The 230,686-nt window shown below is 60.0% G+C and carries 196 protein-coding genes, 1 tRNA gene, 2 other RNA genes and 1 pseudogene (2 of these 200 only partly in view); 94 read left to right on the top strand and 106 right to left on the bottom strand.

Annotated elements, in window-relative coordinates; translation table 11 throughout:
- The 17 genes from gatC to VM554_11355 all read right to left on the bottom strand — a co-directional run.
- On the bottom strand, positions 1–140 hold the 5' end (the start) of the coding sequence (gatC, locus tag VM554_11435; protein HVJ08988.1) for an Asp-tRNA(Asn)/Glu-tRNA(Gln) amidotransferase subunit GatC. The gene continues 187 nt to the left of window position 1, outside the view; the window shows 140 of its 327 coding nt (coding positions 1–140); it begins with the start codon at positions 138–140; its stop codon lies off the left edge, out of view.
- A 223-nt stretch (positions 141–363) separates the two neighbouring features.
- Positions 364–1,140 (bottom strand): sugar transferase, encoded by a 777-nt coding sequence (locus tag VM554_11430; protein HVJ08987.1) that lies wholly within the window; start codon positions 1,138–1,140, stop codon positions 364–366.
- Positions 1,141–1,322: 182 nt separating this feature from the next.
- Positions 1,323–3,977 (bottom strand): SLBB domain-containing protein, encoded by a 2,655-nt coding sequence (locus VM554_11425; GenBank protein HVJ08986.1) that lies wholly within the window; start codon positions 3,975–3,977, stop codon positions 1,323–1,325.
- A gap of 222 nt (positions 3,978–4,199) precedes the next feature.
- Entirely contained in the window at positions 4,200–8,738 is a 4,539-nt protein-coding gene (locus VM554_11420) for a choice-of-anchor D domain-containing protein (GenBank protein ID HVJ08985.1), read from the bottom strand.
- Positions 8,739–9,077: 339 nt separating this feature from the next.
- Positions 9,078–9,404: a cytochrome C oxidase subunit IV family protein gene (locus tag VM554_11415; protein ID HVJ08984.1), complete on the bottom strand. Its 327-nt coding sequence runs from the start codon at positions 9,402–9,404 to the stop codon at positions 9,078–9,080.
- 19 nt (positions 9,405–9,423) lie between these two features.
- A complete protein-coding gene (locus VM554_11410; protein ID HVJ08983.1) occupies positions 9,424–10,164 on the bottom strand; it encodes a cytochrome c oxidase subunit 3 family protein in 741 nt (246 codons plus the stop codon).
- Complete coding sequence (ctaD, locus tag VM554_11405) at positions 10,157–11,818, bottom strand: cytochrome c oxidase subunit I (protein HVJ08982.1); 1,662 nt, start codon at positions 11,816–11,818, stop codon at positions 10,157–10,159. Before ctaD ends, VM554_11410 begins: the two co-directional genes overlap by 8 nt.
- On the bottom strand, positions 11,818–12,912 hold the full coding sequence (gene coxB / locus VM554_11400) for a cytochrome c oxidase subunit II (GenBank protein HVJ08981.1): 1,095 nt from the start codon (positions 12,910–12,912) through the stop codon (positions 11,818–11,820). Before coxB ends, ctaD begins: the two co-directional genes overlap by 1 nt.
- Before the next feature lie 20 nt (positions 12,913–12,932).
- Entirely contained in the window at positions 12,933–13,859 is a 927-nt protein-coding gene (locus tag VM554_11395) for an SCO family protein (GenBank protein HVJ08980.1), read from the bottom strand.
- Positions 13,860–14,002: 143 nt separating this feature from the next.
- Positions 14,003–14,674, bottom strand: a complete 672-nt coding sequence (locus VM554_11390) for a hypothetical protein (GenBank protein HVJ08979.1) — start codon at positions 14,672–14,674, stop codon at positions 14,003–14,005.
- A complete protein-coding gene (locus VM554_11385) occupies positions 14,661–15,935 on the bottom strand; it encodes a hypothetical protein (GenBank protein HVJ08978.1) in 1,275 nt (424 codons plus the stop codon). Before VM554_11385 ends, VM554_11390 begins: the two co-directional genes overlap by 14 nt.
- A 17-nt stretch (positions 15,936–15,952) precedes the next feature.
- Positions 15,953–16,801 (bottom strand): cytochrome c, encoded by an 849-nt coding sequence (locus VM554_11380; protein HVJ08977.1) that lies wholly within the window; start codon positions 16,799–16,801, stop codon positions 15,953–15,955.
- Complete coding sequence (locus tag VM554_11375; protein HVJ08976.1) at positions 16,782–17,324, bottom strand: DUF3341 domain-containing protein; 543 nt, start codon at positions 17,322–17,324, stop codon at positions 16,782–16,784. The genes VM554_11380 and VM554_11375 overlap by 20 nt, the downstream gene beginning before the upstream one ends.
- The gene (gene nrfD, locus VM554_11370; GenBank protein HVJ08975.1) at positions 17,324–18,748 is read right to left on the bottom strand and encodes an NrfD/PsrC family molybdoenzyme membrane anchor subunit; all 1,425 of its coding nucleotides are present in this window, start codon (positions 18,746–18,748) and stop codon (positions 17,324–17,326) included. The genes VM554_11375 and nrfD overlap by 1 nt, the downstream gene beginning before the upstream one ends.
- 66 nt (positions 18,749–18,814) lie before the next feature.
- The gene (locus tag VM554_11365; protein ID HVJ08974.1) at positions 18,815–22,090 is read right to left on the bottom strand and encodes a TAT-variant-translocated molybdopterin oxidoreductase; all 3,276 of its coding nucleotides are present in this window, start codon (positions 22,088–22,090) and stop codon (positions 18,815–18,817) included.
- A complete protein-coding gene (locus tag VM554_11360; GenBank protein HVJ08973.1) occupies positions 22,087–22,935 on the bottom strand; it encodes a cytochrome c3 family protein in 849 nt (282 codons plus the stop codon). Before VM554_11360 ends, VM554_11365 begins: the two co-directional genes overlap by 4 nt.
- Before the next feature lie 340 nt (positions 22,936–23,275).
- Complete coding sequence (locus VM554_11355) at positions 23,276–24,808, bottom strand: aldehyde dehydrogenase family protein (protein ID HVJ08972.1); 1,533 nt, start codon at positions 24,806–24,808, stop codon at positions 23,276–23,278.
- Between the two features lie 40 nt (positions 24,809–24,848).
- Between VM554_11355 and VM554_11350 the strand changes: the two genes are divergently transcribed.
- The 3 genes from VM554_11350 (at position 24,849) to VM554_11340 (ending at position 30,155) form a co-directional block, all read left to right on the top strand.
- Entirely contained in the window at positions 24,849–25,538 is a 690-nt protein-coding gene (locus VM554_11350) for a DNA-3-methyladenine glycosylase (GenBank protein ID HVJ08971.1), read from the top strand.
- 151 nt (positions 25,539–25,689) lie between these two features.
- On the top strand, positions 25,690–28,233 hold the full coding sequence (locus VM554_11345; protein HVJ08970.1) for a DUF3536 domain-containing protein: 2,544 nt from the start codon (positions 25,690–25,692) through the stop codon (positions 28,231–28,233).
- A gap of 89 nt (positions 28,234–28,322) precedes the next feature.
- On the top strand, positions 28,323–30,155 hold the full coding sequence (locus VM554_11340) for a glycosyltransferase family 39 protein (protein ID HVJ08969.1): 1,833 nt from the start codon (positions 28,323–28,325) through the stop codon (positions 30,153–30,155).
- Between the two features lie 250 nt (positions 30,156–30,405).
- On the opposite strand, the gene hpnI is transcribed toward VM554_11340, so the two are convergent.
- The 8 genes from hpnI to mutM all read right to left on the bottom strand — a co-directional run bounded on the left by hpnI (position 30,406) and on the right by mutM (position 39,598).
- Positions 30,406–31,587 (bottom strand): bacteriohopanetetrol glucosamine biosynthesis glycosyltransferase HpnI, encoded by a 1,182-nt coding sequence (hpnI, locus tag VM554_11335; GenBank protein HVJ08968.1) that lies wholly within the window; start codon positions 31,585–31,587, stop codon positions 30,406–30,408.
- A gap of 28 nt (positions 31,588–31,615) precedes the next feature.
- Positions 31,616–32,872, bottom strand: a complete 1,257-nt coding sequence (locus VM554_11330; protein ID HVJ08967.1) for an ABC transporter permease — start codon at positions 32,870–32,872, stop codon at positions 31,616–31,618.
- 34 nt (positions 32,873–32,906) lie between these two features.
- Positions 32,907–34,133, bottom strand: a complete 1,227-nt coding sequence (locus tag VM554_11325; GenBank protein HVJ08966.1) for an ABC transporter permease — start codon at positions 34,131–34,133, stop codon at positions 32,907–32,909.
- Positions 34,134–34,429: 296 nt separating this feature from the next.
- Positions 34,430–34,861, bottom strand: an RNA gene (rnpB, locus tag VM554_11320) — RNase P RNA component class A.
- A gap of 90 nt (positions 34,862–34,951) precedes the next feature.
- Positions 34,952–35,509 (bottom strand): hypothetical protein, encoded by a 558-nt coding sequence (locus VM554_11315; GenBank protein HVJ08965.1) that lies wholly within the window; start codon positions 35,507–35,509, stop codon positions 34,952–34,954.
- A gap of 122 nt (positions 35,510–35,631) precedes the next feature.
- A complete protein-coding gene (gene glyA / locus VM554_11310) occupies positions 35,632–36,915 on the bottom strand; it encodes a serine hydroxymethyltransferase (GenBank protein ID HVJ08964.1) in 1,284 nt (427 codons plus the stop codon).
- Positions 36,916–37,026: 111 nt separating this feature from the next.
- Positions 37,027–37,908 carry a hypothetical protein gene (locus VM554_11305; protein ID HVJ08963.1) on the bottom strand — a complete coding sequence of 294 codons (882 nt, stop codon included), beginning with the start codon at positions 37,906–37,908 and terminating at the stop codon, positions 37,027–37,029.
- An 823-nt stretch (positions 37,909–38,731) separates the two neighbouring features.
- On the bottom strand, positions 38,732–39,598 hold the full coding sequence (gene mutM, locus VM554_11300) for a bifunctional DNA-formamidopyrimidine glycosylase/DNA-(apurinic or apyrimidinic site) lyase (protein ID HVJ08962.1): 867 nt from the start codon (positions 39,596–39,598) through the stop codon (positions 38,732–38,734).
- Between the two features lie 264 nt (positions 39,599–39,862).
- Between mutM and VM554_11295 the strand changes: the two genes are divergently transcribed.
- The 3 genes from VM554_11295 to VM554_11285 all read left to right on the top strand — a co-directional run bounded on the left by VM554_11295 (position 39,863) and on the right by VM554_11285 (position 42,214).
- A complete protein-coding gene (locus tag VM554_11295) occupies positions 39,863–41,179 on the top strand; it encodes an adenylosuccinate synthase (GenBank protein ID HVJ08961.1) in 1,317 nt (438 codons plus the stop codon).
- A 76-nt stretch (positions 41,180–41,255) separates the two neighbouring features.
- Positions 41,256–41,543, top strand: coding sequence for a putative quinol monooxygenase (locus tag VM554_11290; GenBank protein ID HVJ08960.1), 288 nt, complete (start codon positions 41,256–41,258; stop codon positions 41,541–41,543).
- A gap of 89 nt (positions 41,544–41,632) precedes the next feature.
- Entirely contained in the window at positions 41,633–42,214 is a 582-nt protein-coding gene (locus VM554_11285; GenBank protein HVJ08959.1) for a nuclear transport factor 2 family protein, read from the top strand.
- Positions 42,215–42,312: 98 nt separating this feature from the next.
- Here VM554_11285 and folP read toward each other — a convergent pair whose 3' ends face one another.
- Complete coding sequence (gene folP / locus VM554_11280; protein HVJ08958.1) at positions 42,313–43,206, bottom strand: dihydropteroate synthase; 894 nt, start codon at positions 43,204–43,206, stop codon at positions 42,313–42,315.
- 117 nt (positions 43,207–43,323) lie between these two features.
- Between folP and dacB the strand changes: the two genes are divergently transcribed.
- The 5 genes from dacB (at position 43,324) to frr (ending at position 47,772) form a co-directional block, all read left to right on the top strand.
- Positions 43,324–44,985 (top strand): D-alanyl-D-alanine carboxypeptidase/D-alanyl-D-alanine-endopeptidase, encoded by a 1,662-nt coding sequence (gene dacB, locus VM554_11275; protein ID HVJ08957.1) that lies wholly within the window; start codon positions 43,324–43,326, stop codon positions 44,983–44,985.
- Positions 44,986–45,312: 327 nt separating this feature from the next.
- Positions 45,313–45,669: a cytochrome c gene (locus VM554_11270; protein HVJ08956.1), complete on the top strand. Its 357-nt coding sequence runs from the start codon at positions 45,313–45,315 to the stop codon at positions 45,667–45,669.
- Positions 45,666–46,046, top strand: a complete 381-nt coding sequence (locus tag VM554_11265) for a hypothetical protein (GenBank protein ID HVJ08955.1) — start codon at positions 45,666–45,668, stop codon at positions 46,044–46,046. Before VM554_11270 ends, VM554_11265 begins: the two co-directional genes overlap by 4 nt.
- A gap of 46 nt (positions 46,047–46,092) precedes the next feature.
- Positions 46,093–47,001 carry a lipoyl synthase gene (gene lipA, locus VM554_11260; GenBank protein HVJ08954.1) on the top strand — a complete coding sequence of 303 codons (909 nt, stop codon included), beginning with the start codon at positions 46,093–46,095 and terminating at the stop codon, positions 46,999–47,001.
- A gap of 183 nt (positions 47,002–47,184) precedes the next feature.
- Positions 47,185–47,772, top strand: coding sequence for a ribosome recycling factor (frr, locus tag VM554_11255; protein HVJ08953.1), 588 nt, complete (start codon positions 47,185–47,187; stop codon positions 47,770–47,772).
- 168 nt (positions 47,773–47,940) lie between these two features.
- Here the strand turns inward: frr and VM554_11250 are convergent, their stop codons facing one another.
- Positions 47,941–48,414, bottom strand: coding sequence for an Lrp/AsnC family transcriptional regulator (locus VM554_11250; protein HVJ08952.1), 474 nt, complete (start codon positions 48,412–48,414; stop codon positions 47,941–47,943).
- 146 nt (positions 48,415–48,560) lie between these two features.
- Between VM554_11250 and hutH the strand changes: the two genes are divergently transcribed.
- From hutH to argE, 5 genes are read left to right on the top strand one after another with little or no spacing between them, the layout of a single operon-like run.
- The gene (gene hutH, locus VM554_11245) at positions 48,561–50,075 is read left to right on the top strand and encodes a histidine ammonia-lyase (GenBank protein ID HVJ08951.1); all 1,515 of its coding nucleotides are present in this window, start codon (positions 48,561–48,563) and stop codon (positions 50,073–50,075) included.
- Positions 50,072–51,730: a urocanate hydratase gene (gene hutU / locus VM554_11240; GenBank protein ID HVJ08950.1), complete on the top strand. Its 1,659-nt coding sequence runs from the start codon at positions 50,072–50,074 to the stop codon at positions 51,728–51,730. Before hutH ends, hutU begins: the two co-directional genes overlap by 4 nt.
- Positions 51,727–52,953 (top strand): imidazolonepropionase, encoded by a 1,227-nt coding sequence (gene hutI / locus VM554_11235; protein ID HVJ08949.1) that lies wholly within the window; start codon positions 51,727–51,729, stop codon positions 52,951–52,953. Before hutU ends, hutI begins: the two co-directional genes overlap by 4 nt.
- Before the next feature lie 60 nt (positions 52,954–53,013).
- Positions 53,014–54,417 (top strand): formimidoylglutamate deiminase, encoded by a 1,404-nt coding sequence (locus tag VM554_11230; GenBank protein ID HVJ08948.1) that lies wholly within the window; start codon positions 53,014–53,016, stop codon positions 54,415–54,417.
- Complete coding sequence (argE, locus tag VM554_11225; protein HVJ08947.1) at positions 54,414–55,541, top strand: acetylornithine deacetylase; 1,128 nt, start codon at positions 54,414–54,416, stop codon at positions 55,539–55,541. Before VM554_11230 ends, argE begins: the two co-directional genes overlap by 4 nt.
- Positions 55,542–55,655: 114 nt before the next feature.
- Here the strand turns inward: argE and VM554_11220 are convergent, their stop codons facing one another.
- The gene (locus VM554_11220) at positions 55,656–56,963 is read right to left on the bottom strand and encodes an amidohydrolase family protein (GenBank protein HVJ08946.1); all 1,308 of its coding nucleotides are present in this window, start codon (positions 56,961–56,963) and stop codon (positions 55,656–55,658) included.
- Positions 56,964–57,161: 198 nt separating this feature from the next.
- Positions 57,162–60,932 carry a TonB-dependent receptor gene (locus tag VM554_11215; protein HVJ08945.1) on the bottom strand — a complete coding sequence of 1,257 codons (3,771 nt, stop codon included), beginning with the start codon at positions 60,930–60,932 and terminating at the stop codon, positions 57,162–57,164.
- 425 nt (positions 60,933–61,357) lie between these two features.
- On the opposite strand from VM554_11215, the gene VM554_11210 reads away from it, so the two are divergent.
- The 8 genes from VM554_11210 to VM554_11175 are packed head-to-tail and all read left to right on the top strand — an operon-like array spanning position 61,358 to position 68,219.
- Entirely contained in the window at positions 61,358–61,837 is a 480-nt protein-coding gene (locus VM554_11210) for an Rrf2 family transcriptional regulator (protein HVJ08944.1), read from the top strand.
- On the top strand, positions 61,834–63,288 hold the full coding sequence (sufB, locus tag VM554_11205) for a Fe-S cluster assembly protein SufB (GenBank protein HVJ08943.1): 1,455 nt from the start codon (positions 61,834–61,836) through the stop codon (positions 63,286–63,288). Before VM554_11210 ends, sufB begins: the two co-directional genes overlap by 4 nt.
- Positions 63,289–63,290: 2 nt before the next feature.
- Positions 63,291–64,055 (top strand): Fe-S cluster assembly ATPase SufC, encoded by a 765-nt coding sequence (gene sufC, locus VM554_11200; protein HVJ08942.1) that lies wholly within the window; start codon positions 63,291–63,293, stop codon positions 64,053–64,055.
- A gap of 10 nt (positions 64,056–64,065) precedes the next feature.
- Positions 64,066–65,445 carry a Fe-S cluster assembly protein SufD gene (gene sufD, locus VM554_11195; protein HVJ08941.1) on the top strand — a complete coding sequence of 460 codons (1,380 nt, stop codon included), beginning with the start codon at positions 64,066–64,068 and terminating at the stop codon, positions 65,443–65,445.
- Positions 65,442–66,698 (top strand): cysteine desulfurase, encoded by a 1,257-nt coding sequence (locus VM554_11190; protein ID HVJ08940.1) that lies wholly within the window; start codon positions 65,442–65,444, stop codon positions 66,696–66,698. The genes sufD and VM554_11190 overlap by 4 nt, the downstream gene beginning before the upstream one ends.
- Positions 66,698–67,141 carry an SUF system NifU family Fe-S cluster assembly protein gene (locus VM554_11185; protein ID HVJ08939.1) on the top strand — a complete coding sequence of 148 codons (444 nt, stop codon included), beginning with the start codon at positions 66,698–66,700 and terminating at the stop codon, positions 67,139–67,141. The genes VM554_11190 and VM554_11185 overlap by 1 nt, the downstream gene beginning before the upstream one ends.
- A gap of 38 nt (positions 67,142–67,179) precedes the next feature.
- Positions 67,180–67,710: a putative Fe-S cluster assembly protein SufT gene (gene sufT, locus VM554_11180; protein ID HVJ08938.1), complete on the top strand. Its 531-nt coding sequence runs from the start codon at positions 67,180–67,182 to the stop codon at positions 67,708–67,710.
- A 14-nt stretch (positions 67,711–67,724) separates the two neighbouring features.
- On the top strand, positions 67,725–68,219 hold the full coding sequence (locus tag VM554_11175; protein ID HVJ08937.1) for a carboxymuconolactone decarboxylase family protein: 495 nt from the start codon (positions 67,725–67,727) through the stop codon (positions 68,217–68,219).
- A 58-nt stretch (positions 68,220–68,277) separates the two neighbouring features.
- Here the strand turns inward: VM554_11175 and VM554_11170 are convergent.
- Positions 68,278–68,862: pseudogene (locus VM554_11170) on the bottom strand (class I SAM-dependent methyltransferase).
- Between the two features lie 129 nt (positions 68,863–68,991).
- On the opposite strand from VM554_11170, the gene hemQ reads away from it, so the two are divergent.
- From hemQ to VM554_11140, 6 genes are all read left to right on the top strand, one after another.
- A complete protein-coding gene (hemQ, locus tag VM554_11165; GenBank protein HVJ08936.1) occupies positions 68,992–69,837 on the top strand; it encodes a hydrogen peroxide-dependent heme synthase in 846 nt (281 codons plus the stop codon).
- A gap of 280 nt (positions 69,838–70,117) precedes the next feature.
- Positions 70,118–70,456, top strand: a complete 339-nt coding sequence (locus tag VM554_11160; protein HVJ08935.1) for a hypothetical protein — start codon at positions 70,118–70,120, stop codon at positions 70,454–70,456.
- A 218-nt stretch (positions 70,457–70,674) separates the two neighbouring features.
- The gene (locus tag VM554_11155) at positions 70,675–71,625 is read left to right on the top strand and encodes a PfkB family carbohydrate kinase (protein ID HVJ08934.1); all 951 of its coding nucleotides are present in this window, start codon (positions 70,675–70,677) and stop codon (positions 71,623–71,625) included.
- A 326-nt stretch (positions 71,626–71,951) separates the two neighbouring features.
- Positions 71,952–72,302: a DUF3175 domain-containing protein gene (locus tag VM554_11150; GenBank protein HVJ08933.1), complete on the top strand. Its 351-nt coding sequence runs from the start codon at positions 71,952–71,954 to the stop codon at positions 72,300–72,302.
- Between the two features lie 735 nt (positions 72,303–73,037).
- Positions 73,038–73,571 (top strand): inorganic diphosphatase, encoded by a 534-nt coding sequence (locus VM554_11145; GenBank protein ID HVJ08932.1) that lies wholly within the window; start codon positions 73,038–73,040, stop codon positions 73,569–73,571.
- A 17-nt stretch (positions 73,572–73,588) separates the two neighbouring features.
- The gene (locus VM554_11140) at positions 73,589–73,834 is read left to right on the top strand and encodes a DUF3147 family protein (GenBank protein HVJ08931.1); all 246 of its coding nucleotides are present in this window, start codon (positions 73,589–73,591) and stop codon (positions 73,832–73,834) included.
- 782 nt (positions 73,835–74,616) lie between these two features.
- On the opposite strand, the gene VM554_11135 is transcribed toward VM554_11140, so the two are convergent.
- From VM554_11135 to gyrB, 12 genes are all read right to left on the bottom strand, one after another.
- On the bottom strand, positions 74,617–74,751 hold the full coding sequence (locus tag VM554_11135) for a hypothetical protein (protein HVJ08930.1): 135 nt from the start codon (positions 74,749–74,751) through the stop codon (positions 74,617–74,619).
- Between the two features lie 371 nt (positions 74,752–75,122).
- The gene (locus VM554_11130; protein ID HVJ08929.1) at positions 75,123–75,704 is read right to left on the bottom strand and encodes a DUF416 family protein; all 582 of its coding nucleotides are present in this window, start codon (positions 75,702–75,704) and stop codon (positions 75,123–75,125) included.
- 164 nt (positions 75,705–75,868) lie between these two features.
- Complete coding sequence (locus VM554_11125; protein ID HVJ08928.1) at positions 75,869–76,669, bottom strand: GntR family transcriptional regulator; 801 nt, start codon at positions 76,667–76,669, stop codon at positions 75,869–75,871.
- A 135-nt stretch (positions 76,670–76,804) separates the two neighbouring features.
- Positions 76,805–77,923, bottom strand: coding sequence for a dipeptide epimerase (locus VM554_11120; protein ID HVJ08927.1), 1,119 nt, complete (start codon positions 77,921–77,923; stop codon positions 76,805–76,807).
- Positions 77,920–78,921 carry an SH3 domain-containing C40 family peptidase gene (locus VM554_11115; GenBank protein HVJ08926.1) on the bottom strand — a complete coding sequence of 334 codons (1,002 nt, stop codon included), beginning with the start codon at positions 78,919–78,921 and terminating at the stop codon, positions 77,920–77,922. Before VM554_11115 ends, VM554_11120 begins: the two co-directional genes overlap by 4 nt.
- The gene (locus VM554_11110; GenBank protein ID HVJ08925.1) at positions 78,918–80,759 is read right to left on the bottom strand and encodes a glycoside hydrolase family 3 N-terminal domain-containing protein; all 1,842 of its coding nucleotides are present in this window, start codon (positions 80,757–80,759) and stop codon (positions 78,918–78,920) included. Before VM554_11110 ends, VM554_11115 begins: the two co-directional genes overlap by 4 nt.
- A 5-nt stretch (positions 80,760–80,764) precedes the next feature.
- Positions 80,765–83,134: a serine hydrolase gene (locus VM554_11105; protein ID HVJ08924.1), complete on the bottom strand. Its 2,370-nt coding sequence runs from the start codon at positions 83,132–83,134 to the stop codon at positions 80,765–80,767.
- A gap of 40 nt (positions 83,135–83,174) precedes the next feature.
- On the bottom strand, positions 83,175–84,050 hold the full coding sequence (gene murQ, locus VM554_11100) for an N-acetylmuramic acid 6-phosphate etherase (protein HVJ08923.1): 876 nt from the start codon (positions 84,048–84,050) through the stop codon (positions 83,175–83,177).
- Positions 84,051–84,054: 4 nt separating this feature from the next.
- Entirely contained in the window at positions 84,055–85,551 is a 1,497-nt protein-coding gene (locus tag VM554_11095; GenBank protein HVJ08922.1) for a sodium:solute symporter, read from the bottom strand.
- Positions 85,552–85,641: 90 nt separating this feature from the next.
- Positions 85,642–89,346, bottom strand: a complete 3,705-nt coding sequence (locus tag VM554_11090; GenBank protein HVJ08921.1) for a TonB-dependent receptor — start codon at positions 89,344–89,346, stop codon at positions 85,642–85,644.
- Positions 89,347–89,805: 459 nt separating this feature from the next.
- Positions 89,806–91,050, bottom strand: coding sequence for a hypothetical protein (locus VM554_11085; GenBank protein HVJ08920.1), 1,245 nt, complete (start codon positions 91,048–91,050; stop codon positions 89,806–89,808).
- Between the two features lie 746 nt (positions 91,051–91,796).
- Entirely contained in the window at positions 91,797–94,433 is a 2,637-nt protein-coding gene (gene gyrB, locus VM554_11080; GenBank protein HVJ08919.1) for a DNA topoisomerase (ATP-hydrolyzing) subunit B, read from the bottom strand.
- A 354-nt stretch (positions 94,434–94,787) separates the two neighbouring features.
- Here gyrB and VM554_11075 point away from each other — a divergent pair, with 354 nt between their 5' ends.
- Together VM554_11075 and VM554_11070 are read left to right on the top strand one after the other, a co-directional pair.
- The gene (locus VM554_11075; protein ID HVJ08918.1) at positions 94,788–94,961 is read left to right on the top strand and encodes a hypothetical protein; all 174 of its coding nucleotides are present in this window, start codon (positions 94,788–94,790) and stop codon (positions 94,959–94,961) included.
- A gap of 102 nt (positions 94,962–95,063) precedes the next feature.
- Positions 95,064–95,936: a hypothetical protein gene (locus VM554_11070; GenBank protein HVJ08917.1), complete on the top strand. Its 873-nt coding sequence runs from the start codon at positions 95,064–95,066 to the stop codon at positions 95,934–95,936.
- 313 nt (positions 95,937–96,249) lie between these two features.
- On the opposite strand, the gene VM554_11065 is transcribed toward VM554_11070, so the two are convergent.
- The 3 genes from VM554_11065 to VM554_11055 all read right to left on the bottom strand — a co-directional run bounded on the left by VM554_11065 (position 96,250) and on the right by VM554_11055 (position 98,112).
- Positions 96,250–97,035, bottom strand: coding sequence for a hypothetical protein (locus tag VM554_11065; GenBank protein HVJ08916.1), 786 nt, complete (start codon positions 97,033–97,035; stop codon positions 96,250–96,252).
- On the bottom strand, positions 97,035–97,634 hold the full coding sequence (locus VM554_11060; protein HVJ08915.1) for a hypothetical protein: 600 nt from the start codon (positions 97,632–97,634) through the stop codon (positions 97,035–97,037). Before VM554_11060 ends, VM554_11065 begins: the two co-directional genes overlap by 1 nt.
- 391 nt (positions 97,635–98,025) lie before the next feature.
- Positions 98,026–98,112, bottom strand: a tRNA-Leu gene (locus VM554_11055).
- Positions 98,113–98,360: 248 nt separating this feature from the next.
- Here VM554_11055 and VM554_11050 point away from each other — a divergent pair.
- Complete coding sequence (locus VM554_11050; protein HVJ08914.1) at positions 98,361–98,660, top strand: hypothetical protein; 300 nt, start codon at positions 98,361–98,363, stop codon at positions 98,658–98,660.
- A gap of 100 nt (positions 98,661–98,760) precedes the next feature.
- On the opposite strand, the gene VM554_11045 is transcribed toward VM554_11050, so the two are convergent.
- From VM554_11045 to VM554_11020, 6 genes are all read right to left on the bottom strand, one after another.
- On the bottom strand, positions 98,761–99,189 hold the full coding sequence (locus VM554_11045; protein ID HVJ08913.1) for an OsmC family protein: 429 nt from the start codon (positions 99,187–99,189) through the stop codon (positions 98,761–98,763).
- Between the two features lie 391 nt (positions 99,190–99,580).
- Positions 99,581–100,021 carry a hypothetical protein gene (locus VM554_11040; GenBank protein HVJ08912.1) on the bottom strand — a complete coding sequence of 147 codons (441 nt, stop codon included), beginning with the start codon at positions 100,019–100,021 and terminating at the stop codon, positions 99,581–99,583.
- A 278-nt stretch (positions 100,022–100,299) separates the two neighbouring features.
- The gene (locus VM554_11035) at positions 100,300–101,982 is read right to left on the bottom strand and encodes a M28 family peptidase (GenBank protein ID HVJ08911.1); all 1,683 of its coding nucleotides are present in this window, start codon (positions 101,980–101,982) and stop codon (positions 100,300–100,302) included.
- 198 nt (positions 101,983–102,180) lie between these two features.
- Positions 102,181–103,290, bottom strand: a complete 1,110-nt coding sequence (locus VM554_11030) for an A/G-specific adenine glycosylase (protein HVJ08910.1) — start codon at positions 103,288–103,290, stop codon at positions 102,181–102,183.
- A 29-nt stretch (positions 103,291–103,319) separates the two neighbouring features.
- On the bottom strand, positions 103,320–103,778 hold the full coding sequence (locus tag VM554_11025; protein HVJ08909.1) for a nuclear transport factor 2 family protein: 459 nt from the start codon (positions 103,776–103,778) through the stop codon (positions 103,320–103,322).
- 109 nt (positions 103,779–103,887) lie between these two features.
- Entirely contained in the window at positions 103,888–105,978 is a 2,091-nt protein-coding gene (locus tag VM554_11020; GenBank protein ID HVJ08908.1) for a radical SAM protein, read from the bottom strand.
- A 603-nt stretch (positions 105,979–106,581) separates the two neighbouring features.
- On the opposite strand from VM554_11020, the gene VM554_11015 reads away from it, so the two are divergent.
- Both VM554_11015 and VM554_11010 read left to right on the top strand, forming a co-directional pair.
- Complete coding sequence (locus VM554_11015; protein HVJ08907.1) at positions 106,582–106,836, top strand: hypothetical protein; 255 nt, start codon at positions 106,582–106,584, stop codon at positions 106,834–106,836.
- A gap of 95 nt (positions 106,837–106,931) precedes the next feature.
- The gene (locus tag VM554_11010; protein ID HVJ08906.1) at positions 106,932–107,717 is read left to right on the top strand and encodes a septal ring lytic transglycosylase RlpA family protein; all 786 of its coding nucleotides are present in this window, start codon (positions 106,932–106,934) and stop codon (positions 107,715–107,717) included.
- 29 nt (positions 107,718–107,746) lie between these two features.
- Here VM554_11010 and VM554_11005 read toward each other — a convergent pair whose 3' ends face one another.
- Both VM554_11005 and VM554_11000 read right to left on the bottom strand, forming a co-directional pair.
- Positions 107,747–109,459: a metallopeptidase TldD-related protein gene (locus VM554_11005; GenBank protein HVJ08905.1), complete on the bottom strand. Its 1,713-nt coding sequence runs from the start codon at positions 109,457–109,459 to the stop codon at positions 107,747–107,749.
- The gene (locus tag VM554_11000) at positions 109,459–111,114 is read right to left on the bottom strand and encodes a metallopeptidase TldD-related protein (protein HVJ08904.1); all 1,656 of its coding nucleotides are present in this window, start codon (positions 111,112–111,114) and stop codon (positions 109,459–109,461) included. The genes VM554_11005 and VM554_11000 overlap by 1 nt, the downstream gene beginning before the upstream one ends.
- 236 nt (positions 111,115–111,350) lie before the next feature.
- Between VM554_11000 and VM554_10995 the strand changes: the two genes are divergently transcribed.
- Positions 111,351–112,736 (top strand): M48 family metalloprotease, encoded by a 1,386-nt coding sequence (locus tag VM554_10995; protein HVJ08903.1) that lies wholly within the window; start codon positions 111,351–111,353, stop codon positions 112,734–112,736.
- An 87-nt stretch (positions 112,737–112,823) separates the two neighbouring features.
- Positions 112,824–113,165 (top strand): histidine triad nucleotide-binding protein, encoded by a 342-nt coding sequence (locus VM554_10990; GenBank protein HVJ08902.1) that lies wholly within the window; start codon positions 112,824–112,826, stop codon positions 113,163–113,165.
- 102 nt (positions 113,166–113,267) lie between these two features.
- Here the strand turns inward: VM554_10990 and VM554_10985 are convergent, their stop codons facing one another.
- From VM554_10985 to infC, 17 genes are all read right to left on the bottom strand, one after another.
- Positions 113,268–113,945 carry an OmpH family outer membrane protein gene (locus VM554_10985; protein HVJ08901.1) on the bottom strand — a complete coding sequence of 226 codons (678 nt, stop codon included), beginning with the start codon at positions 113,943–113,945 and terminating at the stop codon, positions 113,268–113,270.
- A gap of 246 nt (positions 113,946–114,191) precedes the next feature.
- On the bottom strand, positions 114,192–117,068 hold the full coding sequence (bamA, locus tag VM554_10980) for an outer membrane protein assembly factor BamA (protein HVJ08900.1): 2,877 nt from the start codon (positions 117,066–117,068) through the stop codon (positions 114,192–114,194).
- A 141-nt stretch (positions 117,069–117,209) separates the two neighbouring features.
- Entirely contained in the window at positions 117,210–117,398 is a 189-nt protein-coding gene (locus VM554_10975; GenBank protein ID HVJ08899.1) for a CPXCG motif-containing cysteine-rich protein, read from the bottom strand.
- Between the two features lie 33 nt (positions 117,399–117,431).
- The gene (locus VM554_10970) at positions 117,432–119,624 is read right to left on the bottom strand and encodes a molybdopterin-dependent oxidoreductase (protein HVJ08898.1); all 2,193 of its coding nucleotides are present in this window, start codon (positions 119,622–119,624) and stop codon (positions 117,432–117,434) included.
- Between the two features lie 393 nt (positions 119,625–120,017).
- The gene (locus tag VM554_10965; protein ID HVJ08897.1) at positions 120,018–121,160 is read right to left on the bottom strand and encodes a VWA domain-containing protein; all 1,143 of its coding nucleotides are present in this window, start codon (positions 121,158–121,160) and stop codon (positions 120,018–120,020) included.
- Positions 121,161–121,245: 85 nt separating this feature from the next.
- Complete coding sequence (locus VM554_10960; protein ID HVJ08896.1) at positions 121,246–122,316, bottom strand: RluA family pseudouridine synthase; 1,071 nt, start codon at positions 122,314–122,316, stop codon at positions 121,246–121,248.
- Positions 122,300–123,091 (bottom strand): prolipoprotein diacylglyceryl transferase family protein, encoded by a 792-nt coding sequence (locus tag VM554_10955; GenBank protein ID HVJ08895.1) that lies wholly within the window; start codon positions 123,089–123,091, stop codon positions 122,300–122,302. Before VM554_10955 ends, VM554_10960 begins: the two co-directional genes overlap by 17 nt.
- 44 nt (positions 123,092–123,135) lie before the next feature.
- Positions 123,136–123,320, bottom strand: a non-coding RNA gene (ssrS, locus tag VM554_10950) — 6S RNA.
- A 357-nt stretch (positions 123,321–123,677) separates the two neighbouring features.
- Positions 123,678–124,022, bottom strand: a complete 345-nt coding sequence (locus VM554_10945; GenBank protein HVJ08894.1) for a cell division protein ZapA — start codon at positions 124,020–124,022, stop codon at positions 123,678–123,680.
- Positions 124,023–124,039: 17 nt separating this feature from the next.
- Positions 124,040–124,321, bottom strand: coding sequence for a DUF4201 domain-containing protein (locus VM554_10940; protein ID HVJ08893.1), 282 nt, complete (start codon positions 124,319–124,321; stop codon positions 124,040–124,042).
- 202 nt (positions 124,322–124,523) lie between these two features.
- Positions 124,524–126,632, bottom strand: a complete 2,109-nt coding sequence (pheT, locus tag VM554_10935; protein ID HVJ08892.1) for a phenylalanine--tRNA ligase subunit beta — start codon at positions 126,630–126,632, stop codon at positions 124,524–124,526.
- Between the two features lie 57 nt (positions 126,633–126,689).
- On the bottom strand, positions 126,690–127,070 hold the full coding sequence (locus VM554_10930; GenBank protein ID HVJ08891.1) for a four helix bundle protein: 381 nt from the start codon (positions 127,068–127,070) through the stop codon (positions 126,690–126,692).
- Positions 127,071–127,130: 60 nt separating this feature from the next.
- Complete coding sequence (gene pheS / locus VM554_10925) at positions 127,131–128,237, bottom strand: phenylalanine--tRNA ligase subunit alpha (GenBank protein ID HVJ08890.1); 1,107 nt, start codon at positions 128,235–128,237, stop codon at positions 127,131–127,133.
- A gap of 154 nt (positions 128,238–128,391) precedes the next feature.
- Positions 128,392–128,619 carry a hypothetical protein gene (locus tag VM554_10920; GenBank protein HVJ08889.1) on the bottom strand — a complete coding sequence of 76 codons (228 nt, stop codon included), beginning with the start codon at positions 128,617–128,619 and terminating at the stop codon, positions 128,392–128,394.
- 165 nt (positions 128,620–128,784) lie between these two features.
- Positions 128,785–129,156 (bottom strand): 50S ribosomal protein L20, encoded by a 372-nt coding sequence (gene rplT, locus VM554_10915; GenBank protein ID HVJ08888.1) that lies wholly within the window; start codon positions 129,154–129,156, stop codon positions 128,785–128,787.
- A 179-nt stretch (positions 129,157–129,335) separates the two neighbouring features.
- Positions 129,336–129,533, bottom strand: coding sequence for a 50S ribosomal protein L35 (gene rpmI / locus VM554_10910; GenBank protein HVJ08887.1), 198 nt, complete (start codon positions 129,531–129,533; stop codon positions 129,336–129,338).
- Positions 129,534–129,741: 208 nt separating this feature from the next.
- Positions 129,742–130,536 (bottom strand): translation initiation factor IF-3, encoded by a 795-nt coding sequence (gene infC / locus VM554_10905; protein ID HVJ08886.1) that lies wholly within the window; start codon positions 130,534–130,536, stop codon positions 129,742–129,744.
- Between the two features lie 184 nt (positions 130,537–130,720).
- Here infC and VM554_10900 point away from each other — a divergent pair, with 184 nt between their 5' ends.
- The gene (locus VM554_10900) at positions 130,721–131,179 is read left to right on the top strand and encodes a response regulator (protein HVJ08885.1); all 459 of its coding nucleotides are present in this window, start codon (positions 130,721–130,723) and stop codon (positions 131,177–131,179) included.
- 746 nt (positions 131,180–131,925) lie between these two features.
- Here VM554_10900 and rpsU read toward each other — a convergent pair.
- A complete protein-coding gene (gene rpsU, locus VM554_10895; GenBank protein HVJ08884.1) occupies positions 131,926–132,123 on the bottom strand; it encodes a 30S ribosomal protein S21 in 198 nt (65 codons plus the stop codon).
- A gap of 127 nt (positions 132,124–132,250) precedes the next feature.
- On the opposite strand from rpsU, the gene VM554_10890 reads away from it, so the two are divergent.
- From VM554_10890 to aspS, 3 genes are all read left to right on the top strand, one after another.
- Positions 132,251–132,859 (top strand): gamma carbonic anhydrase family protein, encoded by a 609-nt coding sequence (locus tag VM554_10890; protein HVJ08883.1) that lies wholly within the window; start codon positions 132,251–132,253, stop codon positions 132,857–132,859.
- A 144-nt stretch (positions 132,860–133,003) separates the two neighbouring features.
- Positions 133,004–134,311 carry a histidine--tRNA ligase gene (gene hisS / locus VM554_10885; protein HVJ08882.1) on the top strand — a complete coding sequence of 436 codons (1,308 nt, stop codon included), beginning with the start codon at positions 133,004–133,006 and terminating at the stop codon, positions 134,309–134,311.
- 8 nt (positions 134,312–134,319) lie between these two features.
- Positions 134,320–136,188 (top strand): aspartate--tRNA ligase, encoded by a 1,869-nt coding sequence (gene aspS, locus VM554_10880; protein ID HVJ08881.1) that lies wholly within the window; start codon positions 134,320–134,322, stop codon positions 136,186–136,188.
- 95 nt (positions 136,189–136,283) lie between these two features.
- Here the strand turns inward: aspS and VM554_10875 are convergent, their stop codons facing one another.
- Positions 136,284–136,943, bottom strand: a complete 660-nt coding sequence (locus tag VM554_10875; GenBank protein HVJ08880.1) for a hypothetical protein — start codon at positions 136,941–136,943, stop codon at positions 136,284–136,286.
- Positions 136,944–137,172: 229 nt separating this feature from the next.
- Here VM554_10875 and VM554_10870 point away from each other — a divergent pair, with 229 nt between their 5' ends.
- Positions 137,173–137,844: an O-methyltransferase gene (locus VM554_10870; protein ID HVJ08879.1), complete on the top strand. Its 672-nt coding sequence runs from the start codon at positions 137,173–137,175 to the stop codon at positions 137,842–137,844.
- Between the two features lie 38 nt (positions 137,845–137,882).
- On the opposite strand, the gene VM554_10865 is transcribed toward VM554_10870, so the two are convergent.
- Together VM554_10865 and VM554_10860 are read right to left on the bottom strand one after the other, a co-directional pair.
- Positions 137,883–138,707, bottom strand: coding sequence for a rhomboid family intramembrane serine protease (locus VM554_10865; protein HVJ08878.1), 825 nt, complete (start codon positions 138,705–138,707; stop codon positions 137,883–137,885).
- Positions 138,708–138,833: 126 nt separating this feature from the next.
- On the bottom strand, positions 138,834–140,345 hold the full coding sequence (locus VM554_10860; protein HVJ08877.1) for a M28 family metallopeptidase: 1,512 nt from the start codon (positions 140,343–140,345) through the stop codon (positions 138,834–138,836).
- 144 nt (positions 140,346–140,489) lie between these two features.
- Between VM554_10860 and VM554_10855 the strand changes: the two genes are divergently transcribed.
- Positions 140,490–140,684 carry a hypothetical protein gene (locus VM554_10855; protein ID HVJ08876.1) on the top strand — a complete coding sequence of 65 codons (195 nt, stop codon included), beginning with the start codon at positions 140,490–140,492 and terminating at the stop codon, positions 140,682–140,684.
- Between the two features lie 4 nt (positions 140,685–140,688).
- A complete protein-coding gene (locus tag VM554_10850) occupies positions 140,689–141,066 on the top strand; it encodes a carboxypeptidase-like regulatory domain-containing protein (GenBank protein HVJ08875.1) in 378 nt (125 codons plus the stop codon).
- Between the two features lie 108 nt (positions 141,067–141,174).
- On the opposite strand, the gene VM554_10845 is transcribed toward VM554_10850, so the two are convergent.
- Positions 141,175–143,103 carry a 30S ribosomal protein S1 gene (locus VM554_10845; GenBank protein HVJ08874.1) on the bottom strand — a complete coding sequence of 643 codons (1,929 nt, stop codon included), beginning with the start codon at positions 143,101–143,103 and terminating at the stop codon, positions 141,175–141,177.
- 453 nt (positions 143,104–143,556) lie between these two features.
- Here VM554_10845 and VM554_10840 point away from each other — a divergent pair, with 453 nt between their 5' ends.
- Both VM554_10840 and VM554_10835 read left to right on the top strand, forming a co-directional pair.
- Positions 143,557–144,564 (top strand): NADP-dependent oxidoreductase, encoded by a 1,008-nt coding sequence (locus VM554_10840; protein ID HVJ08873.1) that lies wholly within the window; start codon positions 143,557–143,559, stop codon positions 144,562–144,564.
- An 85-nt stretch (positions 144,565–144,649) separates the two neighbouring features.
- Positions 144,650–145,228 (top strand): HIT domain-containing protein, encoded by a 579-nt coding sequence (locus tag VM554_10835; GenBank protein ID HVJ08872.1) that lies wholly within the window; start codon positions 144,650–144,652, stop codon positions 145,226–145,228.
- 54 nt (positions 145,229–145,282) lie between these two features.
- Here the strand turns inward: VM554_10835 and rmuC are convergent, their stop codons facing one another.
- Complete coding sequence (rmuC, locus tag VM554_10830; protein ID HVJ08871.1) at positions 145,283–146,971, bottom strand: DNA recombination protein RmuC; 1,689 nt, start codon at positions 146,969–146,971, stop codon at positions 145,283–145,285.
- A 325-nt stretch (positions 146,972–147,296) separates the two neighbouring features.
- Here rmuC and VM554_10825 point away from each other — a divergent pair, with 325 nt between their 5' ends.
- The gene (locus VM554_10825; protein ID HVJ08870.1) at positions 147,297–147,542 is read left to right on the top strand and encodes an acyl carrier protein; all 246 of its coding nucleotides are present in this window, start codon (positions 147,297–147,299) and stop codon (positions 147,540–147,542) included.
- A 1-nt stretch (position 147,543) separates the two neighbouring features.
- Positions 147,544–148,791: a beta-ketoacyl-ACP synthase II gene (fabF, locus tag VM554_10820; protein HVJ08869.1), complete on the top strand. Its 1,248-nt coding sequence runs from the start codon at positions 147,544–147,546 to the stop codon at positions 148,789–148,791.
- Positions 148,792–148,900: 109 nt separating this feature from the next.
- On the opposite strand, the gene VM554_10815 is transcribed toward fabF, so the two are convergent.
- Both VM554_10815 and VM554_10810 read right to left on the bottom strand, forming a co-directional pair.
- Positions 148,901–149,929, bottom strand: coding sequence for a DUF5715 family protein (locus VM554_10815; protein ID HVJ08868.1), 1,029 nt, complete (start codon positions 149,927–149,929; stop codon positions 148,901–148,903).
- Positions 149,930–150,065: 136 nt separating this feature from the next.
- Entirely contained in the window at positions 150,066–150,593 is a 528-nt protein-coding gene (locus VM554_10810; GenBank protein ID HVJ08867.1) for a TlpA disulfide reductase family protein, read from the bottom strand.
- 266 nt (positions 150,594–150,859) lie between these two features.
- Between VM554_10810 and VM554_10805 the strand changes: the two genes are divergently transcribed.
- Positions 150,860–151,948, top strand: a complete 1,089-nt coding sequence (locus VM554_10805; protein HVJ08866.1) for a hypothetical protein — start codon at positions 150,860–150,862, stop codon at positions 151,946–151,948.
- 339 nt (positions 151,949–152,287) lie between these two features.
- Complete coding sequence (locus VM554_10800) at positions 152,288–152,836, top strand: hypothetical protein (protein ID HVJ08865.1); 549 nt, start codon at positions 152,288–152,290, stop codon at positions 152,834–152,836.
- Between the two features lie 103 nt (positions 152,837–152,939).
- On the opposite strand, the gene hslU is transcribed toward VM554_10800, so the two are convergent.
- Both hslU and hslV read right to left on the bottom strand, forming a co-directional pair.
- Positions 152,940–154,526, bottom strand: a complete 1,587-nt coding sequence (gene hslU, locus VM554_10795) for an ATP-dependent protease ATPase subunit HslU (protein HVJ08864.1) — start codon at positions 154,524–154,526, stop codon at positions 152,940–152,942.
- 42 nt (positions 154,527–154,568) lie between these two features.
- Positions 154,569–155,231, bottom strand: coding sequence for an ATP-dependent protease subunit HslV (hslV, locus tag VM554_10790; protein ID HVJ08863.1), 663 nt, complete (start codon positions 155,229–155,231; stop codon positions 154,569–154,571).
- Between the two features lie 175 nt (positions 155,232–155,406).
- Here hslV and VM554_10785 point away from each other — a divergent pair, with 175 nt between their 5' ends.
- Both VM554_10785 and VM554_10780 read left to right on the top strand, forming a co-directional pair.
- Positions 155,407–155,892 carry a hypothetical protein gene (locus tag VM554_10785; GenBank protein HVJ08862.1) on the top strand — a complete coding sequence of 162 codons (486 nt, stop codon included), beginning with the start codon at positions 155,407–155,409 and terminating at the stop codon, positions 155,890–155,892.
- 122 nt (positions 155,893–156,014) lie between these two features.
- Positions 156,015–156,929, top strand: a complete 915-nt coding sequence (locus tag VM554_10780) for a cation diffusion facilitator family transporter (protein HVJ08861.1) — start codon at positions 156,015–156,017, stop codon at positions 156,927–156,929.
- A gap of 47 nt (positions 156,930–156,976) precedes the next feature.
- On the opposite strand, the gene VM554_10775 is transcribed toward VM554_10780, so the two are convergent.
- A complete protein-coding gene (locus tag VM554_10775; protein ID HVJ08860.1) occupies positions 156,977–158,860 on the bottom strand; it encodes an ATP-dependent DNA ligase in 1,884 nt (627 codons plus the stop codon).
- Positions 158,861–159,105: 245 nt separating this feature from the next.
- Here VM554_10775 and prfA point away from each other — a divergent pair, with 245 nt between their 5' ends.
- The gene (prfA, locus tag VM554_10770; protein HVJ08859.1) at positions 159,106–160,182 is read left to right on the top strand and encodes a peptide chain release factor 1; all 1,077 of its coding nucleotides are present in this window, start codon (positions 159,106–159,108) and stop codon (positions 160,180–160,182) included.
- A gap of 2 nt (positions 160,183–160,184) precedes the next feature.
- Positions 160,185–161,033, top strand: coding sequence for a peptide chain release factor N(5)-glutamine methyltransferase (prmC, locus tag VM554_10765; protein ID HVJ08858.1), 849 nt, complete (start codon positions 160,185–160,187; stop codon positions 161,031–161,033).
- 88 nt (positions 161,034–161,121) lie between these two features.
- On the opposite strand, the gene clpB is transcribed toward prmC, so the two are convergent.
- The 3 genes from clpB to VM554_10750 all read right to left on the bottom strand — a co-directional run bounded on the left by clpB (position 161,122) and on the right by VM554_10750 (position 166,067).
- The gene (gene clpB, locus VM554_10760; GenBank protein HVJ08857.1) at positions 161,122–163,746 is read right to left on the bottom strand and encodes an ATP-dependent chaperone ClpB; all 2,625 of its coding nucleotides are present in this window, start codon (positions 163,744–163,746) and stop codon (positions 161,122–161,124) included.
- Positions 163,747–163,884: 138 nt separating this feature from the next.
- Positions 163,885–164,394, bottom strand: a complete 510-nt coding sequence (locus tag VM554_10755) for an Hsp20/alpha crystallin family protein (GenBank protein ID HVJ08856.1) — start codon at positions 164,392–164,394, stop codon at positions 163,885–163,887.
- A 251-nt stretch (positions 164,395–164,645) separates the two neighbouring features.
- Positions 164,646–166,067 carry a class I SAM-dependent rRNA methyltransferase gene (locus VM554_10750; protein ID HVJ08855.1) on the bottom strand — a complete coding sequence of 474 codons (1,422 nt, stop codon included), beginning with the start codon at positions 166,065–166,067 and terminating at the stop codon, positions 164,646–164,648.
- Between the two features lie 130 nt (positions 166,068–166,197).
- On the opposite strand from VM554_10750, the gene VM554_10745 reads away from it, so the two are divergent.
- Both VM554_10745 and VM554_10740 read left to right on the top strand, forming a co-directional pair.
- Positions 166,198–168,447, top strand: a complete 2,250-nt coding sequence (locus VM554_10745; GenBank protein ID HVJ08854.1) for a bifunctional (p)ppGpp synthetase/guanosine-3',5'-bis(diphosphate) 3'-pyrophosphohydrolase — start codon at positions 166,198–166,200, stop codon at positions 168,445–168,447.
- 163 nt (positions 168,448–168,610) lie between these two features.
- Positions 168,611–169,357, top strand: coding sequence for a hypothetical protein (locus tag VM554_10740; protein HVJ08853.1), 747 nt, complete (start codon positions 168,611–168,613; stop codon positions 169,355–169,357).
- A gap of 80 nt (positions 169,358–169,437) precedes the next feature.
- Here VM554_10740 and VM554_10735 read toward each other — a convergent pair whose 3' ends face one another.
- Positions 169,438–171,603, bottom strand: coding sequence for a beta-galactosidase (locus VM554_10735; protein HVJ08852.1), 2,166 nt, complete (start codon positions 171,601–171,603; stop codon positions 169,438–169,440).
- Between the two features lie 203 nt (positions 171,604–171,806).
- On the opposite strand from VM554_10735, the gene VM554_10730 reads away from it, so the two are divergent.
- Both VM554_10730 and msrB read left to right on the top strand, forming a co-directional pair.
- Complete coding sequence (locus VM554_10730) at positions 171,807–172,202, top strand: RidA family protein (protein ID HVJ08851.1); 396 nt, start codon at positions 171,807–171,809, stop codon at positions 172,200–172,202.
- Between the two features lie 161 nt (positions 172,203–172,363).
- On the top strand, positions 172,364–172,768 hold the full coding sequence (gene msrB / locus VM554_10725; GenBank protein HVJ08850.1) for a peptide-methionine (R)-S-oxide reductase MsrB: 405 nt from the start codon (positions 172,364–172,366) through the stop codon (positions 172,766–172,768).
- Positions 172,769–172,914: 146 nt separating this feature from the next.
- On the opposite strand, the gene rpmB is transcribed toward msrB, so the two are convergent.
- Positions 172,915–173,103: a 50S ribosomal protein L28 gene (rpmB, locus tag VM554_10720; GenBank protein ID HVJ08849.1), complete on the bottom strand. Its 189-nt coding sequence runs from the start codon at positions 173,101–173,103 to the stop codon at positions 172,915–172,917.
- Positions 173,104–173,382: 279 nt separating this feature from the next.
- On the opposite strand from rpmB, the gene VM554_10715 reads away from it, so the two are divergent.
- The 5 genes from VM554_10715 to VM554_10695 all read left to right on the top strand — a co-directional run bounded on the left by VM554_10715 (position 173,383) and on the right by VM554_10695 (position 177,828).
- Positions 173,383–174,678: a hypothetical protein gene (locus VM554_10715; protein HVJ08848.1), complete on the top strand. Its 1,296-nt coding sequence runs from the start codon at positions 173,383–173,385 to the stop codon at positions 174,676–174,678.
- Between the two features lie 46 nt (positions 174,679–174,724).
- Complete coding sequence (locus VM554_10710) at positions 174,725–175,804, top strand: NAD(P)-dependent oxidoreductase (protein HVJ08847.1); 1,080 nt, start codon at positions 174,725–174,727, stop codon at positions 175,802–175,804.
- A 234-nt stretch (positions 175,805–176,038) separates the two neighbouring features.
- Complete coding sequence (gene rplU / locus VM554_10705; GenBank protein HVJ08846.1) at positions 176,039–176,365, top strand: 50S ribosomal protein L21; 327 nt, start codon at positions 176,039–176,041, stop codon at positions 176,363–176,365.
- Between the two features lie 51 nt (positions 176,366–176,416).
- Complete coding sequence (gene rpmA, locus VM554_10700; protein ID HVJ08845.1) at positions 176,417–176,707, top strand: 50S ribosomal protein L27; 291 nt, start codon at positions 176,417–176,419, stop codon at positions 176,705–176,707.
- A gap of 683 nt (positions 176,708–177,390) precedes the next feature.
- Positions 177,391–177,828 carry a PilZ domain-containing protein gene (locus VM554_10695; GenBank protein HVJ08844.1) on the top strand — a complete coding sequence of 146 codons (438 nt, stop codon included), beginning with the start codon at positions 177,391–177,393 and terminating at the stop codon, positions 177,826–177,828.
- Between the two features lie 19 nt (positions 177,829–177,847).
- On the opposite strand, the gene VM554_10690 is transcribed toward VM554_10695, so the two are convergent.
- Positions 177,848–178,015, bottom strand: a complete 168-nt coding sequence (locus tag VM554_10690; GenBank protein ID HVJ08843.1) for a hypothetical protein — start codon at positions 178,013–178,015, stop codon at positions 177,848–177,850.
- A 17-nt stretch (positions 178,016–178,032) separates the two neighbouring features.
- On the opposite strand from VM554_10690, the gene trpC reads away from it, so the two are divergent.
- The 7 genes from trpC to VM554_10655 all read left to right on the top strand — a co-directional run bounded on the left by trpC (position 178,033) and on the right by VM554_10655 (position 184,133).
- Entirely contained in the window at positions 178,033–178,854 is an 822-nt protein-coding gene (gene trpC, locus VM554_10685; protein HVJ08842.1) for an indole-3-glycerol phosphate synthase TrpC, read from the top strand.
- 2 nt (positions 178,855–178,856) lie between these two features.
- Complete coding sequence (locus tag VM554_10680; GenBank protein HVJ08841.1) at positions 178,857–179,567, top strand: phosphoribosylanthranilate isomerase; 711 nt, start codon at positions 178,857–178,859, stop codon at positions 179,565–179,567.
- Positions 179,568–179,624: 57 nt separating this feature from the next.
- Positions 179,625–180,848 (top strand): tryptophan synthase subunit beta, encoded by a 1,224-nt coding sequence (gene trpB, locus VM554_10675; GenBank protein HVJ08840.1) that lies wholly within the window; start codon positions 179,625–179,627, stop codon positions 180,846–180,848.
- Between the two features lie 7 nt (positions 180,849–180,855).
- Positions 180,856–181,638 carry a tryptophan synthase subunit alpha gene (gene trpA / locus VM554_10670; GenBank protein HVJ08839.1) on the top strand — a complete coding sequence of 261 codons (783 nt, stop codon included), beginning with the start codon at positions 180,856–180,858 and terminating at the stop codon, positions 181,636–181,638.
- Positions 181,639–181,762: 124 nt separating this feature from the next.
- The gene (locus VM554_10665) at positions 181,763–182,119 is read left to right on the top strand and encodes a chorismate mutase (protein ID HVJ08838.1); all 357 of its coding nucleotides are present in this window, start codon (positions 181,763–181,765) and stop codon (positions 182,117–182,119) included.
- Positions 182,116–183,135, top strand: a complete 1,020-nt coding sequence (aroF, locus tag VM554_10660) for a 3-deoxy-7-phosphoheptulonate synthase (protein HVJ08837.1) — start codon at positions 182,116–182,118, stop codon at positions 183,133–183,135. The genes VM554_10665 and aroF overlap by 4 nt, the downstream gene beginning before the upstream one ends.
- A 104-nt stretch (positions 183,136–183,239) precedes the next feature.
- Positions 183,240–184,133 carry a prephenate dehydrogenase/arogenate dehydrogenase family protein gene (locus tag VM554_10655; protein HVJ08836.1) on the top strand — a complete coding sequence of 298 codons (894 nt, stop codon included), beginning with the start codon at positions 183,240–183,242 and terminating at the stop codon, positions 184,131–184,133.
- Between the two features lie 22 nt (positions 184,134–184,155).
- Here VM554_10655 and VM554_10650 read toward each other — a convergent pair whose 3' ends face one another.
- Positions 184,156–185,412 (bottom strand): alpha/beta hydrolase family protein, encoded by a 1,257-nt coding sequence (locus VM554_10650; GenBank protein ID HVJ08835.1) that lies wholly within the window; start codon positions 185,410–185,412, stop codon positions 184,156–184,158.
- A 69-nt stretch (positions 185,413–185,481) separates the two neighbouring features.
- On the opposite strand from VM554_10650, the gene VM554_10645 reads away from it, so the two are divergent.
- Genes VM554_10645 through VM554_10630 form a run of 4 tightly spaced genes read left to right on the top strand, consistent with a single transcriptional unit; the run spans position 185,482 to position 188,384 of the window.
- A complete protein-coding gene (locus VM554_10645; protein HVJ08834.1) occupies positions 185,482–185,979 on the top strand; it encodes a MarR family winged helix-turn-helix transcriptional regulator in 498 nt (165 codons plus the stop codon).
- Entirely contained in the window at positions 185,976–186,806 is an 831-nt protein-coding gene (gene arsM, locus VM554_10640; protein ID HVJ08833.1) for an arsenite methyltransferase, read from the top strand. The genes VM554_10645 and arsM overlap by 4 nt, the downstream gene beginning before the upstream one ends.
- 10 nt (positions 186,807–186,816) lie before the next feature.
- Positions 186,817–187,911: an ACR3 family arsenite efflux transporter gene (gene arsB, locus VM554_10635; GenBank protein HVJ08832.1), complete on the top strand. Its 1,095-nt coding sequence runs from the start codon at positions 186,817–186,819 to the stop codon at positions 187,909–187,911.
- Between the two features lie 56 nt (positions 187,912–187,967).
- Positions 187,968–188,384 carry an arsenate reductase ArsC gene (locus VM554_10630; GenBank protein HVJ08831.1) on the top strand — a complete coding sequence of 139 codons (417 nt, stop codon included), beginning with the start codon at positions 187,968–187,970 and terminating at the stop codon, positions 188,382–188,384.
- A gap of 243 nt (positions 188,385–188,627) precedes the next feature.
- Here the strand turns inward: VM554_10630 and VM554_10625 are convergent, their stop codons facing one another.
- Positions 188,628–189,482, bottom strand: a complete 855-nt coding sequence (locus VM554_10625; GenBank protein ID HVJ08830.1) for a hypothetical protein — start codon at positions 189,480–189,482, stop codon at positions 188,628–188,630.
- A gap of 75 nt (positions 189,483–189,557) precedes the next feature.
- A complete protein-coding gene (gene mltG / locus VM554_10620; GenBank protein HVJ08829.1) occupies positions 189,558–190,541 on the bottom strand; it encodes an endolytic transglycosylase MltG in 984 nt (327 codons plus the stop codon).
- A gap of 118 nt (positions 190,542–190,659) precedes the next feature.
- On the opposite strand from mltG, the gene ruvX reads away from it, so the two are divergent.
- Positions 190,660–191,166, top strand: a complete 507-nt coding sequence (gene ruvX, locus VM554_10615; protein HVJ08828.1) for a Holliday junction resolvase RuvX — start codon at positions 190,660–190,662, stop codon at positions 191,164–191,166.
- A gap of 160 nt (positions 191,167–191,326) precedes the next feature.
- The gene (locus VM554_10610) at positions 191,327–191,881 is read left to right on the top strand and encodes a flavodoxin domain-containing protein (protein HVJ08827.1); all 555 of its coding nucleotides are present in this window, start codon (positions 191,327–191,329) and stop codon (positions 191,879–191,881) included.
- A gap of 129 nt (positions 191,882–192,010) precedes the next feature.
- On the opposite strand, the gene VM554_10605 is transcribed toward VM554_10610, so the two are convergent.
- A complete protein-coding gene (locus VM554_10605) occupies positions 192,011–192,535 on the bottom strand; it encodes a CarD family transcriptional regulator (protein HVJ08826.1) in 525 nt (174 codons plus the stop codon).
- Between the two features lie 250 nt (positions 192,536–192,785).
- On the opposite strand from VM554_10605, the gene VM554_10600 reads away from it, so the two are divergent.
- The 4 genes from VM554_10600 to VM554_10585 all read left to right on the top strand — a co-directional run bounded on the left by VM554_10600 (position 192,786) and on the right by VM554_10585 (position 195,881).
- A complete protein-coding gene (locus VM554_10600) occupies positions 192,786–193,271 on the top strand; it encodes a GreA/GreB family elongation factor (protein HVJ08825.1) in 486 nt (161 codons plus the stop codon).
- Positions 193,272–193,332: 61 nt separating this feature from the next.
- Positions 193,333–194,055 (top strand): CDP-alcohol phosphatidyltransferase family protein, encoded by a 723-nt coding sequence (locus tag VM554_10595; protein HVJ08824.1) that lies wholly within the window; start codon positions 193,333–193,335, stop codon positions 194,053–194,055.
- Between the two features lie 100 nt (positions 194,056–194,155).
- Entirely contained in the window at positions 194,156–195,100 is a 945-nt protein-coding gene (locus VM554_10590) for an isoaspartyl peptidase/L-asparaginase (GenBank protein HVJ08823.1), read from the top strand.
- Between the two features lie 166 nt (positions 195,101–195,266).
- Entirely contained in the window at positions 195,267–195,881 is a 615-nt protein-coding gene (locus VM554_10585; protein ID HVJ08822.1) for a Maf family protein, read from the top strand.
- A 9-nt stretch (positions 195,882–195,890) separates the two neighbouring features.
- Here VM554_10585 and VM554_10580 read toward each other — a convergent pair whose 3' ends face one another.
- Together VM554_10580 and VM554_10575 are read right to left on the bottom strand one after the other, a co-directional pair.
- Positions 195,891–196,040, bottom strand: coding sequence for a hypothetical protein (locus VM554_10580; GenBank protein HVJ08821.1), 150 nt, complete (start codon positions 196,038–196,040; stop codon positions 195,891–195,893).
- Between the two features lie 71 nt (positions 196,041–196,111).
- Complete coding sequence (locus tag VM554_10575; protein HVJ08820.1) at positions 196,112–197,269, bottom strand: M20 family metallopeptidase; 1,158 nt, start codon at positions 197,267–197,269, stop codon at positions 196,112–196,114.
- Positions 197,270–197,466: 197 nt separating this feature from the next.
- Between VM554_10575 and lpxC the strand changes: the two genes are divergently transcribed.
- The 3 genes from lpxC to VM554_10560 all read left to right on the top strand — a co-directional run bounded on the left by lpxC (position 197,467) and on the right by VM554_10560 (position 199,798).
- Entirely contained in the window at positions 197,467–198,378 is a 912-nt protein-coding gene (lpxC, locus tag VM554_10570; GenBank protein HVJ08819.1) for a UDP-3-O-acyl-N-acetylglucosamine deacetylase, read from the top strand.
- An 83-nt stretch (positions 198,379–198,461) separates the two neighbouring features.
- Complete coding sequence (locus VM554_10565) at positions 198,462–198,683, top strand: hypothetical protein (protein ID HVJ08818.1); 222 nt, start codon at positions 198,462–198,464, stop codon at positions 198,681–198,683.
- Positions 198,684–198,691: 8 nt separating this feature from the next.
- The gene (locus VM554_10560; GenBank protein HVJ08817.1) at positions 198,692–199,798 is read left to right on the top strand and encodes a Gfo/Idh/MocA family oxidoreductase; all 1,107 of its coding nucleotides are present in this window, start codon (positions 198,692–198,694) and stop codon (positions 199,796–199,798) included.
- A gap of 93 nt (positions 199,799–199,891) precedes the next feature.
- On the opposite strand, the gene alr is transcribed toward VM554_10560, so the two are convergent.
- Positions 199,892–201,139: an alanine racemase gene (gene alr / locus VM554_10555; protein HVJ08816.1), complete on the bottom strand. Its 1,248-nt coding sequence runs from the start codon at positions 201,137–201,139 to the stop codon at positions 199,892–199,894.
- Between the two features lie 185 nt (positions 201,140–201,324).
- Between alr and VM554_10550 the strand changes: the two genes are divergently transcribed.
- The 4 genes from VM554_10550 to VM554_10535 all read left to right on the top strand — a co-directional run bounded on the left by VM554_10550 (position 201,325) and on the right by VM554_10535 (position 205,940).
- Positions 201,325–202,659, top strand: a complete 1,335-nt coding sequence (locus VM554_10550; GenBank protein HVJ08815.1) for an SGNH/GDSL hydrolase family protein — start codon at positions 201,325–201,327, stop codon at positions 202,657–202,659.
- Positions 202,660–203,049: 390 nt separating this feature from the next.
- Positions 203,050–203,616, top strand: coding sequence for a BON domain-containing protein (locus VM554_10545; GenBank protein ID HVJ08814.1), 567 nt, complete (start codon positions 203,050–203,052; stop codon positions 203,614–203,616).
- A gap of 55 nt (positions 203,617–203,671) precedes the next feature.
- Entirely contained in the window at positions 203,672–204,316 is a 645-nt protein-coding gene (locus VM554_10540; protein ID HVJ08813.1) for a general stress protein, read from the top strand.
- A 643-nt stretch (positions 204,317–204,959) separates the two neighbouring features.
- Entirely contained in the window at positions 204,960–205,940 is a 981-nt protein-coding gene (locus VM554_10535) for an Ig-like domain-containing protein (protein ID HVJ08812.1), read from the top strand.
- Between the two features lie 129 nt (positions 205,941–206,069).
- Here the strand turns inward: VM554_10535 and miaA are convergent, their stop codons facing one another.
- The 3 genes from miaA to VM554_10520 are packed head-to-tail and all read right to left on the bottom strand — an operon-like array spanning position 206,070 to position 208,281.
- Positions 206,070–207,038, bottom strand: a complete 969-nt coding sequence (gene miaA, locus VM554_10530; GenBank protein ID HVJ08811.1) for a tRNA (adenosine(37)-N6)-dimethylallyltransferase MiaA — start codon at positions 207,036–207,038, stop codon at positions 206,070–206,072.
- Complete coding sequence (locus tag VM554_10525) at positions 207,032–207,214, bottom strand: hypothetical protein (protein ID HVJ08810.1); 183 nt, start codon at positions 207,212–207,214, stop codon at positions 207,032–207,034. Before VM554_10525 ends, miaA begins: the two co-directional genes overlap by 7 nt.
- 5 nt (positions 207,215–207,219) lie before the next feature.
- Complete coding sequence (locus VM554_10520) at positions 207,220–208,281, bottom strand: TonB family protein (protein HVJ08809.1); 1,062 nt, start codon at positions 208,279–208,281, stop codon at positions 207,220–207,222.
- A gap of 208 nt (positions 208,282–208,489) precedes the next feature.
- Between VM554_10520 and VM554_10515 the strand changes: the two genes are divergently transcribed.
- Positions 208,490–209,089: a MogA/MoaB family molybdenum cofactor biosynthesis protein gene (locus tag VM554_10515; GenBank protein ID HVJ08808.1), complete on the top strand. Its 600-nt coding sequence runs from the start codon at positions 208,490–208,492 to the stop codon at positions 209,087–209,089.
- Entirely contained in the window at positions 209,086–209,733 is a 648-nt protein-coding gene (locus VM554_10510; protein ID HVJ08807.1) for a VTT domain-containing protein, read from the top strand. Before VM554_10515 ends, VM554_10510 begins: the two co-directional genes overlap by 4 nt.
- Before the next feature lie 268 nt (positions 209,734–210,001).
- Here the strand turns inward: VM554_10510 and VM554_10505 are convergent, their stop codons facing one another.
- The gene (locus VM554_10505) at positions 210,002–210,529 is read right to left on the bottom strand and encodes a DUF6580 family putative transport protein (protein ID HVJ08806.1); all 528 of its coding nucleotides are present in this window, start codon (positions 210,527–210,529) and stop codon (positions 210,002–210,004) included.
- Positions 210,530–210,707: 178 nt separating this feature from the next.
- Complete coding sequence (locus VM554_10500; GenBank protein HVJ08805.1) at positions 210,708–211,757, bottom strand: metal-dependent hydrolase; 1,050 nt, start codon at positions 211,755–211,757, stop codon at positions 210,708–210,710.
- A gap of 153 nt (positions 211,758–211,910) precedes the next feature.
- Between VM554_10500 and ligA the strand changes: the two genes are divergently transcribed.
- On the top strand, positions 211,911–213,965 hold the full coding sequence (ligA, locus tag VM554_10495; protein HVJ08804.1) for an NAD-dependent DNA ligase LigA: 2,055 nt from the start codon (positions 211,911–211,913) through the stop codon (positions 213,963–213,965).
- Between the two features lie 130 nt (positions 213,966–214,095).
- Here ligA and dnaB read toward each other — a convergent pair whose 3' ends face one another.
- Complete coding sequence (gene dnaB / locus VM554_10490) at positions 214,096–215,493, bottom strand: replicative DNA helicase (GenBank protein HVJ08803.1); 1,398 nt, start codon at positions 215,491–215,493, stop codon at positions 214,096–214,098.
- Between the two features lie 122 nt (positions 215,494–215,615).
- On the opposite strand from dnaB, the gene VM554_10485 reads away from it, so the two are divergent.
- Entirely contained in the window at positions 215,616–216,230 is a 615-nt protein-coding gene (locus VM554_10485; GenBank protein HVJ08802.1) for a nuclear transport factor 2 family protein, read from the top strand.
- A gap of 60 nt (positions 216,231–216,290) precedes the next feature.
- On the opposite strand, the gene mnmG is transcribed toward VM554_10485, so the two are convergent.
- From mnmG to VM554_10470, 3 genes are all read right to left on the bottom strand, one after another.
- Positions 216,291–218,261, bottom strand: coding sequence for a tRNA uridine-5-carboxymethylaminomethyl(34) synthesis enzyme MnmG (mnmG, locus tag VM554_10480; GenBank protein HVJ08801.1), 1,971 nt, complete (start codon positions 218,259–218,261; stop codon positions 216,291–216,293).
- Between the two features lie 105 nt (positions 218,262–218,366).
- Complete coding sequence (locus tag VM554_10475) at positions 218,367–221,702, bottom strand: TonB-dependent receptor (GenBank protein HVJ08800.1); 3,336 nt, start codon at positions 221,700–221,702, stop codon at positions 218,367–218,369.
- A 338-nt stretch (positions 221,703–222,040) separates the two neighbouring features.
- The gene (locus tag VM554_10470; GenBank protein HVJ08799.1) at positions 222,041–225,319 is read right to left on the bottom strand and encodes a TonB-dependent receptor; all 3,279 of its coding nucleotides are present in this window, start codon (positions 225,317–225,319) and stop codon (positions 222,041–222,043) included.
- A 395-nt stretch (positions 225,320–225,714) separates the two neighbouring features.
- Here VM554_10470 and obgE point away from each other — a divergent pair, with 395 nt between their 5' ends.
- Positions 225,715–226,773, top strand: a complete 1,059-nt coding sequence (obgE, locus tag VM554_10465; protein ID HVJ08798.1) for a GTPase ObgE — start codon at positions 225,715–225,717, stop codon at positions 226,771–226,773.
- 60 nt (positions 226,774–226,833) lie between these two features.
- Here obgE and VM554_10460 read toward each other — a convergent pair whose 3' ends face one another.
- Positions 226,834–227,181: a hypothetical protein gene (locus VM554_10460; protein HVJ08797.1), complete on the bottom strand. Its 348-nt coding sequence runs from the start codon at positions 227,179–227,181 to the stop codon at positions 226,834–226,836.
- Positions 227,182–227,247: 66 nt separating this feature from the next.
- Positions 227,248–227,787, bottom strand: a complete 540-nt coding sequence (locus VM554_10455; protein ID HVJ08796.1) for a thioesterase family protein — start codon at positions 227,785–227,787, stop codon at positions 227,248–227,250.
- A 56-nt stretch (positions 227,788–227,843) separates the two neighbouring features.
- Here VM554_10455 and VM554_10450 point away from each other — a divergent pair, with 56 nt between their 5' ends.
- Entirely contained in the window at positions 227,844–229,040 is a 1,197-nt protein-coding gene (locus tag VM554_10450; GenBank protein ID HVJ08795.1) for a lactonase family protein, read from the top strand.
- A gap of 11 nt (positions 229,041–229,051) precedes the next feature.
- Here VM554_10450 and VM554_10445 read toward each other — a convergent pair whose 3' ends face one another.
- Positions 229,052–229,684, bottom strand: coding sequence for a hypothetical protein (locus VM554_10445; protein ID HVJ08794.1), 633 nt, complete (start codon positions 229,682–229,684; stop codon positions 229,052–229,054).
- Positions 229,685–230,505: 821 nt separating this feature from the next.
- Between VM554_10445 and VM554_10440 the strand changes: the two genes are divergently transcribed.
- Positions 230,506–230,686 carry the 5' portion of a hypothetical protein gene (locus tag VM554_10440; protein ID HVJ08793.1) on the top strand. It continues 344 nt past the right edge of the window, so the window shows 181 of its 525 coding nt (coding positions 1–181); the start codon lies at positions 230,506–230,508; its stop codon lies off the right edge, out of view.

Raw genomic sequence — 230,686 nt, 5'->3', positions numbered from 1 at the left:
TCGTTCAACTGGGCGACATGCCCGAGGATGGCATTCAGATCCCGCAGCATGCGCGCCTCCTCGCCAGCCTCCAACTCCAGGTTTGCCAGCTCGGCAACCCGTTGCACATCTTCCACTGTGACCTTTGCTGCTTCTGCCATCTCTCGTCTCAACTCCCGCCCAACGATTTCGCGTGGAACCGCCAATATGAGACACACCTCTGCCGCAACAATCAGAATCCCTGCTCGAGGATTCGCCCGATTGCAATCGGTAGTCTCTCAATAAAAAGTATAGCTGCTGACCGAAAGGAATCGCGGCGCAAATCCAACTTCGCAGAGGGTAAATCTGCAGCGGCTCGGCTCGTGCAGGGGGAGCTGGCTGGAATCAGGCCGGGTTTGAGAAATCGAGCGACGTAGATTTTGTGCTCAGACCGGTGCATGCAGTCGCAGTAGAGAGCAGGATTCCGAGGTCGCTGAGGAGGGTAGCACTCTCCATATATTCGGAGTCGAGGCGAGCCTTCATCGGCTTCACGGTGCGGTCGTAGAACCTGTCCAGATCCTGCGAGGGAATGGAGCGCAGCATCTGCTCTTCACAGCGAAACGCAAGCGTGGCCGCACCCGTCAGCCCGGGACGAAAGGGCATCTTCAACCCCTCGTGATGCGGAAGCTTGGGCCGCGGACCCACCAGGCTCATATCTCCGCTGAGCACGTTATAGAACTGCGGCAGTTCGTCCAGCTTGAAGCGCCGCAGAACCGCTCCTACGCGGGTGACGCGACGGTCTCCCTGAACCGTAATCGGAGATCCGCTCTGCTGGGGAGGTGCCACTTCCATGGTGCGGAACTTGAAGATGGTAAAGAGTCTGCCATGGCTTCCCACGCGCCGCTGTGCGAAAAAGACTGGCCCCTTGGAAGTGAAGCCGACCAATAGTGCGATCACCAGCATGACTGGCGAAAGCAGCAGCAGGGCGATCAGCGAGGCTATGACATCCAGAAACCGCTTTGCGCTGGAGACACTCCAACTGCTGGCGCGTGCGACCGTTATCACAGCACTCGGTGCCGCTGTCGTATCTTCTTTCCGGTGCGTATCTCGCAGTGGCTCAACGCCCCGAAATTCCGCAACATTCACGGGAGCGTTCAATATGGAAAACACATTGTGCTTCATCGGCTCCAAACCTTGACAGGCAATCGTGCAACCAGTGTAGCGAACAGGTTCTACAACCTCTATCAAAATTCCATTACTCGGAGATTACCAAGGTACCAATTTGCACTCTTGGAACGAAATGTTCCCAATTTGGCACCGCTTTCAGTAATAACCCTAAATACCTCATTAAGTTGCAGGCGTCCCTATGGAGCTACGATTCGGATTGCGGCAGCACCCAATGCCAGCTGGGAGAAGACCTGCGACCACTCCAGGAATCCGCGGATCGGTGAGCCCTTGAAGAGTCTTTCAGGCATGACGATGGTGTCTCCGGGATTGATCCGTGCACGCTCAAAGCTGTTACCCCAAAGAGAACTGGCGGTCTCCTTGCTGAACACGGAGCCATCGGCCCGAATCACGAAGGCATGCTTGACGTCGGCATTGCGGTTCGGTCCCCCGGCAAGACGAAGGTAGTCCTGTACCCTGCGCGTCTGACCGTAAAGGAACGCGTTCTGATCGTAGACCGCGCCCACCACGTTGACAGTCGCAGGCCGCGAGGGCACCAGAAACGTGTCTCCATCCTCCAGTGAAAGATCGGGAATCGTGGCGACACCCGTGGCGTCCGGCTTGATTTCGGCCACGATTCGCCCGGTGGCGCGTACCTGCCGCAGCCGCGCAATCATCTCCTTCTGGCCCGAGAGGACGCCGGCGGCCGCAGAGACATCCTGGCTGGAGACCGCCGAAGAGATCTTATTCGCCCCTTGTCGCTGCAGGTCAACCGCCAGCGCATCGACGTACTCATCCAGGCGCTGCTGTTGAAGAACGCGGGTAGACTCACGGGTGAATTCCGCACCAAATAAATAGGCATTCGGAGTGAGCCCTCCTGCCCGTTCAATGAGCTGGCGCAGGGTCTCGCCCGGCTTAACGCTGTAGGTGCCGCCGCTGACGATCTCGCCCTCCAGCCTGACGAACTTTGTCTGTTCCGCGAGCGGAACCCGGATATCGCCCTGGGAGAAGATCGTCACGACATCGTTGGGTTGCAGTTCCAGATCCTGACTGGCGTCGTGATTGAGCACCAGCGCTCCCAGATTGAACGGCAAGAGGGAGTTCTTCAAAGTCACGGGATCAAGGCGCTCGATGACGGCATAAGACCAGTCGATCTCGGGAGCCGGGACTCGAATTTCTACCCGGTTCGCCCCCGACTCCATTCCCCTGACCGCGATGCGGCTCTGCTGGCTGGCAAGGGAGGCGCTGGAACCCTGCTGCCCTGCCGTGAGTGGAGTCGCTCGACCGGCCATATCCGCCGTGATCAGCGAGTTATCCATCTGCTGTTCCTGTTGCTGTGCCGGCGTCAGTGGTTGAGGTTGTTCGACGTAACGCGGTTCCGTCACGGGCGCATTCTGCGCCGCTTCTCTTTCGCGCTCGGCGCGTGTCATGCCTAATGTCGTCGGCGGCTTCGGCAGCGGCTCAAAGAACATGCGGCCCGGAAGCCCCAGTTGGTTATGGTTCTGCCAATAGTTATTCGTCAGCAGAGAGGCGCGCTCGGGAAGAATTTCGCTGAGGCGCATGCCAGGATGCCAGCCAAAACGCCCGGGATTCGCGAGGTTTCCGCGAAGGGTAACCGACTTCTCAAACCGGGGGGCGATCGAAAAGACTCGCAGCACATCCCCATCGCGCAGAACAGTGGCTTTGCCCGAGGCATCCAGCGTTATCTGTGAGGCCTCGCGGTCACGATGCTCCTCAATCCGCTCGATGGAGACGCGAGCATCCGATGCAGTAGACGAAAGCCCTCCGGCGAGTTGAATCAGGTCCTCGAGCGTCGTCTCCCCCTTAAGCTCATAGATGGCCGGGGTGCGGACGCCACCGCTTATAGCGACCTGTGGCCCCAGGGGAGCAATAAAAATCACGTCTCCCGGAAGCAGCTGCGCATCCCGGGACTTGTCTCCCCGATTCAGCAGGTCGTAGAGATCGAATTCGCTGATAGTCTTGCCGCCCCGCTTCAGTTGGATGTTCCGCATGGAGCCCTGAACGGATGGACCGCCGGAGGCAAACAGTGCGTTGACCAGCGTGCTGAGGGAGCTGACGGTATAGCTGCCGGGACGGCGTGCCTGCCCCAGCACAAAGACCTGGATGGAGCGCAACTGCCCCATGTTGACGTTGAGGTCGAAGTTGCGGAAGACTCGCCCGATCTCCGAGCGAAGGTGCTTATCGAGGTCAGAGAATGGAATGCCGGCCACGTGGATGGAGCCCACCCTGGGCACGTAGATGGAGCCGGAGCGATCCACCGTAAGGCGGTCGTTGAAGACAACCTGCCCCCAGACCCGGATCAGCAGTTCATCGCCGGGACCGATGACATAATCCGGAGTCACAGGCGTCTGATCGACCGGAGCAAAGGTGGAGGGCACTCCCCGGAAAAGCTGGCGGCCATAGATCGGGATCAGTTGCCCGGTGGAACCCGACACCAGCCGCTGAAAGTCCGTTATCGGATCCGCGGGCTGCTGCAGTCCCGCTCCTGAATAATTACCGGGGTAGTTCGCACTCGGATTCTGGCCTGGATAGTTCTGTCCTGGGTAGCCCTGCCGAATCTGTCCCGCCGAATCCACATAGACACCCTCTCCCTGCTGCATAGATGGTGTCGTCATGGTGGGAGTGGTTCCGTATCCCGCAGCGTTCCCCCTGGTGGTGTCCTGCGTCGACTGCTGGCAGTTGGGGTCGTCCGTGGCCGCGGCTCCGGTGCAGGCACCGTCGGATCCCGTGCCGGAATACGCGCCGCCATACGAGCCGGATGTGCTCTGTGCAAAGGCCACATTGGAAATCAGCATCAACGGAACGGCAAACAAACAAGCGAGTCGATTACCCATAGGGTTCATGCAGAATGATTCGCGGCCAGCTCCGGCGCGGAATCATCCAGTTTCCAGCTCCTTTAAGTTCACAACTAAGGTGACCTTAAGAATAACCGGAGAGAGGCCGGGTGGTGTCCACCATATTACGTTCCACTTCCCACCGCGCCTGCTCTCTCCCGTTATGGCGCTTTCCTCCTTATCCGAAACAAATTCCCGTTAACTGCATCGGCGGCCGCCCTCCTACTCCACTGTCAGGTTGAGGGCGGCTGTCCTCTGGATTCCCGGAGCAGTTGCGGTAATAGTCAGCGCATACGTTCCGGGGGGAGTCGTGCTGCCGGGAGGCGAATTCGGCGGCGGAGACTGCTTTCCCCCATTTATGGTGACTCCGCATCCCAGAGGCGCAAAAGCAAGGCACACCAGCAGGAGCACCATCCACACGGAGCGGCGGCGACGCAGGCCCCAGCCGACGGGCAGGAGAAGAGCGAGGGTCAGCAATCCCCTGGCGGCGTCTTGACCGCGGCCAGGGCCATGGCCGGCAGGGCGCGGAAAGGCGGGTGAGGAGTTCGCCGCTACAGAGACGCCGGTCGTCACCTGCACGGAGATGGAGACGGAATTGCCACCCGTAACCTGGGCGCTGGCCGGAGAAACGGTGCAGACCGTATTTTTGGGCGCGCCCGTGCAGGCAAGAGACACCGTCCCGCTGGAGCCCGCCACGGGTACGAGACTCAGCGCATAGCTGGCGGTCTGCCCGGTAACGACGGTTGCACTCGGAGAGCCAACCACCACCAGCGAGAAGTCTTCGCCAAAGCCGTTCAGCGGCACGTTGAAGGAGGTCGCCGAGGAACTCGTCACGGTCAGGTTTCCGGTCCTGGCTCCAGCCTGCGAGGGCGAAAAAACTACCTGAAAGCTGCAGCTTGCACCCGCGGCCAGACTGGCTCCGCAGCCATTCGCCGCAAGCGCGAAATCCCCTGTCGCGGCAAAGGCGATGCTGGTGAGGGAAACCCCGCCGTTGTTCGTCAAAGTAACACTCTGGGCGCTGCTGCCGCCAACTCCCACGCCGCCGAAATCGAGAGTAGTCGGCGCGATCGAGATACCCGCCGGTGCGAGTCCAGTACCGCTGAGGGCTACGGTATGCGTCCCCAGCGGATCGCTGACCGTCAGCGTACCCGTCTCCTGCCCGGCGCGGGTGGGGTGAAAAACTACCGAGAAAGCGCAACTGGAGTGGCCCGCAAGCGAGGCGCCGCAGTTGCTGGTTACGGAAAAGTCTCCCGTCGTCTGGGCGCTGATCGGCATCAGGGCCGAGTCGCCGTTGTTGGTCAAAGTAACGAGTTGCGGAGAGCTGTTGGTAGCCAGAAGCTGCGCCGGAAAAGTAAGCGCCAGCGGCGTCAGGTTATCGCTGGCAGAGGTTGCGCCGGTGCCGCTGAGGGAGGCCGTTTGAGTGCCCAGGCTGTCGGTGACAGAGAAGCTCCCCGGAGCAGCACCTGACACCGTGGGAGCGAAGGCGATGCCCACCGTGCAGCCATAGGTGGGGGCCAGCGAAGCTCCGCAGGTGTTTGCTGTAATCCGGTAAGGTCCAGTGACGGACATGGCGCCGAGGGCGATGGTCGTCCCACCCGTATTGGAGATCGTCAGATTCTGCGCGGCAGAGGTCGTGCCGGTGGCCACGGTGCCGAAATTCAGCGAGGTTGGCAGCAGAACGATGTTCGCGCCCCCAACGCCGTTTCCGCTAAGAGCCACCGTCAGCTGACCGGAGGGAATATTCGCATAGACAGTCAGGGTGCCGCTGCGCGCGCCCAGTTGGGTTGGAATAAAGCTCACCTGGATACTGCACGTTCCCTGTGCGGGGATCGCTGTGGAGCAGTTGTTCTGCTGCGCGAAATCGCCGACGGCGGCAATCTTGGTTACCAGCAGGGGTTGCGTTCCGGTGTTGGTCAAGGTCACCGTCTGCTGGGCCGAAGCCGTCTGCAGCACTTGATCCGCGAAGGTCAGCGAGGTGGGAGAGACCGTCGCGGTTGTCCCTGTGCTCTGGCTGGCAGCCAGCGGAATCTCCCAAATTCCCCGGCCATAGGTGCCGGCGCGCAGCATGGGATTGGAACCGCCGAGAACCCGCAACTGCGTCACCGGAGCGTTGGGCAGGCCGACGCCATAGACACTCCAGCAATTGATCAGAGGGTTGGAGCAATCGGCGATCTGCCGGGTCACATAGACCCCCGTATCGAGCGCCACGTAAACCGTGTTGGCGTCTCCAGGATCGACCACCAGGCTGTTGGCCGGAGCCGAGGGTAGATTGCTGTTGACGTTTGTCCAGTGCCCACCGGCATCGGTGCTGCGATAGACCAGAGCGGCAGAGATGCCATTGCCGCTGAAGCCCTCAATCGTGACGTATACCGTCTGCCCCGTGGCATCATGCGCATCCGCGACAATGCTGGAGACGGCAAAGGCTCCCGGATTGAAGCCCTGGCTGGCATTGACGACCGGGGAGGTGGAGAGATCCTTCCAGGCAGTTGCCGAGCCGGTCCACCACGACTGGAATACGTGACCGGCCACGGCGCCGCCACCGTCCAGCAGGCCATCCATTCCCGCATACAGCCATTCTCCGGAAGGCGCAGGACTGCCTGCCAGCGAGCGAATGAGCGCATTCCCGTTGCAGGCGGGTTGGGGAGCGCCGTCGAGCATCCCGCTGATCGCGTTCGCCGAGGACCAGCCGGCGCCGTTGGCGGGTCCAAGCCAAACCCGGCAGGTGCCGACCAGCATTTGCGACGGATCGGCCGCGTCGAGCGCATAGGCCGCAGGCACCGGCATGGTCAGCCCATCGCCGCTCACCTGCGTCTCTCCGATGGCGGGCTGCCCGAAGTCCGCCGGCGTACAGGCTGCGCCAAGCGTGCAGCGCTGGATGGAGACGCCGGATGCCGAGGTGGTATACCAGTTCTGCGGATTCGCGGGATCGATCGCGGTGGTTGCGCCCTCGCCATCCAGCACCTGCGGCCACGCTGCCTGCCCCGGAACAGGTGCGGCGGTGCCGTTCGCCCCCAGCCCTGCCAGATACACAGAGCCATCCGTAGGGTGCTGCGCCAATCCGGTCAGCTCGGCCAGCGAACCGAGGCTTCCGTTGAGATTGTCGAACGACTGGGCATCCGAAGTAGAGCAGGCGGAGGAAGACTGCTGCGCGCCGTCCGTCGTTCGCCACAGACCGCCGTCGTTGCCAAAGAACATCAACCCGGGAAAGACCTGCCCGGCGCTGCCGGGAAGAAAGTCAACCGCGTGCTGCGAGGGCGAGACCCTGGCTGCCCCGCAGGTGGTGGCGTTCGTCGTGTTACGCCAGACGCAACTGTTCAGCAGGCTGCAGCGGGAGATGTCCACCGTCCCGGTATAGAGGAGCGTATCCGCCTGCGATGGTACTGCCGCGAGCCACAGATTGTAGGTTCCCTGAACGATGGTCTTGCTTCCATCGGTCGCTTCCAGCGCAGTGGTCGCAACCTGGTGGGCAAAGGTTACGGTGCTCGACGCGCACGCGCCCGACTGCAGATTGCAGGCGTCCTGCCACAGCCCGATGTCCTTGTTGTTCTGGTCGACGGTGAAGGCGAAAAGATCGCCTGTAACCGATTGAACCGCAAGCGCGCCACGAAAGATGGCGCAGGAGGTGGACCCAGCGGAGCCTGGCGTGATGGGACAGTTGATTGCGGCCAGTTGCGGACCGGGCTGATTGGTGAGCCGCGTCCAGGTGATGCCATCCGGCGAGCTGTAGTAGCCGTGATAGCGCACCGCAGCATAGAACATTTTGCGGATAGGGTTCCAGACCACGGCGGTGGCCGCGCTGCCGCCCCATCCCGTGAAGTCGGTGCCTGGACCCTGAACCGTCTTGTACGGTCCATTCGTGATCGTCGCGAGGTGCCAGGTTGCTCCGGCATCGGTGGAGTAGTAAAGGCCGCGCACGCTGACGCCGTTGATCGGCGAGTTGACGATGGTGCCCTCGGCAGCCTCGGAAACCGCGGCGACGACAAGATTGGGCGAAGTGGTGCTCCAGGCAAACCCGGCGAAGCCCTCTCCGATAAAGGAGACGTTCCAATATGGGCCGATGAGCGCGTCGCTCGTCTGGTCGATCAGGCTCCAGGTCACGCCGTTGTCGGTGGAGCGCAACAGCCCGCTGCCGTAGTACGAGTCCAGTGCGTCGTTGGGGTCGCCGGTGCCAGCCAGCAGAACTCCGGTCCCGCCCGGCTGCACGCTGATAGCTCCGATGCTGAGCGATGCCGTCTTGCCGGAACTGAATGCCGGCAGAGTATCGGTGAGCGGAGAGAACACAACCTGAGAGGCGCTGGCCGCGGCATTGGTCGACTTCCAGACCCCGCCCCCCGTTGTGCCCACGTACACCGTGTTCCCGGTGGAATCCGCACGGTCGATGGCAATGCTGGTGACGCGCCCCGTCACCTTGTCGTAATAGGGAGAGACAACCTGAGCAGGGCCGACCGGCTGCCAGGGATTGGTGAGAGAGGTAGTTGCCGCCGGGAGAGCTATCGGCATGGCTGCACTTTGCTGCCGCGCCTGAGCCAGAAGACGCGCCGGAGTAACGCCAGCAGAGGTGCGCCGGGCGAGGAAGCGTGCTGCAGAGGTACGCCGCATCGCGCCGGAGCCTGAGATGGATCGGGCGCGGACAGGAGCAGAAGCGGACACGATGGTAACCTGCGCTGCCGACTGTACCGGAGCCGACAGGTTCCACATGCCGAAGGCAGAAAACGCAAGTAAGGCAATACCAAGCCGATGCAATCTCAAGATTAGTCTCATGTTTCCTGGTGCAAGGTCGATCCTGTCTTCGATCCTGCGCGACACAGAATTCCCCTGCAACGCGAAAACGCGCGCTGCGCGGCGCTAGTTCCATAAAGAGAGTTGTGTCCAATTATGGAACAGTCAGATTGCAGTCAGCAGGAAATTCTTGAGAAATGGCTTGCGGGCATCCGGACCAGGACCGTTTAAGGAAACTGCAGCCTGCCGCGAGTGCGGTTTTGCCCGAACGGTTAGACCCAACGAGAAGATACAGCTATGCCTATGCTCCTCATGGACGCAGAAGAAAACCCACCCTGGCGGAGCCAAGGTGGGTCACTCGGATTGCCTTTGGATGGGAGTCTACCAGAGGCCCCAGGCACGGCTGATGTAGTCGGTAAGCGTCATGGAGACCAGGACGAGGAAGGTGAAAAAGCCGGCAGCCACCGTAAGTTTGGTGACCCGCGAGCTGAAAGCTATATGCATGAAGAAAAGGATGACGAGCACGGCCTTGGTGCAGGCGATGGCAAGAGCGATGACCGGATTCCACGGCCCCATATCGATGTAGGAGGCGCCGACGGTGAGTGCCGTGCCCAGCAGCAGGGCTCCAAAGATGAGCGCATAGGTAACCGGGCTGACGATGTGGTGCTTCTGGTGCTCGGGAACGGGATGGCTGGCGTGTTCCATCATGATCAAGAATCCTTTGCGGTCAGTAACGGCTTATGAGATAGAGGAGCGGGAACAGGAAGATCCACACAATATCGACGAAGTGCCAGTAAAGACCGAAGTTCTCGATCGTGGTCATGTGCCCGCTGGTATAGGCTCCTCCGATGGCGCGCACCAGCAGAACGGAGAGGATGGCAATCCCGATGATCATGTGCAGGGCGTGCATGCCCGTCATGATGAAGTACAGGGAGAAGTACATCTGCGTCTTCTCCGCCATATCGGGCGCGAGGACCTTTTCCTTCGGGCTGGAAGGATGCACAAACTCCTCGATGCTGAAGTTTGCGCCGGGGATGTGGTGCTTCTCCCATTTCTCGTGGTATTCGTCGGCCTTGATGCCAAGGAATACCAGGCCGAGGACAAACGTGGCCGCGAGGGCAAGGACCAGTCCTCGCTTGTTCTTCATCTCTGCCGACCAGACACCCATAGCCATGGTGAAGCTGGAGGTGATGAGCACCACGGTATTGGTGGTGCCCAGCACGATGCTGAGCTGATGGCTGCCGGCGACGAAGGCCGGATAGTACCAGTTCCGATAGATGAGGTAGGCGGTAAAGAGTCCCCCGAAAAACATGATTTCGGTCAACAGGAAGAGCCACATGCCGAGGCTCGATGCTTCCCTCTGCTGCTCCACGGTTTCAAAGTGGTGGCGCAGGTATGCCGGGTGCTCGTGTGCAGGAGAAGCCACTTCGGTTGCGGCGCCGTTGCTTACTGTGATTTGGCTATCCAACGCTCGTTACCTCGTATGGGGTCTTGTTCGCGAGCCATTCGTAGTCGTATGCCTCGTGGTCCATGATGGGCGTCTCCTCGAAGTTCGAGGTAATGGGAGGAGACTGGATCTGCCATTCGAGGCCGGTTGCCTGCCAGGGGTTGTCTCCTGCAATCGCGCCATACTTCAAAGACCAGGTCATATACAGCATGGGCAACAGGTAGCCGACGCCGAGGACGGTGGCTCCGGCAGTGGAGAGCACGTTCAGCACCTGAAACTCAGGGGGATAGGCGTGGTAGCGGCGCGGCATCCCCAGGTATCCCAGAACAAACTGGGGGAAGAAGGTGAGGTTGAATCCGATAAACGTGATGATGGCGGCAAGCTTGGAAAGCGACTCGGGGTACATGCGGCCTGTCATCTTGGGCCACCAGAAATGGATTCCGGCGAGGTAGGCCATCAACATGCCGCCGACCATGACGAAGTGGAAGTGAGCGACGATGAAGTACGTCTCGGTAAGGTGGATATCCATTCCCAGCGAGCCGAGAAAGACTCCGGTGAGGCCGCCAATGGTGAACAGGCCGATGAACCCGAAGGCGTAGAGCATAGGGGTTTCAAAGGTGATCGATCCCTTGTAGAGGGTTGCCGACCAGTTGAAGATCTTGATGGCGGAGGGCACGGCAACCAGCATGGTGAGCAGGGAGAAGACCAGCGCCGAATAGTTCGAGACGCCCATGATGAACATGTGGTGCTCCCACACAAAGAAGGCGAAGACCGCGATGGCGACCGAGGAGAAGGCCACGGCGGTATAGCCGAAGACACGCTTGCGTGAGAAGGTGCTGATGACTTCGGAGATGACGCCCATGCCCGGCAGAATCATGATGTAGACGGCGGGGTGGGAGTAGAACCAGAAGAGATGCTGGAAGAGCAGTGGATCGCCGCCGCGGCTTGGGTCGAAGACCCCGATGCCGATGGTGCGCTCCAGCGCAACCAGCACGATGGCGATGGCCAGAACCGGGGTGCCGAGGACCATCAGGATCGATGCCGCGTAGTTGGACCACACAAAGAGCGGCAGGCGGAACCAGGTCATTCCTGGAGCCCGCATGCGGTGCGTCGTGACGATGAAGTTCAATCCCGTAAAAATGGAGCTGAAGCCGGCGACGAAGACGCCAAGAGCCGCAGTAATGACATGCGTATTGAGATAGTGCGTACTGAGCGGGGTGGTGAAGGTCCAACCCGTGTCGACGCCCCCCAGCACCATGGCCGTGAGAGTAAAGATTCCGCCGAAGACGTAGAGGTACCAGCTCAGCAGGTTGATCTTGGGGAAAGCCAGATCTTTAGCGCCCAGCATGATCGGCAGCACGAAGTTCCCGATAACGGCGGGAACCGACGGCACCAGGAAGAGAAAGATCATGATGACGCCATGCATGGTGAAGAGCTTGTTATAAGTATCGGACGCGACCAGATCCGGCATCGGCGTGAGCAGCTCCAGGCGGACAAGGCCAGCCATGGCTCCCCCGATGAAGAAGAAGAAGGTGATCGAGATCAGGTACAGGATCGCGATCCGCTTGTGGTCCCCGGTCAACAGCCAGCTCTTGAGCCCATAGCCATTGTTGAGGTAGGTATGCTTCGGCAGGGTTGCGCCTTCCTGTGGTGGAAGCTTGACGACTGTACCCATTACTTCACCATCCCCGGCACGCTGGGTGCCGCAGTTCCCGAGCTGGTTCCAGAGGCCGCGCCGGGCTTGACTGTCTGCTGCGTCGGCGCGAGCTCGCTGGTATTTAACGTCTGTTGGACGCGGTAGTTGGAATTGAGGTTCTTGATGTATTCGACGACATCGATCAGGCCCTCTTCGCTGATCTGTCCCTGATAGGTCGGCATAATCGGCGCGTATCCGGCAATAGTGTGCATGGACGGATTGAGGATCGATTCGCGGAGGAAGGCCTCATCGGCGTTGACAAAGGCCCCGTTGGCCAGTTGCACCTTCGATCCGTAGACGCTGGCCAGGTTAGGACCGCGCGCCGCTGCGTCGCCGGAGTGACAGGCATTGCAACTGAGGCTGGCAAAGAGGCGCTCGCCGTTCTGTGCCAGCGAGGCGCCGCTGGTCGAGGTGGCAAGCCAGGCTTTGTAGTCCTCCTGCGACAGCACGACAATATCGCCGATCATGGCGGAGTGCGATGTGCCGCAATACTGCGTGCAGAAGAGATGATAGGTTCCGGGCTTTGTAGCCTCAAACCAGACAGTCGAATAGCGGCCGGGGATGACTTCGCGCTTCACGCGGAATGCGGGAATCGAGAAGCTGTGAAAGACATCCTGGGAGATCATGGTGAGCTGCACCGGCTTATTGATGGGAACGTGCAGCGCATTGATCTCATGCTGTCCGCCGGGATGCTCGGCCTTCCACATCCACTGCTTGCCCACGATATAGATATTCATGGCGTTGGTGGGCGGATTGTAGATGCGGAAATAGAGCAGCGCGCCCCAGACAAAGCAGACCATGAAGAGAGCCAGCGGGATGATGGTCCACGTGGCCTCAAGCAGGGTGGAGCCTTCAATCTGCGTCGGCTCCGGGTGCACTTCCTTGCGATACATGATGGAGAAGGCGACGATGAGAATCGCGACGATCGCCAGCCCCGCCAGGCTGATAAGGAGGAGGAAGAAGTAGAGCGCATCCGTATAGGGCGCGATCGCCGAGGCCTCCGGCGGAAAGATGGCGAAGGTGGTGAGCCACTTCTCGAGAAACTGCCAAATGACTGGACTTATATGAGACATTCCCTTTATCCGTTCGCCCTTTATCCGTTCACTTTGGTTGCGCTGCGGGATTCGCCGTCGCGGACATAATCGCGCCGGAACATGACCACCATGAAACCGCCCAGCAACAGGACTGTAATGAGACCGCCAAGCTGAACTATGCGCGCGACCACCAGACTGTGCCGATTGAGTGACGGATCATAGTGGTAGCAGTAGGTAAGAATCGCGTCGACCGGTGTGCCGATTTTGTGCTGGGATGCTTCGACGAGTCCCAGCCGCAGATCTTTCGGCGAGTACTCCACACCCATGTAGTACTGCGCCAGCCTGCCCTCGGGGGTAACGATCTGAATCGCGCTGGCGTGTGCAAATTGCGTCAACTTGCCGTCCGGCCCCGGAACGCGGACATAGCCGTAGCCAGTAGCATCGGCGAGCGCGTTGATGGGCGGCTGCATTCCGGTAAGGAAGTGCCAGCCATCGCCGGTCTCCGGGTGGCCGTAGCGCTTGAGATACATCGCCTTCTTGGCGCGAGCCAGGTCGGGCCCTTCACTGGGATCGATGCTGACGACGATGACGTCGAAATCCTTGCCGGGGGTGAACTTCACCATCTCCAGCGCGCTGACCAGGCCGTTGAGTTCCTCGGAACAGAGCATGGGGCACTGGTAATACACCAGGGCGAGGATCGCCGGGCGCTTGCCGAAGTAGTCGCCCATGTGGACCTGCTTGCCAGTCTCGTCACGGAACTGCCCGTCGAGGGGGATCATCTTATTGAGATTCTGGGTGATCTTTACTTTGGTGAGCACGGTCGGCAGATGGTCGTTCTGCTCTCCCATAACCTTATCGCCGGGGCCAGCAACCTGAGCGGGCGCGGGAGCAGGCAGCAGCATCGTGAGGGCGAGAACCGCCGCAGCGAAGAGGCCGCTGTGGATTCTGCCATAGAGCCGATTTGTGGTTGCTACGCTGCTCTGCATACCTGGACTCCGTGGGCCCTGTACTGCCGTCTTTCGTGCCGCGTCAGAAGGTCTGACCCGATGCTAGTCTTGGTTCCGAATGTCCGGCTAGCCGCGGACGATTACCGATTTTGGGGTGCTCAACAGCGAGCCACCCGGCCGAGTTATCGCGGTTGCGCGGCGGACGCCTGCTCCCCCGCTGCAACACCATGTCTCCGCTGCTGTTCCTGCGTCTGCATCTGTTCCTGTTCGTAGCCGGTGCGGGCAAATCCGTCGGTCAGCGGAGTGTCGACTGTCCGGGCAGAATCCGCCGTCATTAAAGGCTCATTCGCGGCGCTGGCGGCAACGGGCAGGCCCCGCTGGGCGATAAGCTCCATGGCTCGCTCAATTGGGATGCGGACCTGGCCCTTCTCGCGGTTGACCCAGGTGTAGTGATCGAGCAGCAGATCCTCGCGTGCGTGCAGGTCCGCCGTCTCCTGGTTGCCATCGTCGGATTGCAGCCGGGGAGTCGGAAAGCGCTGCGTCAACTGCGAGAGCTGCTGTTGCTGCATGGCCGGGCTCGACTCCATGTTCCTGAGCTTGCCGGAGGGAGCAGCCTGCGCGTTCCATCTGTTTGACGGGCCGTCATGCTTTTCAAGCGCGCTGTTGATGACCTTGCCCATGCCGAAACAGAAGACGAAGAAGACACCAACCGAGACGCCCAGCGCCACCAGAAAGACGAAGATGCCCTGCACACTGACGTCGGTGGTCTCATAGCCGAGGGACCGGTCTTCATCGGGCACGTAGAGGTGGTGCGGATCATCCGGGTTATGCGGTGGCTGGTTATGCGTGGGCATGATCGGGCTCCAGAATCTCCGCAAGATGCGGATCGTTGACAGCAACCAGCGGGCGCTGCTGCAACTGGGTGAAGTAGTAGGCCATCCAGAAGGCGATGAGCGCTACCGGGACAGCGGCATATTGCAGGATGCCGTAGCTGAAGTGCAGGTTGCGGCGGGCATCGGCAAAGTTGGGCTCAATCAGCCAGAACATGTCCCAGCAGCGAGCGAAGATCATCCACTTGCACACCAGGATCAGGCGCTTGCGGTTGCGCTTGAGATCCCGTGAGAGCAGCAGCGTGAAGGGCACCAGCCAATGGAAGATGAAGTCCAGGGTAACGATGACGCCCCATCCGCCACGGATGCGATCCAGATACCAGGGAATCTCTTCCGGCAGATTGCCGCTCCAGATGATGAGGAACTGCGAGAAGGCGAGGTAGATATTGAGCATGACGAAGGCAAAGGTGAGCTTGCCCAGGTCATGCTGCTCCGTAATGCGAAGGATGGTCTTGAACGGCTCCGCCTTGGCCAGGCTGAGAACCGTGACGATGACCAGCGCCAGCGCACCATAACCCTGCCCGACGAGAAACAGCAACCCGTAGACCGAGGAGTACCAGGTGGGATCGAGCGACATGACCCAGTAGATGGCGCCAGCGGTTAAGGTGAGGGAGTAGATGACCATACCCGGGCCGCTGATGTTCTCAAACTTCTGCGTCCAGTAGTGGACGTGCGATTCCGTGTCGGCGTCCCGCTGCAGGGAGAGAGAGTTCAGCCTCCACATATAGAAGCCCCAGATGGCAAAGCAGACGAGGGAGCTGATCCACATGGTGGTGACGTTGAGCATGGGCCGCTTGAAGGCAATGGCGTGGGCCTGGGCAGCATTGATCAGGCCGTTCTTCAGTGCCTCTGCCGGATCGGAGATGGCGGCCCATAGATAGAGCTTCTTGGCGAAGACACCGACCGGCAGGAAGAAGAGGAAGAGCAGCGGGAGCGTGCGGCTCATGGCCTCCAGCGGGCGGCGGACCAGCAGACCCCACTTGCCACCTGACAGATACTGCAACATCAGCAGCGCCATTCCTCCGACGCAGAAGCCGAAGCAGATCATAAAGCCGAGCAGCCAGGCGCGCAGCAGGTGATCGACGCTGTGGTCCAGCACCGCCAGCAGAATAGCGAGGACGCTGAACACTGCGCCAACGACCAGAGCCTGGCGGCGCCAGCCACTCACAAAGTCCGGTGCGCCAAGATCTGCGGGCAGTGCATTCGCGTGATGTCCGTGTGCCATCAAGATCGTCCCTGTCCTTACTTCGCGCCCTGTGGCTGCGCGCCACTGGGTGGGTTAGCTGTGGATTTTGTCTTCGCGGCGGGCTGCCCTGGAGCCGGTACCACGAGTGGCGGCGGAGCAGGTGCGGCAGGCGCCATCGCCGGCGTGCCCTGACTGCTATCCGGGTGGAGCACCTGCACGGCGGTAGCGGGCAACTCCCATGGGCCGGCGAAGTTTGCCGGGTAGCCAAGCTGCTCGGCGACATCCTTGAGATTTTCAACATGCTCCCCGGCCGGTACATCGGCTGGGGTTGCGTCCTGGCTCAACTGCAGGGCGCGGATATAGGCAGCGACCGCCCAGCGATCCTCCGGCGTCAACTGCGCAGAGTAGTCGGGCATGGCTCCGTAGCCGTTGGTCATGACGTAGAAATAGTGGCTCAGCTTCTGCGTGCGGCGAACCGAGTCGTGAAAGTTGGCGGCTTGCTTGTAGCCCCGCTGGACGATCATGCCGAGGCCGTTGCCGACGCGCGAGTGACAGGGAGTGCAATAGATATTGAAGCGCTCCTGGCCACGCTCGAGCACCTGCAGGGTGACGGGAAAGGGCATCTCGTCGCGCTCTTCCCGGTAGCCGTTGGCGGCAGCGACCACCCCGGTGTAGAAGTAGGAGTTCTCCCGCAATTGTCCGCGAGCCACGGTGTTGGCTACCTGCGGGCGTGCGGAGCGGCCATCGGCAAAGAAGGAGGTGCCACGCTGGGGAATCATCTTGGGCTGGTTGTGCATGTCCTGGCGGCAGCCGCCGAGGGCAAGCACCGAGCCGATGGCGACAGCGAGGCAGGCGAACCGGCCGTAGCGGATTGGATCGATCGGGTTAATACTCCACCTCCACAACGGATACCGGACGAAACTCCTCGAGATACTGCCTGGCTTCGGCAAGTGAGAACTTGGGATCGTTCGCCTCCAGGCAGAGAAAGAACTTGTCCGTGCTGGCGCCGGTACGGAAATTAGGCGCGTTGAAGAGCGGGTGGTAGGGCGAAGGCAGTCCATTCATGGCCAGCATGCCAAAGGCCGCGGAGAGACCGGCAAAGAGGATGGTCCACTCATACGCGGGGACGATGAAGGCAGGCCACGAGTAGTAGGGACGCCCTCCGATATTCAGGGGATAGGCGAGCACCGAGATCCAGGTTTCCAGGCCGAACATGGCCGCGAGTCCCAGCAATCCTCCGATGAGGCAAACGAGAGGGACACGGTTGCTGTGGAAGCCGATGGCTTCGGCGGCCTCTTCCACCGGATAGGGGGTATAGCAGTCGAGCCTGCGCCACCCGGAGTCGTAGGCGGCCCGGGCCGCAACGATCAACTCCGTGGGAGTATCGAACTCTGCCAGCAATCCGTAGATTCCTTCAACTTGGGCCATTAGTCACCAGCCTCATGCAGGGCTTCCGCCTCATTGATCTTGGCCTGAGGAAGCATGACGCGGATCTCAGACATGGGGATCATGGGCAGGAAGCGAATAAAGAGGAAGAAGAGGAACGTAAAGAGTCCCAGCGTTCCGATGAAGGTTGCATAGTCCCAGCGAGTGGCGCGGTAGGTGCCCCAGGAGGAGGGCAGGTAATCGCGATACAGGCTGGTGACGACGATAACGAAGCGCTCGAACCACATGCCGGTATTGACCACCAGCGAGAGCAGGAACATAAAAGTGGGGTTCCGGCGCAGCTTGCGCGACCACAGAGTGATCAGCGGTGTGACGATGTTGCAGGTGATGAGTACCGCATAGGACCAGCCCATGGGGCCATGCATGCGGTTCCACATCATGAAGCTCTCCCACTTGCTGGCGGAGTACCACGCCATGAAGACTTCCATGCCATAGCCGTAGGCCACGATAAAGCCGGTGGCGAGCATCACCTTGCCCATGTTGTCGAGGTGGCGAAGGGTGATGAGATCCTCTAGTCCGTAGAACTTGCGAATGGGAACGGCCAGCGTAATCACCATCGCGAATCCCGAATAGATGGCTCCGGCGACGAAGTAGGGCGGGAAGATGGTGGTATGCCAACCGGGCAGCGTGGCCACAGCGAAATCGAAGCTGATGACCGTGTGCACGGAGAGGACCAGCGGCGTCGCCAGGCCGGCGAGCAGCAGAGAAGCCGTCTCATAGCGCATCCAGTGGCGCACCGAGCCGCGCCAGCCGAGGGCGCACATGCCGTAGACATATTGACCAAGCCTGGTCTTCGAACGGTCGCGCATCGTTCCCAGGTCGGGGATCAAACCGACATACCAGAAGACGAGCGAGATGATGGCATAGGTAGAGACCGCGAAGACGTCCCACATAAGCGGGGAGCGGAACTGCGGCCACACGTTCATCGTGTTGGGGTAGGGGAAGAGCCAGTAAATCGCCAGCCAGGGACGTCCGGTATGGATGACGGGGAACATGGCGGCGCAGACGACGGCAAACAGCGTCATGGCCTCGGCAAAGCGGTTGATGGAGTTACGCCAGCTCTGCTTGAAGAGCAGCAGGATCGCCGAGATCAGCGTTCCGGCATGGCCGATACCGATCCACCAGACGAAGTTGATGATGGCGAAGCCCCAGGCAACGGGCTGGGTAATGGCCCAGATCCCGGTACCCTTGAGGAAGAGCCAGGTAACGGCCACCATCAATATTCCAGCGACCGAGCTGGCGACTACAAAGCCGCCGAACCAGCCCAGCGGCGTATGCGACGTAAGCACGATACGGGAGATCTTCTCCGTGATCGATTTGAAGGTATGCCCCGGAGCAATGACCCGGGTTTCCCCAGTCGCCGGGTCGATCATCGGGTCATTCACCTGAACGTCTTTGGTTGCCATGCTGAGTTCAACCTCTTCAGTAGAGCGGATTTCCTGACTGCCTTGTCATTCCCATGAAAGAGCGCGCTAGCTGCTCTGCACGGAGTGCGCCGGCGATAGTTCCGGGTTCGGGTTGATGACGCCAGCGGTGTAGCTGGTGCGGGGACGCGTGTTGATGTCCGCGAGCACCTGGTAGTTCCGCTGCTGGGCTTTGAGCTTTGCGACGCGGCTGTTCTTGTCCTTGATATTGCCGAATTCGATGGCATGTGTCGGGCAGGCCTGCTGGCAGGCGGTCACAATCTCGCCGTCGCGAATCTGCCGGTTTTCCTTGTCGGCCTCAATCTTGGCGGCGTTGATGCGCTGCACGCAATAGGAGCACTTCTCCATGACGCCGCGGCTACGCACGGAGACATCGGGATTGCGCATCAGCTTCAGGCTCTCAGTTTCAAAGTCAGAGAAGAGGAGGAAGTTGAAGCGGCGCACCTTATAGGGGCAGTTGTTGGAGCAATACCTCGTGCCAACGCAACGGTTGTAGACCATCGTGTTGAGGCCCTCCGGCGTATGCACCGTGGCTCCAACCGGGCAGACCTGTTCGCAGGGAGCGTTCTCGCAGTGCTGGCAGGTCATGGGCTGGAAGTGCGCCTGGGGAGCAGAGAGATCGCCTTCAAAGTAGGTATCGATCCGCAGCCACTGCATGTTGCGGCCGATCATGACCTGCTGCTTGCCGACAACGGCAATGTTGTTCTCAGCGTAGCAGCTGACGACGCATGCGTTGCAGCCGATGCAGGAGTTGAGATCGATGGCCATCCCCCAGGCATTCTTGTCATAGCTGAAGCCGGGGAAGAGGCTGTCGTCCTTCGCGGGCGCTTCGCGGCCCACGTGCGCGAACTCGGGATTGGCGCGGAACTCCTCCAGCGTGGCGTAGCGAATGATGCCGCGATCCAGCGCCTCGTTCCCTTCCATCGAGTGCGTGCCGCTGCCATCGCCACCGTTGGCAACTGAGCGATGATCGCCATAGTGGCTCTTGGTCACGGCGAGTTCCCAGCGCTTGCCGGTGTTGCGGACCCGCGCTCCGGTGGCAATCAGCGGCGCATCCGAGGTGCGGATGGCATAGCTGTCGAATCCGGCTCCACTGCCCACGCGGCCTGCCTGACGGCGGCCATACCCTAGATAAACCGTGATGCTGTCCTCCGGGTGGCCGGGCATGACGAGGACGGGCGCGAGAACCTTTCTCCCTTTCACCTCAATTTCGAGGATGTCCGCCTCGGTCGCCTTGAGCTTGCCCATGGTATCCATGCTGACCAGAGCCGCATTATCCCAGGAGAGATTGGTGACAGGCTTGGGCAGCTCCTGCAGCCAGCCGATGTTGGAGTAGCGGCCATCGTATAGGTTCGGATCGGGACGGAAGATCACTTCAAAGCCATCGCCGCCGGCAGCCGCAGCGGGCAACGCCGCAGCAGGTTTGGCAGAGACCGTCTTCGGCGCAAAGGCCGTATCCTCAATGAAACCTGCGTGGAGAGCCTTGCGCCAGGAGAGTTCGAAATCCCCCTTGAGCACGGGCCTCCATGTCTCACGGACGGCTTCGTAAGCGGAAAGATTCGGGAGATCCAGCAGGGACTGCAGAACATCGTGTGCCGAGTGGCCGCCGTAGAGCGGATCGATCATCGGCTGGATGATGGTCACCGTGCCGTCATAGGCGCGAGCGTCGGACCACATCTCAAGATAATGGGTGGAGTTGATGTGCCACTGCGCAAGCTGGCCGGTCTCGTCGAGATGCGAGCCAAGATGAGCCAGCATGCCGACCTTATTCAGCGCGCTCTCAAAATCCAGATCCGCAGGTGCGTCATACAGCGGATTGGCGTTGAGGACGACGAGCCACTCCACCTTGCCTGCGTTCATATCGGCAACCAGGGCGCGAAGGTCGGCGTTCTGCTCGGCGGGCATGGGGTTCACCGTCTCGGTGTAGACCACCGTCTTACCGACATTGCCGAGTGCCTGGTTGATAGCGATGGCAGCCAGATGCACGGCTGCCGGCTGCTGCTCGCCTGGAATAACCACGGAGCTTCCGGCGTGCGCTTTGAGATCCTTGGCAACCGCCTGGAGAAACTTTTGCGCTTCCGTGCTCAGAGCCGGAACCGACGAGGAACCGGCACCCACAGCGGCCGCAAGTGCAGCCGCAAAATCTGCCACCTGCGAGGCCTTAAGGGTGAGACGATGCTCGGCCTTGAGTCCGGTCGTGGTGGTGGTGCTCTCCACGGCGTAGAAGCGATTCATCTCCACGCCGGGTTCGAGCTTGCGGCGGCGAGCATAATCGGCAGCCAGCTTGAGGAAGCCGGGATGTGCGATGCCGGAGAGAAAATCGGCGTCGAGCGAAACGATCACGTCGGCGGCATTGAGCCGATACTGAGCATCGAGATACTCGCCAAAGGCAGCCTTGGAGGCGGCATAGGCGGAGTCTCGATTGACAGGGTCGTACTGCACCAGCTTGAGGTTGGGATAGAGGGCCTGCGCCTTCTTCCACTGCCCCGCCAGCGTGGGAGAGGTGATCGTGCTGGAGAGGAAGGCGATGCCTGCTCCGCCGGAAGACTTCTTCTCCGCGAGCTTGGCGCGGAGCGCGGACTGAAATGCGGGCCACTCGCTGGTTTCGCCGCGGAAGGTGACATGCGGCGAACGATCGGGATCATAGAGGCCCAGCAGCGTGCCCTGCGTGATTGCGTCCGAGGCGCCGCGATTGTAGGGGTGCTCTGGATTGCCGTCCAGCTTGATGGGCCGGTAGGCGTCACTCTTGACCAGCAGCGGAACCGCTCCCATGGGAAACGGATGCGCGGTAGCAAAGTAGACAGGCTTGCCGAGGATGAGGTCTTCCGGCTGCTTGATGTAGGGATAGATGGGCTCGTCGGGCTGCTTGGTGCAACCGGAGAGGCCGGCCAGCGCAAGCGAGGCGCTCATCAACTTGAGGAATCCGCGACGGGAGACGGGATCGACCCACTCCGATGCCTGCGAGGGAAACTCGCGACCCAGCATCTCGTGGAAGGCCGGAGTATCGGCGAGCTCATCCAGGCTGCGCCAATACTTCTTCCCCTTCTTGCCGCTGAGCTGTTCGCGGGCCGCTTCGAGCGTGAGCGCGTTGGCCTGCGGGCTCTGCTTCAGCTCGGAGGCATGCATCGGAGCAGCGGCGATGGTGACCAGCTCCGCAGCAGCCTCGGGCGTCAGGGGCGCAGGGGACTCCAGGTGCTGCCTTTCGCGAGGATCACTGGGGCTGTCGAAATTTCCCACGATATCGTTGCTCACCTTATCTGCCGTTGCATGGACCGTGAAAGGGTTGTTTGTGCCCAGGTTGTGCGGGTTCTGGCTGCTGCTCATCGGTGGCACACCTCGCAACTGCTCAACTCCCGCGGCGATCGAATGTTGTACTGCTGGAGCAGATATTTGCCGAGAGCGTCCTGGCTGGTAAACCGCGTATAGCTGAGCGAGGCCGGGACGATTGCGGCGACGCTCCGCTGGCTGGCCGGAAGCATTGCAAGCGAAGCAGCCTGCACTCCGCCTGGAGCCGGGTCCGTCGTCACGCAATTCACTGTCTGCGCGGTGGGTATGCCCGACTTGAGGCCGCTGGTGGTGCACCAGACGGGCTTGTCCGTCGTCGGCGATTGCCAGGCCATGTTGTAGATCTCAGTCGTGGGACGTAGGTTCTTCGCCGGATTGCGATGGCAGTTGAGGCACCACTCCATCTGCAGGGTGTTCTGCTGATACATCAGCGGCATCTCGTCCACGCGGCCATGGCAGGTGGAGCAGCCCAGGCCCTTATTCACATGGATGGAGTGGTTGAAGTAGGCGTAATCGGGGAGATCGTGCACCTTGGTCCAGGTGATGGAGTTGCCCATCGCCCAGGAGGTACGAACCGGCAGCAGCAGATTGGCATTCGTCCAGATCTGCGCATGGCAGTTGATACAGGTCTTGGTGGGCGGAATGCCGGCATAGCTCGATTTCTCGACCGAGGTATGACAGTACTGGCATTGCAGGCCCAATCCCTGGACATGGTGTTTGTGGCTGAAGGGGACAGGCTGATCGGCGCGCTGCCCCTGCCGGGTCACCCAGGGCGACCGTTGCAACTGATCGAGCGTCACACCCAACGCGATGACGATGAGGCCGGTTAAAACCAGGCTCATCCGGGCCAGCGCGTTCGAGCTGCGGTCAAAAATCTGCGCCATGAGTGCAGTCCTGCTTCCTCAAAGTCGTTAAGTTTGAATGCTGAACACTGCGATGTTCACAACCTGTTTTTAGGGCAAGAAATTCGTCGGACAAATCTCCGTTGCAAAAAAATATAGCAGCGGAGAAGTCTTTGGCAAGTTATCCCTGACCACTCCATTGAGATATGAAGAAAATTCACACATTCGAGGGACAGATTGGCGGCAGGAGAGAGGCATGGCAAGGCACTCCGCGAGAGCACGCTAAACCCCAGCTTTTATGCGGTTCAGATGCACTTTCGCGCTCGCCTGGAAAGCCGGCTGACACGGCAAAAATCATGCCGCAAAATTGCAGCACGATTTTTTATAGAGCCATAACAAGTAACCTTGACTGTGTCATTTCCCGGATAGCCCAGCGCACGCCTTCGCGTCCTTCGCCGGATTGCTTGACTCCGCCGTAGGGCATGGAGTCGATGCGCCAGGATGGGCTATCGCCCACAATGACAGCGCCGACATCGAGCGTTTCATAGGCTCGCTGGATGCGTCCTGCATCGCGGGTAAAGAGTCCGGCCTGAAGGCCGAAGCGGGAATGATTGACACGTTGCAGGGCGGAATCAAAGTCGTCATAGGCTTCAATGTCAACAACGGGTCCAAAGATCTCCTGATCGACCACTTTCATGGGACTTTTGGTGCCGGAGAGGATGGTGGGTTCGACGAGCGAGTTGGTGCGGCCGCCTCCGGCAAGAACCTTCGCTCCCTGATGGCGAGCTTCCTCAATCCAGGAGACGATGCGCTCCGCGTCCGCCTCTTGTATAACCGGGCCGACGTCGGTGAAGTCGCTGGCCGGATCGCCGCAGACAATCTTCGCGGTGCTCTCGACCATCTTCCACGTAAAGGTCTGAAAGATTGGGCGCTCGACGAAGATGCGCTGGACAGAGATACAGCTTTGGCCGGAATAGCTGAAGGCTCCGGCGACGGCCCTGGCGACGATGGGGTCGAGGTCGCCGCAATCCCCGTGCACGATCATGGCGGCATTTCCGCCAAGTTCGAGAACCACGTGCTTGGATCCGGCGAGTGCCTTGAGCCTCCAGCCTACGGCAGCGCTTCCAGTAAAACTGAGTACTTTGAGGCGGTCCTCGAATTCGACGAGCCACTCGGCGTCTTCGGTGGCCATGGGGAGAACGGAGAGAGCCTCGATGGGCCAGCCGGCTTCGAGCACGATGCGCCCGAGCGCCAGCGCGCTGAGAGGTGTCCGCGGAGAGGGCTTGAGCAGGACAGGGCAGCCGGCGGCGATGGCAGGCGCCAGCTTATGGGCAACCAGGTTCAGGGGGAAGTTGAAGGGCGTAATGGCGAACACAGGCCCGATGGGAAAGCGGCGCAGCATGCCCCAGCGGCCTTCCGCGCCGGGCAACAGATCGAGGGGAAGCACTTCCCCTTCCTGGCGAACCACCTCTGCGGCTGCAACCTGGAACGTAAAGGCGGCACGATCGACCTCGGCGAGCGCGGTACGGATGGGCTTGCCCGCCTCGGCAACGATGGTGGCGGCCAGAGAATCCCGCTCGGCAACCAGCCGCCGGCTGATGACGGAGAGGATGTGCTGCCGCTGGTAAGCGGGAATGGCGCGGGTGACGGGGAAGATTTTTTCCGCCGCGTGGACGGCCAGCAGAGCCTGAACGCGGGTCGCTACCGGCACTGTGCCCACAACGGAGTTGTCCCAGGGGGAGTGGACCGGGAGCAACTCGCCGGAAGTGTGCGGCTTACCGCTGAGCAGAAAAGGTGTGACGTCGAGTTTTGCCGGCCGCGCTGATGCGGTTTTTGTGGTCTTCGGCTTCTTGCCGGTGGTTGCACGAGCCGTTTTTTTCGCTGGTGGCTGCTTGCCAGGTCGCTTGCTGGTCATGCGTTTTCCCTTTCGACTGATCCATATACACTCAACTGGTATGAACGATGGCCGTCGTCCAGTACGGTACAACGCGTCCCTTGCCTGTGAACAACTGGCGCAGGCTGACCCTCGGCTGGGACGGCTGATTGCGCAGGCGGGTCCTTTCACTCTGCGGACGAAAAGCTCGCACTCCCCGTTCGAGGCGCTGCTGGAGTCGATTGTGTATCAGCAACTCCACGGCAAAGCTGCTGCGGCTATTTTGCGCCGACTACTGACGATATTTGGAGAAATTCATCCCCAACCGGAGCAGATAGTTGCTGTTCCGGACGAATTGCTGCGCGCAGCCGGCCTCTCCGCCGCAAAGACCCTGGCGATCCGCGACCTGGCGGCGAAGACGCTGGATGGAACCGTGCCCACGCTGGCGCAGATTCGCCGTCTGAGCGATGCGGAGATCGTCGAGCGCCTGACTGAGGTGCGAGGCATCGGACCCTGGACCGTGGAGATGCTGCTGATCTTCCGCCTGGGACGACCGGATGTGCTGCCGGTAAGCGACTACGGAGTACGGCGGGGATTTGCCCTGACCTTTGGCAAGCTGCCGAAGGGAGAGAAGACGGTAACGGCGGCGATGCTGCCAACTCCGGCGGAGATGGAGAAACGCGGCAAGCGGTGGAAGCCGTGGCGCTCCGTGGCAAGCTGGTACCTTTGGCGGGCCTGCGATCTGGCAGACGGAACGATGATCCCTTCCTAGATCCCTTCCGGTCGCTTTTTGGGGGCCTTTTTGGAATCAGTAAGTTAGTCCGTCGGCCAGTCTTTGTCTGCTTCTCCGGGAGCATCGGGAGATACCTATGCGCCGCAGCCCTGCCAGATGAGGAAGTACTCTAGAGGGGTAAAGGATCCTCATGAACTCTGCAGAAACGCGCTACATCTGCACGCACGGCCATTTTTATCAGCCGCCGCGGGAGAATGCCTGGCTGGAGACGGTCGAGATCCAGGATGGCGCCGCGCCATACCACGACTGGAATGACCGCATCACCGCCGAATGTTATGCGGTGAATGGGGCCTCGCGCATCATCAACGGCAGGAAACAGATCATCCGCATTCTGAACAACTACTCCCGGATCAGCTTTGATTTCGGGCCCACGCTGCTGTCGTGGCTGGAGGAGAATGCGCCCCGAACCTACCGCATGATTCTCGAGGGGGACCGATTGAGTCAGGGCCGCTTCGGCGGCCACGGCTCGGCGATGGCGCAGGTATACAACCACGCGATCCTGCCGCTGGCTTCCAGGCAGGACAAGCAGACCCAGATCCGCTGGGGAATCGCGGACTTCGAAAAACGCTTCCAGCGCAAGCCGGAGGGCATGTGGCTGGCGGAGACGGCAGCGGACTCCGAGACGCTGGAATTATTGGCCGAGCATGGCATCCTGTTCACCGTTCTGGCGCCGCACCAGTGTGCGCGGGTCCGGCCGCTGGCAATGGAAGACGAGGAGATCGGCGAGGCGGAAGAGGCTGAGTGGACGGAGACCCCTCACGCAACGGTCGACACGACCATGCCCTACCTGGTGCGCTTCCCCAGCGGCCGCAGCCTCGCGGTGTTTTTCTACGACGGGCCGCGATCCCGGGCGATTGCCTTTGAAGGATTACTGAACAGCGGAGAGGCCTTTGCGGCACGGCTGATGGAGGGCTTCGCTGAAGATGCCACTGGTCCTCAACTGGTGCATGTAGCTACCGATGGCGAGAGCTATGGGCACCACCATCGCCATGGGGAGATGGCCCTCTCGTATGCGCTGAAGTCGATTGAGGATCAGCAGTGGGCGAAGCTGACCAACTATGGGGAGTACCTGACCATTGCGCCGCCGACGTATGAGGCGCAGATCGTGGAAAACACAAGCTGGAGCTGCTCCCACGGTGTCGAGCGCTGGCGCTCCGACTGCGGCTGCAATGGCGGCCACCCGGGGTGGAACCAGAAGTGGCGCAAGCCGCTGCGAGAGGCGCTGGACGCGCTGCGCGATGCGGTGATTGCGCCAACCCGGCAGTTGGGCGACCGCCTGTTCGAGGATGTCTGGGCGGCACGGGATGCGTATATTGATGTGATTCTCGATCGCAGCCGAGCCTCTGTGGAGCGATTTTTTGCGCGGTATGGCAGGGCGCGCCTCTCGGAAAGCGATCGCATAACCGCTCTGAAGCTGATGGAGATTCAGCGGCAGGCGCAGCTGATGTATACCAGCTGCGGATGGTTCTTCGATGACATCTCCGGCATTGAGACGGTGCAGGTCATCTCCTATGCGAGCCGGATGATTCAGTTGGCCAGCGAGATCTTTCCCGAGACAGGGGCGCTGCTGGAGACGGAATTCCTGCTCCGTCTGCGGGAGGCGAAGAGCAACGATCCCAAGGAAGGCGATGGATTCGAGATCTACCGGCGCAGAGTGAAGAAGATGCAGGTAGACCTGGAGAAAGTGGGCGCCCACTACGCCATCAGTTCGGTGTTCGACACCTACCCGGAAGATACGCAGCTGTTTTGTTACAAGATTCACCGCCAGGCCTACGAGGTCCTTACCTCCGGCCATGGCCGGGTGGTGGTGGGCCGGGCGCGAGTGACGTCAAGGATCACCTGCGAGTGGAAGGATCTTTCCTTTGCCGTGCTCCACTTTGGCGACCAGAACATCAGCGCGGGAGTCAGGCGCTACACAGGGGAAGCCGAAGAGTACGCGCGGCTTCTCGAAAGCGTGCAAACAGCAGCGTTGCATGCAGATTTGCCCCAGGTGGTGCGGATCGTCGACCGCTACTTCGGCACCGCGGGCTATTCGCTGACCTCGCTGTTTACCGACGAGCAGAGACGCATTCTGCAACTGATTCTGAACTCCACCCTGCGGGAGGTAGAGAACAGTCTTTGCACGATCTACGAGGCGCATGCCTCGCTGTTGCACTTCCTGAGCGAAAGCGGCTTGCCGAAGCCCCCGGCACTCAGCCTGGCAGCAGGGTTTGCCATCAATGCAGGACTGCGGAACGCTCTGGAGAGCGATCCGATCGATGCGATCCAGATGCGCTCGCTGCTGGGCCAGGCAGCCGCCGATGTGGTGACGCTCGATACCAACCTCCTGAGCTATCTTGCCGATCAACGCATGAAGCGCGCCATGGTGCAGTTGCACGCCAAACCGATGGATACGACCGCGCTCAATAACGCGGTGGTCATCGCCCGTGCGCTGCGGGTGTTGCCGTTTGAACTGAACCTATGGCAGGCGCAGAACATCTGGCATGACACTCTGATGATCTCCCGCGCAGAGGTTGCGACTCTGGCTCCGATCGACCGGGAGCTGTGGACCGCGAGCTTTCACGAGTTGGGAACCCTGCTCGACATCTCCGTGGACGAGCTGGTGGTGGAGGAAGAGATGCCGGAGAATGGGGACGAGAATGGGGGAAGCCGGGCTCAGGTCACGGCGAAGTAGAAGCCCTGTAATGTTCGGCGTTTGGTCACGGCGGAATCTATAATCGGCGGGACTGGCTTGCCAGTCTGACGTACGGAGCGAGTCCCTCGATGGCAGCACTGAAAACGGCAAAGCGGCTTCTTCTCGGAATCCTGGGTGTGTGGGTTCTGTTGTACGCCTCGTTCTCTCTGTTTGTTCCTCCGCTGCTGGACGACGCGGACTCGGTGCATGCCGAGGTGGCGCGTGAGATGGTTGTCAGCCACGACTGGACAACATTGCACGCAAACGGCATCCGCTACCTCGAGAAGGCTCCGCTGATGTACTGGAGCATGGCGGCAAGCTTCCGCCTGTTCGGAGTGTCGGACTGGTCCGCGCGCCTGCCCTTGGCGCTCTACTCGCTGGCCCTGTTCTTCGTAATCTTTCTGCTGGGTGAGCGAATGTTCGCGAACACCGCGGCAGGCTTCTACGCGGCACTCCTGCTGATGACCTCGGTCGGCATCTTTATCTTTGGCCACCTGATTCTGCCGGATGTCATGCTGTGCCTGTGGATGACGCTGGCGATGTTTTTCTTCTGGCGGTCCCTGTATGAGGAGCGGCCTTCCCTATGGACCGCTGTCGGGTTTGGTGTCGCCTGCGCCCTGAATGTGCTGACGAAGGGCATCATCGGCATCCTGTTTCCGCTGGCCGTGGTGTTCCTCTTCCTGCTGATCACGCGCAATCTGAAGCACCTCTTTCGCTGGCACGTGGCGGTCGGCGTCGTAGTCTTCCTGCTGATCGCGGTGCCATGGCACATTCTGGCGGGGCTGGCGAATCCCACGCAGGGGCACCCCGTGGGCCTGCTGCCGACGCAGGGAAACGTCCGGGGATTCTTCTGGTTTTACTTCGTCAATGAGCATGTGCTGCGCTTCCTGAACCTGCGGATTCCGCGGGACTACGACACGGTGCCCCTGCTGCTTTTCTGGGGCCTGCTGCTGATATGGATGGTGCCGTGGTTTGCCTTCGCGATCCGGCCGCTGTTGCGGGTTCCCTTTCGCAAGGCTCTGGCCAGGCAGCCGCTCGACCGAGCGGATCAGCGCAGAGTCTTTCTGACGCTCTGGTTCCTGGTGATCATGCTCTTCTTCAGCTTCTCCACGCGGCAGGAGTACTACGTGCTGCCCGCGTTGCCGGCGGTGGCGCTGCTGGCGGCTGGCTGGCTGGCCGCCGACGAGAAAGAGGTACAGGGCGAAACCGGATTGCGCATTGCAAGATGGCTGTTTGCCTTCGGCATGGTTGGCGCGGGAATGGCAATCTACCTTGCGCTGCGGGGGCATACACCAGCTCCGGGAACCGATCTCTCTACCCTGCTGAACCAGCATCCCGAGGACTATGCCCTGTCGTTTGGGCACTTTCTCGATCTGAACCTGGATGCAATGGGAGCCTTCCGGCTGCCGTTGGTGCTGGTGGCGCTGTCGCTGGTGGTGGGAACCATGACGAACCTGTGGCTGCGCTTCAAGGACAAGCGGCGACTCGCAAACTGCTTCCTGGTGGGGATGATGTGCGGGATCCTGATCGCTGCGCACATCGCGCTGGCGATCTTTTCGCCGGTGCTCTCGTCGCAGGTGCTGGCGCTGGCGATTCGCGCCGAACTGGCTCCAGAAGATCTCGTGGTGCTGAACAGCGAGTATGAGGCCGGATCGTCGGTTGCGTTTTACCTGGATCGACAGGTCTACATCCTGAACGGCAGAAGCTCAAATCTCTGGTATGGCTCGTTCTTCTCCGATGCACCGGACATCTTCAAACACGAGGACTGGCTGGCAGAACGATGGAACGGGCCGGAGCGGGTCTTCGTGTTTACCGAGGCAGGCAAGATGCCTCCCGTGCCGGGGCCGAGTTACGTGGTAGCGAAGAGCGGCGGCAAAGAGATTGTCAGTAACGAACCCAACTCGGGCGGAGCCGAATTTTAGGGGCTGAATTTGACGGGTCCACCCTCCTGGGATGACAACGAGGTATGGCGCGGTTTTTGCGTTATGAAGCAGATCCTTCGCTTCGCTCAGGATGACAAAACTAGATGAGGCTCGGGATGACAAAACCTAGCTGATTTTCCTGATTTCGTTGTCCTTCGTCTCTAGCAGACACCTTGTGCGGCGAACCTCACCCCAAGAACTCTAAAAAAACGGCTCCCGTCGCCCCCGCTCAGATAGGGTTAACAGGCCGCTAGGCTTCGGCGCGCGGGGTCAGGCGTTCCAGCTTGCCGTTGCGCAGATAGAAGTGTTCTCCGCGCCAGGCGATGGTGTGGCCAGCGTAGCTCCAGATCCAGATGCCAAGGCCCGCAATGTCACGCGGCACCAGCAGCCACAGATCGCGCAGAACCTGGCGGTCGTTGAGGATGCCGACACCGACGTTGAGCGCAAGGGCGACACGTGCGGCCAGGGTGATGCTGAAGATCGCAAGGCTGGGCAGGCTGCATCCTGAGGCAATGATGTTGGCGATGGCCCAGGGCAGGCCGAACGTAAACATCACGCCGGCATAGCCGAGTTTGCGCGAATCGCGGGTGCTGCGAGACCAGCGTAACTGATGCGCGAGGAAATGGCTGAAGTCATAGGCGGGCAGAAAGGTTTCCACCACCTCAGTGCTGAGGACAACCTGATAGCCCGCGTTCGCGATGCGAAGTCCCAGTTCAAAATCATCGGCCAGGTAATCGACCAGGGGCAGCAGCCCTCCGGAGGCGTCGAGCGCCTCGCGGGAAACGGCAAGAGTTGAGCCCAGGCCGAAGTGGATGCCGTTCTCAATCTTGCGCGCGGTAAGGACTCCGGCGATGAAATCGGTGGAGATACCAAGCGCCTCCATACGGGAGCCAATGGTCTTTGCGGCGCGGCCACGATAGGCAGCGGTGACCATGCCGACCCGGGCTTCGGGCGATTGCGGCATCTGGAAGCCCGCGAGGATGCGCGACAGATATTGCGGCGTTACCTTGATATCGCTGTCGTTGATGAGCAGATAGTCGTAGCGCGCATGCGGAAGGATCTGGGTAAGGTTGCTGACCTTGCCATTGGCCCCGCGGATCTCCGGGCACAGGATGAGATGGATCTCCCGCTGGGGAAACTCGGCCTGCAGTTGCCGGACGGCAGCGACGGCAGGATCGTCCATGCTGCTTACACCGAAGAGAATCTCATACTCGCCGGGGTAGTCCTGGCGGCAGTGGCTGGCAAAGCTGGCATACATCTCGGGATCGAGTCCCTTGACCGGTTTGAGGATACTGACCGGGGGATGAAAGACAGGCTGGGGCCGGGAGAGGCTGCGGTGGAAGTCGCGCGCGCTCCACAAGGCGAGCAGGTAGTAACCCAGGCCCGACAAGGTCAGTACGGTCGTGATGGCTTCCACCGCTGTTGCAAGCATAGAGTCAGTTCACAGTTTAACTGACGCACTACTCGTAACGAAGAGCCTCAATGGGATCGAGGCTCGCAGCCTTCCATGCCGGGTAGATGCCGAAGAGCAGGCCGATCGCGCAGGAGACCGAAAAACCGATCAACGCCCACACCCCGGACATGGATGCGGGAAGCGAGGCTATAGCCATGCGGACAATGAAGGTGATGATGGCTCCGGCCACGACACCGAGGACGCCACCCACGGCACAGAGGGTTATCGCCTCCAGCGTGAACTGGAGCAGAACATTTTTCTTGGTGGCTCCGATGGCTTTGCGGACACCGATCTCGCGGGTGCGCTCGGTGACGGAGACCAGCATGATGTTCATCACGCCGACGCCGCCAACCATCAGGCCGACGCTGGAGACGGCGATCATGAATCCGAAGAGGCCGCTGGTGATCTGCGTCCACAGGCGGGTGATTGCGTCGGGACTGAAGACCTCAAAGTTATCCGCCTGCTCGACGCGGATCTTGCGCCGGCGCCGGAGAAGCTCGCGGAGCTCATCCTGGACGAGGGCCTTGTTTGCCGGATCGTCGTACTTGACGCTGATCCAGACGTCCTTGATTTCAGGATGCAGTTTATTGAAGGAGGAGACGGGCATATAGGCGCTGTTGTCGTTGGGATTCTTGCCCGTGCCGAAGGCTCGCTTCTGCTTGTCGAGCACGCCGATGACGGTGAAGAGTTCGCCGTCGATATTCACTTCCTTGCCCAGCGGATCTTCGCGGTCGAAGATCTCCTCTGCCGCATCGTGGCCGAGCACGACGACGTTGGCTCGCCGCACATTTTCATCTGCGTTGTACATGCGGCCAGCGGTCAGGACAAGATCATTGACGTCGGAAACTGCCGCCGTAGTGCCAAAGAGAATGGTGTGCTGGAGCTTCTTCTTCCCATATTTCAGGCTGACGCTACCCAGGTTGAAGCGGAAATCCTGATACGTCTTGCTGGGATCAACAGCCACGACGTGGGGCAGAGCCTTCATGGCCTCGGCATCCTCGATCGTGAGCTTCTTGCGGCTGAGCTGTTCGGTGGTAGGGCGCACGCCGATCACCGGCATGTGGAAGACCCAGATAATGTTCGTGCCAATCGAGTTGACCAGCGTTTGAATATTGTTGTTGAGACCATTGATGACCGAGGAGATCGCAATGACGGTGGTGACTCCGATGACGATGCCGAGGATGGTGAGCCCGGAGCGCAGCTTGTTGGTACGCAAGGTCTCAAGCGCCATACGGACGGCTTCCCTGGAGTCACTCAGCTTCATGCTTCCCTTTCACAGAGCCTCTGTTTTTCATGCCCTACAGCTCCGACCGAAGCGCAACGATAGGATCCAATGTGGCGGCCTTGCGAGCCGGGTAGACGCCAAAGAAGACGCCCACCGCGGTGGCCATAAATAGACCGAGCAGAACCGACCAGATCTGCACGTCGGTGGGAAAACCGACGATCAGCGTAATGGCCTTGGCGGTGCCGACGCCAAGCATGACGCCGATGATCCCACCAATCATCGACATGGTTCCGGACTCAATCAGAAACTGGAGCATGACGTCTTTGCGCTTTGCCCCGAGGGCTTTGCGAACGCCGATCTCGCGGGTGCGCTCGGTGACGGAGACAAGCATGATGTTCATGATCACGATGCCGCCAACGACCAGGGAGATGGAGGCGATGCCGACCACGACGGCGGCAAAGGTGGAGCTGATGCTCTTCCAGATGCCGACAAAAGTGTCATTCGTCTCGACCGAAAAGCTGTCCTCGCTGCCGGGAGCGTCGTGGCGGCGCGCGCGCATGATGACGCGGGCCTCGTCAGAGGCATTGGAGAGCGCACCGGGCGCAGTGCCGGCCTTGGCATAGATGTCGATGGTGGTGTTCGTGCCATGCGTCTGCATGTAGCTGGAGAGCGGGATATCGACGTAGTTGTCCTGACTGTTGCCGAGGGTCTTTCCCTGGCGCTCGCCAACTCCAACGACGGTGTAGGGGACGCCATCGACGCGAATCTCCTTGCCGATGGGATCGATGCCCGGCATGAGGTTATCGATGATGTCATACCCGATGATCGCGACGTGCAGGGCCTGCTTCTCGTCCATCTCGGTTAGGGAGCGGCCCTCCACCACGTTGAGGTTGGAGATGCCGGGCATGGTCCACGTCCAGCCGCGAAGGTTGGTCCCGGTGCTGGACTGCTTGCCATAGACGACGCGGGTCGTGTCGCCGATCATCGCTCCGGTAGTGATGCAGAGCTTGCAGTTCTCGCGGATGGCATTGTAGTCGTCGATCTTGATGTTCTTGCGCTTCTGGAACTTGAGCCACTCTTCCCCGCTGGTGATGACGGAGGGGGTCTTCTTGATGGTGAAGGTATCGGAACCATAGCCGGATATTTTGGTGGCGACGAACTTATTCGCTCCATTGACCAGCGTGATCACGGCGATGACCGAGGAAACGCCGATGACGACTCCGAGCAGCGTGAGGATGGAGCGCAGCTTGCTCGCCCAGAGCGACTTCAGCGATATTTTGACTGCCTCAAAAATATTCATAGCTGCGTTAGGATGCCTGGCACTTCCTGCGCCTGGTATAGCCGGTCGATCGGTTTAGCCAGCGCACCCCGGATCGTTGCGATATGCAGAGCTGTCTCGGATGGCTCAATCGGCAGAGCAGACACTTCTCCTCTGGAAGGTACGCTACGGCTGAGTTCCCGGTTCCCTGATTGTTGCAGAGATGGCACTGATTCGCTGCAGACATGGACGAGGCAGGGAGCAAAAAAGACCGCGGCGTGGCAACTGTGGGAGGAAGACGGTGGCCCCGGCCTCGTTTCCGGGGCGCGGGGCCAGGGCTCGCAGACGAGCCTGTAAGCCGAATTCTGTCGAGGACGGTCATTCCTCTAGGCGACGCATTACTGCGGCGCTCCAGCAACCTACCCGGAGGTTTCGGCGCCCACCTTTGCAGGTGGCGACCCGCCTGGGCGCGCCGGGCCGGCACGCACTCGCGGCAGTGGGTCAAGCCGCGAATTCCCTCCCTATTTGGTCTTGCTCCGTGTGGGGTTTACCCTGCCCCCGACTTTACAGCCGGGGCGGTGCGCTCTTACCGCACCTTTTCACCCTTACCTGCCGCTTGCGCGGCCGGCGGTATTTTTTCTGTGGCACTGGCCGTCTTCCGGCCTTGAAGCCGGAATCCCGGACGTTATCCGGCACACTGCCCTGCGGAGTTCGGACTTTCCTCTCCCGAGGCGCTTGCGCGTCCCGGCAGCGACCGCCCAGCCCGCCTGCAAGGCTATCTTATCAGCGAAGGCCGCCGTTCTGGCTCCCTCCGCTCCACTGCTTTGGATATTGTTGCAACCAGGCCTGGACGCTCCCGGTTATTTTTGCGCGACTTTGCGCGGCCTGAGCAGGGCGGAAAAAAGCGGCGCGCCCCAGGCAGCGATCGACAACAGGGAGCCGAAGAGGATGACTGCATCGATGCTCTCCCGGCCTTCCGGGGCCCAATACACGTCCTCAAGATTGAACCACAGGGCGAACTCGTCGAGCGTGAGCGCGGCGGCCACACCATAGATCACGGACATGAGACGGCTGAGCAGGACAACCGACGGACTGTCGCCCTGGTCAATCTCCGCCAGCCAGCCATAGCCGAGCGCAAGCAGCAGCAGGATTCCCCAGACAAGGTGATGGATATGGCGGCCACCGATCTCCACCCAGTGAAAGGGGCCCACGTGGTGCACGATGGCGAAGACCAGCAGGCGCAACCCGGAAAAGGTAACGAAAAAACTGACCGAGGCGTAGAACATTCTGCGGCGCGGCCGGTCTGCAATATGAGTGTGAATGAGATGGCCGAGGCTGGTGAGATGCACCAGCAGGAAGAGCAGCGCCGCGGCAAGAACAGAGAAAATCAGCAGGATCAACGTCCCGGTGAGATGCATGGGAGGAATTAAATCACGAGGACCGGCAGCCCGGCCCGCGGCATAAAAACAATCCTCAAAAAAGAGGGCCGGCGAGCGGCATGCGCCATCCGGCCTCTGTGGGCATTAAAGCGAATCGCCGGTTAGTTGGCGGCGACTGCCTCTGGCGTCCGGCGCCAGCTATAGAGGGGAAACTGCTCGGCCAGGGCAAGGACATCGCGCTTGATGCGGGCAAGGGCCTGGGGATCGCTGCGGTGATTGAGCGCCTCGGTGATCCACTTGCCGATGATCTTCATCTCCGCTTCCTTCATGCCGCGGGTGGTGAGCGCGGGCGTGCCGATGCGGATGCCGCTTGGCTTCATCGGTGGATTGGTGTCGTAGGGAATGGCGTTCTTATTGACCGTGATACCGGCCTCGCCCAGCGCGAACTCGGCCTCATTACCGAGGATACCCTTGACGAAGACATCCATCAGAATGAGGTGGGTATCCGTGCCGCCAGCAACCAGGCGGTAGCCCTCAGCGCTCAGCGACTCGGCGAGCGCCTTGGCGTTCTTGACGATCTGCGCGGCGTACTGCTTGAACTCCGGCTGTTGCGCCTCATGGAAAGCAACTGCCTTGGCGGCGATGATGTGCACCAGCGGACCTCCCTGCTGGCCAGGGAAGACGCAGCGGTCGATCTCCTTGGCGAACTGCGCCTGGGAAAGGATCATGCCGGCGCGAGGACCGCGGAGCGTCTTATGGGTCGTTGTAGTGACGATGTGCGCGTGGGGCACGGGAGAAGGATGCACGCCGCCGGCAACCAGTCCGGCAAAGTGCGCCATATCCACCAGGTAGATGGCTCCAACCTTATCGGCGATCTGGCGCATACGGGCAAAATCCCATAGGCGGGGATAAGCACTGCCGCCACCGATGATGAGTTTGGGGTGCTCGCGCTCCGCGATCTGCTCGAGTTCGTCATAATCGACAACCTCGGTATCCCGGCGAACGCCGTAGGAAGCCACGTGGTAAAGCTTGCCGGAGAAGTTCAGCTTATGCCCGTGCGTGAGATGGCCGCCATGGGCCAGATCGAGGCCGAGTATCTTATCGCCGGGCTGCAAGACGGACATATAGGCAGCGGCATTGGCCTGGGAGCCGGAGTGAGGCTGCACATTCACGTGCTCGGCGCCGAAGATCTCCTTGGCACGGTCGCGGGCGAGGCTTTCGACGAGGTCGGCATACTCGCATCCACCGTAGTAACGCCTGCCGGGATACCCCTCGGCATACTTGTTGGTGAAGACGGAACCGGCGGCTTCGAGCACGGCCTGGCTGACGAAGTTTTCGGAGGCAATCATCTCCAGCCCTTCGTGCTGACGTCGGGTTTCGTTCTCAATGGCAGCCGCGATCTGCGGATCGACCTGGGCAAGAGGAAGTTGCATCGATGAAGACATGAAATTAATTTTAGAGCAATTGGCGGCGGTTGGGGACAAAACGAAAGCGCCCCTTTTACAGGAGCGCTTCGGTTTTCCCCAGCCTGGATGGCTTTAGAGCATGTCAGGAACTTAGGCTTCGGCCACTTCAAGCTCTTCGGTAAGGCCGTGGCGGCGCAGAAGGTTGGGAAGATTCTGCGAGAACGCCGAACGCGGCATCACCGTGTCGCAGCCCGCCTCAATAGCCTTGGCCTTGAGGTCGCTCTGGAGATGGGAGAGGAATCCGATCACCGAGGTACCCTTCTTGAGCTTTGACTTGAATTTGGGAATAAGCGAGAGCGGCTTGGCGTTGGCATTGTTCAGGTCAAAGATGATGAGCGAAGGACGCTCGTCTTCCGGTGTATCGCTGAGCCGGGCCACTATGTCCTTCTCCGCCTTGACGAAGCCGACCTTGACGCCGAGTTTGCGCGCCGTCTCCTGAATTTTGGCAAGGAAAAAGAGGTCATCGATAAAGCAGAAGATGCGGGTGGGGGCATCTTCGCGAATGACGGCTGGCGGAAGGGCTGGAGCGGATTCCGTGTAGTAGGAGCCATTCCCGTTGCCATTGCCATTTCGCAGTTCGATGGTAGAGGGCGGGCCATCAGCCAGGTTGCCATTCACCGTGCGATAGCTGTGATCCATGGGGCCAACAAAGACCTGCTGGCGACGAGGCTTGCTCTTGCGGCGGCTTCCCTGTCCGTTTCCGGGATTGGCATTGTTCTGTCCCTGCCCGGGATTTGATTTCTTCTGGAAGAATCTGCCTTGGGATTTTGGCTTTTGTCCCTGGTTTGCAGGGTGTGGCCGGCTGGCCTGGGGAGATGAGCCGTTTGCCTGGGGAGCAGACTGGCTTTTGGCTGGATTGCTTCCGCTTTGTCCCTTGCGGCGGCGGCGGCGGCGACGGTGTCCCTGCGCTTGCCCCTGTGGGGCCTGCCCTTGCGCCAGCGGCGCCTGGGGCTCGTTTTGCTCTGTTGTCATGCTTGCACTTCCTGGTGCGATACCTGTTGTTGCCACTTGAACCGGCGAGAGAGTTGCCGCTCTGCTATGTAACCGCCGGCTATTCAGATTGATTCCAAAACACAGTGTTGCCGCCAAAGGGTCAGCTCAACCTGCGTGCCATGGGCGCGTCGGGAAGGAACCGTACTGAGCAGAGGCGTTTTTTCTAATGGAACGTTACGCAACGCTATTTCAACTCGCATTCAAACGATGCTTCACCGCGGAAATTTACCTGGTCCAGATGCAGTCGGTCTCAGGCGTTGGATGAAGAGCGATAGCTGAATTCTTCTTTGACTCTCGAGAACCGCGGCGAGTTTCCACGCGCAATGCGGTGGCGTCAGCCGCTCGATAGGCAATGGCAATACTGATAGTACCCGTTCTCCAGATGCGTGGCAAGCGCATTTTGTTTTGTTTGAGAACCTACTCTGGGCACGGGTCCTGGATCAAGAAGGCTTACGGACGGGTCCAACGGAAAAGCCGCCTCTGTGGCGGCTTTCTCTGACTATCCCTGATGGCCTGTCGCTGGCCTCCCGAAAATTTTGTCTGGATTCTCGCAGTGCCGGGATACGACTTGGCATCCCGATCTATAGCTTTCGAACCCATCCGCACACTTCGACCCATTATTCACTGCCAGGGTTCTAAAGTGTGCGTCACTGGCTGTCGCTCTATACTGCAATCGCACTGCCGTTTCCATCTTTATTTGTTTTGTTAAGGTTGGCGCATGGATGGCTTTGCGATTCTTCCGTTTCTGGAAGACTCCGAGGAGCTAAATTTCCGTAAATCCATAGTTTTCAGGAATGGCGGGTCAGCTTTGGCAGGCCGGACAGTAGTGCGTCCCACGGCCACCGATCAGGATTCTTCGGATGGGAGTGCCGCAGACGAAGCAGGGTTTCCCGGTCCGCAGGTAGACGTGGTGCTGCAGCTGAAAGAACCCCCGCGCGCCATTGGCATCCACATAATCCGACACAGAGGAGCCGCCCTGGGCGATTGCCTCGCGCAGAACCTTGACGAGGGAGGAGTGGAGGCGTCCCAGCTCGGCGCGGGTAAGCCGGCAAGCCAACCGGCGCGGCCGAATGGCGGCGTGGAAGAGGCTCTCGTCCGCATAGATATTGCCCACCCCCTGCAGCAGCTTCTGATTGAGCAGGGCCGCCTTGATGGGCGTACGGCGGCTATGGAAGAGGGAGGCAAACGCCTCCGGTGAAATAGAAAGAGGCTCCTGGCCCGTGCCATGGAAGCCAGAGGACGCTCCCCCCTCCTCTCCCTTAACTGACTTAATAGGATGAAGGGAGAGGCGTCCGAAGCGGCGAGGATCGACAAAGCGCAGCTCACGCCCCGAGGCCAGTTCCAGCACGGCATGGGTGTGGGGAGCCACGGGGTCGTCGGGGCTACAGGCGAGAAGCCGTCCAGTCATGCCAAGGTGCACAATCCACTGGGCTTCTACATGCGCGTGCGCGCTGCCACGGCCCTTGCCAGAGCCAAGATCACAGACGATATGTTTGCCGATACGGTGCACGCGAAGGATGCGGCGACCTGCGAGAACGGTTTCCATCTCGGTGGCAGGCGTCTTGAATGGCTCTCGCTGGGAGCTGAACCAAACGGACTGGATCACATCTCCGGCGACCTTGGCATGGACTCCTGCGGCGACAGTTTCAACTTCGGGCAGTTCGGGCATCTTTTATATTCTCAGGCTCGGGGATCTTTTTATATTCTCAGATGCCGGTTCTTCTCAGACGCTTTGTTGCAAGGGATGGGCGAAACCGGAGAGGGGCAGAAGGTTCCCTGTCCATGGGGGGTGTATGCGTTATATCATCAAAGAGTCACACGACATCCAACCTGGTGTGGGGATCTGCACCGACGAACTCCTGCAGGAATCTTGAGCAGAAACAGAGACGTGGCGGGTACGTGTGTCAGATTGAAATCTGAGTATTGGAATTTCATGCGAGCGAAAACCGCGATCGTACTGGGCGCCCAATGGGGCGACGAAGGTAAAGGCAAGATTGTCGATGTGCTCTCGGAGCGTTTCTCCGTAGTGGCACGCTATGCTGGCGGTCACAACGCCGGTCACACGGTCATTATCAAGGGACAGAAGTTTATCCTGCAGTTGGTTCCATGCGGGGTGCTTCGGCCAGATTGCCGGGCGGTGATCGGGAATGGCGTGGTGCTGGACCCGATCGCGCTGCTGAAGGAAGTTGGCAAGCTGCGAGCCCTGGGCGTGGACATCGACCGGCAGCTTTTCGTCTCCAATCGGGCACAGGTGATTCTGCCTTACCATCGCATGATCGAACTGGCGGCGGAGAGCGCCCCGGGACGGCAGAAGATTGGGACAACCAGCCGCGGCATTGGTCCGGCCTACGAAGACAAGATGGCGCGCAGCGGCCTGCGCGTGGTAGACCTGCTGGACTCCAAGCTCTTGAAGACCCACATTGAGGCAGCCTGCAAAGAGAAGAACGCGATTGCCCATGCGCTGTTCGGGACCGATCCGCTGGACCCGGAGAAGATGTATGAGGAGTACGCGGCGGCGGCAGAACAAGTTGCTCCTTTTGTGACGGATACGGAAGTGCTGCTGAACACGGTGATCCGCGAGGGTGGCAGCGTGATGTTTGAGGGTGCGCAGGGCACCATGCTGGACATTGACCATGGAACCTATCCCTTTGTCACCTCCTCCTCGGCTACGGCAGGCGGAGCGGTGACGGGAACGGGTGTGGGTCCGACGAACATCGGCACCGTGATCGGCGTGACCAAGGCATATGTGACCCGTGTGGGCGAGGGTCCCTTCCCAACGGAGATCTTCGACGAGGCAGGGGATACGCTGCGCGACCGCGGGCAGGAGTATGGAGCGGTAACAGGGCGTCCAAGGCGCTGCGGCTGGCTGGATATTCCTCTGCTGCGCTACTCCAATCACGTCAATGGCACGGAATGGCTGGTGGTGACCAAGCTGGATGTGCTGGACCACCTGGCGGAGATTCCGGTTTGCACGGGCTACGAGATCAACGGCAAGATTACCGATGTCGTGCCGGCGGACGTGAAGGGTCTGGAATCCATCAAGCCGGTGTATACCAAGTTAAAGGGATGGCAGCAGCCGACGGACGGAATCCGCGAATTTGATAAGCTGCCAAAGCTGGCGCAGGAATACCTGAAGTTCCAGGAACGGGAGAGCGGCGCAAAGATCGGGATGGTGTCTACAGGACCGGATCGCGACCAGACCATGGTGTTGCCGGAGTTTCAAGCGGCATTAGCCGGCCTGGACAACTGATCCGCAGCCACAGGAAGCATCCAGAGACGCAAGGAATAGCTGGGACGCACGAAGACGAGTACGGAAGACGAGGCACATGGTCACCTTTACTGTTCGCATGCGATTTGCCGGGGAAGATCGGCAGCAGGTTGTCGAAATTCTCAAGAACCTTGCGACCTTGAGTCGGCAGGAACCGGGTTGCGTCAACTATATCCCGCACTTCATCGAGGACGATCCCGACACGATTCTGATCTATGAGCAGTATCGGGACAAGGAAGCCCTGGAGGCTCACCGCGCGTCACCTCACTTTCAAAAGTATGCAATCGCAGGACTCTACCAGTTAATGCGGGAGCGGGCGTCAGAGAATCTGACGGCCGTCGCCTGATCACTCTGTCCCACACAAATGCTGGTGCACATCCGCTAACCCTGGCACGGTTAGCGGAAAAATGATTTACTCTGCGGTTTCACGTTTCAATGAGGGCGAGGGCGTTTCTCTTTGACGCGCTCTTCCGCGCCGGACTACCATCCGATACGTGCATGCGCTTCTCCCCACCAAGTCGTCTGACTCCCCAAGAGACTGCCTGCATTCTGGTCTTCGTCACGCTGTTTCTTCTGAGCGCTATCCCCTCCCGTGGCGGCGTGCTGCCGCACCGCAGCGATAAGCACGAGCAGCATAAGGAGATCGAAACCGTCGAATCCCAGTGGCGGCAGGCCATGCTCAACAACAATGTGGGAGACATGGATAAGCTGCTGGCCGATGACTACATCGCGATCACCGCGAACGGAACCATCGAGACCAAGGCCCAGGTGCTGGCGTCGCGCAAGGCAGGCACGATGCGCATCACCAGGATGGATATGAGCGACACCAAGGTGCGCATCTACGGCGACACAGCAGTGGTGACCTCGCGGGCGGAAATCAACGGCAGCAACGGGGCAAGCGACATCAGCGGCCACTATCGCTACACCAGGGTTTACAACTACCGGCTGGGGAAGTGGAAGATTGTGAGCTTTGAAGCCAGCCGGATGCGCGACCCGAACGCCCTGCAGAAACGCTGAAACAACCCAAAACGGCAGAGCTCCCTCACGGATGAAGGGAGCTTTTTTATTGCAGGCGCCTTTTCTTGTCTCATGCCTTCATTTCATGGTGCAGCATTTCATGGTGCAGCGGCGAGCACGGCATCGGCGATGCGGGCCGCTTCTACCGCGGGCTTTACGTCGTGGACACGCACCACGTCGGCTCCGGCGAGGATGGCAGCCACCATGCCGGCCAGGGAGGCATTGGCACGCGCCTCCACCGGGGCATCGGCTCCGCCGTAAAGATCTGCCAGAGTGCGGCCCAGAAATGCTTTCCGAGAGAGAGCCGCAAGCAGGGGCAGGCCGAGCGAACGCAGCGATTCCAACTCAGCAAGCAGAGGATAGTTGGCATCGAATGCCTTGCCGAATCCGAAGCCGGGATCGAGCAGGATGTGCGCGCGGGAGATACCAGCCTCTTCGGCGTGCCGCAGGCGCTCTGCAAGCTCGGTCCGCACAAGGGAGAGGACCTGATCGTGGGGCAGCGGCGGCAAGTGCTTCCACTCTCCCGGGCGGCCACGAGTGTGCATGAGAATGACTCCGCAGGCAAGGCGTGCGCAGGCGGCGGCCATGGCCTCATCCCACAGAAAGCCGCTGACATCGTTGACGATCTCCGCACCCGCATCAATGGCTGCGATGGCGGTGTCTGCGTGGTAGGTATCCACCGAGAGGATTGCTGACGGATGCTCCCTGAGAATCCCTGCTATGACGGGAAGGATGCGAGCCTGCTCCGTTTCGGAGGTGTCGGGATCCTTGCCGGGGTGCGTAGATTCGCCGCCAATGTCGAGAATGTCAGCTCCATCGGAAAGCATGGAGAGGCCATGCTGAATCGCGTCTTGGGTGCGGAAGTGGCGTCCGCCATCGGAGAACGAGTCGGGAGTGACGTTGAGGATTCCCATGACGCGGGTGCGTAAGCCGAGCGCGAGGGACTGGGTCTTCAACTGCCAGGTAAGTCTGCTGCGTTTTGCGAATGGCATCTTCTGACATTCTAAAGATTCCGCTGGTGCCTGTGCCATATCCATCGGGTGTCGCTCACGCATACGCATATATGCGCAGATCGCGAGCGGCACAAGATGCTACACTCCGCGAAAGCCATGAGACGTTTCGAAATCTTCACTTCGTTGTTGTTGTGCGCACTGGCTGCTGGAGCGGGATGGTGCGAGCAGGCGGCTCCGCCATCGCAGCCCGCGCCGCGATCCTCCGTTCCTGGACCGGGAAGCCTGGCGTCTGAAATTCAGTCGTTGGTGGGCGATGTCGCGGTGAGCCGCTCCCAGTGGGGCATCTCCGTGATCGCGCTGGATGGCCAACCGCTCTACGCGCTGAACGATGCACAATACTTCACGCCCGCTTCGAACGCCAAGCTGTTCACCACGGCTGCGGCATTCGCCCTGCTGGGGCCGAACTTTGTAAGCCGGACCTACGTGGTGCGGGAGGGCGCGATCGACGCGAGCGGGACTCTGCAGGGCGGCTTGCGGCTGGCAGGAACGGGCGACCCCAGCCTCTCGCATCGCAGCTATCCCTATCAAAAAGAGGCGAACGGCCATGTGGCACCGGTGATTCCGCTGGCCACGGCGGCGCTGGACGACCTTGCAGAACAGGTGGCGCGGCGCGGAATACGGCGGGTGAATGGACCGATCACCGGAGATGAGTCGTTCTTCCTCTCCGAACGCTATGGGACGGGATGGGGCTGGGACGATTTGCAGTGGGAGTATGGAGCGGCCGTCTCCGCGCTAACGCTGGATGAGAATGTCAGCGATCTGGAGTTGCAGCCGGGCACGCATGCGGGCGATGCGATCCATGCCAGTTGGCGCGACGGCTTCCCCTACTATGTGGCGGAGTGGCAGCCCGCGGGGACGACCTCGGCTGCGGGGACAGACAGAGAGCTTGGAGTAGCGCGCGATGCCGGAAGCATGCGGGTGCGGCTGTTTGGCTCCGTGCCGGCGGAAGCCAGGCCGATCCACCTGGAATTGGCAGTGGAGCAGCCCGCGGAGTATGCGGCAAATGCCTTCCGCGCAGCACTGAACGAGCGTGGCGTAAGCGCATCGGGCGCAGCATTGGCGAAATACAATCCCCCTTCGAGCACAGTGCTGTTCGAGGACGAAGTGCGGAAGCCCCTCGTGCTGCAGCCGCTGATGGTTCAGACGATTGGGACTCAGACGATGGGCGCGGGGACGACCTCGCTGCCCTTTCCCCTGCAGGCAGGCGAGGAGATTGTGGCCGTGCACACCTCGCCTCCCCTGAGCGAAGAGGCAACGGTAATCAACAAGGTAAGCCAGAATCTGCATGCAGAGTTGCTGCTGCGACAGTTGGGGAGATCGCAGACTGGCGAAGGCTCCTTTGTGGAGGGTGCGCGGGTGGTGCGGCAGTTTCTGCTGAATGCAGGGATCGACGGCGACGATTTCTTCTTTTATGACGGATCGGGCATCTCCCCGCAGGACGTGGTGACTCCCCGGGCAACGACGGCGCTGCTGGGGTATGCGGCCCGACAGCCGTGGGGCGCGGCATATCGCGCAACTCTGCCGGTTGCGGGAGTCGATGGCACGCTGGCGGGGCGCTTCACGCAGTCTCCGGTAAAGGGACGACTGGAGGCGAAGACCGGGACGCTGGGCGGCGTCCATGCGCTGAGCGGATATTTAACCGCGGCGAGCGGGAGAACGGTGATTCTTGCAATTTTCTGCAACCACCGGCGGCCCGGAAACGACGCGGAGCGCCGCACGGTCGACAGGATTGTGGAGGCTATCGCGGCAGCGTATTAGGGGAGGGAGTTGAGCGAATGGGGCGCAGGGCGCGATATGCTGTGGTGTACTGGGAAAAAGCAGGTCCTTCGCTTCGCTCAGCGTGACGAACCTAAAGCGGCTCAAGGGGCAAACCTAAAGTGGCTCAGGATGACAAACCTTAAGCGGCTCAGGAGACAAACCTGAAGCGCTCAGGGTGACAAAAATCCTAAGGGCGCCTTGGGATGAGAAGCAGCAAGGCTTGGGATGACAGAGGCGCTGGGGTGACAAAGTCCGTGGCGCTGTATCCCGGCGTGGCGGAGGATGGTCCAGGAGATCGTTCTGGAGTTTTGGGTTAGGAGTTGATTCGTGGGTCGAATTCGCTGGATGTTTGCCGTTGCCGCGAGTTGTCTGGTGCTGGCGACGGGTTGCAAGAAGTTGCCGCCCTCAAAGCCGCTGAGTGAACTGACACCGCAGGAAGCAGCGGGGCACGAGGTTTACCAGGCACGCTGCGCGCGCTGCCATTACGCAAATACAACACGGGGCCTGAATGGACCGGGGCTGCAGGCATTGTACAAACAGCCGTATATGCCGTCGGGAGCTCCGGCGAACGATGAGCGCATTCGTTCGGTGATTGTGCATGGCAGGAATATGATGCCGGGCTATGCCGATGTGCTGAACGACCAGCAACTGGACAATCTGATGGCGTACCTGCACACGTTATGACGGAAGGCTCCATCGACGGCGCGGCAAAGGGCGGCGCGGCAAACGCGAAAGACCAGCCGCATCTGCTGCCAGGACTGGCGGCGATTGCGTTGTGGATGATGGCGCTCTCTGCAATTGGCGCATTTGGTGTGGTGCTGCATCATTTCCCGGCGCGAGTGCTGCTGCTGAGTGCGCTGCTGGCGACGGGCAGCCTGGGACTGCTGAAGTTGCGCCGCTGGGGCTGGGCGCTGGCGCTGGCGGCGGCGTTCCTCTCCATGTGTTTTGGCGTCTATTCCGTGCTGCATTTTCACCAGTTGCAGACGGGAGTACTGGCAGTGGTGAACCTGGTCTTCTTTCTCTACCTGGTGCGGCCAGAGGTGCTGAGCCGCCTGCGCTAGGGGCCTCTGCAATCGAGGCGATACAATAGCCACTGGGACACGACCAATGGAACTGATCCAGATCGATACGGAACGCAGGGTACCCGCGCCCAAGCCGGAGTGGTTGAAGGCTCGCGCGCCGTCGGGCGAAAACTACCACGACCTGAAGAAACTGGCCCGCAGCCTGGACCTGCATACCGTCTGCGAATCGGCGCATTGTCCCAACATGGGAGAGTGCTGGAACCACCGCACGGCAACCTTCATGATGCTGGGCAACCTGTGCACGCGGCGCTGCGGCTACTGCGCTGTTCCCAAGGGCCGGCCCGAGCCGATCGACTTTGATGAGCCGCGCCGGGTGGCGGAGGCAGTGGCGGCACTGCAGTTGCGGTATGCCGTGATCACCAGCGTGAATCGCGACGATGATCTGGTGGGCGGGGCGCGAGCCTTTGCCATGGTGATCGAGGAGATTCGCAGGCAGGCTCCGGGCTGCCGCACCGAGGTTCTGATTCCCGATTTTCAGGGCAAGGAAGAGGCGATCCGCATTGTGGTGGAGGCAAAGCCGGCGATCCTGAACCACAATACCGAGACGGTGCCGAGGCTGTATCGCTCCGTGCGCTCCGGAGCGCGGTATGAACGGACGCTGCGGCTGCTGGAATATGCCAAAGAGATCGACCCGGCCATGGTGACGAAAACCGGAGTGATGGTCGGCATCGGCGAAGAGACAGAGGAACTGCTCGCGGTGTTTCGCGATCTGGCTAAAGTGCGCACAGACATCCTGACCATTGGGCAATATCTGCGGCCGTCGAAGGATCATGTGCCGATGGCTCGCTATTACCGTCCGGAGGAGTTTGCCTGGCTCAAGGAAGAGGCGCTGAAGATGGGCTTTGCCCACGTGGAGTCCGGTCCGCTGGTGCGCTCGTCCTACCACGCTCACGAGCAGGCCGCCGCGACCGGCATTACGATGATGCCGGCCTAAACTGTCGCCGGCGGGGTTGCACGCAGGGCCGGTGGAGTCTGTAAAATGTGGACTTTGGATGGTCGCGGCGGAAGGTTGCAGCTACCAAATCAGCACCAGCCAATCAGAACCATAAAATCAGTAGCATAAAATCAGCACCACGAAGTCGCACTCTGAAACCGGTGCGCGAGGAAGATGACAACCATGGCAGCCTCGATAATGGCAGGAATTCCAGTTCTCAAAGAAGCGTACAGCCAACTCAAAACGCGGATGGATAAGGCGGTCCAGGGCTTTCAGGCAAGCCTTGCATCGGTACGCACCGGCCGCGCCTCGGTCCACATGCTGGATCAGGTGAGAGTTTCCTGCTACGGCTCGGAGATGCCGCTGAACCAGGTGGGGCAGGTGACCACCCCGGATGCGAACATGATTGTGATTCAGCCTTTCGATCCCAGCGTGATTCAGGATATCGAGAAGGCGCTGCGCACCTCAGACCTCGGGTTCAACCCCCAGAACGATGGCAAGATCGTGCGCGTGCCGGTGCCTCCCATGACGGAGGAGCGCCGCCGCGAAGTGGTGAAGCACCTGAACAAGGTGCTGGAGGAGCATCGCACCGTGCTGCGCAATCTGCGCCGCGACGGAAACGATGCGATCAAGAAGGCCGCCAAGGACAAAACCATCTCGGCGGACGAAGAGAAGCGCTCCCTGGAAGAGATTCAGAAGCTGACGGACGACGAGATCAAGCGCATCGAGGAGATGAGCAAGAAGAAGGAAGCGGAAGTGATGCAGATTTGATCTTTCGCTCCGCGCAGGATGACGAAGTGCTTGCTTCACGGCCCAAAAGCTTCACTTCGTTCAGGATAACAATATCTGCGTAAGGATCCCCCCGCAGACAGGGTCAAAAAACAGGCCGCCAGGCAAAACAATCCGGCGGCCTGTTTTGCCTTTCAGGCTGGGAGGCGCTCAACTGTGGAGCAGGTGGGCGCTCTGGTTCCGCTTGAGGGGGGTGGAGAGGACCATGCTGGTCGTCGGGTTGCCGTAGGGCAGCAGGCGCTCAATCAACTCCTCCAGTTGGGCGACGGAGGAGAGCATTACCTTGAGGAGGAACGCGTCTCCGCCGGTGAGGTGATAGCACTCCTGCACGGCGTCGAGGGTCTGAACAAACTTCAGGAAGGGGCGGTATCGCGTTCCATCACAGGTGAGGCGCACAAAGGCGGTAATGGGAAATCCCAGCGCCTCGAAATTGATCTCGGCGCGGTAGCCGCGGATGAAGCCCTCACTCTCCAGTTGGCGGACGCGCTCGGCGGCGGCAGAGGGAGAGAGTCCGACGCGGCGGCCTAGCTCGGCAAAGGGAAGGCGCGCGTCCAGAGCCAGCTCCTGCAGGATTTTCCGGTCGATGGGGTCGATATTGGAGCCGATATTTGCCGCGTCTAGCATTGCGGACCTCTTTCCTTTGCTTTCTGAACTATTCTCCATCGATTCTTTCGAATTGTGTTAGTAATTCGACCGAACCCACTTCACACCAGCCTTAAAACAGTGGAAACCTTATTCCCGCCAGCCTCCCAGCTTACTAGCATCAAACCATGATTGTTCTGGATGGCGAGAGCCTGACGATAGAGGATGTGGCGGCGGTTGCAGACCGGTCTGCGATGGTCCACATTTCCGCGGCAGCGATGGAGCGGATGAATGCTTCGCGACGGCGCGTCGAAGAAGCGATGGCCGGGTCGAAGCCGGTATATGCGCTGAATACCGGCGTTGGCCTGCTGGCGGACATTCGGCTGGATGACTCCGAAATCGAGCAGATGCAGGTAAACCTTGTGCGCTCGCACAGTTGCGGGGTGGGCCGCCCACTGGCTCCGCGCGTGGTGCGGGGCATGATGCTGATTCGCGCCAATGTTCTGGCCAAGGGGCTCTCCGGAATACGTCCGGTGATTGCGGAGCGCATCTGCGACCTGCTGAATTGCGGAATCACGCCGGTGATTCCTTCGCGGGGAAGCGTGGGCGCGAGCGGCGATCTCGCCCCCCTGGCACACATGGCGCTGGTGCTGATTGGCGAAGGGCAGGCAGAGTTCGAAGGGCAGATTCTGCCCGGTGGGGTGTGCCTGCAACGCGCCGGACTGGAGCCGCTGAAGCTGCAGGGCAAGGAGGGAATCTCGCTGTTGAACGGCACGCAGGCGATGCTCTCGATGGGGTGCCTGCAGTTGTGCGATATGGAGAGGCTCTTCTACTCCGCGCAGACGACGGCAGCATTGACGATGGAGGCGCTGCGCGGGACCTCGGCGGCGCTGGATCCGCGATTGCATGGGGCGCGTCCGCATCCCGGGCAGGTGTTGAGCGCGCGTCACCTGGCTGGCCTGTTGCAGGGCAGCACGATTCCGCGCAGCCAGGGCATGGGGAGCCGCATTCAGGACGCCTATTGCCTGCGCTGCATTCCGCAGGTGCATGGAGCGATGTGGGACACGCTGGCCGAGGCGCGGCGCGTGTTTGCGATTGAGCTGAACAGTGCGACGGACAATCCCCTGGTCTTTGAGGACGCCATTGTCTCGGGAGGAAATTTTCATGGGGCTCCGCTGGCCCTTGCGCTGGATTACCTCGCCATCTCGCTGTTTCAGCTGGCGGGGATCTCGGAGCGGCGCACGGAGCGGATGCTGAATCCCAGCTTGAATGAGGGGTTGCCGGCGTTTCTTGCCTCGAACGCGGGACTGGAATCCGGGCTGATGATGGCCCAGGTAACCGCAGCGGCTCTGGTGTCGGAGATGCGCGTGCTGGCTGCTCCGGCATCGACAGGATCCATTCCGACGAGCGGAAACCAGGAAGACTTTGTGAGCATGGGCATGACGTCGGCCCTCAAGCTGGAGCAGGCGGTGGGGCTGGCGCGGATGGTCATCGCGATTGAGCTGCTGGCGGCAACGCGCGCGCTGGATCTGCGCGGAGACACCAGCACGCCTGCGCTCGAAGAGACAAGGCGGCGCTTCCGGCAGCAAGTGCCAGCGTGGAAAGAAGACTGCGTGTTATCGACACGGATGGAGGATGCATCGGCATTTCTGGCGAGCGTGGAGTTGAAGGAGAATCCGCAACCGGTCGAGGTGATGCAATGAGCCAGGGCTATTCTCCGATTCGCGCACCCAGGGGAAACACTCGAACCGCGCGGGGGTGGATTCAGGAAGCAGCCAAGCGGATGCTGATGAACAACCTTGACCCCGAGGTGGCCGAGAAGCCGGAGCAACTGATTGTGTACGGAGGGCGCGGGAAGGCGGCGCGGAACTGGGAGTGCTACCACCGGATCATCGAAACCCTGGAGCGCCTGGAGAACAATCAGACGCTGCTGGTGCAATCCGGCAAAGCCGTTGCGGTAGTCGAGACGCACAGGCTGGCGCCGCGGGTGCTGATTGCGAACTCCAACCTGGTGCCGCACTGGGCAACGTGGGAGGAGTTCGACAAGCTGGACGCAGCTGGCCTGATGATGTACGGACAGATGACTGCCGGGTCCTGGATTTACATTGGGACGCAGGGAATTCTGCAGGGGACCTACGAAACCTTTCGCGGCGCGGCGAAACGCTACTTCAACGACACGCTGGCGGGGACGATCACGGTAACCGCGGGGCTGGGCGGAATGGGCGGTGCACAGCCACTGGCGATCAAGCTGGCTGGGGGCGTCAGCCTCTGCGTCGAGGTGGACGCGAGCCGCATCCAGCGACGGCTGGAGACTCGCTACCTGGACCAGGCAACCGGCTCGCTGGACGAGGCGCTAACGATCGCGCACCGGGCAAAACAGCAGCGGGAGGCGGTCTCCGTGGGACTGCTGGGTAATGCCGCCGAGGTGCTGCCGGAGATGGTGCGCCGGGGATTTACACCTGACGTGGTTACAGATCAGACGAGTGCGCACGACCCGCTTTGGGGATACGTGCCCATCTGCCGCGCGGACGAGGACCTGAATGCGCTACGCCAACAGAGTCCCGCCGCATACACCGTGCGCGTGCAGGCTTCCATTGCGGCGCACGTGCAGGCGATTCTCGATATGCAGCGGCGCGGCGCGGTGGCATTTGACTACGGCAACAATCTGCGGACACAAGCCAGACTTGCGGGAGTGAGCGACGCGTTCTCCTATCCCGGATTTGTGCCGGCGTTTATCCGCGACTCGTTCTGCGAGGGGCGGGGACCATTTCGCTGGGTGGCGCTCTCGGGAGAGGCTGCCGACATTGCGGCAACAGACCAGGCGCTGCTCGATCTCTTCCCGGACGACAAGCGTCTGAAGGAGTGGCTGGGGTTCGCATCCAGCCAGGTAGCTTTCCAGGGACTGCCGGCACGCATCTGCTGGCTGGGATATCGCGAGCGGGACCGAGCAGGGCTGCTGTTCAACCAGATGGTGCGTGACGGGCGCTTGAAGGCTCCCATCGTCATAGGGCGGGATCATCTGGATGCTGGCTCCGTGGCGAGCCCCTTCCGCGAGACGGAGGCGATGCTGGATGGTTCCGATGCCGTGTCGGATTGGGCGCTGCTGAATTTTGCTACAGGGGTTGCGAGCGGTGCGGGGTGGATGAGCTTTCACCATGGGGGCGGCGTTGGCATGGGCTATAGCCAGCATGCCGGGCTGGTGGCCGTGGCCGACGGCAGCGATGAGGCAGAGGAGCGATTGCGCATGTGCCTGACCAACGATCCTGCACTGGGAGTCGCTCGCCACGCCGATGCCGGCTATGAGTTGGCGAAGACGACGGCAAAGCAACGCGGTCTGGACTTGCCGAGCGTGCCATGAAAGCAGACCTGCTGGTAAAGGGAATCTCACAGTTGGTAACGCCGGAGGGCCCCGGGCCGAAGCACGGCCGCGCGATGGGCGAGTTGAAGACGACCGAGGGGGCCGCGATCGCCATTGCTGCCGGGCGGGTGCTGTGGACAGGAAGAACGTGCGACTGGGCAGGGGAAGCGGCCAGAACCGTGGATGCGGGGAACCGCGCGGTTGTTCCGGGGCTGATCGATCCGCACACGCACGCGGTATGGGCCGGCGACCGGCTGGCCGACTTTGACGCACGCACATCGGGCGCAAGCTATGAATCGATTCTGGCCGCGGGAGGCGGAATCCGAAGCACGATTCGCGCCACAGCAAAGGCCTCTCGCGAAGAACTGGTTGCCCTGGCGAAACCGCGGATCGATGTGCTGCTTCGCTCCGGCGCGACGTGCATCGAGGTGAAGTCCGGTTACGGCTTTACGGCGGCGAGCGAGATAGCGATGCTGGAGGCGATCGGCGAGCTTGCGCGGATTACGCCTGCGCGCATCGTGCCGACATTGCTGATTCATATTCCTCCGGCTGAGGCGGCGAATCGCGCACGATATGTCGCGGAGGTGCGGGAGGAGCTGATTCCTGAAGCAGCGAAGCGCAGGCTGGCTACGGCGGTCGATGTCTTTGTGGAGAGAGAAGCGTGGCATGTGGAGGAAGCAGAACTGATGCTGCGCGCCGCCGAAGAGAGAGGCCTGCGAACCAAGCTGCATAGCGAGCAGTTCCACTGCATCGGCGGATTGGAACTTGGCATACGCAAGGGAGCCTTGAGCGTCGATCACCTGGAGGCATGCGGGCCGGAGCAACTCGCGGCGCTGGCCCGGAGCCGGACGATTGCGACGATTCTGCCCGGCGTCTCCCTGCACCTGGGATTGCCGGCTGCACCCGGACACAAGCTGATCGACGCAGGCGCTGCGGTGGCGGTGGGGACAGACCTGAATCCTGGATCGAGCCCGCTGTTCTCTATGGCTGCCGCGCTGGCTCTGGCCGTTCGCCTGAATGGACTGACCGCGCGGGAGGCCCTGGTTGCAGGGACGGTGAATGCCGCGAGCGCACTGGGCCTGATGGATGCAGGCCGAATCGAAGCGGGAGCGCAGGCGGATTTTTTGATATTGCAGGCCAGTGACTGGCGCGAACTTGTCTACGCAATGGGAACAAACACTGTACGAGAAGTGTGGATAAAGGGTGAGAGGATTGTGGGGTAAATTCTGTGGGCCCAATCCGCAAGATGACGAATCGGAAGACCGTGGAGATACGAGCGAACGATGAAGACACTCTACCGTCCTGAGCTGCTCTACACGGATGGCAAGTTCGTAGCGAACGCCGGACTGCTGGTGGACGATGGCGTGGTCGTCAGCATCGCCACAGGTGCGGATGCCGCGGCGGACAACGTGATCGACCTGCCCGGCAAAGCTCTGTTGCCTGGATTTGTGAATGCTCACTCGCACTCCTTTCAGCGGCTGATTCGAGGCAAGTCAGAGTCGCGCGTGGTGAGCGGGAAGAACTTCTGGTCGTGGCGTGGGACGATGTATCACGCCGCCAGTAACCTTGAACCGCAGGAAGTTTACGATGTGGCGCGCATGGCGTTCCTCGAAATGGTGCTGGCGGGAACGACGACCGTCGGGGAGTTCCACTACCTGCACAATGCGCTGGATGGACGCCCGTATGACGATCCAAACCTGTTGAGCAAGCAGGTGATTGCTGCAGCGCAGTCGGTCGGCATCCGGATTGTTCTGCTGCGCACCGCGTATCTGCGATCGGGTTTTGGCTTGCCGAACGACAATGGGCAGACTCGTTTTTTTGAAACCACCTCTAGATTTCTGGAGAATATGGATGCGCTTGTCGGCGCATATCCGGCGAACTCTCCAGAGGTGCGATTTGGCGTGGCTCCGCACAGCATTCGCGCAGTGCCGCTGAACGACCTGAAAGAGATTGCTGCGTGGAGCCGGAGCAGGACACTGCCGCTCCACATGCACGTGGCGGAGCAGGTAGCGGAGAACGAGGCGTGCGAGCGGGAATACGGCGCGACTCCGGTGGAGCTGCTGAACCGCGAAGGTCTGCTCGGACCGGACTTCACCGCAGTCCATGCAACCCATATCACTCCACGAGAGATTGCTGCGCTGGCACAGGCGGGTACAGCAATCTGTTGCTGCCCAACCACGGAGCGGAATCTTGGAGACGGCATCTTCGCCTCGGACGCGGCGATGCAGGCGGGAATCGCGATAGCTCTTGGGTCGGACAGCCAGGCACAAATCGATCCGCTGGAAGATGCGCGGGAGCTCGACTATCACCTCCGTCTCCGCTATCAGGAGCGTGCGGTCCTGGATCAGATCGAAGGGCAGGACCTGGCCCCACGTCTCCTGAATTGTGCGACGGTGAACGGAGCGCGCGCGCTGGGCATGCCCGGAGGAACGCTGCAGCCGCAATCCTTTGCCGACTTCTTCACAGTGGATTTGAACGACGTGACGATTGCGGGCCATGCGGCTGAGGATCTGCTGCCCTTGCTCGTCTTCTCCCTGGGCCGCGCGGCGATCCGCGATATCGTGGTCCATGGAAAGTTTGTCGTGCGAGAGCAGCGGCATGCACTCGCAGAAGAGATCCTCGCTCGCTACAGGGATCTCCACCAGAAGGTGTGGCGTGACAGCGAAATTGGGAGCGTTGCCGGATGAAGACAGTCATCGAACACCTTTCGAATTTGATTCGTAAAGATTCAGTCTCATCGATCTCAAATCGCGCAGTGGTGGACTATGCAATCGAGGTGCTGCACGCAGCAGAATGGCAGACGCGACTGGCGGCCTATCGCGATGCTGCCGGAATCGAAAAGGTGAATCTGATTGCCGCACCTCCCAGGCAACAGATAGAAAATCCTGCGGTCGATCTGGTGTTCATGTGTCACACGGATACCGTGCCACATGCAGCGGCGTGGACCAGGGCACTCGATCCTTTTGAAAGGGACGGGCTGCTTTACGGATGCGGCGCGTGCGACGTGAAGGGATTCCTGGCATGTTTGTTGACGGCCATCAGCGAGAGCCATGCCGGGCGCTTCGCCGATGGACTGCGCCTGGTGCTGACGGCAGATGAAGAGGTGGGATGCGTGGGAGCTTCGCAACTGCTGTCTGCGGGGCTCCTCGAACCGCAGCGGGTTGTGATTGGCGAGCCTACGTCGCTGCATGTGGCACGTGCAGGCAAAGGCTATTGCGTGGCGGAGATCACGGTACTCGGGCACGAAGCGCACAGCGCGCATCCGCAGCAGGGACAGTCGGCGATTTACGGTGCGGCTCGCCTGATCACGGCGATTGAACAATACGCTGCGCAGCTGATGCAGGAGCAGGACAATTTCTATAGTCCGGGATTTACGACTCTAAATGTGGGAACCATCCAGGGCGGTACGGCGAAGAATATTGTTCCGGGGCAATGCAAATTCCAGTTGGAGTGGAGACCGCTTCCCGGACGGCCTGCGGATGTGATGCTGCAGCTCATCAAGAAAACCGCAGAGCAGCGGCAAAACGGCGGTGCCTGCTGCCAGTATGAGATGAAGGTGATGCGCCAGCAGACCGGGTTTGAGACAGACGCCGATTCCCCGCTGGTGCGGGCGCTCGAAAACCTGACAGGCAGAGCGGCGACCTCGATACCCTTTGCATCGGAGGCCAGCCTGCTCGCGACCTTCGCGGATGAGGTTGTGGTGTTTGGGCCTGGTGACATGCGCACCGCGCACAGCGAGCGGGAGTGTGTACCGATTAGCGAGTTGGAAGAAGCAGTAGCCGTGATACGGATGCTGATGCGCGCGTCATAACCTCATTGCGCCTTCCTGCTGCAGGATGCCAAGCCATCGTCTTTGGTAACAAGCATTGTTTCTTGAGCAGAAGAAGAAGGCGCACAAGAAGACATACTAAGGCGAAGAGTCTTACTACTCCTTCGGAAGAGGCTTCACCACTTCGCCCGCTTTCATCACGAAGGCGACGTGCTCCATGGCTGTGATGTCGTGCAGAGGATCGCCGGGAACAGCAACGATATCCGCGAACTTCCCAGCTTCGAGGGTACCGATGTCCTGGCTTTTCCCAAGCAGGTTAGCGCCGTTGATCGTGGCGGCCTGCAGGGCCTGCAGCGGCGTCATCCCGCCACGGACGAGGGCGCCAAACTCCTTTGATACGGATTCATCCACATCGTCGTCATCGACGCCATAGGCGATCTTGAGATGATGTGCGAGCGCACGGTGAAACGCCGGTCCCTGCTCCTTGAGGATCTCGGTTCCCTTGGCGAAGCTGGCTGGATCGCGGCCCTTGGACAGGCCCGTCTCCATGTCATGCTGAAAGCAGTAAAGGGTGGGAACAAGCCAGGTTCCGCGCTGCTCCATCATCTGCGCGCCCTCTTCGTCGAGCATCGTGCCGTGCTCGATGGAGTCAACCCCGGCGCGGATGGCTGCCTTGATACCAGCGGTCCCCTCGGCGTGAGCCATCACTTTCTTCCCGGCACGATGCGCCACCTCAACGGCTCTCGCCATCTGCTCCTCGCTTAGCTCCTGCACGTGATAATCGCTGATGGGATCCATAACCCCGCCGGTGGCCATGAGCTTGATCCAATCGGCGCCGTATTTGATATCGCGCCGCACCACGCGATCTACGTCATCGACGGTATCGGCAATATTAGGGCCTGCGGGAAGGGGCATGTCCGGCGCAAGCGCGTTGCCGTCCCCGTGTCCTCCGGTGACGGAGATAAAACTGCCAGCCGGATAGATTCGCGGGCCTTGAATGATCCTGCGCTCGACAGCATTCCTGAGCGCGATTTGGCCGTAAGCAGGATCGCGCTCGCCTGCATCGCGCAGCGTCGTGAATCCATGCTCCAGCCAGAGGTGCAGGTTATAGACTCCCCAGAGTGCGCCGTCGGCAGAGGAGGTACGCAGGCTGGACGCCCACGATTGCGATGTGGGATCGCTGAGGGTGTGCGCGTGGCAATCGATGAGCCCTGGAACAACGGTGAATCTGGAGAGATCGATGACCGCGATGCCGGAAGGAGCAGTATCTGCGATGCGCGCGATCCGCTCCTTCTCCACGATAAGGTATTTGTGCGTCAGGACGTCTCCCGTCCGTACGTCGATCAATCGGCCAGCGAGGACGGCTACAGTGCCCGTAGGCCGGGGGCGCTGCGCAAGGAGCTGAGATGTTGCCGCCAGCAGCAGGGCCAGAGCACAGATGCATCTGAAAAGTGAAGGCTTCATAAGTTCCCTTCCGTGGAAACGAGCCCTGTCGAGCCGCATCCTTTGCCAACCACTCTAATTCTTCAAGCAATTTTATGAGCGATGCATCAGGATGCCCATGGAGGAGAGTCAAGCAGGAAGCGGTTGTTGATGGAAAGATTCACTCGTCTGCCAACCCGGAGTTGCGGACCGGCAGACGAGTTGGTGTAAGGCTGAATGCTAGAAGCTGTAGCGCAGAGAGAATTGCTGAATACGCGGCGCGGTGAGCGTGGAAGCATACTTGCCAAGGCTTCCGCTTTGCGCCTGTGTCGTCAGGCCACCATTAGCACTCTGCGGATTTGTATCAAAGCGAACGGAGTTGGTCGCGTTGAATACTTCCCACGTAAACCGAACCGCCTGCCTTTCCGTGATCTTCCAGTTCTTTGCCAGACCGGAATCCACACCGAAGAAGCCATCTCCACGAAAGTTGTTCCTTGGACCCGCCTCACCCGGATAGGGGAAGCGGAGAGGAGTGCCTGCGGCAATTCCGTTGTTGATTGCATCCGGGTTGTCGAAGACCTGCGGGCTTCCCGAGGAATCAATGTGCTTGCGCATCTTGATGTACCCGGTTTGCACCATGTTCGATCCGATCTGCCAATCAGTCGTCCAGCCACTTTGCGAGATGCTGAAGGGAAGACCACTGCTCCAACGTCCCAGACCGGACCACTGCCATCCGCCGATGAAGCTGTTGACGAAGGAATTTGCCCCGGACCAATAAGCTTTGCCTTGCCCAAGGGGCAACTCATAAACCCAGTTAAAGGTAATGAGGTGGCGAATGTCGAAGTCGGAGAGCCCACGGTTCAGCCTGGTGTTGAAGGCGTTTAGGATCTCGCTGTTGCTGGCTCTCCCCGCGTTGAGTTCCCCGGTGCGCTCCGTGTCCGAACCCATGTCCATCGACTTCGAGAAGGTGTAGCTTGCATCAACCTGCAATCCGTTGCTCATAGCGTGGCGCAGAGTGAACTGAAGAGCGTGGTAGTTGCTGTTCCCGATGGAGGACCAGGCGTATAGCGAGGAGAATTGGCGCTGGTAGAAGCGAGGCTCGTAGAGGCCGTTTCCGTCGAAGTTCGGAGTGCATAGGTCGCCGCAAAATGCGTCTAGCACCGCAAGGCCGGTTGTCTCATTGCCACGGTTGAAAGCCCACAACTGGCTGTAGATGTTCTGAGTGGCGCTGACGCCGTCAGAGGCCCACTGCGGGAACATGTTTTCAAAATACGGGATAGCCGCGATGCTCGCGTTCGGATCGCCGCCATTTGCATCCACCGCCTTGGAGAGCAGGGTTGCCGCCTGGAAGTAGCTCAGTCCCGACTTCGGATCTACCAGGTTGAGCGGCTGCGCAAGATCGAGCTGCTGCATCAGATGGTGGCCGAAGCGGCCGACATAGGCCGTCTCCATGATGAAGCCCTTGGGCAGTTGCTGCTGGACGGAGAAATCTACCGTCTCGGCATATGGCGTCCTGAGGTGGTCATCGATTCCCCATGTAATCGCGAAGCCGGTATTCACGTCGTTGGGCGGCGTGTAGGGATAAGCGATAACGGAAGGAATGTTGACACCTTGAAGCGGAGGAACATCGTGGATACCGGTAAAGCGCGGAGAATTGTCTACCGAATAGGCTCCGGCAGGATTGGCGAGGTTCGTGCTCAGACCGAAGGATCCGTTCTGGTCAAAACTGTTGACGATGCCCTGGCCGAAGTGATCATAGTTCATGCCGAACCCGGCGCGGATGGAGGTAAGCGGCGTGGGAGAATACGCGACTGAGATGCGTGGAGCGATCGCATCCTTCTGCGTGTCCCAATACGGCTTCAATCCCCTGGCCTGACCGGCGGCGGCAAAGCTGATGTCCGGCTGGGTGGTTATGCCCTTGGCGGCATTCACTGCGCGCGTCTCAAACCATTTGTGCATGTTGGTGGTGGGCGCAATCTGCTGGCCATGCGTTTCGTAGGGAGCCTGAAGGATAGTCTGACGCAGGCCGTAGGTCACGGTTAGATTGGACCGGACTCGCCAGGAATCCTGCAGGAAGTATTCGAACTCGTTGGCCTTGAAGTCTCGATTGACAAAGGCGCCCTGTGCCAATGTTTTGCCCGTCAATCCGTCTTTGGCAACATCGAAGTTATATTGCCCATTGGTTTGCGGAACGAGACCGACCAGAGCTCCGATAGCGATACTGTACGAATTCGAGAAGCCCTCATCGACAGGAGCAAACCCATGTGCGGCGGGGTCCAGTGCGATGCCCTGCCCGGCAATCGTGCCGCCAGTGTTGATCCAATAGATATTTGTATTTCCCGAGCTGTACGAATTTGCATCCGAACTGCGGTTGTTGTTGATGAGGCGCCAGTTGATTCCGCCAGCCAGGTTATGTTTGCCCTTGGTGTAGCTGACGCTGTCGATGATGTTGTGGACCGGCACATTCACAATGGTGCTGCGGGTTTCCGGCTCCCACTGGGTCAGGAAGCGGAAAACCACATACGCGCCCTGCCCGGTTCCACGGTTGCTGTATCCCTGGCGGGTGTAGCCGTAGCGAAGATCGTTGACGAGATTCGGAGTGATGGCCCAGGTATCCCCGGCTGCGATGCCCTTGGTGTTGTCGATGAGCATGGAGGAGGCGGGCTGGCCAGGGAATTGCATAATTCCAGACTGCGTGTCCTTCTGCAAGTTTCCGCGAACGAATAGGTGATGGCTCTGGTTGAGTTGATAGTCGAGCTTTGCGATCGAGGTATTCAGCGATCCTGGGTGGGGCGAAGAGAAGCTGAAGGAGCCGAGATTGAATCCGTCACCGAGCGCCGAGCCGTTTGCAGTGGGGAACTGGTTGAGATACGCGAGGACAGCCGAGTTAACTCCCGGGCCATTGGGACAGGTTCCATAGTAGGTGCAGTTTTGCCCATTCGGCTCGCTATCCATCGAGGCAATTTGCGCGCGGTTCAGCGTGATCGTGCTGCCATTGCTTGGATAGCTGATATTGCCGGCTTTGAAGGATGCAGTGGGAGCGATCTGCGTGACCTGCTTATTCTCCGCCGTGCGCTGACCTTCATAGTTTCCAAAGAAGAAAAGCCTGTCCTTCTTGATCGGTCCACCGACGGCGGCGCCAAAGGTGTTGCGGATGAGCTTGCCGGGAACGTTTGCCTGGCCGCTGCTCTTCTGCGCGGCTTTGTTGAACCAGTCGTTGGCTACGGTAAACGTGTTGCGGTTGTATTCATACGCGCTACCGTGGAATTGATTGGTGCCGCTCTTGGTGACCATGCTGACCTGCCCACCCGAGGAGCGACCGGCATCGGCATTGGAGCCTGTGGTGGTTACCCGAAACTCCTGAATGGAATCCAGCGTGGAGCGCAGTACACCGGTGAAAGCGAAGCCTGCCTCCTGATCGTTGTCGTCGAGGCCATCCAGAGTAACGTTCGTCTGATCGGAACGCGCGCCTGCGACAGAACCGGTGCGGCTATCCGTATTCGCGTCGATACCGCGTCCAAGATAGAGCACGCCGGGCTGCAGGCTGAGCAGATCGGGCACGTTGCGGCCCTCCGCCGGCAGCGCCTGAATCATGGCATTATCCATCGAGTTGCCGATGCTCGCGTCGGTAGTATTCAGGGTCTGCGCTTCCGCACTGACATCCACCGTGGTGGTAGCCGACTGAACGCTGAGACTGAAATTAACCGTGGCAGGCTGATTTACGAGGAGCTCCGCCTTCTTGGATTGCTCGCCAAAACCGCTGGCCCTCGCCGTGATGGTATAGGTGCCAGGCACAAGCTGCTGAAACACATATTCGCCCGCAGCATTTGCTGTCTTCGACACCTTGGTGCCCGTGGCGGGGTTCTCCAGCGAAACTTCAGCAGTGGGGACAACTGCACCCGAGGGGTCCGTAACAGTTCCGCGGAGAGAGGTTAGCGAGCTCTGCGGCCATCCGGGGCTGCACAAAGCAAGCACAAACACGAATTGCAGGAATTGGCGGATAGATCTCATGCGTTTGGTCTCCAAGATACCGATGAGAAACATCGACAACACTTCACGCGAGAAAATGATTCCTGAACTTGTTTTTATGTGTGTGTCGAACGTCTGATGCCTGTTCAGCTGGTTCAGCTAGTTCAGCAATGCTGCAGTGCGGAGGGAAAAAGCCCAATTGCCCATTATTATGTGCGGATTATCGACGTACGATCAAGTTTTTCAGAAAAAAGCTCTGCTGTCCCGAGAGCTTACGAAAACTGCGAAAAGCTCTATTGCAAATATATTTATTGGAGGCGTCAGCCTGCCCCCTTATAACCGTTTGTAATAGCACGAATAAAGAAGGCTGATACAAGGGCCGCAAGACCCGCCTCCTCCGATTTGATTCGTGTCGCAGCGAGTGGTACGCTTGAACCTATACTGATCTAGTATAGATTTGAGTGGCGATGTTCCGACTGAATAAATTGACCGATTACGGGCTAGTCGTGATGCAGTACCTTGGCGGCTGTTCCAGGACGGAACTGCATACGACGCGGGAACTTATCGCGGCCACGCAGCTTCCATCCGCCACTATCGTAAAGATTCTGAAGGCGCTCCTGGATCGCAAGCTGCTGATTTCTTATCGGGGAATCAAGGGCGGCTATGCGCTGGCTCGCTGTCCGTCAGAGATCTCAGTGGCTGAAATTATCGAGGCACTCGAAGGTCCGATCGGTTTTACCGAATGCGCAACGACGCCCGGCTATTGCCTGCTGGAAGGCACCTGTGGCGTGCAGCATAACTCCCACGTGATCAGCCGCGCCCTGCAGCAGACATTGGAGGGCATCACACTTTCCGATCTGACAACTTCATTACGACTGGGAACACGGACGCCGGGCCGGGGAAGTGCGCTTACCGCAATCACCGTGGGTACAGGGAGGGTTCAATGACAACCGCCAATATGATCCAGGACTTTACCAACCAGGAATACAAGTGGGGATTTATCACCCCGGTAGACGAGGATCGGATTCCGAAGGGCCTGAACGAGGATATTATCCGCCTGATCTCGGCGAAGAAAGAAGAGCCGCAGTTCATGCTGGAGTGGCGGCTGAAGGCCTATCGCCACTGGGTCACGCTGGAGCGGGCACAAGCCGAGCCGAAGTGGGCAAACATCAAATATGACCCGATTGATTATCAGAACATCGTCTACTACTCGGCACCCAGGCAGAAGCCTGGACGCAAGAGCCTGGAAGAAGTAGACCCGGAGATTCTGATGGCCTACGAGAAGCTGGGCATATCGCTCGATGAGCAGAAGCGGCTCTCGGGAGTGGCCGTGGATGCGGTATTCGACAGCGTATCGGTAGCCACAACATTCAAGGAAAAGCTGGCGGAGAAGGGAGTTATCTTTTGCTCCTTTTCTGAAGCGGTTCGCAAGCATCCCGCCCTGATTGAGAAGTACCTGGGATCTGTCGTTCCTTACAGTGACAACTACTTTGCCACCTTGAACTCGGCGGTGTTTAGCGATGGCTCGTTCGTGTATGTGCCGAAGGGCGTGCGCTGCCCGATGGAGCTCTCGACGTACTTCCGCATCAATGCAGCGGATACCGGACAGTTTGAGCGAACGCTGATTATTGCGGACGAAGGCGCGTATGTGAGCTATCTGGAGGGCTGCACGGCTCCGGTGCGGGATGAAAACCAGTTGCACGCTGCGGTCGTGGAGTTGGTGGCTCTGGGCGATGCGCAGATCAAATACTCGACCGTGCAGAACTGGTATCCGGGCGATAAGGATGGCAAGGGCGGCATCTACAACTTTGTGACGAAGCGCGGCAAGTGCCTGGGAGATAACTCGAAGATCTCCTGGACGCAGGTGGAGACAGGTTCCGCGATCACGTGGAAGTATCCCAGCTGCATTCTGATGGGAGATAACTCGGTAGGCGAGTTCTACTCTGTCGCGCTGACCAACAATCATCAGCAGGCCGATACCGGAACCAAGATGATCCATATTGGCAAGAACACGCGCAGCACTGTGGTGTCGAAGGGTATCTCGGCGGGCTTCGGGCAGAATACCTATCGCGGCCTGATAAAAATCATGAAAGGCGCAACCGGCGCGCGGAACTATACGCAGTGCGACTCGCTGCTGATTGGAGATAAGTGCGGCGCGCACACCTTCCCGTACATCGAAGTAAGAAACGGCAGCGCGCAGATGGAACACGAGGCATCTACATCGAAGATCGGCGAAGACCAGATCTTCTACCTGCGGCAGCGTGGACTTTCATCAGAGGAAGCTGTCTCGATGATCATTAATGGTTTTTGCAAGCAGGTGTTTCGCGAGCTGCCGATGGAGTTCGCCGTAGAGGCACAGAAGCTGCTGAGCGTGAGTCTGGAAGGGAGCGTGGGGTAGATATGGCATTGCTGGAAATCCGCAATCTTCATGCCAGTGTGAATCATCAGGAGATTCTGAAAGGGATTGACCTGACAATCAACGCAGGCGAGATACACGCGATTATGGGGCCGAACGGCTCCGGCAAGAGCACGCTGGCACAGGTGCTGTCGCGGCGCGAAACCTATGAGGTCACTCAGGGTGAGGTGCTGTTCAATGGAAAAGATCTGCTGGCGATGAAGGCGGAGGAGGCGGCCTGCGAAGGATTGTTCATGGCCTTCCAATACCCGATTGAGGTCGCTGGAATCAGCAATGCGTATTTCCTGCGTGCAGCCCTGAATGCCCAGCGCAAATATCGCGGCGAAGAGGAGTTGGATGCAATCGACTTTCTGCCGCTTCTGCGCGCGAAGATGCGTCTGCTGGGCATGGAGGAGCGATTCCAAAGCCGCTCCGTAAATGAGGGCTTCTCCGGTGGCGAGAAGAAGCGAAACGAGATTGTGCAGATGGCGGTTCTAGAACCGAAGCTGGCAATTCTTGACGAGACAGACTCCGGCCTGGATATCGATGCGCTGAAAGTTGTGTCTGAAGGAGTGAATGCCATGCGCAGCCCGGAGCGCGCGATTGTGCTGGTCACTCACTATCAAAGGTTGCTGGACTACATCGTTCCCGACTTTGTGCATGTGCTGGCGAATGGCAAGATCATTCGATCCGGTGGACCGGAGCTGGCGCTGGAACTCGAAGACAAGGGCTATGGCTGGATAGAGCCGGTTTCAGCCGGCGCGCGGTAGGAGGAAGTGAATGGGCGCCATCACACAGGTCGTAGGCCTCGGCAGCTACGCCGAAGCGTACCGCGAACTCGAGCACCGTACCCTGCAACAGCCCGACTGGCTACGCACTCTGAGGCAAAACGCCTTTGCTCGCTTTTGCGATGTGGGTTTTCCAACGCTCAAGGATGAGGACTGGCGCTTCACGAACGTGGCAGCGATCGCACGCGAAACATTCAGCCCCGCGGCAGATCGCAGCAGCGAATTTGCCAGGGAGAGGCTGGAGCCCTTCAGGATGCCAGGTGCGGCTTGCATGCTGGTCTTTGTGAATGGACACTTCGCTCCGCAACTCTCCGAGAGAGCGGACTGCGCCGCCACGGTGGAAGCAGGCGGTTTGGCAGAGGCGCTTTCGAGCAATGCAGTCGCACTTCAATCGCACATGGGACGCTACCTCAACACGCAGCGGGATGCCTTCTGCAGCCTGAACACCGCATTTCTCGAAGATGGTGCGTACATCCGCATCCCAAAAGGAACCGTGCTCAAGGCGCCTCTCCACCTGCTGTTTGTATCGGTGGGGAATGGAGAACCGCAGATCGCCTATCCGCGAAATCTGATTGTCGCCGAGACAGGTACGCAGGTGGACATCGTGGAAGAGCATGTCTCGCTTGGCGAAGGAGTGTTCTTTTCGAATCTCGTAACAGAGCTGGTGGCAGAAGAGAATGCAGTAGTGTCGCATCATGTGATCGAGCGGGAGAACCGGGAAGCGTTCCACGTATCTACTTTGCGCATACAGCAGGCCCGCAGTGCCAATGTGCGATCGCACTCCGTGCTGCTGGGCGCTGCGCTGGTGCGCAATAATATTCATCCGGTTCTGGCGGGTGAGGGAGCCGAGTGCCTCCTCAATGGCCTGTTCGTGGGCGAGCAGCATCAGCACATGGATAACTACATGCTGCTGGAGCATGTGAGCCCTCACTGCAACAGCAGGCAGTTTTACAACGGCATCCTGGATGGAGAAGCACACGGCGTCTTCCACGGCCGCATCATTGTTCACAAAGACGCACAGAAGACGGATGCCAAGCAGACCAACCGCAACCTCCTGCTGTCGGATTCCACGCAGATCGACACCAAGCCGCAATTGGAAATTTACGCCGACGATGTGAAGTGTACCCATGGCGCAACCATCGGCCAGGTCGACGAGGAGGCGCTGTTTTATCTGCGCTCGCGGGGAATCGAGGAAGGTTCAGCACGCAAGTTGCTGCTCTTCGCATTTGCTGGGGAGTGCCTAGGGCGCATGGCTGAAGGCGCAGCGCGGACGCACATCGAAAGCATCATTCATCAATCTCTGCCTGGAGGAGTCAACCCAACCATCGGCAGGGGGCTGGAAACGGGTCGCGCGTGGGAGGAAGTAAGATGAGCGCAATTGCAAGCAGTATTCCCCGTATGCGGGAAAGCTTCGACGTGGAGAAGGTACGGGCGGATTTTCCCATACTGCGCCGCAAGGTGCACGGGCATCCGCTGGTCTATCTGGACAATGCCGCCACCGCGCAAAAACCACAAGCAGTCATCGATGCAATTGCCCAGCACTACTCCTATAACAACGCGAATATTCATCGCGGCGTGCATCTGCTATCGGAGTCCGCTACAGAGGCCCACGAGGCAGCGCGCAGAACGGTGCAGCACTTTTTGAATGCTGCCGATTCCCGCGAGATTGTATTTGTTCGCGGGGCCACGGAGGGCATCAACCTGGTTGCGCAGACCTATGGGCGCAAGCATATCGGAGCTGGAGACGAAATCATCCTTACGGAGATGGAGCACCACTCCAACATTGTGCCGTGGCAGATGTTGTGCGAGGAAAAGGGTGCGCGCCTGCGGATTATTCCGGTGAATGACGACGGCGAGTTGCTGGTCGACGAATTTGAAAAGCTGCTGAACGAGAAAACGAAATTCGTCTCGCTCGTTCACATCTCCAATGTTCTGGGAACGATCAATCCCATTGGCCGGCTTGTGAAGATGGCTCATGCGTGGAACGTTCCCGTGCTGGTAGATGGAGCGCAGGCCATTCTGCACGAAAAGGTAGACGTGCGCGCGCTCGGCTGCGATTTCTATACCTTCTCCGGCCACAAGCTCTACGGACCCACGGGCATTGGAGTTCTGTACGGCAAGCAAAAATTGCTGGATGCCATGCCGCCTTACCAGGGTGGGGGCGACATGATTCGCTCCGTCACCTTTGCGAAGACAACCTATAACGACCTTCCCTACAAATTCGAGGCAGGCACGCCACACATCGCCGGTGCTGTAGGGCTGGGAGCCGCAATCGAATACGTGAATGGAATTGGGTTGGAGGAAATTGCCGCTCATGAGCATGAGTTGCTGGCCTATGGAACGCAGGCCCTGCAATCGATACCTGGGCTGCGGCTGATCGGCACAGCAAAGCGCAAGGTCAGCGTGCTCTCGTTTGTACTGGAGGGCATCCATCCGCACGATATCGGTACGATCCTGGATCGCCAGGGAATCGCGATCCGCACCGGACATCACTGCGCTCAACCCTTGATGCAGCGCTTTGGAGTTCCAGCAACGGCACGCGCTTCTCTTGCCATGTACAACACGCGGGAAGAGATCGATGCTCTGGTTGCCGGCATCTATAAGGTCAAGGAGGTTTTCGCCTGATGTCGGAACTGCAGGATCTGTACCAGGACGTAATTCTGGAACATAGCAAGCACCCGCGGAATTTTCGCGCGATGAAGACGGCGAACCGTAAGGCTGAGGGATACAACCCGCTCTGCGGTGACCACTACACGGTCTTTGTGGAGATGGACGACGATACCATTCGCGACGTCTCCTTTCAGGGTTCGGGATGCGCGATTTCAAAGGCGTCCGCATCCATCATGAGCCAGGCGCTCAAGAGCAAGACGGCAGCGGAAGCCGAAGATCTCTTCCACAAATTTCATGAAGTTGTGACCGGGCAGGATAGAGACAGCGTGGAGAGCCTCGGCAAGCTGGCAGCGTTTGCCGGCGTAGCGGAGTTTCCCACGCGGGTGAAGTGCGCCACGCTGGCATGGCACACATTGCAGGCCGCTCTCAAGGAAAAGCAGATAGCTTCTACGGAGTAGCTTCGGCGGATGCATCGGATCATCTCTAAGGAGAGCAAATGAGCATCGAGAGAATTGCGCTGACGCGCGCGTGTACCGCCACAGAAATTCCGAACGGATATCCGCGCCTGCTCGCGGCGGGTACGCGAGTGTCAATTATGCAGAGCCTGGGAGGCAGCCACACTGTCTCCGATGAATTTGGGCAACTGATGCGAGTCGACGCCAAGGACGCGGATGCGCTGGGCATGGTCGTACCGGAGCACAGCGAATCTCCCCAGGTCTTCAGCGAGCAGCTGGTGTGGAACCAGTTAAGGACGGTCTACGATCCAGAGATTCCCGTCAACCTGGTCGATCTGGGATTGATCTACTCCTGCGTAGTGAATGGAGAAGACAACCATCACCAGATCGATATCAAGATGTCGATGACAGCTCCAGGCTGTGGCATGGGCAACGTATTGCGATCGGATATCGAAAGGAAGCTCTCCGGCCTGCCGACAGTAAGCGGCGTGCACGTGGAAGTCGTATTCGATCCGCCGTGGAATCCGGGCCTGATGTCGGAAGCGGCGCGGCTGCAATTGGGACTAGACTGAGGAAAGGAGACAGAATGAAATCACGACTGGATTACGCGAAAGCCTCTCCGGAAGCCCTGAAAGCCATGTGGGGGCTGGAAAATTACATTCGGCATTGCGGGTTGGAGCACCCTTTGCTTGAGCTCGTAAAGGTGCGGGCTTCGCAGATCAATGGCTGTGCCTATTGCCTGGACATGCACAACAAGGACGCACGCGCAGCAGGTGAGACGGAGCAGAGACTCTACTCGTTGGCGGCATGGGAAGAGACTCCTTTTTATACCGAACGAGAGCGAGCGGCACTGGCATGGACCGAAGCAGTGACACTGGTGGGCGAGGAGCATGTTCCCGACCATGTCTTCGAGCAGGCGCGCGCCTGCTTCAATGAAAAAGAGCTGGTTGATTTGACGATGGCAATCGTCACCATCAACGGATGGAACCGATTGGCAGTCAGCTTCCGTGCTGTACCCGGCACCTACCAGCCGCATGCACACACGGAAAACGCAGTGGCTGAAACCGCTGCGAGTCGCTAGAAACCGGGTCGCTAGAAACAAAGATCGCGCGACACGCTCACGCGGGCTGCTTCCAGCATCACTCCGCTGGGCGCCGCGCGAAGAATCGAAATCTTAAAGCGTCAACCTCAATCTTTACGTCCGCAAAGCCGGCTGATTCCAGCCGGCTTTGTAGTTTCGCAGGGTCCACGAGAACCATAGTGTCGAAAACGTGGGAGATCCGCATCAACCACGATTGCGTGCTGTCGATTCCGGCGAAGACGCCTCCAGGCCGGAGAACGCGGTACACCTCGGCAAAGAGCCGATCCTGTAACGCGGACGAAGGCACATGATGCAGCATGGTGAACGACACCGCGGCGGAGAAGGTGCGGTCGCGGAAGGACATCGCAGTCGCATCTCCGCAATGCACGGAAAGGTTCGGATTGTTGAGACGCCGACGAAGAGAACCGACCAATGCCGGATCAATCTCGATGCAGGTAAGCCTTTCGCCACGACGCAGCAGCCACTCCGTGGTGAGGCCCGGTCCGGGGCCTACTTCCAGCACATCGTCGCCTAACTGCACACCCGTGAGCGCCCAGGGCAGGATCTCATTCTCCAGCTGCTGCTTCCAATGACCGGAGCGGCAATACCATCGGTGCAATCGATTCATCGAGCCTCTCCATAAGTTCCGAGCTTCTACGAGCGATCTTACATGCGCCCCCTATGACATAAGTCATTGCCGCCAACAGGAGTGGGAAGGGTTCCAAAGATCCAGACAGGTATGGAACAATAGGCTAGAGAAGGAAGGTACAAATTGGCTGAATTCCCACCTGTCCCGTTAACGATTGAAGGTTCCAGCGTTCTCCATCAAATGTTTCGTTTTGATTGGAAGGCATGGCGGAGTATTTCTCTTCCTGAGCGGCAGCGGATTGTAGAAGAGTCGATTCGGACGCTCGAAGACCTGGAGCGCGCCGGGAGCAGCAATGGGCCGGTGCGGTCTGCGCTGTTTTCCATGCTCGGACACAAAGGCGACCTCCTGCTTGTTCACTTTCGCGACTCCGTGAAAGCGCTGAACCAGGCCGAGCTGAAGCTGGCCCGCAGCGAATTCCACAACTTCCTTACGCCGACTCATTCGTATCTATCGGTGGTGGAGTTGGGGCTATACGAATCTTCCATGAAGACCTATGGCGCACTGGTGGCCCAGGGATTGAAGGAACACACACCGGAGTGGGATGCGGCGATCGACGAAGTGTTGAAGCGGCAGAGCGACGCGTTGACGACGCGCCTCTTTCCGGAAATTCCTTCTGCCAGTCATCTGTGCTTTTACCCGATGGACCGCAGGCGCGGCGAGCAGGTCAACTGGTACACGGTGCCTATCGCGGAGCGCCAGCGCATGATGCACGATCACATGCTGATCGGCAGAAGCTACGGAGACAGAGTACGGCAAATCATCAGCGGATCGATTGGGCTCGATGACTGGGAATGGGGAGTGGACCTGTTTGCAGATGATCCCGTGGTCTTTAAGAAGCTGATCTATGAGATGCGTTTTGATCAATCCAGCGCGCTGTACGCGGCGTTTGGACCGTTCTATGTAGGGATAAGGCTGCCCATCGAGAAGTTGGGCAACTGGCTCATGGGCAGTATCGAGGATGCTGACTAGAACTTCTCCGCGAAATATCGAAGAACACCGGCAGCACTGCATGTTGCCGACATCACTGGATGTTGGTGTGGTGGAAATCATTGCCGGTGTTCTGCTTCTTCTCTGTGGACAAAGATTCGCATATCGTGATGCTCTGGTTGCTGGATATTGCAGCGAATCTGCTGCGTGTCCTATGACCTCGCAATGCGAGGCTGATTTTCTTTGCGTGTGCAAGCAGAACGATTACGGGCTCCTACAAATCTGAGCTGCCTTGGCCAACAAAGGACAAAGCGGAGGAGTTATGAAGGCACTTGCAGGTCTCGTGTTACTGGGAATGGTGGCGCTTCCCTCGATAGCCGCTGCCGAAAGCTTCCACGATGTGTCGGTAGTCGACGTGAACTGCTCAAAGAAAGTAGCAGCAGATCCGGATTCTCATACGCGGAGCTGTGCTCTCAAATGCCAGAACAGCGGGTTTGGAATCCTTGCCCCTGACCACAGATTTTTGAAGTTTGACGCCAAGGGCAATGAAGAGATCATTGAAGCGTTAAAGGCCTCCGACAAGAAGGATCACCTTCGCGTGGATGTGAACGGCGACGTGGATGGCGATATGCTGAAAGTAACTTCGGTGAAGCTGCTGTAGCCCTGACTACATCTGCTATGCACGCGGCGGAGCCGATGTGCACGGAGTCATGAGCGATCCAGGGCCGGTAGGATAAGTGTGTCTTGAGAGGCTGCCCGCATAGAAAAGCAGATTCCATGCGGGCAAGTCATTCATCTGGCTGAGCCGCCGCTGAGAATCCGTCGGCCCGCTTAGCCTTTGTGAGCCAGAAGACGCGCTTTCGATTTAACCTAGAAGTGATGACAAAAACACCTGGGATAGACGTTGTAGGTGTCGGACTGAATGCTACGGATACCCTGATACCCGTCTCGCAGTATCCGGTGTCCGGCTCCAAGGTTGAATTTCGCTCCGCGAATGTGATGCCGGGCGGACAGGTAGCCAGCGCGATGGTGGCCTGCCAGCAATGGGGCTTGCGCACGCGATATGTCGGCAAACTGGGCGATGATTCTGCTGCGAAGCTGCACCGGTCGGAGTTTGCCCGGCTGGGCGTCGAGACGAGGCTCCTCACCGCTCCGGGATGTGCAAGCCAGCAGGCATTCATCCTGGTAGATGACTTTGGCGAGCGCACCGTGCTGTGGAAGCGGGATGACCGTCTAACGCTGCGCCCAGAGGAGATCGAGCGGGAATGGATTCTGGATGCCCGCGCGCTGCACGTCGACGGACACGACACAGCAGCAGCAACCGTGGCAGCTGGTTGGGCACGAGCTGCGGGTATACCGGTCATTGCCGATCTCGATGATCCATACCCTGGCGTCGAACAGCTATTGGAGAAGATCGACTACCTGATCGTCAGCCGCGATATGCCAGAGCGGCTGTTGGGCGAGCCCGATCTTAAGAAGTCGCTGCCTGCGCTGCAGCGCCGGTTCGGCTGCCGCTTTACCGCTGCAACTCTGGGCGAGGACGGCGTGCTGGCCTGCGATGGCCTGCAGTTTTACCACGCACCCGCATATCGCGTTGAGGCCGTGGACACCACAGGCGCAGGAGATGTCTTCCATGCCGGCTTTATCTTTGGGTTGTTACAGGGCTGGCCGGTACAGAGGCAGCTCGATTTTGCCTGTGCCGCCGCAGCACTGAATTGCAAGGGAATAGGCGCGCGAGGCGGAATACAACCCATCGAGCGCATTGAAGAGCTGATGGCGACCGGAACTCGCTATACCCCCATCTACGACCTGGTGCGTGCAGCCACTTAGCAATTCAGGACACGCCGCAATTCGAGACAACATCCGTGAGCCGCATGGAGATGGTTCAGACGACAGGTTCAGTTCCCTTGCAGCCTGTTCATATCCTGACTGGCAAGATGTAAGGATCGAGCCTTGGCCCCCAGTACGAAGAAAATCAAAGGAAATTGAGGTCAGCGGGTAGCCGGGGAACAGCGCCCTCTAAGGGATCCCGCGTCTTCTCTCCGAGTAGCACCCGCAGATAGCGGAGTCCGATTGCGTCGTAATGGATGCGGCCGACGACTCTGGTCATCGTATTGACGATGCCGCGCATCTGAAAAGAAATGGAGGGAGCAACGATGCCCACTCAGAATGCGACAAAGAGCGACTCTCACCGGAACTCCCATGGGAGACGTAAGTGGTCGGGAGCAGTAACTTCAGATTCCACTCACCCTCAGGCTGGCTTGTTCAACAAAGGAGCCAGGACGATCGCTCGCGAACTCGCGTCGAAGAAAGTATCGCCTAAGGGACCTTCATCGGGCATGCGCATGCTGACTTTCTACATCAACCGTGCCGGCAAGAATTTGTCCGCCAGTCGACTGAAGGTGCTCGAAGATGCCAAGAAGATTCTCCACGAACGAATCGTGGCGGCTAAGGATCGAGAGAAGAGGAATGGCGAGAAGGAAGCTCATAGGAAGAGGGCAGCATAGAGCAAGGTCGTGTTGACGTTCGCAACGAGACAGAAGGGAGAATCGCAATGCCGGATAAATCCACTCTGGAACGAGCTAAAGAAGATCTACGCGAAGGTAAGTCGCCATCAACCGCGGCCGGTGAATTTGTACATGAAGAGATTGAACATGTGCGCGAAGGCAAGCATGGCGCACGTTCACCGCAGCAGACCATTGCCATCGGCCTCAGCAAAGCAAGGCGCGCTGGTATTCCTTTGAAACCGCCCGCCCAAGAAGGGCAAAACCAAAGAAAGCACCCGGAAAAGTGCAGAGCGAGCCTACGAGGAAGGGCAATCCCACGCCGCATCGGAGCCTTCTCCACGTGCTTCCCATGCCCGCGAAAAGGTACTCGAAAGAGAGCCTCGCTCTACTGCGTCCCACCGCTCGCTCTCTGCACAGTCGCGCACTGCTGCCCGGAAACGAACCAGCAGAGAGCGGCATGACGCAGCAATGAAGGCGGTTCAGACAAAGCGAAAAGCTGGACGCCGAAATGCAGGACAAAAGGCCGCTCACACACGCTAAAAAGGATGACTGATCCTCCGTGTAAACCACGGCCTTCATTTTATTTTGAGAAAGCCAGGCTATGCGGGTGATCAGTTAGCCCTTTGAAGACATGCCCACTGAATCCGAAACCCGGTCACTCGAAGGGGAGCATTTGCGGAAGCACCGCCTTCACCATGGAAGCAGATAGACGAAACAAGGAGATGAGGAAACCACGTGAAGAGTCTTGCGGATCCTACAAAGCTACAGCCCGTCGATAAGAAGCATGGCATTCTTCAAGTGGTTGTAGAGACCCCAAAGGGTTGCAGGAATAAGTTCGCCTTCGATCCGGACCAGGGTATCTTCGCTCTGAAGAAAGTTCTTCCAGCCGGAATGGTCTTTCCCTATGATTTCGGTTTCCTGCCGCGGACCCGCGCCGAGGATGGAGATCCCATCGATGTTCTGCTGCTGATGGATGAGCCCGCCTTTCCCGGCTGTGCCATTCGCGCGCGCCTCATTGGAGTCATCGAAGGTGAGCAACTCGACGGCAAGAAGAAGATCCGGAACGACAGAATCGTCGCCGTAGCGGAAGCGAATCATATGTACGCCAATATTCAGAAACTAAGTGACCTTCCCGATAAGTTTGTTCACGAACTGGAAGACTTCTTTGTGAACTATCACAATCTCGAGGGCAAGAAGTACCGGTTGCTCGGGTGCAAAGGCGCAGAGGCAGCTTTCAGCCTCATCACGCAGGCCAGAAAAGCTGCTTAGATCATCTGAGGTTGCAGATGAGTGAACTGATCATTCGATTTTTTATCGGAGGGACCATAGTTAGTTTGTTTGCGCTTTTGGGAGACGTCCTGCGCCCGAAGAGTTTCGCAGGGCTTTTTGGCGCAGCTCCTTCTGTTGCCCTGGCAACGATCGGATTGACGATTGCCAGGAACGGCCCGCAATACACGTCGATCGAGGCGCACTCAATGGTGTGGGGAGCGGTCGGATTCTCACCTATGCAAGCATGGTTTGCTGGGTATTGATGAAATACAAGTCGGCTACTCTCTTGACCACGATCTGTCTTCTACCCGTTTGGGCAGGAACATCATTTGGATTGTGGTACTGGCTGGCGAGGCGGGCCTGACCTGATCAAAATGAAGTGGTCTTCTCTCAAACAAACTAGACCCAGCGAATATGCGGTCAGCTTTATCTTTGGAGGTGGCTGTACAGTCCTTGCGGGCCTCATGGCAAAACGATATGGCCCTTCGGTCGGCGGCCTCTTTCTCGCGTTTCCTGCCATTTTCCCATCTGGTGCAAGTCTTATTGAGAGCCATGAAAGAAAGCGAAAGGCAAAGTTGGGCTTCGATGGCACGATCCGCGGTCGGGTTGCGGCCAGCATCGATGCGGCTGGAGCAGCGCTTGGATGCATTGCGCTCGCCGCTTTCGCATGGATCCTATGGAAAGGCATGCCAACGCATAATGCCTATGTCGTCATTTCAGCCGCTGCGCTCGCCTGGATCTGCATCGCGACCACCTTGTGGGCGGTCCGACGAAAACGCCTGTTCCACCACGCGAGATGAGTTGAACTTTCGAACCTGGAAATGTCGTGTGCAGCGAAAGAAACTACCTTGCGCGCGCGCTGCGAAACCGCACCAGCGCCTCTCCCACAGCAGCGATCGCATCGCGGTGCATCCTCCGAAATTCAGCGATCGACTTATGGCCTGGATAGAGTCGCCACACCCACGCCGGAAAACTTTGCCGAAGCCCCAGCAAACGACTCCGGTAAACGAAGTACGCCAAGTGTGGCTCCATAACGGGTCTCCATTCACCCAGATGCAACAGATACCCACTCCGAGAGCGTCAGCCCGTTGGCACGCGCTCGCTCCTCCAGCATGGCGAACTCCGCCTCGCTCACCTTCATGCCGATGGACTTGGTACCAACGGGGCTTTCATAGCTCACCGCCGATTCGATTGGGTTGGGGATTGGGGCCGGGATTCAGGCCGCACGATGCCAGCGTGCCGCAACGTGCCGGGCAACGGGCCGTACGGAGCCGTTTTCTTGCTAAGGGAAGGGGAGTCATCAAGTTACCCCATCACCAACGCCAGGTTGCTCTCAGAGTAACCCGTTTTCAGAGATTTTTCCTCTTAGCCGCTTGTTTTCTGATGGTTCCCTCCGCAGTAACCTTCAGCAACTTCGCAGCAACCCGCGCGGGGTGACGTGTCACCCTACAGCCGACGCCGTAAGCGGCGCAGTTCTTGGGATGCTGGCTGCGAGACGGAACTGTGGGCTGGCACAGACGGCAAGGCCGCCCCGGAAGGCGGCCTGCGAGGTTACAACGCGAGAGGAAGCAAGGGGGGCTGAGTACCCGCTCGCGCCCTTAAGGATAGGATCGTCTCGTCGGAGAGCTGCTCTGGAAGGTCAGCAAGGAACCTGATGTCCGCTTCTTCCCGGCGATGCTCCTCTTGCATTAAGGGATGGGAAGCGATCTGGCTATCCTCTTCGGGTGAGGACACAACCGAGTCTTCCAGGCTGCTTAGGTAGAGGTACAGGGAGTCTCCGGCAAGCGTTGAAACGCTAGTGATGTGGTCGGCACAACCATCTTGCGTAAACTCCATGATGTCATTCATCGCAAGGGCAGCGTTCAAGGCGTATGAGGTTAGGTCGTGAGAGTAATCCTCGGTGTCCGGTGCGCCTCTGAGACATGCCTCGCTTAATGATCGGTCCACTGGTCCATTCTGCAAGGTAGCCCATGCCGCATCTTTGGCTTGCAAGTAGCAAGAGTCGTCGAAGCCTGTGTCCTTCGAAAAGGCAACCAGACTTGGCAGCATCCTCTCAAAAACCAACAGAGCGAAAGCAAGTTGCTTCTTTGGGGAGAGGCTCGCTATAGAAACTAGGTTTTCTTCGCTGATCATCGCGTCTCCATGCTCTTTAGAACGGGAGGACTCCTTTGAGGGCACTCAGGGCTGCAACACCCGCAGTCCTCAAGAAATCCGCACAAGATGGACAAATCCCTCTGCTCGCGGCTACTCCGGTCGTAGTAATGGTATCGGTCGAGATGCCACGACGCGGCGGAGGCTCAGACGCGGATGCGCTTGAGCCGCATAAGGCGGTTCACGATCTTATAGCGGTCACCGGGATAGACGGATTTGACGTACTCGGCCGGAGTACCATCTTCGAGATACGACGTGCGGGTGAAGAAGAAGACGGGACTGCGTGGCGCCACCTCGAGCAGACGCGCTTCCTCGGCGCTGGCGTTGCCCACTTCAACGACTTCGTCGGTGACCATCAGCTGAATGCCGTATTGCTCAGCGAGCGCCGCGTAGAGCGAGCCTTCGGGGTTGAGCTTTTGCGGAAGGCCGGGACAGAGACGCACAGGAAGGCAACTGCTCTCAATACCCATGGGCACGGTGTCGCCATAGCGCACGCGGCGCAGGCAGTAGATGCGCTCGCCGGAGCGCAGACGCAGCGCTTTGCGTACATCCGTCTCAGGCTTCTGTTCCTCGAACGAGAGGACGCGCGAACTGGCGACGGCACCGCGAGCCCCGGCTTCCTCGGTGAAGGAGAGCACCTGGCGAAAGTCACGTTCGAGCTTGGTTCCGCAGATGAAGGTTCCCTTCCCCTGGCGGCTATAGACGACGCCCATCTCAGAGAGTGCACGGACGGCCTGGCGCACGGTCATGAGGCTAACGCCCATGCGGCGCGCGATCTTGTCGATGGCGGGCATGGGCGTGCCCGGCGGCAACTCGCCAGACTCGATTTGACGAAGCAGATGCTGCTGAATTTGATGGTAGAGTGGGATGCCGCTTCTGCGGTCGAGATGCGGCATGCGCCCGCCTGCCTCTGCTGCTTTCTGGACTCGCTTTTCAGATCGAACCATGCTCAAACAAACCTCGACTTCCTATGCCGCCGCACTTGTTCGGGCGCCCGGCCCCCCGGCGCAATAAAGAATCACCGGCGACAGCGCATGCATGGATACTCTCGGTGATCTCATCCTAATCCTCCAAAACCCGCGCTATGTCGGGATGAGGCCCAGTCCCGACCGGGAGGGCAACAACAGTCTTCCTTTTTCGACGCGTACCCCTTGCCACGGATCGTTGGCTATCAGGAGGTTTCCATCCAGGTCGACGTAGTCGGCGAGAGCGGCCAGGTGAGCAGCAGCCGTGACAGTGCAGGAGCTGGAGACCATGCAGCCAATCATCACCTTCATCTTTGCGGCGCGTGCAACCTCGATCCAGCGAAGCGCCTCGAGTATGCCGCCCGACTTGTCGAGCTTCACGTTGATGCCGTCGTAGGCATCCACGAGATGAGGAATCATGCTGACGTCGGTGCAGGCTTCGTCAGCGATGATCGGCAGATGGACCTTGCTGCGCAGGTAGCGCGTCTCCTCGATCATGTGCGCCGGCATGGGCTGCTCGACGAGCTGGACGCCCTGAGACTCCAACCAGTTGATCTTGCGGATGGCTTCTTCTTTGTCGGTCCAACCTTCGTTCGCATCGACGCGCAACGGCTTGCTCGTGACGCTGCGGACAGCGGATATGGTTTCCTCGTCAGTCTTCAGGCCAACCTTCACTTTGAGGATGGCAAATTCCGCAGCTTCACGAGTTTTCTGGCGCGTGATCTCGGGTGTGTCAATACCGATGGAAAAGTCAGTGACGGGCGCGTCAGCAGGGTCAATGCCGAACAGTCTGTAGAGCGGCACGTCGAGCTTCTTGCCGAGCCAATCGAAGACTGCGAGATCTACGGCAGCAAGAGCAGCGTGCTGATGCTCGCCGAGCGCCTCGCGCACGCCAGCGAGCATTTTGCGGTACTGGAAGGGATCGCCGACGGCGATCTTCGAAAGGTTCGCATCGATGGCCTGCTTCGCCGTTTCAGGATATTCCTTGTAGCGGACGATTGGCGCGCCCTCGCCGTAGCCGGTGATGCCGTCACGCGTAAGCGCGAGCTGGACGGTGTCGCGATACTCACTGGAGGACATAGTGGTCGTCCACGTGTGGCGCAGGTTGAGCCGCTTGAGAGTGCACTCGACCTTGGATGGCCCTGTGGACACGGCCGCATCAGTTGTCATGGTCATGGCTCCCAGCGGCAGCAGCGCCGCCGCTCCGCTCATCTTCAGATACTGCCGTCGATTCATTTCACTCTCCGCGCTGCCACAAACAACTTTGTCCACGGCATGTCATCCAGCCGGCTGATCTGCACGCCTGGATGATCGTGAGTCGTGTCGTGAATGAATTCACCGTGGCCGATGTACATGCCGGTGTGTGTAATTTTCGCTGGACTCGCGCCGAAGAAAAGCAGATCGCCTGGCGCGAGATCCTTGCGCTCGACGGGCTCAGCACCCGACCACGTCGCCTGAAGATCTGCGTCGCGGGGCATTTCGATGCCGCGGCGTCGAATGAGCATCTGGGTGAACCCGGAACAGTCGAAACCGAAGCTGCTGACTCCGCCCCACGTGTAGGTCACGCCGAGGAAGCGACGCGCGAGGGCGATGGTCTCGTCGATGGTGAGCGGCGCGGTATCCGTGCCAACATCGCCGCGCTGCACCCAGGCGGTACGGTGATCGACGAGCCGCACCTTGAGCCAGCGGATATCTGGTGGCGAGGGTTGAGGCACGGTTTCGAGGATCGCTTCCCATGGCAATTGCAGCAACGCCGGGCGACGCGTGACGTCGGGCTCTTCATAGATGTTGGCGCTGAGCGCGACGACGTGGATGCTTCGGCCCTCTGGGGCATACAGCGTGGCACCCTGCGGGCGCATGTCGGAAGCGGCGACCCATCCGGTGTAACCGTCGGCAGTACGTACATGCGTCCAGTCGCCTTGCTTTTCAAGCGCGAGCACGCCGGTGCCGTAGAGCACCTGCGAGACGACTTCGCTCTCGGCGGCTGCGTGCGCGTGCATATTGGCCACCGGCTGCGCAATGACCAGGTCAGACTGAGGGGTGGACTTCTGCGCGACTGCAGCGGCCACGGACAGGAGCAGGGCTAGAAGCACCGCAATGCCGCCTGCGAGAGACTGCGCGTGGTTTGAACAAAAGAGGCCAAGTATCGTCACGATGTTCTCTGCATTGTGTTTCGATTGCCATGCGTTCGTCGCTGCCTTCTGCACCTGTTTGCGTCTCCTGTGCGCGATCATTGCAACGCCGTTGCGTTGCGGTCGAAGCCGATGCCGCGTACAGCAACGTTGGGGATACTGACCGGAAGGCGGCCGTGGATGGGGATTTCGCCGAACAACGCACGCACGAGAGCGATGCCGGAGCTGGTGGTATTGGAAAACGTGCACACGTACGCACGAAGGCCAGGAACCTCGCTGCCGATGTAGGGATTGCCGAAGGCCGTGAGGACGGTCTTGCCACCTGCAGTCTCAACCATCTTCGAAAGAAGTTGCAGCGGTCCGGCATCTAGATTGACCGAGCCGCCGCTGCGGCCTTCGGTGGTGCGCCGCGGATTGGGCACGGCCTCGGCCAGCGCAATCACGTGCTGCGCATTCGCCGCAGCAGCGAGCACACCAGCCTGAACAGATTCGGCGTTGGACTCGTTGACCCAGAAGATTTGCGCATCCGGCGCGCGCTTGCGCAACTCGTTCACGAAGACGCGGCTGCCCTCGCTGCCGCGCGTGTAGTCGGTGAAGATGACGGCGACCACACCGGACGCGGGTGGAAGTGGGAGCTGACGTTCGGAGTCAGCGACAAGAGTGATGGCTTCGTCGGCGACCTTCTGCGCGAAAGCCGTACTTGCCGGGAGGGCAACGTTCTTTTCTACATCGGCGAGACTGACCAGGCGGTTGTGCTCGAGGCCGAGCGCGGCCTTCATGCGCAGAATCTTGCGCACGCTGGCGTCGATGCGGCTCTCGGGAATCTGGCCGCTGTGGACGGCGTTGAGCAGGCCGGTGTAGGCGCCGTCGAGATCTCCGGGAATGATGATCATGTCGTTGCCGGCGCGAACGGCGGCGACGGCCGCCTGCGCGGAGACTTCGTGCTTGCTGCCGCTGAAGACTTTTGTGAGCCCCGCCATGTCGAGCGCGTCGGTGACGACGATCCCGTTGAAGCCGAGCTTCTGTTTGAGCAGCCCGGTGATGACGTTAGGGGAGATGCTGGCGGGAAGATTGGCGTCAGACTCGATGGCTGGAACGAGCAAGTGGCCAACCATGACGGAATCGACCCCTGCGGCGATGGCGCTCCGGAAGGGAGCGAGTTCGACAGAGTTGAGACGATCGAGGTTACCGGTGACGCGGGCAAGTGCGAGATGCGAGTCGGTATCAGTGTCGCCGTGCCCCGGGAAATGTTTGACCGTGGTGAGCATGCCGGACTGGTGGGCGCCTTCGATGTAGGCGTCGATCATGCGGCTGACCATCGATGGATCTTCGCCGAACGACCGCGTATCAATAATCGGATTGGCCGGGTTGGAGTTCACGTCAGCTACGGGGAACCAGTTCCAGTGAATGCCGATGGCGCGCGTTTCGAGCGCGCTGATGCGGCCAAACTCGCGGGCCAGTTCGGGGTTGCCCGCAGCACCGAAGGCCATGGCGGCCGGGAAGGCGGTGGCGCTGTTCAGGCGCATGGAAAGGCCGCGCTCGAAGTCGGCTGCAAACAGCAGTGGATATTTCGAGTCGCGCTGCAGATGATTGGTGAGTGCGGCAGCTTCGAGCGGTTCGCTCTTGAGCAACTGTGCGCCATCCACCTCAACGGTGACGCCAAAGCCGCCCACGTGATAGCGGTCCATCTCCTCATGCAGCGCGACGTACTCGGGGCTCGCGTCGTTGAGGAAGCGAACCTTGGCCCAGACCATGATCATCTGGCCGACCTTCTCTTCAAGCGGCATATGGCGGAGTGTTTTCGCGGCCCATCGCTCGCCCTTGCGATCGAGATGCAGCGCTGCCGGCGGTGCGGCGAGCGCTACGGGATACGACCAGGCCAGCAGCAGCGTGCAGGCAAGCAGCGCCTTCGTCTTCATTCCAGTTGCGGCAATGTGCATGGCTCTCATTCCTCGGCGGCTCCATAGAGCAGATATTTTGCGCGGATGGCTGCGAAGCGAACATTCGCGTCCTGCCAGTCTTCGTCAATGCGGCGTGGATCGTCGCCTGCGAGCAGCGCCTTTAGCGCGGCGGCGTTGCGCATCAACGTGCCGAGCTTCGCAGCCTGGAACTGGCTGGGATACAAGCTGAGCAGCGCTGCGGCAATCTCCAGGCCAAGTTCCGGCGCGTCTACGCGGTCGCGGTCGATGAGTAGGATGTTGACGCCGCCGCACAACTGGTTCGCATACACGGATGACGATGGTGTGAAGCGGATGGGCACGAAGCGCACACCATCAATACTGCGCGCGTTGAGATAGGAGGCCAGCACGGCAGGATCGATCCAGGGTGCACCGATCAGCTCGAACGGCATGTCTGTGCCGCGGCCCACGGAGATGTTCGCGCCCTCGATCATGCCAATGCCAGGATAGAGCGCTTCTTCAGTGAGGCTGCGGAGGTTGGGCGAAGGATTCGTCCACACGCGGCCAGTCGAGTCAAACCAGTCGCCGCGCATCCAGCCTTCCATCGGCACAACCGTGAGCTTCGCTTCCAGATGGCGCTCGCCGTTATCAAAGCGCGCGAGTTCACCGATGGTCATGCCGTGACGCACGGGAATCTGTGCATAGTTAACGAACGATTCCGATCCGGCATCAGAGATGGGTCCCTGCACCACGCTGCCTCCTAATGGATTTGGCCGGTCGAGGACGACGATCTCCTTGCCAGTCTTTGCAGCAGCCTCAATGAAGTAGCCGAGGGTCGTCTCGTACGTATAGAAACGCACGCCTGCATCCTGGATGTCGTAGACGAGGATATCGACATCAGCAAGTGCAGCGGCGGTGGGGCGGCGTTTGGCGTCGCTGTCACCGTAAACGCTGTAGACCGGCACTCCGGTTGCTGCGTCGCGCGAGTCGCCGATGGCGGTGGTGTCGAGCGCGCCAGCGACGCCGTGCTCTGGGCTGAAGATGGCAGTAAGGTGCAGGCCGGGAGCATGCGCGAGCACGTCGATGGTACGGCGGCCTGAGGCATCGAGGCCGGTCTGGTTGGTGACGAGACCGATGCGCACGGGATGTGCTGCGTCGGGATGCAGTTCGCGGAAGGCATGCTCTTCAAGCAAGTCGATCCCCGTCTTGACCGTGCCGTTGCGCACAGTGAAGCTGCGATCGGCCATGAGCGATTCGTTGTAGCCGGTGATGCGCGCGAGGCGATACTGCTCGCGCTCGCCAGCGGTGAGGTCGAGCGAGCGCACGACAGCGGTGGCTACGCGCGTGCGTAGCGAGATCACAGAGCCGTGGCCGCTGGGGTGGACCGCGTTGGTGAGCAGGATGATGTAGGTGTCAGTGACAGGATCGATCCAGAGCGAAGTGCCGGTAAAGCCAGTGTGGCCGAAGGAGCCAACAGGAAGTAGTTCGCCGCGATTACTGGCAAAGGGCGAATCGATGTCCCAGCCAAGGCCGCGCAAGCTCGCGGCCGTGGCAGGCTGCTGCGGCGTGGACATTTTTTCGACTGCGGCTTCGCTGAGAATCGTGTGGCCGTGCATAAGGTCATCGGCGAAGCGGGAGAGATCGTCTGCAGTTGAGAACAGACCAGCATGCCCAGCCACACCACCCATGCGCCGCGCGGTAGGATCGTGGACCGTGCCGCGCAGCATTGCGTCGTTCTCGTCGTATTGCGTGGGCGCAATGCGCGGCTTCCACGCTTCCGGAGGGAGAAAGCCGGTCTCGTGCATGCCGAGAGGAGCAAAGATGTGCCTCGCCGCGTACTCGTTGAGTAGCTCACCAGTGACACGTTCGACGAGAAAGCCGAGCGTTTCAAAATTGATGTCGCTGTAGACGAATCGCGTACCGGGCGGGTTGACGGGGCGCGAGGCCATGACCATCGCGAAGGCGGTTTCTTTGCCCTTCCATGGCGCCGTCAGATCGAGGTCGGGCGCAAGGCCGGAGTAGTGCGTGAGCAACTCACGCACGGTAATGTTGCCCTTGCCATTTTGTGCAAACTCGGGCAGATAGGCGGCGACAGGATCGTTGAGCTTGATGCTGCCGGATTCGAGCAACTGCGTGACGGCCGTGGCGGTGGCGATGCACTTCGTGAGGGAGGCAAGATCGAAGATCGTGTCGACCGTCATGGGCTCCTGCGCTGGCTCAAGCGAGCGGAAGCCGTACGCCTTGCGATAGACGACCTTACCGTGGTGGCCGATGAGCACGACTGCGCCTGGCATTTTGCCCTGCTCGACGGCCTGCTGCACGATCGCGTCCACGTCGGTGAAGGGCTGCCTGGTCCCGGACTGTGCGGATGCTGCGCTCCATGCCGGCGCAACCAGCGCCAGCAACAGACCACCCATCGCACACCACCTCCGACTTAGTTTGTCCATTCTCCGCATGTCACCCTTCGATTGCCGCACGTACATTTCCTTTGGTTCGCGCGAGCCGACGCGCAGCCGCCGTACGACTGACGCCCGCCTTGAGCATGACCAGCGCAACGGGCAATTTGTTACCTGCTTTCTCGAGGCTGGCGATCGCGGTGGCGCGGTCGACGCCGGCCAGCGTTTCGAGAATCGCAATGCCACGCTGCTCAAGCTTTTTGTTCTTTAGAACGAGATTCACCATCAGATTGCTGCTCACATACCCAACGCGCGTCATGGCGCCGGTGGTGAGCATGTTGCAGATCATTTTCTGCGCGGTGCCAGCCTTGAGACGCGAGGAGCCAGTGAGGACTTCGGGACCGACTTCGACTTCGATGGCGATGTCGGCGATGCGGCCGAGGCCGGAACCGCGATTGCAGGCGATGCCGATTGTGGCGGCGCCCTTGCTGCGCGCGAATTCGAGTGCGCTAACGGTGTAGGGCGTAAAGCCGCTGGCGGCGAGGCCCACGATGACATCGCGGCGGCCCGGACGCTTGCGCGCCATGTCGCGACGACCTAACGCGGCGGAGTCTTCGCTGGCCTCGGTGGCATGCACAAGGGCTGCCTCACCGCCGGCGATGAGGAACTGCACCCGGCGCGGACTGATGCCGAAGGTCGGCGGACACTCTGACGCGTCGAGCGCGCCAATGCGACCGCTGGTTCCGGTGCCGACGTAGATGAGGCGGCCACCGCGCGCGTAGCGCTCGGCAATCAGTTCAACGGCCTCAGCGATACGCGGCAGAGCAGTGCGGACGCGAGGCGCCACGAGCGCGTCTTCGCGGTTCATTGCCGAAACAATTTCGAGCGGAGTCATGGAATCCAGGTTCAGCGTGGCCGGATTCCGACGCTCGGTCATGAGCTTACCTATTTGCATTTTCGTTCCCCACAAGTTCGGGCGCGACTGCAGGCCGCGGGGCGCAACTGGCAGCGTAACCGACGATGAAGGTAACGGCACTGCCAAGCACGACATACCACGTGAAAGATATTGGCGTTCCAAGCCAGAGATATAAATCGAGGGCGAAGCCGCAGACCATGCCAACGATGGCACCGCGCTCGGTTGCACGCCTGGTCAGCACGCCGAGTAGAAAGACACCGAGCAACGCGCCATAGGCGACCGAGGCAATGGAGAGTCCCACTTCAATGACGCGTCCGCCGTGGCGCGCGATGAGAGCGAGAGCGAAGAGCACCAGGCCCCAGACGATGATGGCAAGTCGCGAGAGGCGCATCCGTTGCCGTTCACTGGACTGGGGCCGCAGGCGGGCGTAGAAGTCGACGATGGCGATGGAGGAGAGCGAGTTGACGGCAGCGCTGAGGTTGGACATGGCCGCGGCTAGGATGGCGGCGATGAGCAGGCCGCTGATGCCGTGCGGCATGTGCGTGACGACGAACTCGGGAAAGATGGTGTCAGTTCGCGCGAACGCGTGCGCAGGCGGCGAGATGCGGTAGTAAACGAAGAGCATGGCGCCGATGAGAAGGAAGAGTGAGAACTGGATGAGGATGGCGGCGCCACTCATGATGAGCGCAAGCTTCGACTGACGCTCGCTGCGCGCGGCAAGCAGGCGCTGCACGATGAGCTGGTCGGTACCGTGGCTGGCCATCGTGAGGAAGGCGCCACCGATGATCCCGGACCAGAACGTGTATTTAACGGTGGGATTCCAGGAGAAGTCGAGAATGCGGAACTTGCCTGCGCCTCCGGCGATTGCATGAACAGAGGACCATCCACCGGGGACGAGATGAAGAACGGTGAAGAGGCCAACGATGGTCCCGGTGACGTAAACGGTCTGCTGCAAAACGTCGGTCCAGATGGCTGCGCGGATGCCGCCTTCAAAGGTGTAGATGAGAGTGAGTACTGTGACGACAGCGATAGCGGCAACGTCGCGCTGCAAGTCGCTGAGGCCGGTCAGCATGCCGCCGAGTGCGATGCGCACCACGATGGCGACGGCGAAAACGCGCACACCTTCAGCAGCGGCGCGCGTGACGAGGAAGATGCCCGCGGTGAGGGTGCGGAGGCGCTGGCCGAAGCGCTGCTCCATAAGCTGATAGGCGGTGACGAGATGGCCGCTGAAGTAGCGCGGAATGAAGAGGAAGCTGACGACGATGCGTCCGATCAGGAAGCCGAAGACAAGCTGGAGGAAGCTGAAATTGCCGTCGTAAGCGATGCCGGGCACGCTGATGATGGTGAGTGTACTGGTCTCCGCGGCGACGATGGATAGGGAGATGGCCCACCAGGGAATGGCGTTGTCGGCCAGGAAGTAGCCTTTTAGCGTCTGGGCGGCACCGCGAAAGCGAAGGCCAAACAGCGTGACGCCGATCATGTAGAGCACGACTATGCCAAGATCCAGGCCGTTCAATCCCATTCGTATCCCTGTCGCACTCGGTTTCTCTATTCGAAGAACCGGCTGCGCGCCGCGGGGCGAAGCAGCCGGGTTATATGCCCAAAGGCAGTCTCAGAAAGTGAACTTGCCCGCGAGCTGCAGGATGCGCGGATCGCGGTAGCCGGTTACCTGGCCGAAGGTACTGGACGTCGCGTTGGTACCGACGGAGTTCACATTGGTGTGGTTGAGCGCATTGAAGGCTTCAGCGCGGAGCTGGAAGTTCAGCCTTTCATAGATGCGAAAATTGCGGAAGATGCCACCGTCGAGGCGGATGAAGCCGGGGCCCTCGATGGTCCCTCGGCGGGCGTTGCCTGGGATCGGGCTGGTGGGAGCAGGTGCCGCGAAAGCACCAGTGTAGAACCAAGGCGCAGACGAAGAGCCGTAGGCCTTGTTGTGGATCTTGATGCCATGGCCGTGGTTCGGATCGCCGATCTGGTTGGGGCGGAGGCCAGCGTTCGTGTTGCCTAGCACGCTTAGTCCGGCGTTATCGGTGACGAGTCCTCCGGAAATCTGGCCATTATAGATACTGGCCACACCGCCCGGCAGGTTGTAGCTGATCGTTGAGCCGCCGCTGTCGGAAATCGTGAGCGGAAGTCCAGAGTTGATGGAGAGGATCGCGGAAATCTCCCAGCCGCCAAACGCACGGCCAGCAAAGCCGCGTTGATCGCGGAAAAATGGCTCTTCGAAAACGCCATCCATGTTGAAGACGTGGGTGCGGTCCACCGCTGCACGGCCGTATTCGCCGTTGATGTTGTAGATGTTCTGGATGACTCCGGAATAGTCAGCCTGGGCATTCGTCAAATCACGCGACCAGGTGTAGTTTGCGTCGATATAGGTCTTGCCGGTGAAGCGCTTTGTGATCTTCGCCTGCAGGGCGTTGTAATTGGAGTTGAAGATTGAGCGCATAGCGTCGATGGCGAAGTAGCCGAGGTAGGGCTTGATCTGATTCAGGACGCGATCGCAGGTGGAGTTGAGGAAGGCGGGTACAGTAACGCCGCCGTAGGTGGTGGAGCAGCCCGAGCTGGCTGAGCGCGGATCAACCACCCCCTGCCAAGCTCCGGGCTTTGGCTGGTTGATCTCGAGGATGCCGAGCAGATGAGTACCGTGGGTTCCGAAGTAGCCGATATCGAACTGGAATGACGGCGTGATCTGCTGCTGGATGTCGAGCGAGTACTGCTGCACGTAAGGCGTCTGGAAGTTCAGCGGAAGCCCCTGAATGCGTCCGGGAGCCGTGGATGGGGTGTTGGAGGTGGTACCGCTGGTCGGGTTATCGAGTACCGAATTAGTCTGCGTGTAGGTTGCGACCGCAGGCGGATTGTTGAATATCGTGGTCTCGTAATAGCTCACTTCGGCCTGGTCATAGGAGAGACCGTAGCCGCCGCGGAGCGCGGTCTTGCCGTTGCCGTAGACGTCCCAGGAGAATCCGACGCGCGGTGAGAAGTTGAGATTGCCGGCCTTGCCCACCTTGTTGCCATAGGGCGAGGCCTGGTTATTGTTTGCTGAACTCGGATTGCCGAAGATCATGCCGTTGATGTAGTTCTTGCCCACGTAGTCGGCGTTAGAGTTCGGTGAGGCCGAGAGGCCTGCATTGCTACCCGTCTGATTGCAGGGTCCAGTAAAGCACATCAGGCCGTTGGCGGCGATGGTTGGCGCCTTGTCGGCCGAGTAGGTGGAAGGATCGAAGTTGCTTAGGTAGCGATTGCCGTCGAAGGGCTGGCCGAAGTAGCTGTAGCGCACGCCGAGGTTCAACGTCAGGCCCGGGCGAACCTTCCAGTCATCCTGCAGGAAGCCTTCCCAGAGATTGGACTGCACGTCGACGTGGATGTTGCGCGAGCTCTGCGAGAAGCCGTTGTTGGCATTACCGAGCAGGAAGTTCGCAAAGGCCTGCACGGTCCCTATACTCGATGATGCCGGTTTACCAATGATGGGATAGGAAGCGTCGTTGGTGAAGCTGAAAGAACCCTGGTTACCACCACCGGCGCTGTTTTCCTGCTTCTCATAGTGGTTGTAGGTAAAGCCCGCGGTGAACATGTGATTCCGCCAGGTCTTGGCTACGTCGCCGAAGACTTGGTGATTGATGCCGTGATCCACATAGACCACACCGCCGCCCAGCGTCGTCATGCCGCTCACGGCGATGGTCGGCACCACGCCGACGGTGCTCGTGTAGGGCAGTGCAATGTTGATGTCCTTCGACCGCGAAGAGAGCAGCACACCCTGCGGCTGCGTGAGAATCGAGCCGTTCGAGTAAGCGTAGCCGAGGTTGGCGATCAGGCTTGGCGAAAAAACATAGGTGCCATGTGCTAGATGCTGCGTACCCGGCGCTTGAGTTACCGTCGCGGACAGACCCGGAATGGGGATGGCCACGAAGGTGCCCGAGCCCTGGAAAGACGGGAAAGTGTCATGCAGATAGCGGTAGAAAACGCTCAGCTTCTGACCGACCTGCTCATCAATGCGCACCACGGTGTTGAGGTTGTTGAAGTGGTTCGAAATCGTCGATGAAAGGGAGTGCGGGTCCTGGTTCTGGGCAAGATTCTTTGCCACGTCCGGATTCGGAATGACGCTGTAGATGTCCTTGAGATACGCCTGCGCGGCTGGCGAGATATTTGTAACCTTGGTGCCAGCGGCGGTACAACTGCTGGTCTGGTTGGTGGTGTTGTAGGTAAACGCCGTACAGACGTTGATCGGGCCCGTCGTCCAGGCAGTGCCGGACAGATAGCCGCTGTTGCTGAAGTCACCGTTGCGCTCATCCGCCGTAGGCACAATGGCCGTGCCGGTGGAATACGTGATGTCGCGCAGCCACTCTTCCGAGATAAAGAAGAATGTCTTGTCTTTGCCGTTGTAGATCTTCGGCAGATACACCGGGCCACCGAACGAGAAGCCGAAGTCGTTGTAGCGGTACTTGGTGATGGGAATGTGCTTGAAGTTGTTGTAATAGCCGTTCGCGTCCAGGTAGTCGTTGCGGAGGTACTCATACGCGCTGCCGTGGATGGCGTTGGTGCCGGACTTGGTGACGACGTCGATCTGGCCCGAGGCGTTGCGGCCAAACTGCGCCGAGTACTGGCCGCGCAGCGTCTTGAACTCCGCGATGGCGTCGGGGCTGGGGTAGGTATAGAGCGTCAAATTCGCGCCGCGGTCCAGATTGTCCGCGCCGTCGATGGTCCAGTTGTTCGAAGTGGTGCGACCGCCGTTGATGGAGAAGGCCACGGTGCTGGAGCCGCCCGTGGGGCTGTTGGGACCGCGGTTGAGCTGATCACTCGAGCCGCCAAAGGCCACACCCGGCTGAAGGTTGATGAGGCTCTCGTAATTGCGGGTGATGAGCGGCATTTCGCTGATCTGCTCGCCATTGATCAAGCCGGCTGCAGTGGCGTCCTCAAGATTCACGCGCGCCTCGTCGGCGGTGACGCGGGCAACTTCGGTCACCTCTCCAGGCTTCAGGGTGCGGTTGACGGTGAGCGAATCGCTCACATGGAGCGCCAGGCCGGTGATCACCTCGGTCTTGAAACCAGGGGACGCGACGGTGACCGAATAGGTTCCGAGCGGCAGTGACCCCGCAGTGTAAAAGCCGGTGGATGAAGTCGTGAGCGTTCGGATTACTTGGTCGCGATCCGTGTTGGTGAGGGTCACAGTGGCGCCGGAGATCACTGCACCGCTGGAGTCGGAGACGGTACCGCTGATAGCGCCCGATACGCTGCTCTGGGCGGACAGAATCCGGCCACCAAGCGCCAGGGCGAGGATCGCAAGCAGGGCAACAAAACGCATTCTTCTTTTGTGAGTCATTCTTGTTGTTCGCCTCCTCAGATGAACATGCCGCTCCGAACCAGAACAATGTTGCGGAGTCGAACTGCTCTCGTGAACCAGGGCCCACGGGCATACTTCTGCAGCGGGCCATGCCAGCCGCGGCCGGGTTCTCCGCATGCGGCTTCTTGCAGACCTGCTCCGCAGCGGGGGGGACGCAGGCGGAGGTGATTCAGTCATCTATATGACTGGAGGAAAAATAGCGATCCATTTATGGGAATGTCAATGAGATTTGCATAAGAAAATTACGAGTGCCCCCACTTCGTTCCCGGAACGGAGGGACATAGCGGCATTTGAGAGCCTGCGCTTTGCCGTACGAAAAGCACGACCAAAGCGTGCGGATCGAAGTAAAAGCTTTTCGAGGAGGATCCAAGCTTATGTGCGTGCATTCAAATGCGACACGTCGCGTGCGGTAAAATCCGAGCTATTTCGACTAAGATCTCATTTTGAAAGAAGTCTTCGAATTGCGTCATTCACACCGTAGCCGCGAATGAAATTCTCTGCTGAACCGACTGCTGGGTCACTAATATGCCGAAGATCTTCACCAGCGTAGAGAACGTAGCTATACTGGGTAATCGCACCCTTCAGGTATTTGTTCAGATTGGATTGTTTCCCGTCCCTTTCCTCTTCGACAAAGAAACGCACAAAATCATCGCCTGGCAAACCCAATCTCTCGAATGCGTTTTGAAAACTTCCTCGACCGATTCGTCGGATGCAGAGGGCTCGGCGATTCGCCAAGAGTGATTGAAGTTGAGACGCCAAACTGACCGCTACTGAATGCTCCTGGTCATCCTTTGAGGGGAAGTTGTTGGTCCTAAATAAGAGCCTGAGACGTAATTGGGCAATTTCGGCGCCAAGGGATTCGATTTCGTCGATGTACATCCCCTCTAATGCGCTCTGCTCTTCGTGAACTTCTTTGTTAAATTCGTAGTCCTCCCAGATTTGCTTCATGGTTGTCGCGTGCTGTTGAATCGTGGTCTGGTCGGCTTGATGAAGACCGGGCACTTCTGAAGACAGATTCGTGATCTCTTGAAAGATCAGCGAACGGATCGTCTCGCTGGGAATGCTTTTTCCATCTGAGCTATTGAAGATGCTTCTCTTTACTCGCTGAAAAAGCATTGTGCAGAATACAGGGTCATCAATCCCAGCATGTGTGCACGAAGCCTTGAGAGACCTTTGGAGCTTTGCTGGACTGAATGCTTCTTCTTTCGTAGAGCCTGATTGATTTTTTTTGCGGACGACAATAGTCCGTTGAAAGCCTTTCAAAAGTTCATTGGTTAGATAGTTGACTGCTGCATCTTCATCTCTGACGACTTGATCGACGAGAGCCTCGAGTACCGGACTGTTTAAGTAATTGCGGTCGATCAATATAACGGGAATGCCAAGCCGCTGGGCATGTACGATTCCCAAGACGGTTCCAATGGACTCTTTCCACATATTTGCGATGACAACGTCGGCCTCTTCAATATCCGCGGCAACGGCAAGCGCCCCCTTACGCGCTGTTTCTGTTGTCGGATCGAGCGATTCAAAGCCAGCTTTTTGGAGACCCCGCTTAATGTCCTTTCTCCATTTCACTTGTTGATCGCGATTGCAACCAGTCACCGGGCCCGCCAAATACACTTTTATGCGTTTGGGCATCAATACCTCAAAGCTCTGAAATTGGGGGGAGATGATGATAACAGACACGATTCGTTGAACGGCTCCGCGCCGAATCGATGGATAACGCTGGAGAATTGCGGCCCGTTGTTCTCTGGACGGACGCCCGCTCGCCTATGAATCAATGTATGAATTTAGCTGGTCAGCCAGGCTGATTAAAGTTCTCCATGTGCTCGACGCTTGGGGGTCTGGTCTGTGATTCCACCGAGCCGGCGGATTGATCAGGCAGGAGTGTACCGCCCGTCTCCGTCGCGGTAAAGCGTGGCCGATACAGTTATGGATGACATTGCGGACGGCGAGGACATGCTGGAAAAGCCGGCGATACCGGGAAGAGATCCACTAAATCTCCCTAAACTCCAACAGTCTGAACACCGACCCTTCTGCTGCTCGGGTGCAGTTGGGCTCTTGTCCCTGAAAGGACTCCCAACTGAACGGCTAAAAGAATTGCGGCGACTTAAGAGCGAAAGGTTGGTTCTCGATCGGAAGAAATACAGCAGGCAAGATGGGCACGGTGCGTTACACAATCGAGACCGTTTGGATGAACTACCGCGAACCTACGTGCCCGAGCGTTACTCGATGAAGTGCAACAACGTCATCTACCAGCACGTATTTGATTCCTGCGCGGGGCAAGGGCGTGGGCGATATACGCGGCAATTTTGTAGAGGCGCTCCCATCTTCATGCTGTCCGGAAGGACGGGACGGAACAGATTCGGACACGTATATGGAGCTACACTTTATGTGTCCGCCTAACACCACCCCCACCACCACACCGCAGCTTAGATGTCGAGATTCTTTACATCGAGGGCATTCTCTTCGATGAACTTGCGACGGGCTTCGACATCTTCGCCCATTAGGGTAGTAAAGATGGCTTCGGTCTCTGCCAGATCTTCGAGTTTGACCTGAAGCAGCGTGCGGCGCTCCGGATCCATCGTTGTCTCCCACAATTGCGAAGACGTCATCTCTCCCAATCCCTTGTACCGCTGGACCTGATAATCCTTGCGCCCCTGCTCGATGACGTATTCGAAGAGCTCGTGAGGAGTATTGCGGGTCACCGGATCGTGAGCGGCGCGGGTAGTCTTCTTCGCTACGGGCTTGCTGTTGGTCACGGTGTCGGCTTCCTCGGTTGTGGCCGTCTCCTCTTCTTCGACCTCTTCCATTTCGGTGGCCGCCTTCTTGCTGGCGTACTCGATATGGAATGGAGGCTGCAGTTCGCCGCGAATCTGCAGGTGCTTGGCCATCATCTGGCGGTACTCGGGGGAGCTGGCCAGCGTCCAGTCGATCCTGCGCTCTGCACCCTGGGCATCGGTGTATCGCACCGACCAGGTCTGATGCTCTTCGTCCTGCGTGGGAGGAACCACCGCCTTGAAGGAGTATTTTCCCGCCATCGACTCCAGTTCCTGATGCAGCTTCGCGAGCTTGGCAGGGGCATCCCCTTCCCTCTCCGACTCGAAGTCCGCGCGATGCACGATTTCGAGGGATGCGAGCTTCTCGGTCACTTCCTCATTCCGCAGCCGCTTATTCACCTTGTCAAAGAAGTCGAGGTAATCCCGGAGCTGCCCCATGAACTTGGTGAGGGCGGCGCCTTCCAGCGTGTGGCCATCGCCGCAGCGAACCAGCATTCCCTCAGAGGCGCGCTTGACCATGACCTTGGCGAACTCATTTTCGTCCTTGATGTACTGCTCAAACTTGCCCTTCTTGATGCGAAAGAGCGGAGGTTGAGCGATGAAGACATGACCGTGACGAATCAGCTCCGTCATGTGGCGGAAGAAGAAGGTGAGCAGCAGCGTGCGAATGTGCGAGCCGTCGACGTCGGCATCCGTCATCAGGATCAGCTTGCCATAGCGAAGCTTGGAGCCGTCAAAATCATCCTTGCCGATTCCGCAGCCGAGAGCAGTGATCATGGCGCGGATTTCTTCGTGGCCAAGCATCTTGTCGTAGCGGGCCTTCTCTACGTTGAGGATCTTGCCCCTGAGTGGCAGAATGGCCTGGAAGCGGCGGTTACGGCCCTGCTTAGCGGTTCCGCCTGCCGACTCGCCCTCGACGAGATACAGTTCGCAGCGGCCGGGATCGCGTTCGCTGCAGTCGGCCAGCTTGCCCGGGAGGCCGCCACCATCGAGAGCACCCTTGCGACGCGTAAGATCGCGAGCCTTGCGGGCTGCCTCGCGCGCACGCGACGCCTCAATCGCCTTGTTGATTACCTTGCGGGCAACCTGGGGATTCTGCTCGAGAAACATGCCCAGCTTCTCGTTGACGAACGCCTGGACAATGCCTGCGATATCGGAGTTGAGCTTGCCCTTGGTCTGGCCTTCAAACTGCGGCTGAGGCAGCTTGACGCTGATGACAGCCACAAGTCCTTCGCGGACATCATCCCCCGATAGATTCTCTTTCTGATCCTTGAAAAGGCCCATCTGCGTGCCGGCAACATTGATGGTGCGCGTAAGCGCGGTGCGGAAGCCGGAGAGATGCGTGCCGCCATCGACCGTGTTGATGTTGTTGGCGAAGGTAAAGATGGTCTCCGAGTAGCCGTCGTTGTACTGAAGGGCAATGTCCATCTCGACGCCGTCGCGCAGCGCTTCCATCACAATGGGCTTGTCGTGGAGAACCTGCTTGCCCTTATTCAAAAGCTTGATGAACTCCGCGATACCGCCAGCGTACTTGAACTCCGCTCGCTTGGGTTCGCCAGTCTTCGAGTCCGTAGTCCGCTCATCGACCAGGGTAATCTCGAGTCCCTTGTTCAGGAAGGCAAGCTCGCGCAGACGCTGTGCCAGCGTGTCGTAGTTGTACTCCGTCGCCGAGAAAATCGAGCGATCGGGCAGGAAGTGAACCTTGGTTCCCTTGCGCTTGGAGGTTCCCGTCTGACGCAGCTTGGAGATAGGAATACCGCAGGAGTAGTCCTGCTCATAGGTATAGCCATCTTTCCAGATCTCGACATCGAAGGCCTCGCTGAGCGCATTCACGCAGGAGACGCCGACCCCATGCAGACCGCCGGACACCTTGTAGGACGAGGCATCGAACTTGCCTCCGGCATGCAGCTTGGTAAGCACTACCTCAACCGCCGACATCACGGTGCCATCGCTGAGAACCATGTCATCCACGGGGATACCGCGGCCGTCATCGATCACCGTGATCGAGTTGTCGACGTGGATAAACACCTGGATCTTCTTTGCATAGCCGGCCAGCGCCTCATCCACCGAGTTGTCCACTACCTCGTAGACCAGATGGTGCAAACCCATCTCACCGGTGGAACCGATGTACATGGCCGGCCTGAGACGCACAGCCTCGAGCCCCTCAAGCACCTTGATGTTGTCTCCGGTGTAGGTGGCGGATTGCTCCGCGCCATTTGCCGTAGTAAAGGTCTGTTCTTTATCGGGAACCACAAGATTCGAGTCTGGGGCTATTTCTTTGGTGGACATGCAACTCCGCTAAGGCAAGGCTTGGGAACGCTTCGCAGCTCGAGGTCTGGCGGGGAATAAAAGGCTGAAAGCGAACGGGTTTAGTGCCTTAAATACCCTCTTAGTTTACCATGTTTGGCCATTTTTTGATGCCCCGGAGTGGGCGGACGAAGATCGCCAGGACGATGTCGCAATAACCTGCAAAGTATGCGCAAATATAGTCACATAGTACACATGTTACCGACGTAATGCGGGGGAGTACATACAATCTAATATCGCTGAAAATAATATACTTATCTGCTCTTTTGACTATACTCCCTCTTGTCACGCCGGTTTTGAATCTGAATCGAGAATGTGCCTGAGGAGTAACTAACTATGAAGCTCGCGATCCGTCTTTTTGCCCTTGGTGTAGTTTTGATTGGCGCCGCCGCCGCTAACTCTTTGCCGAAGAACACTCCCTTTATCAGTGGACAGGTCCCGGCAGCCAAAGCTCCCGTGCCCGTGTGCGAACCCGACGGTGTCAATACCTGCGGCTTTATGGAGCGGTAACACCCTAAAGTTTGTAGCACCAAAGTGCCAAGAGATAGATGGATCTAGGCTTGAGATCACTTGGGAATCGAGATATCCTTATGTCTCGAATCAGGTGATCTCATGGACTCGACGCACATTGCTGAGGGCCTTTCCGTCGTCGTACCGATCGTAACAGCGGTTGCGCTCTGCGCCGCTGTGCGTGGCAAGGTGTATGAGCGATATCCAGCGCTGGTTGGATATCTTGTTTTGACGCTTCTCTTCGGCATCTCCTTTGGCGTTCTTCCTTATGGACCCGTCTCTATCCGGGCGGCGCAGCGTTATGTCTGGTATTTCTGGGGCTATTGGACCGTTTACTTGGCGTGCGGCGTTCTGCTGTTTTTCACCATTCAGCAGATCTTCCGTGAAGTCATGCAACCGCTGCCGGGCTTGAGCCGCCTTGGCGTACTAGTGTTTCGCTGGGTCGTCATTATTTCGGTTATTTTGGCGGCGACCTCCAGTTACACGCCTGCGCAGCTGAGTAAGCACTCCCTTGTCTCAGTTGCCACCGAACTTATGCAGTGCGTTAGCATCATGGAGCTTTGCCTGTTGGCCTTTGTGACCCTGGTTGCACAGAAGCTTGGACTGTCTTACCGTTCCAGGCCCTTTGGCATCGCGCTGGGATTTGGCATGACGTCCGCAATCGGATTTGTCGCCACAGCAATCGCCTTCCACCAAAAAGGTGCATTCTCAACCTCCGCCAATGTCGTACAAGCGTGCAACATTGTTGCGATCGGCATCTGCGCGTATTACTTCTATCGTCCGGAGCCAGCGCGCAACGTCGTGGTGATGGCGCCAAGCTCGTCGCTGCTGCGCTGGAACGAGGTAGCCCTGGCGCTCGGCAGGAATCAGCCGCAGCCCCCTCCTGCTCCCGCGTCGGACTTCTTTCTTTCCGATGTAGAGCGGGTAGTCGAGAAGGTTCTGATCAAGAACTCCTTAAAGACGACAAACTCCTAGAGCGGCATACCAACAAAACACGAGGGGGGATCTCAACGAGATCCCCCTTTTTGCGTGCGCAAGCGGCTTGTGTTCTGCTGCTCGTTATTCAGGCCTGATCACTCGGTACAAGAATAGAACTGTAACTTTGCAGCAGCAAATGGAAAGCCCCGGTCGATATGGCTATCTCGTACACGGGTCTCCATTCAAATCGAAGAAAGACGGTGTAGAGCGGGAAAAATCGCGGGAAATAGCGGGAAACGCAGAAGTAGCACGAACCGCACAATTCCTTCATGCGGCTTTTGATGAATTTTCAGGAGGTTGCGACTCCCCTCTACATCGTCAGCAGTTTGTCCGCAAGTTTCTCACGGATACGTTTAGACCCGAGGTCTGTCATTCGGTAATTGCCAGTAGATGGCAGCTGCACGATTTCGCGAATAGCAGAGGATTCCAGCTTGTCGATGGCTCTGGTTATGGTTGACGCTGGATGTTTGACGTACTTACCCAGTTCCCTTCGCGAGAATCCAGACTCACCCGCGTAGTGAAGCATAACTAGAATCTCTTCCTCCGCAGCTAGGTCTGTCCGTTGCACGATGATTAGGTTGTCCTCGAACCTACCAATGGCTGGCACATCGAACTGCAACAACTCTCTGATTGCGCTTGCAACTTTCTCTCGGTCACCACTCCAGAACATTCGGAGTGCCTCTGCGAATGCCCACCGTACGGCATCAACGACGAATTTCGAGTCCATGTGGTTCGGCTTGTAAGTCGGCGAGATATGAACCGCACCCCGCTGGCTACGGAACTTGTATGCGGTGCGGAGCACCATCATCAAGTGGAGGGCATCGCGTCGGTTAAGGCTGTGGGGCACCTGCTCGTTCTTGACGTACTTTTCGCATTCCTCAAACTCCTTGCCTCTGTTCAGATTGCCCGAATCCAGATGGTAGATGATTCGACCGAGCAACTCGCAGAACTGGCCACCGTCGAGTTGAGTAGGCTCCCACTCCCGCTGAATGTATCGACGCTCCAGTGACACGAACTCGTCAATCAACTCCGTGCCGAGTTGCGCGTCCAGAGGAGGGACGAGTTGAGAGATGAGAGATGCCTTCGTGATGAGCATTACGATTCAGGCGTTGGGGTGCCTAGCCCAAGAGTCTCAGCTACCAGTTTGATTGCTGCCTGACGGCCAACATCTTTCAGGAACCACTTGCCCTCTACTTCACCAAACTGGTCGGAGTTGTTCCCGAGGTCACGAGCGACATTACCACGGCGGATTAGTCCGGCAGACCTGAACTTGCCGTTGAAGGTGTTCTCCACTTGCGTCGGGGTCAACTCCACCTTCTGCCCAGTGGATTCCTCCAGCACATAGAGGAGCCACGCGATTTTCTGGACAGCTTTCCAGTCCTGCTTTGGAGTACCAAACCTAGCAGCATCGTGTTCCCAGTTGATAGCTGAACTTGCCGCACCATTAGAGGAAGCCGATGCACGACCGCTACCCGGTTTCCGGCGTCTCGGCTGACGAGCACCATTGGACGGCACCTCCTCTACATCAATGACTACGCCGCTTCCGTTCTTCGCAGCCCCGATGAGAGCCGGAGCCTGTAGAACTTTTCCCAGTTGCTGACTGACGTTTTGGGCAATCTCTGGAGCGAACTCCCGGTCGCCTTCAACCTCAATCTCCAAACCTGTCAACTTTACTTTGACCCGGAATTTTCCCATTACCCATCTCCTGAGTTCAGAATCTGACCACAAGCGGTTGTGGCATCGTTGCGGGAACTCTCAAATTGTAGTCTCCAATTAGCAGTGAATAGAAGACTTATGTTTTAACCCAAAGGGATTTCTCGAAGCGAATGTCGCGTCCAGTCAAAGGGAGTTGAGGAGGGTTTTTGGGTACAAATTTGTTTTTGTAAGGTTTTTGCAAACCGGGTGCGACGGGGAAAACGGTCGAATTTGGGAAAAACCTACTAACCCCTTTGTAAGGTTTTAGTTACAGGGCTTGTACCCCAGAAGTACCCAGTGAGACTAAAGAGAAGGGTGAGAAAAAGCAAAAGCCCCACAAGTTATTGAGGGGCTTGTATTTGCTTGATTTTTAAAGAAAAAGCTTGATCGTTGGTGCCGAAGAAGGGACTCGAACCCCCACACCCTTGCGAGTACGTGGACCTGAACCACGCGCGTCTGCCAATTCCGCCACTTCGGCACGACCCATGCAGCGCAATCGCCGACATGAGCACGAATTTCTAGTTTCTCTGAGATGGGCCTTTGTGTCAAACCTGTAACTCAAACCTGAGACTCAATGATCCCCGCCTCAGAGCGCGGACGCCGATGCCTTGCATCTCCCCCTCGCGCTTCCCCATTCCGTCTCATTGAGTTTTGGCATCCCAAATAGCAATACCCTGGCTCCATCCGCAGTAACATGGCGCTATAGCTATAGAGGAGTTCTGCCCGATGAAGCATGGAAGCGAAACAACGCAACCCCCTGCAACCAGCCAGCCGCCCGCGGCGGCAGCTCAGGCTTCTTCCTCTGCCGGGGAGGCCACCATCCCGGAGCAGCAGGCTATTGAAATTCGGCGGCTTGTGCATGACCTCAGCAATGGACTTGAGATCATCATCCAGTCCAGCTACCTGCTCGGCACCGCTGAAATGCCTGAAGAGAGTCGCCGGTGGGTAAAGGTCCTGGAGCAGGGCGTGGAGCAAGCTGCCCGCATCAACCAGGAGCTTCGCGCCTATATCCACGCCCACAGCTAACCGCATTCTCCTGGGTCGTCTCCCCGGACGCCACACGCAAAAACGCCGCAGCTTGTGGCCGCGGCGTTTTTCTCAGTTGCAGATTTGAATCGAAGATCGTTTAGACCAGCTTCGCATCCAGCGTGATCTCGGTATTGCCCTTGAACAGCCGCGAGATCGGGCAGTTTGCCTTGGCTTCCTGGGCTGCCTTGTCCAGGGCCGCCTGATCCGCGCCCGGAACCTTTGCTTTGGTTACGAGGGCAATCTTCGTGATCGTCGGACCCGCATCGGTCTTCTCGAAGGTGGCAGATGCGGTCGTGTCGATAGACTCCGGCGTCAGCCCGGCATTGGTCAACTGCCCGCTCAGGGCCATCGTAAAGCAGCCAGCATGGGCGGCTGCAATCAGCTCCTCCGGGTTCGTCCCGATGCCACTCTCAAAGCGAGTTCCAAAGGAATACTGGGCCTCCTTCAGTACGCCACTCTGTGTCGAAATCACGCCCTTCCCATCTTTAATACGACCGTGCCAAACGGCGCTTGCTGTGCGCTCCATAATTACCCCTTTCAGATTGATGATCGTGAAGTGCTTCCGTTGGTTGGATGCAGCAAATCCCGGATTGTTCCAAAGAATAGTCCTCGTGCCCCCTTCGATGCAGAAGCAGGCGATGAATTTACTGCCAAACTGCGATACGCTGTCTGCGTGAAAAAATCCGATGATGCGCACGAGACCCGTGAAGGCATGGTACAACCTGCAGTTGTGGAGGAGGAACGCTGGGAGAGGGCGAGCCTGGAAGTTGCTCTGAAGCCCGATTCCCACTCTCCCGGATACTGCCCAAGCTGTGCCCAGCCTGCCAGCCGCAACCATTTGCAATGGGTCTGCTCGGAGTGCAGCCATGCGTGGCCACCCTCCGACCTTTACTGAGGAAGGCCTCCGGTCAGGCGGTCTATGCCTGCGGAGTCATCTTCAGGCTCACGGTTCTGCGCTCGGAGGTGCGGGCCGCCACGTTGTACTTCGTCAGCGTTCCCTGCAGCAGATAGTAGCCCTCTTCCGCGTGAGTCTTCGCTGCCCCGCGCTCGATCGTTCCTTCAAACGAGTACCAGACGCCGTGAATCTGGTGCGTCGTGAACCCCAGTCGCGACCCATCGATGCGAGTATGCGTAAAGAAAAACGTCAGCGGAGTTCCCTGGTCGCTGTCCGCATCTCCGCGCTTGGAGATATAACCGCCCAGCTCCCGCTCCTGCAGGCTGATCTGGATCACTTCTCCCGGATCGCTCCCCAGCAGATATTCGCCGGATGCGTCCTGCGGCAGCGTGGAGGAGGCTCTTGCTTCGGTCGCCGGCGCGGTGCTGCTGTCGTCCACCTTGTCCGCGCGGCGATGCAGCATTGGAGTGGAGGCCTCCTGCGCCAGGGCTCCTGCTGCAAGGCACAGCAGACAGCAAAGAAGAAGAGCCCCTCGATGCCTGCTGTTAGATGAGAAATGCATTCGGGATTGCAATTCCCTCGTCTCCTGGAATCTTATCTACGCGTCGTATCTACCTGTGGTCCGGGAAGAATGGAGCAGATTCCTTATTGTAGATGTACACCGAACCCTCTCCGGCTTGCGCGGCTTTTCTGTTAAGAAACGCCGCGCTTGGACTGCGATTCCGGAGCTGCGATTCCGGCTTATCTTCCGCCCATGCTCTTCTTACGAGCCGCCTCAAACTCATCGCCAGGCTGCCAGCCTACAGATGACGGCAGCGCCGACGCCTGCCATCCCAGCAGGAACCCGAACTGCGCCATCTTAGCGTCGCCCCGGAAATCCCAGTCGGCATGATATTCATCCGATGGCTGGTGATAGTGCCGGGCTACAAAATCCTTGGCCTGGTCCACGCCCCACTGCGGCTCGTGGCCTTCATACTGCGTGCCTTGCCCAATGGAAAACGCAGGCACGCCGAAGCGAGCCATGCTGAAGTGGTCTGAGCGGTAGTAATGGCCTGCGCTGGGCGTCTGATCCGGCTCCAGCTCCAGGTGGAGAGCCTTGGCGGTCTTCTCCACTACGGGATAGAAGGTGGTGCGTTCCGCCCCGCTCACCTCCGCAGAAATCGGCACTCCGATCGGCAAAAGCATGTCGTAGTTCAGGTCGAGCGCAATCTGTGCTGAAGGAATCGGCGGATGCATGCCGAGGTATTCCGAACCCAGAAGCCCCTGCTCCTCTGCCGTCACCGCCGCGAAGTAAACCGCGTGGGGAGGCCGGACCTTCGCTTCCGCAAAGGCTCGCGCTATCTCCAGCAGGATTCCGCAGCCCGTCGCGTTATCCGCCGCGCCGTTGTAGATGTTGTCGCCCTTCATGTCCGGATCAATGCCCAGGTGGTCATAGTGCGCGGTGAAGAATACCGCCTGCTGTTTGTCCGAAGCTCCGGGCAACATCGCGATCACATTGCTCGATTCATATTTGCGGACGCGGCTGGCCACGTGCGCCTTCAGGCGGACCGGCAGCTCAATCGCCTTGAAGCCCGGCTTTCCCGCTGCGTCGATGGCCTTATCGGCGTCGATGCCCACTTCGCCCAGCAGCTTTCTCGCAACATCCAACTGGATCCAGCTGGCGGCCTTCAGCGTCGATAACGGATCGTTCTGCAGATAGGATTTCTCGATCGCCTGCGAGTTGCGCACCACGTCCCAGCCATAGCTGGCCAGGTCGGTACGATGAATAATCAGCACACCCACGGCGCCCCGGCGCGCTGCTTCCTCGTACTTGTAGGTCCATCGCCCGTAGTAGGTCAGCGCCTTGCCCTTGAAGAACTTTTCGTCCTCCGAGGGCGGCTCGTTGACGATCACCAGCAGCACCTTGCCCTTCACATCCACACCCTTGAAGTCGTTCCAGTGGTACTCCGGTGCATCGATGCCATAGCCGACGAAGACGATGGGCGCGTCGATATCCGCCGACGTTCCTCCCGTCTCGTCCTTGGTCACATAGTCCTCGCCATACTTCAGCGAAAGCGGTGTCCCGTTCTTCGGCTCCAGGGTAAAGCGGGTCTGATCCTCCAGCGTGTGCACCGCCATCAGCGGAACCTTCTGGAAGTAGCTGCCATTCGCACCCGCCGGCTTCAGCCCTGACAGCATGAACTGCGTCGCGATGTACTGCGCGGCGATCTCCGCCCCACGCTGCCCCGGACCGCGCCCCTCCAACAGATCGTCCGCAAGAAAGCGGACGTGGGCACGAATCTTTTCTCCGTCAATCGATGCCGCCGCCTGGCGTGCAGCCGCGGGTACCTGCGGCAAATCGGGTAGGGCCTGCACCTGTGCGCAGGCAAAGGCAGGCGCGATGCAGGCAAGCGACGCACAAGCAAGGCTGAGACGATAGTTCATTCTGTCTCCCATTCTGACTCTTGAGTTAGACCCGGTTCGCGACGGGCCAAGAGAGCGGGTAAATTGAGAGCGGATAAATTCATCCATTCTGTGCATAGCTCTCTGGCTTCTACATTAAGAGTACGCGCGCCGTTGGGCAATCGCTTTTCCCACGTGGTGCGTTCGAAGTCGCGTTCGAAGTGGCTCTCGAAGCAGCAATCAGGATTGCGCATGCAGGGTTGTCATCAGCCCCACCCGGCGAAGGACCTTTCGCGCCAGGCCCGTCAGGGGCAAAAGAGACAGCGCCTCAGGCAGAACCCATTGCTCCGCGCGCTCGTTCTTCCGGTGCCGGGCAAGGCCATCCGCGCCCATGGCATGGACGTGGACAATGTAGGTTGTCTGCATGATGGCGTGACGCACGATGAGCTCCGCCGATTTGGCATCGAGCGCATGGCTGTCAATCTCCGGCAGCTCCCACATGCCGGGCATTACGGTACCCTGCAGGGGCCGCTGATGCAGCAGCACCCTTGTACCCCTCAAAGTATCCTGCGAAGTACCCTTCGAAGCGCTCTGCGAAGGCGAGGCGGCCACCACCAAGGCATAGGCTATCTCGTGGCGCACCGTGGGCCTGCGAGGCTCTACCGGGTGCTCCCCGCGCGTCTGGCATAGCTCGACGACGGGGCATTGCGCGCACAGCGGCTTTCGCGGCAGGCAAAGGGTTGCGCCAAGCTCCATCATGGCCTGGTTAAAATCTCCCGGATGCGCGGGGTCCACCAGCTCGTCGGCCAACCGGTGGATTGCCTGCCGGGAGATGCGCGAGCGCAAGGCTCGATCCGCGGCGGCGCTGCCCTCGGCAAGGCCCGCAATTCGCGTGATCACGCGCTCCACGTTGCCATCCACTGCGGCAACGGATTCGCCAAAGGCGATACTCGCGATTGCCGCGGAAGTATAAGCCCCAATGCCGGGCAGCAGTGCCAGTTCCGCCGCCGTGCGGGGAAGCAACGATCCGTGCTGCTGAACCACCACCTGCGCGCCCCGGTGGAGCATCCGAGCCCTGCGGTAATAGCCCAGTCCGCTCCACACGGCGAGCACGTCTGCCTCGGGTGCCTCAGCCAGCGCGGCCACCGTTGGAAAGCGGCGAAGAAACTCCGCGTAGTGCTCCAGAACCGCAGCCACCCGCGTCTGCTGCAACATGATCTCGGAGACCCAGATTTTGTAAGGATCCTCGGTACGCCGCCACGGCAGGTCCCGGCGATGCGCTCCGAACCAGCGCAGCAGCCTTGCACGGAACTTCTTCCGCTTGGCCGGAGCCCATTCTTCCTCGCTCATACGCCTGATTCTAACCGGAAGAGGCGCCTCTACTTTGCCGCACCGGCATGCGGCGTCTCACTGTGCGCCACCAGGATCAGGCTGCCCCTCACGTGCTGCCAGACGCTGACGACGGCCAGCTCGGCAGGAGCTTGCGACTTCTGCTGCGTCACCGAGGCGGAGTAGCTCACAACCATATCCGCTCCCTGGGGAGTCACCTGCAACTCACGAATCAGATACTCCGCCGGGGGATTCTGCTTTAGCTGCTCCAGCCATTGCTCGCCGGTCAACCGGTCGCCGCTTCTCGACGTGAACAGGACACTGGGCCCCTGCAAGGCAACCACCTGTTGCCAATCGCCCTTGTGCACGGCCTTCCAGTAGAGGCGCTCGAATTGCTCCGCGCTGGTGGAGGTCTTGATACTGTGGGGTCGATCCGGATACACCGCGCAGCCCACCATGGAGCACAGCAAACCCATGGCAATCAGCAGAACAGCAGTTGGTTTCACCATATTTCCAGTCTGGACGCGGAAGGGAAAAAGTTCCACCGCAAATAGTAAGAGGCCACCCGAAGGTAGCCTCTTACCATTGTTGATTGCAGGGTTGTATCTGGCTGACGAACTAGTCACCCATGACTTCTTCGCCCTTGGGGGCCGACTTGGGAGCTGGCGTGATCGAATCCAGCGTAACCATTCCGGGAGTTGGCTTCTCACCCAGGACGTGCTCGCGATAGAGCCGGGCCATCTGCGCATTCTCCGCATCCGTCTTCAGCTTATCCTCGCGTGCGCGGATCTTCTCTTCGCGGGCATTCTTGGCGATGCCAAGCTTGTCCAGCGAATCGTTCGCCGCAGCGTGAACATGCTCATCGTTCAGCACCAGCTTGTGCTGGGTCGATGCCATGCCCACCTTCTTGCCGCCTGCGAAGATCTCATGCCGCCCGTGCTCCTCGTACCACTTGGTCAGAGTCGAGGTCATGTGCATCTTCTCGATGATGTTGCGCCAGCCTACGCCGGTGTTGTACGCGCAGAAGCTGATTTCGCCTTCCTGCGTGGCGTAAGGAATGATGCACTGCTCAGTGCGGCGGAAGTCGTAGTTGAACAGATCCTGGAACCACATTCCGGCGATGAACAGGAAGTTCCAACGGTCGGCACGGCGGAACTTGATGTCTTCCATCGTGCGGTCGCCCTTGACGCTGCCATAGTTGCGATTGGTCACGCCAAAGCACTTGTCGAACTTCTTCAACATATCCGTGATGTGGAAGTGAGTGGGCGACATGGTGGGATCGTAGTTGCGCAGCATGGCCAACGCGATGCCCAGCCCGGAGAGGAACTTGCCGCGAGCCGCATCGTTGATCTTCGCCACGTCCTTGGCCAGCCGGTCCGCATTCAGGAAGGCAGTTACCGGAACGGCTTCCTTGGTTTCCTTATCGATCATCAGCGCCATGCCGATGCCGCAGTTCGGGTGGCAGCCGCAGGAGAGCTGGCCCCAGTCGGCCGACGGTCCGTGAACCAGATCGCCGAAGTCCGAGAAGGTGCTCATGAAGCTGATTGGGAACCAGTCGCGCGTCGGTTCGCCCAGACCCGTCTGATTCTTCACGTCGTGCGCCATGTGGCTCAGCGTGTAGCGCTGCGCGTGGCGACGCTCGTCGGTAATGTCCTCATCGCGGCCGGTAAAGGAGACCGGCTGGAACGACAGGAAGCTGATCGTCTTCGGATTGTCCAGCGCGAACTGGATAATGCGGCCCACCTGCTCATTGTTGATGCCGTTGATGATCGTCGTCACCGGGACGATATCCACACCGGCCTCGTGCAGGTTGTGGATCGCCTGCATCTTCACGTCAAACAGGTTGCCGACCTTGCGGTGCGAGTTGGCAGCGTTGCCGATTCCGTCGAACTGGAGGTACACATACCGCAGACCCGCTTCCGCAGCCGCGCGGCAAAGCTCCTTCGACTTGGCAAACTCAATGCCGTTGCTGGCCGCCTGCACCGAGTTGTAACCAACCTTGCGGGCATAGGCAACCGCATCCAGGAAGTAGGGCGAAAGCGTGGGCTCGCCACCGGAGAACTGCACGCTCATCTGGCGCCGCGGCTTGATCTGGGCCGCGTTGTCCAGCATGGTCTTGATCTCGTCCCAGGTCAGCTCATGCACAAACCCAACCTGGTTTGCATCCATAAAGCAGGGATCGCACATCATGTTGCAGCGATTGGTGAGGTCAATGGTCAGAACGGCGCCGCGTCCGTGGGTCACCGTCGATGTGCCGTGATTGTGGAGCTTCTCATCGTTGTGCGCGCGGATATCGCGGCCGGGGAAGACCTCTTCCAGATGCTTGAAGAATTCGGTGTCAATCGACATCAAGTCTTCAAAATGGCCGTGCTTGGGACAGTCCTTCACCATCAGGATCTGGCCATCGCGCTCGATGATCTGCGCCTTGATCTCGCCAACCTTTTCATTCAGAAGGACTTCGTGCGGCAGCTTGCCGTCCAGGATCTGCTTGCGAATCTCCGGTACGCACTTGGGGCACAGCGAATCGGTCGTACGCGGCCAGCCTAGAGGAGGCTTCTCCTTCTGGTAGGACTTCAGCAGCGGCTTATCGGACCACTTCGGTGTAAACGAAGGGTTCGGGCTGATCGAGTTCAGCCTTTCAAAGACGGCCCACGCGCCCTTGGCTGCGTAGGTTACCGCTCGCTCGGCGTACTTGACGGCTTTCGACATATCTTATTCTCCTCAAGTGATCGGAACCTGCGCGCTTTTTGCGGTCTGGGGTTGGGACCGCATGTCACAGGGACGACAGGTTCAACGTCGAATGGGGACAGATTTCACAGAGATCACCCAAAAATTTGCGTCAAACTTGCCAACCTAAGAGTATTCACGCCTTGGGCAAGTACAAAATATTTATGATCGAACGGTAAAAATCCGGGCGTAGATGGGACAACCGTTCAGCGAATGGGAAGGACTCCAGGGTGAAATGCACCCCATCTCGCCCATAGAAAGTGCCCCCTTCGGACCTGCCCGGATGGAACCACCGTTCCGGGTCCCTTGCGCGGGGCTCACTTTTTAGCGGCTCACTTTATAGCTGTCCCGCCGGCGCAGACGCTCAATACGTCGGTCAGAACGATGGGTCCAACGTCAATTCCCGCATCCAAAGGCGAGTAATCAGCTCGGCACCCCGCAATACTGGAGTGCGGAAGACAGCCGGAAAACCCGGATAATAAAAACACGCATCCCCACGCACGGAATCGGTACGCCGGATCGGTACGCAGGGCGCACTCGATTGGCACGCAAGATACGCAGAGGATAGGGAAGAGGAGAGCTCCCATGACCGGCAATCCCCAAGACCCGCAGCGCGGCCGCCTGGAAGACCTGGGCCGCAAGATCGATGAGCATATCGGCTCCGCCATACCCCGCGCCGAAGAAGAATTGCGGCGTGTCATCGCCTATCTCAACGACGAAGTGGTGCCGCAGGTTCGGCGCAACTCCTCCGAGGCTCTGAAGATTGCCGCCGAGCAGCTCCACAAATTGGCCGAAGCCCTCGACCGGAGCAATAGGCCGCCATCGAGCGGAAGCCGTTAGCCAGCCATTCGACCGCAGAATGGCCGCATCAGGAAACCAGTACCGTGGAATCCAAAACTCGGGAAACACCGAACTTATAGGAGAACCGCACTAAGATGACAGCTTTGTGGCAACGCCTTCTGCCTGCCGTGGCACTTTTCCCGATTCTTCTCGTCATGGGCGGCTGCGCGCGTAAAGTCAAGGTCGTCTATGTGCCTGCGCCGCCACCGCCTACGATCCCCTATCCGCGAACCACGACACCGCCGGCGGAGACCCGGCCCCCCGCGGTCAATGTGCCTCCCGCGGCTGCAGAAAGCAGCAATAGCGCGGACGAAGAGTACGTCGCCACCCACTCCCCCATCATGACGGAAGAGGGCCTGGCGAGCTGGTATGGGCCTCCCTACCACAACCGGCGCGGCGCCAACGGCCAGGTATTTGACCAGAATGCGCTGACCGCCGCGCATCGCACCCTGCCGATGAACTCCCTCATCAAGGTGACCAACCTGCAGACCGGGCAATTCGTTGTCGCTCGCGTCACCGATCGCGGACCCTTTGTTCAGGGCCGCCTGCTGGATCTCTCGATGGCCTCGGCCAAGGCCGCAGGGGTGTGGAGACCCGGTACCGCACGCGTGCGCGTCGACGTCTATCAAACCCCGCTGCCGGTTGAGGTTGGTGGACGCTGGTGCGTCCAGGTGGGAGCATTCAAGGATGGCGAAGAGGCCTTGAAGCTGCGCGACCACCTGCAGCGCAAATACCATACCGCCAACGTGATCGAGTTCACCGGGCCAACCGGACACTGGGTGCGTATCCGTCCCCAGAACGACGACAAAGGAAAAGCACAGGAAATCGCCCGCGAACTCGACCCCGTAGAGGGCAACGCCTACCTGGTCCGGCTGGATTAAAGGGAGACTTGGGCCAGAGCCTGTTAACCCTACTCGGGCGGAGGGTAATACGGCAGCTTATCGTTCCTGTCATTCGCCCGCTTCACGGTGATGTCATCGAAGAGCAGCGATGGCGCCAGGACCGTCGTCGGCGTTTCGCCCAGGAAGTTCGATACCTGCGTGTCGCTCCCCACGGCACTGATGTTCGATCGCAGGCTGCGCTGGTCCAGATCGTCGAATGCCGCTCCCCGCACAAGCTGGCGTGTCCCGTCGGCGACATGGATGCGGTACAGCATGCGCGGGGATAGCTCCGGCCCCAGCGCTTCGGCTACATACACGCTGTCCAGGCCGCGTTCGCGAGCCATCGCCAGCAGCTTCGCGTTCAACTCCTCCGGCGAGACGGCCTTTGTTGACTCCACCCGCAGCACGCCAATCTCCGGGCGCGGCGGCTCGGCCAGGCCTGCACGGCCATGGCCGTTGGAGACGGCGAAGTCCCGCACCGGCGCGCGTCCCAGCAGGTAGCTGGTGAGCTTGCCGTTTTCCACCACGTCCACCGGCTGCGCCGGCACGCCTTCGTCGTCCACATCGTAAGCGCCGATCAATCCTTCGCCGGCAAACGAATCCATCCGCGGATCATCGACGACCGTGGTGCCCTCCGGCAGCACGCGCGCTCGATAGCTTGCCGCATAGGGCCCCTTCGTCCGTGCCTCGGTCCCGAGATCGGGGCGTATGGCAACCACTCCCGGCGCAAACAGATTCGAGAAGATATCGCCGCCCGAGTTGCCGGTAAAGAGCACCGGCCCGTGATACTCCACCTCGTCCACCACCGGGGCCTTACGCAACTCTTCGAGCGAAGCGAGCAACTGCTCCACGTGGGAGTGAAACTGCGCGGCGGAGTCAAGCTGCGCGGCGCTCGTTCCCGTCGTTTCATAGGAGCGGTCCATTCGCATCCCATCCGGCGCCTGCGTGCCTACCGAGATCCTCGCCTGGTAGACCGCGGAGCCGTGGCGTACAACCGTGCCTTCGGTGTTCACCAGGTAGCGATTGACGGCACGGGCATGAATCGTCGAGGCCGAATACTCCGTCACCTTCTCAAACGATGGTCGCGAACGGTAGACGCCGGAGGCATCGGCAATCGTCTTCTGCCAATCGGCGGTAGCCAGATCCAGCCTGACCACCGAACCCATCGAGACCAGGGGCTTCTCCCGCGAAAAGTCTTGCGCGGAGGGCTGCGTCTGGTATGCCTTCAGCGCAACCTGCTTGCGGGTGTAGTCGCGCAGCGCAGCCTTGTATGCAATATCGGTCGCCGACCACAAGGCAATTCGCAGCGCCACCGGATCGTCTTCGATGGCAGCCACCTGCAGCGATCCATCGCCGTGCGGTTGCGAGCTATCCATCTGGTAGTCGCCCACGCGCACCGTCACCCGCACAAGCCGGCGATGATCGCGCCGTTCGCCGGTCACAGCTCCATAGTTGGCGGAAGCCTCGTAATTATCGACGTCGTCCAGCCGGTATTGGAGAAAGAAGGGCCGCTGAAAGTTCTGTAACTGTAACTGTTGCTGACTTCGATGCAGCTCGGCCAGCATCGCTTCCAACACCGGGTCCTGATGTGTCTCCGCAGCGCCGGGTCCGGTTGCGGAGACATCTTTCTGCGCCAGTGCGGTATGGCTGGCGTGCCTTGCGTAAGCCGGCACGCACAGCGTTATCGCTGCAATCGCCGCCACCAGAACGCGTCCGTGCATCGCTCGATCGTTCTTCCGCATCAGTGCGTTCCTCCCGGCACATCCGTCGCCGCAGGCATGGGCAGGATCGGCTGCCGCGAGGTGCCCTGGGGCTGCCGCTGCGTCTCAATCTCGCGCACCAGCATGGCGGGCGCTACGGCGGAGACGGCAACGCTTCCCGACTCTGCGCCGCACTCGCCGTTGAATACCTCGCGCCGCGTTCCCGTGGCCGCAATGCGGCTCAACGCTGCCTGCGGAGTGCCCACAATGCTCACGCCCCGCACCAGCTCATCCGGCCTGCCATCCACGTACACGCGATAGACCACCAGCGGCAGCACCTGGAAGGCCTGCGGCATGTTCCGTGTCGTTACCGCAAAACCGGAAGAAATATCCTCGAAAAGAAGTCCGTAGGGCTTGCCCTGCTTCTTTGCCTCGGCCAGCAGCATGGAGCGCAGTTGCGCATCGGGAACGCTGCGGGTCGAGGAGACGATCAGGTTTCCCTGCCGGCCGGTAGGCATCCTCCCCGGCTGTGCCCGCCCATGCCCATTCGAGCTGGCAAAGTCGGCAATCGGCAGCCGCGACATCAGAAACGTCTCCAGCACGCCATCGCTAATCAGGTCTACCCGCTTCGAGGGCTGGCCCTCGTCGTCGAACTGGTAGTAGCCGCTCAGGTACGTTCCATCGAAGATCTGCCGCGTGGGATCGTCGGCTACCGAGAGAAAATCCGGCAGGATCGCCTTGCCTACATCGCGGGTAAAGGTCTGCCCTTCATCATTGCCGCGCTGGCGCTGCCCTTCCAGCCGATGCCCCAGCACCTCGTGAAAGAAGACCGCGGCCGCGCGGCCGGAGAGGATCGCAGGTCCGTCAAAGGGCTCGGTCACCGGAGCCTTGCGCAACTGCTCCAGGCTGATGGCAAGCTGCCGGACTGCAGCCTCCAGCGCCGGCTGGGCGGGCAGGCCGTCGGCTGTCTCGGCCTCAAACGTCCGGGCACGGAAGAGGTCCATCCCGTCTTCGGCGCGGGTTCCGGCATACACAATAATGCGGGCCAGCCGATGTGGAGTGACCACGCGCGCCCCCTCCGATGAGACAAAGTAGCGCGTCTCGTTGTTTACCTGCAGGGAGACCAAATTGGAGTAGATCTCGGGATAGCTGCGGAATACCGCCGAAAGGCTCCGCATCCTCTGCTCCCATTGGCTGGCATTGACCGCTGGCGCTGGTGCCGGGGGATGAATGGCTACCTGCGCGGGCTCGCGGGAAAAGTCTGGCGAGGAGTCTTCCTCCTTCGCCCGCACCTGCGTCTCGGTCTTTACCTGAAGATAGTTGTGCAGTGCATTGCCGTAGCCTTCATTGGTGGCCCACCACAACGAGCGCTGGATGGCCCGCCGGTCGTCGTTCAGCGGCAGCGCCACCGTGTTCAGCGCGGAGGAGCGGTGATTGCCATGCGTATTGTCCAGCTTCTCGTCGCCTACGCGAACCAGCACGTCCACACTGCGGGAGTGGTTCCCCTGCGAGCTCACCAGCGCTCCAAATTGCGCCGTAATGCCGACCGACTGCACATCGGAGGCGGAATAACTGAGAAAATAAGGAGACTGCGGCGTTTTCGCAGCATGCAGCGGATCCGAAGGCTTGCCCAGATCCGCCATCGCCCGGTCGAGTTCGGCGGTCATCGCATCCAGAAGCACCGGCGAAGGTTGCACGGACGCAGGCTTCGCCTCCGCAGGATGGGGACGAAAGGCACACACGCAAAGAGCTGCGGCCAGAAGATATCTGGTCCTGTTTCCGGAAGACCTCGAATTTCCGAAATGCCTCGAAATTTGCGCAACGCCAGGGTTGCCAGGTTTCATCGGACAACGTCCTAAAGAAAGTGCTCTCATTAGTTGTGAGTCTCAAGAACCGGCCACGCGAGAGCAAGCTCTGGAGGTACAGATTGAAAGTGCACTTTCCCCTTTCAGGATGGCAATGGATCTTCAGGTCTATTGCGGGAGTGCTGCTGCTTGTGCTTTTGTTTCCAGCAGACCCCGTGCTGGCGGCACCGGCTTCCGCGGCCACTCCCTACTCCGATGCGGAAAATGCCCCGGCGGCAGCCCCTCTTACGCCTGCGCCAGGCGCAAAAGCTGCCTACAGTCTCCCCGCGGATAAGCTCGCCAAGGCGCTCCGCCTCAGCCGGGATTTCACCCTTCTCCAGTTCTCGGCAACCGCCTGGCAGATGCTGTTTCTGCTGTTGCTGCTCGCTACCGGCGCTCTCCACGGGCTCGCCTCGTGGGCGGAAAGAATCACCCCGAGGCGCTGGCTGCAGGGAGTGATCTTCCTGCCGCTGCTCCTGCTGCTCGTGTCCCTGTCGAACCTGCCCTTCAGCATGGCGGGACACTGGCTCTCCGTCAGCTACGGCCTGTCCATCCAGCACTGGGGAAGCTGGTTCCTCGATCACGGCAAATCCGTGCTGCTGATGCTGCTGGTTGGCACTTTGATATTGCTTACCCTGATGCGGCTCATCGTGCAATTTCCCCGCCGGTGGTGGCTCTGCTTCTGGGCGGGCTCGTTGCCCTTCATCGTCGCCGCAATTTTTGTAGTGCCGGTGCTGATCGACCCCCTGTTCAACCACTTTGAGCCGCTTGCCCGCTCCAATCCGGAGCTGGTTCAGGCGCTGGGGCGGGTGGTTGCACGTACCGGAACCAACATCCCGCCCGAGCGCATGTACCTGATGAAGGCCAGCGAAAAGCTCACCGTACCCAATGCCTACGTCACCGGCATTGGATCCACCAAGCGCGTCGTGGTATGGGATACCACCATCAAGACAGCCTCAACCGATGAGATTCTCTTCATCTTTGGCCATGAAAGCGGCCACTACGTGCTCCATCACATCTGGAAGGGCATCGCCTTCTACGCAATGCTTCTGCTGCTTCTGCTGTGGATCGGCTCCCACGCCGTGACCTGGATGATCGCTAACTTTGGCGGGCGCTGGCGCATCGTGAACCTTGAGGACTGGAGTGCGGTGGGCGTCCTGCTGCTGGTATTCGCGGCGCTGAGTGTGCTGTCCGAGCCCATCGACAATACCTTCAGCCGCGTGCTCGAACACAATGCCGACATTTATGGACAGGAGGCAATGCATGGCATCGTCGCCGATCCCCAGGCCACGGCGCAGCATGCCTTCCAACTCCTGGGAGAAACTTATCTCGAAGATCCCAACCCCGGCGTCCTTCTTGAGTTCTGGACCTATGACCACCCTTCCACGCTGCACCGCGCCACCTTCGCCGCAGGATACAATCCGTGGGTGGCGGGCCGCAGGCCGAAGTTCTTTCCGCCCGATAGCGGGAAATAACAGGGAACACGCACTGGGGCCTGATTAGCATGGATTGCATCTCGAACGAAGCATAGATAAAAATATTGAACGGAGCGGATAGAAATTATGGTCGACTGCCTTTTCTGCAAGATCATCGCCGGCACAATTCCATCCTCAAAGGTCTATGAGGATGATCAGAGCTACGCCTTCGCGGACATCAACCCACAGGCCCCGACGCACGTGCTCATCGTTCCCAGGAAGCACATAGCTTCGCTCGACCATGCCTCGCCGGTAGACATCGAGGTGCTCGGCCATCTGCACGTCGTTGCCGCCGGAATCGCCCGCGGCAAGGGGCTATCAAACGGCTACCGCACCGTCATCAACACTGGCGACGATGCCGGCCAGACCGTCGACCATCTGCATGTGCATCTGCTGGGTGGCCGTGCCTTCCACTGGCCTCCAGGCTAGTGGCCTGACGCCAAAAGAAAAGCACCCCTTTTGGGGGCGCTTTTTCCTGCGAATCTGAAGCTCCAGGCAGTCTCGAAAAGCTGAGCTCTGCGGAGCTACAGTCTACTTCGTTGTGGTTGGCCTGGGTGCCGGATGGGTTGTACCAGCCGGGTGGGTTGTGCCAGCCGGCCGGGGAGCCGAAGGAACCCCTGCCGATGCGGGAGGAGCCGGTACACCGGACTTGGCGTTGTACGCCTGCACAACCGCAGCGGTAATGTCCGTTGACTGGTTCGCCCACAGAATCGGGCTCTGCTGCGTGCTGATGTCCACTACCAGCGTGTAGCCGTTCTGCTGGGCATAGCTCTGGAGTACCTCGTAGACCTTCTGCGCCAACTGCTGGTACATCTCGCTGGCTTCGTTCTGGAAGTCATTCTGCGCGTCTTCCGCACTGCGCTGAAGGCTCTTTTCCTTCTCGTCGATGGTCCGGGTCCGCGTGGCGCGCTCCTGGTCGCTGAGCTTCTCCCCCTGTGACTTCAACGAAGTCTTCAGGGATTCGATCTCGTCGCTCTGGGCCTTGAGCTGGTTCTGTTTGGGTTCAAACTTCGCCTTGAGTTGACCGAAGTTGCGCTGCCCCTCATTGGTCCCCGCCACGGCAGGTTGAAAGGCGATGATGGCGATCTTGGTCGGTCCCGCGGGCGCTGTTGCAGCGGCTGCGGAGGGATCGGCGGGGCTGGTCTGGGCAAAGGCCGTCATGCCGAGGCCGGACGCGAGCAGGCAAACAATTGTCAACGAACGCTTCATTAGATTTTCAAAACTCCTTCGGTTCTTCAGGTCGAGATTGTCCGCATTCCCTCACGGAAGCAAGTCTGCGCTTCCTGTTCACCTCTAGCTGCACTTCCAGACGGGCAGCTTCCTGCCCGAGACTCGGCTGGAAATTTGCTGGAAGAGACGCGGACAGAGACTTCGCAGGAACTTGCAAGAATTATAGGGATGGGGGCATAGAGCGTCAAACCGGGAAGAACCTTGTCTTCCCGGTTTGGTCCGGTTTTAGAACGTCGTACTAACCGTCAGGCGGAAGGTCTTCTTCGGTTCCCGCAGCTGGTAGTAGGGGCCATATAGCTGCTGCGACAGGTCATAGGAGTAATCGCCCGCGCCGCCCGCCGGGAACATCGACCGCGTAATCAGGTTCTCTCCCGGGACGCGAGTGAACAGACGCAGCGGGTTGTAGGCGTAATAAATACGGAAGGGAGCGTTGACGATCGGCAGAATCACCTGAAGCTCGGCGCCCGTCGACATACGGGGAACAAAGTTCGTCCCGTAAATCGGCCGGATTATCCGCGAGAACTGAACCTGCGTTCCGCCCTGGCAGGCTCCATTGATATAGGTGGGGCAGCCATAGAGGGGAGCATTCAGAACGTCAGCTCCCTCGACACTCTGCTTCAACTGCGACTTCCGCAGGGCCACGTCGATGCCAAAGTCATCAAAGAGGGCGAAGGTAACCGGGCCGGCAATCGGAATACGGTATTCGAGGTTGCTGGAGAACGTCGTATCGCCACCGACCGACACAATGCCGTAAACCGGGATCGGAACCTGGATTGGACCCTGCTGCGGATTCTGCGGATCCTTGGGAACCGTTGAGCCATCCGGGTTTGTCAGGTTGAAGAGCACCCGCGTCGGGATGTAGGCATACGGGGTGGCGGCGCGGACGTCGAAGCCGCGGATATCGCCCTCACCACCGGTATAGAAGCGGTTGGTCGGCGGTGCAACTTCGCCGCCAAATCCCTGTACATAGGCTGCCTGCAGGCGATAGCCCAGCACGTTCCGGCCCTCGTAGTTCTTGCGCAGCCCCTTCATGGACATGAACTGCTTGTATTCCAGAATCGGGGTGAAGTAGCGGACATTTCCGCCCAAACCTGCGACCTGGAAAGCCGCCGACATCTCATTGCCGTTGCGCGGCTTGTAGACGCTGTCCATGTGGTTATACGAGAAGCTGAACGACGCCGAGCTGGTAAGGATGCCTTCGAGCGCGTTCTGTCCCTGGATGCCGCCACGGAACGCCAACGTCTGGAAAAGATTGGAGGACGCGGCGCTGAACGTGGTGATCGAGGACCGGCTGAGCGAATAGGTGATCCCAACGCGCTTGAAGGAGCGGCGGATCGGGTAGCTGGCCGACAGGCTGAATCCGGTGGACGACTGGTTATAGTTCTGGATCAGCGACTGCGAAGCCGCCGACAGGTTCGCGCTCTGCCCGGTCGTCGCCTGGTAGTTCTTTGCCGAGTTGTAGTCGTACTTGCTGGCAAATACCTGGAAGCCAACATTCAGCGGGCGATTCCTCAGGTAAGGCTCGGTGAATCCGAACTGCAGGTTACGCGACAGGTTGCCGACGTTCGCCTGCACACTGAGCGTTTCACCCAGTCCAAGGAAGTTGTTCGTCTGGTAGTTCAATCCGATAAACGATCCGGAGAGGCCGCTGACGCCGCCGTTCAACCCGATGGAGTTCTTGCCCTTTTCCTTCACCTTCAGCAGCAGCTCTACCGTGCCATTCTGCGCATCCTGATGCGTTTCGGAATCCTGGTCTACCTTAAGCGGATCGAAGTAGTCGAGCTGGTTCAAACGCAGCAGGCTCGATTCCCACAGGCTGCTGTTGTAGACCTGTCCCTCTTCAAGCAGCAGTTCGCGGCGGATCACGCGGTCGCGAGTGATGGTATTGCCCTGGAACTCGATCCGCGAGACGTAGAACTGCTTGCCTTCGTCGATATCGATGTCAAGCTGAATGGTCTTCTTCGCTTCATCGATCTTCGGCTGCGGAACCGCGGCGAAATTGATGTAGCCCAGTTGTCCGTATGCCTTGCGAAGATTTTCCAGACCCTTGCCGGTCAGGGTCGCGTTGAAGTAGTCGCCATCCTTCATGGCGAACTGCGCACGCAAAGCCCGCGTATTCGTAATCTTGGTGTTGCCGGTAAAGGTGATGCCCGAGAGGCGATAGCGCTCGCCCTCCTCGATGGGCATGCGGATATCGATTCGCTTGCCCTTCTTCGGCCGGAAGGTAAACAGCGACAGGCCGCCTTCGTTGCGGATGTGGGTCAGCGGCTCGGCTACCTGGGCGCGGAAATATCCCTTGTCGCGATATGCCTGGCGCACGCGCTCCGCGTCTTCTTCCAGCTTGCTGGCGTCATAGGTCTTGGCGAACAGGTGCTCCAGCAGGAGGGAGTGGGGCACGCCAATGGGCCGCAGATTCCTCATCGCGGCACGCAACTGGCGCGAGTTCAAGTGCTCATTGCCCGTAAATTGAATCTTGCCTACCTTGACCGTCGGGCCTTCCTTCACCTGGAAGTTGACCGATACCGATGCCGGCGGGATTGTCTTGATGTCTGTCTTGATGGTGGCGAACTGGTGGCCGTGCTCGCTCAGCAACTCTTTGATCACGGTCTCCGCGCGCTTGATCTTCGTCGGGTCGTACTGGCTCTCTACCGAGAGACCGACCTTCGCCTTCTTGAAGCGATCCAGCACGTCGGACTGCGTAACCGAGTTCAGGCCCTTGTAGTTGATCTCGCGGATGGTGGGCTTCTCGCGGACAAACACGTCCAGAACGGCACCCTTGGGAGTGTCCTCGCGCTCGATGCGAACATCTTCAAAATAGCCTGTGTTCCACAAGGAATTGAAGTCCCGCTCAATGGCAAGAGGATCGAACGTGTCGCCCGGATGGGTAAACAGGCGCGCAAGAATCGTCTCTTTCGGGATGCGCCGGTTGCCAATGACACGGATCGAGGTGATTGTCTCCTGTTGCGCGTACGCGGAAACCGCAAAGAACACAAGAAACAGCGCCAGAGCCTTCGTCATGCGACGAAGGAGCGGGCGCGAAGCTGGATGCTTTTCATGTCGGGAGCTCTGGCTCCCTGGAAGAACGACGGGAAGAATAGGCACACCCTCACTGCAAAAAATCATGTCGTGCTTGAGGAAAAGGCGATTATATGTGACGGAAGGGGCTTGACCCAACTCCGGGGTCGACTCGACGATCGCTTCTGGCATTAAACGAGCCCCCGCAAGACGCCGGCAACAGGCTCGTCAGCTTTCCAGCTCTGTCTGGATGAAGTACTCCTGAGCTGCACTATCCCAGATAATCTGGAGCACATTTGGTTTGCAGCATACCTGGCAATCCTCGACGTAACTTTGCCGGCTGCCCGCAGACTCATCCACCACGGTTTCATTCCACTCTCCACAGCCAGCGCATTGGAAGCCACTCGCGAACGGCATGCTCCCTCCTGCATCGGCACATCGTCTCTTAGTCTATCGGACGGAGGCGGTTTTGGCTTCGCCGGAAGACAGCTTTCGCACCTGAACCACAACAGAATAGAAAGTGGCCCCCCGCCCGAGGTCCGTCAGCCGCTCCGACGTCAGCACGTTTATATTGTGGCCATCCCCGGAAAACTTGTTCCAGTCCAGGCGGGCGGCGACCACGCCTGCGCTCACCGACTCTCCAAGAAGAGCCCGCAGATACAGGCTTCCACGGTCATTGGACACCTCGACCCAGTCTCCATCCTCGATGCCGCGCGGCGCGGCATCCACCGGATTCATCTCCAGCCGCGAGCCGGTGCGGGCCTCCATCTGGCGATGCCCAGGCAGATTCGCGAAGGTGGAATTCATATAGTTATCAGCCTTGCGCGCCAGAAGCTCCAGCGGATATTTTTCGCTCGCCGAGTGGCGCGATTCCGTCGCAGGCCGGAAGGTGGGCATCGGATCCTGCCCCTGCGCAGCCAGAGCCTCGGAATAAAACTCCACCTTTCCGCTCGGCGTGTTCAATCTTCCCGTGGCGAAGGGCAGAAAGGGCTGGCCCTCTGCCTCCTCCTCGAACCGCAGCCGGATATGCCCCTCTTCCTCCAGCCTCTCGAGCGTCACACCCTCCATTCCCGGATTGCAGGAGGTTCGCTCCCCAGGCTGACCGTCCTTCAGGCGGAGCGCCTGGTTGATCAGATCCTCAGCCGAGTCGCGGAAGCACGGTTCGGAAAAGCCCATCTGCTGCGCCAGACGGCTGAAGAGCCAGACATTCGATCGCGCCTCACCCAGCGGATGAATCGCCGCATTCGAGAGCTGGAGGTAGTAGTGGCCGTATGCGCCCTGAATGTCCTTCTGCTCCAGAAAGGTGGTGGCTGGCAGCAGAATATCCGCGTAATCCGCCGTATCCGTAAAGAACTGCTCGTGCACCACGGTGAAGAGATCTTCCCGGCTCAACCCGCGCAGCACGGCAGTCTGGTTCGGAGCCACGGCAGCCGGGTTCGAGTTGTAGACAAACAGCGCCTTTACGGGAGGACCGTCCTCCGGCTCACTGCCCAGCTCGGTCAATGCATGACCCAGCTGCGACATGTTGACCACGCGCGCCGGGCGCTTCAAGGGGCTCTCCAGCATCAGGTCCGGCCGCTCCAACGCTACCTTGTCAAACTGGAAGGCACCGCTGGTCGAGAGCTGAAAGCCCCCTCCCAGGTGCCGCCACGCGCCGGTGAGCGCAGGCAGCATGGCAATCGCCCGCGCGGCCGTTCCGCCAAACTCGGAGCGCTGCACTCCGTAATTCATGCGAATCACCGCCGGCGCAATCGTGGCGTACTCATGAGCCAGCCGCTCCACATCCGCCGCCGGCATGCCAGTCCAGGCCGCCACCCGCTCCGGCGTGTATTGCGCAACATGCCGTTGAAGCTCTTCGAAGCCATGCGTCTGCTCGGCGACGTAGGCCTCGTCGTACAGACGATCGCGGATGAGAATGTGCATCATCCCCAGCGCCAGCGCAGCGTCGGTTCCCGGATTGATCGCAATGTGCCAATCGGCGAGCCGCGCCGTGCGCGTCTGGTAAGGATCGATCACCACCAGCTTCGCGCCCTGGCGGCGGGCATCCTCGATCATCGGCCACAGGTGGACATTATTGCCGTGGATGTTCGCAGCCCACGCGATGATGTATCGCGCATGACGAAAGTGTTCCGGATCCGTACCCAGCTTGCGTCCATACACCGAAACCAGGGCATCGCCCCCGGCGGTGGAGCAGATGGTTCGATCCAGTTGCGAAGCTCCCAGACGATGGAAGAAGCGGCGATCCATGGAGCCGTAGCCCAGCGTTCCGATGGTTCCCGCGTAGCTGTAAGGCAGAATCGCTTCCGGGCCAAACTTGCGGCTGATGTGCGCCAGGCGCTGCGCAATCGTCTCCAGCGCCTCATGCCAGGAGATCGATTCGAATGCCGCCATCTCCTTACCCCGGGGCAAGGGGCCCTTGGCCGCGGTATCGCGGCGGCGCATCGGTTGCAGCAGGCGTGCGGGCGAGTAGACGCGATCCAGGTACTTCGCCACCTTGCCGCACAGGAAGCCCTGCGTCACGGGGTGCGACGGATCCCCCTGAATCCTGGTCGCGCGGCCATCCGCGTTCACCGTCACCAGGACCCCGCAGGAGTCCGGGCAATCGTGCGAACACACAGCATGGATGGTCTTCGATGCGGGCATACGTCATTCTAGGTTGCCCGGGGACCTCCGTACAAACGCAGGAGGCAAAGCAGGTCCTTCGCTACGCTCAGGATGACAAACGTGGGTGTTAGGGAATGACAAGCAGATCGCTCGCTTCGGGAGGGTGACAAGCAGGTCCTTCACTTCGTTCAGGATGACAAGTTTGATTGTTCAGGATGATAAGTTTGATTGTTCAGGATGGCAAGTTTGATTGCTCAGGATGACAAGTTGGATTGTGCAAGATGGCAGAGATGACCGCTCAGGGTGACGCGTCCCCACTCACGCTTGTCATCCTGAGCGTAGCGAAGGACCTGCTTTGCCTCCCTGAAGCCCCCGAAGACAGGCAAGGCCCGGTCCAAAGACCGGGCCTTGCCCACCCACCTTCAAACTCCGCTACTGCTTCGGTGCGAAGTAGCCCTTCCTGGCGCGCACGTTGTACTGGCGGTCGTTCGCGAAGAGGTAGATCGTACGGAACGAGCCGTCGGCCTTGAAGTCCGCCGGAGTATAGGACAGAGCGTATTGGCTGCGCAGCTCATCCTGAATCTCATGGAAGCTCTGTGCCATATCCTCGATCCGCTTGGGGAAGTAGCAGGAGCCGCCCGTAGCATCGGCCATCTTCTGCAGGACTGTGTCGCCGCGCCCGCGGCTGGGGCTCACATTCGTGCTGATCGCGTAGATGATTGTCTCCGCCCGCTGGCACATCTTGATGGCGTCGTCCAGGTAGGCGCGGCTCTGGTTGTCGTCTCCATCGGAGATCAGCACCATGGCCTTGCGAACCGGCTCCTGTCCCCGAGACGTATCCAGCAGCTTGTCGCGGCAGGCCGTATAAACGGCATCGAAGAGAGCCGTTCCTCCACCGGGACGCAGCTTGCTGATGCCCGTCTCCAGCAGATCCTGGTTGTTGGTCCAGTCCTGCTTCAGATCCGGCGTTACGTCAAAGCCCATAACAAAAGCGCGGTCGCTCCTGGGGCGCAGCACCTGCATCAGGAATTCGCTGGCCGACTGCTGCTCAAACTGGAAGCGCTGACGAATCGACGTGCTTGCGTCGATGACCACCCCCACGCGGAGCGGCAGGTTCGTCTGCTGCGTGAACTTCGAAACCTTGGCCGGAGCCTTCTGATCATCCAGCAGCGCGAAATCACTCTGCTTCAAATCCTTCACAAAACGTCCGGTGTGCTTATCCGTAACGGTAAAGATCAGGTTCACTTCGTCCACGCTGCGCCGGATCGTGTACTCTCCCTCGCCGCTCGCTTCCGCAGGCTGACCTTGCTGCGATGCATCCGGAGTAGCCTGTGACGGCGTTCCGGCGGCTGGCGCAGGGCTTGCCGTAGCCGGTGCTGCCGTAGTCGATGGCGGTGTGGCTGGGGCCGGTGTAGCTGGAGCTGGAGCCTGGCTTGCCGGGACTGGAGTCGTGGCGGGGGCCTGCGGCCGTGCTGACGTCGTCTGGGCCAAGGCTCCGGAGGAGACGGCAAGCGCAAATGCCATGGCTGCAACCAGGGGAGCCTGCAGCCGGGTAGGGATGGGGTCTCTACGCATGTACTTCTTCCTCGATCAACTTCCTCGTTGAATTTATTTTATCAATGGGGGTGAGCCCGCTCTATCAAGGTCACGGGCCATTGGCTCAGGCGCGGATTGCCCTGGACTTCGCTTCTGCAGCAGCATCCAGCGTTCGCAGAAAATCTTTCAGCTCCTCCGGCAGCGCGGATTTCAACGACAACATCTTCCCGCTGCGCGGGTGCGCGAATTCAAGTTCCGCCGAGTGCAGAAAGTTTCGTTTCAGGGTGATTCCCTCCGGCTCCTGCTGGGTCCGCCGTTTGCCGCTGATGGCAACCGGTACAACAATACGAGTTGGCGCGCCGTAAAGTGTATCCCCCACAACGGGGTGTCCGATGGACGACATGTGTACGCGAATCTGATGGGTTCTGCCGGTCTCGATCTTCACCGCAACCAGCGTGAACTTGCCGTAACGCCCGGCGAAGCGCTTCAGCACCTGGTAATGCGAGATGGCGCTGCGTCCTCCCACATCTCTTTTTGTCGTCATCCGCGTGCGGCGGACCTGATCGCGGCTGATCGCCGCATTGACCGTACCGGTCTCCTTCTCGATCTCTCCATGAACCAGTGCGAGATAGGTCTTGGACATCTTCCGCGCGGCGAACATATCGGCCAGCTTGCCATGCGCCCAGTCGTTCTTGGCTACGATGATCAGGCCGCTGGTCTCCTTGTCGAGCCGATGCACGATGCCGGGCCGCAGATCGCCGCCCGTGGTCGACAGGCTGCGGAAGTGGTGCAGAATGGCATTGACCAGCGTGCCGCGGTTCCGCGCGTCATCGGTGGCTCCAGCGCCTGCATGCACCATCATTCCCGAGGGCTTGTTCACCACGGCAAGATCTTCGTCTTCGTACACAATGTCGAGCGGGATATCCTCGGCTATGGCACGCAGCGGGGCTGGCCGGGCCTCTCCCAGTACAGAGATGTGCTCCTCCCCGCGCAGGCGCAGCGAGGCTTTCGCCGGTTTACCATCCACCAGCACCCCGTTCTGCTCCAGCAGCAACTGGATGCGCGAACGGCTGACGGACTCCATCTGCTGCACCAGAAACTGGTCCAGACGCTGACCTGCGGACTCCTGCGGCACGGTCCAGGAGCGCGGCTGAGGTTCTTCCTGCGGATTGGGACGTTCAGGCGGTATAGACACTAGCTCTCACTGTATCGTGTTTCCACCACAGCATGCCTCCCGCGACCACCAACACCACCGCCAGATACTGTCCGAGCGTCAGTGGACCGTTGAGGATCCCGGCTTGTGCGCGACCGCTGAGAAATTCGAGAAAATAGCTCCCCAGCCCGATCAGAAAGAGCCACGTACCCATCACCTCGCCGGGCTGCAGCCGCCGGAGAAGCATCAGCAGCAGAACGAAAAGCCCCAACTCCAGGGCGCACTCATACAGTTGCGTTGGATGCAATGGAATGCCCTGCGGAGTTCCGGACCACCTCGCCGCCAGCCTGCTGTTGTAGACCACAGCCCACGGCAGATGGGTAGGGCTGCCATAGTCCAAGCCGGCCGCAAACGAGCCAAGGCAGACGATGGCATGGCCCAGGGCCAGCGATGGCGCCAGAACGTCCAGCGTGCGCAGCAACGGCAGCTTTACGATGAGCGCGTATACCAGCCCGGTAAGCAGTGCCAGCACGCTGCCGCCGAGCAGCAGCCAGGGAGTGCGCATCGTCGCGAGGCCAGCCATCCACAACGGCGCGGAGCGGAAGTCTCTCCAGTTCAGCAGTACCAGCAAAACACGCGAACCCACCAGCCCGGAGAAGACCATCGTCACCCCCAGGTTCCATATCTCGTTTGCGTTGATCTGGAGCACTCGCGCCAGCCGAACGCTCAGAAACATTGCAGCCAGCACAGCAATGGCGGCAAAGATGCCAAACGTAGGAACTGCGATGGGGCCGAACTGGAAGAGGAGAGGATGCACCGTGGGCTGGGCCGAACTCCGCGCCGCGGCGCAGAAAAATAGAAGACCGACCCGCTGGGCCGTGGCTAGTTCTCTGGTGAACCCGTCCTAAGACGGTGGGACTCTCCGCAGCTCTTTAGGCGTTCCGGACTGGCGGACTGCACACCGAGCCGATTCTTCGAGTCGAGTCCCTGTTCGATGATTAAAGGTTCAACCAGAGTTGACCACACCACCTGCTTCGCAGGCCGGTTTCTGTCAGGATGCTAGCGGGTGTCGGCTCACTTGGCAAGCGCCGGGGTAAAACAGAAATTGGCGGCACAAAACTGGCCACGCTGACCAATCTCCGCGAAAGGGGATTTCCCCTCTATTTCCCATGAGCTTGCGCAGGCGGAGAACGGCGTATGCGGGGGTATTGCGGGGGGAAAGCAGGTCCTTCGCTTCGCTCAGGATGACAAAAAGATTTTGCTGAGGGCGACAAACAGACTTGCTCAGGATGACAAACCTAAGCGTTGAAGGATCGCGGATATTGTCATCCTGAACGAAGTGAAGGACCCGCTTTGCCACCCTCTGATGAAGAATCTGTCCAGTGAAAACCGGAGCGGAAACGCTAGCCGATCCGGCGCTCCTCGCCGAGGACGGAGTCGAGCAGCCCTGCCAGGTTGCTGGCGCGGGAGCGGATGCTGGTCTGCGTCTCGCTCATGCTGCCGCTTAACGCGCGATATTTCTCGGCCAGCATGGCAAGCTCGTCGGCAATGTTCAGCGCAGCCAGCACGGCAACCCGCAGTGAGTCCACCGTGGTGCCCTGCGCGGCCACCGCGCGCATCTTCGAGTCGACCATGCCCGCCAGCATCTGGATGTATTCCTGGTCGTGGCCGCGTAAGTGATAGATCTGGTCGTAGATCTCCACCGTCACGCTGCTCATCTGCTGTTCGTCGTTCGAAGGTGCTGTCATAGGCCGCAGTTCCTCAATCAGACTGCAAGATCATCGAGTTGAGTCAAGAGTCGCTCCACGCGGTTGCGCACGCCATCGCGCTCACGCCGCAGGCCGGTAAGTTCCGCTTCCAGGCTGGCGAGCATGGCATTGCTCTCTTCCAGCCGCTGTTCGGCGGTCGAAGCACGCTCTTCGGCAGCAGCGCGTTGTTCCCGCTCCGACTTGAGCAATTGCACGGTGCGCAGCACTCGTTGCTCCAGAGCCTGGAAATCGTCGATGGCGATTGCCTGCTCCGGCTCCCCTAATGCAAGTGTTGGCATAGTTGTTTCGTCCACTGTTTTTGCCGCTCCCTTGGCGCAGTATAGCGCCGATAGGCCCTTAAAGGCCCGTAAACCGGAAGAAAACACACCTGGCAGGTGCCAGAACATGTTCTTTCGCCGCGTTTTTACCGTACATTCTTTCGTCCCCGTTCAGCGATGCCCCATAAGCCGCAGTCGCCGCTACGCGGACGGTGTAGATTCCTCAACTGCGCAGACGTCCCCCAAGTTGCTCCATCGCTTTCAGAATCTGCTCGGAGTAACCCTGCACTTCCTCTTCGCGCAAGGTGCGCTCCTGCGATTGAAAGACGGTGCCCAGCAGCAGAGAGTACTCCGGCTTCTCCTGCTTTCTGTCGCGGAAGACCTCCTTTGCCGCCACGCTGACCAATTCTTCGATGCGCAATTCGCGCAGTGCGCCGTCCACCTGCGACCAGAGAACCGTATCGGGAAAGATCAACGAAAAATCGCGGCGCACGGCCTGGAAGCGCGATAGCTCCCGCGCTGACGGCTGGCGCAATGCCTGGCGATACAGCCGGTCGAGGTAGATTTCGCCCACGAAGACCTTCTGCTTCAGCTTTCTGCTGTGCGCTTCCGCTGGATGCAGCTCTCCGAAGTAGCCGATCGTCGAGCCCTCCACGACCACCCGCGCAGAACGCCCCGGATGCAGCCATTTCGGCATCAGGTGGCTCTCCACGGCAAAGTTGTCAAAGTAGAGGGAGCGCATCGCAAAGCGGCTCAGCAGCTCTTCGATCGAGCCCTTTACGTCGTAGAAGTCCACTGGCCGCGGCGGCTGATGCGGTCCTTCGACGGCGGTCAGCCCGGTTGCGCCTATGGACAGCGCGGGCCGCTCGTCCACGCGGTCTGTTGTTCCGCTGAAGACGGTCCCCATTTCGAAGAGCCGCACATCCTCCACATTGCGGTTCAGATTGCTGCCCAGCATGGTCAGCATTCCCGGCACCAGCGAAGGCCGCAGGATGCCGGCTTCTTCGTTCAAAGGATTGCCCATGGCGACGGTGGACGAGGGCTGCGGCGCAAATGCAACCGCATCGGTTGCAGATGCAAAGGTGCTGGACAACGCCTCATTCCAGCCCAGCGCCAGCAGGGTCGAGCGCACCGCATCCTGCTGCCGCGCCCAGGGCAGCTCCACCACGGTGCAATCCAGCACGGGCAGCGTATTGGCAAAGCGGTTGTACCCATAGACGCGGGCGATCTCTTCGATCAGGTCGATTTCGCGCTCCAGATCGAGCCGCCAGCTTGGCAGGGTTACGTCGTAGACGCCCTCGGAATGCAGCACCAGCGAGCAGCCCAGCGCCGTCAGCACGTTCTCAACAATCGACGTGGTGATTCCCTCTGCGTCAACCGTCGTTCCCAGGATGCGGCGAACCTCGCTCAGCTCCAGCCGGACAGCGGAGCGGTTTGCCGTGCGTGCCGCGGCCTCGGGAATGGCAACGTCCACCAGTTCGCCCTCTGCTTCGCCACCATCGGCCAGCAGCATGCGGCTCACCAGCGCGGAAGCTACCGGAGGAGCATTAAAGTCGGCGCCGCGTTCAAAGCGATGCGAGGCATCCGTATGCAGGCCATGACGGCGCGAGGTGCCGCGAATGCTTGCCGGATCGAACCATGCCGCTTCCACCAGCACGTTCTTCGTCTCCGGAGTAATCATCGAGTCCCAGCCGCCCATCACGCCGGCAATCGCCAGTGCCTTCTTCTCGTCAGCCACCACCAGGTCGTCGGGATACAGCGTGCGCTCTACGCCATCCAGGGTGCGCAGCTTTTCGCCTTTGCGGGCGCGGCGGACAACGATGCCGCCCTCCAGCTTGTCGAGATCGAAGACGTGGGTGGGCTGCCCCATCGCAATCCACGCGTAGTTGGTCGCATCCACCGCATTGGAAATCAGCTTCTGCTCGAGCGCGGCGAATCGCCGGGCCAGCAACCCCGTAGAGGGTTTGATGGTGACGCTGCGCAGCACGCGCGCCGTGAATCGGCCGCAGAGATCGGGTGCTTCAATGCGCACCGGGTAGGGCTTGGTTGCAGACGTGGACCCGGATGTGGACCCGGACACGGGTACGGAAGCATCGAGCGGCGGCAGAGCCAGCCCATAGATCGCGCTCGCCTCGCGTGCGATGCCGTAGTGGTTCATCGCGTCTACGCGGTTGGTCGTGATGTCCATCTCGAGCAGCAAGCCCTTGCCGGGGCCAAGGTCAAAGGCGCCATCCACGGCGATGCCACGCAGCGTCAGGTCCTCGGCAAGCTTATGGTCCTCCACGGGAATCCCCGGGAGATATTCACGCAACCACTCCGTCAGAATCTTCATGACTTCAGCAAATCAGCGAGTTAGCAAGCCAGCGGAACAGCAAGTCAGCGGCGGAAATCACCCTTGTCCCTGGGTATTGCCGTTAATTGCGGCGATCAGTCCATTCAGCAGTCTTGCTACTTCCTCGCACTCTTCGCATAATCCTTTCGCTGCCCGTGCATCGAAATAGCCGACGTCACGAGCCAAATCAATCTGTGTCTCCAGTTCAAACAATGACCCGCGAGCCTGCGCCAGAAAGGTGCGCAAACCTGGATCGGAGAGCCTGCCGTGTCCTTCCGCGATGTTGCTGGGAATAGACACTGCAGCACGCCGCATCTGGCTGGTCAGCCCAAAGATCTCTTCGCGGGGGAATGCACGAGTGGCCGAGTAAACATCGCGGGCAAGTTGCATGGCCTTCTGCCACACGATCAGGTCCCGAAAATGCCTGGTTCTTGCCAATTCTGCCTACTTTTGCTGACTCGCTGACCGCCCCTTTGCTGACTCGCTAACCTGCTGCCCCTAAGCAAATTGCCGCAAAAACCTCATATCTCCCGAATAGAACTGGCCGATATCGCTTACGCCGTACTTCATCATCGCGATGCGCTCGACGCCCATGCCGAAGGCAAATCCACTGATCTTCTTCGGGTCGTAGCCGGGCTGTTTCTGCTGCACAAAGCCGAACACCGCGGGGTCCACCATGCCGCAGCCCAGCAACTCGATCCATCCCGAGTGCTTGCACTTGCGGCAGCCCTTGCCGCCGCAGAAGATGCAGCTGATCTGCACATCTGCGCTCGGCTCCGTGAAGGGGAAGAACGACGGGAAGAAGCGCGTCTTCACTCCCAGGCCGAAGAACGCCTTCATCGCGCGATCGAGCGTTCCTTTTAGATCACTGAAAGTTACGTTTTCCCCGACGCACAAGCCCTCCACCTGGTGAAAGATCGGCGAGTGCGTGGCATCAGACGCGTCATTACGATGTACCTTGCCCGGAATCACGATGCGTACCGGCGGCGGCTGCTGCTCCATCGTGCGGATCTGCACCGGCGAAGTATGGGTGCGCATCAGCAGCCGATCGCGCAGGGGGCGACGCTCCTGGTTCGCCACCACCAGCGTGTCCTGGGTGTCGCGTGCCGGATGATTCGGCGGAAAATTCAGCGATTCGAAGTTGTAGTAGTCGGTCTCGACCTCAGGCCCCACTCCGACGGAGTAGCCCATGCCCTGGAAAACGGAGACGATCTCGTTCATCGTGCGCAGGATCGGATGCTCCGCGCCGATCAAGTTGCGGGTCCCGGGCAGAGTGACGTCGATGGCCTCGCGCGCCAGGGCGGCATCATCCGGCCCGGCGCTGCCGGCGCTCGCCAGCAGCTCTTCTACCTGCTCCTTCAGCTTGTTAAAGCGCTGGCCAATCTGCTTCTTCGCCTCTGGGGGAGCGGACTTCAGCCACGCCTCGCTTACCAGCTTCAGCCGTCCCTGTTTGCGCCCCAGCCACTCCAGCCGAAAGTGCTCAACCGCTTCCGGCGAGGCCAGCGCCCGGGCTGACTCGGCGGCCTGCGCGGCAAGCGCGCCGAAAGCCTGTTCCAGCGCGGCTTCGTCAAAGCTGCTCAATTGTGGAATCTGTTCTTGCGACATGGTCTATCTAAAAGAATAAACCACTGCCCGGGAACCATCGGGGCGAATCACGGGGTCAAATCACCGGCGGTCGAATTGCTGCGGTCGAATTGCTGGGACCGAATTACTGAGGCCGAGATATCGCGTCCAGCAGCGTCCCGGGAGAGTGGATCCTTCAGGCATAGACGCTTACGCGGTAGTCCAGCAGAATCTCGGCTGCTTCTATGGTCGCGCCGCGTGCCGTCAGCGGCGGAGGCCCCAGCACATGCGCGCTGAACTGGTCCCCCTCCCACTCAATCCGGGCGACCTGCCTCGTGTCCTTGAGCGTTGTTACGTAGTACGCGGCGAACCCATCGCGCGGATAGGTCGGGCTCGGAGATGCAATCGTCGCAGGGATCTGCATGACACGATTCTGTCCGAATCCGATTTTCCATGCAATCCACAAACAGCAGGGAATCGCTGTGCCCCGCAAATTCCGGTTTCTTTATGGGAATATGGCAAAAAGAAGAGGCGCAGCTTGTTGCTGCGCCTCTTCTTTTTTATTGCGATGTTAATTTCCAGCTCGCGGTTACGCCGCTGCCGTCGCGCTCAGCGCAGACTTTGCCTGCGCCACAAGCGCTGCAAAACCTTCTGCGTCGTTGACGGCGATGTCTGCCAGAACCTTGCGGTCCAGCTCCACGCCAGCCTTCTTCAATCCGTTGATCAGCAGGCTGTAATTCAAGCCGTTCAACTGTGCCGCGGCGTTGATACGCACAATCCAGAGAGAGCGATACTGGCGCTTCTTCTGGCGGCGGCCAATGTAGCTGAACTTCATGCCGCGCTCTACGGCTTCCTGCGCAGCCTGGTACAGCTTGGATTTGGTGAGGAAATATCCACTCGCCCGCTTGAGAATCTTCTTGCGGCGATCGTTCCGCTTCGTACTCCGTTTTACACGGGGCATTTTGTTCTTCTCCTTTGCGTGTTTCGTTGTGCGGCTGGAGGCAGGAGGCGTCACCCGTTGGGGGACGCTTTAGACCTCTTCACTCGCTTGCATCTCGGATCTCTCGGAGCCTGCAAATCAGGCTTTCCGGGGGCCATTGCGGAACGCTTTACCGCGGCCCGAACCCTGTCAGGGGTTGATCAGAGGTAAGGAATCATGCGCGAAACCTTCGCGTAGTCGGCGTCCGACACCAGTACAACCTTGGCGAGCTTGCGCTTGGACTTGATCGACTTCGACGTAAGGATATGGCGCATCTTGGTCTGGCCGCGCTTGATTTTGCCGGTACCAGTCTTCTTGAAGCGCTTCATCGCGCCCCGGTGACTCTTTAGTTTGGGCATGGTTGTCCTACTTCGATTGACGTACGTGCAACATCAACCAGTCTACAGGTCTTGGCACACCTCAGGCAACCCTTGCCGGATTAGAGGCTTGCGGACATGTCCCGCAAGCCCCGGTCCGGGCGAAATCGAGGCAGGCAGAAAACCCGCAGTCGAAAAACCAGGGGCAGTCGAAAACCAGGGATCGCGGAGGCCGCCCGGCTTGCTGTCTTTACGGCTGAACAGGAGTCGTCGGCGCGGGTGCTGCAGCCACAGGCACCGTTTTTGCCTCAGGCTTCGGCGCAACGGGCTTGGCAGGCTTCTGCACCTCCGGCTTCTTGCCCGGAGCGATGATGGCGTGCAGCGTGGTCCCTTCCATGCGCGGCATAAACTCCACCACACCCAGATCGCCAATGTCCTGAATCAACCGATTGATGATCTTGTAGCCGAGGTCGCGGTGGGCCATTTGCCGCCCTTTGAAGCGCAGCGAAGCCTTCACCTTGTCGCCATCCGTAAGAAAGCCGATCGCCTTGTTCTTCTTCGTCACGTAGTCGTGCTCATCCACGGTGACGGAGAACTTCACTTCCTTGATGGTGATGATCTTCTGCTTCTTGCGTGCGGCGCGATCGCTCTTGTCCTTCTCGTACAGGAACTTTCCATAGTCCTGAATACGGCAGACCGGCGGTACGGCGCTGGGCGAAACCTCGACCAGATCGAGGCCGCGTTCGCGGGCGATCTTCAAGGCTTCAAATGGCGGGAGAATGCCGAGCTGGTTACCGGCATCATCTATAACACGCACTTCCCGTGCGCGAATCTTTTCGTTAATGCGAATGAACGACTTTGCTGAACGCTTATCGATGGGTCTCCTCCGGGACGCGAAGGGCGCACCCTTCGCCTGACGAGTATAGCATTGGTTTTGGAACTTTCCTGGGGAATCGATGCCACTGCAGCAACGTTCTACGCCAGGCCATTCCTGCTTCTTATTTAGATACGATCTCTTGCCCGAAAGGTTCGCTGGCGAAGGCAATCGCCTGACCAATTGATTTTTTTAGGAGAGTGACAGGTTGAGCGGCGTGGTATCCTGCCACGTTGTTCAGTTTCGTAATGGATTGAATGTAACCGGCCCTGCGGGCTTTTGCTACGAGCGACTTCTCAATGGTTTCCCCTGAAAGCTTGTCCCGCAATATATGCAAGAAAGTTGGAGGACTCCGATGAAACGTCGCATTCTGCTGGTGGACGATGAACTCGCAATTCTGCTTACACTCAAAGCAGTCCTCGAGATTCATGGCTTTGACGTAGAGACAGCGGCCTCCGCGCGAGAGGCCAAGGCCAAGATTCGCGGCAACGAATATCACATGGTCATTACCGACATGAAGATGGAGAGCGACAACTCCGGGCTGGAGGTGGTACATGCCGCCAAGAAGGCCCCATACCAGCCGGCTGTCGCCATGCTTACGGCGTATCCCATGGCTGGGACGAACTGGCAGGATGAAGGTGCCGATGAGATGCTGGTCAAGCCGATGAACACGCAGGACCTGTTATTGCAGATCGAAGCCTTGCTGGTAAGTCACGAGGACAAGAAGCTCAAAACGCGCAAACCTGTCGCCGAACAACCAGCATCCTCAACGATAGCAGCCGCCAAGCCTAGAACCGGATCCAGACGGATCTAGTCCCTCATTCGGGCGCACTTACCCCCTCGCGCCCTATAGACCGCACGTTTGTCCTACGATTGGCTGGACCCTGAAGTGCGTCCGCCCCTGGGTTTCTGAATCCTATGCAGTACCGGTTGCCGCTGCAGGCGCGTGCACGCTTGCCGCTGGCGGTCTGGCCTGCTGGAAACAGGATCGGCAGAGTACCGGTCTGCCCTGAGTCGGCTTAAACGGAACCGTCGTCTCCATTCCGCACTGCGAGCAGACGGTACGCGTCTCCGCCCGCACTCCGGAACCTGATCCGGCAGCCCTCTTTGCCTTGCATTGTTTGCAACGCTTGGGATCGTTCTTGAATTGCTTATCGTGAAAGAAGAGTTGTTCCCCGGCCGTGAAAACAAAATCACTTCCGCAGTCTACGCATTTCAAAATCTTGTCTACGAAGTCCATCCTCGCGTCCCCCGGGCTGCGCCTCGAACCGCAGATGAGGCAACAGCGCCACGCCACGCTCCTGAACGGAGAGCAGCCTGGTATCGTTCCTTGCACTTTGGTGAGTGTTGATGGGCCCTGACCGCGAAGAAGGGGTGCGGCGTTGAAGCGCGGCCTAGTTGCCGCGAAGAAACTCAGGATGGCATGCGCCAGGGAAGAAGCGATGCCCAGAATTGGGGTCTAAAAGTTGTACAGCAAGCGTTGCCAGCTTATGAACTGTGCCGAGGGACCATCCCAGAGAATTGAATCCTGCGCTGGGATGGTAGCCCCGGTTTAGAGAGTTAGTCCGCTTCTTTGCGAGCCTTCTTACGATTCCGCTTGCGTGCCAGCGCTTCCTTTACGCGCTTTTTCTCGCCCGGCTTCAGGTAGAAGGAGTGACGTTTTACTTCTTTGATAATGTCCTCCTGCTGCACCTTCCGCTTAAAGCGGCGCAACGCATTTTCAAGCGGTTCGCCTTCCTGTACTCGAACCTCTGCCAAAGAAACACACCTCCAAACCTGCCAAAAAGGCTTCTATAAGAATACGTGAGTCTGGCCGACTATCGTCAAGCTGAATCGAAAAAGAGCATCACTTTCCTCTTTTTGTGCCAGGATCACTTCTTTTTTTATGCCAGACTGTCCACCCGCCGCATTGGTGCGATTCCTGCCGGATTCGTTACACTCGGAGAGAAAGATTCGAGGTCTCCTGCCCATGATCCGCTCCTATCAGGGTCACACCCCTGTCATCCCCGCAAGCTGCTATGTCGATGTATCCGCACAGGTTCTGGGCGATGTTGTACTGGGAGAACACTCTAGCATCTGGATGAATGCTGTGGTCCGGGGCGACGTCCACTCCATCCGCATCGGAGCCAACTCCAATGTGCAGGACTGCTCCGTGCTTCACGGAATGCGTTACAAATACCCGGTCATTGTTGGCGATTGGGTAACGATCGGGCACAACGCCACCGTGCATGGCTGCGTGATTGAAGATGCCTGCCTCATTGGCATGGGGTCGAGCGTCCTCAATAACGCCCGCATTGGTGAGGGTTCGATCATCGCTGCTGGCGCCGTGATCCCGGAAAACACGGTGATTCCACCGCGCTCGCTCGTCGCCGGCGTTCCCGGCAAAGTCCGCCGCGAGCTGGCTGACAAGGACCGCGAACTTATTCTCCAGTACGCCAGGAATTATCTGGATTACGTCGCCATCTATCTTGAAGAGCAAAAGAACTGGCGCTGAAGGCAAGAGCTCTCTCGGCCAAAGCTGGGCAAAAGTGCTCTCAGGATGTGCTTGCAAACTCCTCTTGGTATTCTAGAAGAGACGACTTCGGATCGAGATCGAATACCTGCAAGGGCCGCATCCACCTTCCGTTCGCGAAAACACATGTCAGAGAAAATCATTAAAGCCGTACGCGGCACGCGGGATCTGTTGCCGCCGGAGACCGAACTCTGGAACCAGGTGGAGTCGACCGCCCGCCGCGTCTTTGCCCGCTATAACTTCGGCGAGATCCGCACACCCATCTTCGAGGACACGCAGCTCTTCGCCCGCGGAGTCGGTGAGGAAACCGACATCGTCTCCAAGGAGATGTACACCTGGGAGGACCGGGCCCGCGCGCAGTCAGAGAAGGCGCAATCGCTCACGCTGCGGCCAGAGAACACGGCCGGCGTTGTCCGCGCCTACATCGAGCACCGGCTGGGCGAGAGCGGCCTGCTGCAGAAGCTCTACTACATCGGCCCGCAGTTTCGCCGCGAACGGCCGCAGAAGGGCCGCTACCGCCAGTTCTACCAGATTGGCGCTGAGGTGATCGGTCCGCTGAGCGCCGGTGCCGAATCGCCGCTGCGCGACGCCGAGGTGCTTGAGATGCTGGCCAGTCTGCTCGACGAGCTGGGCATTTCAGGATGGACGCTCAACATCAACTCTGTTGGTTCGAGCGTCGACCGGCCGCTCTATGTCGAAGCCCTGCGCGAGGCATTGAAGCCCGTGGTAGGCCGCATGTGCGTCGATTGCCAACGCCGCGCGGAGACAAATCCGTTGCGCGTGCTGGATTGCAAGGTGCCGGAGGATCAGCCCATCATCGAGGCGCTGCCTAGAATCGCGGACTCGCTCGATGAGGCATCCCGGGCGCACTTTGCCGCCGTCTGTGCCGCGCTCGACGCCTGCGGCGTGCCGTATCACCGCAATCACCGCCTGGTGCGCGGACTGGATTACTACAGCCGCACGACCTTTGAATTCACGCATGGGGGACTGGGCGCGCAGAATGCGCTTGTCGGCGGCGGCCGCTACGATGGCCTGTCCGAGATGTTGGGAGGCCCCAAAGCTCCCGGCATTGGCTTCGCCATCGGGGCCGATCGCCTGGTGCTTACGCTGGAGGCTCAACTGTCCGACGCGCAATCGCTGCCGCCGGTTCTGGCCGATGCCTATCTTGCGCCGATGGGGACGACTCTGGACGCTCCCGCGCTTGCGCTGGCCCGCGAACTGCGCCGTGCCGGATTGCGCATCGATCTTGGCGATGGCTCGTTCCGTTTGAAGAAATCGTTTGAGACCGGGAACAAGCTGGCCCGCAACATCATCCTCTTTGGCGAGGATGAGCAGCAATCCGGTATCTTGACTGTAAAGAACTTTGCAACTGGCGAGCAGACGAAGGTTGCCCGGGAGCACCTCGTCGCCGCCCTCAAATCAGCAGAAAAGTAGGCACTCGATTGCTCGATTTTCTAGGCACACTTCAGCGCACGCACACTTGCGGAGAACTGCGCGCGGCAGATGCCGGCAGCTCCGTCGTTTTGATGGGATGGGTCAACCGCCGCCGCGATCATGGCAACCTCATCTTTCTTGATCTGCGCGACCGCACCGGAATCACGCAGATTGTCCTCGACCGGGATCTGAGCCCCGAAGGGCACGCGAAAGCCGAGCAGATCCGCCCGGAGTACGTTGTGGCCGTCGTCGGCAAGGTTCGACTTCGCGGCGCCGATGTCATCAATCCCAAGATGGACACGGGCGAAATCGAGATCGTAACCGACCAGTTGCTGGTGCTCAACGACTCCAAGGTGCCGCCGTTCTCCCCCGCGGAAGATGCGATTACCAACGAGGAGGTGCGCCTCAAGTACCGATATCTTGATCTGCGCCGCCCGGCGATGCTCAAAAACTTCGCGCTGCGCCATAAGGTTGCGCTGGCCATCCGGCAATATCTCTCGGGAGAGGGCTTCTACGAGGTGGAAACACCAATCCTGATGGGCTCCACGCCAGAGGGCGCCCGCGATTATCTCGTTCCCAGCCGCGTCCATCCGGGCAGCTTCTATGCACTGCCGCAGTCGCCGCAGCTCTTCAAGCAGATTCTGATGATCTCCGGCTTCGATCGCTACTTTCAAATTGCCCGCTGCTTCCGCGATGAAGACCTTCGCGCCGACCGCCAGCCGGAGTTCACGCAAATCGACCTGGAGATGTCCTTTCCCCAGCAGGAGATGATCTTCGCCGTGGTAGAAGGCTTCCTCAAAGCCGCCTTCGGTGTTGCAGGGGAGCCGCTCTCCGCGCCCTTTCCGCGCATGACGTTCGATGAGGCGCTGCGCCTCTACGGCATCGACAAGCCAGACCTGCGCCTGCCCGCCATGACCGAAGTGAGCGCGGCCTTTACGCCGCAGCAACTGGAGACGCTGGCAATCACACCCGGACAGCCCATCGTAGCGGTTCGCATTCCCAGCGTTGGCGAGCTCTCCCGCAAGGAGCGCGACGATCTTCGCCTGGTCTATCCCGCCAAGCTTGCGCCAAACGGCCTCAAGGTGATGGACGACTTCAAGCGCCTGGAAAAATCATTTCCAGAGATGGTCAAGACCATCCGCGAACTGAGCGGTGCAGCGGAGCAGGATCTGATCGTGATGGTCGTTGCGGATAGCAAGTCCGAGTTTGGCAACGGCAAAGCGAGCGAGCGTCCTGTGGTGAATGGCGTATCCGCCTCCGTGCTTACCGGGCGCGAGCGAACCATCTACGAGATGGCCGGGCAGGTGAGGCTGGCGCTGGCACAGAAGTTCGCCGATCGCCACAAGGCATTTGAAAAGCGCGGAACTGCCGAGGATTACAAATTCCTCTGGGTTACGGATTTCCCGTTCTTCGAGTGGGACGAAGAGACGAAGACGTGGGTTGCCGCCCATCATCCCTTCACCTCTCCGCATGAAGACGATTTGAAGGCTGGCCGCCTGACCTCGGATCCAGGCGCTGTGCGCGCGCTGGCGTATGACATTGTGCTGAATGGCACCGAGCTCGGCTCGGGATCGATCCGTATCCACCGCCAGGACGTGCAGGCGCAGATCTTCCGCGCCCTGGGAATGACGGAGGAAGAAGCCCGCAAGCGCTTCGGCTACTTCCTGGAGGCAATGGAGTATGGTGCGCCACCGCATGGCGGCATCGCGCTTGGCCTCGACCGCATTGTGATGATCCTGGCTGGGGAGCAGAGCCTGCGCGAGGTCATCGCCTTCCCCAAGACCGCCAAGGCCATCGACCTCATGGTCAATGCCCCGGCTCCGGTCAGCGACCAGCAACTCAGAGAACTGCACATCCGCCCCGTCCTCAAGGGCTAAAGGCAGCATAGCCGGAACACACAAAAGCCCAGCCATCGTGGCTGGGCTTTTTGCTGCGTTCTTCTGCTGATCCTTCTAGGCTGCGGACTCGAGCCTTACTTCTTCTTCAGAGATCCGATCTTGTAAACCAGGCCCACCTGGCCGCCGAACTCCTTCTGGACGCTGCTGCCAAAGTACGTCGGCTGAAAGTCGGTGATGGCACGAACCGAGAAACGCGGAGACAGGTTGTAGTCCCAGGCGGCGCCTGCCGCCATGGCAAAGGCCAGTTGGTTGTTGTACAGGCCCAGCGTATTGGGGGAGATGCCCTTCAGGTCCGAATCGAAGACGCCGTAGGTGCCGCCGACCAGCCAATGCGCGGATACCGCTGCGCGCTCCGCGCGGTACAGCCGTACTTCCGGGCCGAAGAGGAAGAGCGTCTCCGACATGCGGGGATTGGTAACGCCAAATATATTGGGATCGACCGGGAGGTGCCCCGATACTTCGCGAACTGCGGCCGTGGCGCCGACTACCGGCGAGAGCCACACGGTTCCCTCTGCGCCGCCGCCATAGAGATTGGTCTTATGACCGTGACCGATGGTTGTCGAGAAGTACGAATAGGAGAAACCGCCAAAGATATCCCAGCGATTCTGATAATCGGCTCCCGTTGCTGCCAGAGGCGCAAGGGTAATCTGTGCTGCAACACGATGGGGAGAGGCCAGGAGCGCGGCGCCGAGCAGTGCGCAGGATATCAGTGCCGCGGAAGGCGAGCGATGCATGCGGAAGAATCGTTGGATAGAAAACACGCTGTCTTGATTACCTCATCCCAGGCAGCAGACGAATCCGCCCGCAGGCCTGGCTTCAAAAGAAAAGAGCTTTCGCTTCTTTGAAGATACATGGTTTCAGGGCCTGTTGTCAGGCGGAGCGCCGGGGAGGACTGTGGTTTACGAGGTGATTTGGCTGAAGCTTCGATAGTAAAATCGGTCGTCTGCATCCAGAAAGGCAACTATGAATCAAGAGCAGTGGACGGCAGTCGAGCACTACATCGCGGACCAGGTGGTGAAGAAGGACGAGGTGCTGGACGCTGTGATTGCGGCCTCCGATGCTGCGGGAATGCCTGCGATCCAGATTTCGCCCAACCACGGCAAGCTTCTCAATTTGCTGGTAAGGATGAACAAGGCACGCTCCATTCTGGAGATTGGCACGCTGGCCGGTTACAGCACCATCTGGATGGCGCGGGGACTACCTGCCGATGGCCGGCTGATCACGCTGGAGTTCGAGCCGAAGCATGCTGCGGTTGCCCGCGCCAATATGGCGCGCGCTGGCCTGGCCGATCGCGTCGAGGTGCGCGTAGGGGCTGCGCTGAAGACGCTGCCGCTCCTCGCTGCGGAACGACTCGGCCCCTTTGACCTGATCTTCATCGACGCGGACAAAGGAAACTACCCAGGTTACTTTGAGTGGGCGATGAAGCTTGCCCGCAAAGGCAGCCTGATTGTGGCCGACAATGCTGTGCAGGAAGGACGAATTGCCGACGCATCCTGCGAGGACAGCAACGTCAAGGGAATTCGCAGATTCATCGAACTGCTTTCCGCCGAGCCGCGGGTGAGTGCGACGATCCTCCAGACCGTAGGCAGCCATGGATACGACGGACTCGCCATCGGACTGGTCACGAGCGATTAGGACTCGATTAGGCCGTGGAATAGGCCTGGGGGCAGGCCCTAATTCATCCACCGCTTATCTTTTGGATTCTGGTTCCGGTCCGGATCGATGTAGCGGCCCTCCTGGTCAAAGTGAACCTCGCGGTTCTGCTTGCGCATGTAGACCTCGAACTTGCGGGCCGCGCGCCGCCGCTTCCATTTGTAGTAGCTGTTCCGCAGGTCAAAGTAGCGGTCGCTTGCGCCGGAGAAGATGCCGCGCCGCGGCGCTGTCTTCACATAGAGGAATCCGCAGAGCGCGCCGCCAAGTTGCGCCAGCGCGTAGATCCGGTCGCTCAGAAAAAAGCTGGCAAAGGCAATCAGCAGATACACCGTTACCAGGTACTTTGCCTTGATCTGCACCGGCAGCGGGAAGAGCATGAACTCCATATCCCCATGCAGCACGCCGAAGGCGATCAGCAGGCCGAAGAGTCCGCCGAAGGAACCCATGATGGCGACGCCCGCAAACCCCATCGACGGAGCCAGCGCAAAAGAGAGCGCGACCGCCGTAACCCCCGAGCCGATCACGGAGATGAAGTACAGCTCACCCATCCACCGCGAGCCGTGGAACTGCTCCAGAAAACTGCCCAGGAACCACAGCGACAGCATCTCCAGCGCAGTGTTAAGCAGACCCTGATGCAGAAAGCTGTACGTGACCAGTTGCCAGATGGCGCCGTGAGCCACCATTGCCGGAACCAGCGCAGTGTAGCCGACGATGGTTGCCGCAGCACCGCGGGCAACGAGTCCCAGCACGAGCAGAAAGAAAAAGACTCCGAGGTTCCACAGAATGAGCTTGCGGGTAAAGCCGCGGAACTCAGGGAAGGTCATGATACCGGCGGTACGTGGCATAAGGGATGCTCTCTCCCTGCAGTTTAGAGCAATTGTGGCAGGAGTAGCCAAGTGCAGCGTAACCAGTGCAGCATCTGCTGGACGGAAAAGCCGCCTCGCGCGCTCGCCGCACCTGCATCAAAGCTCTTAGCGCTCCGGCGTCGGCAGGACGGCCAGGCTGCGATGCCCCGCCGCATCCACCGCGCGCACGCCAAAGATCACATTGTCTTTGGAGACCGGAAGGGTGATCGTCGTCGCCCCATTGCTTGCCGCTGCGCGCTGCCACTCCGCCTCGGAGGTCTCCCTCCACACAATCTCATAGCTTTTCGCAGCCATGCCCGGCCCCGGCTTCCAGCTCAACGTTGAATTGTTGTCGAGATTCTTCGTCGAGATCTTCACCTCGTCCGGCGGAGCAGGAGCACTGGCCAGCGTTGCCAGCGTGGCCGCGTTCAGCCGCGTCACATTGGCAACGTAGTCGTAATCGACAAACCTGGCCAGATCGCCATACTCCACGCCATTCTCCGTGCGGACGTCCTGGTGTTGATGGTCGAAGTTCTCGCGCCACTCGGTAAGGCGCACCGCGGCATAGCCCTCCTGGTTGAACGAAGTGTGGTCGCCACCGCGCAGAAAGCGGTCCCGCCGATACTCCATCACCGGACGGAACGAAGTGGAGCGGTAGGCGATGTCGCCGCTTTGGTTGACAACTCGAAAGTAGCTCCGCGCCACCTCCACCGTTGCCCGCGCCAGCTCGCGGGAGGGCGAATCGTTCTCGCTGCCCAGCGTCTGGATGCCCTTCAGTTGCTCTGGAGTCGTGGTCACCGGAACGCCTTCCGAGAAGACCCGCACCAGGGATTTCTGCTGCTGCGTGCTGCCCGGCGTGGTGTCTCCCCCCACGATGTCATTGTTCAGCACGCCCCGGATCTGCCAGCCCTCAGCCTTGGCCAGCTTTGCCAGGTGACGGCTGCCGTTCAAGCCCTGCTCCTCGCCATCCACGACAGCAAAGACCACGGTGGCGGGGAACTTCAACCGGCTCAGGACTCGTGCGCACTCCAGGCTTACCGCTGTCCCGCTGGCGTCGTCGTTCGCTCCCGGAGCCGCCTTCCTTGTGTCCAGCGTGTCCGTGTTGCGAGAGTCATAATGGCCTGAAACCAGGTAAATCTCTTTTGTCCGTGCGGGATCCGTGCCGCGTAAGATCGCGTAAATATTGGTGATGACCGTAGGCCTGGGGATTCGCGACTGCGGAGTCTCCGTAAAAGTGTCGCGCTTTACCTCAAGGCAATTCCCGCATTGGGCGGAGAAACGCTGGAGCTCCCCCTCCAGCCAGTCTGCCGCCGCCGCTGCTCCCGTATTTGCAGGCAGCCCCGTCTCCATGCTGGAGAGGGTATTCCGGTTCCCGAAGCTCACCAGTTTCTCGATCGTGCGTCGAATCTCCAGGGCGGAAACCTGCGACAAAGCCTGCCGGATGGCCGGATCGACGGGCGCAATCGCAACCGGGTGGCCCGCTGCGTCCAGGTCCCGGGAGGGTGGATCTGCATGCAGATACGCGGGAGAGGTTACCAGAAGCGCTGCCAGCGGCAACAACCAAATACCGGGCCGCGGGTTCCAATAGTGGGATATAGAGACATGAGGAATCCTGAATCCAACACGAGATTTCTTCATCAACTATTCTCCAAAGAGGTGAATTCACGAATATTCCCGCTTCCATCGCTTGACGCGGCGCGAACTTCACTCTAAAACTAGCGAAGTCGCACCCGCGTGGTGTGTCATCATCATCTTAATTACTCCAAATAGATGGAGGGGTTCATGGCGATTTGTTCTGAGTGCGATACGGTGCTGGACTTCGATGCGGAAGAAGCAGAAGAAGGCGACGTCATCGTGTGCGATGAATGTGGAACGGAATATGAGATTGTCGCGACGGAGCCGCTGGAGTTAGCGCGCGTCGATGACGATGGTCTTGAGGACGAGGACGAAGAGTTCCCGGACGAGGAAGAGGAATAAATAAATGGAGGAGTCGAAGCGGTCGGGTTCCCGAAGTGCATACAGGACTCTTGCTTACATTGCGGTCGTGCTGGTTGGGCTAGGCATCGCGTTGCTGCCGTCGTTCAGCAGTGCAGAGCAGCAGAGAGTCATCCAGGGAAAGGTTTTTGGCGCAAGCGAGGAGCCAGTATCAGGTGCAGTCGTGTACCTGAAAGATGTGAAGACCCTTGGCGTGAAGAGCTTCATCAGCACCTCGGATGGCAGCTACCGCTTTGGCCAATTGTCTCTCGCCGTCGACTATGAGATTTGGGCTGAACAGGGCGGCAAGAAGAGCCCGACGCGGACCGTGAGCTCCTTCGACCAGAAAACGCTGTACACAATCAACCTGAAGCTAAGCAAATAGCTCTCTCGAAGATCCTCTGAGGTCCTGAGAGGACAACACTCTTTCCATGACAACACAAAACAGGCCGCCCTTGCCGGGCGGCCTGTTTTGCTACAGCATGGTTCTCGCTTAGTTCTCGTGCTCGCTGCGCTTCCAGTTCATCAGATCGCCCAGCGTCGTGGTTGAGCTGGAGGAGCTGGAGGATGAGGTGGAAGGCTGCTTGTATGCTTCCACATCGGCACGGCTGGCTTCTTCGCCCACGGCGCGCAGGCTCAGGCCAACCTTCTTCTCCTCGGCATTCATCTTGATGATCTTGAAGTCGAACTCCTGGCCGGCTTCGAGCTTCACCGGTGTACCGTGGCTGTCGGTAGCCTCGGACACGTGGCATAAGCCTTCGATGCCTTCCGCGATCTCGACGAACGCGCCAAACTGTGCGGTGCGCAGAACCTTGCCCTTGACCACATCGCCTACGCGATGCTGCTCAAAGAAGGTCTCCCACACATCGGGCTGCAACTGCTTCACACCGAGCGAAAGGCGGCGATTCTCGGGCTCCACGCCAAGAACTACGGCGCGGACCTTCTCGCCCTTCTTCAGAACCTCAGAAGGATGCTTGACGCGCTTGGTCCAGCTCAGATTGCTCACGTGAACCAGTCCGTCAATACCGTCTTCAATCTCGATGAATGCACCGAAGTCGGTCAGGTTGCGAACCCGGCCTTCCACGATCTGCCCGGTAGGGTAACGCTCCGCCAGATGCTCCCAGGGATTCTCCAGCAACTGCTTCATGCCCAGCGAGATCCGCCGGTCATTCGGGTTGACGCTGAGGACAACCGTCTCCACTTCGTCGCCGGGCTTCACCAGCTTCGAGGGGTGCTTCATCCTCTTGGACCAGGTCATCTCCGAGACGTGAACCAGCCCTTCAATGCCCTGCTCCAGCTCGACGAAAGAGCCGTAATCGGTAACGCTCAGCACGCGGCCGCGAACATGTGCGCCGATCGGATAGCGCTCCACGGCATCCAGCCACGGATCGGGCGTCAACTGCTTGAATCCGAGGGATACGCGCTGCTTGTCTTTGTCGAATTTGAGCACCTTCACCTGGATCTCGTCGCCGACGTTCACCAGGTCCCGAGGATGGGTCAGGCGGCCCCAGGACATATCCGTAATGTGCAGCAAGCCGTCGATTCCGCCCATATCCACAAACGCGCCGTAATCGGTCAGGTTCTTCACCGTACCGGTCAGAACCGTTCCCTCTTCCAGATGCTCCAGTGTGGTGGAGCGGCGGGCGTTCTGCTCTTCTTCCAGAATCTCCTTGCGGGAGACGACTACATTGCCGCGCTTCTTGTTCAGCTTGATGACGCGAACTTCAATCTGCTGGCCGATATAACCATCCAGGTTGCGTACCGGACGGATCTCGAGCTGCGAGCCGGGCAGGAATGCCTTGATCCCGATGTCCACGGTCAGTCCGCCCTTGACGCGGCCCAGCACCGTTCCTGTTACCACGCTCTTCTCACTGGCAGCCTTCTCGATCGTGTCCCACACGCGCAGCCGCTGAGCCTTTTCATAGCTCACCAGGTAGCCGCCTTCAGCCTCTTCGCGCTCGATTACCACATCGACGACGTCGCCTGGCTTCAGCTTTGGCTGACCGGTGTGGTCCACTACCTGCTCAAGCGGAATCAGGCCTTCGGACTTCAGTCCAACGTCGACAACGACGTGCTTATCCGTAAGCTTGAGCACGGTTCCCGCGACGATATTGTCATCGAAATTCTGGGTTGCTGCCTCGGCGGCCTGCTCACGGTCGAAGGATTCAAGCGCGGCGGCAAAATCTTCCATGCCACTGAACTCGGAATCGTCGTGGTGATCGGCGGCATCGGCCACGGTCTGTGGCTGGGCAGCGGTCGTTTCGGTAACGGGATTTTCAGCGGGGAGGGCGGAGGCTTCGGGGTTGTGGGTTAATTCGATGGACGGCTCAGAAATCTCCGTCGCTGCTTCCAATGTTGGGGTTTCCAGTTCGGTGTTCAGGGGTTTGCTCTCGGTTTGTTCAGGATTAAGGACGTCTGCCATGACTGCCAGCTCCGGGATTCTTCGTCGACGGATCCCGCGTCCGCCCTGCAGTGCGTGAACCTCGGATCTCCAAAGGACAATCCGTAGCTGGACTGCAGATTGCTTCGCTGGAAAGGCTCGTACTTTACTATGCGAATCCGCGAAGTTCCGGGGGACCGTGCAGGTTCCTCCCATGATCCGAACGGATAATCTCAGGGAGACGGAGAGTGTGGCCAGAGTGAGTGGCCCGGCACTACGTCGGTCTCCGATCGGGAGCATCCGGCAGGCAGGGAATGAGCGATGCGGCGGTCGTAGCTCCACGTGTGAATCCCGACGCGAAGCTACATCTTTAACTATAGCAACCGCACCAGGAGGCGTCAACGAACGAATCGACTTTATGCCGCGAATTCAACGAGTTCTTAACACTTTTCATAACTAACTGGTACTGTATGCGACGAAAGGAGTGTAACACCCATGCCAACATCATCCCGCGAAATCCGTCTGGCCGCTCGTCCCAACGGAGAGCCCCGGCTGGAAGACTTTGCCCTGGCGCAGGTGGAACTGAATCCACCGGCTGCCGGGGAAGTTCTGGTCAAGAATCTCTGCTTCTCCGTCGATCCCTATATGCGAGGCCGCATGAACGATGCCCAGTCCTATGTGCCGCCCTTCGTCATCGGCAAACCGCTCGAGGGCTCCGCTGTGGGCATTGTGACTGCCTCCAATCAATCCCCGCTTCCCGTTGGGGCGCTTGTATTCAGCATGAACGGATGGCGAGAGGCCTTTGTCGCACCGGCGACGAGCCTGCAGCAAATCGATCCCTTGCTTGCCCCGCCCAGCACATTCCTCGGCATTCTCGGAGTTACCGGGCTTACCGCATGGGTGGGCCTGTGGAAGGTGGCCCGGCTATCGCCTGCGGAGACCGTCTTTATCTCCGCTGGAGCGGGCGCCGTCGGCTCTGCTGCCTGCCAGTTCGCCAAACTGCACGGATGCAAGGTCATCGCCAGTGCGGGATCCGCCGCCAAAGTCGCCATGCTGCGCGATGAACTCGGCGTCGATTTCGCCTTCAGCTACAAGGATGGCGATCCGTTGGATCACCTGAAGAAAGCCGCGCCCGAGGGAATCGATGTCTACTTTGACAACACGGGCGGCCCGCAACTGGAGGCGGCGCTCTCCGCGCTCAAGAATCACGGCCGCGTCGCCATGTGCGGAGCCATCGCCGGGTATAACAACCCGGTTCCCGGGCCTCGCAACCTGATGCTGGTGATCGGGAAACGCCTTCGCCTGGAGGGTTTCATCGTCTCCGATCATCTCGCGGATCGACCGAAGTTCCTCGCCGAAGTGGCGCCCGCGCTCAAGAGCGGCAAGGTCAAGAGCCACGAAACCACGGTCGAAGGAATCGAGAATGCTCCCGCGGCCTTCATCGACATGCTGCGTTCGGGCGACAGCCACACGGGAAAGGTAGTGATTCACCTGGCGGATTAGGACGCGAGGAGGATTCATGCCAGTTACCCCTTTGCACGGTCCCATGACGGATCCATAACGGTCCCATGGCTTACACTCTGGAGACATGGATCATCTATGGACACCCTGGCGCTACTCCTACATCAACCAGCCTGAAGGAGAAAAACAGCGTCAGGGTGTGCCCCCTGAACTCGATGCATGGCCTGGAGACATGCACTGCGTCTTCTGCAACCTGATCGCGGCCGCGGATTACGCCGAGGCTCACGGCATGCCGGCCGAGGAGGCAGAGCGCGCCGCGCATATCGTGCTGCGTGGTCAGGGATGCTTTATCTGCCTCAACGCCTACCCCTACACCTCCGGCCATGTCATGGTCATTCCCTACGAACATGAGCCTTCGCTTGCCGCCCTGGCGCCGGAGACGGCGCGGGAGATGATGGATCTGTCGCAGCAGACGGTGCGCGTTCTTGAGAGGTTGTACTCCCCGCACGGCATCAACCTTGGCATGAACCTGGGCAAGGCCGCGGGCGCCGGGGTTGCCGGGCACCTCCACCTGCATGCGCTGCCACGCTGGCAGGGGGATACCAACTTCATGACGGTCATCGGGGAAGCCCGCGTTCTGCCGGAAACGCTCGACACCACCTGGGAGAAGATGCGCGCGGGTTTTCTCGCCTCGGAAGACCGCTGACCCTGCCGCACTTAATCTGCCCGGACTGACTCGACTCGTGCTACTCCGCTCGTCTTACGATTCGCGGTCCACGGCGGCAAAGGAGAATTGCTCCCCCGGATAGGACTCGCCGGGATCCGATTCCCCAGGATCCGATTCCCTGTTGACTGGTTCCTCATTGCTGGATTCGGATTCCAGGGCCAGCGTCTCGCCGTGCCTTCCCTCCGGCCGCTGTTCCCCGTTTGCGATGCTCACCAGTTCCCGGGGAAGCGCCTTGCTTGGCTTCACGCCAAGATCCTTCAGCTTCTCCGCCTGCCAGACCACATTTCCCGTGCCGGCAGATAGCTTCTTGAATGCCTCTTCGTAACTCGACTCCGCCTGCGTTAACCGCTCTCCTACCTTGGTCAGATCGCCGACAAAGCCGCACAGCTTGTCATAGAGCAGCGCTCCCCGCGTAACAATCTCCTGCACGCTGCGATTCTGCTTCTCCTGCCGCCACAGGTGGGAGACGGTGCGCACAACAAACAGCAGCGTGCTGGGGCTTACCATCAGCACGTTCTTCTGCCATGCCTCCTGCCAAAGCTTCGGATCCCGTGAGATCGCCAGCATGAAAGCAGGCTCGATGGGGAGGAACATGATGACGAAATCCAGCGTCTCCAGCCCGTAGAGATTCTGATAGGTCTTGCTCGAGAGTCCCTTGATGTGCGAGCGGATCGATTCGGTGTGGCGCTCCAGGGCCGCCTCGCGCGCCAGGTCGGTGTCCGCGTTCACGTGCTCTTCATAAGCCGTCAACGAAACCTTGGCGTCGATCACCAGGTGCCGCTCCTCCGGCAGGTTGATCACCACGTCGGGCTGGCCTCGCGAGCCGTCTTCCCGCACGCGGCTGTCCTGCACGGTGTACTCCTCGCCCTTGCGCAGGCCGCCTGCTTCCAGCACCCGTTCCAGAATCAGCTCTCCCCAGTTTCCCTGGGTCTTGGAGGAGCCTTTGAGCGCCTTGGTCAGGTTGTCCGCGTCCTCGGAGAGCTGCTGGTTCAGCGCCATCAAATGCTGCACCTGGGCGGAGAGCGCCGAGCGGTCCTTGCTCTCCTGCACGTAGACCTCGTCCACCCTGCCGCGGAACTGCTCCAGTTGAACCTTTAAGGGGTCCAGAAGCTGCCCCAGATTCGTCTGGTTCTGCTCCGTGAATCGCCTGGTCTTTTCTTCCAGAATGTTGTTGGCCAGGGTCGAGAAGTGATCGGAGAGCTGCTCCCTGGTGCCCTGCAGCAGCGCGACCTTTTCCGGTATCTGGCTGCGCTCGGCCTCCAGAGAGGTGCGCGTCTCGGCCAACTGCTCGCTCAGGGTTCTCTGCTCGGCCAGAGCCTGCTCATACCTGGGCTTGAGCTCCGCCAGTTCCCGCTCCAGCCGCGTAAGCTGCTGTTGCTGGAGCTGCTGGGTGGATTCATACCTGGCCTGGTCCTGGCGCAGGATACCCGCCTCCTGCTCCAGACGATCTTTCTGCTCCCGCACCTGGCTCAGCTCCTGCTTGAGCTCCGGCAGGCGCAGGCTCTGCTCCCGAAGCTGCGCCAGCTCAGCACGCTGCCGGTACTCCTCGTCCCGCAAGCTCTGCAGATTGGACTCGCGCACGGCGAGTTGCGCCATCCACTCGCTCTTCATCTCCGCGAGTGCTGCGTCCCGGTCTTTGCGCCCCCGGCCGGAGGCAACTATCCAGGCGAGCAGCGCGCCGACCACAAATGCCACCACAACAGCGATATTGAGAGTTGTCATCGTTAGGATCATGACAGGACACCTGCTTCCAACATTGCCCCGCCTCCCGTCTTTGCCACTTTACTCGTTTCCCACCCTGGCCGGGGAGAAACCGGAGCCGGCGGACGTGCCTTTCCCGATGCCTCTCTTTACACCGTCATAAGTGCCCGGTAGACTTGGAACTTCGGGGTCAATCAGTGCATCCAAGGTGGAGCGCCTCCTTGTCGAGGCGTGTTCCGGGGATGCTACTCGCTTGGCATCAAGTTATTGGGCTTGCGGAAAAGTGGAGCAAACCCCTCGCTGCCCGTATGATAGTTTTGCCGTTTTCATATAACAGGAGACACGCATGGCCGCAGTGGAAGATAAGGTTAAGCAGATTATCGTCGAGCAGCTTCAGGTAGATGAGGCCGAAGTTACCCCCAGCGCATCTTTTCAGGAAGACCTTGGCGCCGATTCGCTCGACGTGGTGGAGCTCGTGATGCAGTTCGAAGAGGCCTTTGATCTGGAAATTCCCGACGAAGATGCCGAAAAGATCAAAACCGTAAAGGACGCGGTCGAGTACATCGACAAGCACGCGAAAGGCGGCAAGTAGTTTGCAAAGGCGCGTCGTAGTCACCGGCATCGGGCTCCTTTGCGGAGTCGGAAATACCGCGCCCGAAGTCTGGAAGAACCTTCTTGCGGGCAAGAGCGGGATGGCCCCGATCACTCACTTCGACGCCACCGGCTACCCCGTAACCTTCGCGGCTGAGGTGAAGAACTTCGATCCACTGAACTTTGTGGACAAGAAGGAATCGCGCAAGATGGCGCGATTCATCCACTTCGCCCTCGCCGCTGCGACTGAAGCCATGGAGAGCTCCGGCCTGAAGATTACGCCGGAGATCAGCGAGCGCGTCGGTGTCCATATCGGCTCCGGCATCGGCGGATTCGACATCATCGAGCGCGAACACAGCGCTATGCTTGCTGGCGGTCCGCGCAAGATCTCCCCATTCTTCATCCCGGCTGCCATTGTCAATCTCGCCGCGGGGCAGGTCAGCATCCGCTACCACGCCTGCGGACCCAATGAAGCTACGGCAACCGCCTGCACCAGCAGCGCGCATAGCATCGGAGACGCCTACCGCATCATTGAACGCGGCGATGCCGACGCCATGATCGCCGGTGGTGCAGAGGCGGCCATTACCCCTATGGGCATCGGCGGTTTCGCCGCCATGCGCGCGCTCTCCACGCGCAATGACGACCCGGAGCATGCCTGCCGCCCCTTCGACAAGGACCGAGATGGATTCGTTGTCGGAGAAGGCGCCGGAATCCTGATCCTCGAAGAGCTGGAGTTTGCCAAGGCTCGCGGCGCCAAGATCCTCGCCGAGGTCATCGGCTACGGCATGAGCGCCGATGCGTATCACATCACAGGTATGGCTCCCGAAGGCGAGGGCTGCTACCGCGCCATGAGAAACGCGATCCAAAGCGCGCATCTCACGCCCGAGGATGTCGGATACGTCAATGCTCACGCCACCTCTACACCCCTTGGAGACGCCCTGGAGACAGCGGCCATGAAGAAGCTCTTCGGCGAGCGCGCGATCAACCACGAGCTGCTGGTCAGCTCCACCAAATCGATGACCGGGCATCTGCTCGGCGGCGCAGGTGGGCTTGAGGCAGGCATTACCATCCTCGCGCTGCAGAATCAGATGGCTCCACCTACGGCAAATCTGGACGATCCGGATCCCGTCTGCGACCTGAATTACGTTCCCAAGAAGCCGCAGGCGGCCAAACTCGATGTCGCACTCTCCAATTCTTTTGGATTCGGCGGCACCAACGGCTCGCTCATGTTCCGCCGCTGGACGGAATAAGAAACAGATACAGTTACCAATTCAAAAGGCCACCGCGATTGCGGGGGCCTTTTTTGCTGCGGGCCGGCGCGATGCCGGCCTTGTTTGCGCCAGGGCATGTTAACAGGCTCTAGCGCACGTGAGTTGCCAGCATTGCACCTGCGGCCCGCGCCTCATTGCGAGGTTGCGGTTCCGGGAAATAGCTCTTGTAGACCGTGATGTGGAAGCAAGCCTGCTGGAACTCCTCCTCTACATCAATTCGTCCGGTGGATTGCAGAGGTATCAGGTACGCCCGCATCCAGCCTATCTCAGAGGTGGACAAACCCTTTTTGGCGATATCGATGGTTGCACCTGTCAGGTGAGGAGAGGCAATATCGCCCTCAGCGGGGGCGGCATTCCCGTTGATGCTCTGCAGATGGCGCTGATACTGCACCGTGCGTACAGCGGAGTTGACCTGCAGCGGCGAGCTAAAGCGGCCATAGTGCGCACGTGCCATGTCCGCGAGAAAGGTCGCGGTCCATTTGCGGCAATAACGGCGGTTCGCCGGGAGCCGGGGATCGACCCTGAGATCCTCACTGACCGGCAACGACACAAGCTGCTGCGTGCGCAGCATGTTTGCCAGGTCGGCGTCATCCTCGATGCGCGTCAGGCCATCCTGGTCGGCCCGCACATTCTGCCGCACCAGCGACTCATGCGAACCGAGCATCGGCGGCGGCAGCTCAAACCTTACATGCTTTAACGAGACCGTGCGCAAAGTTGCCTTCGGCGTCCGGTGCTCCGGCGCCAGGGCGTCCTCTCGCGAGACTGCGCAGCGGCGTCTGCCGTGCCGGCACACTGCGCTGGCGCGAACAGTGCTGGCGCGAACAGTGCTGGCGCGAGCAGGGGTAGCACGGGCGACTGCATGGCTGGCTGCCGCATGGCTGGCTCCCGCATGGTTGGCTGCATGATGCCGCGCTTCGGCGCGCACAGAGCCTGCCTCCCCACGCCTTGCAGCGTGCGTGCGGGCAGCGCCGCGCCGTGTAGAAGCCTGGACGTGCGTCGACTTCACCCTGGCATCATGGGTGCGCGAGCTAGCGGAGTTGTGACGCGGAACGTCAGCCTTCGCCATTACCGAAAACATCGCACACACTAGCGCGAGCAACAGTACGGAACGACGCATGAGCGGGACCGCGGAGAATCCCAGATGTTTCTATGCTAAGGAGGGAGCGGAGAAGCGGGAAGTGACCACTATGGTTCTTCCATGTTTGGTTCAGCGTTTGGTTTTCCTGTTTGGTCCCGCGAAGCTTTGCCGTTTCTCAATACCGCTTCAACACTGCGGCTGGCGCAACCCCTGCCCGGCCATTCAGAAGCCAGTCCAGCCTGCCTCGAAGATCCTCTTCCCGCGCCTCGCCCTGAATGCGGGCAACCGCGTAGCCTTGCTCATCCAGGATCAGCGTTGCCGGAACAATCTGCCCCATGTTGTACCGCTCCAGCAATTCGCTACTGCCGCCCAGCCACACCTCCAGCGCAAGATGCTCCCTGTCAATGTATGGCTGAACCTGCGCGCGAGTCTTGCCTTCGTCGATCGAGACCGCGAGGAACTTGACCTTGCGATCAGCATACTGGCGGCTCAGTCTGGCCAGCAGAGGCAACTCCTCCCGGCAGGGCCCGCACCACGTTGCCCAGAAGTTCACAACCACGATCTGCCCTCGCAGAGAGGAAAGCTTCTGCATGTGGCCGGCGAGGTCGCGCAACTCAAGATCGTGAACTCGCCTGCCGTCGGAAAAGCCCGGCTGCGGAAGCAGAAGCGCAAGGACGAGAAGGATCGGCAGAGACAGTCGCACGGCTCGAATCAGAAGAATCACCTCAACGGAAATGGACAGCAGTCAGATGAATACCAGGTTGTGAGTCTATGCGCGCCCGCCCCCAATCTCCTTCATCCGAAGGGAGGACCACGGCCTCCATCCTACGAACGAAGACAGCAGCCTCCTAGCTTTGTATGGTTCATAGACTCTTCGAAGCCTATGGCTGCCATCCCCGCGCCAGATGCTTCTCCTCAAGGCCATTGATTCCACTTTGATTCAATTTGCGTGACGCAAGGAGTACAGAAATGAAGAAGCATCCCGAGAGGTTAAAGATCCCCCTGGGTGCCACGCTGGCACTCACGCTCTTCCTCGCTGCATTACCCCACATACTGGCACCCCAGGCACTTGCACAGGGCTGCGTCGCCGCGCATACCGTGCAACCCGTCATCTCCGGGCTCGCGCCTGGCAGCCAGCACAGCGGACTCAGCAAGTTACATGGGCTCTCCGTTACCGTGGGCTTCCGCACCTACAGCTCATTCCGCCACTATGTTGGAACGGACTATCAGCTCATCCGCGAGCAAAAGCACAATGCGGTACTCAATCACGTTGACCTGTACGATTTCGCCATCAACTACCAGGTGACACCACGATGGAGCCTGATCGCCGACGTTCCCGCGCTGACCGCCACACGTCGTCAGCAGGGGAATGTGAACGTCTACCGTTCCGGTGGAATCGGCGATGTCACCGTGGGCGCTCAAGCCTGGGTCTTTCGCCCTCCAACAGAGAGCCAGGGCAACATCAACTTCTCTGCCTCCCTCAAGTTGCCTACCGGCATCAATGACGCTAAGGGCACCACCATTCTCGCGAATGGGCAAAAGCAGTTACGCCCCTTCGACGAATCGATCCAGCCGGGCGACGGCACCTGGGGCTTCGCACTTGGAACCGAGGCCTATAAAAAACTCTACTTCGACACGATTGGCTACTTTACCGGATCCTGGCTCTTCAATCCCCAGGACACAACAGGAGTGAAGCAATTTCGCTCTGCGCCCGGCGAAGGCGTCATCTCCGCTGCGGATCAATATCTCTGGCGCGGTGGATTTTCCCATGCCGTACCCAGGATTCGCGGCGCGGCGCTCTCCATCGGAGGCCGCATGGAAGGCGTCCCGGTGCGCGATGCCTTCGGCTCCAGCAACGGCTTCCGGCGGCCGGGATATGTCATCTCCATAGAACCGGGTCTGATCTACTCCCGAGGCAGAAACATGTGGAACGTCAGCGGCCCCTGGGCGATGGAGCGCAATCGCAAGATCAGCGTCACCGACATTGCAAACCACTCCCACGGCGATGCGGCCTTTGCGGATTACACCGTAATCGCCTCGTACACCAGAACCTTCTAAGGCTTGTTTGCCCCTAACATTTTCAGGCAAGGTGTTTGCTCGATGGGTTTAGGCAAAGCGGTAGCTGGATGGGCTCGATCCGGCTGCCGCTTGCCCGCTTCCATTGCGCGCCTGCTCTCATATTGCTCTCCTCAAAAAGAGTGCGCCGCGCAGACTCATCCTCCTCTAAGTGCTGTATTCACAATCTGCGAGAAGGCGAAAGAATGACGCACTCTGCCGCGTCGAGTGCCAGAAATCTAATTCGACATGCACATTTTTTGGTGCGGTACCGAAACCAACGAGGTAAGCTCGCGTCCAAAGTGATACCTCGTTGAGTCGTCGAATTCGATGGAGGCAGCGATGATTCCAGAAGAACATCCCCTATGCAAGCTCTTCCACGAACTGGTCACCAACACCTACGGGCACATCGGAATCTTCGATCAAGAGCTCGCAGACTATGTCTCGCGGCTGCTCATCGACTTCTGTAATAGTGACCATCTCTATACCGTGCGCGATGCCCACGGGCGGCCTTTGAAGGAGGTGGCTGAGATGCTGGTTGCCTCCGATCCCGTCCACGGCACCGCCGCATCCTTCGATGCCGAGCGCGAGGTCCGCAAGCACATCGGCGACTACACGCTCTTTCTGACCGGCATGTATCCCGAGTCGATGCATCTGTGGAGATCGCCCCAGCGCGAGAGCTTTGTGGAGATGGTCCGCGCAGGCAAGGAGAGCTACTACATCGTTTCCACCTTCGACTTGTTCGAGTATGCCGACGAGGCGCCGCTCTTTGCGCGCCTCTCGCGATACTTCGAGCGCTGCATCTACGGCCTCACGCTGGTGCGTGAAGAGCTGGCGCTGCGCAGTCCCGGAGCGCTGCCGTCCCGGGAAGAGCCACGTTACCTGATGTAAAGCGGAATGGCTAGAGGAAAGATAGCGGCAGGTAGATAAGGAGGGTCGTCATCCGTGGCTCGGTAAAGATCGCTGGCCACGGATGACGGCTCTGCCGGTTTGCTTAAAGGATATAGCGCGACAAGTCCTGATCCTTCACGATGGAAGCCACCATCTGCCGCACATATTCCGGGTTGATGACGACAACCATCTCCCGGTTTCCCGCAGCCGTCTCACGGTCGCTGATGGGCAGGGCTACCGTCGCACCGTTGTCCCGGGCCGCGGCGGCCAGGTCAACGGTGGAGTCGCTCTTGTGCGCCTTGGTCAGGTCGGGAGCGACAAAGCTGATCTCGTCCAGCACCCGCTCCATGATGGTGTGCAGCCGGCGTGCTCCGATGTTCTCCGTTGCCTCGTTCACGCTGAAGGCAAAACGCGCCATCTCCTCCAGAGACTCCGCCGTGAACTCCAGCTTCAGTCCTTCTGTTTCAAGCAGGGCTGCGTACTGCTTGGTCAGCGACGACTTGGGTTCCGTGAGGATGCGGACGAAGTCCTCTACCGTCAGCGACTGCAGCTCTACGCGGATAGGGAAGCGGCCCTGCAACTCGGGAATCAGATCGCTCGGCTTGGAGACATGAAACGCTCCGGCGGCGATAAACAGGATGTGATCGGTGCGCACCATGCCGTAGCGGGTGTTTACCGTGGTGCCTTCCACAATTGGCAGAATGTCGCGCTGCACACCCTCGCGGGAGATGTCCGGCCCATGACTGCCCTCTCGGCCTGCGATCTTGTCGATCTCGTCCAGAAAGATGATGCCCGAATTCTCTACTCGCTCCGTGGCCGTGCGCTGCACCTGATCCATGTCGATCAGGCGGCTCTCCTCTTCCTGCACCAGGTACTCAAAAGCCTCGCCCACCTTCATCTTGCGCTTCTTGGTGCGTGCGCCAAAGATGCTCGGGAGAATGTCTTTGAGGTTGATGTCCATCTCCTCGACACCCTGGTTGGAGATGATTTCAAACGACGGAGCATTGCGCTCGCGCACGTCGATCTCCACCACACGCTCGTCCAGGCGCCCTTCGCGGAACTGCTGGCGCAGCTTCTCCCTCGTCCGGTTGTGCGATTCATTGGTCCGGTTCTGCGATTCGCTGGCCTGATTGTGCGATTCGCCCGATGCCGCGGGGAAGGTGAGCACGCCCGTCCCGCCATCCGGAGTGGGCGGCGCAGGCGCGGGAGCAGCAGCGGGAGTGGTCGCTATGGGTGGCAGCAGCAGGTCCAGCAGCCGCTCCTCGGCATTCAACTCCGCCTTGTCCTCGACCTCTTCCAGCTTCTCTTCGCGCACCATGTCGATGGCGATCTCTACCAGGTCGCGGATCATGGACTCAACATCGCGGCCAACATACCCCACCTCGGTAAACTTGGAGGCTTCCACCTTCAGAAACGGCGAGTTCGTCAGCTTTGCCAGCCGCCGCGCGATCTCCGTCTTGCCAACGCCGGTCGGCCCGATCATGATGATGTTCTTCGGCATGATCTCTTCGGCGAGATCCGGCGCGAGCTTCTGACGGCGCATGCGGTTGCGCAAGGCTACGGCGACGGCCCGCTTGGCGGCTCCCTGTCCTACGACGTGCTTATCCAGCTCCGCCACAATCTCGCGGGGTGTCAGATCCTCCAGCGCGAGTTCCTGGTCTTCTGCCGTTCCTGGTAAATAAATGGCCATAATTCTGCTCCTTGTGTAGCCGGGGGCGTTACTCGGAGCCCTCTAGGCGTGCAGTTCTTCGATCGTGATTTGATCGTTCGTGTAGATGCAGATCTGGCCTGCGATACGCAGCGACTTCTCGGCGATAGCCCGCGCGGAAAGGTCCGTGTTCTCCATCAGCGCACGGGCAGAGGCCAGCGCATAGGAACCGCCGCTGCCAATGGCCGCAATGCCCTCGTCCGGCTCGATCACATCCCCGGCGCCGCTGAGAATGTAGGTCTGCTGCAGATCGGCCACGACGAGCAGGGCTTCCAGGCTGCGCAGCATCTTGTCGGTGCGCCAATCCTTCGCCAGTTCCACCGCGGAACGCCCAAGGTTGCCGGCGTACTGCTCCAGCTTGGACTCAAAGCGGCTGAAAAGGGAGAAGGCATCCGCCGTCGAACCCGCAAAGCCTGCCAGAATCTTGTCCTGGTAGAGCCGGCGAATCTTGCGTGCCGAGTGCTTGATGACGCTCTCGCCCAAAGTTACCTGGCCATCCGCCGCCATGACGACGCTGTTACCGCGACGAACGCACAAAACTGTGGTGGAGCGGATCCTGGGTCCTGAGTAGGCGGAGGTGGGTGCAGCGTGCTGAACCCCTGATGCAGAGGGCTCAAGACGCGAAGGAGAATCGGAGAGATGAGTGGCGCCGGACTGGGCCGCCGGTAGAGTCGAACGGTTGGGCATGCTCCCTTTAAGTATATAACGCAGCGATGTGCTGCGCTGCCCGCATTCAGGGGCTCAAAACTCACCTCGCCACGAACGCAGCAGCAGGCCCGCCTGCGGTATCCTGCATCTATAGCTTTCGTTGGCGCAGGTTGTCCGCGCGGCGTTTGCTGGCCGGGGGGCCCAAGACTGGATCATGAATTTTTCTCTTCGTAATCCCGAACTGCTGGAGGCCCTGGCGGCAACAGCAATTCTTGTGGGAGGCGCGGCTGCCACCTGGTCCCTGATGCGCAAGCGAAAGACAGACGAGGAGATAGAGCGGGAACGCCGCCTTGGCCTGGTCAAAACCGGGCGCATCGTCGATGGCACGGTCGTCGATATTGCCGATCTCGACGCTGCCGAAAGCGGCCGCCCCGATGGCATGAAGCTCATCCTCTATCGCTATGAGATCGCTGGCGTGGTCTACAACTGTTCGCAGGATGTTACACATATCTCGGGAGTTGTGGACATCTACCAGATCCGCCTCAGCTTTCCGGCCTCCATTCGCTATGACGCGCACAACCCGGAAAACAGCATCATCGTGGCGGAAAACTGGTCAGGACTGCGCGACTCCGCCGCCATCGGCCGTGGCGCTTTCCGCCCACATGCCGACCGGCCCGAGTCTACCTATCCCCTGAGCTAAACGGAACAAGCGTGGAACACGGGGCAGCAACCACCACCCAGGCTGCATACACATAGGCTCCATAGAAGCCAAATTGCTCTAAACTGAAGACTATGCATGTGCATGGTGCAACGACGCAGAAAATGCAACGCGTCCTGCGCTTCTCCCTGATCGCGACGCTGGCCTACGTGTTGCTCACCTTCTTCGCGGGAGTGCGCGCCCACTCGCTTGCCCTTATCTCGGAGTCGGGACATAACGTCTCGGATTTCCTCGCGCTGCTGCTGTCCTTTGTCGCGGTCTACTTCCAGTCGCAGCCGGCTACGGATGAAAAGACCTTCGGCTATCAGCGCGCCGGCGTGCTGGCCGCCTTCCTCAACGCGCTCACCCTCGTCGTGATCGCTGCCTGGATCGCGGTGGAAGCCATTCATCGCCTCAGCGCGCCGGTCGCCGTGCATCCCAAGATGATGATGATTGTCGCCGCCGCCGGTCTCCTGATGAATGGCGTGATCGCGGCCCTGCTCTGGCGCGTGGCGCACGATGTCAATATACGCAGCGTCTTCCTGCACATGCTCGGCGATACGCTCTCCACCGGAGCAGTGATCGCAGGCGGCTTTGGCATCATGCTTACCGGGCAGAACTGGATCGACCCCGCGCTCTCCATCCTCATCGCGGCGCTCATCCTGTGGACGTCGCTCTCCATCGTGAAGGAGACGCTCAACATCCTGCTCGAAGGAACACCGCGCGGTCTCTCCATTCCTGCCATCCGTCACAGGCTGCAGGAGGTGAAAGGCGTGCTCGACGTTCACGACCTGCATGTATGGAGTCTCGGCTCGCAGACCCATGCGCTTGCCTGCCACGTGACCATCGACGATATTCCACCGTCGGAGAGCGCGCGGATCCTCGCCGAGATTAACGGCACGCTGCGCGACCAGTTCCGCATCCATCACACCACCATCCAGTTTGAAGATGCGGAGTGCGAGATCGCCCACGGCTGCATCATTCCCGTCGATCCCGTTGGCGCGCACGCTCACCACCACGGCCACTCGCATCCTCACTGAACGCTTCTGGAGCTTAGGAGTAAGGCTCCTGCACGCCGGGAGAGGACTCATCCTGCAGGCCGGTCAGGCTGGCTGGCGTAGATCTCTTCCACACGCTGCAGGCTGTCGATTTCAGCCACTGGCTTGTCCGTGCGAAGGCGCAGAATGCGTGGGAACCGTAACGCAAATCCACTGTCGTGCCGTTCGGATCGCATCACGTTGTTGAAGGCGACCTCCAGTACGATCAGCGGCTCCACGGAGCGAATCCTGCCGAAGTCCTCCAGCGTATGCTCGCGGAAGAAAACAGTCAGATCCTCAATCTCGCTGTCGGTCAATCCTGAATAGGCTTTCCCCACATTGCGAAGCCGCTCACCATCGCGAACGGCGAAGGTATAGTCGCTCAGGACATTGGCGCGTCTCCCGTGCCCGAATTCGACCGCTGTTACCACCACATCCAGCGTAGCCAGTTCGCGCTTCATCTTGAGCCACGCCAGGCCGCGCCGTCCAGGTTGATACACGCTGTTGCGCGATTTAATCATGACTCCTTCATTGCCACGGGTTCTGGCATCCATGTAGGCCTGCTCCAGTTGTTCGGCCGAGTTGAGAATTCCAGAAGGCGACAGCATCAGCCGGGGAAAGGCGTTGTCCTCCAATGGCATGGCAAACAGCAGAGGTTGGTCGCAATTCCCCGCATCCCCAGCTCCCACGGTTGTCCGCTCGCGGTATTCGCAAACGAACTCCTCAAGCATCCGCCTCCGCTTCCAGAGCGGCTCTTCCAGCGTCAACTCCCCGCGGAAATACAGTACGTCAAATGCCATGAATACCACCGGTGTCTCCCGCTGCATGGACAGGGAAACCCGCTTGCGGCCTACCCTGGTTTGCAAGGACGCGAAGGGACGCGCCCGCCCATTCACCGGATCCCAGGCGAGGATTTCGCCGTCGAGGATCACGGGCTGCGGAATTGTAACGAATGCTGTGACGATCTCTGGAAAGCTGGCGGTGAGTTCCTCCCGTGTGCGCGAAAACAGGACGACGCGGCCCTCCTCACCGCAGTGGAGCTGGCAGCGGATGCCATCGTATTTATCTTCCACCTGGGCCTGAACTGGGGCCGGAACCGGGACTTGATCCTGGGTTCCAATCTGGGCTTCCATATCAGCTTGCGGCTGCTTCCCCTTCGCCACGATTCTTTCGCTCTCCTCCTCTTCTGCTCCTTCCGTTCCGGCGCATTCCCTCTTCACTTCGGCGGCAAAGCGCTGCATTGCTTCTTCTACGGTCGCCACTGGACTCGCCAGCATGAAGCCGAGCGGGTGAAACAGCCGCATACGCGCATCCCGTAATCTGCGGGTGGCCGCCATACCGACAACCTCGCCAAGGTCGCCAACCAGCATGACCGCGCGCCGCACCTCCGCCACGCGCGCCACAAACGCAGCAGCAATCGCCTCTTCAATCAGGCTCTGCCGCACGCCGGTCCGCATGTCTCCGAGTGCAAGTTTGATCAGATACTTTGCTTCGAGCGGGGTCATCCGGGCCAAGAGCGGCACCAGGATACGCAGCTTGACGCTGGCTCCGCGCGCCTCTGCTATGGCGCCAAGGGTTGCGTCCACGTCGCTCAGCGTCAGCCTGGGCAGGACTGCGTTTTCAGGCTCCGGCTGCATCAGGTCAGATGCGGCAGAGCCCAGGTCGCCGTGCCCCAGGTACGTCGCATGCAGCGCTTGCGTGCTGGCCCCGGTCAACTGCATCACCGCCCTTGTCAGCAGAGATCCGCCCAGATTCAGCGCTCTTCGATCCGTCTCCGCAAAGGGCTGTCCCGCCAGATACAGCGCAGCCAGGGCCGCATCTTCCGGAGAAAGCGTCCGCAACCAATCCGCGATTCGAGACCGCTTCTGCAGTTTGCTGCTGGTCTCGGCCAGCGCTTCCGACAATTCGGCAAACTCAAGGAAACCGGCGGCCATGCCGGTTATAGATGCAGCGAAGGCAAATCCGTGCTCCTTCCCGGGGCTTTCGCGGTAAAATAAAAGAGAAGATACCGTGAAGACCGTGTTCTCAATGACCGTGTTTCCAATCCGGGCCTCACGCGGCGCCGCCTGCCACGCTCTCCTCTAGCGGCCCTGCCGCTCATTGTGTCTCTCTATCTCTTCGCCCTGTTACCTTAAAATCCCAGCAGTAACCCGCTCATTGGCAGCGGGGAAAGGCACTTATGTTTGACCGTCTGGAGCAGATGGAAGCCCGCTATGAAGAGCTGGGCGCCCAATTAGGCGATCCTGAAATCGTCAGCGACCAGCAGAAATATCAGAAGATCGCGAAGCAGCATCGCGACCTGCAGGATACAGTCGAAAAATTCCGCGAGTACACGCGGCTCAAGAACGGCGCCGACGATGCCCGCAGCATGCTTAACGAGAGCGACCCGGAGATTCGCGCCATGGCCGCCGACGAGCTGGCGCAGTTGGAAGCCCGCATGCCCGCAATTGAAGAAGAGCTCAAGGTCATGCTGCTGCCCAAGGATCCGAATGACGAGAAGAACGTCATTATCGAACTCCGCGCCGGCACCGGTGGCGACGAGGCCTCGCTGTTCGTCGCCGAGGTCTTCCGCATGTATACCCGCTTCGCCGAGCAGCATCATTGGAAGGTAGAGGTATTGTCCTCCTCGGAGTCGGGCGTCGGCGGCTTGAAGGAAGTGATCGCCATTATTGAAGGCGATCGCGTCTTCTCGCAAATGAAGTATGAGAGCGGCGTGCATCGCGTGCAGCGCGTTCCGGCAACGGAGACGCAGGGCCGCGTACACACCTCCGCCATCACGGTTGCGGTGTTGCCGGAGGCCGAAGAGGTGGACGTCAAGATCGAAGCCAAGGACCTCCGCATCGACACCTTCTGCTCCTCCGGACCCGGCGGCCAGTCGGTGAATACAACCTACTCCGCCGTACGCATCACTCACCTGCCCACCGGCACCGTGGTCAGTTGCCAGGATGAGAAATCGCAGATCAAGAATCGCGAAAAGGGCATGCGCGTTCTGCGTGCGCGCCTCTACGAGCAGGAGATGGAGAAGCAGCACGCCGAGCTGGCAAAGGAGCGCAAACAGCAGGTGGGAACCGGGGATCGCAGCGAGAAGATCCGCACCTACAACTTCCCCCAGAACCGGCTCACCGATCACCGCATCGGGCTGACCAACCACCAGCTTGCCGAGGTGATGGAGGGCAAGCTACAGCCGACCATCGATGCTTTGATCTCCCACTACCAGGCAGAGCGGCTGAAGGCCGAGACTGCGAATATCGGCTGACGATGGCGACGATTCGCCAGATGCTTGCCGAAGCCGCGCAACGTTTGGCTTCCATTCAGGATGCTTCCGCTGCAAGGCAGGATGCGCAGCTCCTCATGATGCACGTACTGTCGTGTGACCGCGCCTCGCTGCTTGCATACCCGGAGCGGGTGCTGACGGCGGAGGAGGAGCGCGCCTATCGCGAGTGCCTCTCCCGCAGAGAGACCTCCGAGCCGGTGCAGTACATCCTGGGCCGCGCGGAGTTTTACGGGCTGCCCTTCGAGGTGGATGGCAGGGTACTCATTCCGCGCCCGGAGACGGAGCACCTCGTCGAATCCCTCCTTCATCGCGTGCCAAAAGATAAGCCCCTGTCCATCGTCGATGTGGGCACAGGATCGGGAGCCATCGCAATCGCACTAGCGTTCCACCTGCCAATGGCGCACCTCACAGCACTCGACATCTCCAGCGAAGCTCTGCAACTGGCGCAGAGCAACGCCGCTCTCAACGGAGTCGCGGACCGCGTGCGCTTTCTATCCTCCGATCTACTCGATGCGGTGGCGCACGAGCATTTCGATGCGGTAGTCTCCAATCCGCCCTATGTCGCCGAGCAGGATCGCGCAACGCTCAGCAGCCAGGTACGCGACTTTGAGCCAGCCTCGGCGCTCTTTGCTGGCAGCACCGGACTGGATATCTACCGGCGTCTCATTCCCCAGGCTCATGCCGTGCTCAAGCCGCACGGCTGGCTCCTGATGGAGATAGGCTACGGCCAGCAGCCGGCCATCGAAGCTCTGCTCGCGGATTGGAGCGACGTGACCTTCGTGCCGGATTTGCAGGGGATTCCGCGAGTTGCGTGCGCTCGCCGCAGGACATAGGCCTTTCCGCGAATCGCTCCAGCAGCAATAAAAAAGGCCGCAGAAAAATCTCTCAAGAGAAATCTCTGCGGCCTATTTTCGTTGCGACTTATACGGCTGCTTCCCGTCCCGCGACTTCAAAGTTCAACTGATTGGACGCGCTATCGGCATCCACCCGCACATGATCCCCGTTGCGTACTTCGCCGTCGAGGATCTTCAGTGCCAGCGGATCCTGGATCATACGTTGCAGAGCACGCTTCAGCGGCCGTGCACCATAGGCCCGGTCGTAGCCCACCACCAGCAGCATGTGACGTGCCGCATCGGTCAGCTCCAGCGTGATCTTTCTGTCGGCCAGCAGCTTCTTCAGATCGGCCAGTCGTAGATCGATAATGTGGCTCAACTGCTCTTCGCCCAACGGGCGGAAGATCACAATGTCGTCCACGCGGTTCAGGAACTCCGGCCGGAAGCTCTGTCGCAGGACATCCATCACCTGTTCCCGCGCCAGCTCAAACGACTCCTCCGTCTCCAAAGACTCCGCCTGCAATACCTGAGAGCCGAGGTTCGACGTCATGATGAGCACCGTGTTCTTGAAGTCCACCGTGCGGCCTTTCGAATCCGTCAGGCGGCCATCGTCCAGCACCTGAAGCAGCACGTTAAACACATCGGGATGCGCCTTCTCGATTTCGTCGAAGAGCACCACCGAGTAAGGACGCCGCCGCACAGCTTCGGTAAGCTGTCCACCTTCGTCATAACCGATGTAGCCCGGAGGCGCGCCAATCAAGCGCGACACAGCGTGCTTCTCCATGTACTCCGACATATCGATGCGGACCATCGCCTGCTCATCGTCGAACAGATACTCCGCCAGCGCCCGGGCCGTCTCTGTCTTGCCAACGCCCGTCGGTCCCAGAAAGATGAATGATCCAATGGGACGCTTGGGATCGCTGAGGCCAGCGCGGGAACGGCGAATCGCATTGGCGACCGAACTCAACGCCTCATCCTGGCCGACGACGCGCTCCCGCAGACGGCTCTCCATGTTCACCAGCTTCTCGACCTCGCCTTCCAGCATCTTGGCCACGGGGATGCCGGTCCATTTGCTGACGATGCGTGCGATGTCTTCCTCATCCACCTCTTCTTTCAACATGCGCTGCGCGCCCGCCGTACCCTCCTGCGCGGCGCTCAGCTTCTTCAGCTCTGCTTCAAGCTTGGGCAGTTCTCCGTATTGGATCTGGCCTGCTCGTTCCAGATTTCCGCGCCGGGTCTGCTCCTCCAGCTCAAGCTTCACTGCTTCGATCTTCTTCTTCAGCTCGCTGATCCGTGAGATTGCTTCGCGCTCCTTCTGCCACCGGGCGCGCAATCCGCTCGACTTCTCCTTCAGCTCGGCCAGCTCCTTCTCCACGGCCTGCAGCCGCTCCTTGGAGGCGCTGTCCGTCTCCCGCTTCAACGCCGTGCGCTCGATCTCAAGCGATGTAGACTGCCGCTCGATCTGGTCAATCTCCGTCGGCACGGAGCCGATCTGAATGGCCAGCGAGGCCGCAGCCTCATCTACCAGGTCAATCGCCTTATCCGGCAGGAACCGGTCTGAGATATAGCGGTGCGACAAAACAGCGGCGGCAACAATCGCCGAATCCTTGATGCGGACGTTGTGATGCGCTTCATAGCGATCCTTCAGCCCGCGAAGGATGGCAATGGTGTCCTCCACGTTCGGCTCGCCCACATACACGATCTGGAAGCGGCGTTCGAGCGCGGCATCCTTCTCGATGTACTTGCGATACTCGTTCAACGTGGTGGCGCCAATTGCGCGCAGCTCGCCTCGCGCCAGCGCAGGCTTCAGCATGTTGCTGGCGTCAATCGCTCCTTCTGCAGCGCCGGCTCCCACCAGCGTGTGCAACTCGTCGATAAAGAGAATGATCTCTCCGTTCGACTCTTCAATCTCCTTCAACACCGCCTTCAGACGGTCTTCAAACTCTCCCCGGTACTTCGCTCCGGCCAGCATCGAGGCCAGATCGAGCGAGATCACGCGCTTGTTCTTGAGACTCTCCGGCACGTCACCGGAGACGATGCGGCGGGCCAACCCCTCTACGATTGCCGTCTTGCCCACGCCAGGTTCGCCAATCAGCACCGGGTTATTCTTGGTGCGGCGCGAGAGCACCTGGACGACGCGGCGGATCTCCTCATCGCGGCCAATCACAGGGTCCAACTTGCCGCGGCGCGCCAGCTCCGTCAGATCCTTGGCATAGCGCTCGAGCGCCTGGTACTTGGCTTCGGGATTCTGGTCCGTCACGCGCTGCGTTCCACGCACGGCGGTCAGGCCGCGCAGAATTGTGTCGTGCGTTGCCCCCTGCGCCGCCAGCGCCAATTGTGCCGGATCGTTCTTCTGCTTCGTCAACGCCAGCAGCAGGTGCTCGGTCGAGACGTACTCATCCTTGAAGTTCTCCGCTTCCTTAAAAGCCTGGTCGAGAACCTTCTGCAGCGCATTCGACATCGTTGGCTGCGCCGCGCTGCCAGAGACTTTGGGCAGCTTTTCGACAGCCTGCCTTACGTTGTTCGCCAGTTGCTCGGTGGCCACGCCAACCTTCTGCAGCACCGGCACAATCACGCCATCCTTGTCTTCCAGCAGAACGCCTAGCAAGTGCAGCGGCAGCAACTCCGGGTTGCCATTTTCCGCGGCCAGCGTGCTTGCATTCTGCATTGCCTCCTGCGACTTGACCGTAAATTTATCCCATCGAATGGCCATATCGTTTGCTTCGTTCCTTGTTTTTGATTTTGAAATTCACTGCAAGAACAAGCGGGGGAAGGCGCTCTCTTACGGCCCTCCCCCGCCCGTGATACAACAGCCGTCGAAGGCTTTTCCCTTAGCTGTAACGACGACAGTTTACGCCGCCGTTGGCGTCTTGACCTGGGTCTTCGCCGCGGCCTCGGGTTGCTTTTCCCCGGTCAACATCGGCCCCACGGACACCTTGATCTGCTTCGGCTTGGCTTCCGCACGCTTCTTCAACTCCACCTTCAACACTCCAGCGTCGTAGCTCGCGCGAATGCTGTCGGGATCGACCGTCGTCGGCAGCGTGAAGGCGCGATAGAAAGTGCCATAACGACGCTCAATGCGGTGGAAGTTCTCCTCTTTCTCTTCTTTCTCGAACTTCCGCTCACCATGAATGTTCAGAGTATTGTTCTCAACCTGGATCGATAGGTCTTCCTGTTTGATGCCCGGTATTTCAAGCTTCAAAACCACTTCATGCTCATCTTCGTAAACATCGACCGGCGGCACGAAGTTCGCGGTCGTTACTGCGTCATTCTCCGCACGAGAAAAGTCCTGGAAGAGCGAGTTCATACGATTCTGCAGCGTCATTACATCCCGGAAGGGATCCCAACGGGTAATTGCCATCTCTTTACCTCCAAACTGTAAAGTTCTTGGGGCCGGACCCGTCCGGCCTTATACAGCATTAAGATGCGGAGGCAGATCGATACGTTGCATAAAACCTGCACGTATTACTATCACATTTTATATATGCATTGCTATCATCAACGAGATTAATGACTTACCGAGCCGGGAACTGCGCCTCTTTCCTCGGCATTGCACTGAAAAGAGGGCACTTCCGACTCCTCGCCACGCCTTCACGCTACGATCCACCTCCCCTATTCCACCTCACAGATCAGGCACTTCAAATACTCCGTCTCTGGGATGGTGAGCTGCACCGGGTGGTCTTCCGACGCGCCCCTGCGCTCGATCAGTCGAACCCGCCGCCCCGCATCTCCTGCCGCCGCTGCCACCACGGCGGTGAACTCCTCGCCGGAGACGTGGTGCGAGCAGGAGCAGGTAACCAGCGTTCCCCCGGGGCGAAGCATCTTCATCGCCCGCAGGTTCAGCTCCTTGTATCCGCGGACCGCGCCTTCCACCGCCCGCTTGGATTTCGCAAAGGCGGGAGGATCGAGCACGATTGTGTCGTAGGCTGGCCCTGCGGTGCTCCAGTCGCGGAGCAGGTCAAAGGCGTTCGCCTCAATCCAATCGACGCTGCCCGCCTCGGCCAGCTCCCGGTTGAGCTGCAGATTCTGCTCGGCCACCTCCAGCGCATTGCGGGAGGCATCCACCCCCGTCACCCGGCTGCACACCCGTGCCAGATGCAGCGCAAATCCCCCCTGGTAGCAGCAGACATCCAGCGCCTCGCCCCGTGCGTGGGCGGCGGCGGCGACATAGTTTTGCCGCTGGTCGAGAAAGGCCCCGGTCTTCTGCCCGGAGTTGGAGTCGTAGTGAAAGCGCAGGCCATTCAGATGGAAGAGGGTCGCGCTCAGCGGATGTCTGAGGTCCTCGCTGAAGAGCGGCTCCGCCGAAGGTGCGCCAAGCTCCTCCAGTTCGCGGATGCGCGCATCGGGCCGCTCCAGAATGGTTACCGGGGCAAGCTCCTCGCGCAGCACCTCGACGATGGCCGCACGCACCTCGGCGCGATCCATCCCGCGCGTCAGCAACTGCAGAATGACCAGGTCGCCGTACTTATCGATGATCAGCCCCGGCAGCGCGTCCGCTTCGCTGAAGACCAGGCGGCAGGCGTCGGTATCGTGGCGCGCCAGGATCGGCTTGCGCCGGAAGAGGGCGATGCGCAGACGCTCGCGAAGCAGCATCAGCCATTGCGCGTCCTCGAGAATCTCCCTTGAAATCAGCCGCAGGGCAATCTGCGAGGACGGGCTGTAGAGCGCCGTGCCCATTGGAATGCCGCGGTTGTCGAGAACCGGCAACAGCCCGGAGTCGTCCAACGGAGCCACTACCTGCTCGAGGTCCGACTGATAGACCCAGACGTGGCCCATGCGCAGCCGGTCACAGGCGCGCCGCGAGACGACGGCCGCGGGAGCACTCAACTCCACACTGGGCTTTACGGTACGCGTACCCGGCCTTGCGGCTCCGGATCTTCCCGCTTCGCCCGCAGAGGCTGTCTTCTTGCGGTGGCTTGCCTTCTGTATGCTGCTGGGGGATCCATCCTGGGCGCTGGGCCCCGATTTCGTTCTCAGCGTCGTCTTCGGAGCGGACTTCCCGGCTGTTGTCTTCTCTTTTTCGCGTCTTGGCATGGCTCTGAGAGTATCGGTTCAAACGCATCTTTGCACGTGTCGCGGCCTCCCCCGGCCACAGCTTCCATTTGCATCGCGCAGTCCGTCCTATAATGCATCGCACGCATCCGGCCTATAATCAGTTATGGCGATGTTGCATCCATCTCCCGTGGGCACCGATCCGGTCCCCGATCCGACGGCGGCCAAGTTCCGCACGTTGCTGGAGACGGTGCGCGCCAATCGCCCCACCGACGATCTGGAAATCATTCGCAGGGCCTGGGAGTTCTGCGTTCGCCATCATGAGGGGCAACTGCGCGCCTCGGGCGAACCCTACATCACCCATCCGCTGGAAGTAGCCCAGGTGCTTGCGGAGATGAAGCTGGACTCGACCGCCATCGCGGCCGGCCTGCTGCACGATGCCGTTGAGGATACCCCGGTCACCACCGCCGATATCGTGGAGCAGTTCGGCGAGCAGGTCGCGCACATCGTCGAAGGCGTCACCAAGATCGACAAGATCGAGTTCGCCAACCGCGAAGACCGCCAGGCGGAGAACGTCCGCAAGATGCTGCTCGCCATGGTGACCGATGTTCGCGTGGTCCTGATCAAGCTGGCCGACCGGCTCCACAACATGCGTACGCTCGAGCATCTTATGCCGGAGCGGCAGGTCTCCATCGCCCGCGAAACTCTGGATATCTACGCACCTCTCGCCCACCGCCTGGGAATGGGCAAAGTGCGCGGCGAGCTGGAGGATCTGGCGTTCCGCTACGTGGACAGCGCTGCCTATGAGCAGGTGCATGACTCGGTCGAGGCACGCCGCCAGGAGGGGGAACAGTTCCTGAAAGGCGTCGAAGAGACGCTCAAGGAGAAGCTCCGCGAGAGCGATATCAAGGCGCGCGTGGAGTGGCGCATCAAGCGTCTCTATAGCATCCACCAGAAGTTACAAAAGACGCAGTCCTCCGTCGATCAGGTCTACGATCTGCTCGCCATCCGCGTCATCACGACCAGCGTGCAGGATTGTTACGCCGTCTTCGGCCTCATCCACAGCATCTGGCGTCCCGTGCCCGGCCGCATCAAGGACTTTATTGCGATGCCCCGGCCTAATTTGTATCAATCACTGCACACAACGGTTATGGGCGAGGGCGGCCATCAATTTGAGGTGCAGATCCGCACCGAGGAGATGCACCGCATCGCCGAAGAGGGCATCGCGGCGCACTGGAAATACAAGGCCGGCAACTCCCCCATCAGCGCCCGCGATGAGCAGCGCCTGGCATGGGTAAGGCAGCTCGTAGAGTGGCAGCGGGAGATGACCGATCCCAACGAGTTCCTCTCCATGCTCAAGATCGACCTCTACCCCGAGGAGGTCTACACCTTTACCCCCAAAGGCAAGGTGGTGGTGCTTCCGAAGGATTCCACCCCGATCGACTTTGCCTACTCCATCCACACCGAGGTGGGCAACACCTGCGTCGGCGCCAAGGTGAATGGCCGCATGGTGCAGCTTCGCACCCGCCTGCGCAACGGCGACATCGTCGAAGTGGTGACGCAGAACGGCCATACTCCCAGCCGCGACTGGCTGACCTTTACCAAGAGTCCCCGCGCCCGCAACAAGATCAAGCACTGGCTCAACGAGCATCAGCGCGTCCGCGCCATCGAGATTGGCAGAAAGCTGCTGGAACGCGAAGGGCGCCGCTACAAGATCTCGCTCAATCGCTTCAACGACGCCGATTATGCCCGCATTGCCGGTGAGGCGGGTGTGGCCACTGCCGCGGACCTGATGGCAGGCATCGGCTTCGGCAAGTTCTCCGCCCGGCAGGTGCTCAACAAACTCTCCCCCGGCATTACCAACACGCAAACGCCGGAAGCGGAGGCAGCTACCGGAGTTGAGGCCAAGCCGGGGAGCATGTCGGACGCCGTCAAGCGTCTCCACCTCAACCCGCGCTCGGACTCACTGGAAGTCGAGGGGCAGAACGATCTGCTCGTCTATCGTGCGCGATGTTGCAATCCCATTCGCGGCGAGGAGATCGTTGGCTACGTCACCCGCGGCAAGGGAGTGGCAGTGCACGCGCGCAGTTGTCCCAATGTGCAGAACCTGCTCTATGAAGCGGATCGCCGCATCAATGTCGAGTGGGCCCGCACCGCCGCCGACAAGAGCTCCCGCCTGACCTATCCGGTGAAGCTCACCGTCTATTGCGATGACAAAGCCGGCATGCTCAAAGAGATGACCGCCATCATCAGCGACGACGGCACCAACATCCGCGGAGTCGATTCCAAATCGCAGGAGAACGGCGAAGCCGTCGTCGAGTTTGTCATCGAAGCCGAGGACGTCCGCCACCTCAACCGCCTCGTCACCGCCCTTCGCCGCATTCCTGGCGTGAGAGAAGTGCAGCGTACGCAGAAGCTGTAAGCTCAAGCCATCCCGGCCCACTGCCCTCTACCGGCAACACGATCTTCAGCAACACACGGATTGACATTCTGCGGGCTGCAGTTTATTTTTCCTCTGCTCCCTGGGCCCTTTGTAACGCGGCCGTTCTCCCATTGGTGTCGCGATCTCGAACCAGGAGTCCCATATGCAAAAGTTTGCGTTGTTCTGCGCCTTGCTGTCTGCCTCGACCTCGATCCTTGCGCAATCCTCATCCCGCCCGGTCTCCGAGGTTAACCTTGTCACCCCCAAACCCGGCATGGCTGCCCAATTTGAGGCCGGACGTAAGGCGCACTCGGCCTTCCACGCCGCCCAGAAGGATACCTGGAGCATTTACGTCTGGCAGGTTCTCACCGGTGAGCGCGCCGGGTCCTACGTGATGGTTTCTCCCGGGCACCACTGGAGCGACTTCGATGCCCGCGAAGCTTTCAACAAACTGGATCAGGCCGATGTCGCAAAAAACATTCTTCCCTACGCGGCCAGCAGTTCCAGAAGCTACTTCGCCTATCGTGAAGATCTCAGCCGCAGCAAGCCGCCGGCGACTCCCCCGATGTTGCACACGAATACCTACTACAGCGTCAACCCCGAACACTTCAATGACTTCATTGACGCCGTCAAGAAGATCAATGCGGCACTGGAGAAGACAAACTACCCCACCAAGCCTTCCCGTTGGTATTCGCTCGCCAATGGGGGCGAAGTACCCGCCTTCGTCCTCATCGTTGACCGCGCTTCCTGGGCCGACATGGAGCCACCCGAGAAGCCAATGGAAGACGCCCTTAAGGAGGCCTACGGAGACTCTGGCCCGCAGGTGCTCGACCAGCTTCGCCGCAGTTGCCGCAGTATCTACACCGAAATGTCTGTCTACCGCGCTGACCTCAGCTACGTTCCCAAGTAGCTGGGTTTTCCCGGCCTGACTCATCAGGCTCCCGGGTCTCGATCTCTGAGACCCGGGATGCAACGCAATCTCATCGGCGTCTACTTCTCTTCCACAATCACCAGATCCCACGGGTCCAGCGTTACCTGCTGATTCGACGCGACTGCCTTGCCTGTCAGCAGGTCGGTTCCTGCGCCGTGCGGATACATGAAGTTTTGCTTGTCGCTCGAATAATTCAGGTAGTAGTGCAGTTGCCTTCCCAGAGCATTCACGCCGCTCTTCACGCGTACCGCCGCAGGTAGCTGTTGATCCGCCCCGGTCAATCCAGCCTTTGCCAGTTCCTCCCGCAGCAGATTCTTCTGCAGCGCATCGCTCAGAACTGTGCCTTCGTAGGTCAGGGTTCCCGCTCCATAGGTGTTGCGCGTAATCGCTGGCCACTTCCCGAAGAAAGGATGGTCATACCAGGCCACCGCCTCGGCATGCTCCGGTAGCAGAAACTCCGCCCAGGTGGAGACCTTGTTTTCGTCGCCCGCCTTCAGCGGATCACCCTTCAGCGCCAGCGGCTTCTCCAGATTGGAGAACTCCTGGTAACTGAAGCCCGCAGCCTCTCGCAGCGGCCCAGGAGCGCGTACCCATCGCACGGCGGAATTTTCGTTCGCAAAGCCGCTCTTGAAGGTCATCAGCACGTGTCCGCCCTGCTTCACGTAGTCGGAGATCTTCGTCAGCAGGGCATCGTCGGCAATGTAGAGCGCCGGCACGATCAGCAGCTTGTATCTGGCGAAGTCCGGGTCTCCCGGAAAAACAAAATCCGCTCCCACATTGGCTTCGTAGAGGGAGCGGTGAAGCTGCGTCACCAGCGCGTTATAGCCGCCCGCGGCCTTCCCTGGAATCCATCCGTTGCCATCCTGCCGCTCGTAGGGCATGAAGTGCAGGGCATTCGCTGAGTCCACGCTGTACAGAATCGCAACCTTGTTGTCGATCTTCAGATTGACAAGATGAGGTCCAATCTTCTGCAGCTCGTGCGCGGTGCGCGATACCTCCGCATAGGCGCGGTTCGGCTCCAGATCGTGACTCAGCACGCCCTTCCAATAGGTTTCCTGCCCGGCATGGATGGAGTGCCAATGCCAATACTCCACCATGTTGGCTCCGCTTGAAATGTGGGTATATACGTCGAGCCGGAGCTGCCCGTCATAGGGAGGGAACTGGCCCGCGGAGTCCCATCCAAGCGTCTGCGCATTCGTCTCCGTGATCAGGAAGTTGCTGCGCTTCAGCGAGCGTGTGTAATCGCCCTGCTCCGCCTGCCATGCGCCGTCCAGATGGTCCTGCGTGCCGTGGTATACGTTGTTGGCCACAATATCCAGGCTCTTTGCCTGCTCCGGATCGTTCACATCCAGGCGCATCATGCCGCCGTAGTCATGCGTCACAAACTGCTTCGGTCCGGCATACTCGCGGATAAGCGCCGCCTGCCACGACAGAAAATCGGTAACCCGCATCTGCGACCAGCGGCTCCACTCCAGTTTGTAGCTGGTGCTGGTAGCGCTGTCGCGCGTCGGCATGTTCTCCCACCCGTTGACATCCTCGCCCCAATAGTTCAGGAACCATGCCTTGTTTAGATTGTCTGTGGTGCCGAACTTCTTCTTCAGGTGATTCACAAATCCCGCGAAGACATCGGTATTGCTGGCTCCATACGACGAGGTTTCGTTATCTACCTGCCAGCCAATCACGGCGGGGTTGCTGCGGTAGTGCTCCGCCAGGTTGCGGATCAGTCTCTGCGCATAGAAGCGATACACGGGGTTGTCCGTGTCCATGTTCTGCCGCATGCCATAGAACGTCTCCCCACCGCCGAGAGGCCGCGCCAGCACTTCGGGATGCTCCTTGTACATCCAGGTCGGAATCGAATAGGTGGGCGTCCCCAGAATCACCTTGATCCCGGCCTTTCCCATGGCCTCCACCACGCGATCCATCCACGCATATTCAAAGTGGCCATCCTCCGGCTCCCACAGGCTCCAGGTAGATTCGCCCATGCGCACCACGGAGATGCCTGCCTGCTTCATGAGCGCCACATCTTTATCCAGCCGCTCGTAGGGCATGTATTCGTGGTAATACGCCGCGCCATACAGAATGGTGTCGAAATGCACCGAGGCTGGCCATTCCTTTTGTGGAGCATTAGCGGCAGGCGCGGTTTCGCTCATCGCCGCAGCATACACTGGCGCAACACCGGCAAGCGCGATGGCCATTACAGTGGCAACCATAGGAAGAGACTTCATTGGGGATCCTCGCAATGGGGGTTCGGTCAGGACGAGCCATCGTATCAATGCAAACCGCCATTGAGGAGGGCAAACCGCCGCTGAGGAGAGAAAGATTCGAAGCACGCAGCACCCTCCCGTCCCCTGCCGCCACAGCGTTTACAATCCATGGCAGAAGCCTTTGCAAACGAACCAAATTTCTTGAGAATTGGAAAGCACTCCACATGACGAATCCGAAGATCGCAGTCTCCAGCAAGGAAGCACCAGCCGCCATCGGCCCCTACTCGCAGGCTGTTCGCATTGGTGACCTGATCTACACCTCCGGGCAGATCGCCCTCGACCCCGCGACGGGGCAACTGGTCCGGGGAGGCATCCGCGAGCAGACCACGCGCGTGCTGGAAAATCTGAAGGCCGTCCTCGCCGCCGCCGGATCGGACATGAAGAACGTCGTCAAAACAGTTGTCTTTCTCAACGACATCGGCGACTTCGCCGCGATGAACGAGATCTATGGCCAGTACTTTGCCCCCGAGGGCGTCGTTGCCCCGGCGCGCTCTACCGTTGAAGTAGCCCGCCTGCCCAAGGATTCTCTGGTCGAGATTGAAGTCATCGCCACGGTGTAGCGCAGTCTTCTTTGCGCCATTTCAAGGACCTTTTTCGAAGACTTTTTCGGGAATTTCCCGGGGAATTGCTGGTCCGGGCTTGCACCCAAGTCCCCGCGCGCTCATCAAACAGAAACAAGAGTGCAAGGCAGAAACAAGAGTGCAAGGGAAGGGAGTGTGCTATGCCTGAGACCACCAGGATCCAGAAAACCGAAGAGGAGTGGCGCCGCGATTTGACGCCGGAGCAGTATGACATCCTGCGCCAGAAGGGCACCGAACCAGCCTTCTCCGGCGCTCTCTACCACAACCACGCTGATGGAACCTATCACTGCGCCGGCTGCGGAGCCGAACTCTTCAAGTCAGACACCAAGTTCGAGTCCGGCAGCGGGTGGCCGAGCTTCTTTCTACCCGCTCATTCGACTGCCGTGGAAACTCATGAGGATCTGAGTCACGGGATGCGCCGCGTCGAGGTGACCTGTGCCCAATGTGGCGGCCACCTGGGGCATCTTTTCCCCGACGGCCCCAAACCCACCGGACAGCGCTACTGTATTAATTCCGCTTCTCTCAAATTTGAAGAGGGCAACTAGAAGGGTCGAAGGGTTCGCGGCTCAAATCACGCAAAATCCCCACGCAACACGAAAAGCCCCGCATGCTGGTTCCGGCAGCGGGGCTTCAATTTTCTGATATCGGATATGCCGCGAACTGGGCAGCCTGACTGCGATCTCCGGGGGAGCTAGGCCTTGACGACCTTGCCACCCTTAATGCAGCTCGTGCAGACGCGGATGCGCTTGGTGCCACCCTCGACCTTTGCCTTGACCGGGCGCAGATTCACGCTCCAGCGGCGACGGCTGATGTTGTGCGCGTGCGAAACGTTGTTGCCGAATTGCGGTCCCTTGCCACAGATATTGCAGACCTGAGCCATGACTTACTCCAGATTTATGAACTTTTCGCGCAGACAAGACCCTGGGGCATAACGCCTCAACCAAGTCTCAATCGCTGAATCGTGTGCGATGGAAGGCGGAGAGAAAGAAACCCACCTGGCTGCCGAACCCTTAGTGTAGCCGAAGTCCGCCCACTAGGGCAAGACAAACCCTCCAACCCTGCCCCTCCAACCCTGCCCGGTTACGAGATTAGAATCAAAGCCGAAGCGGCAAAACCAAGCTCAAGACCACACCCCAGACCATACCCTTAGGGAGAATCCTTGCCAGCCACCCAGCAGGACAACAAAAGCGCCCCGGCCTCCGCGCCGTGGAAGATCGTCTGGATCGCGCTCCTGGTGCGCATCGCCTATATGACGCTCGCCCATACCTGGCGCATCCGCCCCTACGACGATCATTTCCAGTTTGGCTGGGAGATGGGGCGCATCGGGCGTGCGCTTGCCACCGGCTATGGATTCGCGGATCCCTTTGGCGTGCACACCGGCCCCACCGCATGGGTCACGCCGCTTTACCCGCTCCTTATTGGGGGAGTCTTCAAGGTTCTTGGCGTCTACACTGCGCCCTCCGCCTGGGTGCTGCTGGCCATCAACTGCGTCCTCTCCGCGCTCATGGTGCGGACGACGTGGGAGCTCGGCGCGCGCTGCTTCAACCCCGGCGTAGCCCGCTGGTCGGCGTGGATCTGGGCGCTCTATCCCGCGGCCATGCAGTATGCGGTGCGGTGGGTGTGGGAGATGACCCTCTCCGCCTTCCTCTTCTCCTGGGTGCTGGTGCTGGCCCTGCGCATGCGAAATATCGGCGGGCCGCCCGAAGAGGCTGCCACCTCCATGACCCGGCGCCGCTGGGCTGTCTTCGGACTGCTGTGGGGGCTCATCGCCCTCAGCAATCCCTCGCTGCTGCTTTTTCTACCGCTTTGCGGTCTCTGGATCCTGGCCGGAGCGCCGGAGTGGAAGCGTCAGATCTCCAACGTGGCGCTCGCCTCCTGTCTCTGCCTTGCCTGCATCGCACCGTGGTCCTACCGCAACTGGCGCGTGTTCCACCAGTTTGTCCCGATGCGCGGCAACTTTGGAGCCGAGTTTGCCATGGGGAACGGTCCCGGCGCGAACGGAATGCTGATCGGCGCTCCGGTCGCCCTCCCCAGCCAGTTGCGGCTCTATCGGCAGATGGGGGAGATCGCCTACGCCAAGTCCCGCGGTCATGAGGCTGTCGCCTATATCCGAAGCAACCCGCGCGCTTTTCTGGAGCTCTCCCTGCGCCGCATCTACTACTTCTGGGCCGGAGTCCCGCATACGGCATTCGACGCACCCTGGGTCGAGTTTGGCCGCAACCTTAACTTCTCCTTCGCCAGCATCGCAGGACTTCTCGGCCTCGCGCTGGCCCTGCGCCGCCGCGTGCCTGCGGCGACGCTCTTTGCCATGGCGGTCCTGGTGGTGCCGCTGGTTTACTACTTCGTCTTTGTGCAGGCCCGGCAGCGCCATCCCATTGAACCGCTTCTCGTCGTGCTGGGCGTCTACCTCTTCCAGTCGGCAACCCCGCGCCACGCCCGACGACCCACCTCATAGCCCGCTCCCTGACAGGCCACACACCTTTACCTGACTTGCACCGGGCTTGACTTGCACCGCGCTCGCCGCGGTCGTTACACTTCTCTTCGTGCCCCACATCCTTGTCACCGGCGGGTCCGGATTCTTCGGCGGAATCCTGAAGCAGCGCCTCCTCTCCGAGGGTTTCTCCTGTATTAACATCGATCTCGTGCCCGACCGGGACCAGCACCCGGCGCTGCGCAGCATTCAAGGGGATATTCGCGATCAGGCGCTGGTCGAGCGCCTCTTCCGCGAGACAAGGTTCTCCGCCGTTATGCATTGCGCGGCCATGCTGGCGCACGAATCCATCGACGACCAACTGCTCTGGACCTCGAACGTGGATGGCACCCGCATCCTTGCCGACGCCTGCCGCCAGTTCGGAGTCTCCAAGTTCGTCTTTATCTCCTCCAACTGCCTGTGGGCCAGCAATCTGGGGCATCCCGTCCGGGAGGAAGAGCCTCCCCAGCCCGTCGAGCTGTACGGGCGCTCCAAGCTCGCGGCGGAGCAGATCCTCGCCGGATACAGCAAGGATCTCAACGTCGTCATCCTGCGCAGTCCTACCATCATCGACAGCGGACGCCTGGGACTCCTGGCCATACTCTACGAATTCATCCAGGACGGGAAGAAGGTCTGGGTAGTGGGTGACGGCTCCAATCGCTACCAGTTCATCTATGCCCAGGATCTTGCCACGGCCTGCCTGAAGGCGCTGGATTATGACGCCTCGGACATCTTCCATGTCGGCTCCGACAACGTTAGCTCCCTGCGCGAGGTCTACGAAGCTGTGATCCGGGAGGCAGGCAGCGCCTCCCGTGTCTGCTCGTTGCCCAAAGGCCCCACGATCGCCGCTATGAAGCTGGCTCACCGCTTGAAGATCTCTCCCCTTGGCCCCTACCACTACCGCATGATTGCGGAAGACTTTATCTTCGATACCAGCAAGATTCGCGAGCGGCTCGGCTGGCAGCCCACGCTCAATAACCAGGAGATGCTGATCCGTGCCTACCGCTACTACGCCAGCCAGCGGAAAGAGATCCATGCCCGGAAAGATGTCTCCGCCCACTCCCGGCCCGCGGCGATGGGGGCCATCCGGCTGCTGAAATGGCTCTCCTGAGGCCCGCAGAGCGCTCGAAAATGCCCTCTTTGACGCTTCAGTTCCATTGCGGCATTGACCCGGAACCCGAACGCCTTTACACTTATTAAGTTTGGCGATCCTGCCCGTACTGCCGGTGCGATCGGCTCACCCGTAGAAGAGTGTGTGGGTTCGAGCGATTCAAACCGGGCAAGCATGTATCTGCCCAGCCAAGACATTGCATCGCGCCCCGGCTTGGGGCGTTTTGGAGGATTTATGTACGCGGTCATCCGTACCGGTGGTAAGCAGTATCGTGTCGCTCCGGGCGACGTTCTGAAGATTGAGAAGGCGGAGACGGACGGCGAAACCATCGAGTTCAGCGACGTGCTCGCTTTCTCTGGTGACTCCGGCTCCATCACGAAGCCTGCGTCGGCAAAGGTCATCGCTTCCGTGCTCGGCGAGGGCCGCGGCGACAAGATCCTCGTCTTCCATTACAAGCGGAAGAAGCAGTACAAGAAGCTGCAGGGACATCGCCAGTCCTTCACCGAGGTTCGCATCAACGAAATTCAGGTCGATGGCACGACCTACGGCGCCCAGAAGTAGGCTCCGAAATCATACGGATGGGAGTCTGCTCCCTCTTGCGCGAGGTTTGAAATGGCACATAAAAAAGGTTTAGGAAGCTCGAAAAACGGCCGCGATTCCAATGCACAGCGGCTCGGAGTCAAGAAGTTTGCCGGAGAAGTCGTCAGCGGCGGCTCCATCATCGTGCGGCAGCGCGGGACCAGGCTCAAGCCCGGCCTCAACGTCGGCCGCGGTAGTGACGACACGCTCTATGCCAAGATCAGCGGCAAAGTCGAGTTCATCGACCGCGGAAAGACCGGCCGCTTTGTCGCCGTCCACCCTGTGGTCGCTGCGGAAGCCGTAGCCGAGCCCGCCGCCAAGTAAGCCAGTACCAGCATCGGCAAAGGGGCCAGTCCACCGCGGACTGGCCCCTTTGCTTGTCTGCGTAAGCCGCAAATCATCAGGCCAAACGAGCCATGACGGCCTTCGGTTAACTCCTTGGTTATCTAGACAATGGCTGTTCTGCCTGCGAAACTAACATTCTCCCTCAAATCCACTTTCCTGGTTGTTTCCATGCGGATTGGCGTTTTACTGTGCGCTCTCTGGATCGCCATTGCTCCGGCGATGGCGTTCGGAAGCCATCGAGGATCGAGCCGTGCCCCGGGGAGCCGCTCGTACAGCAGTTATTCGTACCGCTCTCGAAGCTCTGCCGGTTCTTATCGAGCCCATTCCTACACAAGACGGGGCTATCGCAGCTACGCCTCGGGTGGCAGTCACCGCAGGTATGCGGCCGGATACTCCCGCGCTTATGGATCGGGAGAGCGGGACAGTCGAGGCCGGATTAAGCGCAGTGGAGCGGCGAAGAATGCGTTCAAGCGTCAGCAGCCATGCCCCTCCACTGGCAGGAGCCGGGGGGCGTGCCCAGGATATGTGATTGATCATGTGCGGCCTCTGGAGTGCGGAGGAGCGGATGCTCCCGCCAACATGCAGTGGCAAACGGTATCGGACGCAAAGGCCAAAGACAAAACGGAACGGTATTGCCGATAGGACACGGAGACGGCTGGCGAATGAACAAGCATGCAACGACAACGGGTGCAGCGAAGGCAATGGGGACTATGGGCAAAACAAACTCCGGCGACGGCATGGAGGTATCCGAATCCGAGGCTTCCCGCGACCGCCGTCTTCACCGCCGTCGGAACTGCTGCGGAACCGCCGAGCTTCTGGTGATTGGGAAGGGGCTGCGCTTCAGCGGAAGAATCCTCGACGTCAGCGAGAGTGGTTGCTTCATCGAGACGGAGCATCAGTTGGAGCGGGGCACTCATCTGGAGGTGACCTTCGAGGTGGACAAGATGAGGCTCCGTGTGGCGGGCGGCATTCGCGCAGTGCGGATGCGTTCCGGTATCGGCATTCAGTTCACCGATATGACTCCCCGGCGGAAAGACCTGATCCAGCACCTTTTGGATCACTTGGAAGACGCGAATCCATCTTCTGAAGCCACCTCCTGAAGCGATCTCTGGAGGCGATTTATTGACCTGTGGCGCGGGTAACTGCTGGCTGGCAGGATTGGCGCTTCCCGCGCCCACCGCTACGAAACAGATCCTTCGCGTCGCTCAGGATGACAATCTCCGGCAGGGTTGACGATTCCAGCGGCCACAGCCAGCCCGCCGCGAAACGATATACTGGAGATTCCATCCTTAACGGGGATTTCCATGGCTACTCAACTGGACAATATTCTCGCGGCAACGCGGCGCGCACTCGAGGAGCGGCGTCAATCCGTTCCGCGGCGGGTGCTGGAGCAGAACGCGGAGGCGCACCAGCCGCGCGGATTTGCAGCGGCCCTGCGCGCAAAGGCGGCCAGCGGAGCCGCGGTGATCGCCGAACTCAAGAAAGCTTCTCCTTCGAAGGGGCTGATTCGCCCGCATTTTCAGGTGACGCAGTTGGCCCGGGCGATGGAGCAGGGCGGAGCCGCGGCGCTCTCGGTTCTGACGGAGGAATCCTTCTTCCAGGGCAGCCTGGCCAATCTGGCGGCAGCCTCGGAAGCAGTCAGGATTCCCTGCCTGCGCAAGGACTTCATCGTCGATGAATGGCAACTGGTGGAGGCGCGGGCGTATTCGGCGGATGCCATCCTCTTGATTGTCGCCGCGCTTTCCGACGCGGAATTGAAGCTCCTGGCCAAAAATGCGCACTCCCTTTCCCTCGATATTCTTTGCGAAGTTCACACAGCGGAGGAGCTGGACCGGGTGCTTGACCTGGATCTTGGCTGCGATGCGCTGGGCGTAAATAGTCGCGACCTGCGCAGCTTCGTGACGCGAATCGAAAATGCGATTGAGCTGGCGCCAAAGCTGCCGGATAACGTGGTCCGCGTGGCGGAGAGTGGCATCCACACCCCGGAGGATATTCAGCGGCTGCAGGCGGCAGGCTATCAAGCCTTCCTGATTGGCGAGTCGCTGATGCAGCGGCCCGAACCGGGGCAGGCGCTGGCAGAACTGATCGGCGGCGCAGCGAAGAAGCCTGCAACGGATCGAGCCTGACGATGTGGATTAAGATTTGCGGCAACACGACGCTGGACGACGCACAACTGGCCGCCTCCCATGGGGCGGATGCGGTAGGATTCGTCTTCGCGCCGAGCCCGCGTCGAGTGACGGCGGAGGCAGTCAGCCGCATTACGCCCCGACTGCCGGAGACTTTGGAGAAGTACGGAGTTTTTGTCGATGCGGATTTCGAAGAAATTGTATCGACCGTGGAGCAGTGCGGCCTGACGGGTGTGCAGTTGCACTCGGCCTCGAATCTTGCCGCGCGGCTGCGCGAGCACTCGGCCAGCCGGTTGAAGATTGTGCAGGTGCTCCACTACGAACCGCTGCCGAACGGAGAGCCGATGCAGAGCGGGCGGCTGGAAGCACAGCTTGCAAGCCTGCTCCAGAACGACGCGGTGGACGCCGTGCTGGTGGATTCGCGGACCGCAGATGCCGTGGGTGGAACCGGCGTGAGTTTTGACTGGCAGGAGGCCCGCGGCAGTTTTTCCCGCGCTGGCAAGCACCTGCGCCTGATCGCCGCTGGAGGGCTAAGGCCAGAGAACGTGGCGGAAGCTATCTCCACGCTGCAGCCGTGGGGCGTGGATGTTGCCAGCGGTGTGGAGGCGTCGCCGGGGCGCAAGGATCCGGATCGTTTGCGGGAGTTCCTCGCGACGGCGCGCAGGGCTGCGGAGGAGCTGAAAAGCGCAGCAGCCGGCAAAGTCTCAGGATAAAGAAGACCACCACGGATAGATCGAGACAGGGATTAAGACGGGGAGATTGAGGGGATTATGGCGACGCCAGCAACGGGAAAGAATGCAGCCAATACAGAGACGAAGCCCGGCAGATTTGGAGCCTACGGCGGACGCTACGTTCCAGAGACGCTGATGGCGGCGCTGGAGGAGCTGGAGCAGGCATACGCCGAGGCGCAGGCCGATCCTGCATTCCACGCGGAGCTTGATTCGCTGCTGACGGATTATGCCGGACGACCGACACCGCTCTACCTGGCAAAGCGGCTGACGGAGCAGCTTGGCGGAGCAAAGATCTACCTGAAGCGGGAAGACCTGCTGCACACCGGCGCGCACAAAATCAACAACTGCCTGGGGCAGGGCCTGCTGGCGCGGCGCATGGGCAAGCATCGCATCATTGCCGAGACCGGCGCGGGCCAGCACGGCGTGGCTACGGCGACGGTATGCGCACTGTTTGGCATGGAGTGCGTCGTCTACATGGGCGAAGAAGATATGCGGCGGCAGGAGCTGAACGTCTACCGCATGCGCCTGCTGGGTGCCGAGGTGCGCGGCGTCAGCTCCGGCTCCAAGACTCTGAAGGACGCGATCAACGAAGCGATGCGCGACTGGGTGACGAACGTGCGCACCACCCACTACCTGCTGGGCAGCGTGCTGGGGGCGCATCCCTATCCGACGATGGTTCGCGACTTCCACAAGATCACCGGCAAGGAGATCAAACGGCAGATTCTGGAGAAGGAAGGCCGGCTGCCAAGCGCGATTGTGGCGTGCGTAGGCGGCGGGTCCAACTCGATCGGCGCGTTCTACGAATTTATTCCGGACAAGGAAGTGCGCCTGATCGGAGTCGAAGCCGGGGGGCGCGGCACGAAGCTGGGCCTGCATGCGGCGCGGTTTGCAGGCGGCTCCCCAGGCGTGCTGCAGGGAACCTATTCCTATGTGCTGCAGGATGATGCGGGACAGGTAGCGTTGACGCACTCGGTCTCCGCCGGGCTGGACTACGCTTCGGTCGGGCCGGAACACGCAGCGCTGCATGACTCTGGCCGTGCGGAGTACGTCTCGGCTGCGGACTCGGCGGCGCTGGATGCCACGGTTCGGCTGGCGCGCACGGAGGGCATTCTGCCGGCGCTGGAGAGCGCGCATGCGGTTGCCGAAGCGATTCGGATTGCCCCGAAGCTTTCTGCGCGTGACATACTGGTAGTGAACCTCTCTGGTCGCGGCGATAAGGATATGGGTATCCTGGCCCGCGAACTGAACTTGCAAGGAGCTTGAGCAGGAAATGCCGATCCGCTTTGCCAATAAGCCGGGACTTGTCATCTACCTGACAGCCGGCGATCCTGATGTGGCCACCACGCGCGAGATAGCACTGGCGGCAATTGACGCAGGAGCGGACGTGCTGGAGCTGGGTGTGCCGTTCAGCGATCCACTCGCGGACGGGCCTGTCATCCAGCGAGCCAGCGAGCGCGCGGTCGCAGGCGGCACGCGGCTGGCGGATGTGCTCGAACTGGCGAAAGAGCTGCGGGCTCAGCGGCCTGCGGCTGGCCTGGTGATCTTCTCCTACTACAATCCCGTGCTGCGCTTTGGACTGGAGCGCTTCTGCACAGCCGCTGCAGCCGCAGGCGTAGACGGCGTGCTGATCACGGACATGATTGTGGAGGAGGCGGGCGAGTATCTGGAACACCTGCAGCGCGCTGGCCTTGCGCCGATCTTCCTCGCCGCTCCCACCAGCACGGAGAAGCGGTTGAAAGCGATTGCCGAAGCCTCCCGGGGATTTGTCTATGCGATCTCGCGCACCGGAATTACCGGCACGCAGAAGACGCTTGCCTCCGACGCGAAGGAGCTGGTGACGAAGCTGCGCAAATATACAGATCTGCCGATCGCGGTTGGCTTCGGGGTATCGAATGCGGAGCACGTGGCGGCGCTCGGCGAGTTTGCCGATGCAGCAGTGGTGGGCAGCGCAGTGGTGGCGACCATTGAGGCCTCCTCGCCAGGCGAAGCTCCCGCGGCAGTGGCTCGATTTATCAAGGGTCTGCGCCAGGTTGAGCCGGCGCCGGCCCGTTAACCCCGCTATTTTCGCGGCATTTGTGCCGTATTCGACGATTTCAACTCTTCAAGATGCAGGCATACATACGGTTGGGCCAGACCTGACCCAGAGTGAAAGCCTCATCCTTTTTCGAGAGGACAGCATGGGAGATATCGAAGATTTCCGGTTAAAGATCGATGAGTTGGACCGGCAGCTTGTGCGGTTGATCAGCGAGCGGGCACGTGCCGCGCTTGAGATCGGTAGGCTGAAGCAGATGACCTCCCTGCCAGTGTATGAACCGAGTCGCGAGCGCGTGATCTATGACAACGTGCGCAAAGCGAACACTGGACCGCTGCCGGACACGGAGCTGATTCACATTTACGAACGAATCATCGACGTGATGCGCTCGATGCAGAAGAATGAGTTGGCATCTCAAAGAACCGCTGACGCCTCAACGGACAGGGGCGAGGCAGCGCCAGCCAGCGCGGACAAGTCGCGCAAGACAGGAAACGACAAATGATTGTAGCCATGGAGCAGAAGGCCACCGAAGAGCAGATTGACAATGTAATCGAAAAGCTGGTGGGGCTTGGATTCAATGTTCACCGGACCACGGGCACCGTACAGACGATTCTTGCCGGTGTGGGAACGCCGGACTCCTTTGACGTGGTTGATTTTGAAGTGATGCCGGGGGTGGAGAAAGCCCATCGCATCTCCTCGCCCTACAAGCTGGCCGGGCGGGACTTTCGGCCCGAGGGTACGGTGATCCACTTCGCCAATGGAGTCTCGGTTGGCGGGGAGCAGGTGGTGTTGATGGCTGGTCCCTGTTCGGTGGAGTCGCGGGAACAGATCTTCAAGAGCGCAGAGCAGGTGAAGGCTGCGGGCGCGCAATTCCTCCGCGGAGGCGCCTTCAAGCCGCGCAGCTCGCCCTACTCCTTCCAGGGCATGGGGCTGGAGGCGCTCAAGCTGCTGCGCGAAGCCGGGGACGCGTTCAATCTGCTGGTGACGACGGAAGTGATGGAGATTTCGCAGATCGAGCTGATGATGCCCTACATCGACGTCTTCCAGGTAGGGGCGCGCAACATGCAGAACTTCAACCTGCTGCGCGAGTTGGGAACGGTGCGCAAGCCTGTGCTGCTGAAGCGCGGCAGCGCGGCGACCATCGAAGAGCTGCTGCTTTCGGCGGAGTACATTCTGGCCGGCGGCAACTATGACGTCATGCTCTGCGAGCGCGGTATCCGCACCTTTGAGACCTACACACGGAATACGATGGATATCTCGGCGATTCCCGTGGTGAAGAAGCTGTCGCATCTGCCGATGATCGCGGATCCTTCGCACGGTACCGGACGCCGCGACAAGGTAGCTGCAATGGCGCGGGCAGCGGTGGCCGCAGGTTGCGACGGCCTGATCATCGAGGTCCATCCCAATCCGGATAAGGCACTGTCCGATGGCGCGCAATCGCTCTATCCTGAGCAGTTCGCCAAGTTGGTCGGGGAGCTGCGCATGATCGCTCCGGCAGTCGGCAGAACCGTAGCATAGGCAGCGCCCGCAAAGATTGCGGGCAGGCAAACGGCATGCGGCTGATCTCTTCCAGATCGGCCGCATGCGAAAATCAAAACATCTGTAACAGTGAGAGTGCGCTGATGTTGATGGAACGGATCACGATCCTGGGCACCGGACTGGTGGGAACCTCAGTCGGTCTGGCTTTGCGGGCGCACGGCTTCAGCGGAACCATCACGGGCTGGGACAGAGATCCAAAACAGTTACAAATTGCCTTGAGCCGGGGAGCCGTCGATATCGCGGCGATTGACGCGCCCCGTGCGGTGAAGGGCGCGAACCTGGTAGTACTGAGTGGGCCGGTGTTTGCCATTGTGGGATGGATGGAGCAACTGTCTGCCTGCCTTACGCCCGGTCAACTGGTCACCGACGTTGGCAGCACGAAGCGCAAGATCAGCGTCTGCGCGCAGCGGTGGTTCAATCAGCCGGGCCGTGCCGGCTTCCTCCCCGGGCATCCCATGGCAGGCAAAGAGGTCAGCGGCGCGGCCAACGGAGAGGCCACGCTGTTCGACGGAGCAGTCTGGTTGTTTACTCCGGCCAATACCGGCGTGATGGACGAACAGTCTCAAGCCATAGCCGCGGAGTGGCGCGAGTGGATCGTTCGCTTTGGCTCCCGGATCATGGAGCTGGACGCGATGCGCCACGATGAGCTTTGCGCCTGGGTGAGCCACCTGCCTCAGATGGTTTCCACTGCGCTTACCGCCATGCTGGAAGACAAGTTTGGCGCTGCCGAGGATATGCGGGCCATTGGCGGGCGCGCCTTGCGCGAGATGACACGGCTGGGATGCAGCCCTTACTCCATGTGGCGCGACATTGCCCACACCAACTCCGATGACATAGCCGCTGCATTGCTGGCGCTCGAGCAGCGCCTGGCCCACTTGCGCGAGCACCTGAAGACACCCGAGCTGCGCGAGGAGTTCGAGCGCGCCAATCAGTTTCGTCTCTGCCGGCCAGTGGCGCCAGATCCGGAACAGGCCTAAAGCTCAGCGATACGCCTCGACCTTAGCGGGAGGCAAATTCCTCGGCCTGGGCTTCGAAGGCTTGCGCCGGGTAGGGATTGCTGGCGAGGTGCTTGAAGGAGTTGTAGACAAAAGAGCCGAGAGCCCATCCATCCATGTACTTGAACGGCGTCTCGCCCAGCGTGTAGTGGCCGCAAGGCAACTCGCGATCGACAAAGTCAATGTTGCGTGTGCGGAAATTCTCCACCACCTGCAGCGAGAACTCGTTGAGGAAGGTGAGATCGTACTTTCCGTGGACAACCAGGACTTTGCGCGGCATGGAGGCAAATCGATCCATGTAGTGAATGGGGCTGACGGCGGCCCACAGGCGGGAGAGGCTCTCCCGCGTCACCAAACCCTCAAATGCAGCGCGAATATGACGGGTGCTCTGGCCCGTCCAGACCACATCTCCGAAGGACGTGGAGGCGTGGTTGAAGGCGCAGACCTGGATGCGTGGATCGTGCGCCGCGGCGATAAAGGCATAGCAGGAGCCGAGCGACGTGCCAAGGACTCCGAACTGCTCATATCCCTGCCGCTCCAGCCAGTCGATGGAGGAGCGTATATCCACCACAGCCTGACGGCAGGCGGAGAGCGTACGGCCGATGTTGGCGCTGCAGGCGTAGTCGGAGCGCTCAAGCTCGGCGGGACGGCGGATGTCGTGATACGGCTTGCTGAGACGCAGCGCCGAAATACCAAACCGGTTGAACAAGGTGCACAGTGCGTTATGGCTGAAGGCGTCCGCATTCCACTGCGGCAGCACGATCATGGCCTGCCGGGGTTTGCCCGCCATCTTTTCTGGCGATGCGGGATACCAGCGCGCATTGACGAGATCGTTCTCGGGGTGGGGAGTCCGCTCCGGCGAGGTAAAGCGCAGAAACTCAGCGAGCTTCATCTTGCCCTGGCGGGCGCGTTCATTCAGCTTTGCATCCAGCGCGAGAGTTTCCGGGCGCACATTGGTGGGGAAGAGCTGCGGATAGCGCTCCTCCAGACGGAAGTCCTCGGGCGTCGTATATCCGTAATAGTCGTCGCTGCGGTCGATAACGGCCTGGTTGAGCGCGGCCATCGACTGCTCGGCGGCCTCCATGTCCGTGGGCGGCACGCCGGAGGGGCCGTAGACCTCCCACGCCAGCCCCTGGCTGCTCACAAAGTCGTCCAGCCACTCAAATCCCCACTCCAGCGGGCGTACGACACGGTTCGAGTCACGCGTTGTAAGCGCGGTTTCCCACGCATACATCCACCGGGCATAGAGATCCTTCAACATGACTACAGTTTACCAGCGGTTTAATTTATTTGCTTGACGCAAGCAAGCATATCGGCCTAGTCTCTTGCCATGGATATCAGCGGCGAAGCGACCAAACAATGGTGGGATGAGCTGGAGCGGCTGGGGCGAATCCTCGGCCAGGTAGGTCCCGATGAAGTTTGTTGCGATGGCCTGAGCCAGCGGCAATGCGCCATTCTGCGCACGCTGGTGGCCCGGGAGGGCGCCCGCCTCACCGATCTGGCGGCCATCTCCGGCATCACGCCCAGCGCGATGACGCGCATTTTGGAGAAGCTGGAGGCTCGTGGACTGGTGGAGCGGGTCCGTGGAGCCCAGGCTGACGGCCGCGCGGCCCTGGTGCGGATCACGGCGGAGGGCCGTCGCACGCGCAAGCAGCTCGATGGGCTGATGCGGCAGCGAACCAGCCAGATTATGGAATCCATCCCAGAGCAGCGGCGAACGGAGGTCCTGAGCGCGCTGCAAATCCTGAACACAGCAATTGAATCGGCCGGTTGCTGCGCGCTGAACGCACCGGTAGCAAAACTGACAAGAATCGAGGAGACGGAATGACAGACAACGCGATGCTTACTACTGCTGTGGAAGAGCACTATGCCGCGGTTGCTCGCGGGGAATCCTCCTGCTGTGCGGCCCCGGTGGCGGATGTAGCCAAGTCCATTGGCTATAGCGAGGAAGAATTGGCCTTGGCGGGGGATGCCAATCTTGGTCTCGGCTGCGGTAATCCTCTGGCACTGACCGAGCTCGCTCCGGGAATGACGGTCGTCGATCTGGGCTCCGGCGCGGGCTTCGATGCCTTTCTTGCGTGGAATCGCGTAGGCCCAACAGGCCGCGTGATCGGCGTCGATATGACGGACGACATGCTGGCCCTGGCGCGGCAGAACGCGGAGAAGCGCGGCGCAACGAACGTGGAGTTCCGCAAGGGTTTTATCGAGAATCTGCCCATCGAGAGCGCGTCGGTGGATTATGTCATCAGCAACTGCGTCATCAATCTGTCGCCGGACAAGCCTGCCGTCTTCCGTGAAATTGCGCGCGTGCTGAAGCCGGGCGGGCGTTTCGCGGTGAGCGACATTGTGCTGCTGAAGCAGTTGCCCGAGGCGGTTGCCAAGGACATCAGCGCCTACGTGGGCTGCATCTCCGGGGCCAGCCTGCTGACGGACTATCTGAGCACTGCCCTGGCGGCGGGGCTGCATGATCTCTCGATTCCGCGCATGGCCTATGGCTCGGACCTGGTGAAGGTGCTGGCGCCAGAGGGTTTTGGCGAGGGCAGGACCTCCTGCTGCGGATCGACTGTCTCGGTGGCTTCGCTGAAGAATCCCGACAAGCTGGTTCGGCAGGCGGCAGAGGCAGTCGTCTCCATCAAGCTGCATGGCAGAAAGTAAGAGGCGCGACATGGCAGAGACTGCGACACGCAGACTGGGATTTCTGGATCGCTACCTGACGGCATGGATCTTTGCCGCGATGCTCGTCGGCGTGGCTGCCGGCTGGCTTGCGCCGGGCATCGTTCCGTTTCTGAATCGCTTCAGCTTCGGCACAACCTCGATTCCGATTGCCATTGGCTTGATCCTGATGATGTATCCGCCCTTTACCAAGGTGCGGTATGAGGAGCTGCACGAGGTCTTCCGCAACAAGCGGGTCCTTGGGCTGTCGCTCTTGCAGAACTGGGTCATCGGGCCAATCCTGATGTTTGTGCTGGCGGTGGTCTTCCTCCGCGGCTATCCGGAGTACATGGCCGGGCTGATTATGATTGGGCTCGCGCGCTGCATCGCCATGGTGATCGTGTGGAACGAACTGGCGAAGGGCGATACGGAGTATGCCGCCGGGCTGGTGGCGTTTAATTCCGTCTTCCAGGTCCTCTTCTATTCGCTCTATGCGTGGATCTTCATTACCGTGCTGCCCGCAAAGCTGGGCCTGCACGGAATGGTGGTCCACGTATCGATCGCGCAGATTGCAAAAAGCGTCTTCATCTACCTGGGAATCCCCTTCCTCGCAGGATTCCTTACCCGAACCGTGCTCGTCCGCACCAAGGGGCGCAGCTGGTACGACACCAACTTCATTCCCCGCGTAAGCCCGCTGACGCTGGTCGCCCTGCTCTTCACCATCGTGGTGATGTTTTCGCTGAAGGGCAGCTACATTGTCCGCCTGCCGCTCGACGTGCTGCGCATCGCGGTACCGCTCTTGATCTACTTTGTGGTGATGTTTCTGGTGTCCTTCTACCTGGGCAGGAAGGTGGGCGCGGACTATTCGAAGACCACAACCCTGGCTTTTACGGCCGCGTCGAATAACTTCGAACTAGCCATCGCCGTGGCGGTCTCCGTCTTCGGCATCAACTCCGGCGCAGCATTCGCAGCGGTGATCGGACCGCTGGTCGAGGTTCCGGTGATGATCGCACTGGTGAATGTAGCGTTTTTCTTCCAGCGCAAATACTTTGCCAATCCGCAATCTGTTGACGTACAGCCAGTGTGCGCTCCTGCATACAAGCGTTAAGGCTGCGTTTCCCATCAACCAGAGCAGCAGTGTTTCTTCCAGAAAAAGGGATTGTTATGAAGACGAAGGTTTTGTTTCTTTGCACGGGAAACTCGTGCCGTAGCCAGATGGCTGAGGGATTTCTCCGCTCCATGGGCGGTGACAGGTTTGAAGCGCACAGCGCGGGCACCAGGCCCTCCACGCTGAACCCGATGGCGGTTGAGGTGATGCGCGAAGCGGGCATCGACATCGCGAGCCAATGGTCCAAGGATGCATCGGAGTATCTGGGCACGCACTTTGCGTATCTCGTCACCGTCTGCGACAACGCGAAGGAGTCCTGCCCGATCTTTCCCGGACCAAGCATCCGGCTGCACTGGTCGTTGCAGGATCCTGCCGATGCCACCGGCACGGATGAGGAGCGGCGCGTCTTTTTCCGCAGGGTGCGCGACCAGATTCGGGATCATGTGAAGGAGCTGGTGGAGAAGGCGGGCTAAGAGGTCTTTGCTGCGAGAAGCAGGGCCCTCGCGTTATAAAGCAGGTCCTTCGCTGCGCTCAGGATGACAAGCATAGGTGGGAGTTCGCTTAGATTTGTCATCCTGAACGCACCTTATGTGTCATCCCCAAACCTTAGATTTGTCATCCCATGCGCAGCCTTATTTGCAATCCTCAAACCTTAGATTTGTCATCCTGAACGCAGCGAAGGACCTGCTTGTTGTGACCAACACGCAGCGAAGGATCTACTCCAATTGCTGGATGGGTATGTTTTCCGGGATCTTCAGCTCAAACTGGTCCTCAGTGAGAGTCTGGTTCAACGTCAACTTCTCGATGGTCAGCGTGATCTGGTACTCCTCCAGGGGCCGGCGGATGGTCACCACACCGGGGAACCTGGTCGTGCCGAAGGTCTGATATTTCCCATAGAGCGTCTGCGTTTCGATGTTGCCGTCCTGGTCGTAGATGTCCTGCTCAAAGGGCATCAGGTCCACGCGGCCAAAGCGGATGACGCGCTTCAACATCAGATCTTTCCCTCCTGCTTTGCGCTCCACGATGTCCAGGTCATAAACCGGCTCCTCCAGCAGTTGCTTCCGCTCAGGGTCGGGATAGATGCGGCTCTCCCCGGTGACAAAAACCAGTTCGTCCGGAGAGATGTCGTGGATCAGCAGGGAATCGAAGAACAGGCTGGGACGCATATTCTCCAGGGCATTCTTCGATTTCTTTGTAACTTTGGTGGTGCCGACGATGGCCTTGCTCTTCAGAGGGATCACCAGCTTGAAGATCTTGCCGTCGCTGGCTAAATCAAAGGCGTGGGTGTGCAGTACCGGAACCAGGCCGAGCACTCGCAGCTTTGCCGGCTTCTCCATCAGGATGTACCCGCGGAAAGAGGTATAGTCGGTCACCGCTCCCTTGCGGGCGCCTCCCACCTGCGCCTGCATTTCCACGGTAGCGGTGAGCGTTTGAATGGAGGCGAACTGCGCATTCACGCGATCCACCAGATCGTCCGCCTTGGCGGCCAGCACGATCGACGGTGGCTTCGGCACCTGCAATTTTCGGGTGTGGCTCAGGCATCCGGTCAAAGCCGGAAAGATCAGCGCCATTGCCCCCATCCATCGTCTGTTCAATCTTTTCAGCTCTGTTAACAAGTATAACTTCCAGGTTACCGGCCGCCCCTGTTACCGGCTTCCGTTGTGTAGCGTCTTGCGATAAGCCTGAACGTTCTGTGTGTGCTCTTCCAGGGTCGCTGCAAATCGCGAGTGGCCGGAGGGATCTCCCGAGGCCGCGACAAAGTATAGGTAATTCGTAGCAGCCGGAGACATGGCGGCCTTGAGCGACGCAACGCCGGGATTTGCAATGGGGCCGGGTGGCAGGCCTGCATGCCGATAGGTGTTGTAGGGCGAGTCATAGGCCAAATCCGACTGGTAGATGGTTCCCCGGTAGCGCCCCTCGCGTAACTGCGCATAAATGACGCTAGGGTCCGTCATCAGCGGCATTCTCTTTTCCAGCCGGTTCACCATGACACTAGCCACCAGCGGGCGCTCCGACTCCAGCGGAGTCTCCTTCTCCACGATGGACGCCAAGGTCACCACCTGGTGAAAGTTCCGCGTGAGCCCCATCGAAGCAGCGGCTGCACGAAAGCGCTTCACCATCGCCGCCGCGATCTGGTCCGGAGTGGCCTTCCTCGGCAGATGATAGGTGTCGGGGAAGAGGTAGCCTTCCAGAGTCGGCGCGTCGGGATCCAGATCGGCAACCAGTTGCACGTCCCGGTTCGCGGCCTGCAAAAACAATTCCTTCGGCCCGAGCTGCGCTGCCTCCAGCCGCTCGGCTACGTCGAACATGTTCGCGCCCTCGGGAATCGTCACCGACCGGGTGAACACGTCGCCGCGGCGCAGGCGGTCATAGACCTCCAGCACCGTTGCCGGATGATCGAAGCGGTACTCCCCGGCCTTCAGCGTCCCTCGCTCGGCCAGCCGCACCACTTGAAATGCATACCTGCTGCGGATAATTCCGTGCTCTTCCAGCAGGGCTCCCATCTGCCGCACCGAGGTTCCAGGCGGAAAATCCACGAACGTCTCGTGGGTAGGGCCTGCAGGCGCAAGCAGGAGGTAGGCCGCGCCTGCCAACGCCGCCAGAATGACTAATAGGAAAAAACGTCGCACTCAATCCAGCCTTTTAATTTCTTAGATTCCCAGCCCGGGCCACTTGATTGATTTTATGATGGCGGGTTGATTCTCCTATAACTACGTAGACGTATGGGCGGTAGCTTAAGATTCCTATGTGGACCAGCCTCTCTCCCAAGCCGAAGAATCAGTCCCCGAATCAGCCCCCGTCCCACGCATCCTTGGTCTGGATGTGGGCGACCGGCGCGTTGGCGTGGCGGTCTCCGATGAACGTGGCCAAACGGCACATCCTGTCCTGACGCTGGTCCGCAGCAATCGCCGGCAGGATCTCCGTTCGCTGGCACGAATCCTGCGCAAGTATGCCTGCGCGGAGATTGTGGTGGGCAATCCGCTGTATATGTCGGGCGACCTCAGCCCGCAGGCCGTTAAGGCTCAGGCCTTTGCCGAAATGCTGCGGCAGGAGTTCGGCTTGCCCATCTCCCTATGGGATGAGCGGCTGACGACGACCGAGGCCCATCGGCTGCTGCATGAGGCTGGCCGCCCCGGAGCGGAGCACAAGATGGTGGTGGACCAGGTGGCCGCCGTCCTGATTCTGCAAAGCTTTCTGGACGCCCGCGCCAACAACCTGGCACGCGAAGCGCGGGATGCCGGGAACAAAAGCTAGCGGCGAACCCGCTCACTCCTAAAAATGGCAACACACTCCGATGTGATGGCGGCACGTTCCAAAGACGCTGCGACTCGCCTACAATCGCTCCGCTGCATTGATCCCGCTGGTTTGGCGCGTCTACCGCAAGCCGCCGGATGGCGCGGCAAGGGAGCCAGTCATGTCATCATCCATTCTCGTCACCTATGCCACCCGCTACAGTTCTACGCAGGAGGTCGCAGACGCGATCGCCAAAACGCTCCGCGACCGGGGGCTGATAGCCGAAGCTCTGCCCGTACACACTGTCACCTCGATTGTGCCGTATGACGCGGTTGTGCTGGGTGCGCCAATCTATTACGACAAGTGGCACAAGGATGCTTTGCGCTTTCTATCGCAACACTGTGTTGCCCTCATCACGCGCCCGGTCGCCGTTTTTGCGCTGGGCCCGCTGCGCCCGGAAGAAGCAGAGATGAAGGCGGCGCGCAGCGCGCTCGACAAGGCGCTGGCCGGCTACTCCTGGCTGTCGCCGGTTGCGACGGAGGTGTTTCTCGGCAAATACGATCCGGCAAACCTGCGCTTTCCCGATAGCCTGTTGCTGAAATTGCCTGCCAGTCCTTTCCGCAAGGTCGCCGCGAGCGACCTTCGCGACTGGCCGGGAATTCGCGCCTGGGCAGAAGGCCTGGTGGGGAAGCTACAGGGCGATGAATCTGTAACCGACAAAAAACAGGAGAGTTAATGGTGCGGATAGCGGATCAAGGACAAAAATCAAGGACAAAAAAGGCATCTTGCCTCATAGAGGGCTCGATGCCGGTTTGAATCCAATGTCTGACTCTGCTGGATGCCTGGTGTTGCCAGACGAGGCTCTTTAAGCCTCGCCTACGATGTCCGGGAACTTCAGTTCCGCTCTCGCGAGGGAGGTAACCAGCTCCTCATCCACGGTTCCTTCGCAGCCGCCGACGGCCTGGGATATCTCATTTACCAGCAGATAGCGCGCCTTCTCCAGCATCTTCTGCTCGCGAAAGCCGAGAGGCTTCTTCTTATTCAGCACCAGCAGGCTCTTCAAAACTTCGGCCACTTCCATCAGGGAACCGGCCTTCATTTTTTCGCAATGTTCGCGGTATCTTTCCTTCCAGTCCGCATTGCAATTGCTGCACGGGTCGTCGCCCAGAAACGCGAAGATATTGTCCACTTCATCCTGCCGAACGACGCGACGCAGTCCAACCGTCAGGACATTACCGCACGGAACCATCACTTTCAGGGAGCTCGCTTTAATCGACACCATGTAAAAGCGCTCTACCTGGAATCCATTCGTTCGGGTTGAAATCTGATCCACAATGCCTATCCCGTGATTCGGATAGACGACTTTGTCACCAACCTGAAAATTCGGCATGCTTCTCATAGGTTTTTATGCATGAAGCCGTTAACTAGCGGGAGTAACCAAGAAGCAAACGTGGACCGAGGATATGCTGTTGAAGTTACGACCGTCAAGGGTTACGATCTCCTGCTGGATGGAGGGCCACCTGCCCGCAGGAGTCTCGCCATAGGGCCAGATCGTCGTATAATCCAGTAGGGCCAGAAAAGACGGTCAGTCAAAGACACGCGCCTCGTGTTCTTCCAGCCGGGGCGGATAAAAGAGTTGCATGCCTGAACACATCAAAAAGAAGCTCCAGGAAGAGATCATCAAGCTCGAGTACGAGCTCACGCATGAGCTGCCGGTAGAGATCAAGAAGGCTGCCTCCCTTGGAGACCTGAGCGAAAACGCCGAATATCACATGGCGAAGCAGCGCCAGGTCTATGTCAACGCGCGTCTCGGCCAGTTGAAGGCTCGTATGGGTGAGCTTGCGCTGGTGAACCTGGCGAACATTCCCAGGGATCGTGCCGCCTTCGGATCCACCGTGCTGGTATACGACTCCACCAAGGAAGAAGAGATCGAGTATAAGCTCGTGACCAGCGAAGAGTCCGACGTGAGCAAGGGATTGATCTCGACCACGTCGCCGATCGGCCGCGGTCTCGTCGGCAAACAGGTGGGGGAAACCGTAGTGATTGTGACCCCCAACGGCAAGCGTGAACTTGAGATTCTCAAGCTTGTAACCATCCACGATGAAGTGAACGAAGAGGCAAAATGAAGCCGTGTAGCCGGTTCCCAGTCTGCAAGACGATGGGATCTCCGAATCACCGGAGCTCGCGATGACCTGGACCAGCGCATTCGGACGGGGCTGCGGCGTTATTCTGCAGAGCATCGTGAATGGGCTTGCGCTTACTCGCATCTCGCCCAACGCACTCACCTTCATCGGCTTGATTATCAACACCGGCGCGGCGGTGCTCTTCGGCTTCGCCAATGCGCACAACAATGTGCGCATGTTCCTGTATGCGGGACTGGTGATTATTGGCGCGGGCATCTTCGACATGGTGGATGGGCGCGTCGCCCGCCAGACGGATCAGGTCACGGTCTTCGGAGCCTTCTTCGATTCCGTGATCGATCGCTATAGCGACGTGGTGCTCTTCTTCGGCCTGCTGGTGTACTACGCTCGCGGCCACCGCCTGTTCTACGTCTGGCTGGTTGCCTTCGTCATGGTTACCTCGCTGATGGTGAGCTACACCCGCGCCCGCGCGGAGGCACTCATCGGAAGCTGCAAGGTCGGCTTCATGGAGCGGCCGGAGCGGATTGTGCTGGTGATTCTGGGAGCGCTCTTCAATCGCTGGGGCGTAATGGCTCCTGCTCTCTGGGTGCTCGCGGTCGTCTCCACCATCACCGTGATCCACCGCATCCGCTACACCTACCAGCAGACACGCCACCTTGCCCCGGTAAAAGAGACGACTCCCCTGGTCCTGCAGCGCCAGAGGGAATCCGCCGCCCCGGCTGTGGCCACTGCTTCGCAAGACCTGAAGACCGCCGCCCCAAACGCCTAGACCAAACTCGTAAGCGCGCAGATCTCTGCCTTCGCACTGTGCTCGTCTCGCGCAAATGCTTCCCCCTGTTGCGCGCACATCCCGTACGATAAGAATTCCTATGAATACGAAGCCGGTTCTACTGGTTCATGGCGGAGCGTGGGCCATCCCCGACGATATGTTAGCCGCGCACCAGCGGGGAGTCTCCCTTGCGCTGGCCGCGGGCTATGCCCTGCTGCAACAGGGTGGTCGCGCCCTCGATGCGGTGGAGACTGCGGTCGCCATGATGGAGGACGACGATACCTTCGACGCCGGCCGCGGCAGCTTTCTTACCCGCGATGGCCGCGTGCAGTTGGACGCCCTGCTGATGGATGGGTCGAACCTGCGGGCTGGCGCGGTGGCCTGCGTGGAGCGTATCCGCAACCCCATTCATGCCGCGCGCCTGGTGCTCGACAAGAGCCCGCATGTCTATTTTGTGGGCGCAGGCGCAGAGGAGTTTGCCCGGGCTCACGGCATCAAGCTCATCGACAACGCCGATCTGGTGTTGGACCGCGAGCGCCGGCGGCTGGACGAAGCGCATCTGCTGGCGATGCGGGGGCTCCCCGATGAGAGCTTCTCCGGCCCGCCCTCGGAGCAGGAACCGCCCACCTACACCTCGCATGACACCGTAGGCGCGGTGGCCCTGGACGGCTTTGGCAATCTCGCCGCGGCCACTTCAACCGGCGGCACCCTGAACAAGACTCCCGGCCGTGTGGGCGATTCTTCGATCATCGGCTGCGGAGGCTATGCCGACAACCTGAGCGCAGCCACCTCGCTGACAGGCTGGGGCGAGCCGATTATGAAGCTCGTGCTGGGCAAGTGGGCAGTGGATCGTGTAGCGGATGGCTTTGCGCCGGATCGATCCGCGCAGGATGCGATCGACTATCTCCACCGCCGCCTCAACGGCCACGGCGGCATCCTTCTGCTGGGGCCGGACGGCCGTTACGGCATCGCCCACAATACGCCCCGCATGGCCTGGGGAGTGGCGACGGCCAGCAGCATCCAAACCGGAACCGTGCGAAGTTAGCCAGCGGGCGGCTGGCAAAAGCTGGTCATCGCAGCGGCACAGAGCACTTCAGCGGTGCGAACCCTGAGGCGCGAACCCTGGCAAGCGAACCCTGGCAAGCGAACCCTGACAAGATCGTTTTGCGGCACAGTTTTGCCGAAGCGTTTTCTCAGCCATAATTGTTTCTATGCTCGTGCTCGCATCCGCTTCGCCGCGCCGCAGGGAATTGCTTACCCAGGCAGGCTTTGAGTTTCGTGTCCTTCCGTCCTCGGTTCCGGAGGAGCATCAACCTGGCGAAGACGCTATCTCGTTCGCTACGCGGCTGGCGCGGGAAAAGGCCCAGGCGGTCTTCGACGAACACTCCGCCCTAGACGACGCCGAGAATCCGCTGCTCGTACTCGGCGCGGATACGGTCGTCGTGGTCGATGGCGAGATCCTCGGGAAGCCCGCCAGCAGGCCAGACGCCGCACGCATGCTCGCACAGCTCTCCGGGCGCACGCACCAGGTGATCACCGGAGTCTGCCTTCTCTCCCGCGCGGGAATGGAAGCGGCGGCGGAAGTGACCTTCGTCCGCATGCAGACGCTCTCCACTGCTGAGATCGAGGCATACGTCGCCAGCGGCGAACCCATGGACAAGGCAGGAGCCTATGCCATCCAGGGCTATGCCGCCCGCTGGATTCCCCGCATTCAGGGGTGCTATTTCAATGTAGTGGGATTGCCGCTGTCTCTCGTGGCGAATCTGATCGAGGGCATGCATCGCCGCCTGAAGCGCTCCGCCAGCCTGATGAGCAGCGCTGGATAAGGGTTATATTTACGACCGGCCGGTCTCCGGTGCATCGTTGGCGATGCGGGCGGCCTCGGTTTCCTTTCGGGTCTTGCGGCGGGCGGGCACGGTCACAATCAGCCCAATACATACCAAAACACTTACTGCAAGCAATCCAGCCTCAATAAACTTCAACATAAGAATTGGCTCCTGGTGATTTTGCGTCTATATTTGGCGCCTGTATTATTTGGTGCCTGTATTTTCCACTTCTAGCCCGGGTTTGCCATCATGGCTGCAAGCAGCGCCGTTCTGGGCGCCAGGTGCTCCAGCACAATCGATTCATGCGCCGCGTGCGCACCCTCGCCTACTGCTCCCATCCCATCTAACGTAGGAACCCCTAATGCAGAGGTAAAGTTGCCGTCCGAGCCGCCGCCGGAAGATGCCTCTTCGAGCGCAATGCCAATCTGCGAGACAAATGCCTGGGCGCGCCGAAAGAGTTTCACCGTGCCAGCGGTCCGCTCCATCGGGGGCCGGTTCAGTCCGCCTTCGACGGTCAGCACACACTGCTTATCCCTGGTACGCAGCGATTGAAAGCGCTTTTCGATCCGGGTGCCATCCGAACGCCGGGCAATGCGAAGATCCACTTCCGCCCACGCCTCGGCGGCGACAACATTCGACCGCGTGCCCCCGGCCATGACGCCGGTATTGACCGTGATGCCGCGCTTGAGGTCGGTAAACCCGGCAACCTTCTCAATGACATGCGCCAGCTCGAGAATCGCGCTGTGCCCACGCTCAAAATCCAGGCCGCTATGGGCCGCAACTCCCCGGACCTGCAACCGGAAGGTACCCACACCCTTGCGTGCCGTCTTGTAGGCGCCCTCGAGCCCCTGCGCCGGCTCCAGCACAAACACGGCCTCGCTCGCGCTGGCAATCTTCTCCGTCACGGGCCGGGAGACCTCGCTCCCTGTCTCCTCTTCACTGTTCAACAACAGCACAACGGGGCGCGAAAACCATTGCCTGGTTTGCAGAATCTCCAACGCGGTAAGCGCCATCGCCACACCGGCCTTCATGTCCAGCACGCCCGGACCCCAGGCGCGGCCATCCCGCAGTTGAAAGGGCATGTTCTGTAGTGTTCCCAGAGGCCAAACCGTATCAAGATGCCCCAAAAGCATCAGTGGTTTACGGCCTCGTGCCGGGGGACCGAAGCGCGCCAGCAGCAGGTCGCCATGCTGCTTGTTTCGATAGCGCCGCGTGCTGGCGCCTGCCTCCGTGCACCTGCGCTCGACGAGCGCGACACAGGCGTCGACGGCAGCCTTGTTCTCGCTCGGCGACTCGGTGCGGACGAGCGTTGCCAGCAGATCCAGCAGGGTTTTCTCCCGCCTGACGGCCTCCGCAAGCAGTGCTGGGACTTCGATAGCCTGTCTCATTCCCGGTCCTCCGATCCGTGTGTGGATGCTTGGGGATAAAAGAATCTTTAGGGGTCAATGCTGGCGTGAAATGGTATTCCCGTGCAAAAAGTGTGTCAAAACTGACACACAGAAAGTTTCGTTTTGGCGGGTAGTCTCATATCCAGATTGCATCCCTGCTGGCCAGCTCGCAGCAGCGTGCGCAAGGATTTTGGCCTTTGGCGGAACTTCAGCACTTCGAACATACCATCGCTGCGGCGCTTGAATTCTCCGGAGTCGGCCTGCACAGCGGTGCGCCCGTTCATATGCGGATGCTGCCTGCGCCCGCCGGATCGGGCATCGTCTTTCGCCGCACGGACCTCGACAACTTTGAGATTCCTGCCACCGGGCGGAACGTGGCCAAGGTGAGTTACGCCACCAGCCTGATGCGGCAGGGCGTGCTCATCTCCACTACCGAGCATTTGCTCTCGGCCCTGACGGGCATGGGCGTCGACAACGTCATTATCGAACTCGATAACCTGGAGCTGCCCATCCTCGACGGCAGCGCGCTGCCCTATGTGGAGGCGTTTCAGTCGGTAGGACTCAGCAGGCAGCGGCGGCGGCGGGAGTACCTGCGCATCCTCAAGCCGGTAGAGGTCCACGACGGCAATAAATTTATCGGCATCTACCCCGGCGACAGCTACACCATCGAATACGCCATTGACTTCCCCTCGCCCATCGGCCGGCACAGCTTCGCGGTTGACCTGGGCGCGGGTACCTACGGCTCCCAAATTGCTCCGGCTCGCACCTTCGGCTTCAAAGAAGACGAGCAGAAGCTGCGCGACATGGGGCTCATCCGCGGTGTCTCCAATGAGAGCGCCATTATCGTGACCAGGACCGGAGTGGAGAATGGGCCGCTTCGTTTTCGCGACGAGTTTGTTCGTCACAAGGTGCTGGACCTGATCGGGGACCTGGCGCTGGCGGAGTACTGTATCCTGGGCCGCGTGGTAGCCGAACGCGCCGGTCACGCGATGCACACGGCACTGGTTTCCCGCCTGCGCCGCGACCGCTCTACCTGGGAGGTGGCCCACCTGCCCTTCGACCAGCCAAAGCCGACCCACGCCAAGGCTCCCACGCTGGCCCGGGTATAAGCCCTGCCGGAACCCTCGCCAGGCGGGCGTGTCCTGCACAGCATTCCTCCGCAAAGTTTGGTAGCATCGGCTCGGAGGAGTTCATGGAACAGGTTCCCCCTTTCGCCGTCGCACGCCGCAATGAGGATATTGCGCTCGACCTGCTCAAGTTTGTTGCCGGCACCACTGGCATTGGCCGCGCTGCGGCGCCATCCACCGGCTTTGTACCTTCAACCGCCACCAAGCCGGAAGACCAGGTGACCCACCTGCTCGAGCTCTACTCCCGCTGTCTCGGCGTGGTCGAAGGCAAGGGAGAGGCGCGCTAGCGCGAGCCTTGCCAGACACCGGCTCACCCACGGAACACCCCATCCTGAACGTCGCCGTCTTTGGAGCCGGTGCTTTCGGCCAAAATCATGTGCGCGTCTATCGCGAGCTCCAGAACGCCGGGCTGCCGGTCGCTCTGGCCGCGGTGGTGGAACCCGATCCGGCGCGGGCTGCCGCGCTCCAGGCGCAGTATGGCGTGCCCGTCTTCGCTCACGTGGAAGAGTGCCTGGCCGCGCCCGGCCTGCGGATCGATGCGGCTTCCGTCTGCGTTCCCACATCCCTGCATTTTGCGGTAGCGTCGGCTCTGCTGCGCGCCGGGATCGACGTGCTCGTGGAGAAGCCCATTGCGGCCACGCTGGAAGAAGCGGATGCGCTGGTCGAACTTGCGGCAACGCGGCACCGCATCCTCCAGGTGGGGCACCTCGAGCGCTTCAATCCCGCGATCACGGCGGTTGAGCCGCACCTGAACTGCCCAATGTTCTTTGAGGTTCACCGCCTCAGCGTCTTTACGCCGCGAGCGCTCGACGTCGATGTCGTTCTCGACCTGATGATCCACGACCTCGACATCGTGCTCAGTTTCGCGCGCTCCACCGTTCGCGAGGTTCGGGCCGTTGGCCTGCCCATCCTGTCGCCCAGGGTGGATATCGCCAATGTCCGGCTCGAGTTCGAGTCCGGCGCGGTGGCCAACTTTACCGCCAGCCGCGTCAGCACGGAGCGGGTCCGCAAGCTGCGCTTCTTCCAGCCGCGGCAGTATGTCTCGATCGACTATGCACGCAAAGATTTGCTGGTCATCAATGTCGATAAGACCAATCCCGGTAGCGGAGCCAATCTCGGAACAAACCCAGGAGCCAGCCCGGGAACAAACCCGAGTCCGGCGCCAGATTTTTCGCTGCCCATTCCGTCGCTTGCAGCCGGGTTGTCCTTCAAAAAGCCTGCTATCGCGCCCGGGGAGCCGCTACGGCTGGAGATCGAGTCGTTTCTGGCTGCGGTGCGCGAGAGGAGCCGGCCACGAGTCTCCGCCGAAGACGGCCGCGCGGCACTGGCCCTCGCGCTGGAGATCAATCGCGCCATCGCTGCGCACCTGGACCGGACCGGCCTGAACCGCTTCCACCTCTAAAAATTCCGCGTCACGAATTTCGCGGCACAGCAGGGGAACGAGGCTCCCCTTTGCAGCTTCGCTTAATTTGCTGCTTCGCTTAAGCGGAGATGCTTAGTCGACGAGCAGACGCGGAACCCGGGGGCCGATATCGCAGAGCACCTCCCAGGGAATGGTGGCGAGGAGGTCGGCGTGGTCGCTTGCGTCCATGGCGCCCGTCTCTTTTCCTGCAAGAATGGTGACTTCGTCCCCGATCTCTACCGCGGGAATATCGGTCACATCCAGCAGGCACTGGTCCATGCAGATTCTTCCCGCAATCGGAGCCCGTTCGCCGCGCACCAGAAAGCTGGCGCGGTTGGAGAGCAGCCGGTTCAGCCCATCGGCATAGCCCACGGCGAGCAGAGCCAGCCGCGTCGGGCGTTCGGTGCGAAAGGTGCCGTTGTAACTCACTCCCTCGCCCGGAGGAACCGAACGCATGGAAACCACGCGAGTCTTCCACGTGAGTACCGGCTGCAGGTGCCCGGCAGACTCGCTCCCAGACTCGCCCCCAGGCTCGCCACAGACAGAGAGACGGGGGGGAGAGAAGCGGGGGCTATATCCGTAGAGCGCCAGGCCGGGACGCAGCATCAGGCGCGCTCCTGCACTGGACGCCAACTGCGCCATGGCGGGCAGATCCTGCCCGTCCAGCAGCGTGGCGGAGGCTCCCGCATGCAGCCAGTGAAATTGCAATCCAGCCGCGGCAACGTACTCGAGCGCCGCTGCCAGGCGCGCCATCTGGTGCTCGGACTGCCCGGAAACCAGGTCATCCGCCGCACTGAAGTGCGTCATGATGCCTTCGAGCCGCAGCGGGGACTGGGGATGGAACCGCTCAAGCACACGCTTCAGCTCCGGCGCATCGGTAACTCTCTGCCCGTCCGCTCCGACATACGGAGCCGCCACTCCCTGACGGGCCATCCCGGTGTCGATCTCCAGGTGCACGGCAACCGATTGCGGACCGAGCCCCCTTTGCGCCGCCGCGGCCTCCAACTCGTCCAGGTGGAAGTGCTCCCACACAACCGGCGTCAGGTCATGCTCCAGCACCGCTCCTGCTTCGCCGTGCCATAGGCCCGAGATCACCAGGATGCGCTGCGGGCCGGGGCATAAAGATCGAGTGCAAACTCCTTCTTCGACAGAAGTAATGCCCAGCCACTCCGCTCCTGCGTCCGCCAGGATCGGTGCGCAGTGCTCCAGCCCATGGCCATAGGCATCCGCCTTGACGACCGCCAGCAGGTCAGCGGACCGGTCTGCCAGTTGGCGCAGGAAGTGATAGTTGGCGAGAAGACTTTGGCGCGAGATTTCGACCCAGGTTGGACGTGTAGACATGTTGGAAGCTTCATCTTAAACGAATTGTCGCGCCCACTTTTCAGGTGCGGAGCCTGTTGCGGTGGAGGGCACACTCTCTGAATCCCCGCCCCTCTTGACAGGTGCCGCTGCATTCAAGGAAACTCGCGCGGTTGGAGTGAGTTGGAGTTTGCCTCGCTGCAACGTTTCCCAATTGAGGCCCCCAAGTGAGCACTGCCAGTAATTTTTGGACAAAGCGGTTGATTGCCCGGTCTTTCCTCGCCTGCCTGATGCTGCTTGGGATCAGCGGCTGCGGCGACAAGCTCTCCTCCCCAACCCTGAGCGGATCTCCCGCGCAAAACGCGGGAAATTTCAGCAATGTCGTCTTTCTAGGGGATTCGCTGACGGCTGGATTTCAGAACGGTTCGCTGCTGGATACGCAGCAACCCCATGGTTTCGCCAGCCTGGTCGCGGAGCAGGCGAAGTTTTCCATCGAGCTGCCGCTGATTGCGCCACCCGGGGCTCCCGCCGTGCTGCAACTGGCCAGCCTTGGGCCTCCGCCGGTGGTCCAACCGGCGAGCGGCACCAGCAAAGGGCGCGACGACCTGAAGCTGCAGGCGACCGACGTAGCCGTGCCGGGACACACGCTGAACGACCTCATTCACACCGCGCCGTCACTGATTCCCACCACCGGCGAGGAGACGATTACCTACCTGGTGCTCGGCTTCCCCGGCATCCAGGAGGGCGTGCAGTACACGCAGTTGCAGTGGGCGCACCAGCTCAACCCGACCACGCTCTTCCTGTGGATTGGCAATAACGACGCGCTGGTGGCCGATATTACCGGCACTCCTGCCAGCATGACTTCGATCAGCGACTTCACGGCGCAATTTACGCTGCTGATGCAGCGGCTGCAGACCGACACCAGGGCCAACCTGATCGTAGCGAACATTCCGGATGTCACCGGCGTTGCGTATCTGACGCCAGGGGCACTGGTGCTGGGCGAGTACTCGCAGATCACCGGGATTCCCGCGGCGCAGCTCAGCCTGCTCACAGGTATTCAGCCGACCGATCTGGTGAACCCGACAGGACTGGCGGAGGTAGCCGCGATTCTGCAGGGCAAGCAGAAGACGCAAGTGGACGATGCCGGTGCGCTGAACGCGAGTGAAGCCGCTGCGGTGCGGCAAATGGTGCAGAGCTACAACGCAGTCATAGCCCAGCAGGTCGCGGCCAGCGGCGGAACGCTGGTCGATGTCTACTCCGCGACCAACAATCTGCGGCTCCATCCTCCGGTGATCAACGGCTATCCGTTGGGCTTCGGATTTCTCGGCGGCTTCTTCTCGCTCGATGGGATCCACCCGACAAACACTGGATATGCCATCACGGCGAATGCCTTCATCCAGACAATGAACGCTGCACTGGGAACCAAGATTCCGGTGGTGGACGTGGGAGCGGTCGCCGCTACAGATCCTCTCTTCCCGCCGAATCTCATGCATGGAGCGGCCGTGCCCTCACACATCAGCGCCGAGGCAGGCAAGGCTGTGGAGTGGATGTTCCGCCGCTGATTCCTTCCTCCGTGGCAGAAAAAAACATAAGGGCTGAGTGCCTTCGAAGCCGACAACTTCGAGGCAGCTCAGCCCTTCTTCTTTTTGCCTCTGGCTGCTCGCCCAGACCTCCCTTTGATGCGCCAATGGCGAAGGTCGCCTCTTTAGCTACTTTCCGGTCCGCTGTAAATCTTACAAATAATTGAAAATATTACGCTTATATTGCACGTCTTACCTGCCAACAGGAGCGGGTATGCGTGCATCCCAGCATTGGATAGCGCGAAATCGGGGCGTGCGGAAAGATCCCCCTCGGTTTCGGAGCATCCGGCAGAAGACACTGCCGAACACACGTATCGCGAGACGGAAGAAATCTGGAGAGAGGCTTCGCTCGCGTTACTCATGGGGTATCCGATGACAATTCGCAAACTCACGAGATTTAAGAAGCCTTTCGTCGCCTCCGCGGCGCTATTGGCACTTTCCTCTGTGCCCTGCGCAACATTCGCGCAGGAACCGAGCAGCCCTCCACCCGCTACCGCTCCTGACAACTCGCAGCAGAACACCCCTTCGGAGAACTCGCCGCAGACCGCGACACCGGAGACTGCGCCGCAGACTCCTGAAACCACGCCACAAAACACGGCGCCGGAAGCTACACCGCCAAGCACAACCCCGGAGGCGACTCCGCAAAGTCAGGCTCCGAGTAATACACAGCAGAACCAAAACGCTGCCCAGCCAATGGCCGCGCAGCCCACGGACAAGGCCTCGGACCGCATGATGACGAAGAAGATTCGTCGCTCGCTTCTTGCGGATAAGTCTCTTTCCATGTCTGCGCACAACGTAAAGATCGCTACGCAGGATGGAATGGTGACCTTGAGGGGAACGGTGAACTCCGAGGAAGAGAAGCAGAGTGTGGCTGCCAAGGCCGCTGAAGTAGCTGGCAGCGCGGATAAGGTGACGAACGAACTCACGGTAAAGCAATAGCCAACCAGCAATCAGGCTGGTCCGGTCACGTTCGAGCAACCAAAGGAGAATCAATATGGCAGGAACCAATACAGCAGCTTTCGGCATCTTCCCCAATCGCGCAAGAGCAGAGGCTGCGGTTGACATGCTAACCCTGGCAGGATTTCCCAGCCGGGACATATCCATCCTGATGGCAGATAACGAAAGCACCCACGAGTTTGCAACGGAGAAGAACACCAAGGCTCCTGAAGGGACCGCTACTGGCGTGGGTGTAGGCGGAAGTATCGGCGGTGCCTTGGGCCTGCTTGCAGGCATGGGCGCTCTTGCAATCCCCGGCGTAGGTCCGCTGATCGCGGCTGGCCCAATTATGGGAGCCCTGGCCGGCCTGGGCGTGGGAGGAGCGGTGGGCGGCGTTGTCGGAGCATTGGTGGGGATGGGTATCCCGGAATATGAAGCCAAGCGCTACGAAGGCCGCGTAAAGAATGGAGGTATTCTGCTGTCCGTTCACTGCGACAGTTCGGAAGAAGTCTCCCGTGCCAAGGATGCTTTGAAAGCCGCCGGCGCAGAAGATATCTCGTCGTCGGGTGAAAAATCCGTCAGCACACACGGAGTCGAGAAAACCCCTATCCGCTCAACTACCGCGAGCGAGCGGACGGTGCGGATCGAGCGGGAGGCCGATCGCGACCAGATCATCGACCCTGGCAGGTCCAAGGCCTCCTGATCCACGGGCTGACAACTGGGTCGATCCGGGCACGGGTCGATCCAGTGTCGGTCATTGGAAGCAGATCCTTTGCTGCGCTGCTACAAGAAAAACAGGTGCTCAGGATGACAAGGTTTTGCTGTGCTTGGAATAGCGAAGTTATATCGCTCAGGATGACAAGGTGTAGTTGCAAGGTTTAGTTGGCTCGGGATAACAAACGTTTTGCTGCGCTAAGAATGACAGGGCAGTACACTGCGTCTTCTTCCTTCCCCTGCCCTTTGCTGAGCGCGGGATGACACGCCAAGACCTACCGCCCCACTCAGACCGCCCGCCAACCGCCCGTCAACCCTCCGCCAACCCATAGTTCGCTGCCGGATACGCAATTGCCGTGTCTTTCGGCTGTGCTCCCTCCTGTTTTGGCTCCGCGCCAGATACAATGGTAGTTTGAGCCTGGATCGCTCCACTTCAGCCGTATGAGTGGATCTGAGCCGCGCGGGGCTTTCCTTCACGGGCGCCCCGGCAGCGAATGCCGGATCGAGTGGATCTGCTCAAAATTTCTGCCGGGGAGTCTGCCGTCTGGGCAGTGCTCCTTGAATAAGATCGAAGTCCAGAGATGGGCGATGGGGTGCGGATGCGAAAGGTAGTCAGGATGCAGTGGTTTGGAATGGCAAGCCGCTCAGTTGCGGGGATCTGCGCCGCAGCTTGTGTTGTGGCCGGGCTGTTGATCGAAGGCGGAATCACGACGCCTCATGCCTTGGCGCAGACCGCCACGGAACCCGTCGCTTCACACGCTGCGACCACCACACAGCTCTCCATTGCCACGCAGGAAGGCGACACGCGGACACAATCGATGTTCACCGTGCACGTGATGGGCGTGGGGACGAGCGCGGTTCCTCGCGGCAGCGTCAGCCTGAAGCTGGGGGACCAGTCGCTGGGCTCAGCGGTGCTGGACGAGAACGGTTTCGCCACCTTCTCCAAGGATGCGCTTCCGCAGGGAAGGCAGCAGATTGTAGCCGCGTATGAGGGAACGGCGAGTTTTGCCCCCTCCACTTCGCCGGTTCGTCCGCTGGATTCGGTCACCTCGGCGCTGCCCGACTTCACTATTGCCGCCACGGGCCAAACCTCAATGACCCTGAAGGCAGGCCAGTTCGGAACGACCACGATTCAACTGACTCCGGAAAATGGATTCAACCAGATTGTCAGCTACTCCTGCGGGGGGCTGCCTCTGGAGGCCACCTGCACGTTTACTCCGTCACCAGTAGTCCCGGACGGCAAGAATACGCCGATCGTCACCACGCTCAATATCCAGACGGTAGCGATTACGGGCGGCACGGCGATGGCAAGGCCAACCGGCAAACTCCCTGTGGTTGCGTTTGTCATGCCGGGAGTACTGGCACTGGCAGGGCTGGGAGCGGTCCGCAAGCGTACGCCGGGAATCCGCATGTTCAGCCTGGCCGCTCTGCTGCTCGCAGGTGGAATGGGCCTGGGCGCCTGCTCGGCACAATACGGCTACTACCATCATCCGCCGACTGTGAATAAGGGAACACCGGCCGGAGTGAGCACGGTGACGGTCTACGCCTCCGCCAGCAACGGCAATGTTGCGGTGGTGCACAGTCTGCCGATTACGCTGACAGTAACGAACTAGAAAATCCAACCGGAAAAGAAGCGGCCAGCAGGAAGACTCTGCTGGCCGCTTTTTATGGGCCGACTTGCGCGGGAACGGATCGCGAAACCCGGAAAGCGAAATACCGAAAGCGAAATACAGCGGAAAATCTCAGGATGCGGCCCCTGCCGCTGTGCGGTCGATGGCCTGCTCGACGAGGCCGAGCGCCTGTTCGCGGATCTCTGCCTCATTCCCGAAGCCGTGGAGCCAATGCACCTCCGGTTCGCGGCGGAACCATGTCCCTTGGCGTTTGGCGTAGTTGCGGTGGCCCTGCTGCGCGGCTGCAATGGCCTCGGAGGCGGTCATGGTGCCGTTCAGAATCGCTTTGGCCTGCTTGTAGCCGAGGGAATCCAGGGGGCGGCAATCTTCGCCATACTTCGCGAGCAGTTGCTCGGTTTCCGCAACAAGGCCCTCGCGAAACATCTCCTCTGCGCGATGATTGATCCGGGAATAGAGAGCCTTCCGCTCCGGCTCCAGCCCGATGCGGAGGATGCGATAGCCTTTCAGCCGGTCGCGGCCCTGCTGCCAGGCCTGCGACATGGGTTTTCCGGCCTGGAGGCTGACCTCGATGGCACGGATCAGCTTGGGCGTGTCGTTGGGATGGATGAGGGCTGCGGAGGCGGGGTCCAGGCGTCGCAGGATGCGATGCAGCGCACCCTCTCCGTGCCGCGCTCGAATGCGGTGCAGGCGATCGCGCAGCGGTTGCGAACGCTCCGGCCCTGCGAACAGGCCATCGACCAGCGCACGCAGGTAGAGGCCTGTGCCTCCCGTAACAACCGGCAGATGGCCTCGTGCGGTGATATCGGCAAGTGCGGCGCGGGCATGGCGGCTGTAATCGCCAGCCGTGTATGGCTCAGCCGGAGAAACCACATCAATCAGGTGATGCGGCACGCGCGCCCGCTCGGCGCGAGAGGGTTTGGCAGTGCCGATCTCCATGTCGCGATAGACGGCCACGGAGTCGCAACTGACCACCTCGCCCGCAAATTGCTCCGCCACGGCCAGCGATAGCGAAGTCTTTCCGCTGGCTGTCGGCCCCAGCAGCACAACAACCAGAGGCTCAGGAGAATGCGCGCCTACCATAGCCGCCACCAGCCCGTTGGAAAGACGGCGGCGAGACCGGCTCGCCAGAGGCTAAAGATGAGGATAGCTATCGCGAGAAGCGCAAGGCCGGCGACCTGGCGGCGGCGCTGTTCGAGCCGTATCTCCGCCGGTACCGTCTGCTGGCCGGAGTCTGCATTCCGGAGCCGTGGGCGCATGGCCTCTACTGCCCTTGCTTGGGGTTGTAGAGAAAGGCGAAGCGCAGTTCCAGGTACGGCCCTTTGAATTCCTTCGGCAGGGCCGGGTAGTTGGAGCCGGTAATAGCTCCCCAAGCCGCGCGGTCGAGCGATACATCCCCGGAGGGTCCGATGAGGCGCATGTTCTTGACGCTGCCGTCGGGCGCGATGATGAACTGGATATACACCTTACCCTGCTTATACAGCGGCGGCCGGACCGCCTCGGGGATCAATGGATCCCAGGTGCGATAGGTTTCGCGAACGACGCGCTGCATATAGGGGCCGAAATCGACTCCCAGGGTATCGCTCAGAATCTCGTAGCCGCTCTGCAGGCCAGGATGCTTCGGTTGTGCTCCCTGACCGTAGTCCCCACCTGCTCCGCCGGCTCCCCTGGCGTCGCGGGCTGCCTGGCGAATGGCCTCTCCCGGCGACATTGCACCGGAGTTCATACTGGGCGCGGAGGGTGCGGGGTGAGGCGCCTCCAGCGTGGACTGCTGGTTGGAGGGCAGGGGCTGGCTGGGCCTCTGCTGCGGCTCAGGCTGCTGCGCCATCTGCTGCTGAGGCGGTACAGGCGCGGCAGGCTGCTGCGAGGCCGGAGGGCCGGGCTGCTCGGCGGCACGCGCTTTGCGCATTGCCTGCAACTGCTCGAGCGTCTTCTTATCCAGCGTCGGCTGCTTGGACTGGGCGACGCGATCCTTATCCGAGATCGCCTGCGAAGACTTTGGCTTGACCTGCTTCAGCGCATCCGGCGGCAGATCCAGGTAGGTCAGATCCTTGCGGTCCTTGAGCGCGTCCGCAGGATTGATCACGTGAGGCTGATGAAACAGATAGCGTGGGCCGTAGAAGAGGTACCAGGCCAGCGCCATGTAGATGATGATGGAGATCCAGATCGACTCTCGCAGGCGAGCCTTGGCCCGTTCGTCCTCATACTCCTCGATGAGCGAGAAGATCTCATGCGGCTCAAGCTCATCGTAGCGATGGCGTTTCCGTTTCGACGGGCGCACCGGCGGCTGCTCTGGAGGGCTAGTTGGAGTTTCGGTGATAGGCATCTACTAGATAAAGCACTGCTCTGGCAAATCTGTTGTGCCGTACGGCCAGAACTCACGGAGTCTAGCATTTATTCTCTCATTCTTTTGCTGCCCGGCTGCGGCCAATTTGCTGCCCGGTTCCTATTGGCGGGCAGCAAATCAGCCCAATCCTGCCAGAAAGATGGAAGATGCTGGCGTTTGCTCCCGTCCTCGGTGGAGAACCCATAAGGTGAAGAAAAGGATCGCCGGGATGGACACTGTTGGCGTGGAATCGCCGGAAAAACCCTTACAATCGGGAGATATGCCCACCGCCACTGTATTGACCGTCAGCGACTCCTGCTCCAAGGGTGCGAGGGAAGATCTGTCGGGCCCGGCGGTGGCCACACTGCTGCGGTCGCATGGCTTTGCGGTCGACGGGTGCGGCGTTCTCCCCGACGAGCAGGCCCCAATCGAGGAATGGCTGAAAAGCGCCTGCGGCAAGGCTGCCCTGGTGGTGACCACGGGAGGTACTGGGCTTGCTCCCCGGGATGTGACTCCTGAGGCTACGAGGAACGTCTGTGACCGGCTGGTGGATGGAATCTCCGAACGGATGCGCTCCGAGGGGCTGAGGCAAACACCCTTCGCGCCATTGAGCCGGGCTCTCTGCGGAACTCGGGGCACGTCGCTGATTCTGAATCTGCCTGGAAGCCCCCGAGGCGCGGTCCAGTCGCTGGAGGTCGTCCTGCCCATCCTGTCCCACGCGCTGGCGCTGCTTTCCGGGGCATACGGGCAGCACTCCGAGGGCGAGACGGGCTCTACTTTGAAGAATAAGGAATTGGAAAGACCGTGAAACACTCCATCACCACCCTCCTCCTCAAGTACAAGTTGTATCTGCTTACCGCTCTGAAGCCGCTGGGGATATGGGGTGTTGGGATCATCGCCTTCGTGGATTCGTCGTCCCTGCCGGTGCCTATGGATATTGTGATCGCAGGCTACGCGTGGGGCGATAAACGCCATGCCTACGCCTATGCCGTGCTGGGGGCGCTGGGCTCCTGCCTGGGAGGGCTGGTTCCCTTTCTGCTGGGCCGGGCCGGGGGCGAGCTCTTCCTGCTGAAGCGGGTGAACCGCGAGCGTTTCGAGCAGATTCGCGATCGCTTCGAGCGGCAGGAGTTTCTCGCGATGCTCATACCGTCGATGCTGCCTCCGCCGACGCCGTGGAAGGCCTTTGTCTTCGGCGCGGGCGTCTTCGAGATGAAGATCATCAATTTTCTCGCCGCTGTCTTTTTGGGGCGGCTCATCCATTACGTGCTGCTGGCGTGGCTCACCATGCGTTATGGGCCGGAGATGGTGCAGATCGTGATGAAGTTTGCCCATCAGCATCTCGGTGGAGTTCTGATGACGATCAGCATCCTCTTTGGGATGGTGGTTATTTACTATGTCCGCAAGAATATGGCGAAGCGCAAGGCTGGGTCTGCCGAGGAAGCGGAGAGTTAAATCGCGAGCTGCGCGGTCCCGGGGGATATGCCAAAAGCAGGTCCTTCGCTTTGCTCAGGATGACAAACCTAAGCGGTGCTTTGCTCAGGATGGCAATACCTAAGCGGTGCTTTGCCCCGGTGACAAACTTAAGCGGTGCGTTACTGAGGATGACAATACAGATTCGCTCAGGATGACAGGCCTGGGAGCTGGGGGACTCAAACAGGAAAGGGGCGAACTGATCTTGAGTTCGCCCCTTTCCTGTTTGTACCTTGTTGCGTTCTTCGTTTTACGCGGAGACGTGGTGTTTCTCGGGTGTCAGCAAGTGGCGTGCCAGCGCTGGAAGGCCGAAGGCCACACCGAGGACGAGAGCGGTCGAGATCAGATCGTTGCGATAGAACGGCAGAGCCGCGGTATAGCAGGCTGCCAGTCCCGCGATGCTGTGGGGATACATCCCCGAGCCCGCCCAGACCGCGTAGTTGCTGATGGCGAAGAATGAGGTCGCCGAAAGCAGGGTCGCCGCTCCGCCCCGCGCCAGCGAGACTTGGTCGCGCAGCAGAATCCTGCCCAGCAGGATAGCCGCCGCATACCAGACCCAGGTCAGCAGATAGCCCTGCACATGGAAGGCATAGTTGTACGCATAGACGGTGAGGTAGTAGTCGGTACACGCCATCAGCACGAGAGGCACAATCGCCTGGCGCAGCGGACGCCTGGCTCCGAAGTACAGCAAGGAACCGCCGACCGCCGTGAAGTTCCACCACGTATGCGGGAGAACGCGGCTCGCTATAGCAAGCAGAATGAGCAGAAAAGAGGACATGGGCACCTCATGGAATCAAGATTGAGTCGAGGAAATGGGCTGAAGCCGGCGCCCGACGTATAACTTATTAATTCTGCGGATGGATCCTTGCAGGGTCAAGCTCAAACGTTTAGCTCCATTGAAATTGATATTGACGCTATGCATACGAATTGCGCGGACCGACGATATGGGGGCCGGGCTATTTCTGTTCCCGTCCATCCATCACCGTGGCTTCAATCGTGCGGTTGGGAGCAACCACGACCCAGGCAGAGAGCGGAGAGCGGTTGCCCCGGAGAAACATCGCGGAATAGGCAAAACGCAGGTCGCGAAACTCAACGGTGGTTCCCTGGGGCGAGGGGCTGTCGTCCAGGCCGGGAGGAACTTCGTTCCCCATATCCTCGACCACCGGGAAAGAGGACCAATCCAGGTAGACGTGGCCAAGCCACGACCTCTTCGCCGCCAGGGTGGCCAGGGTTACCGGCGGCTTATAGATCAGGGTGTCGTTGGCGCGCGCCTCGCCGCTTCGGGTATTCACCAATCCCGTCTGGAAGTAGTCCGGCGTCTCCACCACGGCAAACCAGCGGAAGGGGTTGAGCGGAAAGGGCTGCACGGCTGCCTTGAGAATCTTTGCGTCGGCGAAGGTGCCATTGCGCACGAGGTTCAAGGCACGCTCGTGCTCGGCATTGCGGACGACCCAGACCAGGACCATGGTAGATAGAGCGAAGATCGCCCAGCCCCGCCCATGGAATTCGCTGCGACGTGCGCTGATCTCACGATCCGCAAGGCCCAGCAAGGCCGGAACCACCAGCGCCAGAAGCAGAGCAGCGAAGATGACAGGCTCAAGGATGAAGACGATATCCCACGAGTACCACCGCGGATTGAAGGGGAAGAAGGGACGCAGGCCGTAGTTGTTGGTGAAGTCCAGCAGCAGGTGGCTGAGCGCCGCAAACAGGGAGAAGGCGTACAGCAGCTTCCAGCGCACCGGCTGCTGCGGTTTCTTCTTTCGCCAGCGATGGTAGAGCCACACCACGGCGACCACGAGCAGGGCAATGAAAGGCGCGCCGACAAAGGTGTGCGTGATGCCGCGATGGTGCTCGAATGCGGCCACGGGGCCGCGCACCTCCCAGAGCATATCGATATCGGGAGCTTCGGCGGCGAGCGTCATGGCGAGGGTTGCATAAGCCGTTTTGCGATTCAAGCCGGTGCGGGACAGGCAGGCGCCGGTCATGAAGTGGGTTATGGGTTCCATCGTGCGGCTCTTCCCTCCACTGGCAGCGGCCACGCCGGAAATTCGACTGCCTGCTCCTGGCTCATTGTACGTTTCCCACCGCGGACCGACGACAAGGCTTAGCGCTCGGGCGAGGCGTTTTCTATAATCCCTGCAATGACGCCCGCGCAAAGAGTGGAAGAGCTACGAGAACAGATTCGCCACCACGAGTACCTCTACTACGGGCTCGACGCCCCGGAGATTTCCGATGCCGCCTTCGATGCTCTCACCCGCGAGTTGCAGGAGCTGGAGGCGAAGCATCCTGAGCTGATCACTCCCGACTCGCCGACCCAGCGCGTGGGCGGCAAGCCAAAAGAGGGATTTGCCAAGGTAGCCCACTCGCGGCCGATGCTCTCGCTGGACAACGTGAACAGCGAAGCAGAGTTGCGCGACTGGGACCGGCGCGTGCGCGAGCTGGCCGGGGAAAAGCATGGCGAGATCCGCTACACCACGGAACTCAAGCTGGACGGGCTTTCGCTGGCTCTGCACTATTCACCTGCAGACCCGGCAAGCGCAGACTCGGCGAGCAAGCCTTCGCTGCTGCGGCGGGCGCTGACGCGGGGCGACGGAACGATTGGCGAGGACGTGACGACCAATGTGCGGACGATCCGCTCGGTGCCGCTGTCGATCTCGGCGGCACGGAGGCATGCGGCGGGTCTGCCGGCGGCGTTTGAGGTGCGCGGCGAAGTGGTGATGCCGATCTCGGCGTTCCTGCGAATGAACGAGGAGCGCGAGGCACAGGGGCTGGCTCCGGCGGCGAATCCCCGCAACGCTGCCGCAGGCACAATTCGCACGCTCGAACCGAACATCGTGGCGCAGCGCCATCTGGATTTCTACGGCTACTTTGCGTATGAGAATGGCGAGACGATCTTCCCCAGCCAGGTAGAGACGCTGAATGCACTTTCGGCGGCGGGCTTTCGCGTCAACCCGCACCGCGAGGCGCTGACCACGATTGAAGATGTGCTCGCGTTTATCCAGCGCGCCGAGCAGCAGCGCGCCAACCTTGGATATGAGATCGATGGCGTCGTCATCAAGGTGGATTCGACGGCGTTGCAGCAGCGGCTCGGTTTTACCGGGCGCGCTCCACGGTGGGCTGTGGCGTATAAGTTCACCGCCCGCTCGGCGATCACGCGCGTTGACGATATCCGCGTGCAGGTGGGGCGAACGGGCAAGCTCACGCCGGTGGCCGTGCTGTCGCCGGTCTCCATTGGCGGAACGACGGTGAGCCGCGCCACCCTGCACAATGCCGATGAGATTGCCCGTCTGGGCCTGAAGATCGGCGACTCGGTGCTGGTGGAGCGCGGAGGCGACGTGATTCCCAAGGTCGTCGAAGTTGTGCCGGACCCTAACACGGACTCCGGGGAAGAGAAGCAGCATCCGCGCGAGCGGCGCGAATTTCATTTCCCCACAACGTGCCCCGTGTGCGGCAGCAAGGTTGTGCGTGCCGAGGGAGAGGCCGACTACCGCTGCGTCAACGTGGATTGCCCGGCACGCCTGCGCGAGAGCCTGCTGCACTTTGCATCGCGCGGCGTGATGAACATTGAGGGACTGGGCGAGGCGGTTGTGACGCAACTGATGGAGCGCAAGCTTGTGACGAGCATCGCGGACCTGTACCGGCTGGATGAGGCCACGCTGCTCTCCCTCGAACGCGTCGGCCCGAAGTCCGCGCAGAACCTGCTCCACGAGATTGCCCAATCCAAAAAGGCGCCGCTCGATCGCGTGCTCTTCGGGCTCGGTATTCGCTTTGTCGGCGAAAAGACGGCGCAGTTGCTGGCCGAAGAGTTTGGCTCACTGGACGCGCTGATGCACGCCTCCGCCGAGGAGCTGGAGCGCGTCAACGAGGTGGGTCCGCGTGTGTCGCAGGCTATTCTCGAATTCTTCGCGGAGCAGCGCAACCGGAACCTGGTGGAGCATCTGCGTGCAGCGGGCCTCACCTTTACCGCGGAAAAGAAACAGCGATCGTCACAATTAGAAGGACTGACCTTTGTCCTCACCGGAACGTTGCCCGGCATGTCCCGCGAGGATGCCAAGGCAAGGATTGAAACCGCTGGAGGCAAGGTCTCCGGCTCGGTCAGCAAGAAGACGAACTACGTAGTAGCGGGAGAAGAAGCCGGGTCGAAGCTGGACAAAGCTCGCAGCCTGGGAGTGCCCATCCTCGATGAAGCCGGCCTGCTGGCGCTGTTGCGATAACGCGCATCCCTCAGGTCCCGCACCTTCAGACCTCGCACCTCAGCCGCGAGAGATGCAGATTGCCTCTTGGCAGGCGGGGCATTTAGCAAACAGGACTTCCAGCAACCCGAGCTTCGCCGGCCTGCTGCTGCTAGGCGTCTGGTCCTGGGTCGTGCGCGAGATTTTCAAAGCGCGTGTAGTCCGAGAGGAACGCGAGGAAGACGGATCCGGTTGGGCCGTTACGCTGCTTGGCAATGATGATCTCCGCCTTGCCCTTGGTATCCGGATCCTCTTCGCCGTTCTCGTCCTTGTTGTAGTAGCTTTCACGGTGGATGAAGGCGACGACGTCGGCATCCTGCTCGATCGATCCCGACTCGCGGAGATCGGACAGCATCGGCTTCTTGGTGCCTTCGCGCTTCTCCGAGGCACGGCTGAGCTGCGACAGCGCAATGACTGGCACCTTAAGCTCCTTGGCCAGCGCCTTTAGACCGCGAGAGACAGCGGAGACCTCCTGCGTGCGATTCTCAAAGCGCTTGCCTCCGGGGCCCGCGCTGCTGGCGGTCATCAGCTGCAGGTAGTCGATGACGATCAGGTCCAGGCTTCCCTGAATCTGCCGCAGGCGGCGCGCCTTGGCCCGCATCTCGGTAAGCGAAATGCCCGGCGTGTCGTCTATGAAGATCTTCGACTCCACCAGCTCGTCGAGCGCGTTGGTGAGCTTCTCGCGGGCGTTTCCCGCCAGGTAGCCCATCTGGATATGCCGGGTATTCACCATGGCCTGCGAGGCGAGCATGCGGCGCAGGAGCGACTCCTTCGACATTTCCAGCGAGAAGATGGCAACCACGTGGCCGCTTTTGACAGCGCAGTTCTGCGCTATGTTGATGGCCCAGGCGGTCTTGCCCATGCTGGGACGGGCGGCGATGATGATCAGCTCCGACTTCTGCAGACCGCTGGTCATGCGGTCGAAATCCTTGTAATGCGTCTCCAGGCCGGTGATCTCGCGCCCCTGCTTGTACAGGTTGTCGATGGTGCCGAAGGAGTCGCGCACGATCTCGGGAATGCCGGCAAAGCCGCTGGTGATGCCGCGTTCAGTCACCTCCAGCAGAGACGACTCGGCCGCGTTGAGCACCTCCAGCGCCTCTTCGCTCTGGTCGGCCGCGCGCGTGATGGAGTCGGTGCAGATGCCCATCAACTGCCGCAGCAGGGATTTGTCCTTGACGATGCGGACGTACTCCTCGATGGAGAGGCGCCGGGGCAAACCCTCGGTCAACGAAGCGAGATAGGCGACTCCGCCGATGGACTCCACTTCCTTGCGGCGGGAGAGCTCGTCGGTCAGCGTGACGATATCGACGGCGCGGCCGGCATCGATCAGCTCCGCCATGCGGGCAAAAATGCGACGGTGCGAGTCCAGGGAAAAGTCTTCCACGCGCAGCCGCTCGGCAGCCTCGTTGTAGGCGAGGTTATCGAGCAGGATCGCGCCGAGAATCGACCGCTCCGCATCGAGATTTGCAGGAAGACCGCGTTCGAGAGTGAAGTCCTGGGAGGTGGCCATTCGGAAAATGCCTCAAAAGAGAAGTTTAAGGGAAATAGCTGGAAATGCGTCCTGTGCGAATCAGCGTCGATAAGAGGAAAACGCGTCGGCTGGTATCATGGGAGGTGCAGTCCTACAAAAAAATGATCCATCCATTTCACAAATTCTCTCTTTTTCTCCTCAGTGCTTGTGTTGTCGCTACTCCCGCATTCGGCCAGCAGGCTCCTGTCGTCGCCGCCTCCACCACATCCCAGCCTCCTGAGATCAAGCAGATGCAGCACCTGGAAGATCAATGGGATGACGCGCTGGCGAGGCATGACCAATACGGATTGGAGCTGGTGCTCGCGCCCCAGTTTATCGACATCTCATCCGCCGGCGACGTGACCACGCGCAACCAGCAGATTGCACGGATCTTCCTGAAGGATAATGGCGCTCCGGCGAGTCTTCACCAGAAGGTCATCACGGTGCGCATGTATGGCGATATCGCGATCGTAAACGGCACCTATACGCTGCAGAAGCACGGGGAGGGTGGACCGGTGGAGGAGCGCGGGGTTTTCTCGCACGTCTTTCAGCGAGTGCGGACCGCGTGGCAGTGCATCAATTCGCAGCGAACGCTTGTGGTGGAGGAGAGCCTGACCAAGCCCAAGACCCACAAGAAGAACAGCGCCAGCAATGCCGAACTGCCCATGCATGTGCCGGGACTCTACCAGGGCTCCGAGGCGGTGGCATCCCCCGCGCCACAAGGCGCGAAGCAGTAAGCCCCAAGAGCGGCAGCCTGGGCAGGTTCTGAGCCTTCCTGCGGCTGACCATTCCGCTGCTTAAGCCTGCGTGGCCTGTTGCTTCCCCTGAATCTGGATGTAGACGTGGATCAACGTCAGCGCCGCAGGGGTAACGCCGGGGATGCGGCTGGCCTGGCCGATGGTTTGTGGGCGCACGCGCAACAGCTTCTCCTGCATCTCGCGCGACAGGCCGCTGACGGCGGTGTAGTCAAACCATTGCGGAATGACGTGCTCTTCCGCCTTCTTCAACTTCTCAATGGACTTGCGCTGCTGGTCGAGGTATCCGGCGTACTTGATCTCCGTCTCGACCGACTTGAGCTCGTTGCGCACGCTGGCGGTCAGTGCGACATCTTGCGCGCCGCCAAGCGAAGTTGCAAGTAGCGGGGCGAGCAGTTCCGCATCGGGCATCTCTGGCAGATCCTGACACAGCAGGGGGTAGAGCGCCTCGATCGTGACCTCGGGCCGCTTCAAGAGCTGGCCATACGTCTGTCCTGCAATCGTGCCCGGCAGGGAGGCTGGGAGACAGGCTGCAAGACGCTCGGGATTGACCTTACGGGTGGAGAGCATCTTCTCGAGCGCAACGGCGCGGGCCTGCTTCTGCTCGTAATCCTGCCATGCGGCATCGCCAATCAGGCCAAGACGGCGGCCATGAGAAGTCAGCCGGCGGTCAGCGTTGTCGATCCGCAGGTGGAGGCGGAACTCCGCGCGCGACGTGAACATGCGATACGGCTCATTGGTGCCCTTGCTGATCAGGTCGTCGATCAGGATTCCGGTGTAGGCCTCGGTGCGGTCAAGGGTGAAGGGCTCCTGTCCGCGCACCCACAGCGCGGCATTGATGCCCGCCATGATGCCCTGGCATGCGGCCTCTTCGTAGCCCGAGGTTCCGTTGATCTGCCCGGCGAGATAGAGCGCATCGATGCTCTTGACGGCGAGCGAACGATCCAGCTCGGTAGGATCGATGGCGTCGTATTCGATGGCGTAGCCGGGGCGCAGCATATCCGCATCTTCCAGCCCGGGGATAGAGCGCACGATCTCGTACTGCACCTCCATGGGCAGCGAGGTGGACATGCCGTTCACGTAGATTTCGTGGGTATCCAGCCCCTCCGGCTCCAGAAAGAACTGGTGCTGCGCCTTGTCCGGAAACTTCACCACTTTGTCTTCAATCGATGGGCAATAGCGCGGGCCGATGCCCTGGATCTGGCCGGAGTACATCGGCGAACGCGAGACATTCTCGCGAATAATGCGCAGCGTCTCGGGCGTCGTATATGCGATGTGGCAGGAGATCTGGCGTTGCCGAATCTCCTTTGTTCGGAAGCTGAAGGGCGTGGGATCGGCGTCCCCGGGCTGCTCCTCGAAGCGGCTCCAATCAATCGTGCGGCCATCGAGGCGGGGCGGGGTTCCGGTCTTGAGACGGCAACCACGCAGGCCGAGACGCTTGAGTGCCTCGCCGAGCAAAACGCTGGGCGGCTCGCCGCTGCGGCCTGCCGGGTACTGCTGTTCTCCGCAATGGATGAGGCCGTTCAGAAAGGTGCCGGTGGTGATGATGACAGCATCGGCGAAGAGTGTGCGGCCATCCCGCAGGCGCAGGCCACGAACACGGCGCGGAGATACAGTCTCATCCATCACCAGATCGGTCACTTCGGCCTGCTTGATGGCGAGGTTGGGCTGCGACTCCAATACCTGGCGCATGTGGTTGCGATACTGCTGCTTGTCGCACTGGGCGCGAGGCGACCACACCGCCGGACCACGCGAGGTATTCAGGAGGCGGAACTGGATGCCGACCGCGTCGGCCACCTCACCCATAATGCCGCCGAGGGCATCGACCTCGCGAACGAGGTGCCCCTTGGCAATGCCGCCAATCGCGGGGTTGCAGGACATCTGCGCGATGAGATCGAGATTCAGCGTGATAAGCGCCGTGCGCAGCCCCATGCGGGCAGCAGCCATCGCCGCTTCGCAGCCAGCGTGACCGGCTCCGACAACAGCGACCTCGTATTGTTCGGTAAATGCCATGCGTATGGTTCATTTTAGAGCATCGGCGCTGGGGGATTTGCGCCAGCTCCGGGCTAAAAGACAGAGCGGCGGCCGAAGCCGCCGCTCTGGTTGAAACTGCAAGGTTTAGAAGTTGAGGCGCGCCGCAATCTGCACCTGACGCGGGTTGTAGGTGTAGTTGGAGTTCGCGTTCTGGTAGCTGCCGAAGGTGGGGTCGAAGGTCAGCGTGGGCGCAGCGGCGGTGCCGCCGATGGTGTATCCATGAGTGCTGACCACTGTAATGTTCTGGTGATTCAGCGCATTGAACAGCTCGCCGAAGAACTCAACATTCATCTTCTCGGCGATGGCTATCCGCTTGGAGAGCCGGAAGTCCAGAACGCCTGTGCGGGGATTGTTATAGGAGTTGCGTAAACCCGGGAGGCGGGATACGCCCGTGCCGAGCGGGCCTGAGTTTGCGCTGCCTGCCGCGCTGCCCGTAGCACTGAGGGTAAATGGCAGGCCGGACTGCGCCTGGAAGATGGGCGCGAGCGTCCAGCCATTGGCCAGATATCGCTTAAGTCCGCTTACCTGGAAAGCAGGCTGGTAGACGGCGTTGAAGACGAAACGGTCCCGGACATCATTGTTCGACGAGGCGTAATCCGCGCGGGGATTCATGGGATCAAGCGGGCTGTTGAAGGGAGAGCCTGTGCCGGTGTACTGGTTGAAGTCCATCGACTTGGCCCAGGTGTAGTTGGCCGTGAACTGAAGCTGAGAGGTAAACCGGTGCTTTACCTCTGCCACCATCGCGTTGTAGCTGGAGTTGACATTGCTGATGACGTCGATGATGCCCGCGTAATTCGGGTTGGGGCGGTTCTTATTGGTATAGAGCTTGTTGGTGACGAGGGAGCCAGCGGGCAAGGGACCGGCCTTGGCGCCGCGATACGGGCCAGCGGCCTGGCCGACAACCGTATAGGTAATGGTAGAAACCGAGGAGGTATCGAAATTGCGGTCGATACCGTTGATGAGTTCCCGTCCGAGGCTGCTGACGTAGCTGACGGAAAGGACCGTGTTCCAGCCAAGATCCTGTTCCACCGCGAAGTCGATCTCGTGAATCTGCGGGGCCTGGAAATTCTTGTCGAAGTAGGCAATCTGCAGATTGGTCGGGCTCTTCGGCGGCGCGCTGAAGATGTTCGGGAAGGAGGGTCCGCCCGTTGTGGGAGTGAAGCGCGGGAAGCTCTGTTGCCCCTTGGGGCTGCCCGACGCGATGTAGGTGGTGAGGACGTTGGAATTGATGATGCGGCCGTAGTACATGCCATATCCGCCACGAACCACCGTCTTCCCTGTGCCGAAGACATCCCAGGCAAATCCGACGCGCGGACCGATGTTGTTCTTGTCGTCGGGCGACTGGGAGGTGAGGCGGTTCATCGGTATCCCTGCAAGCATTCCCGTTGTTGCCGCCGAGGTATCCGGATTGGGCACGAACTGCGAAGGTATGCTCTCGTACTCGTACCGGAGGCCGAGATTCAGCGTCAGGCGAGGCAGAATCTTCCAGTCGTCTTCGGCATAGAAGGCATAGTCCTTGGTGTTGAGCTGGAAGGCGGTGGGTCCAAAATTCTGCACGTAGGCGCTATAGGTGCCGACGTAGTTGGACGGACCAAGGCCCTGCGTGGCGTGGTAGTAATCCGACAGGTAATCCCCGATGAAGTTGTAGGTATAGCCGCCGTTCTCGTTGTAGAGGTTGTTGATGTAGTCGCCCACGTTGTTGAAGTCGACGCCGAACTTGAAGTTCTGGTTTCCCCGCAGGACGCTGACCGTATCGGCAAACTGGGTTCGCCGCTCATCCGGATAAGCCTTGCGCTCAAGGAAGAGCACCTTGCCTATCTGGAAGCCTGCACTGCCATCGATCGCAATATTTGCCGGCCGGCCAAATGGGTTGCTGGTAAAGGGCTGCTCATATGCCGTCGGCGCCTGGCTGATCTCGTATTCGAAGTCGCGGCCATATTGAAAACGCGCTTCGTTGAGGATGGAGGGAGTCAGTATCGACTCCAGCTTCGCAACTCCCCAGTCTTCCTTCACATAGTCGCTACCAAAGCTGGCTTTGCCATAGGTATTGGAGCTTTGCGTCTGGATGCCAGCGGGGGAGGACCAGCGAATGCGGTTGTACTCAATCGAGGCATGGTTTTTGGAATTGACCTGCCAATCGAGTTTCGGGAAGTTCACCATCTGATCGCCAGTACGTGGAACGGCGCCAAGAGTGCCCGCGGCCAACCCGGCTATGCCCTGCACGTCATAGGTAACAGCCGTTGCGTAGCTGCTCAATTTCAGCTTGGTATAGAGCTGGCACGCATCCTTGCTGGCCTGGTACTGCGGGTTGCCGGAACCGCCGAAAGCCGCGGCCGAGCTGCCGATGTTGGAGCAGGTAACTCCGGTGGGAAGAGTGGCTACAGGCTGCGCAAAGAAGGCCGATGGTGTACCTACCTTGGCGGTGCCGGGAAAGTTCCGCTTCGATTGGTCGTATGCATAGAACCAGAAGAGCCTGTTCCGCAGAATGGGTCCGCCCACGCCAAAGCCCCACTGCTTGCGCCAGTCCTTGGGCTTGTAGACGTTGGTGGAGAACGCCCCTGTGGTTGGATTCTGCGTGGTCAGCGTGGTATAGCCGTTCTTAGTGCCCCACGCATTGTCCCGGTCGCGAAAGAATGCCTGACCGTGGAGTTCATTAGTGCCGCTCTTGGTGACGGTGTTGATCACGCCACCGGCAGCGCGGCCATACTCCGCGGAGTAATTCGAGGTGTTCACCTGGAACTCCTGAATTGCCTCTTCGGAGGTGGAGTATTGCAGACGGGTGCGGCCGCGCTCTTCAGAAAAATATGCCTGATTATTGTCGGCGCCATCCACGGTTACGTTGTTGAGCAGTGCCGAGACACCACGAAAACTGAGCAGGCCAAAACCGGACGAATCGCTGACCACGCCCGGCGTCAGGATCGCGAAGCTGGACCAGCGGCCACCATTGATCGGGAGGTTATCAATCTGTTTGGTGTTGATGGTGGAGTTGAATACAGCGGAGTCCGTGTTGATGACCGGCGCTTCGCCACTCACCGTTACGGTCTGGCCGGCACTTCCGATTTTGAGATGGGGCTGCAACGAAGTGGTGAGCCCGATGGAAACGATCGTGTGCTCGGCTGCGTAGTCCGCAAAACCCGGCGCGCTGACCGTGACGAGGTAGGTTGCGGGGTTCAGATGAATCATGCGGAAGTAGCCATTCTCATTGGTCGTCGTGGTCGTCTCAGCATTGGTGCCTTCATTGCGGATGACGATGGTGGCCTTGGAGATGGCAGCGTTGTGTTGATCGAAGACAGTGCCGTCAATCGCGCCGTCCGTGGTGGACTGGGCACTGGCGGGAGTGGAGAGCACGAGGGGGAAAGCGAGAAGAATGAGAACGAGGATGAAAACGGGGGTAAAGCCCAGTCGGAAACGATGCATCATCTGGATCTCCTTAAGCAAGCACTTGCGGGGATACCGTTGATTGACATGGATCGGCTTTCATCCGATCTACGGGGATCTTGAAAGCCATTGAGGGGGCAGTCTACCTGTGACAAATTCAGTAAATTCAGGAATGCGTACGACAAAACGAATGGAAACAGCGATAACTCACAGTGAGCAGATTCTGTTTTTTTGACGTACACGCGAACATTGCCACAGGAGCTTTAAGTTGCCGTGAAATCCACGTTGAAGGAATATGAATGGCGACCTGCTACAAAAACGTCCCACAAAAACGCCACACACGCCGCCGCTTACTGGAGCCGCGCGCTGTGCTCCTGGCTTTAGAAATGGAGGCGTAGGGCGAGTTGCATTTGCCGCTCTCGCAGCAGGGTGGTGCTGTTCGCGTTGGTCACGCTGCCGAATCCGGTCAGGTACGTCATCCGCGGCATGGAGAACGGCCCGGAGGCTCCGTTGAGGACATAGCCGGCGGTATCCATGTGGCTGGCGTTTCTGTGATTCAGGAGATTGAAGGACTCCGCCATAATCTCCAGGCTGAACTTCTCGCTCAATCGGGTGCGCTTGGAGGCACGCAGATCGATGCCGAAGGTTGCAGGGTAGCGGAAGGTGTTGCGTCCCACCTCTGCCAGCCGGTTATCTCCGCCGGAGCCATTGATGCTGGCGCCGAGGCCGCTCACCGTTTCAATGCGGCTCAGGCTGTCGATGACCTTGACGGAAGGCACCGATCCGATGGTTCGCATGGTGTAGGGCAGGCCGGTCTGGATCTGCGCCACGGGCGCGAGCGCGTAGCCGTTCGCGAGCATCCCCTTCCAGCCATGCGCCTTCCACGGCGAGGAGAAGACGGCTCCTCCGGTCAGGCGCTGCCGCACATCGAAGCGCGAGGTTCCGTACTCCAGGCTGAAGTTTCGCGGGTCGAGAACATCGTTGCCATCGGCAAAAGGACTCTCATTCTGGTTGTAATCGGTGGCGTGCGAGTAGGTGTAGTTGGCGTGGATCTGGAGACTCCGCTGCATGCGATGGTTGAGGCGGACGAGGACTGCCTGGTAACGCGAGTTGGTCTCAGAAAAAATGCTGGTGACCTGCTGGTATGCCGGATTGAGCCGGTGGGTAAAGAAGGGTGCGATATAGGTGGCGCTCTTGATGGGGCCGCGACCGGTAGAATCCGAAACCTGGTAGGTGATGCTGCCCACCTGTGTGAGATCGATGTTGGCATCGACAAAATTCGGGAGCTCCCTGCCCAGACTGGCTAAGGCACTCACGGAGATGCTGGTGCCGTGCCCCAGCGATTGCTCCAGAGACAGCTCGGACTGATGGATCTGGGGATTCTGGAATCGGCGGTCGAAGAAGACAGCGTTGGGCGCGACGCTGACCGCGGGAGCGGTGCCGAAGGAATACGGGAAGGGCGGTGCGCCAACGCTGGTGGGACGGAAGTAGTAGCTGCGCTGCGCATTGGCGGAGCCGGTGCTGGTCAGCGCCGCGAAGGCCGTCGAGTTGACGATGCGTCCGAAGTAAACGCCATAGCCGCCGCGAAGAACCGTGCGTCCGGAACGGGTCAGATCCCAGGCGAAGCCAAAGCGCGGACCGAAGTTGTTGCCGTCGTGAGGCAGCGATGCGGTCTGCGGGAAGTCAGGGTTGACCAGGTTTTTTTGCGTGTTGGGGAGCTGCTCATACTCATACCGCAGGCCCAGCGAGAGCGTGAGTGAGTGGCCGGCCTTGATTTCATCCGTAAAGAAGACAGCGTAATCCGCGCTGGAAAACTCAAAGATGGCGGGGCCAATGGCCTGCGAGAACCACGAATAGCAGGGCAGATTTCCCAGCCCTGTTCCGGCGGCGTCGCAGTGGTTTGGCGCGAGCAGATCGGCGGCAAAATCGAGGACGTTGGTGTAGTTGTACGTCCCTGTCTGGTTGCGCAGGTTGTTGCTGTAGTCGTTGACGTGGTTGTAGTCGTATCCCAGCTTGAAGACGTGGCTGCCATCCACCCAGGTGATGGTGTCGATCAACTGGTTGCGGCGCTCGTCAGGATACGCAACGCGGTCGAGATATGCCGGCTTGCCGATGGTGAAGCCATTGCTGGAGCCGGCGATGGAGACCTGCGGCGGCCGGCCCCACAGGTTATGCGAGAAGGACTGCTCAAAGGGGGTGGGCTGCTGGCTCATCTCCGACTGAAGATCGCGCCCGTACTGGTAGCGGACTTCGTTCACCATGTTCGGCGTCAGGAAGAAGTTCCACCGTGCGATGACCCAGTCGCCACGGGCGACATCGTTGCCGAAGCTGGTTATGCCATAGCTCTGGGAAGGCTGCGTCTGCACCCCGGCTGGCGAATCCCAGTGCAGGTGGTTGTACTGCACGGTCAGGTGATTCCGATCGCCAATCTGCCAGTCGATCTTGGGAAAGAAGACCGTCTGGCTGGAGGTGCGAGCCACCAGCCCAAGCTGTCCGGCAAGACTGTCCAGCACGGCGTTGTAGTTGGTCCGGGCGGTCTGCGTGTCGGTACGGGTGCGTGCGCCCAGCATCTGCAGGCTCGCCGCGCTCGGCATGGCAAAGAACTTGTCCGGGTGCAGCGCCCGCGCAATGCCGGGGAAGTCCCGGTAATGCTGGTCATAGGAGACGAACCAGAAGAGCTTATTTGCCCGGATGGGCCCACCGACCCCGATGCCGCCCTGGTAGCGCATATCCCGCGCCTTATATGGAACCGTCTGGTAGACTCCCGGAGCTGTCCGGGTGGTAAGCGTGGTGAAGGGGTTGCGCGCGCCCCAGTTGCTGCTGCGGTCGTAGTAGAAGACCTGCCCATGCAGCGTGTTGCCGCCGGAGCGGGTGACGGTGTTCACGACGCCACCTGCTGCGCCACCAAATTCGGCGGAGTAGTTCGAGGCATTCACCTGGAACTCCTTGATCGCCGATTGGCTGGTGGAGTAAGCGACGCGGGTTCGGCCGCGCTCCTCCGAGAAGAAGGCCTGGTTGTTATCCGCGCCGTCGATCACGCTGTTATTCAGCAGGGGGCTGGTGCCATGGAAGCTGACCAGGCCGTAGCCATTCTCATCGGGCACGGCGGCCGGGGTCAGCAGGGCAAAGTCCGACCAGCGGCGGCCATTGGAGGGCAGTGCGTCGAGCGTTGCCTGGTCGATATTGGTGGCGACGGAGGAGTTGGTCACGTCCAGCCGCTGCGCCTCGCCATGCACCGTTACAGCTTCGTGCGGGCCTCCCACGTACAGGCTGAGCGGCAATTCCGTCTGGCGGCCTAACTGCACGACACACGTGGCGCTGGTAGGGGCGAATCCGGGGCCGTCTACCTGGACGGTGTAGACACCGGGGTCGAGTTGCTCCAGCCGAAACTGCCCTTCGGCATCGGTGCGCGTCCAGCGCACGGCACCAGTCGCCTGGTTGCGAGCCTCGATACGTACCCCAACGACCAGCCTGCCGAAGGCGTCCGTGACCGAGCCGCCCACGGAGCCGCTGGCCGGGGATTGCGCCAGGACCCGGCTCCCCAGGAGCAAAAGCATACCCAGCGCCAGCCCGAGGCAAAGCAGGGGGCGGCCCATCCACAGGGGTGCGATTTTCCGCGCTGCTCGCGGGTCACTCAATCGCGCAGGCAGTTGCGCCATACAAAAAATCCTCAATCAGGCCCGTGGGCTGCGAGAGGCAGGTCGGCCGGAAGATTTGCTTTCGATCCAGCCCTCAATGGTCGGCATGGGGCGGGTATCGATACGTTGGTTTCATCTTTAGGCGATACGTGACTTCGGAAACGGTACTGTCGCAAATCGATACATCATTGGGCGCAGACCGGGCACCGTCTCCAGTGAAGAACGCATCGGAAAGTCAGGGATAAGTGCCTGCAGGATACCCCATCCAAGGCTGCGTCCCCTAGAAATCTTTTGGGAAGGGGTGGAAAATTCGCCCTGAAATCCCGCTTGGCGTGGCGCACGCATCGAGCCTGAGGCGCACCTGGCTCCCTAGCGCGTTGACGTTCGTGTGTCCATTCGCCACACTGAAAGGACATATGTTTATCGATGAGGCAAGAATCCGGATAAAGGCAGGCGACGGCGGGAACGGCTGCATGGCCTTTCGGAGAGAGAAGTTTGTACCGCGTGGAGGCCCCTCGGGCGGCGACGGCGGCCGGGGCGGCGATGTCATCATGGAATCCAGCAACCGGCACAACACGCTGGTGCACTTCCGCTACAACCCCGAGCACAAGGCGGAGCGCGGCGAGCACGGCATGGGCTCCAACTGCACCGGCAAGGACGGCGAGGATGTGGTGCTGCGGGTACCGGTCGGCACCTCGCTCTATGACGAGGAGACAGGCGAGTTGGTGCACGACTTCAAAGAGCCGGACGAGCGCGTCATCATTGCACATGGCGGGCGCGGAGGGCGGGGAAACCAGCACTTTGCCACGCCGGTGCACCAGGCTCCGCGGGAGCACGAAGAGGGACGTCCGGGCGAGGAGAAGAACTACCGCCTGGAACTGAAGCTGCTGGCAGATGTCGGGCTGGTGGGTTTCCCCAACGTCGGCAAATCGACGCTGATTTCACGCATCTCGGCGGCCCGGCCAAAGATCGCCGATTACCCCTTTACCACGCTGCAACCGAACCTTGGCGTGGTGTCGATCGGGGAGCCTCCGAACGAAGACAGCTATGTGGTCGCCGATATTCCGGGCCTGATCGAGGGAGCCCATCAGGGCGCCGGGCTGGGGATGCAGTTTTTGCGCCACATCGAACGCACGCGGGTCCTCGTGCACCTGGTGGATGTCTCCGACGGCAGCGGCAGGCCCGATCCGGTGGAAGACTTCAAGGTGATCCAGAAGGAGCTGGAGAGCTTTGGCCACGGGCTAGACGAGAAACCGATGCTGGTGGTCGCTTCCAAGGCCGACGTCGCCAACCCTGACAAGCTCAAGAAGCTGCAGGCCATGGCGAAGCGGAAGAAGCTGGAGTTCTATGCCATCTCCGCCGTGACCGGCGAGGGCGTCGAAGCCCTGAAGTACGCCATTGCCAAACGCGTCTTTGCCCTGCGCGAAGCCGAGTTTGCGGCGGCAAAGCCCACCCTTCCTGCCTTCGAATACTAGGGCTGGGAGAAGGCAGAGGAACGCTGGAGCGGAGCGGATTTTCTCACTCGGTGGATTTCCTCAGTCGTTGGGATCGCGGCTGAGGAAGAGCTGGGACATCGTGGTGATGATGTCGGTCGAGGTACGGCTGGAGTCCTGGTTCGGGTCCATGGAAAAGGTAGCGCGCACCTTGATCATGGGGCAGCGTTTGTAGGCGTAGACGGCCTGGTTTCGAAACGCATCTTGATGCGTGATCTTGAATCTCTTCTCAAGATCGCCTCTCTTCATCCCCACCCTGATACCGCTGATGTCGTCGAGCGCCCGTTGGATGAGGGTGCAGCCGGGCGCATTTGCGGCTTGACTTCGGGAAACCGCCGGGGAGGCTGCCAGGCTAAGAACCAGAGGGACTAAGATCGCCAGTCTCCGCATACAGAATCTCCTACGAGGAAGTAACGGCCTGCCGCGATGGGGACTTCGGTTCTATTTTCGTACGCTTCACTGACTTTGCAGCTTGTCGCGCGTCAGGGCGTTCCACTGCGCCAGAGAGTCTGGCATGGGTGGAGATGCCTGACCGCTGGAGACGGCATCGACAATTGCCTGTGGCGCGACGTTGACGTTGCGGGCGCGGAACAGCGCCTTGACCCAGGCGACGGCAGCTAACCCCTCGCGAAAACGGAAGCTCTGCTCCATATAGAACCAGCGCTCGTCCCAACATAGGATGCGGCTGGAGAGGTGGAAGGGCGTAAAGAGGGGCAGGGAGCGCCGGTAGGTAACAAAGACCGAGCCGACCAGCGGCTGCCAGCGCTGCGCTACGGCCTGCTGGAGCACTCCGGTAGCGGCGGTCAGGTGCATCCGGCCATAGTCCATGCAACTGAGAAAACGGGAATTGTTCAGGTGGAAATTGAGATCGATATCGTTGGGCCACACGCGCATGCGGACGAGATCTTCGTCGAGCACTCCGATGCGTGGCAGGGGACGGAGATATTGGCGGATTCCGAGCAGCGGAATTCGCACGAAGCTGTTGATGTGGGCCATAGTAGGGACAGCGATCGATTTTGATTCTAGACCGGGCGAGGAAAGGGTAGGAACACATGGCGGATTGGGACGAGAAGCAAGGCATGCGCGGGGAGCATGAGATTTCGCGGAGACGGGTTGTGGCCGCGGCAGTGCTGGCTCCCCTGGCCGCACGGGGATGGCTGGTAGAGGCTGCCACGGCGGGCGAGCGCAGGATTCTGCTGGTTGGTACGCAGACAACCGAAGGCAGCAGGGGCATCTACTCCTACCGCTGGGATGCAGCAAAGGGCGAGATGGAGGAGCAGGTGCTTGCCGCCGAAGTGGCGATGCCGACGTTTGTGGCGCTGGCTCCGGGCGGAAGGCATGTGTACTGCACCAACGAACTGGGCGAAGGGCTGGGCGGGGGACCGGGCAAGGTCACGGGCTTTCGCCTGGATCGTGCGACGCGCAAGCTGACCGAGATTAACGCGGTTTCCTCTGAGGGGGCGGCACCGTGCCACGTGGCTCTGGATCGCACTGCCCGCGCCTTGTTTGCCGCGAACTACTTCGGCGGCAGCGCAGTCTCCTTCCGGGTGGGGAGCGATGGGCGGCTGAGCGATGCGGTGGAAGATGTGAAATACACGAAGCACGGACCGAACAAAGAGCGGCAAGATACCGCCCATGCGCATCGCGTGACGGTATCGCCGGACAACCGTTTTCTGCTGGTGAATGATTTGGGCGGGGACGCGATCCATATCTACCGCCTGGATGCGGCAACGGCGAAGCTCACGCCTAACGATCCGCCGCAGTGGAAAGCAACGCCCGGTTCCGGTCCCAGGAGCCTGCGCTTCCACCCCAACGGACGCTGGGTTTACGACATGAATGAGCTGGACCAGACGGCGGAGCTGCTGGAATGGGACGCAACGGCGGGCACGCTGACCTCGCGGCAGAGGGTACAGCTGACTCCGGATGGACCGGATGCGTCATCTACCGCTTCAGAGAGCGCGATTGACCGTCGCGGCGAGTTCGCCTACTTCGCGGTGCGCGGGATCGATAGCCTGATCACCTGCAGCATCGACGCATCCACGGGCAAGCTGACGGTGCTGGACCGGAGGCACTGCGGAGGCAAGAAACCGCGTCATATCGCACTCGATCCCTCCGAGCGCTGGCTGCTGGTTGCGAATGAGATATCAGGGAATATCGCGGTCTTCCGTCGCGACTTGAAAAGCGGCAAGTTGAGCGAGTCTGGCAAAGAATTCGCCATCAGCAAACCGCAATGCCTGGTATTTGCTTAGAGAAAAATTTTCTAGAGCTGACTGAGGAGGAAGCAGACCCGTCCGATCACGTGATCGGACGGCGTTTCATTGGCCCCCAGTTCCACGAGAACGACGGGATACGCGGGGCTGTGAGGCCGGAGGACGAGGCGGTTGGATTCGAACTCGAGATAGCGAATGACGAGTGAGTTGGCATATTGCACGGCATAGAGTGTGGGCCGGGCGGGGTGATAGCGGAGGAGGGAGTTGTAATGGCGGTCAATGACGGCTATCGACTCCGACGTGAGAACCGGCTCCATGGGGGAAGCCTGCAGCGAACTGAGGCGGATGGCGACGAAGCGGAGCCAGCCTTTGCGGGAATTCGCGCGGCGCGAGCGGAAGCTCTGCAGTATGCCTGAAGGAATATTCAGCACATCGAGCACAGAGTGCGGTGGAACTATCTGGCTGGTGAGAGCGGTGGTGGAGGAGACGAGCGGCACAGCATCGTAATTCGTCTCAGCACAAGCAGCCCGGCGTGCAAGCAAGAACTGGTCGGGCATGAGATCGGCGATGGTAAGGAGCTGGGACTGTAGAACGCGATCAAGTCCTTCGAGGCTGAGGACACGCTTCCTGCGAAGAAAATTTGAGATGTGGGCCTGGCCAAACCCCGTTTGACGCGCAAGCATGGTCCCTGTGAGGAAACCTCGCTCAATCCGCCGAACAAGTTCGAGTCGAAGGCGTTCATGGAGCTGAGAAAAATTCATGTGTGGAAAGTTGCCAGACAGCGATAGATCGGGGCGAAATGGTATTCCAGGCAGAAATGCAATATTGACAGTTTTCTTTGAAACCGTGAGGTTCTGGCAAATGCGGGACCGACCTCTTTTGGTTTTTCTACCAAGGCATGTTGATGATCCAGGTTCGTGCCTTTACATTGCGACTACTTTCCAAATGTTGGAACGCGAGAGCTGACCAAGTCCAGTAGATTACCAACCGATTCGAGCACATACGGAGGAATTGCATTTTCTCCGATTCCTGTGTGCCTGAATTTCGGCGTTTTCTCTGGCTGGGGCGCGCTGTTCGACGAACCATGGGGAGCCGTTATTTTGACAGAGACAGGTTGTCTCCGTAATGGAAACAGCATTCCCAGCGATCTGTGAGCCAATAACGAATGGAAACGAACGGAAGAATGATCACCGGAGTGGAGCTGAGCCGACAGATGCTGAGCCAAGCCGGTGGGACTTCCACTGCCCTGCGAACGCCAAAGCATTTAAAAAATAGTCCGCAGGGGAATGTATGCCTTGGAGAAAACCATAGTGTATTTCAGCGTGCAGTTAAAAGTGTGTGAGGGGTGCGGAAACCTCTGGTTCCGTTCCGAACAGGCAGGTGTTTATTGCAAGGGATGTGTGCGGAAGCTCAAAGACTTTCCCGCGCCTGGGAGTCGCAGGCAACGGAGGCAGAAGCATCGGCATGAGACAGCGGATTGCCGCAAGGCGATTGGAGGTGCGGCATGAGCGCTGCGCTGGTGCTGCCCTGCGTGTGGAGCGAGAGTGAGAAGCAGCCTATAGCATCGCCAGGACAGCGTGTCCTTAAGCGCGAGCAGGAAGAATGGCCGGCAGAAGAACTCGCGTTTTATCGCAAGCACACACAATCTCTCTTACGAAGGTATATGCACATGTCGATGCAGATGG

Source organism: Acidisarcina sp., from assembly GCA_035539175.1.
In the GTDB taxonomy this organism is placed as follows: domain Bacteria; phylum Acidobacteriota; class Terriglobia; order Terriglobales; family Acidobacteriaceae; genus JANXZS01.
This window is presented reverse-complemented; position numbering and strand designations above follow the sequence as displayed.

What these genes read in the sequence shown, in the direction of transcription:
- VM554_11430 (HVJ08987.1), bottom strand. Translation starts at nt 1,140, where the DNA reads ATGAAGCACAATGTGTTTTCCATATTGAACGCTCCCGTGAATGTTGCG.
- VM554_11425 (HVJ08986.1), bottom strand. Translation starts at nt 3,977, where the DNA reads ATGGGTAATCGACTCGCTTGTTTGTTTGCCGTTCCGTTGATGCTGATT.
- VM554_11420 (HVJ08985.1), bottom strand. Translation starts at nt 8,738, where the DNA reads ATGAGACTAATCTTGAGATTGCATCGGCTTGGTATTGCCTTACTTGCG.
- VM554_11415 (HVJ08984.1), bottom strand. Translation starts at nt 9,404, where the DNA reads ATGATGGAACACGCCAGCCATCCCGTTCCCGAGCACCAGAAGCACCAC.
- ctaD (HVJ08982.1), bottom strand. Translation starts at nt 11,818, where the DNA reads ATGGGTACAGTCGTCAAGCTTCCACCACAGGAAGGCGCAACCCTGCCG.
- coxB (HVJ08981.1), bottom strand. Translation starts at nt 12,912, where the DNA reads ATGTCTCATATAAGTCCAGTCATTTGGCAGTTTCTCGAGAAGTGGCTC.
- VM554_11395 (HVJ08980.1), bottom strand. Translation starts at nt 13,859, where the DNA reads ATGCAGAGCAGCGTAGCAACCACAAATCGGCTCTATGGCAGAATCCAC.
- VM554_11390 (HVJ08979.1), bottom strand. Translation starts at nt 14,674, where the DNA reads ATGCCCACGCATAACCAGCCACCGCATAACCCGGATGATCCGCACCAC.
- VM554_11385 (HVJ08978.1), bottom strand. Translation starts at nt 15,935, where the DNA reads ATGGCACACGGACATCACGCGAATGCACTGCCCGCAGATCTTGGCGCA.
- VM554_11375 (HVJ08976.1), bottom strand. Translation starts at nt 17,324, where the DNA reads ATGGCCCAAGTTGAAGGAATCTACGGATTGCTGGCAGAGTTCGATACT.
- nrfD (HVJ08975.1), bottom strand. Translation starts at nt 18,748, where the DNA reads ATGGCAACCAAAGACGTTCAGGTGAATGACCCGATGATCGACCCGGCG.
- VM554_11365 (HVJ08974.1), bottom strand. Translation starts at nt 22,090, where the DNA reads ATGAGCAGCAGCCAGAACCCGCACAACCTGGGCACAAACAACCCTTTC.
- VM554_11360 (HVJ08973.1), bottom strand. Translation starts at nt 22,935, where the DNA reads ATGGCGCAGATTTTTGACCGCAGCTCGAACGCGCTGGCCCGGATGAGC.
- VM554_11355 (HVJ08972.1), bottom strand. Translation starts at nt 24,808, where the DNA reads ATGACCAGCAAGCGACCTGGCAAGCAGCCACCAGCGAAAAAAACGGCT.
- VM554_11350 (HVJ08971.1), top strand. Translation starts at nt 24,849, where the DNA reads ATGAACGATGGCCGTCGTCCAGTACGGTACAACGCGTCCCTTGCCTGT.
- VM554_11345 (HVJ08970.1), top strand. Translation starts at nt 25,690, where the DNA reads ATGAACTCTGCAGAAACGCGCTACATCTGCACGCACGGCCATTTTTAT.
- VM554_11340 (HVJ08969.1), top strand. Translation starts at nt 28,323, where the DNA reads ATGGCAGCACTGAAAACGGCAAAGCGGCTTCTTCTCGGAATCCTGGGT.
- hpnI (HVJ08968.1), bottom strand. Translation starts at nt 31,587, where the DNA reads ATGCTTGCAACAGCGGTGGAAGCCATCACGACCGTACTGACCTTGTCG.
- VM554_11330 (HVJ08967.1), bottom strand. Translation starts at nt 32,872, where the DNA reads ATGAAGCTGAGTGACTCCAGGGAAGCCGTCCGTATGGCGCTTGAGACC.
- VM554_11325 (HVJ08966.1), bottom strand. Translation starts at nt 34,133, where the DNA reads ATGAATATTTTTGAGGCAGTCAAAATATCGCTGAAGTCGCTCTGGGCG.
- VM554_11315 (HVJ08965.1), bottom strand. Translation starts at nt 35,509, where the DNA reads ATGCATCTCACCGGGACGTTGATCCTGCTGATTTTCTCTGTTCTTGCC.
- glyA (HVJ08964.1), bottom strand. Translation starts at nt 36,915, where the DNA reads ATGTCTTCATCGATGCAACTTCCTCTTGCCCAGGTCGATCCGCAGATC.
- VM554_11305 (HVJ08963.1), bottom strand. Translation starts at nt 37,908, where the DNA reads ATGACAACAGAGCAAAACGAGCCCCAGGCGCCGCTGGCGCAAGGGCAG.
- mutM (HVJ08962.1), bottom strand. Translation starts at nt 39,598, where the DNA reads ATGCCCGAACTGCCCGAAGTTGAAACTGTCGCCGCAGGAGTCCATGCC.
- VM554_11295 (HVJ08961.1), top strand. Translation starts at nt 39,863, where the DNA reads ATGCGAGCGAAAACCGCGATCGTACTGGGCGCCCAATGGGGCGACGAA.
- VM554_11290 (HVJ08960.1), top strand. Translation starts at nt 41,256, where the DNA reads ATGGTCACCTTTACTGTTCGCATGCGATTTGCCGGGGAAGATCGGCAG.
- VM554_11285 (HVJ08959.1), top strand. Translation starts at nt 41,633, where the DNA reads ATGAGGGCGAGGGCGTTTCTCTTTGACGCGCTCTTCCGCGCCGGACTA.
- folP (HVJ08958.1), bottom strand. Translation starts at nt 43,206, where the DNA reads ATGCCATTCGCAAAACGCAGCAGACTTACCTGGCAGTTGAAGACCCAG.
- dacB (HVJ08957.1), top strand. Translation starts at nt 43,324, where the DNA reads ATGAGACGTTTCGAAATCTTCACTTCGTTGTTGTTGTGCGCACTGGCT.
- VM554_11265 (HVJ08955.1), top strand. Translation starts at nt 45,666, where the DNA reads ATGACGGAAGGCTCCATCGACGGCGCGGCAAAGGGCGGCGCGGCAAAC.
- lipA (HVJ08954.1), top strand. Translation starts at nt 46,093, where the DNA reads ATGGAACTGATCCAGATCGATACGGAACGCAGGGTACCCGCGCCCAAG.
- frr (HVJ08953.1), top strand. Translation starts at nt 47,185, where the DNA reads ATGGCAGCCTCGATAATGGCAGGAATTCCAGTTCTCAAAGAAGCGTAC.
- VM554_11250 (HVJ08952.1), bottom strand. Translation starts at nt 48,414, where the DNA reads ATGCTAGACGCGGCAAATATCGGCTCCAATATCGACCCCATCGACCGG.
- hutH (HVJ08951.1), top strand. Translation starts at nt 48,561, where the DNA reads ATGATTGTTCTGGATGGCGAGAGCCTGACGATAGAGGATGTGGCGGCG.
- hutU (HVJ08950.1), top strand. Translation starts at nt 50,072, where the DNA reads ATGAGCCAGGGCTATTCTCCGATTCGCGCACCCAGGGGAAACACTCGA.
- hutI (HVJ08949.1), top strand. Translation starts at nt 51,727, where the DNA reads ATGAAAGCAGACCTGCTGGTAAAGGGAATCTCACAGTTGGTAACGCCG.
- VM554_11230 (HVJ08948.1), top strand. Translation starts at nt 53,014, where the DNA reads ATGAAGACACTCTACCGTCCTGAGCTGCTCTACACGGATGGCAAGTTC.
- argE (HVJ08947.1), top strand. Translation starts at nt 54,414, where the DNA reads ATGAAGACAGTCATCGAACACCTTTCGAATTTGATTCGTAAAGATTCA.
- VM554_11220 (HVJ08946.1), bottom strand. Translation starts at nt 56,963, where the DNA reads ATGAAGCCTTCACTTTTCAGATGCATCTGTGCTCTGGCCCTGCTGCTG.
- VM554_11215 (HVJ08945.1), bottom strand. Translation starts at nt 60,932, where the DNA reads ATGAGATCTATCCGCCAATTCCTGCAATTCGTGTTTGTGCTTGCTTTG.
- VM554_11210 (HVJ08944.1), top strand. Translation starts at nt 61,358, where the DNA reads ATGTTCCGACTGAATAAATTGACCGATTACGGGCTAGTCGTGATGCAG.
- sufB (HVJ08943.1), top strand. Translation starts at nt 61,834, where the DNA reads ATGACAACCGCCAATATGATCCAGGACTTTACCAACCAGGAATACAAG.
- sufC (HVJ08942.1), top strand. Translation starts at nt 63,291, where the DNA reads ATGGCATTGCTGGAAATCCGCAATCTTCATGCCAGTGTGAATCATCAG.
- sufD (HVJ08941.1), top strand. Translation starts at nt 64,066, where the DNA reads ATGGGCGCCATCACACAGGTCGTAGGCCTCGGCAGCTACGCCGAAGCG.
- VM554_11190 (HVJ08940.1), top strand. Translation starts at nt 65,442, where the DNA reads ATGAGCGCAATTGCAAGCAGTATTCCCCGTATGCGGGAAAGCTTCGAC.
- VM554_11185 (HVJ08939.1), top strand. Translation starts at nt 66,698, where the DNA reads ATGTCGGAACTGCAGGATCTGTACCAGGACGTAATTCTGGAACATAGC.
- sufT (HVJ08938.1), top strand. Translation starts at nt 67,180, where the DNA reads ATGAGCATCGAGAGAATTGCGCTGACGCGCGCGTGTACCGCCACAGAA.
- VM554_11175 (HVJ08937.1), top strand. Translation starts at nt 67,725, where the DNA reads ATGAAATCACGACTGGATTACGCGAAAGCCTCTCCGGAAGCCCTGAAA.
- VM554_11160 (HVJ08935.1), top strand. Translation starts at nt 70,118, where the DNA reads ATGAAGGCACTTGCAGGTCTCGTGTTACTGGGAATGGTGGCGCTTCCC.
- VM554_11155 (HVJ08934.1), top strand. Translation starts at nt 70,675, where the DNA reads ATGACAAAAACACCTGGGATAGACGTTGTAGGTGTCGGACTGAATGCT.
- VM554_11150 (HVJ08933.1), top strand. Translation starts at nt 71,952, where the DNA reads ATGCCCACTCAGAATGCGACAAAGAGCGACTCTCACCGGAACTCCCAT.
- VM554_11140 (HVJ08931.1), top strand. Translation starts at nt 73,589, where the DNA reads ATGAGTGAACTGATCATTCGATTTTTTATCGGAGGGACCATAGTTAGT.
- VM554_11130 (HVJ08929.1), bottom strand. Translation starts at nt 75,704, where the DNA reads ATGATCAGCGAAGAAAACCTAGTTTCTATAGCGAGCCTCTCCCCAAAG.
- VM554_11125 (HVJ08928.1), bottom strand. Translation starts at nt 76,669, where the DNA reads ATGGTTCGATCTGAAAAGCGAGTCCAGAAAGCAGCAGAGGCAGGCGGG.
- VM554_11120 (HVJ08927.1), bottom strand. Translation starts at nt 77,923, where the DNA reads ATGAATCGACGGCAGTATCTGAAGATGAGCGGAGCGGCGGCGCTGCTG.
- VM554_11115 (HVJ08926.1), bottom strand. Translation starts at nt 78,921, where the DNA reads ATGATCGCGCACAGGAGACGCAAACAGGTGCAGAAGGCAGCGACGAAC.
- VM554_11110 (HVJ08925.1), bottom strand. Translation starts at nt 80,759, where the DNA reads ATGCACATTGCCGCAACTGGAATGAAGACGAAGGCGCTGCTTGCCTGC.
- VM554_11105 (HVJ08924.1), bottom strand. Translation starts at nt 83,134, where the DNA reads ATGGGTGGTCTGTTGCTGGCGCTGGTTGCGCCGGCATGGAGCGCAGCA.
- murQ (HVJ08923.1), bottom strand. Translation starts at nt 84,050, where the DNA reads ATGACCGAGCGTCGGAATCCGGCCACGCTGAACCTGGATTCCATGACT.
- VM554_11095 (HVJ08922.1), bottom strand. Translation starts at nt 85,551, where the DNA reads ATGGGATTGAACGGCCTGGATCTTGGCATAGTCGTGCTCTACATGATC.
- VM554_11090 (HVJ08921.1), bottom strand. Translation starts at nt 89,346, where the DNA reads ATGACTCACAAAAGAAGAATGCGTTTTGTTGCCCTGCTTGCGATCCTC.
- gyrB (HVJ08919.1), bottom strand. Translation starts at nt 94,433, where the DNA reads ATGTCCACCAAAGAAATAGCCCCAGACTCGAATCTTGTGGTTCCCGAT.
- VM554_11075 (HVJ08918.1), top strand. Translation starts at nt 94,788, where the DNA reads ATGAAGCTCGCGATCCGTCTTTTTGCCCTTGGTGTAGTTTTGATTGGC.
- VM554_11070 (HVJ08917.1), top strand. Translation starts at nt 95,064, where the DNA reads ATGGACTCGACGCACATTGCTGAGGGCCTTTCCGTCGTCGTACCGATC.
- VM554_11065 (HVJ08916.1), bottom strand. Translation starts at nt 97,035, where the DNA reads ATGCTCATCACGAAGGCATCTCTCATCTCTCAACTCGTCCCTCCTCTG.
- VM554_11060 (HVJ08915.1), bottom strand. Translation starts at nt 97,634, where the DNA reads ATGGGAAAATTCCGGGTCAAAGTAAAGTTGACAGGTTTGGAGATTGAG.
- VM554_11050 (HVJ08914.1), top strand. Translation starts at nt 98,361, where the DNA reads ATGAAGCATGGAAGCGAAACAACGCAACCCCCTGCAACCAGCCAGCCG.
- VM554_11045 (HVJ08913.1), bottom strand. Translation starts at nt 99,189, where the DNA reads ATGGAGCGCACAGCAAGCGCCGTTTGGCACGGTCGTATTAAAGATGGG.
- VM554_11040 (HVJ08912.1), bottom strand. Translation starts at nt 100,021, where the DNA reads ATGCTGCATCGCCGCGCGGACAAGGTGGACGACAGCAGCACCGCGCCG.
- VM554_11035 (HVJ08911.1), bottom strand. Translation starts at nt 101,982, where the DNA reads ATGAACTATCGTCTCAGCCTTGCTTGTGCGTCGCTTGCCTGCATCGCG.
- VM554_11030 (HVJ08910.1), bottom strand. Translation starts at nt 103,290, where the DNA reads ATGAGCGAGGAAGAATGGGCTCCGGCCAAGCGGAAGAAGTTCCGTGCA.
- VM554_11025 (HVJ08909.1), bottom strand. Translation starts at nt 103,778, where the DNA reads ATGGTGAAACCAACTGCTGTTCTGCTGATTGCCATGGGTTTGCTGTGC.
- VM554_11020 (HVJ08908.1), bottom strand. Translation starts at nt 105,978, where the DNA reads ATGTCGAAAGCCGTCAAGTACGCCGAGCGAGCGGTAACCTACGCAGCC.
- VM554_11015 (HVJ08907.1), top strand. Translation starts at nt 106,582, where the DNA reads ATGACCGGCAATCCCCAAGACCCGCAGCGCGGCCGCCTGGAAGACCTG.
- VM554_11010 (HVJ08906.1), top strand. Translation starts at nt 106,932, where the DNA reads ATGACAGCTTTGTGGCAACGCCTTCTGCCTGCCGTGGCACTTTTCCCG.
- VM554_11005 (HVJ08905.1), bottom strand. Translation starts at nt 109,459, where the DNA reads ATGCGGAAGAACGATCGAGCGATGCACGGACGCGTTCTGGTGGCGGCG.
- VM554_10990 (HVJ08902.1), top strand. Translation starts at nt 112,824, where the DNA reads ATGGTCGACTGCCTTTTCTGCAAGATCATCGCCGGCACAATTCCATCC.
- VM554_10985 (HVJ08901.1), bottom strand. Translation starts at nt 113,945, where the DNA reads ATGAAGCGTTCGTTGACAATTGTTTGCCTGCTCGCGTCCGGCCTCGGC.
- VM554_10975 (HVJ08899.1), bottom strand. Translation starts at nt 117,398, where the DNA reads ATGCCGTTCGCGAGTGGCTTCCAATGCGCTGGCTGTGGAGAGTGGAAT.
- VM554_10970 (HVJ08898.1), bottom strand. Translation starts at nt 119,624, where the DNA reads ATGCCCGCATCGAAGACCATCCATGCTGTGTGTTCGCACGATTGCCCG.
- VM554_10965 (HVJ08897.1), bottom strand. Translation starts at nt 121,160, where the DNA reads ATGCGTAGAGACCCCATCCCTACCCGGCTGCAGGCTCCCCTGGTTGCA.
- VM554_10945 (HVJ08894.1), bottom strand. Translation starts at nt 124,022, where the DNA reads ATGACAGCACCTTCGAACGACGAACAGCAGATGAGCAGCGTGACGGTG.
- VM554_10940 (HVJ08893.1), bottom strand. Translation starts at nt 124,321, where the DNA reads ATGCCAACACTTGCATTAGGGGAGCCGGAGCAGGCAATCGCCATCGAC.
- pheT (HVJ08892.1), bottom strand. Translation starts at nt 126,632, where the DNA reads ATGAAGATTCTGACGGAGTGGTTGCGTGAATATCTCCCGGGGATTCCC.
- pheS (HVJ08890.1), bottom strand. Translation starts at nt 128,237, where the DNA reads ATGTCGCAAGAACAGATTCCACAATTGAGCAGCTTTGACGAAGCCGCG.
- VM554_10920 (HVJ08889.1), bottom strand. Translation starts at nt 128,619, where the DNA reads ATGCAGATCCCTGCGACGATTGCATCTCCGAGCCCGACCTATCCGCGC.
- rplT (HVJ08888.1), bottom strand. Translation starts at nt 129,156, where the DNA reads ATGCCCCGTGTAAAACGGAGTACGAAGCGGAACGATCGCCGCAAGAAG.
- rpmI (HVJ08887.1), bottom strand. Translation starts at nt 129,533, where the DNA reads ATGCCCAAACTAAAGAGTCACCGGGGCGCGATGAAGCGCTTCAAGAAG.
- VM554_10900 (HVJ08885.1), top strand. Translation starts at nt 130,721, where the DNA reads ATGAAACGTCGCATTCTGCTGGTGGACGATGAACTCGCAATTCTGCTT.
- VM554_10890 (HVJ08883.1), top strand. Translation starts at nt 132,251, where the DNA reads ATGCCAGACTGTCCACCCGCCGCATTGGTGCGATTCCTGCCGGATTCG.
- hisS (HVJ08882.1), top strand. Translation starts at nt 133,004, where the DNA reads ATGTCAGAGAAAATCATTAAAGCCGTACGCGGCACGCGGGATCTGTTG.
- VM554_10875 (HVJ08880.1), bottom strand. Translation starts at nt 136,943, where the DNA reads ATGCATCGCTCGCCTTCCGCGGCACTGATATCCTGCGCACTGCTCGGC.
- VM554_10870 (HVJ08879.1), top strand. Translation starts at nt 137,173, where the DNA reads ATGAATCAAGAGCAGTGGACGGCAGTCGAGCACTACATCGCGGACCAG.
- VM554_10865 (HVJ08878.1), bottom strand. Translation starts at nt 138,707, where the DNA reads ATGCCACGTACCGCCGGTATCATGACCTTCCCTGAGTTCCGCGGCTTT.
- VM554_10860 (HVJ08877.1), bottom strand. Translation starts at nt 140,345, where the DNA reads ATGAAGAAATCTCGTGTTGGATTCAGGATTCCTCATGTCTCTATATCC.
- VM554_10855 (HVJ08876.1), top strand. Translation starts at nt 140,490, where the DNA reads ATGGCGATTTGTTCTGAGTGCGATACGGTGCTGGACTTCGATGCGGAA.
- VM554_10850 (HVJ08875.1), top strand. Translation starts at nt 140,689, where the DNA reads ATGGAGGAGTCGAAGCGGTCGGGTTCCCGAAGTGCATACAGGACTCTT.
- VM554_10845 (HVJ08874.1), bottom strand. Translation starts at nt 143,103, where the DNA reads ATGGCAGACGTCCTTAATCCTGAACAAACCGAGAGCAAACCCCTGAAC.
- VM554_10840 (HVJ08873.1), top strand. Translation starts at nt 143,557, where the DNA reads ATGCCAACATCATCCCGCGAAATCCGTCTGGCCGCTCGTCCCAACGGA.
- VM554_10835 (HVJ08872.1), top strand. Translation starts at nt 144,650, where the DNA reads ATGGATCATCTATGGACACCCTGGCGCTACTCCTACATCAACCAGCCT.
- rmuC (HVJ08871.1), bottom strand. Translation starts at nt 146,971, where the DNA reads ATGACAACTCTCAATATCGCTGTTGTGGTGGCATTTGTGGTCGGCGCG.
- VM554_10825 (HVJ08870.1), top strand. Translation starts at nt 147,297, where the DNA reads ATGGCCGCAGTGGAAGATAAGGTTAAGCAGATTATCGTCGAGCAGCTT.
- VM554_10815 (HVJ08868.1), bottom strand. Translation starts at nt 149,929, where the DNA reads ATGCGTCGTTCCGTACTGTTGCTCGCGCTAGTGTGTGCGATGTTTTCG.
- VM554_10805 (HVJ08866.1), top strand. Translation starts at nt 150,860, where the DNA reads ATGAAGAAGCATCCCGAGAGGTTAAAGATCCCCCTGGGTGCCACGCTG.
- VM554_10800 (HVJ08865.1), top strand. Translation starts at nt 152,288, where the DNA reads ATGATTCCAGAAGAACATCCCCTATGCAAGCTCTTCCACGAACTGGTC.
- hslU (HVJ08864.1), bottom strand. Translation starts at nt 154,526, where the DNA reads ATGGCCATTTATTTACCAGGAACGGCAGAAGACCAGGAACTCGCGCTG.
- hslV (HVJ08863.1), bottom strand. Translation starts at nt 155,231, where the DNA reads ATGCCCAACCGTTCGACTCTACCGGCGGCCCAGTCCGGCGCCACTCAT.
- VM554_10785 (HVJ08862.1), top strand. Translation starts at nt 155,407, where the DNA reads ATGAATTTTTCTCTTCGTAATCCCGAACTGCTGGAGGCCCTGGCGGCA.
- VM554_10780 (HVJ08861.1), top strand. Translation starts at nt 156,015, where the DNA reads ATGCAACGCGTCCTGCGCTTCTCCCTGATCGCGACGCTGGCCTACGTG.
- VM554_10775 (HVJ08860.1), bottom strand. Translation starts at nt 158,860, where the DNA reads ATGGCCGCCGGTTTCCTTGAGTTTGCCGAATTGTCGGAAGCGCTGGCC.
- prfA (HVJ08859.1), top strand. Translation starts at nt 159,106, where the DNA reads ATGTTTGACCGTCTGGAGCAGATGGAAGCCCGCTATGAAGAGCTGGGC.
- prmC (HVJ08858.1), top strand. Translation starts at nt 160,185, where the DNA reads ATGGCGACGATTCGCCAGATGCTTGCCGAAGCCGCGCAACGTTTGGCT.
- clpB (HVJ08857.1), bottom strand. Translation starts at nt 163,746, where the DNA reads ATGGCCATTCGATGGGATAAATTTACGGTCAAGTCGCAGGAGGCAATG.
- VM554_10755 (HVJ08856.1), bottom strand. Translation starts at nt 164,394, where the DNA reads ATGGCAATTACCCGTTGGGATCCCTTCCGGGATGTAATGACGCTGCAG.
- VM554_10750 (HVJ08855.1), bottom strand. Translation starts at nt 166,067, where the DNA reads ATGCCAAGACGCGAAAAAGAGAAGACAACAGCCGGGAAGTCCGCTCCG.
- VM554_10745 (HVJ08854.1), top strand. Translation starts at nt 166,198, where the DNA reads ATGTTGCATCCATCTCCCGTGGGCACCGATCCGGTCCCCGATCCGACG.
- VM554_10740 (HVJ08853.1), top strand. Translation starts at nt 168,611, where the DNA reads ATGCAAAAGTTTGCGTTGTTCTGCGCCTTGCTGTCTGCCTCGACCTCG.
- VM554_10735 (HVJ08852.1), bottom strand. Translation starts at nt 171,603, where the DNA reads ATGAAGTCTCTTCCTATGGTTGCCACTGTAATGGCCATCGCGCTTGCC.
- VM554_10730 (HVJ08851.1), top strand. Translation starts at nt 171,807, where the DNA reads ATGACGAATCCGAAGATCGCAGTCTCCAGCAAGGAAGCACCAGCCGCC.
- msrB (HVJ08850.1), top strand. Translation starts at nt 172,364, where the DNA reads ATGCCTGAGACCACCAGGATCCAGAAAACCGAAGAGGAGTGGCGCCGC.
- rpmB (HVJ08849.1), bottom strand. Translation starts at nt 173,103, where the DNA reads ATGGCTCAGGTCTGCAATATCTGTGGCAAGGGACCGCAATTCGGCAAC.
- rplU (HVJ08846.1), top strand. Translation starts at nt 176,039, where the DNA reads ATGTACGCGGTCATCCGTACCGGTGGTAAGCAGTATCGTGTCGCTCCG.
- rpmA (HVJ08845.1), top strand. Translation starts at nt 176,417, where the DNA reads ATGGCACATAAAAAAGGTTTAGGAAGCTCGAAAAACGGCCGCGATTCC.
- VM554_10695 (HVJ08844.1), top strand. Translation starts at nt 177,391, where the DNA reads ATGAACAAGCATGCAACGACAACGGGTGCAGCGAAGGCAATGGGGACT.
- VM554_10690 (HVJ08843.1), bottom strand. Translation starts at nt 178,015, where the DNA reads ATGGAATCTCCAGTATATCGTTTCGCGGCGGGCTGGCTGTGGCCGCTG.
- trpC (HVJ08842.1), top strand. Translation starts at nt 178,033, where the DNA reads ATGGCTACTCAACTGGACAATATTCTCGCGGCAACGCGGCGCGCACTC.
- VM554_10680 (HVJ08841.1), top strand. Translation starts at nt 178,857, where the DNA reads ATGTGGATTAAGATTTGCGGCAACACGACGCTGGACGACGCACAACTG.
- trpB (HVJ08840.1), top strand. Translation starts at nt 179,625, where the DNA reads ATGGCGACGCCAGCAACGGGAAAGAATGCAGCCAATACAGAGACGAAG.
- trpA (HVJ08839.1), top strand. Translation starts at nt 180,856, where the DNA reads ATGCCGATCCGCTTTGCCAATAAGCCGGGACTTGTCATCTACCTGACA.
- VM554_10665 (HVJ08838.1), top strand. Translation starts at nt 181,763, where the DNA reads ATGGGAGATATCGAAGATTTCCGGTTAAAGATCGATGAGTTGGACCGG.
- aroF (HVJ08837.1), top strand. Translation starts at nt 182,116, where the DNA reads ATGATTGTAGCCATGGAGCAGAAGGCCACCGAAGAGCAGATTGACAAT.
- VM554_10655 (HVJ08836.1), top strand. Translation starts at nt 183,240, where the DNA reads ATGTTGATGGAACGGATCACGATCCTGGGCACCGGACTGGTGGGAACC.
- VM554_10650 (HVJ08835.1), bottom strand. Translation starts at nt 185,412, where the DNA reads ATGTTGAAGGATCTCTATGCCCGGTGGATGTATGCGTGGGAAACCGCG.
- VM554_10645 (HVJ08834.1), top strand. Translation starts at nt 185,482, where the DNA reads ATGGATATCAGCGGCGAAGCGACCAAACAATGGTGGGATGAGCTGGAG.
- arsM (HVJ08833.1), top strand. Translation starts at nt 185,976, where the DNA reads ATGACAGACAACGCGATGCTTACTACTGCTGTGGAAGAGCACTATGCC.
- arsB (HVJ08832.1), top strand. Translation starts at nt 186,817, where the DNA reads ATGGCAGAGACTGCGACACGCAGACTGGGATTTCTGGATCGCTACCTG.
- VM554_10630 (HVJ08831.1), top strand. Translation starts at nt 187,968, where the DNA reads ATGAAGACGAAGGTTTTGTTTCTTTGCACGGGAAACTCGTGCCGTAGC.
- VM554_10625 (HVJ08830.1), bottom strand. Translation starts at nt 189,482, where the DNA reads ATGGCGCTGATCTTTCCGGCTTTGACCGGATGCCTGAGCCACACCCGA.
- VM554_10610 (HVJ08827.1), top strand. Translation starts at nt 191,327, where the DNA reads ATGTCATCATCCATTCTCGTCACCTATGCCACCCGCTACAGTTCTACG.
- VM554_10605 (HVJ08826.1), bottom strand. Translation starts at nt 192,535, where the DNA reads ATGCCGAATTTTCAGGTTGGTGACAAAGTCGTCTATCCGAATCACGGG.
- VM554_10600 (HVJ08825.1), top strand. Translation starts at nt 192,786, where the DNA reads ATGCCTGAACACATCAAAAAGAAGCTCCAGGAAGAGATCATCAAGCTC.
- VM554_10595 (HVJ08824.1), top strand. Translation starts at nt 193,333, where the DNA reads ATGACCTGGACCAGCGCATTCGGACGGGGCTGCGGCGTTATTCTGCAG.
- VM554_10590 (HVJ08823.1), top strand. Translation starts at nt 194,156, where the DNA reads ATGAATACGAAGCCGGTTCTACTGGTTCATGGCGGAGCGTGGGCCATC.
- VM554_10585 (HVJ08822.1), top strand. Translation starts at nt 195,267, where the DNA reads ATGCTCGTGCTCGCATCCGCTTCGCCGCGCCGCAGGGAATTGCTTACC.
- VM554_10580 (HVJ08821.1), bottom strand. Translation starts at nt 196,040, where the DNA reads ATGTTGAAGTTTATTGAGGCTGGATTGCTTGCAGTAAGTGTTTTGGTA.
- VM554_10575 (HVJ08820.1), bottom strand. Translation starts at nt 197,269, where the DNA reads ATGAGACAGGCTATCGAAGTCCCAGCACTGCTTGCGGAGGCCGTCAGG.
- VM554_10565 (HVJ08818.1), top strand. Translation starts at nt 198,462, where the DNA reads ATGGAACAGGTTCCCCCTTTCGCCGTCGCACGCCGCAATGAGGATATT.
- alr (HVJ08816.1), bottom strand. Translation starts at nt 201,139, where the DNA reads ATGTCTACACGTCCAACCTGGGTCGAAATCTCGCGCCAAAGTCTTCTC.
- VM554_10545 (HVJ08814.1), top strand. Translation starts at nt 203,050, where the DNA reads ATGACAATTCGCAAACTCACGAGATTTAAGAAGCCTTTCGTCGCCTCC.
- VM554_10540 (HVJ08813.1), top strand. Translation starts at nt 203,672, where the DNA reads ATGGCAGGAACCAATACAGCAGCTTTCGGCATCTTCCCCAATCGCGCA.
- VM554_10535 (HVJ08812.1), top strand. Translation starts at nt 204,960, where the DNA reads ATGGCAAGCCGCTCAGTTGCGGGGATCTGCGCCGCAGCTTGTGTTGTG.
- miaA (HVJ08811.1), bottom strand. Translation starts at nt 207,038, where the DNA reads ATGGTAGGCGCGCATTCTCCTGAGCCTCTGGTTGTTGTGCTGCTGGGG.
- VM554_10525 (HVJ08810.1), bottom strand. Translation starts at nt 207,214, where the DNA reads ATGCGCCCACGGCTCCGGAATGCAGACTCCGGCCAGCAGACGGTACCG.
- VM554_10520 (HVJ08809.1), bottom strand. Translation starts at nt 208,281, where the DNA reads ATGCCTATCACCGAAACTCCAACTAGCCCTCCAGAGCAGCCGCCGGTG.
- VM554_10505 (HVJ08806.1), bottom strand. Translation starts at nt 210,529, where the DNA reads ATGTCCTCTTTTCTGCTCATTCTGCTTGCTATAGCGAGCCGCGTTCTC.
- VM554_10500 (HVJ08805.1), bottom strand. Translation starts at nt 211,757, where the DNA reads ATGGAACCCATAACCCACTTCATGACCGGCGCCTGCCTGTCCCGCACC.
- dnaB (HVJ08803.1), bottom strand. Translation starts at nt 215,493, where the DNA reads ATGGCCACCTCCCAGGACTTCACTCTCGAACGCGGTCTTCCTGCAAAT.
- VM554_10485 (HVJ08802.1), top strand. Translation starts at nt 215,616, where the DNA reads ATGATCCATCCATTTCACAAATTCTCTCTTTTTCTCCTCAGTGCTTGT.
- mnmG (HVJ08801.1), bottom strand. Translation starts at nt 218,261, where the DNA reads ATGGCATTTACCGAACAATACGAGGTCGCTGTTGTCGGAGCCGGTCAC.
- VM554_10475 (HVJ08800.1), bottom strand. Translation starts at nt 221,702, where the DNA reads ATGATGCATCGTTTCCGACTGGGCTTTACCCCCGTTTTCATCCTCGTT.
- VM554_10470 (HVJ08799.1), bottom strand. Translation starts at nt 225,319, where the DNA reads ATGGCGCAACTGCCTGCGCGATTGAGTGACCCGCGAGCAGCGCGGAAA.
- obgE (HVJ08798.1), top strand. Translation starts at nt 225,715, where the DNA reads ATGTTTATCGATGAGGCAAGAATCCGGATAAAGGCAGGCGACGGCGGG.
- VM554_10460 (HVJ08797.1), bottom strand. Translation starts at nt 227,181, where the DNA reads ATGCGGAGACTGGCGATCTTAGTCCCTCTGGTTCTTAGCCTGGCAGCC.
- VM554_10455 (HVJ08796.1), bottom strand. Translation starts at nt 227,787, where the DNA reads ATGGCCCACATCAACAGCTTCGTGCGAATTCCGCTGCTCGGAATCCGC.
- VM554_10450 (HVJ08795.1), top strand. Translation starts at nt 227,844, where the DNA reads ATGGCGGATTGGGACGAGAAGCAAGGCATGCGCGGGGAGCATGAGATT.
- VM554_10445 (HVJ08794.1), bottom strand. Translation starts at nt 229,684, where the DNA reads ATGCTTGCGCGTCAAACGGGGTTTGGCCAGGCCCACATCTCAAATTTT.